Annotated in this window: 197 protein-coding genes, 1 pseudogene and 2 riboswitches (2 of these 200 running past the window's edge); of the genes and pseudogenes, 91 read left to right on the top strand and 107 right to left on the bottom strand. The window is 73.1% G+C overall.

Translation table 11 applies throughout. The features are described 5' to 3' along the window. From IE109_RS01560 to IE109_RS01545, 4 genes are all read right to left on the bottom strand, one after another. Positions 1–387, bottom strand: partial view of a DUF2567 domain-containing protein gene (locus IE109_RS01560; protein ID WP_189548567.1) — the 5' portion only. Its footprint begins 276 nt before the window's first position; 387 of the gene's 663 nt are visible here — the first part of the coding sequence; the start codon lies at positions 385–387; its stop codon lies off the left edge, out of view. Between the two features lie 96 nt (positions 388–483). Beyond that, positions 484–1,308 carry an ABC transporter permease gene (locus IE109_RS01555; protein ID WP_373297616.1) on the bottom strand — a complete coding sequence of 275 codons (825 nt, stop codon included), beginning with the start codon at positions 1,306–1,308 and terminating at the stop codon, positions 484–486. Positions 1,309–1,330: 22 nt separating this feature from the next. Beyond that, positions 1,331–2,302, bottom strand: coding sequence for an ABC transporter ATP-binding protein (locus tag IE109_RS01550; protein WP_189548830.1), 972 nt, complete (start codon positions 2,300–2,302; stop codon positions 1,331–1,333). A 38-nt stretch (positions 2,303–2,340) separates the two neighbouring features. Beyond that, the gene (locus IE109_RS01545) at positions 2,341–3,726 is read right to left on the bottom strand and encodes an NYN domain-containing protein (RefSeq protein WP_189548565.1); all 1,386 of its coding nucleotides are present in this window, start codon (positions 3,724–3,726) and stop codon (positions 2,341–2,343) included. 235 nt (positions 3,727–3,961) lie between these two features. Between IE109_RS01545 and IE109_RS01540 the strand changes: the two genes are divergently transcribed. After that, on the top strand, positions 3,962–4,132 hold the full coding sequence (locus IE109_RS01540) for a hypothetical protein (protein WP_189548564.1): 171 nt from the start codon (positions 3,962–3,964) through the stop codon (positions 4,130–4,132). Positions 4,133–4,242: 110 nt separating this feature from the next. On the opposite strand, the gene dnaE is transcribed toward IE109_RS01540, so the two are convergent. Then, complete coding sequence (gene dnaE, locus IE109_RS01535; RefSeq protein WP_189548563.1) at positions 4,243–7,782, bottom strand: DNA polymerase III subunit alpha; 3,540 nt, start codon at positions 7,780–7,782, stop codon at positions 4,243–4,245. Between the two features lie 181 nt (positions 7,783–7,963). On the opposite strand from dnaE, the gene IE109_RS01530 reads away from it, so the two are divergent. The 5 genes from IE109_RS01530 to IE109_RS01510 all read left to right on the top strand — a co-directional run bounded on the left by IE109_RS01530 (position 7,964) and on the right by IE109_RS01510 (position 13,965). After that, entirely contained in the window at positions 7,964–9,289 is a 1,326-nt protein-coding gene (locus IE109_RS01530; protein ID WP_229890433.1) for a DUF2252 domain-containing protein, read from the top strand. An 87-nt stretch (positions 9,290–9,376) separates the two neighbouring features. Next, positions 9,377–10,063 carry a hypothetical protein gene (locus IE109_RS01525; RefSeq protein WP_189548561.1) on the top strand — a complete coding sequence of 229 codons (687 nt, stop codon included), beginning with the start codon at positions 9,377–9,379 and terminating at the stop codon, positions 10,061–10,063. Positions 10,064–10,110: 47 nt separating this feature from the next. Continuing rightward, on the top strand, positions 10,111–10,923 hold the full coding sequence (locus tag IE109_RS01520) for a DsbA family protein (protein ID WP_189548560.1): 813 nt from the start codon (positions 10,111–10,113) through the stop codon (positions 10,921–10,923). Positions 10,924–11,019: 96 nt separating this feature from the next. After that, positions 11,020–12,675, top strand: coding sequence for an alkaline phosphatase D family protein (locus IE109_RS01515; protein ID WP_189548559.1), 1,656 nt, complete (start codon positions 11,020–11,022; stop codon positions 12,673–12,675). 354 nt (positions 12,676–13,029) lie between these two features. Beyond that, on the top strand, positions 13,030–13,965 hold the full coding sequence (locus tag IE109_RS01510) for a zinc metalloprotease (protein WP_189548558.1): 936 nt from the start codon (positions 13,030–13,032) through the stop codon (positions 13,963–13,965). Positions 13,966–14,146: 181 nt separating this feature from the next. On the opposite strand, the gene IE109_RS01505 is transcribed toward IE109_RS01510, so the two are convergent. After that, entirely contained in the window at positions 14,147–14,743 is a 597-nt protein-coding gene (locus IE109_RS01505) for a dienelactone hydrolase family protein (RefSeq protein WP_373297615.1), read from the bottom strand. 5 nt (positions 14,744–14,748) lie between these two features. Here IE109_RS01505 and IE109_RS01500 point away from each other — a divergent pair, with 5 nt between their 5' ends. Then, positions 14,749–15,927 (top strand): mechanosensitive ion channel family protein, encoded by a 1,179-nt coding sequence (locus tag IE109_RS01500; protein WP_189548556.1) that lies wholly within the window; start codon positions 14,749–14,751, stop codon positions 15,925–15,927. Between the two features lie 75 nt (positions 15,928–16,002). Here the strand turns inward: IE109_RS01500 and IE109_RS01495 are convergent, their stop codons facing one another. The 5 genes from IE109_RS01495 to IE109_RS01475 form a co-directional block, all read right to left on the bottom strand. After that, a complete protein-coding gene (locus IE109_RS01495) occupies positions 16,003–17,589 on the bottom strand; it encodes a Na+/H+ antiporter (RefSeq protein WP_189548555.1) in 1,587 nt (528 codons plus the stop codon). Positions 17,590–17,650: 61 nt separating this feature from the next. Beyond that, the gene (locus tag IE109_RS01490; protein WP_189548554.1) at positions 17,651–18,118 is read right to left on the bottom strand and encodes a GNAT family N-acetyltransferase; all 468 of its coding nucleotides are present in this window, start codon (positions 18,116–18,118) and stop codon (positions 17,651–17,653) included. Continuing rightward, positions 18,115–19,056, bottom strand: a complete 942-nt coding sequence (locus IE109_RS01485; RefSeq protein ID WP_189548553.1) for an RluA family pseudouridine synthase — start codon at positions 19,054–19,056, stop codon at positions 18,115–18,117. Before IE109_RS01485 ends, IE109_RS01490 begins: the two co-directional genes overlap by 4 nt. A 17-nt stretch (positions 19,057–19,073) precedes the next feature. Continuing rightward, on the bottom strand, positions 19,074–19,634 hold the full coding sequence (gene lspA / locus IE109_RS01480) for a signal peptidase II (protein ID WP_189548552.1): 561 nt from the start codon (positions 19,632–19,634) through the stop codon (positions 19,074–19,076). 58 nt (positions 19,635–19,692) lie between these two features. Further along, positions 19,693–20,874: a TraR/DksA family transcriptional regulator gene (locus IE109_RS01475; RefSeq protein WP_229890431.1), complete on the bottom strand. Its 1,182-nt coding sequence runs from the start codon at positions 20,872–20,874 to the stop codon at positions 19,693–19,695. Between IE109_RS01475 and IE109_RS32925 the strand changes: the two genes are divergently transcribed. Beyond that, complete coding sequence (locus tag IE109_RS32925; RefSeq protein WP_229890429.1) at positions 20,852–21,388, top strand: hypothetical protein; 537 nt, start codon at positions 20,852–20,854, stop codon at positions 21,386–21,388. The genes IE109_RS01475 and IE109_RS32925 overlap by 23 nt on opposite strands. 536 nt (positions 21,389–21,924) lie before the next feature. Next, positions 21,925–25,056, top strand: coding sequence for an isoleucine--tRNA ligase (ileS, locus tag IE109_RS01470; RefSeq protein WP_189548550.1), 3,132 nt, complete (start codon positions 21,925–21,927; stop codon positions 25,054–25,056). Positions 25,057–25,345: 289 nt separating this feature from the next. Here the strand turns inward: ileS and IE109_RS01465 are convergent, their stop codons facing one another. The 16 genes from IE109_RS01465 to rsmH all read right to left on the bottom strand — a co-directional run bounded on the left by IE109_RS01465 (position 25,346) and on the right by rsmH (position 43,069). Then, positions 25,346–26,434 carry a DivIVA domain-containing protein gene (locus IE109_RS01465; RefSeq protein ID WP_189548549.1) on the bottom strand — a complete coding sequence of 363 codons (1,089 nt, stop codon included), beginning with the start codon at positions 26,432–26,434 and terminating at the stop codon, positions 25,346–25,348. Between the two features lie 56 nt (positions 26,435–26,490). Continuing rightward, the gene (locus IE109_RS01460; RefSeq protein WP_064071639.1) at positions 26,491–26,787 is read right to left on the bottom strand and encodes a YggT family protein; all 297 of its coding nucleotides are present in this window, start codon (positions 26,785–26,787) and stop codon (positions 26,491–26,493) included. 69 nt (positions 26,788–26,856) lie between these two features. Further along, positions 26,857–27,483, bottom strand: a complete 627-nt coding sequence (locus IE109_RS01455; protein WP_189548548.1) for a cell division protein SepF — start codon at positions 27,481–27,483, stop codon at positions 26,857–26,859. Between the two features lie 142 nt (positions 27,484–27,625). Beyond that, positions 27,626–28,345, bottom strand: coding sequence for a YggS family pyridoxal phosphate-dependent enzyme (locus IE109_RS01450; protein WP_189548547.1), 720 nt, complete (start codon positions 28,343–28,345; stop codon positions 27,626–27,628). A gap of 4 nt (positions 28,346–28,349) precedes the next feature. Beyond that, positions 28,350–29,114 carry a peptidoglycan editing factor PgeF gene (gene pgeF, locus IE109_RS01445; protein ID WP_189548546.1) on the bottom strand — a complete coding sequence of 255 codons (765 nt, stop codon included), beginning with the start codon at positions 29,112–29,114 and terminating at the stop codon, positions 28,350–28,352. A 9-nt stretch (positions 29,115–29,123) separates the two neighbouring features. Then, positions 29,124–30,338: a cell division protein FtsZ gene (gene ftsZ / locus IE109_RS01440; RefSeq protein ID WP_189548545.1), complete on the bottom strand. Its 1,215-nt coding sequence runs from the start codon at positions 30,336–30,338 to the stop codon at positions 29,124–29,126. 278 nt (positions 30,339–30,616) lie between these two features. Beyond that, a complete protein-coding gene (locus tag IE109_RS01435; RefSeq protein WP_189548544.1) occupies positions 30,617–31,489 on the bottom strand; it encodes a cell division protein FtsQ/DivIB in 873 nt (290 codons plus the stop codon). 13 nt (positions 31,490–31,502) lie between these two features. Next, positions 31,503–32,597: an undecaprenyldiphospho-muramoylpentapeptide beta-N-acetylglucosaminyltransferase gene (murG, locus tag IE109_RS01430; RefSeq protein WP_189548543.1), complete on the bottom strand. Its 1,095-nt coding sequence runs from the start codon at positions 32,595–32,597 to the stop codon at positions 31,503–31,505. 6 nt (positions 32,598–32,603) lie between these two features. After that, positions 32,604–34,037 carry a putative lipid II flippase FtsW gene (gene ftsW, locus IE109_RS01425; protein WP_189548542.1) on the bottom strand — a complete coding sequence of 478 codons (1,434 nt, stop codon included), beginning with the start codon at positions 34,035–34,037 and terminating at the stop codon, positions 32,604–32,606. Positions 34,038–34,087: 50 nt separating this feature from the next. Further along, positions 34,088–35,518: a UDP-N-acetylmuramoyl-L-alanine--D-glutamate ligase gene (gene murD / locus IE109_RS01420; RefSeq protein ID WP_189548541.1), complete on the bottom strand. Its 1,431-nt coding sequence runs from the start codon at positions 35,516–35,518 to the stop codon at positions 34,088–34,090. Next, positions 35,500–36,570, bottom strand: a complete 1,071-nt coding sequence (gene mraY, locus IE109_RS01415; protein ID WP_189548540.1) for a phospho-N-acetylmuramoyl-pentapeptide-transferase — start codon at positions 36,568–36,570, stop codon at positions 35,500–35,502. The genes murD and mraY overlap by 19 nt, the downstream gene beginning before the upstream one ends. Beyond that, positions 36,567–37,997, bottom strand: a complete 1,431-nt coding sequence (locus IE109_RS01410; protein WP_189548539.1) for a UDP-N-acetylmuramoyl-tripeptide--D-alanyl-D-alanine ligase — start codon at positions 37,995–37,997, stop codon at positions 36,567–36,569. The genes mraY and IE109_RS01410 overlap by 4 nt, the downstream gene beginning before the upstream one ends. A gap of 4 nt (positions 37,998–38,001) precedes the next feature. After that, positions 38,002–39,669: a UDP-N-acetylmuramoyl-L-alanyl-D-glutamate--2,6-diaminopimelate ligase gene (locus IE109_RS01405; protein ID WP_189548538.1), complete on the bottom strand. Its 1,668-nt coding sequence runs from the start codon at positions 39,667–39,669 to the stop codon at positions 38,002–38,004. A 17-nt stretch (positions 39,670–39,686) separates the two neighbouring features. Next, positions 39,687–41,621 carry a peptidoglycan D,D-transpeptidase FtsI family protein gene (locus tag IE109_RS01400; RefSeq protein WP_189548537.1) on the bottom strand — a complete coding sequence of 645 codons (1,935 nt, stop codon included), beginning with the start codon at positions 41,619–41,621 and terminating at the stop codon, positions 39,687–39,689. 4 nt (positions 41,622–41,625) lie between these two features. Then, on the bottom strand, positions 41,626–42,033 hold the full coding sequence (ftsL, locus tag IE109_RS01395) for a cell division protein FtsL (RefSeq protein ID WP_189548536.1): 408 nt from the start codon (positions 42,031–42,033) through the stop codon (positions 41,626–41,628). A gap of 79 nt (positions 42,034–42,112) precedes the next feature. Next, positions 42,113–43,069 carry a 16S rRNA (cytosine(1402)-N(4))-methyltransferase RsmH gene (gene rsmH, locus IE109_RS01390; protein ID WP_189548535.1) on the bottom strand — a complete coding sequence of 319 codons (957 nt, stop codon included), beginning with the start codon at positions 43,067–43,069 and terminating at the stop codon, positions 42,113–42,115. 361 nt (positions 43,070–43,430) lie between these two features. Here rsmH and IE109_RS01385 point away from each other — a divergent pair, with 361 nt between their 5' ends. The 4 genes from IE109_RS01385 to IE109_RS01370 all read left to right on the top strand — a co-directional run bounded on the left by IE109_RS01385 (position 43,431) and on the right by IE109_RS01370 (position 49,142). After that, complete coding sequence (locus tag IE109_RS01385; protein WP_308431320.1) at positions 43,431–44,042, top strand: beta-class carbonic anhydrase; 612 nt, start codon at positions 43,431–43,433, stop codon at positions 44,040–44,042. A 209-nt stretch (positions 44,043–44,251) separates the two neighbouring features. Then, positions 44,252–45,355 carry an AAA family ATPase gene (locus tag IE109_RS01380; RefSeq protein ID WP_189548533.1) on the top strand — a complete coding sequence of 368 codons (1,104 nt, stop codon included), beginning with the start codon at positions 44,252–44,254 and terminating at the stop codon, positions 45,353–45,355. Continuing rightward, a complete protein-coding gene (locus IE109_RS01375) occupies positions 45,355–46,725 on the top strand; it encodes a DUF58 domain-containing protein (protein WP_189548532.1) in 1,371 nt (456 codons plus the stop codon). The genes IE109_RS01380 and IE109_RS01375 overlap by 1 nt, the downstream gene beginning before the upstream one ends. Continuing rightward, positions 46,722–49,142: a transglutaminase TgpA family protein gene (locus IE109_RS01370; RefSeq protein WP_189548531.1), complete on the top strand. Its 2,421-nt coding sequence runs from the start codon at positions 46,722–46,724 to the stop codon at positions 49,140–49,142. Before IE109_RS01375 ends, IE109_RS01370 begins: the two co-directional genes overlap by 4 nt. 550 nt (positions 49,143–49,692) lie before the next feature. Here IE109_RS01370 and IE109_RS01365 read toward each other — a convergent pair. From IE109_RS01365 to IE109_RS01355, 3 genes are all read right to left on the bottom strand, one after another. Continuing rightward, the gene (locus IE109_RS01365; protein WP_189548530.1) at positions 49,693–50,085 is read right to left on the bottom strand and encodes an SCO2097 family morphological protein; all 393 of its coding nucleotides are present in this window, start codon (positions 50,083–50,085) and stop codon (positions 49,693–49,695) included. A gap of 263 nt (positions 50,086–50,348) precedes the next feature. Further along, on the bottom strand, positions 50,349–51,107 hold the full coding sequence (locus IE109_RS01360; RefSeq protein ID WP_189548529.1) for a methyltransferase: 759 nt from the start codon (positions 51,105–51,107) through the stop codon (positions 50,349–50,351). Positions 51,108–51,173: 66 nt separating this feature from the next. Continuing rightward, on the bottom strand, positions 51,174–51,662 hold the full coding sequence (locus IE109_RS01355) for an SAV_6107 family HEPN domain-containing protein (protein WP_229890425.1): 489 nt from the start codon (positions 51,660–51,662) through the stop codon (positions 51,174–51,176). 405 nt (positions 51,663–52,067) lie between these two features. Between IE109_RS01355 and IE109_RS01350 the strand changes: the two genes are divergently transcribed. The 4 genes from IE109_RS01350 (at position 52,068) to IE109_RS01335 (ending at position 57,581) form a co-directional block, all read left to right on the top strand. After that, positions 52,068–52,931, top strand: coding sequence for an ATP-binding cassette domain-containing protein (locus IE109_RS01350; protein WP_189548829.1), 864 nt, complete (start codon positions 52,068–52,070; stop codon positions 52,929–52,931). Next, positions 52,903–54,996: a YhgE/Pip family protein gene (locus IE109_RS01345; protein ID WP_189548527.1), complete on the top strand. Its 2,094-nt coding sequence runs from the start codon at positions 52,903–52,905 to the stop codon at positions 54,994–54,996. Before IE109_RS01350 ends, IE109_RS01345 begins: the two co-directional genes overlap by 29 nt. Before the next feature lie 11 nt (positions 54,997–55,007). Next, positions 55,008–55,616, top strand: a complete 609-nt coding sequence (locus tag IE109_RS01340; protein ID WP_189548526.1) for a TetR/AcrR family transcriptional regulator — start codon at positions 55,008–55,010, stop codon at positions 55,614–55,616. Between the two features lie 450 nt (positions 55,617–56,066). Continuing rightward, positions 56,067–57,581, top strand: a complete 1,515-nt coding sequence (locus IE109_RS01335; RefSeq protein WP_189548525.1) for a phytoene desaturase family protein — start codon at positions 56,067–56,069, stop codon at positions 57,579–57,581. Here the strand turns inward: IE109_RS01335 and IE109_RS01330 are convergent. From IE109_RS01330 to IE109_RS01310, 5 genes are all read right to left on the bottom strand, one after another. Continuing rightward, the gene (locus IE109_RS01330) at positions 57,575–58,381 is read right to left on the bottom strand and encodes a hypothetical protein (RefSeq protein WP_189548524.1); all 807 of its coding nucleotides are present in this window, start codon (positions 58,379–58,381) and stop codon (positions 57,575–57,577) included. The two genes, IE109_RS01335 and IE109_RS01330, sit on opposite strands and share 7 nt — an antisense overlap. 51 nt (positions 58,382–58,432) lie before the next feature. After that, on the bottom strand, positions 58,433–59,350 hold the full coding sequence (gene metF, locus IE109_RS01325) for a methylenetetrahydrofolate reductase [NAD(P)H] (RefSeq protein WP_189548523.1): 918 nt from the start codon (positions 59,348–59,350) through the stop codon (positions 58,433–58,435). Positions 59,351–59,492: 142 nt separating this feature from the next. Beyond that, a complete protein-coding gene (thiE, locus tag IE109_RS01320; protein ID WP_189548522.1) occupies positions 59,493–60,143 on the bottom strand; it encodes a thiamine phosphate synthase in 651 nt (216 codons plus the stop codon). A 109-nt stretch (positions 60,144–60,252) separates the two neighbouring features. Then, entirely contained in the window at positions 60,253–60,618 is a 366-nt protein-coding gene (locus IE109_RS01315) for an Rv2175c family DNA-binding protein (RefSeq protein ID WP_189548521.1), read from the bottom strand. A gap of 62 nt (positions 60,619–60,680) precedes the next feature. Then, entirely contained in the window at positions 60,681–61,886 is a 1,206-nt protein-coding gene (locus IE109_RS01310) for an NAD(P)/FAD-dependent oxidoreductase (RefSeq protein WP_189548828.1), read from the bottom strand. 404 nt (positions 61,887–62,290) lie between these two features. Further along, a riboswitch (TPP riboswitch) is annotated at positions 62,291–62,404 on the top strand. Between IE109_RS01310 and thiO the strand changes: the two genes are divergently transcribed. From thiO to IE109_RS01285, 5 genes are all read left to right on the top strand, one after another. Next, positions 62,402–63,613, top strand: coding sequence for a glycine oxidase ThiO (gene thiO / locus IE109_RS01305; protein WP_189548520.1), 1,212 nt, complete (start codon positions 62,402–62,404; stop codon positions 63,611–63,613). It overlaps the preceding riboswitch by 3 nt. Further along, positions 63,610–63,810 carry a sulfur carrier protein ThiS gene (thiS, locus tag IE109_RS01300; RefSeq protein ID WP_189548519.1) on the top strand — a complete coding sequence of 67 codons (201 nt, stop codon included), beginning with the start codon at positions 63,610–63,612 and terminating at the stop codon, positions 63,808–63,810. The genes thiO and thiS overlap by 4 nt, the downstream gene beginning before the upstream one ends. A gap of 3 nt (positions 63,811–63,813) precedes the next feature. Continuing rightward, entirely contained in the window at positions 63,814–64,608 is a 795-nt protein-coding gene (locus IE109_RS01295; protein WP_189548518.1) for a thiazole synthase, read from the top strand. 126 nt (positions 64,609–64,734) lie between these two features. Then, complete coding sequence (locus tag IE109_RS01290) at positions 64,735–66,765, top strand: Stk1 family PASTA domain-containing Ser/Thr kinase (RefSeq protein WP_189548517.1); 2,031 nt, start codon at positions 64,735–64,737, stop codon at positions 66,763–66,765. Positions 66,766–66,772: 7 nt separating this feature from the next. After that, positions 66,773–67,627, top strand: coding sequence for a deoxyribonuclease IV (locus tag IE109_RS01285; RefSeq protein WP_189548516.1), 855 nt, complete (start codon positions 66,773–66,775; stop codon positions 67,625–67,627). A 107-nt stretch (positions 67,628–67,734) separates the two neighbouring features. On the opposite strand, the gene IE109_RS01280 is transcribed toward IE109_RS01285, so the two are convergent. Next, complete coding sequence (locus IE109_RS01280) at positions 67,735–68,367, bottom strand: sulfite oxidase-like oxidoreductase (protein WP_189548515.1); 633 nt, start codon at positions 68,365–68,367, stop codon at positions 67,735–67,737. A 156-nt stretch (positions 68,368–68,523) separates the two neighbouring features. Here IE109_RS01280 and bfr point away from each other — a divergent pair, with 156 nt between their 5' ends. Then, complete coding sequence (gene bfr, locus IE109_RS01275) at positions 68,524–69,003, top strand: bacterioferritin (RefSeq protein WP_189548514.1); 480 nt, start codon at positions 68,524–68,526, stop codon at positions 69,001–69,003. A gap of 76 nt (positions 69,004–69,079) precedes the next feature. On the opposite strand, the gene IE109_RS01270 is transcribed toward bfr, so the two are convergent. Both IE109_RS01270 and IE109_RS01265 read right to left on the bottom strand, forming a co-directional pair. Beyond that, positions 69,080–69,334, bottom strand: a complete 255-nt coding sequence (locus tag IE109_RS01270; protein WP_189548513.1) for a (2Fe-2S)-binding protein — start codon at positions 69,332–69,334, stop codon at positions 69,080–69,082. A 302-nt stretch (positions 69,335–69,636) separates the two neighbouring features. Continuing rightward, positions 69,637–71,016: a class II 3-deoxy-7-phosphoheptulonate synthase gene (locus IE109_RS01265; RefSeq protein ID WP_373297598.1), complete on the bottom strand. Its 1,380-nt coding sequence runs from the start codon at positions 71,014–71,016 to the stop codon at positions 69,637–69,639. 75 nt (positions 71,017–71,091) lie between these two features. Here IE109_RS01265 and IE109_RS33965 point away from each other — a divergent pair, with 75 nt between their 5' ends. Beyond that, entirely contained in the window at positions 71,092–71,148 is a 57-nt protein-coding gene (locus tag IE109_RS33965; RefSeq protein ID WP_071528813.1) for a trp operon leader peptide, read from the top strand. 118 nt (positions 71,149–71,266) lie between these two features. Then, positions 71,267–73,144 (top strand): anthranilate synthase family protein, encoded by a 1,878-nt coding sequence (locus IE109_RS01255; RefSeq protein WP_189548512.1) that lies wholly within the window; start codon positions 71,267–71,269, stop codon positions 73,142–73,144. 72 nt (positions 73,145–73,216) lie between these two features. Here the strand turns inward: IE109_RS01255 and IE109_RS01250 are convergent, their stop codons facing one another. The 4 genes from IE109_RS01250 to IE109_RS01235 all read right to left on the bottom strand — a co-directional run bounded on the left by IE109_RS01250 (position 73,217) and on the right by IE109_RS01235 (position 77,075). Then, positions 73,217–74,245 carry a 6-phosphofructokinase gene (locus tag IE109_RS01250; protein ID WP_189548511.1) on the bottom strand — a complete coding sequence of 343 codons (1,029 nt, stop codon included), beginning with the start codon at positions 74,243–74,245 and terminating at the stop codon, positions 73,217–73,219. A gap of 130 nt (positions 74,246–74,375) precedes the next feature. After that, the gene (locus IE109_RS01245; protein WP_189548510.1) at positions 74,376–75,047 is read right to left on the bottom strand and encodes a response regulator; all 672 of its coding nucleotides are present in this window, start codon (positions 75,045–75,047) and stop codon (positions 74,376–74,378) included. Further along, positions 75,044–76,252: a MacS family sensor histidine kinase gene (macS, locus tag IE109_RS01240; RefSeq protein ID WP_189548509.1), complete on the bottom strand. Its 1,209-nt coding sequence runs from the start codon at positions 76,250–76,252 to the stop codon at positions 75,044–75,046. The genes IE109_RS01245 and macS overlap by 4 nt, the downstream gene beginning before the upstream one ends. A 28-nt stretch (positions 76,253–76,280) precedes the next feature. Next, the gene (locus IE109_RS01235; RefSeq protein WP_189548826.1) at positions 76,281–77,075 is read right to left on the bottom strand and encodes a lysophospholipid acyltransferase family protein; all 795 of its coding nucleotides are present in this window, start codon (positions 77,073–77,075) and stop codon (positions 76,281–76,283) included. A gap of 231 nt (positions 77,076–77,306) precedes the next feature. Here IE109_RS01235 and IE109_RS01230 point away from each other — a divergent pair, with 231 nt between their 5' ends. Next, a complete protein-coding gene (locus tag IE109_RS01230) occupies positions 77,307–78,113 on the top strand; it encodes an alpha/beta hydrolase (RefSeq protein ID WP_189548508.1) in 807 nt (268 codons plus the stop codon). After that, complete coding sequence (locus tag IE109_RS01225) at positions 78,106–78,669, top strand: hypothetical protein (protein ID WP_189548507.1); 564 nt, start codon at positions 78,106–78,108, stop codon at positions 78,667–78,669. Before IE109_RS01230 ends, IE109_RS01225 begins: the two co-directional genes overlap by 8 nt. 52 nt (positions 78,670–78,721) lie before the next feature. Here the strand turns inward: IE109_RS01225 and IE109_RS01220 are convergent, their stop codons facing one another. The 6 genes from IE109_RS01220 to IE109_RS01195 form a co-directional block, all read right to left on the bottom strand. Continuing rightward, positions 78,722–79,492, bottom strand: a complete 771-nt coding sequence (locus IE109_RS01220; RefSeq protein ID WP_189548506.1) for an endonuclease/exonuclease/phosphatase family protein — start codon at positions 79,490–79,492, stop codon at positions 78,722–78,724. A gap of 73 nt (positions 79,493–79,565) precedes the next feature. Further along, the gene (locus IE109_RS01215; protein ID WP_189548505.1) at positions 79,566–80,507 is read right to left on the bottom strand and encodes an ROK family glucokinase; all 942 of its coding nucleotides are present in this window, start codon (positions 80,505–80,507) and stop codon (positions 79,566–79,568) included. A 50-nt stretch (positions 80,508–80,557) separates the two neighbouring features. Then, positions 80,558–80,995, bottom strand: coding sequence for a DUF5304 domain-containing protein (locus IE109_RS01210; protein WP_189548504.1), 438 nt, complete (start codon positions 80,993–80,995; stop codon positions 80,558–80,560). 38 nt (positions 80,996–81,033) lie between these two features. Then, complete coding sequence (locus IE109_RS01205) at positions 81,034–82,182, bottom strand: ArsA family ATPase (protein WP_189548503.1); 1,149 nt, start codon at positions 82,180–82,182, stop codon at positions 81,034–81,036. 29 nt (positions 82,183–82,211) lie between these two features. Then, positions 82,212–82,664: an SRPBCC family protein gene (locus IE109_RS01200; RefSeq protein WP_189548502.1), complete on the bottom strand. Its 453-nt coding sequence runs from the start codon at positions 82,662–82,664 to the stop codon at positions 82,212–82,214. Positions 82,665–82,728: 64 nt separating this feature from the next. Beyond that, positions 82,729–83,496: a metallophosphoesterase family protein gene (locus IE109_RS01195; protein ID WP_189548501.1), complete on the bottom strand. Its 768-nt coding sequence runs from the start codon at positions 83,494–83,496 to the stop codon at positions 82,729–82,731. Positions 83,497–83,762: 266 nt separating this feature from the next. Here IE109_RS01195 and IE109_RS01190 point away from each other — a divergent pair, with 266 nt between their 5' ends. Continuing rightward, positions 83,763–85,559 carry an AMP-dependent synthetase/ligase gene (locus IE109_RS01190; RefSeq protein ID WP_189548500.1) on the top strand — a complete coding sequence of 599 codons (1,797 nt, stop codon included), beginning with the start codon at positions 83,763–83,765 and terminating at the stop codon, positions 85,557–85,559. A gap of 421 nt (positions 85,560–85,980) precedes the next feature. Here IE109_RS01190 and IE109_RS01185 read toward each other — a convergent pair whose 3' ends face one another. Further along, positions 85,981–87,123, bottom strand: coding sequence for a glycosyltransferase family 4 protein (locus IE109_RS01185; protein ID WP_189548499.1), 1,143 nt, complete (start codon positions 87,121–87,123; stop codon positions 85,981–85,983). A gap of 99 nt (positions 87,124–87,222) precedes the next feature. On the opposite strand from IE109_RS01185, the gene IE109_RS01180 reads away from it, so the two are divergent. Then, the gene (locus IE109_RS01180; protein ID WP_189548498.1) at positions 87,223–88,518 is read left to right on the top strand and encodes a glycosyltransferase 87 family protein; all 1,296 of its coding nucleotides are present in this window, start codon (positions 87,223–87,225) and stop codon (positions 88,516–88,518) included. Here the strand turns inward: IE109_RS01180 and IE109_RS01175 are convergent. From IE109_RS01175 to IE109_RS01155, 5 genes are all read right to left on the bottom strand, one after another. Next, positions 88,475–89,596 carry a hypothetical protein gene (locus tag IE109_RS01175; protein ID WP_189548497.1) on the bottom strand — a complete coding sequence of 374 codons (1,122 nt, stop codon included), beginning with the start codon at positions 89,594–89,596 and terminating at the stop codon, positions 88,475–88,477. The genes IE109_RS01180 and IE109_RS01175 overlap by 44 nt on opposite strands. A gap of 28 nt (positions 89,597–89,624) precedes the next feature. Continuing rightward, positions 89,625–90,653: a C40 family peptidase gene (locus tag IE109_RS01170; RefSeq protein ID WP_229890423.1), complete on the bottom strand. Its 1,029-nt coding sequence runs from the start codon at positions 90,651–90,653 to the stop codon at positions 89,625–89,627. 247 nt (positions 90,654–90,900) lie between these two features. Beyond that, a complete protein-coding gene (locus IE109_RS01165) occupies positions 90,901–91,926 on the bottom strand; it encodes a C40 family peptidase (protein ID WP_189548496.1) in 1,026 nt (341 codons plus the stop codon). Positions 91,927–92,235: 309 nt separating this feature from the next. Beyond that, positions 92,236–93,600, bottom strand: a complete 1,365-nt coding sequence (locus tag IE109_RS01160; RefSeq protein ID WP_189548495.1) for an NYN domain-containing protein — start codon at positions 93,598–93,600, stop codon at positions 92,236–92,238. Between the two features lie 54 nt (positions 93,601–93,654). Beyond that, positions 93,655–93,897, bottom strand: coding sequence for a hypothetical protein (locus tag IE109_RS01155; RefSeq protein ID WP_189548494.1), 243 nt, complete (start codon positions 93,895–93,897; stop codon positions 93,655–93,657). Between the two features lie 152 nt (positions 93,898–94,049). Between IE109_RS01155 and IE109_RS01150 the strand changes: the two genes are divergently transcribed. The 7 genes from IE109_RS01150 to IE109_RS01120 all read left to right on the top strand — a co-directional run bounded on the left by IE109_RS01150 (position 94,050) and on the right by IE109_RS01120 (position 100,912). Further along, positions 94,050–94,748 carry a rhomboid family intramembrane serine protease gene (locus IE109_RS01150; RefSeq protein WP_189548493.1) on the top strand — a complete coding sequence of 233 codons (699 nt, stop codon included), beginning with the start codon at positions 94,050–94,052 and terminating at the stop codon, positions 94,746–94,748. Next, a complete protein-coding gene (locus IE109_RS01145; protein WP_064071695.1) occupies positions 94,745–95,026 on the top strand; it encodes an Lrp/AsnC family transcriptional regulator in 282 nt (93 codons plus the stop codon). The genes IE109_RS01150 and IE109_RS01145 overlap by 4 nt, the downstream gene beginning before the upstream one ends. Positions 95,027–95,476: 450 nt before the next feature. Continuing rightward, positions 95,477–95,992 carry a hypothetical protein gene (locus tag IE109_RS01140; RefSeq protein WP_189548492.1) on the top strand — a complete coding sequence of 172 codons (516 nt, stop codon included), beginning with the start codon at positions 95,477–95,479 and terminating at the stop codon, positions 95,990–95,992. Next, positions 95,955–97,469, top strand: a complete 1,515-nt coding sequence (locus tag IE109_RS01135; RefSeq protein WP_229890421.1) for a sensor histidine kinase — start codon at positions 95,955–95,957, stop codon at positions 97,467–97,469. The genes IE109_RS01140 and IE109_RS01135 overlap by 38 nt, the downstream gene beginning before the upstream one ends. Beyond that, positions 97,466–98,125 carry a response regulator transcription factor gene (locus IE109_RS01130; protein ID WP_189548491.1) on the top strand — a complete coding sequence of 220 codons (660 nt, stop codon included), beginning with the start codon at positions 97,466–97,468 and terminating at the stop codon, positions 98,123–98,125. The genes IE109_RS01135 and IE109_RS01130 overlap by 4 nt, the downstream gene beginning before the upstream one ends. Before the next feature lie 73 nt (positions 98,126–98,198). Continuing rightward, positions 98,199–99,629: an SLC13 family permease gene (locus IE109_RS01125; protein WP_373297597.1), complete on the top strand. Its 1,431-nt coding sequence runs from the start codon at positions 98,199–98,201 to the stop codon at positions 99,627–99,629. Further along, entirely contained in the window at positions 99,626–100,912 is a 1,287-nt protein-coding gene (locus IE109_RS01120) for a glycerate kinase family protein (RefSeq protein ID WP_189548490.1), read from the top strand. The genes IE109_RS01125 and IE109_RS01120 overlap by 4 nt, the downstream gene beginning before the upstream one ends. Before the next feature lie 39 nt (positions 100,913–100,951). On the opposite strand, the gene IE109_RS01115 is transcribed toward IE109_RS01120, so the two are convergent. The 6 genes from IE109_RS01115 to ctaE all read right to left on the bottom strand — a co-directional run bounded on the left by IE109_RS01115 (position 100,952) and on the right by ctaE (position 108,227). Continuing rightward, positions 100,952–102,337, bottom strand: coding sequence for an aminotransferase class V-fold PLP-dependent enzyme (locus tag IE109_RS01115; RefSeq protein WP_189548489.1), 1,386 nt, complete (start codon positions 102,335–102,337; stop codon positions 100,952–100,954). A gap of 164 nt (positions 102,338–102,501) precedes the next feature. Further along, positions 102,502–102,619, bottom strand: a riboswitch (SAM riboswitch). Between the two features lie 216 nt (positions 102,620–102,835). Next, positions 102,836–103,900 carry an anthranilate phosphoribosyltransferase gene (gene trpD / locus IE109_RS01110; protein ID WP_189548488.1) on the bottom strand — a complete coding sequence of 355 codons (1,065 nt, stop codon included), beginning with the start codon at positions 103,898–103,900 and terminating at the stop codon, positions 102,836–102,838. Positions 103,901–104,046: 146 nt separating this feature from the next. Next, positions 104,047–105,678, bottom strand: a complete 1,632-nt coding sequence (qcrB, locus tag IE109_RS01105; RefSeq protein WP_189548487.1) for a cytochrome bc1 complex cytochrome b subunit — start codon at positions 105,676–105,678, stop codon at positions 104,047–104,049. Continuing rightward, a complete protein-coding gene (gene qcrA / locus IE109_RS01100) occupies positions 105,675–106,724 on the bottom strand; it encodes a cytochrome bc1 complex Rieske iron-sulfur subunit (RefSeq protein ID WP_189548486.1) in 1,050 nt (349 codons plus the stop codon). The genes qcrB and qcrA overlap by 4 nt, the downstream gene beginning before the upstream one ends. Further along, positions 106,721–107,530: a cytochrome bc1 complex diheme cytochrome c subunit gene (gene qcrC / locus IE109_RS01095; protein WP_189548485.1), complete on the bottom strand. Its 810-nt coding sequence runs from the start codon at positions 107,528–107,530 to the stop codon at positions 106,721–106,723. Before qcrC ends, qcrA begins: the two co-directional genes overlap by 4 nt. A gap of 76 nt (positions 107,531–107,606) precedes the next feature. Further along, entirely contained in the window at positions 107,607–108,227 is a 621-nt protein-coding gene (gene ctaE / locus IE109_RS01090; protein WP_189548484.1) for an aa3-type cytochrome oxidase subunit III, read from the bottom strand. Positions 108,228–108,425: 198 nt separating this feature from the next. On the opposite strand from ctaE, the gene IE109_RS01085 reads away from it, so the two are divergent. Continuing rightward, positions 108,426–108,827, top strand: coding sequence for a DNA-binding transcriptional response regulator (locus IE109_RS01085; protein WP_189548483.1), 402 nt, complete (start codon positions 108,426–108,428; stop codon positions 108,825–108,827). Between the two features lie 19 nt (positions 108,828–108,846). Here IE109_RS01085 and IE109_RS01080 read toward each other — a convergent pair whose 3' ends face one another. The 4 genes from IE109_RS01080 to ctaC form a co-directional block, all read right to left on the bottom strand. Further along, positions 108,847–110,088, bottom strand: coding sequence for a L,D-transpeptidase (locus IE109_RS01080; protein ID WP_189548482.1), 1,242 nt, complete (start codon positions 110,086–110,088; stop codon positions 108,847–108,849). Positions 110,089–110,236: 148 nt separating this feature from the next. Further along, positions 110,237–110,635, bottom strand: a complete 399-nt coding sequence (locus IE109_RS01075; protein ID WP_189548481.1) for a cytochrome c oxidase subunit 4 — start codon at positions 110,633–110,635, stop codon at positions 110,237–110,239. After that, positions 110,632–112,380 (bottom strand): aa3-type cytochrome oxidase subunit I, encoded by a 1,749-nt coding sequence (ctaD, locus tag IE109_RS01070; RefSeq protein ID WP_189548480.1) that lies wholly within the window; start codon positions 112,378–112,380, stop codon positions 110,632–110,634. Before ctaD ends, IE109_RS01075 begins: the two co-directional genes overlap by 4 nt. Next, positions 112,377–113,348 carry an aa3-type cytochrome oxidase subunit II gene (gene ctaC / locus IE109_RS01065; protein ID WP_189548479.1) on the bottom strand — a complete coding sequence of 324 codons (972 nt, stop codon included), beginning with the start codon at positions 113,346–113,348 and terminating at the stop codon, positions 112,377–112,379. The genes ctaD and ctaC overlap by 4 nt, the downstream gene beginning before the upstream one ends. A 261-nt stretch (positions 113,349–113,609) precedes the next feature. On the opposite strand from ctaC, the gene IE109_RS01060 reads away from it, so the two are divergent. Next, positions 113,610–114,989 carry a cysteine desulfurase/sulfurtransferase TusA family protein gene (locus IE109_RS01060; protein WP_189548478.1) on the top strand — a complete coding sequence of 460 codons (1,380 nt, stop codon included), beginning with the start codon at positions 113,610–113,612 and terminating at the stop codon, positions 114,987–114,989. A gap of 79 nt (positions 114,990–115,068) precedes the next feature. On the opposite strand, the gene IE109_RS01055 is transcribed toward IE109_RS01060, so the two are convergent. Beyond that, positions 115,069–116,043: a carbohydrate kinase family protein gene (locus IE109_RS01055; RefSeq protein ID WP_189548477.1), complete on the bottom strand. Its 975-nt coding sequence runs from the start codon at positions 116,041–116,043 to the stop codon at positions 115,069–115,071. A gap of 128 nt (positions 116,044–116,171) precedes the next feature. Here IE109_RS01055 and IE109_RS01050 point away from each other — a divergent pair, with 128 nt between their 5' ends. Next, positions 116,172–116,378, top strand: coding sequence for a hypothetical protein (locus tag IE109_RS01050; RefSeq protein ID WP_189548476.1), 207 nt, complete (start codon positions 116,172–116,174; stop codon positions 116,376–116,378). A gap of 76 nt (positions 116,379–116,454) precedes the next feature. Further along, a complete protein-coding gene (locus IE109_RS01045; protein ID WP_189548475.1) occupies positions 116,455–117,966 on the top strand; it encodes a hypothetical protein in 1,512 nt (503 codons plus the stop codon). A 149-nt stretch (positions 117,967–118,115) separates the two neighbouring features. On the opposite strand, the gene erpA is transcribed toward IE109_RS01045, so the two are convergent. Then, positions 118,116–118,472 (bottom strand): iron-sulfur cluster insertion protein ErpA, encoded by a 357-nt coding sequence (gene erpA / locus IE109_RS01040; RefSeq protein WP_064071056.1) that lies wholly within the window; start codon positions 118,470–118,472, stop codon positions 118,116–118,118. A 244-nt stretch (positions 118,473–118,716) separates the two neighbouring features. Between erpA and nadA the strand changes: the two genes are divergently transcribed. Further along, positions 118,717–119,904: a quinolinate synthase NadA gene (gene nadA, locus IE109_RS01035; RefSeq protein WP_189548474.1), complete on the top strand. Its 1,188-nt coding sequence runs from the start codon at positions 118,717–118,719 to the stop codon at positions 119,902–119,904. 130 nt (positions 119,905–120,034) lie between these two features. On the opposite strand, the gene IE109_RS01030 is transcribed toward nadA, so the two are convergent. The 5 genes from IE109_RS01030 to IE109_RS01010 all read right to left on the bottom strand — a co-directional run bounded on the left by IE109_RS01030 (position 120,035) and on the right by IE109_RS01010 (position 126,485). Continuing rightward, positions 120,035–123,148 carry an efflux RND transporter permease subunit gene (locus tag IE109_RS01030; protein ID WP_189548473.1) on the bottom strand — a complete coding sequence of 1,038 codons (3,114 nt, stop codon included), beginning with the start codon at positions 123,146–123,148 and terminating at the stop codon, positions 120,035–120,037. Positions 123,149–123,276: 128 nt separating this feature from the next. Further along, a complete protein-coding gene (locus tag IE109_RS01025; protein WP_189548472.1) occupies positions 123,277–123,966 on the bottom strand; it encodes a response regulator in 690 nt (229 codons plus the stop codon). Beyond that, positions 123,963–125,189 (bottom strand): sensor histidine kinase, encoded by a 1,227-nt coding sequence (locus IE109_RS01020; RefSeq protein ID WP_229890418.1) that lies wholly within the window; start codon positions 125,187–125,189, stop codon positions 123,963–123,965. Before IE109_RS01020 ends, IE109_RS01025 begins: the two co-directional genes overlap by 4 nt. A 204-nt stretch (positions 125,190–125,393) precedes the next feature. Beyond that, positions 125,394–125,672: a PspA-associated protein PspAA gene (gene pspAA / locus IE109_RS01015; RefSeq protein ID WP_189548471.1), complete on the bottom strand. Its 279-nt coding sequence runs from the start codon at positions 125,670–125,672 to the stop codon at positions 125,394–125,396. 12 nt (positions 125,673–125,684) lie between these two features. Then, complete coding sequence (locus tag IE109_RS01010; protein WP_189548470.1) at positions 125,685–126,485, bottom strand: PspA/IM30 family protein; 801 nt, start codon at positions 126,483–126,485, stop codon at positions 125,685–125,687. Positions 126,486–126,738: 253 nt separating this feature from the next. On the opposite strand from IE109_RS01010, the gene IE109_RS01005 reads away from it, so the two are divergent. The 3 genes from IE109_RS01005 (at position 126,739) to IE109_RS00995 (ending at position 129,303) form a co-directional block, all read left to right on the top strand. After that, on the top strand, positions 126,739–127,335 hold the full coding sequence (locus IE109_RS01005) for a DUF3043 domain-containing protein (RefSeq protein WP_189548469.1): 597 nt from the start codon (positions 126,739–126,741) through the stop codon (positions 127,333–127,335). 59 nt (positions 127,336–127,394) lie between these two features. Beyond that, the gene (locus IE109_RS01000; protein WP_189548821.1) at positions 127,395–128,147 is read left to right on the top strand and encodes a class I SAM-dependent methyltransferase; all 753 of its coding nucleotides are present in this window, start codon (positions 127,395–127,397) and stop codon (positions 128,145–128,147) included. A 79-nt stretch (positions 128,148–128,226) separates the two neighbouring features. Then, positions 128,227–129,303, top strand: a complete 1,077-nt coding sequence (locus tag IE109_RS00995) for a S1C family serine protease (protein WP_189548468.1) — start codon at positions 128,227–128,229, stop codon at positions 129,301–129,303. A 113-nt stretch (positions 129,304–129,416) separates the two neighbouring features. Here the strand turns inward: IE109_RS00995 and IE109_RS00990 are convergent, their stop codons facing one another. Continuing rightward, the gene (locus IE109_RS00990) at positions 129,417–129,626 is read right to left on the bottom strand and encodes a hypothetical protein (RefSeq protein ID WP_189548467.1); all 210 of its coding nucleotides are present in this window, start codon (positions 129,624–129,626) and stop codon (positions 129,417–129,419) included. 80 nt (positions 129,627–129,706) lie between these two features. Here IE109_RS00990 and IE109_RS00985 point away from each other — a divergent pair, with 80 nt between their 5' ends. The 3 genes from IE109_RS00985 to IE109_RS00975 all read left to right on the top strand — a co-directional run bounded on the left by IE109_RS00985 (position 129,707) and on the right by IE109_RS00975 (position 133,200). Further along, entirely contained in the window at positions 129,707–130,906 is a 1,200-nt protein-coding gene (locus IE109_RS00985; RefSeq protein ID WP_189548466.1) for a bifunctional adenosylcobinamide kinase/adenosylcobinamide-phosphate guanylyltransferase, read from the top strand. Between the two features lie 17 nt (positions 130,907–130,923). Continuing rightward, positions 130,924–132,057: a nicotinate-nucleotide--dimethylbenzimidazole phosphoribosyltransferase gene (cobT, locus tag IE109_RS00980; protein WP_189548465.1), complete on the top strand. Its 1,134-nt coding sequence runs from the start codon at positions 130,924–130,926 to the stop codon at positions 132,055–132,057. Between the two features lie 435 nt (positions 132,058–132,492). Further along, entirely contained in the window at positions 132,493–133,200 is a 708-nt protein-coding gene (locus IE109_RS00975; RefSeq protein ID WP_189548464.1) for a hypothetical protein, read from the top strand. Here the strand turns inward: IE109_RS00975 and IE109_RS00970 are convergent. Next, on the bottom strand, positions 133,128–133,904 hold the full coding sequence (locus tag IE109_RS00970) for a hypothetical protein (protein ID WP_189548463.1): 777 nt from the start codon (positions 133,902–133,904) through the stop codon (positions 133,128–133,130). The two genes, IE109_RS00975 and IE109_RS00970, sit on opposite strands and share 73 nt — an antisense overlap. A gap of 38 nt (positions 133,905–133,942) precedes the next feature. Here IE109_RS00970 and IE109_RS00965 point away from each other — a divergent pair, with 38 nt between their 5' ends. Together IE109_RS00965 and IE109_RS00960 are read left to right on the top strand one after the other, a co-directional pair. Then, positions 133,943–134,773 carry an adenosylcobinamide-GDP ribazoletransferase gene (locus IE109_RS00965; protein WP_229890480.1) on the top strand — a complete coding sequence of 277 codons (831 nt, stop codon included), beginning with the start codon at positions 133,943–133,945 and terminating at the stop codon, positions 134,771–134,773. Between the two features lie 87 nt (positions 134,774–134,860). Further along, positions 134,861–135,064, top strand: a complete 204-nt coding sequence (locus IE109_RS00960; RefSeq protein ID WP_126882941.1) for a cold-shock protein — start codon at positions 134,861–134,863, stop codon at positions 135,062–135,064. A 34-nt stretch (positions 135,065–135,098) separates the two neighbouring features. Here the strand turns inward: IE109_RS00960 and IE109_RS00955 are convergent, their stop codons facing one another. From IE109_RS00955 to IE109_RS00935, 5 genes are read right to left on the bottom strand one after another with little or no spacing between them, the layout of a single operon-like run. After that, a complete protein-coding gene (locus IE109_RS00955) occupies positions 135,099–135,893 on the bottom strand; it encodes an endo alpha-1,4 polygalactosaminidase (protein ID WP_189548462.1) in 795 nt (264 codons plus the stop codon). After that, positions 135,890–136,498 (bottom strand): spherulation-specific family 4 protein, encoded by a 609-nt coding sequence (locus IE109_RS00950; protein ID WP_189548461.1) that lies wholly within the window; start codon positions 136,496–136,498, stop codon positions 135,890–135,892. The genes IE109_RS00955 and IE109_RS00950 overlap by 4 nt, the downstream gene beginning before the upstream one ends. A 19-nt stretch (positions 136,499–136,517) precedes the next feature. Next, positions 136,518–138,011 carry a hypothetical protein gene (locus IE109_RS00945; RefSeq protein WP_189548460.1) on the bottom strand — a complete coding sequence of 498 codons (1,494 nt, stop codon included), beginning with the start codon at positions 138,009–138,011 and terminating at the stop codon, positions 136,518–136,520. After that, complete coding sequence (gene pelF, locus IE109_RS00940; protein ID WP_189548459.1) at positions 138,011–139,546, bottom strand: GT4 family glycosyltransferase PelF; 1,536 nt, start codon at positions 139,544–139,546, stop codon at positions 138,011–138,013. The genes IE109_RS00945 and pelF overlap by 1 nt, the downstream gene beginning before the upstream one ends. Positions 139,547–139,581: 35 nt before the next feature. Beyond that, on the bottom strand, positions 139,582–141,642 hold the full coding sequence (locus IE109_RS00935; RefSeq protein ID WP_229890416.1) for a hypothetical protein: 2,061 nt from the start codon (positions 141,640–141,642) through the stop codon (positions 139,582–139,584). 305 nt (positions 141,643–141,947) lie between these two features. On the opposite strand from IE109_RS00935, the gene IE109_RS00930 reads away from it, so the two are divergent. From IE109_RS00930 to IE109_RS00905, 6 genes are all read left to right on the top strand, one after another. Beyond that, the gene (locus IE109_RS00930) at positions 141,948–143,468 is read left to right on the top strand and encodes a leucyl aminopeptidase (protein WP_189548458.1); all 1,521 of its coding nucleotides are present in this window, start codon (positions 141,948–141,950) and stop codon (positions 143,466–143,468) included. 402 nt (positions 143,469–143,870) lie between these two features. Then, the gene (gene lpdA / locus IE109_RS00925; RefSeq protein ID WP_189548457.1) at positions 143,871–145,259 is read left to right on the top strand and encodes a dihydrolipoyl dehydrogenase; all 1,389 of its coding nucleotides are present in this window, start codon (positions 143,871–143,873) and stop codon (positions 145,257–145,259) included. A 58-nt stretch (positions 145,260–145,317) separates the two neighbouring features. Next, positions 145,318–147,156, top strand: coding sequence for a 2-oxoglutarate dehydrogenase, E2 component, dihydrolipoamide succinyltransferase (gene sucB, locus IE109_RS00920; RefSeq protein ID WP_189548456.1), 1,839 nt, complete (start codon positions 145,318–145,320; stop codon positions 147,154–147,156). Positions 147,157–147,333: 177 nt separating this feature from the next. Then, the gene (locus IE109_RS00915; protein ID WP_189548455.1) at positions 147,334–147,957 is read left to right on the top strand and encodes a GntR family transcriptional regulator; all 624 of its coding nucleotides are present in this window, start codon (positions 147,334–147,336) and stop codon (positions 147,955–147,957) included. Positions 147,958–148,413: 456 nt separating this feature from the next. Continuing rightward, entirely contained in the window at positions 148,414–151,104 is a 2,691-nt protein-coding gene (gene aceE, locus IE109_RS00910; protein ID WP_189548454.1) for a pyruvate dehydrogenase (acetyl-transferring), homodimeric type, read from the top strand. Between the two features lie 65 nt (positions 151,105–151,169). Then, the gene (locus IE109_RS00905; RefSeq protein ID WP_189548453.1) at positions 151,170–152,135 is read left to right on the top strand and encodes a helix-turn-helix transcriptional regulator; all 966 of its coding nucleotides are present in this window, start codon (positions 151,170–151,172) and stop codon (positions 152,133–152,135) included. Positions 152,136–152,169: 34 nt separating this feature from the next. Here the strand turns inward: IE109_RS00905 and IE109_RS00900 are convergent, their stop codons facing one another. Next, positions 152,170–153,102, bottom strand: a complete 933-nt coding sequence (locus IE109_RS00900) for an SDR family oxidoreductase (protein WP_189548452.1) — start codon at positions 153,100–153,102, stop codon at positions 152,170–152,172. Positions 153,103–153,200: 98 nt separating this feature from the next. Between IE109_RS00900 and IE109_RS00895 the strand changes: the two genes are divergently transcribed. Then, a complete protein-coding gene (locus IE109_RS00895; protein WP_189548451.1) occupies positions 153,201–153,719 on the top strand; it encodes a DUF4240 domain-containing protein in 519 nt (172 codons plus the stop codon). On the opposite strand, the gene IE109_RS00890 is transcribed toward IE109_RS00895, so the two are convergent. Further along, a complete protein-coding gene (locus IE109_RS00890; protein ID WP_189548450.1) occupies positions 153,720–154,214 on the bottom strand; it encodes a GNAT family N-acetyltransferase in 495 nt (164 codons plus the stop codon). It abuts the gene before it with no gap. A 33-nt stretch (positions 154,215–154,247) separates the two neighbouring features. Between IE109_RS00890 and IE109_RS00885 the strand changes: the two genes are divergently transcribed. After that, positions 154,248–155,153, top strand: coding sequence for a TIGR01777 family oxidoreductase (locus IE109_RS00885; RefSeq protein ID WP_189548449.1), 906 nt, complete (start codon positions 154,248–154,250; stop codon positions 155,151–155,153). Positions 155,154–155,528: 375 nt separating this feature from the next. Continuing rightward, positions 155,529–156,800, top strand: a complete 1,272-nt coding sequence (locus IE109_RS00880) for an NAD(P)/FAD-dependent oxidoreductase (RefSeq protein WP_189548448.1) — start codon at positions 155,529–155,531, stop codon at positions 156,798–156,800. A gap of 6 nt (positions 156,801–156,806) precedes the next feature. On the opposite strand, the gene IE109_RS00875 is transcribed toward IE109_RS00880, so the two are convergent. Next, complete coding sequence (locus IE109_RS00875) at positions 156,807–158,285, bottom strand: NsdA family TPR-like regulatory protein (protein ID WP_189548447.1); 1,479 nt, start codon at positions 158,283–158,285, stop codon at positions 156,807–156,809. A gap of 259 nt (positions 158,286–158,544) precedes the next feature. Between IE109_RS00875 and lipB the strand changes: the two genes are divergently transcribed. The 4 genes from lipB to IE109_RS00855 all read left to right on the top strand — a co-directional run bounded on the left by lipB (position 158,545) and on the right by IE109_RS00855 (position 161,707). After that, the gene (gene lipB / locus IE109_RS00870) at positions 158,545–159,390 is read left to right on the top strand and encodes a lipoyl(octanoyl) transferase LipB (protein ID WP_189548446.1); all 846 of its coding nucleotides are present in this window, start codon (positions 158,545–158,547) and stop codon (positions 159,388–159,390) included. 133 nt (positions 159,391–159,523) lie between these two features. Further along, positions 159,524–160,477, top strand: coding sequence for a lipoyl synthase (gene lipA / locus IE109_RS00865; RefSeq protein WP_189548445.1), 954 nt, complete (start codon positions 159,524–159,526; stop codon positions 160,475–160,477). Positions 160,478–160,785: 308 nt separating this feature from the next. Continuing rightward, on the top strand, positions 160,786–160,989 hold the full coding sequence (locus IE109_RS00860) for an SCO2195 family GlnR-regulated protein (protein ID WP_189548818.1): 204 nt from the start codon (positions 160,786–160,788) through the stop codon (positions 160,987–160,989). A gap of 10 nt (positions 160,990–160,999) precedes the next feature. After that, positions 161,000–161,707 carry a DUF4191 domain-containing protein gene (locus IE109_RS00855; protein ID WP_189548444.1) on the top strand — a complete coding sequence of 236 codons (708 nt, stop codon included), beginning with the start codon at positions 161,000–161,002 and terminating at the stop codon, positions 161,705–161,707. A 136-nt stretch (positions 161,708–161,843) separates the two neighbouring features. On the opposite strand, the gene IE109_RS00850 is transcribed toward IE109_RS00855, so the two are convergent. Further along, a complete protein-coding gene (locus tag IE109_RS00850; RefSeq protein WP_189548443.1) occupies positions 161,844–162,311 on the bottom strand; it encodes an RDD family protein in 468 nt (155 codons plus the stop codon). Between the two features lie 209 nt (positions 162,312–162,520). Between IE109_RS00850 and glnA the strand changes: the two genes are divergently transcribed. Then, the gene (glnA, locus tag IE109_RS00845; RefSeq protein WP_189548442.1) at positions 162,521–163,930 is read left to right on the top strand and encodes a type I glutamate--ammonia ligase; all 1,410 of its coding nucleotides are present in this window, start codon (positions 162,521–162,523) and stop codon (positions 163,928–163,930) included. A 102-nt stretch (positions 163,931–164,032) separates the two neighbouring features. Here the strand turns inward: glnA and IE109_RS00840 are convergent, their stop codons facing one another. Then, positions 164,033–165,214 (bottom strand): winged helix DNA-binding domain-containing protein, encoded by a 1,182-nt coding sequence (locus tag IE109_RS00840; RefSeq protein ID WP_189548441.1) that lies wholly within the window; start codon positions 165,212–165,214, stop codon positions 164,033–164,035. A gap of 244 nt (positions 165,215–165,458) precedes the next feature. Continuing rightward, on the bottom strand, positions 165,459–165,734 hold the full coding sequence (locus tag IE109_RS00835) for a hypothetical protein (protein ID WP_189548440.1): 276 nt from the start codon (positions 165,732–165,734) through the stop codon (positions 165,459–165,461). Between the two features lie 134 nt (positions 165,735–165,868). On the opposite strand from IE109_RS00835, the gene IE109_RS00830 reads away from it, so the two are divergent. Both IE109_RS00830 and IE109_RS00825 read left to right on the top strand, forming a co-directional pair. Further along, on the top strand, positions 165,869–166,231 hold the full coding sequence (locus IE109_RS00830) for an arsenate reductase family protein (protein ID WP_189548439.1): 363 nt from the start codon (positions 165,869–165,871) through the stop codon (positions 166,229–166,231). Between the two features lie 115 nt (positions 166,232–166,346). Then, positions 166,347–167,009, top strand: coding sequence for an SCO2207 family protein (locus tag IE109_RS00825; protein WP_189548438.1), 663 nt, complete (start codon positions 166,347–166,349; stop codon positions 167,007–167,009). Between the two features lie 39 nt (positions 167,010–167,048). Here the strand turns inward: IE109_RS00825 and IE109_RS00820 are convergent, their stop codons facing one another. After that, positions 167,049–167,942: a Gfo/Idh/MocA family protein gene (locus tag IE109_RS00820; protein WP_189548437.1), complete on the bottom strand. Its 894-nt coding sequence runs from the start codon at positions 167,940–167,942 to the stop codon at positions 167,049–167,051. Positions 167,943–168,111: 169 nt separating this feature from the next. Here IE109_RS00820 and glnII point away from each other — a divergent pair, with 169 nt between their 5' ends. The 3 genes and pseudogenes from glnII to IE109_RS00810 all read left to right on the top strand — a co-directional run bounded on the left by glnII (position 168,112) and on the right by IE109_RS00810 (position 170,317). Then, a complete protein-coding gene (glnII, locus tag IE109_RS00815; protein WP_189548436.1) occupies positions 168,112–169,149 on the top strand; it encodes a glutamine synthetase in 1,038 nt (345 codons plus the stop codon). 78 nt (positions 169,150–169,227) lie between these two features. Further along, positions 169,228–169,467: pseudogene (locus IE109_RS32920) on the top strand (DUF6891 domain-containing protein); the annotation flags it as partial. Positions 169,468–169,750: 283 nt separating this feature from the next. Then, positions 169,751–170,317, top strand: a complete 567-nt coding sequence (locus IE109_RS00810; RefSeq protein WP_189548435.1) for a winged helix-turn-helix domain-containing protein — start codon at positions 169,751–169,753, stop codon at positions 170,315–170,317. A 4-nt stretch (positions 170,318–170,321) separates the two neighbouring features. Here the strand turns inward: IE109_RS00810 and IE109_RS00805 are convergent, their stop codons facing one another. Continuing rightward, positions 170,322–171,905 carry a PepSY-associated TM helix domain-containing protein gene (locus IE109_RS00805; protein WP_189548434.1) on the bottom strand — a complete coding sequence of 528 codons (1,584 nt, stop codon included), beginning with the start codon at positions 171,903–171,905 and terminating at the stop codon, positions 170,322–170,324. 55 nt (positions 171,906–171,960) lie between these two features. Then, the gene (locus tag IE109_RS00800) at positions 171,961–172,581 is read right to left on the bottom strand and encodes a hypothetical protein (RefSeq protein ID WP_189548433.1); all 621 of its coding nucleotides are present in this window, start codon (positions 172,579–172,581) and stop codon (positions 171,961–171,963) included. Between the two features lie 195 nt (positions 172,582–172,776). On the opposite strand from IE109_RS00800, the gene IE109_RS00795 reads away from it, so the two are divergent. Then, on the top strand, positions 172,777–173,763 hold the full coding sequence (locus IE109_RS00795; protein WP_189548432.1) for an NAD-dependent epimerase/dehydratase family protein: 987 nt from the start codon (positions 172,777–172,779) through the stop codon (positions 173,761–173,763). Positions 173,764–173,892: 129 nt separating this feature from the next. Beyond that, a complete protein-coding gene (locus IE109_RS00790) occupies positions 173,893–175,386 on the top strand; it encodes a DUF1996 domain-containing protein (protein WP_189548431.1) in 1,494 nt (497 codons plus the stop codon). 170 nt (positions 175,387–175,556) lie between these two features. Here IE109_RS00790 and IE109_RS00785 read toward each other — a convergent pair whose 3' ends face one another. Then, positions 175,557–176,048, bottom strand: a complete 492-nt coding sequence (locus IE109_RS00785) for a hypothetical protein (protein ID WP_189548430.1) — start codon at positions 176,046–176,048, stop codon at positions 175,557–175,559. Between the two features lie 102 nt (positions 176,049–176,150). On the opposite strand from IE109_RS00785, the gene IE109_RS00780 reads away from it, so the two are divergent. Both IE109_RS00780 and IE109_RS00775 read left to right on the top strand, forming a co-directional pair. Continuing rightward, positions 176,151–179,225: an alpha-N-acetylglucosaminidase gene (locus tag IE109_RS00780; protein WP_189548429.1), complete on the top strand. Its 3,075-nt coding sequence runs from the start codon at positions 176,151–176,153 to the stop codon at positions 179,223–179,225. 21 nt (positions 179,226–179,246) lie between these two features. Beyond that, on the top strand, positions 179,247–181,208 hold the full coding sequence (locus IE109_RS00775; RefSeq protein ID WP_189548817.1) for a hypothetical protein: 1,962 nt from the start codon (positions 179,247–179,249) through the stop codon (positions 181,206–181,208). 186 nt (positions 181,209–181,394) lie between these two features. On the opposite strand, the gene IE109_RS00770 is transcribed toward IE109_RS00775, so the two are convergent. Both IE109_RS00770 and IE109_RS00765 read right to left on the bottom strand, forming a co-directional pair. Continuing rightward, positions 181,395–181,874, bottom strand: coding sequence for a hypothetical protein (locus IE109_RS00770; protein WP_189548428.1), 480 nt, complete (start codon positions 181,872–181,874; stop codon positions 181,395–181,397). 71 nt (positions 181,875–181,945) lie between these two features. Continuing rightward, entirely contained in the window at positions 181,946–182,272 is a 327-nt protein-coding gene (locus IE109_RS00765; RefSeq protein WP_373297596.1) for a hypothetical protein, read from the bottom strand. A gap of 40 nt (positions 182,273–182,312) precedes the next feature. Between IE109_RS00765 and IE109_RS00760 the strand changes: the two genes are divergently transcribed. Then, positions 182,313–183,065, top strand: coding sequence for a TetR/AcrR family transcriptional regulator (locus IE109_RS00760; RefSeq protein WP_189548426.1), 753 nt, complete (start codon positions 182,313–182,315; stop codon positions 183,063–183,065). Here IE109_RS00760 and IE109_RS00755 read toward each other — a convergent pair. From IE109_RS00755 to IE109_RS00720, 8 genes are all read right to left on the bottom strand, one after another. Continuing rightward, a complete protein-coding gene (locus tag IE109_RS00755) occupies positions 183,057–183,407 on the bottom strand; it encodes a 5-carboxymethyl-2-hydroxymuconate Delta-isomerase (protein ID WP_189548425.1) in 351 nt (116 codons plus the stop codon). The genes IE109_RS00760 and IE109_RS00755 overlap by 9 nt on opposite strands. Positions 183,408–183,576: 169 nt before the next feature. Then, the gene (pulA, locus tag IE109_RS00750; RefSeq protein WP_373297614.1) at positions 183,577–188,952 is read right to left on the bottom strand and encodes a pullulanase-type alpha-1,6-glucosidase; all 5,376 of its coding nucleotides are present in this window, start codon (positions 188,950–188,952) and stop codon (positions 183,577–183,579) included. 307 nt (positions 188,953–189,259) lie between these two features. After that, entirely contained in the window at positions 189,260–190,963 is a 1,704-nt protein-coding gene (locus IE109_RS00745) for a carbohydrate-binding module family 20 domain-containing protein (protein ID WP_189548424.1), read from the bottom strand. A 480-nt stretch (positions 190,964–191,443) separates the two neighbouring features. Continuing rightward, positions 191,444–192,553, bottom strand: a complete 1,110-nt coding sequence (locus IE109_RS00740) for a LacI family DNA-binding transcriptional regulator (RefSeq protein WP_373297595.1) — start codon at positions 192,551–192,553, stop codon at positions 191,444–191,446. Then, positions 192,541–194,193, bottom strand: a complete 1,653-nt coding sequence (locus tag IE109_RS00735) for a glycoside hydrolase family 13 protein (protein ID WP_189548423.1) — start codon at positions 194,191–194,193, stop codon at positions 192,541–192,543. The genes IE109_RS00740 and IE109_RS00735 overlap by 13 nt, the downstream gene beginning before the upstream one ends. A 176-nt stretch (positions 194,194–194,369) precedes the next feature. Then, positions 194,370–195,239, bottom strand: coding sequence for a sugar ABC transporter permease (locus IE109_RS00730; protein ID WP_229890411.1), 870 nt, complete (start codon positions 195,237–195,239; stop codon positions 194,370–194,372). Then, positions 195,236–196,261, bottom strand: a complete 1,026-nt coding sequence (locus IE109_RS00725) for a carbohydrate ABC transporter permease (protein WP_189548422.1) — start codon at positions 196,259–196,261, stop codon at positions 195,236–195,238. The genes IE109_RS00730 and IE109_RS00725 overlap by 4 nt, the downstream gene beginning before the upstream one ends. Before the next feature lie 24 nt (positions 196,262–196,285). Continuing rightward, entirely contained in the window at positions 196,286–197,560 is a 1,275-nt protein-coding gene (locus tag IE109_RS00720; protein WP_189548421.1) for an extracellular solute-binding protein, read from the bottom strand. A 349-nt stretch (positions 197,561–197,909) separates the two neighbouring features. Here IE109_RS00720 and IE109_RS00715 point away from each other — a divergent pair, with 349 nt between their 5' ends. Genes IE109_RS00715 through IE109_RS00705 form a run of 3 tightly spaced genes read left to right on the top strand, consistent with a single transcriptional unit; the run spans position 197,910 to position 201,762 of the window. Next, on the top strand, positions 197,910–199,721 hold the full coding sequence (locus IE109_RS00715; RefSeq protein WP_229890409.1) for a glycoside hydrolase family 13 protein: 1,812 nt from the start codon (positions 197,910–197,912) through the stop codon (positions 199,719–199,721). 25 nt (positions 199,722–199,746) lie between these two features. Then, positions 199,747–200,817 carry a LacI family DNA-binding transcriptional regulator gene (locus IE109_RS00710; protein WP_189548419.1) on the top strand — a complete coding sequence of 357 codons (1,071 nt, stop codon included), beginning with the start codon at positions 199,747–199,749 and terminating at the stop codon, positions 200,815–200,817. A 36-nt stretch (positions 200,818–200,853) separates the two neighbouring features. Next, positions 200,854–201,762, top strand: coding sequence for a phosphatase PAP2 family protein (locus IE109_RS00705; protein WP_189548418.1), 909 nt, complete (start codon positions 200,854–200,856; stop codon positions 201,760–201,762). Positions 201,763–201,862: 100 nt separating this feature from the next. Here IE109_RS00705 and IE109_RS00700 read toward each other — a convergent pair whose 3' ends face one another. After that, the gene (locus IE109_RS00700) at positions 201,863–204,847 is read right to left on the bottom strand and encodes a bifunctional [glutamine synthetase] adenylyltransferase/[glutamine synthetase]-adenylyl-L-tyrosine phosphorylase (protein ID WP_189548417.1); all 2,985 of its coding nucleotides are present in this window, start codon (positions 204,845–204,847) and stop codon (positions 201,863–201,865) included. Between the two features lie 318 nt (positions 204,848–205,165). Between IE109_RS00700 and IE109_RS00695 the strand changes: the two genes are divergently transcribed. Next, positions 205,166–207,172, top strand: a complete 2,007-nt coding sequence (locus IE109_RS00695) for a PIG-L family deacetylase (RefSeq protein WP_189548416.1) — start codon at positions 205,166–205,168, stop codon at positions 207,170–207,172. Between the two features lie 68 nt (positions 207,173–207,240). Then, entirely contained in the window at positions 207,241–207,672 is a 432-nt protein-coding gene (locus tag IE109_RS00690; protein WP_189548415.1) for a VOC family protein, read from the top strand. 608 nt (positions 207,673–208,280) lie between these two features. On the opposite strand, the gene IE109_RS00685 is transcribed toward IE109_RS00690, so the two are convergent. Further along, complete coding sequence (locus tag IE109_RS00685; RefSeq protein WP_229890407.1) at positions 208,281–209,693, bottom strand: MFS transporter; 1,413 nt, start codon at positions 209,691–209,693, stop codon at positions 208,281–208,283. A gap of 99 nt (positions 209,694–209,792) precedes the next feature. Between IE109_RS00685 and IE109_RS00680 the strand changes: the two genes are divergently transcribed. Both IE109_RS00680 and IE109_RS00675 read left to right on the top strand, forming a co-directional pair. Further along, positions 209,793–210,377 carry a helix-turn-helix domain-containing protein gene (locus tag IE109_RS00680; protein WP_189548414.1) on the top strand — a complete coding sequence of 195 codons (585 nt, stop codon included), beginning with the start codon at positions 209,793–209,795 and terminating at the stop codon, positions 210,375–210,377. 365 nt (positions 210,378–210,742) lie between these two features. Continuing rightward, the gene (locus tag IE109_RS00675) at positions 210,743–211,528 is read left to right on the top strand and encodes an alpha/beta fold hydrolase (RefSeq protein WP_189548413.1); all 786 of its coding nucleotides are present in this window, start codon (positions 210,743–210,745) and stop codon (positions 211,526–211,528) included. A 74-nt stretch (positions 211,529–211,602) separates the two neighbouring features. Here IE109_RS00675 and glnA2 read toward each other — a convergent pair whose 3' ends face one another. After that, positions 211,603–212,964, bottom strand: coding sequence for a gamma-glutamylpolyamine synthetase GlnA2 (gene glnA2 / locus IE109_RS00670; protein ID WP_064070183.1), 1,362 nt, complete (start codon positions 212,962–212,964; stop codon positions 211,603–211,605). 119 nt (positions 212,965–213,083) lie between these two features. Here glnA2 and IE109_RS00665 point away from each other — a divergent pair, with 119 nt between their 5' ends. The 5 genes from IE109_RS00665 (at position 213,084) to IE109_RS00645 (ending at position 216,659) form a co-directional block, all read left to right on the top strand. After that, complete coding sequence (locus IE109_RS00665) at positions 213,084–214,163, top strand: PP2C family protein-serine/threonine phosphatase (RefSeq protein WP_189548412.1); 1,080 nt, start codon at positions 213,084–213,086, stop codon at positions 214,161–214,163. Positions 214,164–214,194: 31 nt separating this feature from the next. Next, on the top strand, positions 214,195–214,650 hold the full coding sequence (locus tag IE109_RS00660; RefSeq protein ID WP_189548411.1) for a hypothetical protein: 456 nt from the start codon (positions 214,195–214,197) through the stop codon (positions 214,648–214,650). Between the two features lie 64 nt (positions 214,651–214,714). Next, complete coding sequence (locus IE109_RS00655; RefSeq protein ID WP_189548410.1) at positions 214,715–215,365, top strand: thioredoxin-like domain-containing protein; 651 nt, start codon at positions 214,715–214,717, stop codon at positions 215,363–215,365. Next, a complete protein-coding gene (locus IE109_RS00650) occupies positions 215,362–215,994 on the top strand; it encodes a DUF305 domain-containing protein (protein WP_189548409.1) in 633 nt (210 codons plus the stop codon). The genes IE109_RS00655 and IE109_RS00650 overlap by 4 nt, the downstream gene beginning before the upstream one ends. A gap of 242 nt (positions 215,995–216,236) precedes the next feature. Then, on the top strand, positions 216,237–216,659 hold the full coding sequence (locus IE109_RS00645; RefSeq protein ID WP_189548408.1) for a CBS domain-containing protein: 423 nt from the start codon (positions 216,237–216,239) through the stop codon (positions 216,657–216,659). A 99-nt stretch (positions 216,660–216,758) separates the two neighbouring features. Here IE109_RS00645 and IE109_RS00640 read toward each other — a convergent pair whose 3' ends face one another. Next, on the bottom strand, positions 216,759–217,595 hold the full coding sequence (locus IE109_RS00640; RefSeq protein ID WP_189548407.1) for an alpha/beta fold hydrolase: 837 nt from the start codon (positions 217,593–217,595) through the stop codon (positions 216,759–216,761). A 105-nt stretch (positions 217,596–217,700) separates the two neighbouring features. Here IE109_RS00640 and IE109_RS00635 point away from each other — a divergent pair, with 105 nt between their 5' ends. Further along, positions 217,701–219,461 (top strand): NAD+ synthase, encoded by a 1,761-nt coding sequence (locus IE109_RS00635; RefSeq protein WP_189548406.1) that lies wholly within the window; start codon positions 217,701–217,703, stop codon positions 219,459–219,461. Here the strand turns inward: IE109_RS00635 and IE109_RS00630 are convergent. Next, positions 219,427–220,653, bottom strand: coding sequence for an MFS transporter (locus IE109_RS00630; protein ID WP_189548405.1), 1,227 nt, complete (start codon positions 220,651–220,653; stop codon positions 219,427–219,429). The two genes, IE109_RS00635 and IE109_RS00630, sit on opposite strands and share 35 nt — an antisense overlap. Before the next feature lie 194 nt (positions 220,654–220,847). After that, positions 220,848–221,873 (bottom strand): endonuclease/exonuclease/phosphatase family protein, encoded by a 1,026-nt coding sequence (locus IE109_RS00625; RefSeq protein WP_189548404.1) that lies wholly within the window; start codon positions 221,871–221,873, stop codon positions 220,848–220,850. A 336-nt stretch (positions 221,874–222,209) separates the two neighbouring features. Here IE109_RS00625 and panB point away from each other — a divergent pair, with 336 nt between their 5' ends. The 4 genes from panB to IE109_RS00605 all read left to right on the top strand — a co-directional run bounded on the left by panB (position 222,210) and on the right by IE109_RS00605 (position 225,473). After that, positions 222,210–223,073, top strand: coding sequence for a 3-methyl-2-oxobutanoate hydroxymethyltransferase (gene panB / locus IE109_RS00620; protein WP_189548403.1), 864 nt, complete (start codon positions 222,210–222,212; stop codon positions 223,071–223,073). A 134-nt stretch (positions 223,074–223,207) separates the two neighbouring features. Beyond that, entirely contained in the window at positions 223,208–223,585 is a 378-nt protein-coding gene (locus IE109_RS00615; RefSeq protein WP_189548402.1) for a cupin domain-containing protein, read from the top strand. Positions 223,586–223,668: 83 nt separating this feature from the next. After that, the gene (locus IE109_RS00610; RefSeq protein ID WP_189548401.1) at positions 223,669–224,667 is read left to right on the top strand and encodes an ATP-binding cassette domain-containing protein; all 999 of its coding nucleotides are present in this window, start codon (positions 223,669–223,671) and stop codon (positions 224,665–224,667) included. Further along, a complete protein-coding gene (locus IE109_RS00605) occupies positions 224,664–225,473 on the top strand; it encodes an ABC transporter permease (protein WP_189548400.1) in 810 nt (269 codons plus the stop codon). The genes IE109_RS00610 and IE109_RS00605 overlap by 4 nt, the downstream gene beginning before the upstream one ends. Positions 225,474–225,476: 3 nt before the next feature. On the opposite strand, the gene IE109_RS00600 is transcribed toward IE109_RS00605, so the two are convergent. Then, complete coding sequence (locus tag IE109_RS00600; RefSeq protein WP_229890405.1) at positions 225,477–228,926, bottom strand: AfsR/SARP family transcriptional regulator; 3,450 nt, start codon at positions 228,924–228,926, stop codon at positions 225,477–225,479. A 91-nt stretch (positions 228,927–229,017) separates the two neighbouring features. Between IE109_RS00600 and IE109_RS00595 the strand changes: the two genes are divergently transcribed. Then, positions 229,018–229,824 carry a site-2 protease family protein gene (locus IE109_RS00595; RefSeq protein WP_189548398.1) on the top strand — a complete coding sequence of 269 codons (807 nt, stop codon included), beginning with the start codon at positions 229,018–229,020 and terminating at the stop codon, positions 229,822–229,824. Here the strand turns inward: IE109_RS00595 and IE109_RS00590 are convergent. Continuing rightward, positions 229,814–230,035, bottom strand: a complete 222-nt coding sequence (locus tag IE109_RS00590) for a hypothetical protein (RefSeq protein ID WP_189548397.1) — start codon at positions 230,033–230,035, stop codon at positions 229,814–229,816. The two genes, IE109_RS00595 and IE109_RS00590, sit on opposite strands and share 11 nt — an antisense overlap. A gap of 12 nt (positions 230,036–230,047) precedes the next feature. Continuing rightward, positions 230,048–230,164, bottom strand: partial view of an NADPH-dependent F420 reductase gene (gene npdG / locus IE109_RS00585; RefSeq protein WP_189548396.1) — the 3' portion only. 558 nt of this gene lie beyond the right edge of the window; the window shows 117 of its 675 coding nt (coding positions 559–675); its start codon lies beyond the right edge, outside the window — the gene reads right to left on this strand; it ends in the stop codon at positions 230,048–230,050.

Here is a 230,164-nt window from a genome sequence, read left to right as displayed (position 1 = left end):
GAGGCCGACCACGATCGCGATGCCGCCGTGCCGGTGGAACCAGAAGACGACCGCGGCGCTGAGCACCCCGAGGCCGAGCGCCAGCAGGGTGAACGTTCCGTCGGCGCCGACCGCGTTCTCGCCTTCGGTGTCCTTGAGGAACACGGCCTTGCCGTCCGAGATCAGCGGGATGCGCGGCGCCAGCCACAGCCACAGCAGCCCGAGGGCGACCCCCGCCAGGGTCACCGCCAGCAGCACCACGATGCCCTGGCGCACCTCCGTGGCCACGTCCGGCGTGCCGTCCGTACCGTCCGCGCCGTCCGCGCCCTTCGGGACGGCGGAGTACGGCGGCGGCCATGCGGAGTCGTGCGGGGACGGCCGGTGCGGCGGAGTCAGCGGTGCGGTCACCCTGCCATCGTGCCAGGCGCGTCCCCGCGGTGCCTCACCGGATCACCACATCGCCGGACCACCGGACCGCCGCCCGAGCGGACCGCCACGGCCGGGTCAGCGGACCGCCGCCCGCCGGTACGCCCACGTCGCGACGGCCAGCGACACGACACCGACCGCCGCGCACACCGCGAGGTCCAGCGCCACCGCCGCCCAGTCCGGCCTGGCGTCGAAGGTGCGGGCGAGCGCTTCCACCCCGTACGTCGAGGGCAGCAGGTCCCGCGCCCACCCCACGGGCTCCGGCAGCCGGTCGGCGGGCAGCACGCCCAGCAGCAGGGCGGCCGACATACCGAGCTGGCCCAGCAGGGTGGCCAGCTCCTGGCGCGGGGCGAGCAGGCCGAGCGCCGCGCCGAGCCCGGCGAGGGCGGCGCCCGCCAGCGGGACGACCGCCGCCAGGATCCACAGGTGGGTCATCGGCAGCTGGAAGAGCACCGAGCCGGCCACGGCCGTCGCGACCGTACCCGGCACGGTGAAGGAGGCGTACGCCCCGGCCGCGCCGAGCACCACCGCGGCGGGCGGCACCGGCAGCGTGGCGTAGTGGTCCAGCCCGCCGCTCGCCCGCAGCTGCCCGAAGTACTGCGCGAGCAGGTTCAGCGCCACGAAGGCGACCACCAGCACCGAGGACCCGGCCACCACGGCCCGCGCCTCCGCGCCCCCGTCCACGACCCCGCGCATCAGGACCATGATCCCGACCGACTGGAAGGTCGCCACGAACAGCAGCGGGATGCGGGCCACCCGGGCGCGCGACAGCTGGGCCCGGTACACCGCGGCGAGCGCCGGCAGCAGCCGGGCGCGCGGTGCGAGCGGCGCGGCGTCGAGCGCGGCGGGGTCGTCGGCCTGCGCGGCCCGGACCGCGCCCGAGGCCACGGCCTGTGCGGGCATGATGCTCAACGGATGCTCCTGTTCATGCCTTGACCAGGCCCTTCGTCTCGCCGCCGAGGGCGAGGTACACGTCCTCCAGGCTCGGCGTCGCCAGCGTGAAGTCGTCGAGCGCGGCGAACGCGGCTCCGCCGGTCACCGCCGCGACCGCCGCCCGCGCCTCGTCCGGCGCCAGGCGCAGCACCCAGGTGCGCCCCGACTCCTGGGCCGACCCTCGCAGCGCCGCCACCTCGGGCACCTCCAGCGGAGCCCGCTCGCGCCACACCAGCTCCACCCGCACCTCCCCGGCCACCCGTTCCTTCAGTCCCGCCGGGGTGTCGCAGGCGATCACCCGCCCGCGCTCCAGCACGGCGACCCGGTCCAGCACGGTCTCGGCCTCGATGACGTTGTGGGTGACAAGCAGCACGGTCGTACCGTGCCGGGCCCGCCTGCGGTCGACGGCGGCCCACACGGAGCGCCGGGCGACGGGGTCCATGCCGGTGGTCGGCTCGTCGAGGATCAGCACGGGCCGCTCCCCGACCAGCGCGGTCGCGAAACAGGCGAGCCGCCGCTGGCCCCCGGACAGCTTCTTCAGGGGCCGCCCGGCGAGGCCGGTGAGCCCCAGCTCCTCCAGGACGGCGTCCCGCTCGGCCCGGGCGTCCCGGGTCGTGAGGCCGCGCAGCCGCCCGGTGGTCTCGGCGGCGAGCGCGACGGTCAGCTCGTCGAGGGCGGTGGACTCCTGCCCGAGGTAGCCGATCAGCCGCGCGGCGCGCTCGGGGTGGCGTACGAGGTCGTGGCCGAGCATCCGGACGGTGCCCGCGTCGGGGCGCATCAGGCCCGTCAGCTGCCGGACGAGGGTGGACTTGCCCGCGCCGTTGGGACCGAGCAGGCCGAAGATCTCCCCGCCGCGCACGTCCAGGGACACCCCGTCGGTGGCGCGCACCTCGGGTGTGGCGGGCCGCCCGCGCCCGCCGCGCGTGGCGGGGTACGTCTTGACCAGCTCCCGCACCACGCACACCGTACTCACGAGGGATGAGCCTAAAGGGTCGCCGTGCCCTATTCGCCCACGGGGGCGTGCTCGGCCGCCGCCCGTACGTCGATCTCGCGCCAGAACCCGGCCCGGATCGCGTACCGGTCGTGCTCGTCGATCTGGTCGTCCTTGTGGGCGAGCAGGCCGAACCGGGCCGCGTAACGCAGCAGTTCGCCGTCGATGCGGTGCGGGATGCGCGGGTACATGGTCGAGAGCTTCTGTACGTGGGCGGGGTCGGGCAGCCGCTCCATCCAGCGCCGCGCGAAGACCTGGCCCACCTCGAAGGGGTCGCCGCCGACCGTGGTGATGTCCTCCTCGCGGTCGGCCCAGCGCTGCTCGGCGCTGGTCAGCTGGGCGAGGGTGGGCAGCGACGCGGTCTCGGGCGGTTCGCCGACCGTGCCGCCGGGGCGGTCGACCCAGCCCCGGTCGGAGGACCAGCGCAGCGTGGCGTTCGCCGGCGGGGTGGCGCCCGCCGGGCCGGCGGCGGCCTGGTGGCCGGGGGCGTGCAGGGCGGCCAGGTCCTTGGGGGTGGGGACGCCGCCGCCCTTGGGGCCGCCCCCCGGGGACGGCGCGCCGGTCGCGTCGGCGCCGTCCGCGCCGCCCTCGCGGGGCGCGGCGTGGACGGTCCGGCCGTTGAGGGGCGTCCCGTTGACGGTCGGCGCCGTGCCGTTGACGGACGGCGCCGCACCGCCGACGGACGGCGCCGTGCCGTTGACCGCGGCGGAGGCGGCGGCCGCTGCCGCTTCGGCGGCGCGCTCGGCGGAGGCGGCCAGCGCCGACTCCGGCAGCGGGGCGGAGAGGATGGCGGCGATCTCGGGGCGCGGCGCCGGCGCCGGCGAGCAGGGGCCGCTGAGCTCCTTGGCGCGGACGGCCCGGGTGATCCACGTGCGGTCGAGCACCCGGCGCTCGTCGGCCTCGGCGACCAGGTCCTCGGACTGGTTGTAATCCCCGTCGGCGGCCTGGACGGCCCACAGGTGGACGGCGACCCCGTGTTCCTTGGCGGACATCAGCCCGGGCAGCAGGTCCCCGTCGCCGGTGACGAGCACGATGTCGGAGCAGGCCCGGTTGCGGGCCAGCTCGGTGAGCTCGGCGTGCATCGCCGCGTCGACGCCCTTCTGGGCCCAGCGCCCGTCGCTGCGCGTCAGGGCGCCCAGCCGGACGGTGACACGGGGCATGACGCGCAGCCTGCGGTGCTCCGGCTGGGGTACGCGGTCGGGGGCGCCGTCGAACCAGTAGATCCGCAGCAGGGGCTGCTGGGTGTCGGCCTCGGCGCGTTCGCGGAGGCCTTGGATGAGGGCGGAGTGGTCGACGGTGATCCGGGAGCGGGCCGGTTCTCCGGCGAGAAGGCTGGCGGCGGCTCCCAGCAGGTAGCCGGCGTCCACCAGAACGACGCAGCGGTCCACGTGTTCCACCCTCTTTCGGGAACCTCGGGATCGGAAGTTGCTTCGGATTTCCTTCGAGTCTGCCCGACTGCCGCGGGGTTAACGGCCGGAACTGGATCATCGGCGTGGCGGATCACGCCGAGCCCCCGTGATGGCGGCCGACATGGCGGCCGACTACCGTCCGCGATGATCCAAAATGCGCACAGTATGTGCGTATGTGAGTCTGGCAGCGGCCCTGGCCCCTACACCCCACGGAGGCAGCACCATGGCCAAGAACAAGAAGTCGGACCGCGGTCAGAAGCAGTCGCCCGCGGAGCGCGGAGCGCAGCAGGCGAAAAGCGCGTCGATGGAGGCGCAGGCCGAGCACCGCATCTCTCAGGTCACGCCCACGGACGTCGCCGTCAAGGGCCGGCAGAAGAGGTTCGGCCACAACTGAGGCCGCGCCGGACCCCGCGCGTGACGGAAGGGGCGCACCCGTGACGACGGGCGCGCCCCTTCCGCGTGGACGGGCGGTGGCGGGCGTGGACGGCCGGCGGCGGGCTGCGGTCAGCCGGCCAGGCAGGACGGGCCGAGCAGGACCTTGAGGTCGCCGAAGAGCGCGGGATCGGGCTGGACCCGGTGCCGGTCGAGCCGGAGCACGGTGGTGGAGCGCGGTCCCTGGAGCTTGATCCGCACCTCGGTGTTGCCCTTGTGGTGGGTGAGGATCTCGCCGAGGCGGCTGATCATGGGCGGGGTCACCTTCACCGTGGGGATGGTGAGCACCACCGGCGCGTTGGTGCCGGCCGACGACAGGTCGGGCACCATCAGCTCCATGGCGACCAGCCGGGGCACGTCCTCCCGCTTGTCGAGGCGGCCCTTGACGAAGACGACGGTGTCCTCGACGAGCTGGGTGGACACCAGCTGGTAGGTCGCCGGGAAGAACATGCACTCGATGGAGCCGGCCAGGTCCTCGACGGTGGCGATCGCCCAGGCGTTGCCCTGCTTGGTCATCTTCCGCTGGAGGCCCGAGATGATGCCGCCGATGGTGACGACCGCGCCGTCGGCGTGCTCCCCGCCCGTCAGCTGGGCGATCGCCGCGTCGGCCTTGTCCGTCAGGACGTGCTCGATGCCGAAGAGCGGGTGGTCGGAGACGTACAGGCCGAGCATCTCGCGCTCCTGCGCGAGGAGGTAGGACTTCTCCCACTCGACGTCGGAGAACTCGACGTCCAGTCCGAAGCCCGGCTCGTCGCTCGTCTCCTCCCCCATGCCGCCGAAGAGGTCGAACTGCCCCTCGGCCTCCTTGCGCTTGACCGCGACCACGTTGTCGATCATCGGTTCGTGGTGGGCGACCAGTCCCTTGCGGGTGTGGCCCATCTCGTCGAAGGCGCCGGCCTTGATGAGGGACTCGATGGTGCGCTTGTTGCAGACGACCGCCTCGACCTTGTCGAGGAAATCGGGGAAGGAGGTGTACTTCCCCTTCGCCTTGCGGCACCGGATGATCGACTCGACGACGTTGGTGCCGACGTTCCGCACGGCGGACAGGCCGAAGAGGATGACGTCGTCGCCCTGGGCGGCGAAGTTCGACTCGGACTCGTTGACGTTGGGCGGGAGCACCTTGATGCCCATGCGCCGGCACTCGTTCAGGTAGACGGCCGACTTGTCCTTGTCGTCCTTGACCGAGGTGAGCAGCGCCGCCATGTACTCGGCGGGGTGGTTCGCCTTGAGGTACGCCGTCCAGTAGGACACGAGGCCGTACGCGGCGGAGTGCGCCTTGTTGAAGGCGTAGCCGGCGAAGGGGACCAGCACGTCCCACAGCGCCTTGATCGCCTCGTCGCTGTAGCCGTTCTTCTTGGCGCCGGCCTGGAAGATGGTGAAGTTCTTCGCCAGTTCCTCGGGCTTCTTCTTGCCCATGACGCGGCGGAGGATGTCGGCCTCGCCCAGCGAGTACCCGGCGATGATCTGGGCGGCCTTCTGGACCTGCTCCTGGTAGACGATCAGGCCGTAGGTGACGCCCAGGACCTCCTTGAGCGGCTCCTCCAGCTCCGGGTGGATCGGGGTGATCTCCTGCTGGCCGTTCTTGCGCAGCGCGTAGTTCGTGTGCGAGTTCATGCCCATCGGACCCGGCCGGTACAGGGCCGAGACGGCGGAGATGTCCTCGAAGTTGTCGGGCTTCATCAGCCGCAGCAGGGACCGCATGGGGCCCCCGTCGAACTGGAAGACACCGAGAGTGTCGCCGCGCTGGAGCAGCTCGAAGGTCGTCGGGTCGTCGAGGGGCAGGCTCAGGAGATCGATGTCGATCCCCTTGTTGGCCTTCACCATCTTGACGGCGTCGTCCATGATCGTCAGGTTGCGCAGGCCCAGGAAGTCCATCTTCAGCAGGCCGAGCGACTCGCAGCTGGGGTAGTCCCACTGCGTGATGGTGACGCCGTCGGTGTGCCTCACCCAGACCGGGACGTGGTCGACGATCGGCTCACTGGACATGATCACGCCGGCGGCGTGCACGCCCATCTGCCGGACCAGCCCCTCCACGCCGCGCGCGGTGTCGATGACCTTCTTCACGTCCGGCTCGTTCTCGTACATCCCGCGGACCTCGCCCGCCTCGGAGTACCGGGGGTGGGACGGGTCGGTGATGCCGGAGAGCGGGATGCCCTTGCCGAGGACGTCGGCGGGCATGGCCTTGGTGATGCGGTCGCCCATCGCGTACGGGTAGCCCAGCACGCGCGCGGAGTCCTTGATCGCGTTCTTGGCCTTGATCGTGCCGTACGTGCCGATCATGGCGACCTTGTCCTCGCCGTACTTCTCGGTCACGTACCTGATCACCTCGACGCGCCTGCGCTCGTCGAAGTCGATGTCGACATCGGGCATGGAGACGCGCTCGGGGTTGAGGAAGCGCTCGAAGATCAGACCGTGCGGGATGGGGTCGAGGTCGGTGATGCCCAGCGCGTACGCCACGATCGAGCCGGCCGCCGAGCCACGGCCGGGGCCCACCGCGATGCCCTGGTTCTTGGCCCACATGATGAAGTCGGCGACGACGAGGAAGTACCCCGGGAACCCCATCTGGATGATGACGTCCATCTCGTACTCGACCTGCCGCTGGCGGTCGTCGGGGATGCCGTCGGGGAAGCGGCGGTGCATGCCGCGCCGGACTTCCTCCTTGAACCAGCTGACCTCGGTGTGACCCTCGGGGATGTCGAACTTCGGCATGAGGTCGCGCTTCTCGAACATGCCGGAGATATCGACCTGCTCGGCGACCAGGAGCGTGTTGGCGCAGCCCTCCTGCCAGGCGTCCGAGGAGTCGATGGCGTACATCTCGTCCGTGGACTTGAGGTAGTAGCCGGTGCCGTCGAACTTGAAGCGGTCGGGGTCGGAGAGGTTCTTGCCGGTCTGGATGCACAGCAGCGCGTCGTGGGCGGAGGCCTCGTGCGCGTACGTGTAGTGCGAGTCGTTGGTGACCAGGGGCGGGATGCCCAGCTTCTTGCCGATCTCCAGCAGCCCGTCGCGCACCCGGCGCTCGATCTCGATGCCGTGGTCCATCAGCTCCAGGAAGTAACGGTCCTTGCCGAAGATGTCCTGGTACTCGGAGGCCGACTTCAGGGCCTCGTCGAACTGGCCGAGGCGCAGCCGGGTCTGGAGCTCGCCCGAGGGGCAGCCGGTGGAGGCGATGAGCCCCTCCGACCACTGGGCGATGGTCTCCTTGTCCATGCGCGGCCACTTCTGCAGCCAGCCCTCCTTGTACGCGTCGGAGGAGAGCCGGAAGAGGTTGTGCAGACCGGTGGCGTTCGCCGCCCAGATCGTCTTGTGGGTGTAGCCACCCGAGCCGGAGACGTCGTCCCGCTTCTGGTGCGGCTGGCCCCACTGGATCTTGCGCTTGTTGCGCCGCGACTCGGGGGCGACGTACGCCTCGATCCCGATGATCGGGGTGACCCCGGCCTTCCTCGCCGTGTGGAAGAAGTCGTACGCCCCGTGGAGGTTGCCGTGGTCGGACATGGCGATGTGCGTCATGCCCATCTCGTTGCAGGCGTTGAACATGTCCTTGAGCCGCGCGGCACCGTCCAGCAGCGAGTACTGGGTGTGCACGTGAAGGTGCGTGAACGGCGGCTTCGACACGGTTGCTGCCTCCGGCGGTCGGGGGTGGGGGACAGCTCGGAAGTCTACGTGGCCCCACTGACAACGACCGGGCACTCGGGAGTACGGTCACGCGTTGGAGGGGGACGGAGGGCCTGTCCCTTTTGTCATGCGCGCACTCAGGCGCGCATCCCCGTACGCCAGCACCTGGAGGCACCCCGCGATGTCGGTCCCGCAGCTCACCGCCGAGGAACGCGGTGAGCAGATCCTCTCCGTCTTCGGCACCGCCTTCGGCGCGCTCCTGGCCGCCGACCCGGCCGCCTTCCGCGTCAAGTTCCGGAAGATGGCCGGCTCGGCCTTCGCCTTCTACCGGGGCGCGGCCTCCCTGTTCTACGCCGACCTCGACCAGGAGCAGCACGGCGGACCGTACCTGGACGAGCGGACCGCCCGGGTGTGGATCCACGGCGACCTGCACGCCGAGAACTTCGGCACGTACATGGACGCCAACGGACGGCTGGTCTTCAACGTCAACGACTTCGACGAGGCGTACGTCGGGCCCTTCACCTGGGACCTGAAGCGGCTGTCGGCGTCCCTGGCGCTGATCGGCTACGCCAAGGCGCTCAGCGACGGGCAGATCACCGAGCTGGTGCGGATCTGCGCCGCCGCCTACCGGGAGCGGATCCGCGCCCTGGCGACCGGCGCCAAGAACGACGAGGTCCCGCCGTTCACCCTGGACACGGCCGACGGCCCGCTGCTGGACGCCCTGCGCGTCGCCCGCTCGCTCACCCGGTTCGGGCTGCTGGAGTCGATGACGGAGATCCGGGACTTCGAGCGCCGGTTCACGGCCGGCGGCGGGGCGATCGAGCTCGACGCGGCGACCCGCTACAAGGTCCTGGCGGCCTTCGACGGGTACCTGGAGACGCTGCCCGAGTCGAGCCTGGCTCGGCCCGACTCGTACCGCGTCAAGGACGTCGTGGGGCGGCGCGGCATCGGCATCGGGTCGGCCGGGCTGCCCTCGTACAACATCCTCCTCGAGGGCACCAGCGACGCCCTGGAGAACGATGTGGTGATCTACATGAAGCAGGCGCAGACCCCGGCGGTGTCACGCCATGTGACCGACCGGGCGGTGCGGGAGTACTTCCAGCACGAGGGGCACCGCACGGTGATCTCGCAGCGGGCGCTCCAGGCGCACGCCGACCCGTGGCTGGGCTGGACGGAGCTCGACGGCGCGGGGCAGCTGGTGGCGGAGGTGTCGCCGTACGCGGTGGACCTCGACTGGGCGGACATCGACGACCCGGCGGAGATCGCCGCGACGGTCGCCGACCTCGGCCGGGCGGCGGCCACCATGCACGCGGCGGCCGACGACGAGAGCGGGCACTCCCTGGTGCCGTTCTCCACCGAGCGCGCCATCGACGCGGCGATCGCCGCCGACGAGGAGGGCTTCGGGGAACTGCTGGTGGACTTCGCGCACGGCTACGGCGCCCGGGCGCGCGCGGACCACCAGATCTTCGTCGACCTGTTCCGCAACGGCCGCATCCCCGGCCTGTAGGACGCCGCCGGGAACCGCCCCGGCAGGGGCCGCGAAGGCCGGATCCTTTAGGGACCGCTTATGGGCGGGCGTGGCACACTCTCGGCGATGGACGGCATATCCGGGACCCGGCTCAGGTGGCTGCGGGCAGCGTTCTTCACGGCACTGGTCGTGACGCTGTCGGTGGCCTCCCACGTGCTGCTGTCCGGGGTCCCGCTGCCGGTGGTGACCGTCGCTGGCGTCACGGCCGGTGTCTTCGGCGCCGCGTACGCGCTCGCGGGCGCCGAGCGCGGCTTCTGGGGCATCGCGGCGCTCCTCGTCCCGCTGGAGCTGGCCGCCGACACGGTGTTCACCACCGGCCAGCACGTCTGTTACGGACCGGCCGGCGGCCCCGTGGCGGGGTCCCTGCGGTCGGTGGGCGTCGATGTGCTGTGCGGCGGCGCCGTGGGCGCCCCGCTGCCCGGTGTCGTGGTCCCGGAGGGCGGCGCCGCCGCCCTGCTCCGCTCCCCCGACCCGGCGCTGCCCTGGCTGCTGCTCGCCGCGCACGTCACGGTCGGGCTGATCGCCTCGGCCTGGCTGCGGCGGGGCGAGAGCGCGCTGGCCGGGCTGGTGCGGTCGGTGGCCGCTTCCGCGTTCCGGCCCCTGCTGCTCGCCGTCGCGGCGGCCGGGGCGGTGGGCCCGGCGGTGCGCCGGGGCGTGCGGCTCGTGGGCCGGCCGCGTGTCTCCCGTACCCGCCTCCTCGTGCACTCCGTGGGGCGGCGCGGACCGCCGTGCCGGGCGGCCCTGGCCGCCTGACACCGGCAGTCCCCCCTTACGTACGGAATTCCACGGAGAACACCACCATGAGTGCACGCAACAGCCAGGCGAACAAGGCGGCGGCCCGCGAGCGGCTGCGCCAGGAGCGCGAGCGCCAGGCCAGGAAGGACAAGGTCCGCCGGCAGGTCACCGTCGGCGTCTCGGCGATCGTCGTCCTGGCGGTCGCCGGCGGCGTCGGCTACGCCGTGATGCAGGCGAACAAGCCCTCCCACTGGGAGGCGATGAAGGACCGCGAGAACGTCACCGCCCCCGAGAACACCTCGGGAGAGAACGGCACCACCCTCGTCATCGGCAAGCCGGCCGCCAAGAAGACGCTGGAGATCTACGAGGACTCCCGCTGCCCGATCTGCGCCACGTTCGAGCAGGGCGTGGGCGGGACGATCGAGAAGGACGTCGCCGCCGGCAAGTACAAGCTCCGGTACGTCGGCGCGACGTTCATCGACAACAGCGACCAGGGCGAGGGCTCCAAGAACGCGCTGTCGGCGCTGGGGGCCGCCCTGAACGTCGGCCCGGAGGCGTTCCTGGACTACAAGGCCGCGCTCTACTCGGCGAAGTACCACCCCGAGGAGAGCCAGGACAAGTTCGCCAAGGACTCCTACCTCCTGGAGATCGCCGACACCGTCCCGGCCCTGAAGAGCAACGCCGCGTTCAGGAAGGACGTCGAGGAAGGCACCTTCGACGCCTGGGCGCTCAAGATGTCGGCGGCCTTCGACGACAGCGGCGTGAAGGGCACCCCCACCCTGAAGATGGACGGCAAGCCCGTCACCGACGCCCGCGGCAACGCCCCCATGACGGTCCCCGACTTCACCGCGGCGATCGACAAGGCACTCAAGGGATAGCTCCGGCGAGCGGAGCACGGCTTTCGGCCAACGGGCGGGCGAACACTGGGGAGTTCGCCCGCCCGGACGCTCTACCGATCAGTAATCTGATCGGCCGTGACCAGTCGCCTCCTTCCTTCCCCCAGCCGCCGCACGGTCGTCAAGGCCGTTGCCGCCACCGCTGTCGCCGCTCCTGTCCTCGCCACCGCGACGTCCGCCTCGGCGGACGTGCAGGCGCCCGCCTTCCTCCACGGTGTCGCCTCGGGCGACCCGCTGCCCGACGGCGTCCTGCTGTGGACGCGGGTGACCCCGTCCCCCGACGCCCTGCCCGGATCGGGCAGAGGCGCCGACACGGAGGTGAGATGGGAGGTCGCCGAGGACCGGGCCTTCACCCGCGTCGTGGCACGGGGCGCCGTCACGGCGACGGCCGCCTCCGACCACACCGTGAAGGTGGACGTGAGGGGCCTGCGCCAGGAGACCGCCCATTACTTCCGCTTCTCGGCCGGTACGGACCCCTCGGCGGCCGTCTCCCCCGTCGGCCGGACCCGCACCACGCCGGCCGCCGACGCCGGCACGCCCGGCGTCCGCTTCGGCGTGGTCTCCTGCGCCAACTGGGAGGCCGGCCACTTCTCCGCGTACCGCCACCTCGCCGCTCGCTCCGACCTGGACGCGATACTCCACCTCGGCGACTACATATACGAGTACGGAACGGGCGCCTACCCCGGTCCGGACCGCGTCGTGCGGCGGCACGAGCCACAGCACGAGACGGTCGGCCTCGCCGACTACCGCCTGCGGCACGCCACCTACAAGACGGACCCCGACCTCCAGGCACTGCACGCCGCCCACCCCGTCATAGCCATCTGGGACGACCACGAGTTCGCCGACGACACCTGGTCCGGCGGCGCGGACAACCACACCCCGGGCACCGAGGGCGACTGGGCGGTCCGGGCGGCGGCCGCGAAGCGGGCGTACTTCGAGTGGATGCCGGTCCGCGCCTCCACCGAGGGCACGGTCTACCGCCGGCTGCGCTTCGGCAAGCTGGCCGACCTGCACCTGCTGGACCTCCGCTCGTTCCGCTCCCAGCAGGCGTCGACGGGCAGCGGCCGGGTCGACGACCCCGACCGCACGATCACCGGGCGCGCCCAGCTGGACTGGCTGAAGGCCGGGCTGGCCTCCTCCGACGCGGCCTGGAAGCTGGTGGGCACCTCGGTGATGATCTCGCCGGTCGCCTTCGGCTCGCTGCCGGCCCACCTGCTGGGGCCGGTCGCGGAGCTGCTGGGGCTGCCCAAGGGCGGCCTGGCGATCAACGTCGACCAGTGGGACGGCTACACGGACGACCGCAGGGAGCTGCTCGCCCACCTGACGGAGCGGTCCATCACCAACACGGTCTTCCTGACCGGTGACATCCATATGGCCTGGGCCAACGACGTGCCGGTGACGGCCGCCACCTACCCGGTGTCGCGGTCGGCGGCGACCGAGTTCGTGGTGACGTCGGTGACCTCCGACAACCTGGACGACATCCTGCGCGTCGCTCCCGGAACGGTCTCGCTGGTGGCGGCGGCGGCGCTCCGGGGCGCCAACCGGCACGTGAAGTGGGTCGACATGGACAACCACGGGTACGGCGTCCTCGACGTGACCGCCGAGCGCTCGCAGATGGACTACTACACGGTCTCCGACAAGACGAGGCCCGACGCGTCCTCGGCCTGGATCCGCTCGTACCGGACGCTCAGTGGAACGCAGAAGGTCGAGCGGGTGAACGCACCGGTCCGCTGACGAGCCATCAGCGATCGTTTTCAGCCAAATACAGTTCTGTTGACAACAGATCACCGACCCGTGGCGGGCGGCGTGTTCCGGAGATCGAAAGGGGACACACCGTCCGCCTTCGGCACCCGGCCCGTTACGGAGACGTCTCGAAGTCTGAAACAGGCCGGAGGATTTCCCCCGGATGTCTTCATCTACTCAACGATTGATTGGGCTTGTTCAATGCTCATCAAGATCTGACATGGCCACGTAATCTCCCCGCGGTGGCGAGGAAGGCCCTCTCCACAGCCCCCGCGAGGAGTCACCATGCGTGCTCTTGCCCGAATATCTCCGCGTATGCACCGTCGTGTTCTGAGCACGGCGGTCATGGCCGGATCCCTGGCCCTCTTCCCGCTCTCCGCGCCGACGGGCGTCGCCGCCGCCTCGTCGCCGGCCCCGGCGGTCACCGAGGAGTGCGCCGACGGTTCGGGCGCCGCCTCCGCTCGTGAGATCCACCCCGGGGGTGCCGGCGACGCGCACGAGCCCAACGAGGTGACCGACGCCAAGGCCAAGGCCATGGACGCGGACCTCAGGAAGAGACTGGAGGCGGCCCGGGCGAACGGCAGCCGCGCGGACGCCGCAGCCGCCACCTCCATCCCGGTCTACTTCCACGTCATCCACGACGGCGAGACCGGCAAGCTCAGCACGACGGACATCAACGCGCAGATGGCCGTCCTCAACTCCGCCTTCGGCGGCCAGGGCACCGGGAACGCCGACTCCGGCTTCCAGTTCTCACTGGCCGGCACCGACTGGACGAACAACGCCGCCTGGTACAACCTCAGCTCGGGATCCGCCGAGGAGAAGGCCATGAAGTCCGCCCTCCGCAAGGGCGGCGCCGGGGCGCTCAACTTCTACACGGCCAACCTCGGCGGCGGCCTCCTCGGCTGGGCGACCTTCCCGTCCTCGTACAAGTCCAACCCGACCATGGACGGGGTCGTCGTGCTCGACGCCTCCCTCCCGGGCGGCTCGGCCGCCAACTACGCCGAGGGCGACACCGGCACCCACGAGGTCGGCCACTGGATGGGGCTCTACCACACCTTCCAGGGCGGCTGCAGCGGCAACGGCGACTACGTGACCGACACGCCCGCCGAGAAGAGCCCGGCCTACGAGTGCCCGGCCGGACGCGACACCTGCGTCAACAAGACCGGCGCCGACCCGATCCACAACTTCATGGACTACACGTACGACGCCTGCATGTACCAGTTCACGGGCGGCCAGGTGCAGCGCATGAAGGACCACTGGACCGCGTACCGGGCCGTCTGACGCCCCCCGCGCCGGGACGCCCCCGGCGCCGGGTCACGGCCCCGGGCCGCCGTGACCCGAGCCCCCGCAGCCCCTGGTCACGGGCCCTCCGAACGGCCCACGGGGACGGTGTCGCGGTCACGCGACGCGACACCGTGCCCCGCGCCGGGACCGTCCCGCCCGGGACCGTCCCGGCGCGGACTCACAGGCTCTCCAGGAAGGCCGTCGCGATCGACCAGGCCCGCTCCGCGGCGTCCTCGTCGTAGTCCGGCAGGCCCGGGTCGGTGAAGATGTGCCCGGCACCGGGATAGCGGTACACCTCGGTGTCCGCGCCCGCCCGCCCCATCTGCAGGTACCAGGCGTTCAGCCAGTCGTGCGGCTCGAACGGGTCCGGGTCTGCGACGTGCAGCTGCACGGGCAGCCCGTCCACGGAGGCGTTCGGCGCGATGTCGGACGTGCCGTGCATCAGCAACAGCCCCCGCGCCCGCTCGTCACCGAGCGCCATGGTCTGCGCGACGGACGCGCCCAGGGAGAACCCGGCGTAGACGAGCCCTTGCCCGGAGTAGGGCGCCGCGGCCAGGACGGCCCTCTTGAGCAGCTCTTCCCTACCGATCTCCTCCTTGATCGCCATGCCCTCCTCGATCGTGTCGGCCGTTTGACCGCCGTAGAGGTCGGGCACGTGCACGTGGTGCCCGGCGGCGCGCAGCCGGTCGGCTGCGGCGTGCACGGCCGGGCGCGGACCGTAGGCCGAGTGGAAGAGCATGATGTTCATCCGGCCATCCTGCCAGCTGGGATCCAGGAGCCATGGAGAACGTACTGCGCCCGTTGACCGTCGTCGGTGGGTCGGTCGTGTTCACGCTGGTCGTCGGCTACCTCGCCGACGTCACGCTGCGCCGAGCCGACGCCCGGCACCACGAGACCCCCCTGTGGGGGCTGTTGCGCCGCTGTCGGCTGCCCTTGCAGGTGGTGTTGCTCACAGCGCTGCTGCGCGGCTCGTACCGGCAGACGCAGTGGTCGGTCATCGAGGACCGCGAGGCCGGGATCGGCCAGGTCCTGTCCCTGGTGCTGATCGGGGCGAGCGCGTGGCTGGTGGTCCGGATCGCCGCGGCCATAGTCGAGTCCAGTTACGCCCGGTACGCCTCGTCCAGCCGCGACACCGCGCGCGTGCGCCGGGTCCGCACCCAGGTGACGCTGATCATGCGGATCGTCACCGCCGTGGTCGGCGTGGTGGCGGTCGCCGCGATGCTGCTGACGTTCCCGGACTTCCGGACGATCGGTACGTCGATGCTGGCCTCCGCGGGGATCATCGGCATCGTCGCCGGTGTCGCCGCCCAGTCGACGCTCGGGAACCTCTTCGCCGGCTTCCAGATCGCCTTCGGCGACATGGTGCGCATAGGCGACACCGTGGTGGTGGACGGCGAGTGGGGCGTGGTGGAGGAGGTCACGCTGACGTTCCTGGCCGTACGGACGTGGGACGAGCGGCGGATCACCATGCCGGTGTCGTACTTCACCAGCAAGCCGTTCGAGAACTGGTCCCGGGGCGGCGCCCAGATGACCGGCACGGTCTTCTTCCACCTGGACCACTCGGCGCCGGTGGGCCTGATGCGCGAGAAGCTCAAGGACATCCTCGCGGACTGCCCCGCCTGGGACGGGCGCGACTGGTCGCTCGCCGTCACCGACACCACCCCGAGCACGATCCAGGTCCGGTCGGTCCTCACGGCGAAGGACGCGGACGACATCTGGACCGTGCGGTGCGTCGTCCGCGAGCAGATGATCACCTGGCTGTGCGAGGAGCACCCGTACGCGCTGCCCCGCGTCGCCACGTCCGCGGCGTCGCTGCCCCCGGACGGCCAGTGGCCGGCGCGCGGCAGGGCGATCCCGCGCCAGCCGCGCCCCGCGGAGGTCCACAGCAACAACGCGGACAACTACGTGCTGGACGGCGACGCCCCGGCCAAGGACGCGCCCCGCACGGGCCGCGGCTGACCCGCCCGGCCCCCCGCCCGCGTTCCCACCCCCGTCGCTCCCGGGGCCGCCCGGGCGCCCCTCCGGGCCGGGGCGTCACCGCAGGCTGCGCACGTCCAGGTGGCGCAGCACGCGGTCGACGACTTCCGGGTCGGCGCCGGGCTCGCTGCGGGCCGCCAGGACCTCGTGGCGGGCGGCCGACATCAGTTCCCGCTGGACGCGCTGCATCACCTTGAACCGCTCCGCCCGCTTGGCGGAGGCCGACCGCCGCTCCTCGTCGACCAGGTCGGGGCTGATCCGCACCCCCACGTCGAAGGCGACGCGGTGGAGCCGCTCCTGGAGCTCGTCCGGCAGGTCCTCCACCTCCTGGATCTCCTTCAACCGCCGTTTCGCGGCCCCGGCGGCCCGGAGGGCGAGCTTCCGTTCCAGGTCCCGCTCCGCGTCCGTGTCGGCGCGCACGCCGAGCCTCCTCACCAGCCACGGCAGGGTGAGCCCCTGGAGCACGAGGGTCGCCATGATGACGCAGAACGCGATGAACACGATCTCGTCCCGGCCCGGGAACGGCGACCCGTCCTCCGTGCGCAGCGGGATCGCGAGGGCCAGCGCGACCGACGCCACGCCCCGCATGCCCGCCCACCACATGACGACGGTCTCCCGCCAGCTCATGGGGATCTCCTCGTCGTAGTCCCGCCGCGTGTGGAGGCGCTTGGCGAGCCACGTGGCCGGCAGCAGCCACAGCAGTCGTACGCCGACCACGCACGCGACGATGGCGGCGCCCCAGCCCAGCATCCGCAGCTCCCGCCCGTCGGACGTGCCGAAGACGTTGTGCAGCTCCAGGCCGATGAGCCCGAAGGCGACGCCCGTGACGAGGGTGTCGACGATCTCCCAGAAGGTGCGCCCCGCGATCCGGCCCATGACGTCGTCGGCGTCCGTCGCGTGTTCGGCGAGGAACAGGGCGGTGACGAGGACGGCGAGGACCCCGGAGCCGTGCAGCTCCTCGGCGAGCACGTACGACACGAAGGGCACCAGGAGGGTGAGGCCGGTCTGGAGCGTGGCGTCGCCCAGCAGCTCCATCAGCCTGTTGGACAGCCATCCCAGCGCGAGCCCGACGACCACGGCGACGACGGCGGACAGCACCAGCTCGCCCGCCGCCCGCCCCCAGGAGAACGTTCCGCCGACGGCCGCGCCGATCGCCACGTGATAGAGCACGATCGCCGTGACGTCGTTGAACAGCCCCTCGCCCTCCAGGATCGACACGAGCCGGCGCGGCAGCCCCAGGGAGCCCGCGACGGCCGTCGCCGCGACCGGGTCGGGCGGTGCCACGAGGGCGCCGAGCGCGACGGCCGCGGCGATCGGCAGGCCCGGTACCACGGCGCTCGCCACGGCGGCGACGGCGGCCGTGGTGACGAAGACGAGCGCCACCGCCAGCAGGAAGATGGGGCGCTTGTTGGCCGTGAACTGCCGCCACGACGTCCGCTGCACCGTCGCGTAGAGCAGGGGCGGGAGCACCAGCGGGAGGATGAACTCCGGCGGGATCTCCACGTTCGGCACGAAGGGCAGCAGCGCGAGGACGATCCCCGCGAGCGTCATCAGGACCGGCGCGGGCAGGCTCAGCCGTTCCCCGAGGGGGACGGTCACCACCGCCCCCAGCAGCAGTACGAGCAGCAGAGCCAGCTGGTCCATGGCGCGCCCTCCGGCCGTTCACTCCACGACGATGATCAGGGGTTCAACCCTGCCACGGGAGTCACAGCCTGCGGCGCATCGCCAGGTGCGGTATGCCCGCGTCCTGGAACTCCTCGCCGTACGCCTCGTACCCGAGCCGCTCGTAGAAGCCGGTCGCCCGGGTCTGGGCGTGCAGGTCCACCGCCGTCAGGCCGCGCGCGCGTGCCGCGTCCTCGATGGCCCGCACCAGGGCGGCGCCCACCCCGAGGCCCCGCGCGGGTCCGGCCACCGCGAGCCGGCCCAGCGAGCCGACGCCCTCGGCGCCGCCGGTCTTCCCGGCCGCGTCGGCCCCGTACAGCAGCCGGCCGGTCCCCAGGGCGGCCCCGTCGGCGCGGCGTACGGCCAGCACATGGACGGCGGTGGCGTCGTACGCGTCGTACTCGAGGTCCTCCGGCACGCCCTGCTCGACGACGAAGACCTCACGGCGGACGGCGAAGCCCGCCTGCCGGTCGGCGTCGCTCAGGGACTCCCGTACGACGAATGCGCTCATGCGCTCTCCGCGGCGATCCTGTCCAGGGCGGACCGGAGGTCCGCCGGGTAGGTGCTCTCGAACTCGACCCACCGGCCGTCGGCCGGGTGCTCGAAGCCGAGGCGCACGGCGTGCAGCCACTGCCGGGTGAGGCCGAGCCGCTTCGCCATCGTCGGGTCGGCGCCGTAGGTGAGGTCGCCGACGCACGGGTGGCGGTGGGCCGACATGTGCACGCGGATCTGGTGGGTGCGGCCGGTCTCCAGCTTGATGTCGAGCAGGGAGGCCGCGCGGTACGCCTCGATCAGGTCGTAGTGGGTCACCGACGCCTTGCCGTCCGCCGTCACGGCCCACTTGTAGTCGTGGTTCGGGTGGCGGCCGATCGGCGCGTCGATCGTGCCGCTCAGCGGGTCCGGGTGCCCCTGCACGAGCGCGTGGTAGCGCTTGTCGACGGTACGGTCCCGGAACTGCGCCTTGAGCAGTGTGTACGCCCGCTCCGACTTGGCCACGACCATGAGCCCGGAGGTGCCGACGTCCAGGCGGTGGACGATGCCCTGGCGCTCGGCCGCGCCGGACGTGGAGATCCGGTACCCGGCCGCCGCGAGGCCGCCGATCACGGTGGTGCCGGTCCAGCCGGGGCTGGGGTGCGCGGCCACGCCGACCGGCTTCACGATCACGACGATGTCGTCGTCGTCGTGGACGATCTCCATGCCCTCGACGGGCTCGGCGACGATCTGCACGGGGGCCGGGGCGCCGGGCATCTCGACCTCGAGCCACGCGCCCCCGCTCACCCGCTCGGACTTGCCGACGGCGGCGCCGTCGACGAGCACCTTCCCGGCGGCGGCCAGCTCTGCCGCCTTGGTCCGGGAAAACCCGAACATACGGGCGATGGCGGCGTCGACACGCTCGCCTTCGAGGCCATCGGGAACGGGCAGCGTACGGATCTCGGGAATCGTGCTCACCCGTCGAGTATGCCTTGTCAGTCCTTGTGAACGGTCCCGTCCGGGTCCAGCCCCCGGAACGACAGGATCACAATGAGGAACCCGCCACACACGATCGCCGAGTCCGCCAGGTTGAACACCGCGAAGTGCGCGGGCGCGATGAAGTCGACGACCGCGCCCTCGAAGACGCCGGGCGAGCGGAAGATCCGGTCGGTGAGGTTGCCCAGCGCGCCACCGAGCAGCAGTCCGAGGGCGATCGCCCACGGCAGGCTGTACAGCTTGCGCGCCAGCCGGATGATCACCACGATGACCGCCGCCGCGATACAGGTGAAGATCACCGTGAAGGCCTCGCCCATCCCGAACGCCGCGCCCGGGTTGCGCACCGCCACGAACCGCAGCCAGTCGCCGATCACCTGGATCGGCTCGTGGTGCTCCAGCCTGGCCACCACGAGCATCTTGCTGCCGAGGTCGAGCAGGTAGGCCAGCATGGCCACGACGAAGAGCGCCATGACGCGGCGCCTGCCCCTGGGCGGCTCCGCGGGCGCCGCGGCCTCGTCGTCAAGATCCGGCGTACCGATGGTGCGCTCCACCTCTGCCACGTGAGTCCCTCAACCTAGGTGCCTACTGAGCACGAGGGTACGGCACACACGTGCGGGTTCAGCCTCGCCGTTCCTGCTTCTGCTTGTCCTCCACGCACAGGGTGGCGCGCGGGAAGGCCTGCATGCGCGCCTTGCCGATCGGCTTGCCGCACACCTCGCACAGCCCGTACGTCCCCGCGTCGAGCCGCTGCAGCGCGTGCTGGGTCTGTTCCAGCGTGGCGCGGGCGTTGGCGGCGAGCGCCATCTCGTGCTCACGGGTGATGTTCTTGGTGCCGGTGTCGGCCTCGTCGTGCCCCGCGCCGTCCCCGGAGTCCCGCATCAGCCCGGACAGGGCCTCCTCGGAGGCGGCGATCTCCGCCTGGAGGCGGGTCACCTCGCCCTCCAGCTCGGCACGCGCCTCCGCGACCTCCTCGGGGCTCCAGGGCTCCTCCCCGGGCCGTACGGCGAGTTCCTCCGGTGCCGTTCCGGCGACGCCCCGGGCGGGGGGTACGGCCGAGGCGGCCGGTGCCGTGGTCACGTCCGCGGTCTTCTTCGCTGCCACTGTCCTGGCTCCTGTCTGTTCCGCGGCCTCGGCCGCCCCCTCGGCCGCGGTCGCGGCCTTTCCCGCGGCCTTGGCGGCCGCGCGCTTGCTTCCCGTCCGGCTGCCGGCGGCGCCCTTCGCGTCGCCCGGCTCACCGGCCGCCCTCCTACGAGACGCCGCCCCGGCACCCTTCGCCACCCGGGACGGGTCCACCGCCGCGTCCTGTTCCCCGGCCGCCGCCGTGGCGCTCGCCTTCCGGCGGGACGCCGGCTTCCGGGACGCCGGGGCCTCCGCGTCGCTCCGCCCGGCGGCCGTCCTCCGCTCCGCCGGCCCGCTCCGGCCCGCTCCGGGCGCGCGCGCCTCTTCGCCGGCCGTGCTCCCCGTCACCGCCCCACCACCGCCGGCCTTCCCGGCGGACACCTTCCGGGCGGTCGTCTTCTTGGCGGTCGTCTTCTTGGCGGTCGCCTTACGAGCGGGCGCCTTCCCGGCAACCGTGGCGGCCTCGCCGGCGGACGCCTTGCCGGCGGGCGCCTTGTTGGCGGGCGCCTTACGAGCGGGCGCCTTCCCGGCAGCCGTACTCCCCGTCACCGCACCGCCCTCCCCCGCGACCGCCCCGCCACCACCCGCCTTCCCGGCGGACGCCTTCTCGCGGACCGCCTCGTCCGCGCGGGGCACCGCTTTACCGGCAGTCGCCTTCTTGCCCTTCTTTTCGGCGGCCACACCCGCGCCGGCCGTCTTCTTCGCGGGCGCCCTCCCGCTCGTCGCCTTTTTGACGGCCGCCTTTCCGCCGCCCGGGGCGGCAGGCGCCTCTTCGGCGGTCCTCCGGCCCCCCGCCGGAGCGGTCGTCCCCGCCGCCCGCCGTCCGCCCGGCTTCCCGGCCGCCGGGCCCGCCCGCTCGGCGGCCCCACGGCCGGAGGACGCGGCGGACCCCCGCGGCGCCGACGCGGCGGCCTCCGCCGTCTCCGCCCGCTTCGCGGACCGGTCGGCCTTCTTCGCGGCAGCGGCGGCGCCGCGCTCGGGGGCCGCCGCGCCCCCGGACCTCTCCGCGACCGTCTTGCGCGCGCGTGCCGCCGGCTTCGACGCCGTGCTCGCCGTGCTCTTCTTCCCCGTCGTGTCCTTGGCCGCCGCGCCCTTCGCGGTAGCGGTGGATCTGCCGGACGCCGCCTTCTTCGCGGCGGTCTTCTTCGCGGCGGTCTTCTTCGCCACCATCTCGCGGCCCCTTCACATATTGTGATCTTGCTCGCGAATCGTGCTGGGACGATAAATCGACTCAAGCCCCGCGGCAACGGGGCACGCCGCCGTCGCGGACGCCCCGTGCCCGCGGCGGGGGCGACCTGCATCCGTTGTGCCCAGCTCCCAGCGCCGCAAATCGCCCCCTGAGGCGTCCTGGGGCGGCCGGACCGGGTGTGGCCATTCGGGTCACGCGACCGCCGTGCGCAAAGCGGTCGGCCGTTGTCCGACCGGGCCCTTACACTGGGCTCAGCGAAAGGCTTGGATGGGGACGAGTAGCGTCGTACGCAGCCATGAGCGACCCGGGGACGGTGAGAGCCCGGGGGCGAGCCCGATGTGAAGCATCACCCCGGAGCCGCCGGAAGAAAGCCCGCGCGGGCGACCGCGGGGTGAGTAGAACCGGCATCGCGACCCCAATGAGGGGGCTCAGGGCGCCGCCGAGGCGTCCGGGGCCAAGGAGGGTGGTACCGCGGGAGCCGGCCGCAGCGCAGGCGCTCTCGTCCCTCCGACGGAACGAGGAACAGTCCGCCGGAGGATTCGATGTCGCAGTACCGCCAGGTACCCGCCCAGGTCGACCTGCCCGCCCTCGAGCACGCCGTGCTCGATTTCTGGCGCGAGGCCGAGGTCTTCCAGAAGTCCCTTGAGCAGTCCGAGGGCCGCCCCGAGTGGGTCTTCTACGAGGGCCCGCCCACCGCCAACGGCATGCCCGGCGCGCACCACATCGAGGCCCGCGTCTTCAAGGACGTCTTTCCCCGCTTCCGCACCATGCGCGGCTACCACGTCGCCCGCAAGGCCGGCTGGGACTGCCACGGCCTGCCGGTCGAGCTCGCCGTCGAGAAGGAGCTCGGCTTCTCCGGCAAGAAGGACATCGAGGCGTACGGCATCGCCGAGTTCAACGCCAAGTGCCGGGAGTCGGTGACCCGCCACACGGACGCGTTCGCCGAGCTGACGACCCGGATGGGCTACTGGGTCGACCTGGACGACGCGTACCGCACCATGGACCCGGAGTACGTGCAGTCGGTCTGGTGGTCCCTGAAGCAGATCTTCGACAAGGACCTGCTGGTCCAGGACCACCGCGTCGCCCCCTGGTGTCCCCGCTGCGGCACCGGCCTGTCCGACCACGAGTTGGCGCAGGGCTACGAGACGGTGGTCGACCCCTCCGTCTTCGTCCGCTTCCCGCTGACCTCCGGCCCCCTGGCGGGCGAGGCCGCGCTCCTGGTGTGGACGACGACCCCCTGGACCCTGGTGTCCAACACGGCCGTCGCCGCCCACCCCGAGGTGACCTACGTCGTCGCGACCGACGGCGAGGAGAAGCTGGTCGTCGCCGAGCCCCTGCTCGCCAAGGCCCTGGGCGAGGGCTGGGAGGCCACCGGCCGGTCCTTCACCGGCGCCGAGATGGAGCGCTGGACCTACGAGCGCCCCTTCGCCCTGATCGACTTCCCGGCCCCCGCCCACTACGTGGTCAACGCGGAGTACGTCACCACCGAGGACGGCACCGGTCTGGTCCACCAGTCCCCCGCGTTCGGTGAGGACGACCTCAAGGTCTGCCGCGCGTACGGCCTGCCCGTCGTGAACCCGGTCCGGCCCGACGGCACCTTCGAGGAGGACCTGCCGCTGGTCGGCGGCCAGTTCTTCAAGAAGGCCGACGAGGCCCTCACGGCCGACCTCCAGGCCCGGGGACGGCTCTTCAAGCACATCGCGTACGAGCACAGCTACCCGCACTGCTGGCGCTGCCACACGGCGCTGCTGTACTACGCCCAGCCGTCCTGGTACATCCGCACGACGGCCGTCAAGGACCGGCTCCTGGAGGAGAACGAGAACACCAACTGGTTCCCGGACTCCGTCAAGCACGGCCGCTTCGGCGACTGGCTGAACAACAACATCGACTGGGCCCTGTCCCGCAACCGCTACTGGGGCACCCCGCTGCCCATCTGGCGCTGCGAGGAGAACCACCTCACGTGCGTCGGCTCGCTCGCCGAGCTGTCCGAACTGACGGGCACCGACCAGTCGTCCCTCGACCCGCACCGGCCGTACATCGACGACGTGACCTTCCCCTGCCCCACCTGCCGGGAGACGGCCACCCGCGTCCCGGAGGTCATCGACGCCTGGTACGACTCGGGTTCGATGCCGTTCGCGCAGTACGGCTACCCGTACAAGAACAAGGACCTGTTCGAGAAGCGCTACCCGGCGCAGTTCATCTCGGAGGCCATCGACCAGACGCGCGGCTGGTTCTACACGCTCATGGCCGTCGGCACCCTCGTGTTCGACAAGTCGTCGTACGAGAACGTGGTCTGCCTCGGGCACATCCTGGCCGAGGACGGCCGGAAGATGTCCAAGCACCTGGGCAACATCCTCCAGCCCATCCCGCTGATGGACCAGCACGGCGCCGACGCCGTGCGCTGGTTCATGGCGGCCGGCGGCTCGCCCTGGGCGGCCCGGCGCGTGGGCCACGGCACCATCCAGGAGGTCGTCCGCAAGACGCTCCTCACGTACTGGAACACGGTCGCCTTCCAGGCGCTGTACGCCCGTACGTCGCAGTGGGCCCCCTCCGCCGCCGACCCGGCCCCGGCCGACCGCCCGGTCCTGGACCGCTGGCTGCTCTCCGAGCTGCACGCGCTGACCGACCAGGTCACCCAGGCGCTGGAGGCGTACGACACCCAGCGCGCCGGCAAGCTGCTCTCGGCGTTCGTCGACGACCTCTCCAACTGGTACGTACGCCGCTCCCGGCGCCGCTTCTGGCAGGGCGACAAGGCGGCCCTGCGGACGCTGCACGAGGTCGTCGAGACCGTCACCCGCCTGATGGCCCCGCTCACGCCGTTCATCACGGAGCGGGTCTGGCAGGACCTGGTCGTCCCCGTGACCCCCGACGCGCCCGAGTCCGTCCACCTCTCCACCTGGCCGGAGGCCGATCTCTCCGCCATCGATCCCGCGCTCTCGTCCCAGATGGCCCTGGTGCGCCGCCTGGTGGAGCTGGGCCGCGCCACGCGCGCGGAGTCGGGCGTGAAGACCCGCCAGCCGCTCTCCCGCGCCCTGGTGGCCGCCACCGGCTTCGAGGCCCTGTCCTCCGAGCTGCACGCGCAGATCACGGAGGAGCTGAACGTCACCTCCCTCGCGTCGCTCTCCGAGGTGGGCGGCTCGCTCGTCGACACGACCGCCAAGGCGAACTTCCGGGCCCTGGGCAAGCGCTTCGGCAAGGGCGTCCAGGACGTGGCCAAGGCGGTCGCGGCGGCGGACGCGGCGGCGCTCTCCCTCGCCCTCCGCGACGGCGAGGCGACCCTCGACGTCAACGGGGAGACGATCACTCTCACCCCGGACGAGGTGATCATCACGGAGACCCCGCGCGAGGGCTGGTCGGTCGCCTCGGACGCCGGCGCCACGGTCGCCCTGGACCTGGAGATCACCCCGGAGCTGCGCCGCGCGGGCCTGGCCCGTGACGCGATCCGGCTGATCCAGGAGGCCCGCAAGAACAGCGGCCTGGACGTCGCGGACCGTATCGCCCTGCGCTGGGAGTCCACCGACCCGGAGGTCGTCGCGGCGCTCGGGGACCACGCCGAGCTGATCGCGGACGAGGTGCTGGCCACGGACTTCGCGTCCACCGACGCGGACGCCTCGTACGGCGAGCCGTTCACCGACGAGGGCCTGTCCCTCACGTTCCGCCTCCGCAAGGCGTAGCGAACCACCGAAGGGCCCGGCCACCGACAGTGGCCGGGCCCTTCCTCGTCCGCACGCACCGGCCGCCCGGCACTTGGCGCCGCACGGCACCCACCACGCCCGGCAGCGGCCGACGGCGACCCCCGGCGGGCCACCCGTCACGGGGCCCCACGGCCGAGGGGGCCCGGCGCCGACCCGGCACCCCGCCCGGCACCACCGCGCAAAGGGCCGGGGCCCGGGACGATGTACGTCCCGGGCCCCGGCCCTTCTGCCTACCGACGGCTACGCGCGGATCGCGCGACCGCCCCCGTCAGTTGTCGTCCTCGTCGATGAGGAAGCCGCGCATCGGCGACGGAGCCTGCTGCATCGGCTGCGGCGCCTGGGGCCGCACCGGTGCCATCGGCTGCGTCATCGCGGGCGACATCTGCTGCTGGCCGCCGTAGGACGGGCCACCACCCATGGACGGACCGCCGCCCATGGTCTGGTTGCCGCCGTACGACGGGGCGCTCGCACCGGCCGACGCCATCGACGGGGACGGCGGCAGCGACGGCGCGGCGGACGGCGTCCGCGGCGGCGCCAGCGAGTCGTCGGCCTGGGTCTCCAGCTGGCGCAGCTGGCTCTCCAGGTAGGACTTCAAGCGCGTGCGGTACTCGCGCTCGAAGCCCCGCAGGTCCTCGACCTTGCGCTCCAGCGTGGCGCGGGCCGACTCCAGCGAGCCCATCGCGACGCGGTGCTTCTCCTGCGCGTCCCGCTCCAGGGCGTCCGCCTTGGCGCGGGCGTCGCGCTCCAGACCCTCGGCGCGCGAGCGTGCCTCGCCGACGATCTTGTTGGCCTCGGAACGGGCCTCCGCGATCGCCTGGTCGGCGGTCTGCTGCGCGAGGGAGAGGACACGGGCCGCGCTGTCGCCGCCGGGGCCCTGACCGGGCTGCGGCATCTGCGGGCCGTGACCGCCCATGGGGCCACCCATGGGACCGCCCATCGGGCCACCCATGGGGCCGCCCTGCATGGGGCCGGGGCCGTGCTGGCCCTGCGGGCCGCCGTGGCTGGGACCGGCCGGCAGCTGAGGAGCACCACCGGGCAGCTGGGGGGGACCCATCTGCGGGGGCTGCTGCTGGACCGGCGGACCCGATATCCCGGCGGGCACGGGGGCCCCGGGGCCGACGGGCCGTTGGTCCTGCTGCTCCGGAGGCTTGCGCATACCCTGCTGCTGCTGGTTCTGCGCGGCCGCGCGCGTGGCGGCGGCGAGCTTGGCGCGCAGGTCCTCGTTCTCACGGAGCAGACGCGTCAGTTCGGCTTCGACCTCGTCGAGGAAGGCATCGACCTCGTCCTCGTCATAGCCTTCTCGGAGGCGGACGGTCGTGAACTGCTTGTTCCGCACGTCCTCGGGGGTCAGCGGCATCTTTCCTTCACCTCTACGTAGTCGTCGGCAGTCGGCAGGACCGTATCGCTACACCCTCACACCCTCATCATGAAGCTGTTCACGATGGAGATCAGGATGTAGACGATGATCATCAGAACGAAGAAGGACAGGTCGAGTGCCACGCCCCCGAGACGCAGCGGCGGGATGAACCGCCGCAGAAGCTTCAGTGGTGGATCGGTGACAGTGTAGGTGGCCTCAAGAACGACCACCATCGCCTTCCCGGGTTCCCATGAACGGGCGAACTGGAAGACGTAGTCCATGACCAGCCGGAAGATCAGGACGACAAGGAAGCACATCAGAGCGATGTAGATCACTTGTAGTGCGACGCTCATCCCGCGCTTCCCTCTCCCCTGATCCCATGTTCACCGGCCCTCCGGCCGGCCGTTCCCGGTGTCGTGCTCTCAGCTCTGGTTGAAGAATCCGCCCTCTGCGATACGGGCCTTGTCCTCCGCCGTGACATCGACGTTAGCAGGAGAGAGCAGGAACACCTTCTGCGTCACTCGCTCAATGCTGCCATGCAGCCCGAAGACGAGACCGGCGGCAAAGTCGACAAGTCGCTTCGCGTCCGTGTCATCCATCTCGGTGAGGTTCATGATCACAGGCGTGCCCTCGCGGAAGTGTTCCCCGATGGTACGGGCCTCGTTGTAGGTCCGGGGGTGAAGTGTGGTGATGCGGTAGGGCTCCCGCTCGGACACGACCTTGGGCATGATCACCGGTGCGTTCTTCTCCAGGCTCGGTCGTTCAGGTGTGATGGATGCCACGGGGGCGATTCGTGCCGGACGTCCACTTTCAGCGGGAAGCGGAACGGGGTCGCGCTGCACGGGGGGCTGCTGGACGACCCGCACCGGCTCCTCGCGCTCCGCCTGGTGCGAAGGCTGGTGCGGGGGCTGGTGGCGCCGTCGGTCGCGCTCGGGCTCCGGCTCCAGCTCGGGTTCGAAGTCGTCATCGGGGTCGAAACCCCGGCCGTCGTACCCATCGTCCTCCACGAGGCCGAGGTAGACCGCCATCTTGCGCATCGCGCCGGCCATTCTCTGAGTCCTCCGCTCTGTGGTGGATCGCCCTCACCATTAGTGGGCACAGCGTCACCACGTGCCCGCGATCCACGAGGCCTGTCCGCTGTTCGGCGGAAATGACCATATTTTCTGCTGTGGTCCGACTTGCTTCGCGACGTTACCCGAGCCGGGGTCGGTCTCCGAGTACCGCCGTACCGATGCGCACATGTGTCGCCCCGGCCGCCACGGCGTCCTCGAGGTCCGCACTCATCCCTGCTGACACCATGTTCGCAGCCGGACGGGACGCGCGCAGGCCCGATGCCAATTCCATCAGCCGGTCGAACGCGGCCCGTTGGCGCCCCGCGTACGGGCCGGCCAGCGGCGCGACCGTCATCAGCCCGTCGAGCCGCAGCCCCGGCGCGGCGGTCACCGCGTCGGCCAACCGCTCGACGCCGTCCGGCGCGACACCACCGCGCTCGCCCCGCTCACCGGACTCCGCGTCCAGGGCGACCTGGATCAGGCACCCCAGCTCGCGCCCGGCGCGCGCCGCGGCGCTCGACAGTGCGGTGACGAGCTTCAACCGATCCACCGACTGGACCTCGTGGGCGTAACCCACCACGGAACGCACCTTGTTGGTCTGCAACTGACCGACGAAGTGCCAGGTCAGGTCGAGGTCCGCGCAGGCGGCGGCCTTCGGGGCCGCGTCCTGGTCCCGGTTCTCGGCGACATGGCGGACACCCAGCTCGTGCAGCAGCCGCACGTCGCTCGCGGGGTAGGTCTTGGTGACCACGATCAGGGTCACGTCCTCGCGCTCACGTCCGGCGGCGGCGCACGCGGCGGAGATGCGCTCCTCCACTCGCGCCAGGTTCTCGGCGAGTTGCGCCTTGCGGTCCGTCATCTGCTTACCCTCCCCCGGCCTTCGGCCGGGTGGTGCCCCCATCAAGCCAGACATATGCGGCGAGTCGCCCCGTGGTGCGGTCGCGGCGGTACGAGTAGTGGTCGCGCGACTCGCGCGTGCAGACCTCCGACGCGCGCCGGTCGTGCACCCCCAGCGCGTCGAGCTGGGCGAGCACACCGGCGGTCACGTCCACGGCCGGAGTGCCCCAACTCGTCTCGGCGTGCGCCTCCGGTACGACGGCGGCGACCTCGTCCCGCATGGCCGCGGGAACCTCGTAGCAGCGCCCGCACACGGCCGGACCGGTACGGGCGATGATCCGCGACGCCTCGGCGCCCAGCGCGATCATGGCCTCGACGGTGGCCGGCACGACACCCGCCACCATCCCGGGGCGGCCGGCGTGCGCCGCGCCCACCACACCCGCGACCGGGTCGGCCAGCAGGACGGGCGTGCAGTCGGCGGTCAGCACCGCCAGGGCGAGCCCGCGACGGGCGGTGACCGCCCCGTCCACCGCCGGGACCTCCCGGTCCGGCGCCCACGGGCCGTCCACCACGGCGACGTCCCGGCCGTGCACCTGGTTCATCCACACGACCCGCCGGGGGTCGAGCCCCAGCGCTCCGGCGGCGAGCCGGCGGTTGGCCGTGACGGAACCGGGGTCGTCGCCGACCGCTCCGCCGAGGTTGAGCTCTTCGTACGGAACGGCGCTCACCCCGCCCCACCGGTCGGTGAAGGCGAAGTGCGCGCCGCTCACTGAGTCGTGCTGCCCTATCACGTCACGCGGTCACTTCAGGAAGTCCGGGACGTCCAGCTCCTCGGCCGAGGTGTCCGGGTAGGGGCGGGCCGGCGGGACCGCCGGCGGGGTGACCGACAGGGAGCTGTCGCTCGCCGCCGGGGCGGGCTCGGGCGCCGGGGCCGGCGACTCCTCGCGCACCGGAACGGTGCCGAGGCCGCTCACCGGGCGGGGCGGCTCGGCCGCCCGCACCGGGGGCGCGGGCTCCTCGCGCTTGCTCGACCCGGCGCTCAGGATGTTGTCCCGCCGGGCCGGAGGCTGGCCGCCGTCGAAGCCGGCCGCGATGACGGTGACCCGCACCTCGTCGCCGAGGGCGTCGTCGATCACCGCGCCGAAGATGATGTTCGCCTCCGGGTGGGCCGCCTCGCTGACCAGCTGCGCGGCCTCGTTGATCTCGAACAGGCCGAGGTCCGAGCCACCGGAGATGGAGAGCAGCACCCCGCGGGCGCCGTCGATGGAGGCTTCCAGCAGCGGCGAGGAGATCGCCATTTCGGCGGCCGCCACCGCGCGGTCGTCGCCGCGGGCCGAGCCGATCCCCATGAGGGCCGAGCCCGCCTCGGACATGACCGACTTGACGTCGGCGAAGTCGAGGTTGATGAGACCCGGGGTGGTGATGAGGTCGGTGATGCCCTGGACGCCGGAGAGCAGCACCTGGTCGGCGGACTTGAACGCGTCCAGCACGCTGACCTGGCGGTCCGAGATGGACAGCAGCCGGTCGTTCGGGATGACGATGAGGGTGTCGACCTCTTCGCGGAGCTCGGCGATGCCGTCCTCCGCCTGGTTGGCGCGGCGCCGGCCCTCGAAAGTGAAGGGGCGGGTCACCACACCGATCGTCAGGGCGCCCAGCGATCGGGCGATGTTGGCGACGACGGGCGCGCCGCCGGTGCCGGTGCCGCCGCCTTCGCCTGCGGTGACGAAGACCATGTCGGCCCCCTTGAGGACCTCCTCGATCTCCTCACGGTGGTCCTCTGCCGCCTTGCGACCGACTGCCGGGTTCGCTCCGGCCCCGAGGCCGCGGGTGAGTTCACGGCCGACGTCGAGCTTGACGTCGGCGTCGCTCATCAACAGTGCTTGCGCGTCCGTGTTGATGGCGATGAACTCGACGCCCTTGAGACCGACCTCGATCATTCGGTTGATGGCATTGACACCACCGCCGCCGACACCGATGACCTTGATGACTGCGAGGTAGTTCTGCGGTGCTGCCACGTCGAAGGCCTCTCGCCTCGAGTTACGTGTCGCCACTACGCGGTGGTCTCGCGCCGCGACGACGGATGCCGATGGGACGGTCCGAAACGCCGACCCAAACCCTAACGTTGAAGTTTAGGGTTACCAGTGTCTCTGTTCGCTGGACTCTTCCGAACAGGACACTAAGTCGACAAGTGGCGCACGTTCAACGAACACGCCGAACCTCCCGTTTTTCTTTTCACCCTATGTGATCACCCATAGCGCTGACCAACCAGGGTGCTGGCCAGGGCGTATGTGCGTCAACTCCGCGACGCCGCAGGGGCGGTCGGCGCACTCACGTCGAAGTGCCCCGCTTTGGGCGCCGCCTTCATCAGTGCGCTGAGCGTACGCGCTTTCGCCTCGCCGTCCTCACCATTGCCCCACACCACGGTCCGTCCGCCGGTCATTTCCAGGCTGATGGAGTCGTACGAACGGACGCGCAGCACCTTGGCCTCGGCCGCCACCCGCGCCGGCAGGTCGCCCGCCACCCGGACCGCCTCCGCGGTCAGCCGGGCGGTGCCGAACCGGCGCAGGCTGGGCGACCGGTCCGCCGTCAGCTCCAGCAGGGGTACCCCCTTGGGGGCCCTGGACGCGTCGACCGTGGCGTAGCGCACACCCGTCGCGTCCACCTCGGTGAACTTCCCGCCCTTCTCCACGAGCAGGACCGGCGTGCGCTCGACCACGGTCAGCGAGATCCCGTGCGGCCAGGAGCGGACGACGTCCGCCGACCGCACGCGCGGCAGGGCACGCAGCAGCCGGCCCTCGATCTCGCCGGTGTCGACCGACGCCAGGGGCGCCCCGACCGGCACCGCCGCGGCCGCCTTGACCTGAGCGGACGTCAGGACACGCGTTCCCGAGGCGGTGACCTGTTCGACCCGCAGCCAGGCGGAGCCGTAGAACAGCCACACCCCGCCCGCGAGCAGGAACAGGGCGGTCACGATCAGGAGCACCGCGCGGGGCCCCGGCAGCGCCCGGCGGACGCCACCGGGCCCCGGACGCCACCGGAGCGACGGCCGGGCCGGGGACGGCCGTCCGGGCCTGCCGCCCTTGGGGCGGGCGCCCCTGGACTTCGCCCCCTTGGGCCGTCTCAGGCCCGGCGCGCCGCGCTCGGTGGTCGTCGTCGGCCCGGCCATGCTCCCTGCCTTCTCACGCCCTGTGGCGTGCCGCGATCGCCTCGTAGACCATGCCGACGAGCAGGTCGTCGGCGTCCCGGCGGCCGAACTCGGCGGCGGCGCGGGACATCTCGTACAGCCGGTGGGGGTCGGAGAGCACCGGGAGCACATTGCCCTGGACCCACTCGGGCGTCAGCTCGGCGTCGTCGACCAGCAGGCCGCCGCCCGCCTTGACCACCGGCTGGGCGTTGAGCCGCTGTTCGCCGTTGCCGATCGGCAGCGGTACGTACGCGGCCGGCAGCCCGACGGCGGAGAGTTCGGCGACGGTCATCGCGCCCGCGCGGCACAGCATCATGTCGGCCGCGGCGTACGCGAGGTCCATCCGGTCCACGTACGGTACCGGGATGTAGGGCGGCATACCCGGCATGTTGTCGACGTGCGGCAGTTCGTTCTTCGGGCCGACCGCGTGCAGGATCTGGATGCCGGAGCGCTGGAGGACCGGGGCGACCTGCTGGACCACCTCGTTCAGCCGCCGGGCGCCCTGCGAGCCGCCGGAGACCAGCAGCGTCGGCAGGTTGGGGTCCAGGCCGAACGCGGCGCGCGCCTCGGGGCGGACCCGCGCCCGGTCGAGGGTGGCGATGGTGTACCGCAGCGGGATGCCGATGTAGCGGGCGTTGCGGAGTTTGCTGTCGGGCGTGGCGACGGCGACCCCGGCCGCGTACCGCGAACCGATCTTGTTGGCCAGGCCGGGCCGGGCGTTGGCCTCGTGGACCACGATCGGTACGCCGAGCCGTTTGGCGGCCAGGTAGCCGGGGAGGGCCACGTAACCGCCGAAGCCGACGACGCAGTCGGCCTTCGTGCGCTCGAGGATCTGCTCCGCGGCCTTGATGGTGCCGCGCAGCCGCCCGGGGACGGTGATCAGCTCTGGTGTGGGCTTGCGCGGCAACGGGACGGCGGGGATGAGCGCCAGCTCGTAGCCCCGCTCCGGTACGAGACGGGTCTCCAGCCCCCGCTCCGTGCCGAGGGCCGTGATCCCCACGGTCGGGTCCTGCCTGCGCAGGGCGTCCGCGAGGGCGAGCGCGGGCTCGATGTGGCCGGCGGTCCCCCCACCGGCGAGTACGACATGCACCGAAATTCACCGCTCTCCGGACGGACGCTTCTTGACGCGCCGTCGCATCGACTTCCAACTCACCCCGGCCATTGCGCCGAGACCAGGCTGACGCATGGCCAGGGCCGCCTTCGCCGCGGGCTCCTCTCGCGCGAAGGCGATGAGCAGACCGACGGCGAACATGGTCGGCAGCAGGGCGGACCCTCCGTAGGAGAACAGCGGGAGCGGGACACCGGCGATCGGCAGCAGGCCGAGCACCGCACCGATGTTGACCACGGCCTGCGCCGTGATCCAGGTGGTCACACCTCCCGCGGCATACCTCACGAAGGGGTCCTCCGTGCGTCCGGCCACGCGGATACCCGCATAGCCTAGAGCCGCGAACAGGGCGAGCACCGACAGCGTCCCCGCCAGCCCCAGTTCCTCCCCGGTGATGGCGAAGATGAAGTCGGTGTGCGGTTCGGGGAGTTGGCCCCATTTTTCCACACTCGCCCCCAGCCCCGAACCGAACCAGCCGCCCGACGCCAGAGCATAGATCCCGTGCACGGCCTGCCAGCACGAGTCCCCCGGGCCCGGCTCGGTGGCACCGATGCAGGCGAGCCGGGCCATCCGGTTCTCGCTGGTCCTGATGAGGGTCACGCCGATCGCGGCGGCCACGGACAGCACCCCGACGAACATCCGGGTGGGCGCGCCGGCCAGCCAGAGCAGGCCGAAGAGGATCGCGGTGAGGATGATCGCCGTCCCCATGTCGCCGCCCAGCATGATCAGGCCGAGCAGCATGAACGCGACCGGGACGAGCGGCACCAGCAGGTGCTTCCACTGGGTCAGCAGCCGCTTGTCCTGCTTGCGGGCGAGCAGGTCGGCGCCCCACAGGATCAACGCGAGCTTGCCGAACTCGCTGGGCTGGAGCTGGAAGGGGCCGCCGAGGTAGATCCAGTTCTGGTTGCCGTTGACGGAGTGCCCTATCCCGGGGATCTGGACGAGCACCATCAGGAAGACGGTGCCCACGAGCAGCGGATAGGCGAGCGCCCGGTGCAGCTTGGCCGGCACCCGGGAGGCGAACAGCAGCAGCCCGGTGCCGATGGCGGCGGCCAGGAACTGCTTGCGGAAGAAGTACGTGTCGGACAGCGACAGCTCCAGCGCCTTGATCTGCGAGGCCGAGTAGACCATCACGAGGCCCAGGACGGTGATCAGCAGGCTGGCGCCGAGGATGACGTAGTACGCGGTCAGGGGGCGGTCCCAGGCCCGCCGCGCCCGCTCGTAGAGCCCGCGTGCCCCGCTCCCGCGCGGCGGGCGGGGGCCGGGGACCCCGCGGCCGCGCACGGGCGTCCTGCGGGCGGTGGGGGGCCGCCGCAGCCCGGCGGTCCGGCCGCGCAGGGCCAGACCCGCGAGGAGCCCCGCGGCGATGTCCGCCACGGGGCCCGCGCGGTGCGGTGTGTACGCGGCGGCGTGTTCGGCCGGCATGGTCGCGAGTCCCCTCCAGTCGTGCCCGGCGCGGCCGGACCTGGTGGCTGTCAGGCGCGCTCGGCGGCGAGTGCGCGGACCGCGTCCGCGAACGCCTCGCCCCGCTTGTTGTAGTTGACGAACATGTCCATCGAGGCGCAGGCCGGGGCGAGCAGGACCGTGTCCCCGGGCCGGGCGAGCGCCGCCGCTTCCCCGACCGCCGCCGACATCGCCCCAGTGTCGGTCCGGTCGAGGTCGACGACCGGTACCTCGGGGGCGTGTCGCGCGAGGGCTTCCCTGATCAGGGCGCGGTCGGCGCCCATGAGCACGACGCCGCGCAGCCGCTTGGCCGCCGTGGTGACCAGCTCGTCGAAGGTGGCGCCCTTGGCGAGCCCCCCGGCGATCCAGACGATCGGCTCGTACGCCGCGAGCGACGCCTCCGCGGCGTGCGTGTTGGTGGCCTTGGAGTCGTCGACGTAGCGGACGCCCGCGATCTCCTCGACGAACTCGATGCGGTGCGGGTCGGGCCGGAAGGCCCGAAGACCGTCGCGTACGGCGGTGGCCGGGACGCCGAAGGCGCGGGCCAGGGCCGCCGCGGCGAGCGCGTTGGCGATGTTGTGCGGGGCCGGCGGGTCGATGTCGGAGACCTGGGCGAGCTCCTGGGCCTGCTTCTGCCGGTTCTCGACGAAGGCGCGGTCCACCAGGAGGTCGTCCACGACGCCCACCTGGGAGGGGCCGGGCGTGCCGAGGGTGAAGCCGATGGCGCGGCAGCCCTCCTCCACGTCGGCCTCGCGCACCAGGTCCTCGGTGGCCTTGTCGGCGGCGTTGTAGACGCACGCCACCTGGTTGCCCTCGTAGATGCGGCCCTTGTCGGCGGCGTACGCCTGCATGGAGCCGTGCCAGTCGAGGTGGTCGGGGGCGAGGTTCAGCACGGCGGCGGAGTGGGCGCGCAGGGAGGGCGCCCAGTGCAGCTGGTAGCTGGACAGTTCGACGGCGAGGACGTCGTACTCCTCCTCGCCGAGGACGGCGTCCAGCAGGGAGACGCCGATGTTCCCGACGGCGGCGGTCCTCAGGCCCGCCGCCTCCAGGATGGCGGCCAGCATCCGCACGGTCGTGGTCTTGCCGTTGGTGCCGGTGACCGCGAGCCAGGGCGCCGCGTCCGGGCCGCGCAGGCGCCACGCCAGCTCCACGTCGCCCCAGACCTCGACGCCCGCCTCGGCGGCCGCGGCGAACAGCGGCTTGCCGGGCTGCCAGCCGGGCGTGGTGACGACCAGTTCGGTGCCCTCCGGCAGGGTGTCCCCGTCGCCGAGGCGGACGGTGATGCCCTCCGCCTCCAGCTGCGCGGCCTGCGTACGGGAGCGCTCGTCGTCGCCGTCGTTGACGACCGTGACGCGCGCGCCCAGGCCGGCGAGGACCCGGGCGGCGGGGATGCCGCTCACACCCAGACCGGCGACGGTGACGTTCTTGCCCTGCCAGGAGGTACTCACTTGTCGGCTGCCCATCCCGCGTAGAAGAGGCCGAGTCCCACGATGACGCACATGCCCTGGATGATCCAGAAACGGACCACCACCAGGACCTCGGACCAGCCCTTGAGTTCGAAGTGGTGCTGGAGCGGCGCCATCCGGAAGACCCGCTTGCCGGTCATCTTGAACGAGCCGACCTGGATGACCACGGACATGGTGATCAGGACGAACAGGCCGCCCAGCAGGGCGAGCAGCAGCTCGGTGCGGGAGCAGATGGCCAGGCCCGCGAGCGCGCCGCCGAGGGCGAGCGAGCCGGTGTCACCCATGAAGATCTTGGCGGGCGAGGTGTTCCACCACAGGAAGCCGAAGCAGGCGCCCATCAGCGCGGAGGCGACGACGGCCAGGTCGAGCGGATCCCGCACCTCGAAGCAGGCGTTGGGGTTCGTCAGCGTCTGGGCGTTGGCGCACGACTCCTGGAACTGCCACAGCCCGATGAAGGTGTACGCGCCGAAGACCATCACCGAGGCGCCGGTGGCGAGGCCGTCGAGGCCGTCCGTGAGGTTCACGCCGTTCGACATGGCGAGGATCATGAACAGCGCCCAGACCACGAACAGCACCGGGCCGATGGACCAGCCGAAGTCGGTGATGAAGGAGAGCCGGGTGGAGGCCGGGGTCTGGCCGCGGCTGTCGGCGAACTGCAGCGCCAGCACGGCGAAGGCGATGCCGACGATCAGCTGGCCGGCCATCTTCGCCTTGGCGCGCAGGCCGAGCGACCGCTGCTTGACGATCTTGATGTAGTCGTCGAGGAAGCCGACGAGACCCATGCCCGCCATCAGGAACAGCACCAGGACGCCCGAGTAGGTCGGGTCCTCCCCCGTGATGACCTTGGCGAGCGCGTACGCGATGAGCGTGGCCAGGATGAAGGAGATGCCGCCCATGGTGGGCGTGCCCTTCTTGCTGCCGTGCGTACGCGGGCCGTCGTCCCGGATGAACTGCCCGTATCCCTTGCGGGCCAGAAGCTTGATCAGCAGCGGCGTACCGATCAGGGTGAGGAAGAGCCCGATGGCTCCCGCGAAGAGGATCTGCCTCATCGGCCGGTGACCTCGCCCTCGGTGGTGTTCTCGAGCAGTGCCTGGGCGATCCGCTCGAGCCCGACCGACCTTGATGCCTTCACCAGCACGACGTCTCCCGGGCGCAGCTCACTGCGCAACAGGTCGATCGCCGCCCGCGCGTCGGACACGTGCACCGACTCCTCACCCCACGAACCCTCGTTATATGCGCCCAGTTGCAGCCAGGACGCTTCCCTGCCCCCGACTGCGACGAGCTTGCTGACGTTGAGCCGGACGGCGAGCCGTCCGACCGCGTCGTGCTCGGCGAGCGCCTCGTCCCCCAGCTCGGCCATCTGACCGAGCACCGCCCACGTACGGCCCCCCTTGGCCTGTGCTGCCTTGCCCATGGCCGCGAGCGCGCGCAGGGCGGCTCGCATGGACTCGGGGTTCGCGTTGTAGGCGTCGTTGACGATCGTCACACCGTCCGGACGCTCGGTGACCTCCATGCGCCAGCGGGAGAGGGTGCCCGCCTCGGAGAGCGCGGTGGCGATCTCGTCGACGGACATGCCCAGCTCATGGGCGACGGCGGCCGCGGCGAGCGCGTTCGACACGTGGTGCTCACCGTACAGGCGCAAGGTCACGTCACTGCACCCGGTGGGTGTGTGAAGCCTGAAAGAAGGCTGTCCGGTCCCTGTGAGCCGGACATTCTCGGCACGTACGGCGGCGTCCTCGGCCTCGCCGAAGAACGTCACGCGCGCGTGGGTGCGGGACTCCATGGCCCGTACGAGGGGGTCGTCCGCGTTCAGCACGGCGATCCCGCCCGCCTCGGCGGACGGCAGGGCCTCGACCAGCTCGCCCTTGGCCTGGGCGATCTGCTCCCGGCCGCCGAACTCGCCGATGTGGGCGCTGCCCACGTTCAGGACGAGGCCGATGGAGGGCGGGGTCAGTTCGGTGAGATAGCGGATGTGGCCGATTCCGCGCGCTCCCATCTCCAGGACGAGGTGCTCGGTGTCCTTCTCCGCGCGGAGCGCGGTGAGCGGCAGGCCGATCTCGTTGTTGAGGGAGCCGGGGGTCCACACGGTGGGGCCCTTGCGCTGGAGCACCTGGGCGATCAGGTCCTTGGTGCTGGTCTTGCCGGCCGAGCCGGTCAGCGCCACGACCTTGGTCCCCAGGCGCTCCACGACCACGCGGGCGAGCGCGCCGAGGGCGGTCCGGACGTCGTCCACGACGATGGCGGGCGCCCCGGTCGGGCGGGTGGCCAGCACGGCGACCGCGCCCGCGTCCATGGCGCGCTGCGCGTAGTCGTGGCCGTCGACGTTCTCGCCGGCGAACGCGGCGAAGAGGGAGCCGGGCTCGACCTGGCGGGAGTCGATGACGACGGGGCCGGTGACCCGGGTGGCCGGATCCGGTATGTCGTGCGACTGCCCGCCGACGATTTCGGCGATCTCGGCGAGGGAGAGGGCGATCACTACTTCATCCCTGACTGTTCTGGATTGCTTCGCGAAGGACCTGGCGGTCGTCGAAGGGGCGTACCACTCCCGCGATGTCCTGGCCCTGCTCGTGGCCCTTGCCGGCGACCAGCACGGTGTCACCGGGCCGGGCGCGCGCCACGGCGGCGGCGATGGCGGCGGCCCGGTCCTCGAAGACGGCGACCTCGCCGCGTTCGTGGGAGGGCACCCCGGCGGCGCCGGCGAGCATGGTGGCGAGGATCGCGAGGGGGTCCTCGGAGCGGGGGTTGTCGGAGGTCAGTACGGCGGTGTCGGCGAGGCGTGCTGCGGCGGCGCCCATGGGGCCGCGCTTGGTGACGTCCCGGTCGCCGCCGCAGCCGAGGACGACGTGCAGCCTGCCCTCGGTGACCTTGCGCAGGGCGCGCAGGACCGACTCGACGGCGTCCGTCTTGTGGGCGTAGTCGACGACCGCGAGGTAGGGCTGCCCGGCGTCGACGCGCTCCAGGCGGCCCGGTACGCCGGGGACGGCGGCGACGCCGTCGGCGGCGGTCTGCGGGTCGATCCCGGCGGCGGCCAGGGTGACGACGGCGGCGAGGGCGTTGGCGACGTTGAACGGGCCGGGCAGCGGGGCCTTGGCGCTGACGCGCTCGCCCCGGGGTCCCCGGATCGTGAACGTGCTGCCCAGGGCGCCGATTTCGACGTCCTCGGCGCGCCAGTCGGCGTCGGGGTCGCCCTCGGCGGAGAAGGTGACGACGGGGACGGTCGCCTCCTTGACCAGCCTCCTGCCGTACTCGTCGTCGTGGTTGACCACTCCGAGCCGGCTGCGGCGCGGGGTGAACAGCTGCGCCTTGGCCTGGAAGTAGTCCTCCATGCCGGAGTGGAACTCCATGTGCTCCGGGCTGAGGTTGTTGAAGACGGCGACGTCGAAGACGCAGCCGTCCACCCGGCCGAGCACGAGGGCGTGGCTGGACACCTCCATGGCGACCGCCTCGACGCCGCGTTCACGCATCACCGCGAACAGGGCCTGGAGGTCGGTGGCTTCCGGCGTGGTCCGCTCGGACTTGATGCGCTCGTCCCCGATGCGCATCTCGACGGTGCCGATGAGCCCGGTCGGGCGGCCGGCGGCCCGGAGGCCGCCTTCGACGAGGTAGGCGGTGGTCGTCTTGCCGGAGGTGCCGGTGATGCCGATCTGGAGCAGGTCGTCGCCCGGCCGGCCGTAGATGTCGGCGGCGAGTTCGCCCATCGCTCCGCGCGGGTCCTCGGTGACCAGGACCGGCAGGCCGGTCGCGGCGGCGCGGTCGGCGCCGGAGGGGTCGGTGAGGACCGCGACGGCCCCGAGGTCGGCGGCCTGGCCGGCGAAGTCCGCGCCGTGCAGGCGGGAGCCGGGGAGAGCCGCGTAGACATCACCGTGGCGCACGGCCCGGGAGTCGTGGGTGATTCCGGTCACCTCAGCGCCGGCCGGCTCGGGGGTGCCCAGCCGGGCCGCCAGCTCGCCCAGGGGTGTGGGGCGGACCTGGGCCGGCCGGGGCGCCCCGGGGCGCTTCGCGGGGGTGTCCGTCGGGGTGGTTCGGGACTGATCAGCGTGTGGCACGGCGGTGAGCGTACCGGGCGCACCCGTGATCGGGCTAAATGAGGGCGCCTGGGCAGCGTGGCCGCCGGATCGTTTCCCGGGGTCGGGCGTGGTGGTTGTCACTGGTTGCTCCCGCCGGCTCACTCGCCGGGTTTGAACGAGACCGGCATCCGGGGTGCTGGCTTGCCGGTGGGTGCGACTTGCAGGGTCTTGAGGGCGAACTCCATGACCTTCTTGTAGATGGGACCGCAGATCTGGCCGCCGAAGTAGCTGCCCCGGGTGGGGTTCTGGATGGCGCAGTAGACCGTGATCCGCGGGTCGTCGGCGGGGGCGAAGCCCGCGAACGAGGCGGTGTAGCCCTTGTAGCGGCCGAGTTGGGGGTCGACGCGGTTGGCGGTTCCGGTCTTACCGGCGACGCGGTAGCCGGGGATGGCGGCCTTGGTCCCGGTGCCCTCCTCGTCGTCGACGACCGATTCGAGCATGGCGGCGAGGGTCCTGGCCGTCTTCTCGCTGACGACCCTGGTCCGCTCGGGGGCGGGCGCCGGGGTGAAGCGGCCGTCGGGTCCCTTGGTGCCGCGCACGAGGGTGGGCTCGATGCGTACGCCGCCGTTGGCGATCGTCGAGTAGACGGACGCCGCCTGCATGGCGTTGAGGGACAGGCCCTGGCCGAAGGGGATCGTGTACTGCTGCGAGGTGGACCAGTTCTGCGGCTTGGCCAGGATGCCGGAGGTCTCGCCGGGGTAGCCGAGGCCGGAGGGGCTGCCGAGGCCGAACTTGCGCAGGTAGGAGTGCAGGACCCGGTTGGCCTGGGCCTGGGTGGGGCCGAGCTGGCCGGTGGCCAGGATGGTGCCGATGTTGCTGGACTTGGCCAGGACGCCGTTGAGCGTCAGGTACCAGGTGGGGTGGTCGATGTCGTCCTTGAAGAGCCGGTCGCCCCGGTGGAGCCGGTTGGGCACGACGACGTGGGTGGACGGCGTGGCGACGCCCTCCTCCAGGACGGCGGCCATGGAGATGACCTTGGCGGTGGAGCCGGGTTCGTAGGCGTCCTGGAGGGCGGCGTTGCCCATGGCCGCGGAGTTGGCCTGGGAGAGGTCGTTGGGGTCGAAGCCGGGCGCGTTGGCCATGGCCAGGACCTCTCCGGTCCGGGAGTTCTGCACTATGACGTAGCCGCGGTCCGCCCCGGACTCCTCCACCTGTTGGGTGATGGCCTGCTGGGCGGCCCACTGGATGTCGCGGTCGATGGTCAGCTCGATGTCGGAGCCGGGGACGGCGGGGGTCTCGCGGGCACCGGCGGTGGGCACCCGGCGGCCACCCGACTGGGCGTACTTGATCTTGCCGTCCTTGCCGGCCAGCTCCTTGTCGAGCATGGACTCCAGACCGCCTCCGCCACGGCCGTCGGCGTTGACGTAACCCAGTATCCCGGCGGCGAGGGTGCCGTTGGGGTACACGCGCTTGCTGCTGGGCTCGGTGAAGATGCCGGCCAGGACGCTGACGCCGGTGCCGCCGCGGGCCTTCTCGGCGCGCGCCTTCTCGGCGAAGACGTTCTTGAGGTCCTTGATCTGGTTCCACACCTGCGGGGTCTGCCGGCGGGCCAGCAGCGCGTAGCGGGACTTGGGCGCCTTCAGCTTGGCGACCAGTCCGGCCTGGTCCTTGCCGAGGATCGGCGCGAGGAGGGCGGCGGCCTGCTCCGGGGCGTCGGGGGCCTTGCTCTCGGCGGGCGTGAACATTTTCGGGTCGGCGGTGATGTCGTACGCGTCGACGCTGGTGGCCAGCGCGATGCCGGCGCGGTCGGTGATCTCCCCCCGCTCGGCGGACAGCGTGTACTCCTGGTACCGGTTCTTCTCGGCCTTGGCGGCGTACGCGTCCGCGTCGACCGCCTGGACCTGAAGGAGTCGCACGACGAAGGCCAGCATGACGAGCGTCAGGCCGAGGCTGACCAGCCGCAGCCGGGGCCTGGGGCTGCCCAGCCGGATGGTGCCCGCCCTGGCGGGCGGCCGGGGGGACTGGCGCGGGCGCCGGGGGGACGGGCGTGCGGGGGCCGGAACGCGGCGGCGTGGGGGCTGGGCGGGGGGCACTGCGTCACCTGCCGGGCGTCGTCGGGGCGGTGGGCGGGGCGGGTTCGGCCGTCGCCTTGCCCGGCACGCCCCGGACCGTGCCGTCGGGGCCCAGGAACGCGGGGCTGCCGCCGGGCACCATGCCGAGCTCGCGGGCCCGGCGCTCCAGCGCGTCGGGGGCGGAGCGGTCGTCCACGTCCCGCTGGAGCTCCTGCTCCTCGTCGGTCAGCTCGGTGGTCCGCTTCTTGAGCTCGCTGAGCCGGAAGGAGCCTTCGTTGAGGGAGGAGTTGAGCAGCAGAAGGGTGATCAGCCCGCCGCCCAGCAGCAGGACGACCAGCAGGACGAAGGGGGTGCGGGCCGCGGTGCTCGGCCCGGAGGGCATGAGCCGCGCGAGCCGCGCCGCCCGCCCCTTCAGCGGTCCCGCCTTCGTCACCTGTCCTCCCGGTTCGCCCCGCCGTCGTCCTCGTCGTCCGTGTCGCCGCCCTACCCGCGCGCGCTGTCGGGCCCGCGGCTCACAGGTCGTCCTCCCGGATCCGCTCGGCGCCCCGGAGCCTGGCGGGGGCGGCACGGCGGTTCTGGGCGACCTCCTCCTCCGTGGGAAGTTCGGCACCTCGGGTCAGGAGCTTGAGCTTCGGCTGGTAGCGCTCGGGCACCACGGGCAGTCCGGGCGGCGCCGTGCTGGTGGCGCCGGCCGCGAAGACCTGCTTGACCAGCCGGTCCTCCAGCGAGTGGTAGGACAGCACCGCGATCCGGCCGCCGACGGCGAGGGCCTCGACCGCCGCGGGGATCGCCCGCTCGAGGACGGTCAGCTCGCCGTTGACCTCGATGCGCAGGGCCTGGAAGGTCCGCTTGGCGGGGTTGCCGCCGGTCCGCTTCGCGGCCTGCGGGAGGGCGTCGCGGATCAGCTCCACCAGGCGCGCGCTGTTGGTGAACGGTTCCTTCTCCCGTTCCCGTACGACCGCCGCCACGATCCGCTTGGCCTGCTTCTCCTCGCCGTACTGGCGCAGGATGCGGACCAGCTCGCCGGGCGGGTAGGTGTTGAGGACCTCGGCCGCGCTGATGCCGGTGGTCTGGTCCATCCGCATGTCGAGCGGGGCGTCCTGGGCGTAGGCGAAGCCGCGGTCGGCCTCGTCGAGCTGCATGGAGGAGACCCCGAGGTCGAACAGGACCCCTTGGACGCGCCGGACGCCGAGCCGGTCCAGGACGCCGGGCAGCTCGTCGTACACGGCGTGGACGAGGGTCGCGCGGTCGCCGAACCCCGCGAGCCGTTCGCCGGAGAGCCTGAGCGCCTCCTTGTCCCGGTCGAGCGCGATCAGCCGGGCCTCGGGGAACCGGGTCAGCAGCGCCTCGCTGTGGCCGCCGAGGCCCAGGGTGCAGTCCACGACCACCGCACCCGGCCGCTCCAGCGCCGGTGCCAGCATGTCCAGGCACCGCTGGAGCATCACCGGGACATGTCGGGTCTCGCTCATGCGCGACCCTCGCTGCGCTCGCTCATGCGCCCTCTCAGATTCGGCGCGGCGTACGTACTGCCGGGTCCCCGCCCGCTCAGGAAGGGGAGGTCCGCCGGCGCCGGAGAGGCGTCGGCCGACCGGCGAGCGGGAGGAGGCCGAGCCGTACGTACCGCCGCACACGCGGGGGAGAAACTGCGGATTCGCTGGGATTCGCTCGATGTCTCCGTGAACTTCGCGTCACTTTAGTGCACTCCCCCGCCCGGTCAATCAACCGGGCAGCGCGTCGCGCGGGGCGGCCGCCGAAGGGGACGATCGGGGACGACTCACCTGATCCGCGCCAGGATGCTCACCCTTGTGGGTTAGCTCACACCATGGCACGTTGATGTTCTTTGTCCGCTCTCACAGCGCGCCGGGACGGTCCGTGACCATTAACGTCTTAGGCATGTCGACTTCCGCATCCGCGCACCCCTCGCCTGCTCCGACAGCCGACGGCGGCACGGTCACGGACCGTCTGGTCGAGTCCAACCGGAGTTACGCCGCCGACTTCGCGGACCCGGGAATGGACGCCCGCCCCGTGCTGCGGGTCGCCGTCGTCGCCTGTATGGACGCCCGGCTCGACCTGCACGCGGCGCTCGGCCTGCAGCTGGGTGACTGCCACACCATCCGCAACGCGGGCGGTGTCGTCACCGACGACGTGATCCGCTCGCTGACGATCAGCCAGCGCGCCCTCGGCACGCGCAGCGTGGTGCTCGTGCACCACACGGGCTGCGGTCTGGAGTCCCTCACCGAGGACTTCCGCCACGAGCTGGAGCAGGAGGTCGGACAGCGGCCCGCGTGGGCGGTGGAGTCCTTCCGCGATGTCGAGCAGGACGTCCGGCAGTCCATGCAGCGGGTGCGCACCTCACCGTTCCTGCCGCACACCGACGACGTCCGGGGCTTCGTGTTCGATGTGAAGACGGGCCTCCTGCGCGAGATCCACCCGGCTTCCTGAGGTTTCCCGGCGCCGGACACCCGCCCGGACCGTGCCATCCGCGACAAATCGCATGCGGTTATCCACAGCCGAGTGACACGTACGGGTAACGGCAACAAGAATGCGGGGGTGGCACCGCTCGTGAATGGTTCGGAGACGGTGTCCGTGTTTCAAGGGTGGACCGTGCCGGGAGTCGCGCACGGCCCATGGAACGGGCCGAGGAGGGCCGTGTGACGACCTATGACGATCGAGCGAGCCTCACAGATCTGACCACCACCGCGGAACGGGTCCGCAGGTCGGTGGAGGGTGTGATCGAGGGCAAGCCTGAGGTCGTACGGCTTTCGCTGACCGTGCTGCTCGCCGAGGGACACCTTCTGATCGAGGATGTTCCCGGCGTCGGCAAGACCATGCTGGCCAAGGCGCTGGCACGGTCGATCGACTGCTCCGTGCGGCGTATCCAGTTCACGCCCGACCTGCTGCCCTCGGACATCACCGGTGTCTCGATATACGACCAGCAGCGGCGCGAGTTCGAGTTCAAGCCCGGCGCGATCTTCGCGCAGATCGTGATCGGCGACGAGATCAACCGCGCCTCGCCCAAGACCCAGTCGGCTCTGCTGGAGTCGATGGAGGAGCGGCAGGTCACCATGGACGGGCAGACCTACGAACTGCCCAGCCCCTTCATGGTGGTGGCCACGCAGAACCCGGTCGAGATGGAGGGCACCTACCCGCTGCCCGAGGCCCAGCGCGACCGGTTCATGGCCCGGGTCTCGATCGGCTACCCGAGCGCCGAGGCCGAGCTGCGGATGCTCGACGTCCACGGCGGGGTGTCGCCGCTGGACGACCTCCAGCCGGTGGCGCACGCGCACGACATCGTGAAGCTGGTCGACGCCGTGCGCGCGGTCCACGTCTCCGAGGCGGTCCGGCGGTACGCCGTGGAGCTCGTCGCCGCCACCCGTACGCACCCTGACCTCAGGCTGGGCGCCTCACCGCGCGCCACCCTGCACCTGCTGCGCGCCGCGAAGGCGTCCGCCGCGCTGAGCGGCCGCGACTACGCGCTGCCCGACGACGTCCAGGCGCTGGCCGTCGCCGTTCTGGCCCACCGGCTGCTGCCGACGGCCCAGGCCCAGATGAACCGCCGCACCTCGGAGCAGGTCGTGCGGGACATCCTCCAGCGCACCCCGGTGCCGACGGCGGCGCCGCCCGCCGCGCCCGGGGGCCAGGTGCCCGGCTCGCCGCTCTCGGGCGGCCGGATGCCCGGCGGGCAGGTCCACGGCGGTCCGGGGTCCGGTGCCCCGCTGTACGGCCAGCAGCAGCCCGGCGTACGGCGGCTGTGATGACGGCCGGGGGGCCCGCCGCCCAGGACGGCGAGAACACGGGCGGGGTGCGGGCCGCCCTCGGTGGGCTGACCACGCGCGGCCGGTCCTTCCTGGCGGCCGGTGTCGCCGCGGCGGTCTGCGCGTACGTCCTGGGCCAGGGGGACCTGCTGCGCGTCGGGCTGCTGCTGGCCGTGCTGCCGCTGGTGTGCGTGCTCGTGCTGTACCGCACCCGCTACCAGGTGGCCGGCAGCCGGCGGCTGTCGCCGCGGCGGGTGCCGGCCGGTGCCGAGTCGCGGGTGCACCTGCGCATGGAGAACGTGTCGCGGCTGCCCACCGGGCTGCTGATGCTCCAGGACCACGTGCCGTACGTGCTGGGGCCGCGGCCCCGGTTCGTGCTGGACCGGGTCGAGGCCGGCGGGCGCCGTGAGGTGTCCTACCGGGTGCGGTCGGACCTGCGCGGGCGCTACCCGCTCGGTCCGCTCCAGCTGCGGCTGAGCGACCCGTTCGGGATGTGCGAGCTGACCCGTTCGTTCAGCGCGTACGACACGCTCACCGTCCTCCCGCGCACCGAGCCGCTGCCGCCCGGCCGGGTGCCGGGCGAGGCCTCGGGGTACGGCGAGGGCCGGCAGCGTTCGCTGGCCCTGGCCGGCGAGGACGACGTCATCCCCCGCGAGTACCGCTACGGCGACGACCTGCGCCGCGTGCACTGGCGGTCCACCGCGCGGTACGGCGAGCTGATGGTCCGCCGCGAGGAGCAGCCGCAGCGCGCCAAGTGCACGGTGCTGTTGGACACCCGGGAGGCGGGCTACCAGGGCTCGGGGCCGGACTCCGCCTTCGAGTGGGCGGTGTCCGGGGCGGCCTCGGTGGTGGTGCACATGCTCGAACAGGGCTTCACCGTGCGGCTGCTGACCGACGAGGGCAGCCCGCTGCCCGGGGACGGCCCCGACGGGATCACCGGCTCCGCGCAGGACTCCGCCGAGGCGGCCGGTCTGATGCTGGACGCGCTCGCGGTGGTCGACCACTCCGACGGGGCCGGCTTCTCGCGCGCGTACGACCTGCTGCGCGGCGGGAACGAGGGACTGCTGGTCGCCTTCATCGGCGACCTGGACGAGGAGCAGACGGCGATGGCCGCCCGGATGCGGCAGCGCAGCGGCGCCGCCGTCGCCTTCGTCCTCGACAGCGGCACCTGGCTGACCGGCGGTGCGGTGGCCGGAGCGGTGGAGGACCGGCTGCGGCGGTTGCGCGACGCGGGATGGACCGCGGTGGCCGTGCCACCCGGCGCGTCGCTCGCCGAGCTGTGGCGGCACGCGGACGGGACCCGCGTCGCGTCGGGTGCGACAGGTGACGGGACGAGCGGGATGACCGGGGTATCGGGGGGTTGGTCATGAGCGGTCGCGGGAGGCTGGCGCTGTGCGCCTTCGCCGCCACGCTGATGGCGGCGGGCGCGTTGCTGCCGCTGGTCGATCCGGCCACCTGGATCGTCCAGGCCGCGCTGCTGCTCGCGGTGCAGAGCGGGGCGGGCGCGCTGGTGCGGCGGTGGTCGTCGGCGCGGGCGCTGACGGTGTCCGTCCAGATCCTGGTGGCGCTGACGGCGCTGACGGTCGTCTTCGCGCGGGACCACGCGGTGGCGGGCTTCCTGCCCGGCCCGTCCGCCGTCCAGCGGTTCGGTCTGCTGCTGACCGCGGGCGCGGACGACGTGGGGCAGTACGCGATCCCGGCGCCCGCGACGGACGGCATCCGGCTGATGCTGGTCGGCGGTGTGCTGGTGATCGGGCTGCTGGTGGACGTCCTCGCGGTGACGTTCCGCAGCGCCGCTCCGGCGGGGCTTCCGCTGCTGGCGCTGTACTCGGTCGCCGCCGGGCTGTCGGGCGGCGGGGCGAGCTGGCTGTGGTTCCTGCTGGCCGCCTCCGGCTACCTGGTGCTCCTGCTCGCGGAGGGCCGCGACCGGCTGTCCCAGTGGGGGCGCGTCTTCGGCGGCGCGGCCCCGTCCCGGGCGAGCCGGGGCCCGGCACGTCCCGCGGCGGCCGGCGGGCCGCTGGCCCCGGTGCGGACCGGGCGGCGGATCGGTGTGGTGGCCCTGGGCATCGCGCTGGCGGTGCCGGCGGTGCTGCCGTCGCTCGGCGGCGGGCTGCTGAACGGCACCGGCCCTTCGGGCGGAGCGGGCGGCGGCATGATCAACGCGGTCAACCCGCTGGTGTCCCTCCAGGACAACCTGACCCAGCCCGAGGACCGCGAGGTGCTGCGCTACCGCACCAACGCGAAGGAGACGTCGGAGCTCTACCTGCGCCTGACGTCCCTCGACGACTTCGACGGCCAGTCCTGGAGGCTCACCGAGCGCCCGATCGGCGACGTGCCGGAACAGCTCCCGCAGCCCACCGGGCTGAGCGGGGACGTCAGCACCTCGGAGATCACCACCACCATCTCGGCGTCCGACGCCTACGAGCAGGTGTGGCTCCCGATGCCCTACCCGGCGACCTCCGTCGAGACCAAGGGACGCTGGCGCTACGAGTCGGTCGGGCGCACGCTCGTCGGCGACAAGGGCCAGACCACCAAGGGCGTCCAGTACAGCGTGAGCAGTCTCGTCGTGAACCCGACCCGGCAGCAGCTCGCCGACGCCCCGGACGCCCCGGACGCCTTGACCCGGGAGTACACCCGGCTGCCCGCCAACCTGCCGGCGGACGTGAGGTCGACCGCGGCGCGGGTCACCGAGGGCGCGGCCAATGACTACGAGCGGGCCGTCAGGCTCCAGGACTGGTTCGCGGTGGAGGGAGGCTTCCGCTACGACACCGAGGTGTCGTCGGGAACGGGCGCCGCGGCGATCTCGCAGTTCCTGAAGAACAAGGAAGGGTTCTGCGTCCACTTCTCCTTCTCCATGGCGGCGATGGCCCGCACGCTGGGCATTCCGGCGCGGGTCGCGGTCGGTTTCACCCCGGGCGCGCCGCAGTCGGGCGGCGACATGTCGGTCGGCATCCGCGACGCCCACGCCTGGCCCGAGCTGTACTTCGAGGGCGTGGGGTGGACGCGTTTCGAGCCCACCCCGACGCGCGGCTCGGTGCCCGAGTACACCCGGCCGGAGTCCCCGGCCGGCCGGCCCAGCACCGCGCCGCTGCCGGAGGAGAGCGCAGCCGTGGTGCCGTCCGCGCAGCCCTCCGCCCAGGACAGCTGCCCGCCGCAGGCGCGGCGGCTGGGCGAGTGCGGTGACACCGAGCAGCAGGGCGTCGCCGCGCCCACCGACTCGGGACCGCCGTTCGGCACGATCCTGCCGGCCGCGGCGGGGGTGTTGGCGGTGGTGCTGATACCGCTCCTGCCGCTGCTGTGGCGCCTGCGGGTACGGGCCCGGCGCCTCGGCGCGCCGGGGCGGACCCCTCAGGAGGTGACCGCCCGGACGCTGGCGGCCTGGGCGGAGGTCAACGACACCGCCTGGGACCACGGCATCGTGCCGGACGAGTCGCGGACGCCGCGCGGGACGGCCGAGCGGATCGTCCGGCTGGGCAAGCTGGACGGCGAACCGGCCGAGGCCGTGCACCGGGTGGCCGGTGCGGTGGAGCAGGTCCTCTACGCCGCGCGACCCGGCCCCGCGGCCGGACTGGCCGAGGACGCCGCCCGTATCCGCGCAGGTCTGGCCGCCCGTGCGGGCCGGGCGGGCCGGCTGCGGGCACTGCTGGCCCCGCGCTCGGCCGTCCGGGTGGTATGGGCGGTCTCGGACGCCCGGGCGGCGGTCACGACCCGCTGGGCGGACCGGCGCCGCCGTCTGGTGGCCCAGTGGTCCTCCGCCCTGCGCCGCCCCTCCCGCCAGCGCGGCTGAACACCCCAGTGCCCGCGGGCGCGCCTTCCGCGCAGGGCCCCGACCCGAGAGGTCGGGGCCCTGCGCGTTCGGGCCCGGCCGGACGCATCTGGCGGGCATCTCGTCCGGGCGGAGGCAGGGGTGTGTGGTCGGGCGAGTGGGTGGGCATCCAGGGCAGCCGGGGCAGCCACAGTGAGGAGCCGGACAAGACCGTCGGCAGAGGTGGGGGACGACGCCGCCCGGGCGGGGCGCCCCGGGCGCGGGCGGTCACGCGGGAGCGGGTCCGGCAGGCGTGGGCCGAGGGCGGGCGGCCGGCGCGGGAGCGGCGCGCCCGGGGACGGCGGGCCGGCCGGGGGCCGGAGCGCGGGCGGTCACGCGGGAGCGCCACGGCGGGCCCGGGCCGAGCGGCTGCTCGGAGATTCGTGGACAGCAGGCCCGCACCGGGCCCGGTGCCGAGCTGGTGGGCGGCGGCTCGCCCGGGGACGGGCGGGGACGCGGGTGAGGGGCGCCGCCCGAAGCGGTCGCCCCTCACCCGTGTCCGAAGCTGTGGCGCGGCCTCGCGGCCGTGCGTTCAGTGGCCCTGTTCGTCGCGGCGGCGCTGCCACCGCTGCTCGATCCGGTTCATCACGGAGCGGCGCTGACGGGGCTGCCGGCCAGGGGCCGTGCCTCCCTCGACCTGCTGCTCACCCGGTTTCGGCGCCTTGCGCCATCCGGTGACCGCGAGGACCGCACAGCCGAGCATGACGAGGAATCCCACCACGCTGATCCAGATCTGCTGGGCGACCATTCCGGCCATGAGGAGCGCGATACCCACCAGGAAGCCTGCGACGGCCTGGTAGACCCGTCGCCGGGTGTGTGTACGCAGCCCGCTTCCCTCGAGCGCTGTCGCGAACTTGGGATCTTCGGCGTACAGCGCTCGCTCCATCTGCTCGAGCATTCGCTGCTCGTGCTCCGAGAGCGGCACGGAGTCCTCCTCGTCGTCGGTCGCTGGGGGCGACCGGTATGCGGCCCTTTCAGGATAGGCAGGGATTCGCCCCCGTGAAACCCGCCCTGTGCCTTTCACCGATCGGACCGCCATGCCGGTTCGGGTGGTGAGGCGTTGATTCCCCGTCCTCCGATCCGTCATGCCGGATGGTGTCCCTCGATCATACGGGGATCCTGGCGCCAACGGGGGGCCTGTGGCGTACTCCATCTGCGGCTGCACCGCTGATCAGCCCGCTGGTCGGCTCAGCCCCGCTTTTCGCCCAGCACGTGCAGCTGGGTGGCGACCGACCGGAAGGCGGGCAGCTCGGCCGCCGCCGCCTCCAGCTGGAGGAGTGCCTCCAGGGCTCCGGGCTCGGTGTCGACCAGCACGCCGGGGACGAGGTCGGCGAAGACCCGCACGCCGTGCACGGCGCCGACCTCGACGCCCGCCGCCTCGACGACCTCGGTCAGCTGCTCGGCCGTGAAGCGCCGCGGGACGGGGTCGCCCTCTCCCCAGCGGCCCGCCGGGTCGGTCAGCGCGCGCCGGGCCTCGGAGAAGTGCCCGGCGAGGGCCCTCGCGAGCACGGCGCCGCCGAGACCGGCCGCGAGGAGGCTGAGCGCGCCGGAGGGCCGCAGCGCCTCCACGGCGTTGCGCACGCCCTCGGCGGGGTCCTCCACGTACTCCAGGACGCCGTGGCACAGCACCGCGTCGTACCCGCCGCGGTCGACGACGTCGAACAGGCCGAGGATGTCGCCCTGGACTCCTTGCACCCGCTCGGCGACGCCGGCCTCGGCGGCGCGGCGCTCCAGCGCGAACAGCGCGTTGGGGCTCGGGTCGACGACGGTGACCCGGTGACCGAGCCGGGCGACGGGCACGGCGAAGTTCCCGCTGCCGCCGCCGGTGTCGAGGACGTCCAGGCTGTCCTTGCCGGTCGCCTTGACCCGGCGGTCGAGGGCGTCCTCGAGAACGTCCCACACCACGGCGGTACGAAGGGAGGCGCGGGGGCGCTGCGGGTCCGACACGGCAGTTGACTCCTCGGTGACGGTTACGAACGCTTCCCACCCTATGGCCTCACGGGCGGTGTCCGTTCACCCCGTGGCGCCGTCCCGGTCCGCCTCCCTCGCCCGGGGCTGCGGCAGCACCGGACGGGGCACCAACAGCCGCTCCACCAGGCCGAGGAACATGGTCACGTCACGGATGAGGTCGTCGGCGTCGCGGCCGGTCGCCGCACCCGGTATGCCGGCTTCGGCACGCGCCCGGCGGGCGGCCCCGGAGGCGAACAGGGCGCTCCACTCGGTCAGCTCGGGGGCCGTCTCGGGGAGCACCTCCCAGGCGCTGCGGATCTGCTGCCGCTTGCGCGGGGTGGATTCGGGCCGGCCCCGGGCGGCGAGCACGGCTGCCGCGGTCCGGAGGGCGGCGAGGTGGGCGGTGGCGTACCGCTCGTTGGGGGTTTCGAGGGTGGCCGCCTCTTCCAGGCCCGCGCGCGCCTGGTCGAGCAGGTCGAGGGCGGCGGGTGGCGCCGAGGAGCGACGCCGCACGGGGTGGATGTCGCTCGCCGCCGCGTGGCTACCGGCCATGACGAACCTCCTGTCGTCGTGTAACGGCACTGGGCCGTCTGGGTCCATCGTGCGGGCCCCCACTGACAGTTACCCCTGACCTGGCCTTTTGCCCGTGTCCAAGAAAACGCGTAACTTTTGCACTGACCGGTCAGTGCAAAGAAATGGGGGCTCGTGGACAGCCAGGACGACGACCTGGGAATCCCGGACGAGCGGGAAGCGGGTGCCGGGCCGTCCGGCGGCCCGGTCGGCGCCACGCCGAAGAGCGGGACGGCCGACGCGGGCGGTGCGGGCGACGCGGCCGACGCGGACCCTAGGGGCGGTGCGGCCGACGCCGGCGACGCGGACCGTACGGGCGGTGCGGCCGACGCCGGCGACGCGGACCGTACGGGCGGTGCGGAGAAGCCGGCCGGCGCCGGCGAGGAGCTGAGCGCTCGGGAGGGCCGGCGCCCTCCCGGGGCGGCGGTGGTCGCGGAGAACTTCGGCCTGAAGGGCCCGCGCGGCTGGGCGTTCCGCGGCGTGGCGGTGAACGCCCCGCCCGGCTCCCTGGTGACGATCGAGGGGCCTTCCGGTTCCGGCCGCACCTGCCTGCTGCTCGCCCTGACGGGGCGGATGCGCGCCGGCGAGGGGCACGCGGAGGTCGGCGGGCTGGCCCTGCCGCGCAAGATGGCGGCCGTACGGCGGATCAGCGCGCTGGGCCCGGTGCCCGGGGTCAGCGACCTCGACCCCGCGCTGACCGTCGCCGAGCACCTGCGGGAGCGGGCCCTGCTGCAGCGCCGGTTCGACGGCTCGCCGCTGGCCTTCCTGCGCCCACGCGCCGAACGCGCCGCGGCCTCCCGCGCCCGCGTGCGGGCCGCCCTCGACACGGCCGGTCTGGACCTGGAGACCCTCCCCAAGGCGGGCCGCACCTCCGTACGCGACCTGGAGCGGCTGGAGGCCCTGCGCCTGTCGATCGCCCTGGCCCTGATCGGCGAGCCGCGCCTGCTGGCCGTCGACGACACGGACCTCAAGCTGTCCGGCACCGACCGCGCCGAGGCATGGGCCCTGCTCCGGTCGATCGCCGGCCGTGGCACGACCGTCCTGGCCGTGTGCAGTGAGAGCCCCGGGGACACCCTCACCATCCGCACCACCGGCACGGCCGACGGCCCCGCCGCGGCCACCGACGCCGCCGACGGCCCCGTTGACCCCCGAGGCGCCACCACCGACGCCACCGCCACCGCCACCGCCACGACGAAGACCGACACCGAGAAGGGGGCGGCCGATGCGCTCGCCGAAACTGGCCGCGCTTGAGCTGAGGCGTTTCGGCAGGGGCAAGCTGCCGCGCGCCGCGCTCGTGGCGATCCTGCTGCTGCCGCTGCTGTACGGCGCCCTGTACCTGTGGTCCTTCTGGGATCCGTACGGCAGGCTCGAGAAGCTCCCCGTCGCGCTCGTCAACGAGGACAAGGGCGCCACCGCGGACGGCAAGAGGCTGGCCGCGGGCGACGAGCTCACCAAGAACCTCCGCGAGAGCAAGGTCTTCGACTGGCACGAGGTGAGCGACGCCGAGGCCCGCGAGGGCGTCGAGAACGGCACGTACTACCTGTCCCTGACCATGCCCGGCGACTTCAGCGAGCGCATAGCGTCCAGTTCGGGCGACGCGCCCGAGACCGGCGCCCTCCAGGTGCGTACCAACGACGCCAACAACTACATCGTCGGCCAGATATCCCGGACCGTGTTCGCCGAGGTCCGCACGGCCGCCTCGACGAAGTCGTCCCGCTCCTTCCTCGACAAGATCTTCATCAAGTTCTCCGACCTCCACGACGCCACCGAGAAGGCGGCCAAGGGGGCCGACGAGCTCAAGAACGGGACGGCCAAGGCCAAGAAGGGGTCCAAGGACCTCTCCGACGGCCTCACCGACGCCAAGAAGGGCAGCGGCGAACTCGCGGGCGGGCTGAAGAAGCTCGACTCGGGCGCGGCCGACCTGGAGACGGGCGCCCGGCAGGTCGCGAGCGGTACCCAGGTGCTGGCCGACAAGGTCAACGGCGTGGCCGCCGACGTCCGTCCGTACCTCAAGGACAACGGCAAGAAGATCGGCGACTCCGCCCGGCTGGTCTCGGACTTCTCCCAGGGCATGCGCAACAGCCTGGACCTCGTCGTGAAGAGCGGGCCCACGCTGCGGTCGGGCGCGCATGTGGCCGCCGACGAGTTGGCCGCCGTCCACAAGGAGGAGTGCGAGGACAAGCCCCTGCCCGACACCAAGCTGTGCCCCAAGGTGGAGCGGGCGAAGGTCGCGTCCGCCGACGTGGCGAAGATCGCCGATGACCTCGCCGTCCTGGCCGAGGACGCCAACGGCGACCTGAAGGCGCTGGACGCGCAGCTGAAGGACCTGCAGACCAAGGCGGACGCCCTCGCCAAGCGGGCGCCGAACCTCGACTCGGATCTCGCCTACGCCGTCGGCAAGATCAACGAACTGAACGCCGGCGCCCACAAGGTCGCCACCGGCGCGGACACCCTGCACACCGGTCTGTCCACCGCCAAGTCCGGCTCCACGGAGCTCGACAGCGGGGTCGGGCGGCTGAAGAAGGGCGCGGGCGAGCTGGACAGCGGCCTGTACAAGCTGGCCGGCGGCTCCACCGAGCTGGCCACCGGACTGAACGACGGCGTCGACAAGATCCCCGACTACGACAAGGACGCCCGCGACCACCGCACCGAGGTGATGGCCGACCCGGTCAAGCTCGCGTCCCAGTCCCTCCACAAGGCGCCCAATTACGGCACCGGCTTCGCCCCCTACTTCATCCCGCTGTCCCTGTGGGTGGGCGCCATGGTGGCGTACATGCTGATCCAGCCGCTCAACCGCCGCGCGCTCGCCGCCGGTGCCTCCGCGTGGCGCATCGCGCTGGCCGGCTGGCTGCCGGTGGCGGCGATCGGCGTGCTCCAGGTGGCCGCCCTGATGTCCGTCCTGCACTGGGCGCCGGGGCTGGGCCTGGAGATGGCCCGGCCGGCCGGGACGGTGGCGTTCCTGCTGCTGGTCACCTGCTGCTTCGCGGCGATCATCCAGTGGCTCAACGCCCGCTTCGGCGCGGCCGGACGGATCCTCGTCCTGGCCCTGCTGATGCTCCAGCTGACGTCGGCCGGCGGCACCTACCCCGTGCAGACCAGCCCCGGCTTCTTCAACGCCATCCACCCCTTCCTGCCCATGACGTACGTCGTCGAGGCCCTGCGCCGGCTCATCACCGGCGGCGGCCTCGAACCGGTCTGGCACGGCTGCGCCGTCCTGGCCGCCTTCACCGCCGGGGCGCTCGCCCTGACGGCCGTCTCCGCGCGCCGCAAGCAGGTGTGGTCCCTGGATCGCCTGCACCCGGAGCTGAGCCTGTGAGAATCGACGTCATGGACACCCGCAGCAGCAGACGGCAGGCCACCCGCACCAAGCTCTACGAGGCCGCTGTGACCCTCATCGCCGAGCAGGGCTTCTCGGCGACGACAGTGGACGAGATCGCCGAGCGCGCCGGGGTGGCCAAGGGCACGGTCTACTACAACTTCAAGAGCAAGACCGAGCTGTTCGAGGAACTGCTGCGGCACGGGGTCCGGCTGCTCACCGAGTCCCTGCGGACCGCCGCAGAGGAGACCGCCGCGCGGGGCGGCACCAGGGTCGAGGCACTGGACGCGATGATCCGCGCGGGCCTGGTCTTCATCGACCGCTACCCCGCCTTCACCCAGCTGTACGTGGCGGAGCTGTGGCGGACCAACCGGGCCTGGCAGTCGACGCTGCTGGTGGTGCGTCAGGAGGCCGTGGCCGTCGTGGAGACGGTGCTGCGGGAGGGGGTCGCGGGCGGCGAGCTCAGCGACGAGATCGACATCCCGCTGACCGCCGCCGCGCTGGTCGGCATGGTGCTGGTGGCGGCGCTGGACTGGCAGGCGTTCCAGCGGGAGCGCTCCATCGATGACGTCCACTCCGCCCTCTCCCGGCTGCTGCACGGGCGGGTCGGCGGCTGCTAGGCCGCGTGGGCGGGCCGCCTTCCGGGCCCCGGAACCGCCGGCAGCGAATCGCCGGCTGCCGGCTGCCGGCTGCCGCAATGCCGAACGCCGGTCCGGTGAGGCTCGATCCCCCCGAGCCTCACCGGACCGGCGTCGTCCCCCGTTCCCCCGTGTCCCCCGTCCCCCCGCGGGAAGGGGCCGGCCCCCGTGTTCCCCCGTCGGTCCCCGGCCCTCCCACGCTCCCCGTTCCGGCAGGTGCGCGGTGCCGGTTCCGCCGCCCCGTGTCGGCGGTTCCGGCCCCGCGCCCCTTCCGTGGTCCCCACTCTCCCGTCCGGAGCGGCCCGTGCCCATCCGCGTACCTACTCATCCGGCCGGCTAGGTACGGGTACTCAGACGTGTGTGTCCGGGCCCACGCGTGCGTGCGCCGCCCGCCCGGCGGGTGTGCCGGTGGCGCCGGATAAGGTCCCTGACATGGCACGGATTGTGGTGATCGGCGCGGGGATGGGCGCCATGGCGGCGGCGGCCCGGCTCGCGGTGGCGGGGCACCGGGTGACGGTGTACGAGCGGACGCGGACGTACGGCGGCGCGGTCGGCCGGCTGGAGCGCGACGGCTTCGCCTTCGACACCGGACCGGGGCTGCTGCACCTGCCCGCCGTCTACCGGGACCTGTTCGTGAAGACCGGCAAGGAGCCGCTGGAGCGGTGCGTCGGGCTGACCCAGGTCGACCCGGCGAGCCGCCACGTCTTCGCCGACGGTACGGCGGTGTCGCTGCCCAACGCCTCCCGGGCCGGCATCGTCTCGGCGCTGGACACGGCGCTCGGCGGAGGCGCGGGCGAGCGGTGGGGCGCGTTCCTCAACCGCGCCCGGGACGCCTGGGACCGCTCGCGCAGGCCGCTGCTGGAGGAGCCGCTGCCGGCCGACGTGCGGCCCTTCGCCCGCGACCCCTACCCGGCGCTCAGAACCGGTCTGCTGCGACGCCCCGCGGTGACGCTCGCCGACGTGGGCCGGCGCGAGCTGCGCGACCCCCGGCTGGCGGCCCTCCTGGAGAGCCACGCCCTGGCGTACGGCTTCGACCCGGCGACGGCGCCCGCTGCCGCCGCCGTGCTGCCCTACATGGAGCAGACGTTCGGCAGCTGGTACGTGAGCGGCGGCATCCGGGCGCTGGCGGACGCCGTGTACGAGCGGTGCCGGGCCCGGAAGGTCGAGTTCGTCTTCGGTACGGCGGTGACCGGCGTCCTGGTCGAGGACGGGCGGGCCGTGGGCGTCGAGCTGGACGACCGGGAGACGGTGGAGGCGGACCACGTGGTCGCGGGCGCCCCGCTGCCGGCGCTGTACCGAGAGCAGGTCCTGGAGTGGGAGAGCACGGACGAATGGCCGCGGCACCAGCAGGCCGTGCGGACCGGCCGGGTCACCGTGTGCCTGGCGCTGCGGGGCGCGCGCGAGGCCGGCGCCGTGCACCGGACGGTGGTGCACTCCACCGACCGGGAGGACGAGCTGGACTCCCTCGCGCGGGGGCGGCTGTCCGAGCGGCCGACGGTCGTGGTGCTGCGTCCGGACGACGAGCGGCTGCGACCCGACGGGGACCACGAGTCGGTGACGGTCACCGCGACCGTGGCGGCCGGCGGGGCGTGGGCGTCGGGGAACCTGTGGGGTGCGGCCGGGGGGCCGGCGGTGGAGGCGTTCGCCGACCGGATGGTGGAGGCCGCGGCGGCGGCCGTGCCCGGCCTGCGGGAGCGGCTGCTGTGGCGGGTGGTGCGGACCCCGGCCGACACGTTCCGCGAGACGGGGGTGTTCCAGGTGCCCGGGCCGGCGCTGGCGGGCGCGGGCGGCTCGTTGCTCCCCGCCGCGAATCCGGCCCCGCCGGGCGGCCTGTACTTCGCCGGGGGCTGGTCGCACCCGGGCGGCGGGCTGGCGCACGCCGGGATGTCCGGGGCCCTGGTCGCGGGGCTGATCGTGGAGGGCGCGGGCTTCCGCGGCTCTCAGTAGCGGTACGGGTCGGCCTGGCCCTGCCCCTGGTCGTAGCCGTGAGGCGGCTGCTGCGGTGCCTGGTACTCGCCGTCGCGCTGCTGCGGGACCCAGACACCGCCGGGCGGGGTGTCCGTGCCGTACTGGGACGCGTAGGGGTCGGCGTACTGCTGCTGGCCGCCGTAGTCATGGCCGTGGGGGTAGGGGGCCGTGCCGATGTACGGGTCGGAGTACGCGGCGTAGCTCTGCTCGCCCGTGGCGCCGTAGTCGTACGTGGCGGTGGCGTAGGTGCCGTGCTGGTCGTACTCGGTGCCGGGGTAGGTGCCGAAGCCGCCGTCGTACGAGGGCGCCGGGGCGGCGTGGGCCGGGGCCGGCTCGTCGTAGACGCCGTACTGCCCGGTGTCGTCCGGCAGCGGCTCGGGGGCGTAGACCGCGGACGTCCCGGCGGACGCCGGCTCCTCGTGCGGCTGCTCCTGCCTCTGCTCCTCGTAGGCCAGGTGCGAGACCTCCAGGGTCGGCCCCGCGGCAGCGGCGCCTCCGGCCCTGCGGCGGCGGCTGGCCCCGGGCCTGCCGCCGATCGCCCAGCCCGTGGAGAAGCCGCGCCGGAAGGACAGCGTGACGTAGGTCTGGCCGATCGCGAACGCGATGGCGCCCGCCGCGATCACCGGGACGGACGGCAGCAGCACGCCGAGGACCACACCGAGGAACCCGGCGAAGGCGAGCAGCCTCCAGCGCAGCCGGGCCTTGTACTGCAGGAGCACCTCACCGAGCAACCACAACGCCACGACACCGAATGCGATGTAGAGGACCGTCCAGCCCATGCCCGCCCCTCTCGTACGGCCCCCGCCCCGGGACGTGGCGGGTACGGCCGGTCAGGACTGCTCGTGCAGTCCGAGATTCTCGTAGATCTCGAGCGTCGCGGTGGAGTTGTTCAGCGTGATGAAGTGCAGTCCGGGCACACCCTCGGACAGCAGCCGCGCGCAGAACTCCGTCGCGTACTCGATGCCAATGGAGCGTACAGCGGCCGGATCGTCCTTGACGGCGAGGATGCGCTCTTTCAGCTCGGGCGGGAAGTGGGCGTTGCTGAGCTGGGCGAACCGCTCGATCTGCCGGACGCTGGTGACCGGCATGATCTCCGGGATGATCGGCGTCTCGCAGCCACGGGCGGCGACCCGGTCGCGCAGCCGCAGATAGTCCTCCGGGAGGAAGAACATCTGGGTGATCGCGTAGTCCGCGCCCGCCCGGCACTTGTCCACGAAGTGCCGTATGTCGGTGTCCCAGTCGGCGGAGCGCGGGTGCATCTCGGGGAAGGCGGCGACGCCGACGCAGAAGTCGCCGGACTCCTTGATCAGCCGGACCAGGTCGGCGGCGTACCGCACGCCCTGGGGGTGCGGGACCCACTCGCCCATCGGGTCGCCGGGCGGGTCGCCCCGGACGGCGAGGATGTTGCGGATGTCGGCGTCGGCGTACTGGCCGATCATGTTGCGCAGTTCGGCGACGGTGTGGTCGACGGCCGTGAGGTGCGCGACGGGGGTGAGCGTGGTGTCGGCCGCGATCTCCTGGGTGGCCTTGACCGTCCCGGCCCTCGTGGACCCGCCCGCCCCGTAGGTCACGGAGACGAAGCTGGGGGCCACCGCCTCGACCCGGCGCAGCGCGTTCCAGAGGTTCCGTTCGCCCTTCTCGGTTTTGGGCGCCCAGAACTCGAAGGAGTACGTCGTCTTGCCGGTCGCGAGCAGATCGCGCACCGTTCGTGAGCGATCTGTCCTGGTGGAAGGTGTGCCAAGGGCCATACGGGCAGGTTAGCCACGGGCCGGTCGTCACCCAACCGGAGCGGGGTGATTTGTCGCTTTTGCCGGGTTGTTGTCCACTCCTTGGACAGTCGTGGACAGTGTGAGCGGTGTGGGAGCCCCGGGGCGGAGCACCGCCGGACGACTAGGCGGAACGCTCGCGGACCCGCTTGGCCAGCGTGGCCGCCGCCTCCGCCGGGTCGTCCGCCTCGGTGATCGCCCGGACGACGACGATCCGGCGGGCGCCGGCGTCCAGCACCTCGTCCAGGTTGCCCGCGTCGATGCCGCCGATCGCGAACCACGGCCGCCGCTGCTCCAGCGACGCCGCGTACCGCACGAGGCCGAGGCCGGGGGCGTACCGCCCCGGCTTGGTGGGTGTCGGCCAGCACGGGCCCGTGCAGAAGTAGTCCACGCCCGGCTCGGCGACCGCCGCGTCCACCTCCGCCTCCGCGTGCGTGGAGCGGCCGATCAGCACCTCGTCGCCCAGGAGGGCGCGGGCGGCCGGGACGGGCAGGTCGCCCTGGCCGAGGTGCAGCACGTCGGAACCGATGGCGTGCGCCACGTCGGCCCGGTCGTTCACGGCCAGCAGCGTGCCGTGCCGCCGGCAGGCGTCGGCGAACACCGCCAAATGCTCCAGCTCCTCGCCGGCCTCCATGCCCTTGTCCCGCAGCTGGACGACGTCGACGCCGGAGGCGAGCACCGCGTCGAGGAACTCCGGCAGGTCGCCCTGCCGCTTGCGGGCGTCCGTGCAGAGGTAGAGCCGGGCGTCGGCCAGCCGGCCGCGTGCGCTGGACATGAGGTGTTCCCCCCGTTGGTGCGGTGGTGTCCGGACCGGGCGGACCCCGGCCCGGACACCACCTGATGTCGGTGTTCCGCCCGGCGTGCCCGCCGGGCCCACCAGGACGTCAGACGGCGAGCGCCTGGGCGCGGCGCTTCACCTCCGTGCCGCGATTCTCGCTGAGCGCCTGCACGGGCGTGCCCGGCAGGGTCGGGTCGGGGGTGAAGAGCCACTCGAGCATCTCTTCGTCGGTGAAGCCGTCGTCCTTCAGGAGCGTCAGGGTCCCGGAGAGGCCCTTCACCACCTTGCCGTCCTTGATGAAGGCGGCCGGCACCTGGAGCGTCCTGTTCTCGCCGCGGCGCACGGCGATCAGCTGGCCCTCCTTGACCAGCTGCCGCACACGCGTCACCTCGACATCGAGCATTTCCGCGATGTCGGGCAGGTGAAGCCAGGCGGGGACGAGAGCATCGATCTTTGCGTCAATCTCGGTCACGGCACTAGCGTGCCATCCCGCACCGACAGTCGGTACCCGGGCTACGCCGGACCTGCCCGCCGCTACCCCCGGGCGGCCGACTTCAGCGGCACCGAGGCGTCCGCGACGCGTTCCGGGTCGAGGGGTGTGCCCGCCTCGATGAGCTTGCGCCCCTGCGCCAGGTCGCGCGGGCGGCCGACCGCCAGCAGTGCCACGAGGGCGCCCCCGCGCAGCCACACCACCGACCAGGCGGCACCGGCCGGGTCGCCCCGCCACACCATGGTGTCGGCGGCCGCGTGGTGGCCCGCGTACTGCACGAACCGCCCGAACTGCTCGGACCAGAAGTACGGCACCGGGTCGTACGGCCGCGGGACCTCGCCGACCACGGCGGCGGCCACCGCGCGGGGTCCCTGGAGGGCGTTGTCCCAGTGGTGCACCAGCAGCCGCTCGCCGTAGCGCGCCGACGGGAACGACGCGCAGTCGCCCACGGCGTACACGTCGGGCAGGGAGGTGCGCAGGTGCTCGTCGGCGACGATCGCGCCCTCCGGCCCGAGCGCGATGCCCGACCCGGCCAGCCAGCCGGTGGCCGGCCGGGCGCCGATGCCCACGACCACCGCCTCGGCGGGCAGCAGCCGCCCGTCCTCCAGGGCGACCTCGCCCGGTTCGAGGTGGCCCACGCGCGCGTGTGTGAGGAGCGTGGCGCCGCTCTCCTCGTACCACTCGGCCATCGGGGCGGCGACCTCGGCGGGCAGCGCGCCGGCGAGCGGCCGGCCGGCGGCCTCGACGACGGTGACCGCGCAGCCGGCCTCGCGGGCGGCCGTCGTGAACTCGGCGCCGATCCACCCGGCGCCGACGACCACCACGTCGTGCTTGTCCGCCAGGACGGGGCGCAGCCGCTCGGCGTCGTCGAGGGTGCGCAGCAGGTGGACGCCGGGCACGCCCTCGGAGCCGGGCAGCGGGACCGGGCGGGCTCCGGTGGCCACGACCAGGACGTCGTACGGGACCGGGCCGGCCTCGGTGTCCACCTCGTGCGCGTCGGGGCGCAGGGCGGTGACCTCGACGCCCAGGCGCAGCTCGATGCCGAGCGCCTCGAAGTCCACGTCGAAGGCCGATCCCTCGGCAGTGCCCAGGAGCACCGCCTTGGACAAGGGGGGCCGGTCGTAGGGCTGGTGGGGCTCGGCTCCGATCAGCCGCACGGGGCCGGTGAAGCCCTGTTCGCGCAGCGCCACGGCCGTCTGCACACCCGCCATCCCCGCACCGACGACGACGACGCGCCGCTCTGCTTCCATCCGCTCGCTCACCCGCCCACCTTACGCAGCTGACACGTTGTCAGGGAGGGTGCCCCCGCACCCCAGGGGTGGCGCCGCCCTCCCGGGACTCCCCTTCCCGGGTCTCCCGCGCGCAACGCGCCCGTGGCCGTTCCCGTGCCCCGGAGACGCGGGGCCCGGCGCGGGGGCGCGCGCCGGTCCCGGGCCCCGCGCGGTGCGGCCGTCCCGCCGCGCCCGACGTACCGAAAGTCGTACCGATCTTCCGCCCGCGTCCCGGCGGGCCGGCCGCGCGCCCACCGCGTCACGGCCGGCGCCGCCGGAGCGGGGGCGCGGTCCGCCACCGGCGGGAGGACGGTCCGCCGGCGGCCGCGCCACGGTGAAGCTCCCTTACCGCCGGTCGCCGGGTGGGGTTAGTCTGGCCACCGCAGAGCACTCGCGGGAGCCCGGACGCACCGGGCTGAGAGGGAGGCTGGGACGGCCTCCGACCGTACGAACCTGATCCGGGTCATGCCGGCGAAGGGAGGGGCTGGACGCCCATGCATCCACGTACGACAGGTGCGCACACGACCTCGGACGTCCTCGTCGTCGGGGGCGGGATCATCGGCCTGGTGACGGCCTGGCGGGCCTCGCGGCACGGTCTGCGGGTCGCCGTCGCCGACCCCGAGCCGGGCGGCGGGGCCGCGCGCGTGGCGGCGGGCATGCTCGCCGCGGTCACCGAACTGCACTACGGCGAGGAGACGCTCCTCGGACTGAACCTGGAGTCGGCGCGCCGTTACCCGGACTTCGTCGCCGAACTCCGGGAGGCGTCCGGCGGCATGGACGTCGGCTACCGCGCGTGCGGCACCCTCGCCGTCGCCCTGGACGCCGACGACCGCGCCCACCTGCGGGAGCTGCACGCGCTCCAGCAGCGCTCGGGCCTGCGGTCGGAGTGGCTGACCGGCCGCGAGTGCCGCCGGCTGGAGCCCATGCTGGCGCCCGGGGTGCGCGGCGGTCTCCGGGTGGACGGTGACCACCAGGTCGATCCGCGCCGGCTGGCGGCCGCCCTGGTGGCCGCGTGCGAGCGGGCCGGAGTGGTGTTCCACCGCGCCCGGGCGGAGCGGCTGGTCGTGGCCGGGGGGCGGGCCGCTGGGGCGGTGCTGGACGACGGCGCGGAACCGGCCGCCGGCCAGGTGGTGCTGGCCGCCGGCAGCCTGAGCGGCCGGCTGGGCGGTGTACCGCGGGAGGTGCTGCCGCCGGTACGGCCGGTCAAGGGGCAGGTGCTGCGGCTGTCGGTGCCCCGCGCGTACGCGCCCTTCCTCAGCCGTACGGTCCGGGCGGTCGTGCGCGGCAGCCAGGTGTACCTGGTGCCCCGCGAGAACGGCGAGCTGGTGGTCGGGGCGACGAGCGAGGAGCTCGGCTGGGACACCACGGTCACCGCCGGCGGGGTGTACGAGCTGCTGCGCGACGCGCACGAGCTGGTGCCCGGCATCACCGAGCTGCCGCTGACCGAGACCCGCGCGGGGCTGCGGCCGGGCTCCCCCGACAACGCTCCGCTGCTCGGCCCGACGGCGCTGCCCGGCCTGCACCTGGCGACGGGGCACTACCGCAACGGGGTGCTGCTGACCCCCGTCACCGGGGACGTGATGGCCACCGTGCTGACCACCGGGGAGCTCCCGGAGCAGGCGCGCGCCTTCGCCCCCGGCCGCTTCGCGCCGCCGGCCGCCTCCCCGCCCACCTCCCCGTCCCTCTCTCCGGCAGGAGTGTCATGAACGTCTCCGTCAACGGCGAGGCCCGACGGCTCGCCGGCCCGACCACCCTCGACGCCCTGGTCTCCACGCTCACGACGGCGCCCTCCGGGGTCGCCGCCGCCGTCAACGAGACCGTCGTCCCGCGCGGCCAGTGGCCGGCGACCGTCCTCGGCGAGGGCGACCGGGTCGAGGTCCTCACCGCGGTCCAGGGGGGCTGACCCATGGCGGACGACCGTCTCACCATCGCCGGGACCACGTTCGACTCCCGGCTGATCATGGGTACGGGCGGGGCGCCCAGCCTCGACGTGCTGGAGCGCTCCCTCGCCGCCAGCGGCACGGAGCTGACGACCGTGGCGATGCGCCGCCTCGACCCGACCGTGCAGGGCTCCGTCCTCTCCGTCCTGGACCGGCTCGGCATCCGGGTCCTGCCCAACACGGCCGGCTGCTTCACGGCGGGCGAGGCGGTGCTGACCGCCCGCCTCGCGCGCGAGGCACTCGGCACGGAGTGGATCAAGCTTGAGGTCGTGGCGGACGAGCGGACCCTGCTGCCCGACCCGATCGAGCTGCTGGACGCCGCCGAGACGCTGGTCGACGACGGCTTCACGGTGCTGCCGTACACGAACGACGACCCGGTGCTGGCGCGCAGGCTGGAGGACGTGGGCTGCGCGGCGATCATGCCGCTGGGGTCGCCGATCGGTTCCGGCCTCGGCATCCGCAACCCGCACAACTTCCAGCTGATCGTGGAGCACGCGCGTGTGCCGGTGATCCTGGACGCGGGCGCCGGGACGGCGTCCGACGCGGCGCTGGCGATGGAGCTGGGCTGCGCGGCCGTGATGCTGGCGTCGGCGGTCACGCGGGCGCAGGAGCCCGTGCTGATGGCCGAGGCGATGCGGCACGCGGTGGAGGCGGGCCGCCTGGCGTACCGGGCCGGACGCATCCCGCGCCGGCACTTCGCGGAGGCCTCCTCCCCCGTGGAGGGCCGGGCGGCGCTGGACCCGGAGCGGCCGGCGTTCTGACGCCGGCGCGGCGCCCGCGTACCGGGACCGGGCGCCGCCGCGCCGGTGTCACAGGTCCGTCGCAGTCCAGGCCGGGGCGGGGACGGGGCGGCGGGGGTGTCGGTGCGGGCTCGTAGACTCGGGCGGGTGGATACGACCCTGCACGACCCCCTCGTCGGCCAGCTGCTCGACGGCCGCTACCGGGTCGACACGCGCATCGCCGTCGGTGGCATGGCCACGGTCTACCGGGCCCTCGACACCCGGCTCGACCGGGAGCTCGCCCTGAAGGTGATGCACCCCGCCCTGGCCACCGACGCGACCTTCGTGGAGCGCTTCATCCGCGAGGCCAAGTCCGTGGCCCGGCTGTCGCACCCCAACGTGGTGGGCGTGTTCGACCAGGGCGCCGAGGGGGCGTACGTCTACCTGGCGATGGAGTACGTCGCCGGGTGCACCCTCCGCGACGTGCTGCGCGAGCGCGGCGCCCTCCGGCCCCGGGCGGCGCTCGACATCCTGGAGCCGGTGCTCGCCGCGCTGGGAGCCGCGCACCTGGCCGGGTTCGTCCACCGGGACATGAAGCCCGAGAACGTCCTGATAGGTGACGACGGCCGGGTGAAGGTCGCCGACTTCGGCCTCGTCCGGGCGGTCGGCGCGGCCACCAACACCACCGGGTCCGTCCTCGGCACCGTGTCCTACCTGGCTCCCGAGCAGATCGAGCACGGCACGGCCGACACCCGCGCGGACGTGTACGCGTGCGGCGTGGTCCTGTACGAGATGCTGACCGGCGCCAAGCCGCACGTGGGCGACACCCCCGCGCAGGTTCTCTACCAGCACCTGAACGCCGACGTCCCCGCTCCCTCCGCCCTCGCCCCCGGGTTGGCGGTCGAGCTGGACGAGCTGGTGGCGAGCGCCACCGCCCGCAATCCGGAGGTGCGCCCGCACGACGCGGTGGCGCTCCTCGCCCAGACGCGCGAGGCCCGCGCGGCGCTCGGCGACGAGCAGCTCGACCTGGTCCCGCCGCAGGTGCGGGCGGAGCCCGAGGGCGCGGGCGGCACTGGCCCGGAGAGCCCCACCAGGGTGATCGCGCGCCCGCTGCCCGGCGCGGGGGCCGGCGGCGACGCCCGGGGCGGCGATGCCCTCAGCGGCGATCTTCACGACGGCGACGGAGACATCCGCACGGGCCGCGACGGCGTCCAGCGCACCAGCCGTCTGACGATGCCCCCGCCGCCCGGCCCGGGACCGGCCCCGGTGGCCGCTCGTCCGGCCCGCCTCCCCCTCGGCAACCTCGGCAACGCCCGCCGCGGCACGGTCGCCGCCGTCGTCGCCGTCCTGCTGGTGCTGGGCGTCGGCGCGGGCGTCTGGTACATCAACTCGGGGCAGTTCACCCGCGTCCCCACCGTGCTCGGCCGGACCCAGGCGGAGGCGGAGAAGCGGCTCGCCGACGCCGGACTGGAGGTCGAGGGCGTCGAGCGGGACTACAGCACCGCCTTCAGGCGCGGCACCGTGATGGCCGCCGACCCCGCTCCCGGGGAGCGCATCCGCGGCAACGGCTCGGTGACGCTCACCATCTCCCGGGGCCCCGAGACCGTGAAGGTCCCGAACCTCAAGGGCCTGCCCCTCGACGAGGCCAGGGGCGAGCTCGACAAGGCCGGACTCGCCCCGGGCAAGGTCACCAAGGCGTTCAGCCAGGAGTTCGAGAAGGGCACGGTGATCAGCACCGATCCCAAGGCGGGCACCGGGCGCAAGCCGGACTCCGCGGTCGCCCTCGTCGTCAGCAAGGGCGCCCCCGTCGACGTGCCCGACGTCACCGGCGACACCGTCGGGGACGCGACCCGTACGCTGGAGGAGGCCGGGCTCACCGTGAAGGTCGCCGCCGAGCGGGTGCACTCCGCGCGGGAGGCGGGCAGCGTGGCGGCCCAGTCCCCGGCCGGGAGCGCCCGGGCCGCCGAGGGCGACACGGTCACCCTCACCGTCTCCAAGGGCCCCCGCCTGGTGGGCGTCCCCGACGCCACCGGCAAGAACGTCGACGACGCCACGAAGGAGCTGGAGGGCGCCGGGTTCGAGGTGAAGGTGGAGAAGAACTTCCCCTTCCTCGGCGACACCGTGGAGAGCCAGTCCGTCGGCGGCGGGGACCGGGCGCCGGAGGGCAGCACCATCACCATCAAGACCAAGGGACTCTGAGCAGCACATGAGCAACGCAGTCGGCGGCCATGTCCCCGTGGCCGGCGGCCTCGCCAAGACCGGCCTCACCTACGCCCGCGAGGTCGGCGCCGAAGCCGTCCAGGTCTTCGTCGCCAATCCGCGCGGCTGGGCCACGCCGGCCGGCAACCCGGCCCAGGACGAGCTGTTCCGCGAGGAGTGCGCCGTCGAGGGCATACCCGCGTACGTGCACGCCCCCTACCTGATCAACTTCGGCTCCCACACGGCGGCGACCGTCGAGTCCTCCGTGACGTCCCTGCGCCACTCGCTGCGCCGCGCCCGGGACATCGGCGCGCTGGGCGTGGTGGTGCACACCGGTTCGGCGACCGGCGGCCGACCCCGGCAGGAGGCCCTCGCCCAGGTGCGGGCGCACATGCTGCCGCTGCTGGACGAGCTCGACCACGACGACGACCCGTTCCTGCTGCTGGAGTCGACGGCCGGGCAGGGGTCCTCGCTCTGCTCCCGCACCTGGGACTTCGGGCCGTACTTCGAGGCCCTGGACGCCCACCCCAAGCTGGGCGTCTGCCTCGACACGTGCCACATCTTCGCGGCCGGGCACGATCTGACCGGCGAGCACGGTGTGCGGCAGACCCTGGACCTGCTCGTCGACACCGTCGGCGAGGGCAGGCTGAAGCTCATCCACGCCAACGACTCCCAGGACGTCGTGGGCGCCCACAAGGACCGGCACGCCAACATCGGCGCGGGCCACATCGGCGAGGACCCGTTCCGCGAGCTGATGCGCCACCCGGCGGCGGACGGCGTCCCCCTGGTGATCGAGACACCCGGCGGCAAGGAGGGGCACGCGGCCGACATCGAGCGGCTCAAGAAGCTCCGGGACGGCTGAGGCCCCCAGGGCCGGCACCCCGGGCCGCATGGCTTCGGTCGCGGCACCGGGAGGCGCGGCACCCCGGGGGCAGGGGGGCGCGGCGGCGCCCCGGCCCACCGGGGGCGTCAGAGCTCCGGGCCGTCCCCCGGCTCCTCCTGGTACGAGTACCGCTGCTCCGTCCACGGGTCGCCGATGTTGTGGTAGCCGCGCTCCTCCCAGAAGCCGCGGCGGTCGGCGGTCATGTACTCCACGCCGCGGACCCACTTGGGACCCTTCCAGGCGTACAGGTGCGGCACGATCAGCCGCAGCGGGAAGCCGTGCTCGGCGGTGAGCAGCTCACCGTCCTTGTGCGTGGCGAAAATCGTTCGGTCCGAGGCGAAGTCGGAGAGCCGCATGTTCGCGCTGAAGCCGTACTCGGCCCACACCATCACATGCGTGACGTTCGCGGCCGGGGGTGCGAGCTCCAGGACCGTACGGGCGGGCACGCCGCCCCATTCGGCCCCCAGCATGCTGTACTTCGTCACGCAGTGCAGATCGGCCACGACCGTCGAGAACGGCAGTGCCGAGAACTGCTCGTGGTTCCAGCAGCGCTTGTCGCCGTCCGCCGTGGCTCCGAAGACCCGGAACTCCCAGCGGTCCGGCTTGAACTTGGGGACCGGCCCGTAGTGGGTGACCGGCCAGCCGCGCTGGAGTCGCTGTCCCGGCGGAAGCTCGGACTCCCCTGCTGCCCGGTGTTCCCCGCTCCCTGGCTGACCCATGCCTCAATGGTGACAGACCGGGAGGGGTGGTCATGACCAGGGAAGAGTCCGATTGGGGCAACTCCTACTAAGCGTGCACTTACTGGACGCTCCTGGTCGGCGGTGCGAGACTTCGCGGCATCTGCCCCTTTCACCAGCGCGGAAGGAGCCTCTGCGATGCAGGGCGACCCCGAGGTCATCGAGTTCCTCAACGAGCAGCTCACCGCCGAGCTGACGGCGATCAACCAGTACTTCCTGCACGCCAAGATGCAGGAGAACTTCGGGTGGACGAAGCTCGCCAAGTACACCCGGGCGGAGTCGTTCGACGAGATGAAGCACGCCGAGGTGCTGACCGACCGGATCCTCTTCCTTGACGGCCTGCCGAACTACCAGCGGCTGTTCCACGTCCGCATCGGCCAGACGGTCACGGAGATGTTCCAGGCGGACCGGCAGGTCGAGGTCGAGGCGATCGACCGGCTCAGGCGCGGCATCGAGGTGATGCGCAACAAGGGCGACATCACGTCCGCGAACATCTTCGAGTCCATCCTGGCGGACGAGGAGCACCACATCGACTACCTCGACACACAGCTGGAGCTGGTCGAGAAGCTCGGCGAGGCGCTCTACATCGCCCAGCTGATCGAGCAGCCGGACAGCTGACCCGCCCGTCCGGGCCCCGCGGCACCGAGGACACCCCTCCGGACCCGCGCCCGGCCCACCACCCGGACCCGCGCGCTCACGCGGCTTCGGACAGCTCCGTCGCGTCCGCGTCCACGATTCCGGCGCCCGTGAGGGCCGGCACGCCCTGGTCCACCAGCTCGCGCCGGGGGCAGTTGCCCCGGCCGAGGATCGCCTGGATGCGGCGTACGCAGGACCCGCAGTCGGTGCCCGCCTTACAGGCCGACGCGATCTGGCGCGGCGTACAGGCACCGGCGTCCGCGTGTGCCTTGACCTGCTTCTCGGTGACACCGAAGCACGAGCAGACGTACACGCGGCCACCTCCCTGCGGGATCGACGGGGATTCGACGGAATCGTCGACGGACTGGGGACCCCGCCTGATCGGTGAGGCTAACCTAACCTTACCCGGCGCCCCCGGGGCGCGAAAGCCCGGCGAACGCCGATGGGGCGCGGATCACACGATCCGCGCCCCATCGATACGTCAAGGCGATATCCAGCCAGAACGATCACGGCCGACCAAGATCACCTGGGTCGCCCGCCACCGGTCACCCGCCACCGCCTGGTCATCCGCCGGCGGTCACCCGTCACCTGTGCCCGGTGTGATCCGTCACCGGCTCACTGGTCGCGGTACATCTCCGCCACCAGGAACGCCAGGTCCAGGGACTGGCTGCGGTTGAGCCGCGGGTCGCAGGCCGTCTCGTAGCGCTGGTGCAGGTCGTCGACGAAGATCTCGTGGCCGCCGCCGACGCACTCGGTGACGTCGTCACCGGTCAGCTCCACGTGGATGCCGCCCGGGTGCGTACCCAGCGCCTTGTGGACCTCGAAGAAGCCCTTGACCTCGTCGAGCACGTCGTCGAAACGGCGCGTCTTGTGGCCGGAGGCCGCCTCGAAGGTGTTGCCGTGCATCGGGTCGGTCACCCAGGCCACGGTGGCACCGGAGGCGGTCACCTTCTCGACCAGCTCGGGCAGCTTGTCCCGCACCTTGTCGGCACCCATGCGGACGATGAAGGTCAGCCGGCCCGGCTCCCGCTCGGGGTCGAGGCGGTCGACGTACGTCAGCGCGTCGTCGACCGTGGTCGTCGGGCCGAGCTTGATGCCGATCGGGTTGCGGATGCGCGACGCGAACTCGATGTGCGCCCCGTCCAGCTGGCGGGTGCGCTCACCGATCCAGACCATGTGGCCCGACGTGTCGTACAGCTGCCCGGTCCGGGAGTCCACGCGGGTCAGCGCCGACTCGTAGTCCAGCAGCAGCGCCTCGTGCGAGGCGAAGAACTCGACGGTCCGGAACTCGGCCGGGTCGGTGCCGCACGCCTTCATGAAGTTGAGCGCGTTGTCGATCTCCCGCGCCAGCTGCTCGTAGCGCTGGCCGGACGGCGACGACTTCACGAAGTCCTGGTTCCAGGCGTGCACCTGGCGCAGGTCGGCGTAGCCGCCGGTGGTGAAGGCGCGCACCAGGTTCAGCGTCGAGGCGGACGCCTGGTACATGCGCTTGAGCCGCTCCGGATCCGGGATCCGCGCCTCTTCGGTGAAGGCGAAGCCGTTGACCGAGTCACCGCGGTACGTGGGCAGCGTCACCCCGTCGCGGGTCTCGGTCGGCTTGGAGCGCGGCTTGGAGTACTGACCCGCGATCCGCCCCACCTTCACGACGGGGACGGACGCGGCGTACGTCAGCACCGCGCCCATCTGGAGCAGGGTCTTGAGCTTGTTGCGGATGTGGTCGGCCGACACGGCGTCGAATGCCTCGGCGCAGTCGCCGCCCTGGAGCAGGAACGCCTCGCCCCTGGCGACGGCTCCCATCCGGGCGCGCAGCTGGTCGCACTCGCCCGCGAAGACGAGCGGCGGATACGACTCGAGGTCCGCGATCACATCGCGCAGAGCCTCGGCATCGGGGTACTCGGGCTGCTGCGCCGCGGGAAGGTCTCGCCAGGTGTTGCCACCGGTCGTGGTGGGCTTAGCGTTCACGGTCACGTGCACAACCTTACGGCCTGTTCCCATTCGTCCATCTGGCCGCTCACCTGATGAGACACGAATCTTGAACTTCCGGGGTCCGGGTGCGGTAAGGTGCCGCGCATGTTCGCGCACTCGACCCAGAACTGGTGGTGGACCGCTCATCCGGCGGCCCACTGACTGCGCGCACCATCACACGCGAAGGCCGCCCGGGGGGCGGCCTTCTTCCGTTTCGGCGGGCCGTTCCTCTCCACCTGGATCTCCATCTCGGATCTCCACCCCGGAAGGAACGCTTCACATGGACTTCGACCTCAGCCGCCTGCTCGACGACTCCTGCCCGCCCTTCGCCCTGCTGCGCCGCCGCACCCCCGGCCGCGACCACGACACCGTCGAGGTGCTGGTCGGCTCCGTGCACGAGGCGGAGCGACTGGCCGACCTGCCCGTCGGGGACCGGCCGACCCTCGCCCTGGTGCCCTTCCGGCAGCTGCGGGAGCGGGGCTTCGACGTCCGCGACGACGGCACGCCGCTGTCGGTGCTGGTGGCCGACGAGGCGCACGAGTTGCCGCTCGCCGCGGCACTGGACCAGCTCCCGGCGCACGACGTGACGGTCGAGGGCGGCGCCTTCGACGTGTCCGACGAGGAGTACGCGGGGGCCGTCCGCCGCGTCATCGAGGACGAGATCGGGCGCGGCGAGGGGGCGAACTTCGTCATCCGCCGCACGTACACGGGCCGGATCCCCGGGTTCGGCCGGCGGGACGCGCTGGCGCTGTTCCGGCGGCTGCTGGCCGGGGAGCGGGGCGCGTACTGGACGTTCGTCGTGCACACCGGGGACCGCACCCTGGTGGGGGCGAGCCCCGAGGCGCACGTCCGGATGTCGGGCGGGACGGTCGTGATGAACCCGATCAGCGGCACCTACCGCTATCCCGTCGGCGGGCCGGCCCCGGAGGACCTGCTGCGCTTCCTCGCCGACCGCAAGGAGACCGACGAGCTCTCCATGGTGGTGGACGAGGAGCTGAAGATGATGTGCACGGTCGGCGACATGGGCGGCGTGGTGATCGGCCCGCGGCTCCGGGAGATGGCGCACCTCGCGCACACCGAGTACGAGCTGCGGGGCCGGACGTCGCTGGACGTACGGGAGGTGCTGCGCGAGACGATGTTCGCGGCGACGGTCACCGGCTCGCCGGTCCAGAACGCCTGCCGGGTCATCGAACGGCACGAGAGCGGCGGCCGGGGCTACTACGCGGGCGCCCTGGCGCTGCTGGGCACCGACGCGGGCGGGGCGCAGACCCTCGACTCGCCGATCCTCATCCGTACCGCCGACATCGCCGCGACCGGTGAGCTGCGCGTCCCGGTCGGCGCCACGCTGGTGCGGCACTCCGATCCGGCGGGCGAGGTCGCCGAGACGCACGCCAAGGCGGCCGGGGTCCTGGCGGCGCTGGGGGTGTGCCCCGAGCGACCGCGCGAGGAGGCCGTACGGCCCCGGCTGGCCGACGACCCGCGGGTGCGGGCGGCTCTGGACGGACGCCGCTCGGACCTGGCGCCGTTCTGGCTGAAGATGCAGGAGCCGGCGGCCGACGCGGCCGGTCACGCCCTGGTGATCGACGCCGAGGACACGTTCACCGCGATGCTGGCCCACCTGCTGCGCGCCGCCGGCCCGCGGGTCACGGTCCGCCGGTTCGACGAGCCGGGGCTGCGGGAGGCGGCGCTCGCGCACGTGGGTCCGGTGGTGCTGGGGCCCGGCCCCGGTGACCCCGGCGACGCGGCCGACCCGAGGATGCGCTCGCTGCGGGCGCTGACCGCCGAGCTGGTGCGCGGCCACCGCCACGGGTTGCTGGGCGTGTGCCTGGGCCATGAGCTGATCGCCGCAGAGCTGGGGCTGCCGATCGTGCGCAAGGCGGTGCCGTTCCAGGGCGCGCAGGTGCGGATCGACCTCTTCGGTTCGCAGGAGACGGTCGGCTTCTACAACAGCTTCACCGCCCGGTGCGACGACGAGTCGGCCGCCCGGCTGGCGGCGCGGGGCGTCGAGGTGAGCCGCGACGCGGCGACCGGCGAGGTGCACGCGCTGCGCGCGCCGGGGTTCGCCGGCGTGCAGTTCCACCCCGAGTCGGTGCTGACGCTGCGGGGCGCGTCGCTCGTGCGGGACATGGTCCGGGCCCTGGACACCACCAAGCGGTGACCGCCCGGGCGGGGGCGGGGCGGTAGGGGCCGGGGCGGTCACCGCCCTCCCCGGCCCCCGATCCGGCGGCCCTCAGCCGAAGAACACGCCGACCTCCGCGTACAGCGCCGGGTCCACCGTCTTCAGCCGCGCGGTCGCCTCGCTCATCGGCACACGGACGATGTCGGTGCCGCGCAGGGCGACCATCGCGCCGAAGTCGCCGTCCCGTACCGCGTCGATCGCGTGCAGTCCGAAGCGGGTGGCCAGCCAGCGGTCGAAGGCGCTCGGGGTGCCGCCGCGCTGGACGTGCCCGAGCACGGTGGTGCGGGCCTCCTTGCCGGTCCGCTTCTCGATCTCCGCGGCGAGCCACTCGCCGACCCCCGAGAGCCGGACGTGCCCGAAGGAGTCCAGCGTCCGGTCCTTGAGGACCATGTCGCCGTCCTTGGGCACCGCCCCCTCGGCGACGACCACGATCGGCGCGTACGACGCGCGGAAGCGGGAGGTCACCCAGGAGCAGACCTGGTCCACGTCGAAGCGCTGCTCCGGGATGAGGATGACGTTGGCACCCCCCGCGAGGCCGGAGTGCAGGGCTATCCAGCCGGCGTGGCGGCCCATCACCTCGACGACCAGCACCCTCATATGGGACTCGGCGGTGGTGTGGAGGCGGTCGATGGCCTCCGTCGCGATGCCGACCGCCGTGTCGAAGCCGAAGGTGTAGTCGGTGGCGGACAGGTCGTTGTCGATGGTCTTCGGTACGCCGACGCACGGGATGCCGTACTCGCCGCACAGCCGCGCGGCGGCACCCAGGGTGTCCTCGCCACCGATGGTGATCAGCGCGTCCACCCCGTGCCGGGCGAGGGTGTCCTCGACGCGGCGGACACCGTCCCGCGCCGTGAGGGGGTTGGTGCGCGAGGAGCCGAGGATGGTGCCGCCGCGCGGCAGGATGCCGCGTACGGCGGGGATGTCGAGGCGCACGGTGTCGTCCTCCAGGGGGCCGCGCCAGCCGTCCCGGAAGCCGGTGAAGGCGTAGCCGTACTCCTGGACGCCCTTGCGGACGATGGCGCGGATGACCGCGTTCAGCCCGGGGCAGTCGCCGCCCCCGGTCAGTACTCCGACCCGCATGGAATCTTCCCTTCGCCGTCACGGAGACGATGGAGACGATGCAGACGCACAGGGCCACGCTAATGGTGACGTGCGTCACTCCGGGACGGTACGAACAGTGAATTCCTGGCGGACGCGGGCGAGTTGCGCGTCAGGCGTCGTCGAGGCCGCGCTCTATCGCGTACCGCACCAGCTCGACCCGGTTGTGGAGCTGGAGCTTGCCGAGGGTGTTCTGGACGTGGTTCTGCACCGTGCGGTGCGAGATGACCAGGCGCTCGGCGATCTGCTTGTAGCTCAGACCCTTGGCGACCAGCCGCAGCACCTCGGTCTCCCGCTCCGTGAGCCGCGGGGCCTTCGGCTCGTCGGCGCCGGCGGCCGGCAGCGGCTCGGAGGCCAGGCGGCGGTACTCGCCGAGGACGAGTCCGGCCAGGCCGGGCGTGAACACCGGGTCGCCGGCCGCCGTGCGCCGCACGGCGTCGAGCAGCTCGCCGGTGCTCGCGGACTTCAGCAGGTACCCGGTCGCGCCGGACTTGACCGCCTCCAGTACGTCGGCGTGCTCACCGCTCGCGGACAGCACCAGCACCCGCAGGGCGGGGTCGGCGCCGACGAGCTCCTTGCAGACCTGGACGCCCGGCTTCGCGGGCAGGTTCAGGTCCAGGACCAGCACGTCCGGCCCGGTGGCCCGGGCACGGCGTACGGCCTGCTCGCCGTCCCCGGCCGTGGCGACCACGTCGAACCCGGCCTCCGCCAGGTCACGGGCGACCGCGTCCCGCCACATCGGGTGGTCGTCGACCACCATCACCCTGATCCGCTGCTCGCTCATTTCCCTGCCTTCCCCCGTGCGTCCCGTGGAACCTTCAGTTCGACTTCCGTGCCCTGCCCCGGCACCGATATCAGTTCGGCGCTGCCGCCCAGGTCGCGGAGCCGGCCCCGGATGGACTGCGCGACGCCGAGCCGCCCCTCGCCCTCCGCCTGCGCGAGCCGCCCTTCCGGGATGCCCGGTCCGTCGTCCCGCACCGTCACGATCACCTCGTCCGGCCAGTCCTCCAGCAGGATCCACGCCCGGGCCGCCTCACCCGCGTGCCTGCGGACATTGTCCAGGGCGGCACCGACAGCGGCCGCCAGCTCCCGCGCCGCGGCGGGCGCCAGCAGCACCGGGGTGCCCGGCTCCGAGAAGGTGACCCGGGCCCCCGCGTGCCGGGCGAGCAGGGCGCGCAGGTCGGCGGGGCCGTCGTCGTCGGGCTCCTCGACCTCGCGGACGACGGCGCCCAGCGACTCGTCCTCCGAGACGTGGGACGTACGGGTCAGACCGCCGGCGACCAGCGTGCGCAGCGCGACCTCCTGCTCCCCCGCCATCCGGCCGAGCTCGGCGGCCTCGCCGCCCAGGGCCGTGCCCCGGCGCTGGACCATGGCCAGCACCTGGAGGACCGAGTCGTGGATGTCGCGGGCCAGCCGCTCGCGCTCGCGGGTGGCCGCCTCGATCTCCAGCGCCCGCGCGAGGGTCCGTTCGGAGGCGCGGGCGACCTCGACGACGTAACCGATGGCTATGGACGCGACCCATACCAGCAGCACGTTGTGCAGGGTGTCCCGGCTGGGTTCGCCGCGCTCGACGATGTTGGCGACGGCCACCAGGGAGGACGCGAACGCGGCCCAGCGCCAGCCGCCCTTGATCGCGTACGCGAGGACGGAGCCGGCCGTCCAGATGCTCGGCAGCGTCGGACCGTCGAACGACTGGGCGTGGACGTCGGCGAGCGGGGTCAGCATGATGCCGGTGAGGGCGACGGTCAGGTCGGCGACCAGGAAGCGCGTGGTGCAGCCGGCGGCACCGGCCACCTTGGGCAGGGTCGCGAGCGTCCAGACGGACAGGGCCGCCAGGAACCCGACGGCCACCCAGGGGCGCTCGAACTGCTCCCGGGTGAAGACGAAGAGCAGCACCGCGTACCCCATGGTGAGAACGCGGTACGCGGTCAGCGCGCGCCACAGCGGCTGCTCGACGGACATGCGGACGACGCGCTCGCGCCTGGCCAACTCCCCCACCCCCGTACCCGCGGCGCGGTTAGGCGCCGGACTGCTCGCGCCCGGGCCCGGAGGACTCCGGGGCCGGCCGCGCCGACGGCTCCCTCGCCGCCTCCTTCGCGGCCACCTTGGCCGCTTCCTTGGCGGCTTCCTTGGCGGCCTTCTCCGCGTCGGCGATCTGCCGCTTGGCGGCCGTCGCGTAGATGTCGACGTACTCCTGGCCGGAGAGCTTCATGATCTCGTACATCACCTCGTCGGTGACCGAGCGCAGGATGAAGCGGTCCCCGTCCATGCCCTGGTAGCGGCTGAAGTCCAGGGGCTTGCCGATCCGGATCCCCGGGCGCATCAGCTTGGGGACGACCTTGCCGGGCGGCTGGATCTTCTCGGTGTCGATCATGGCGACCGGGATCACCGGCGCGCCGGTGGCCAGCGCCACGCGCGCGAGGCCGCCGGGCTTGCCCCGGTAGAGCCGGCCGTCGGGCGACCGCGTGCCCTCCGGGTAGATGCCGAACAGCTCACCGCGCTCGATGACCTCGATACCGCTCCTGATCGCGGCCTCACCGGCGCCGCGCGCGCCCGAACGGTCCACCGGCAGCTGTCCGACGCCCTTGAAGAACGCGGCGGTGAGCTTGCCCTTCAGGCCGGGCGAGGTGAAGTACTCGGCCTTCGCGATGAAGGTCACCTTGCGGTCCAGGACCGCCGGCAGGAAGAAGGAGTCCGAGAACGAGAGGTGGTTGCTCGCGAGGATCGCCGGCCCCTCGGCGGGAATGTTCTCGAGGCCCTCCACCCAGGGCCTGAAGGCCAGCTTCAGCGACCCTCCGATGGAGAACTTCATTGCGCCGTAGATCAACTCGAATGCCTCCTGTGTTCCGTCGATCAGACCTTAACCCGACCGGCGCCCCCGCTCCCGCCCACGGGCCGCGCGCGGGGGCCCGCGCGGAGCCCTCGGGCGGGGCTGTCGCGCGGGCGTGCGCGGGCGGCGACGGATCTGGTCGGTGTCAGCCCGGTCGCGTACGGTGAAGTACACCTTCCCGAGACCCATCGAACCCCCGAACAGGAGACCCCGGTGCCGGTCCTCCCTGGAGCCGAGCCGTACCGCCATGAAGGCGGAGAGGTCGGCGTGCTGCTCTGTCACGGCTTCACCGGTTCGCCGCAGTCGCTGCGGCCCTGGGCCGCGTACCTGGCCGAGCGCGGTCTGACCGTGTCCCTGCCGCTGCTCCCCGGCCACGGCACGCGCTGGCAGGACATGCAGGTGACCGGCTGGCAGGACTGGTACGCCGAGGTGGACCGCGAGCTGCGCGCCCTGCGGGAGCGGTGCGGCCAGGTCTTCGTCTTCGGCCTCTCCATGGGCGGGGCGCTGGCGCTGCGGCTCGCCGCCAAGCACGGGGACGGGGTGGCGGGCCTCGTCCTGGTGAACCCGGCCAACAAGGTGCACGGGGCCGCCGCCCACGCGCTGCCCGTCGTGCGCCACCTGGTGCCGTCGCGGCCCGGCATCGCGAGCGACATCGCCAAGGAGGGCGTGCGGGAGCTCGCCTACGACCGGGTGCCGCTGCACGCGGCCCACTCGATGCGCCGCTTCTTCCGTTTGGTGGACGCCGAGCTGCCGCAGGTGACCCAGCCCGTGCTGCTGCTGCACAGCCCGCGGGACCATGTCGTGCCGCCCGCCGACTCGGCGCGGATCCTCGGCCGGATCTCCTCCACGGACGTCAAGGAGATCCTGCTGGAACAGAGCTACCACGTGGCGACGTTGGACCACGACGCGGAGCGGATCTTCGAGGAGAGCCACGCGTTCGTCGGCCGTCTCGCTCCGAGTACCGGCACATCGGGGTTTCCCATGCCGGAGGCCCGGGGAGGGAGCACGACCGGTGGCTGAACAGCACGACTCGGACAAGCGGGACGAGCAGCCTTTCGACGAGGAGGCGGCCTGGGCGGCGATCGTCGCCGGGTACGGCGAGGAGCCGGCGGACCCGCCCGGCGCCAAGCCGTTCAAGTCGATCGAGGACCTGGCCCTGATGGAGGACGACGTCAACGACGTGCCCGGGACGGCGGCGCCGGAGCCGGGGACGCCGGACAGGCCGCTGGGCGGCTCCGTGGTGTTCGCCCCGGGTGTGGGTCCCGGGGGCCCGCGCGACTACCAGGTCTCCGACGCGAAGGACGACGACCTCGACGACACCGACGAGGGCCACTTCGTGCCGCCGGAGCCGCCGCCGCTGCCGGAGGCCGACGCGACGGCGAAGTTCGCCTGGCTCGGGGTCATCGGCGGCCCGGTGCTGATGCTGCTCGCCGTGATACTGCGGTGGGACATGACCTGGTGGCTCACCACGCTGTGCATCGGCGGCTTCCTGGGCGGCTTCGCCACCCTGGTGGCCCGGATGCGCAGCGGTGACGACGAGGACGGCGACGACCCCGGTCGCGGCGCGGTGGTCTGACCTCTCCGGCCCCGGACGGAAAGCCGGCTGCGGGGGCGCCGGCGCCTCGGGGTCACGCGTCCTGCGTCTCCGGGGGCACCCGCAGGGCCGCCAGGACCGGGAGGTGGTCCGTGGCGGCCCTCAGGTCGGCGTCGGTGATGCCCGGCAGGTCCCCCGGGCCCGGGACGCCGCAGCCCAGCACCTCGATCCCCTTGGTGGCGAAGACCGCGTCGATCCGCTTGTGCGGGTCGGCGGGGTTCCAGGTGTGCTCCCCGCCCCAGGGCCGGACCGACCAGCAGTCCTGGAGGCCGGCCGCCAGCCGCCGGAAGGCACGCCCGTCCGGCTCGTCGTTGATGTCGCCGGCCGCGATCGCGTGCGGGGTGTCGAGGGCGGCCAGCCGGTCGAGGAGCATCCCGGCCTGGTCGTACCGCTCGCGGGCCTGGAGGCTCAGGTGGCAGCCGAGCAAGCCCAGCCGGACACCCCCGACGCGGACGACCGCGGTCGCGAAGCCCCGCCGGTGCAGGCCGGGGGTGAGCGGCAGCAGGACGTCCTCCGTCCGCTCCACCGTCGCCCGCAGCGAGCAGAGCAGCAGCGGCCCGGCCGCGGTCGCGCCGCCGCCCAGCACCAGCAGACCGCTCTTCGAGGCGAGCCGGGCGGCGTGCTTGCGCCAGCGGAAGAAGCGGGGCGCCTCCTGGATGAACACGATGTCCGGCGCGCAGGCCCGGATCACCCGCGCGAGGGCGTCCTCGTCGTCCCGCATCGAGCGGACGTTGTAACTGAGCACCCGCACCACGGCGGAACCGTCCGGCTCGGTGCGCGAGTTGAGCAGCTCGGTGATCGGCATAGCAGCACGATATGACGGTGCCCGCCGCGTCCGGGCGAGGACGCGGCGGGCACCGTCGTACGAGCGGGGTGGCTCAGCCCTGGCGGGCCAGGTCGGCGGCGCCGACGAGACCGGCCTTGCCGCCCAGCTGGGCGGCGAGGACCTGGGCGTGCGGCCGCCACTGTCCGCCGATCAGCCAGCGCCGGAACGACTTGCGGATCGGGCCGAGGACCAGCTCGCCCTCGTCCGAGACGCCGCCGCCCACGATGAACGCCGACGGGTCGAACAGCGAGGCCAGGTCGGCCAGGCCCGCACCGGCCCAGCGGGCCAGCTCGCGGAACGAGTCGACGGCGACGGGGCAGCCCTGGCGGGCGGCCTCCGAGATGTGCTTGCCCTCGATGCCCGCGGGGGTGCCGTCGCCGAGCCCGAGCAGGATCGTGGCGTTCTCCGGGGTGGCGTTGGCGCGCTGCTTGGCGTACCGCACGAGGGCGCGCCCGGAGGCGTACTGCTCCCAGCAGCCCTGGCTGCCGCACCCGCAGAGCAGGCCGTCCGGGACGACCCGGATGTGGCCGAACTCGGCGGCCACGCCGAAGCGGCCGCGGCGCAGCTTGTTGCCGATGATGATGCCGCCGCCGAGGCCGGTGCCGAGCGTGATGCAGATGACGTCCTCGTGGCCCTTGCCGGCGCCGAACTTGTACTCGCCCCAGGCAGCCGCGTTGGCGTCGTTCTCCACGACCACGGGCAGCCCGACGCGCTGTTCGACCTTGTCCTTCAGCGGCTCGTGCCGCCACTGGATGTTGGGCGCGAAGAGGACCGTGGCGCGCTTGTCGTCGACGTACCCCGCGGCGCCGATGCCGACGGCCTCGATGTCATGACCCTTGCCGGCCTCGGAGACGGCCGCGCAGATCGCGTCGACGATGCCTTCGGCGGTCGGCGGGGTGGGCACCTTGTGGGTGTCGAGGATCGTGCCCTCCTCGTCGACCACTCCGGCCGCGATCTTCGTGCCGCCGATGTCGACGCCGATGGTGAGTCCCATGTGTCCCTCAGTTTTCGGTCGAGCCCCGCTACGGCCAACCGTACCCGGTGTCAGTCGAGGTCGATGTGCTCGGTCGTGTCCGGACCGTCGTCGTCCCGTCCGGCCCCGGTGGAGGGAGGGGTGTCCGGTCCGCGGGTCCAGCGGCGTTCCTGGCCCTCGACGGCGGAGCGGTAGGCGGCCAGCAGCTCGTTGCCGGCGGCGGCGAGGTGGTCGAAGACCTGGGGGTTCCGCTCGATGACCGGTTCGACGGCGGCCTTCGCCTGGCTGACGAACTGCTGCACGGCGCCCTGGGCGCCCATGCCGAGCAGCGGGGTGCGCAGGGAGGCGACCTTGTCGGCGACCGCGTCGACGAGCTTGCGCAGCTCCTCGGCGGCGCTGCCGGGCGGCGGGGCGTCGGTGCCGCGGCGGCGGGCCTTCTCCTCGGCCAGGTCCTCGGCGCATGCCCTCGCCCAGGCGTCGGCGTCGGGATGCTGGGTGGCATCGCTCATGGCGTACTCCTGCGGCAGCGTGGGTGGTACTCCCGACGTTACCGCGTGCGGGGCCACAAATCCGGGTCGGGGACGAAGCGGACGCTCAGCGCCCCGTCGTCGAGCGCGGCCCCGGAGACGGTGCAGCGGCGGAGGGCGGACGGCAGCGGCACGGCGCGGCGGAAGGGGCCGGTGGTGAGCACCAGTTCGTCGCCGCGGCGGACGAGGCCAAGGTCCGGTTTGTCCGCTCCGGGCAGGGCGACGCGCCACACCAGCACGCCGTCGGCCTCCCGGCGGTCCTCCACGGTCCAGGGCGGCACGGGAGCGGACGGGGCGGCGGGGGGCTCCAGCCGCGCCAGGTCCCCGGCGGTCCGCGGGGCGTGGCCGAGGTGCGGCAGCTCGCGCGGATCGCCCTCGCCGTCGCCCATGGCCTTCAGGTGCGCCTGCTGCTGTGCGGCGAGCCCGGCCAGCCAGGGGTCGGCGGACGTGGTGGGCAGCATCCGGTTGGCGACGACCGGCTCCGTGGCGAGGCGGTACAGGGCCAGCCCCGCGCGGGCGGCGCGCAGGGTGCGGGCGGCGGCCGGACCGGGTTCGGCGACCAGCCGGACGGTGGTGGACGGGGCCTCGATGAGGGCCTGGACGGCGGCGAGTTCGGTGTCGCGGCGGGCGGCGGCCTCGTACAGCCAGTCGGCGGGCATCGGTACGCCGGCGAGCTGGGCGAGCACGGGCCGCAGCGCGCGGGCCGCCTGCCGCTCGGACGGCAGGAGGCGGCGCAGGTAGCGGCGCAGCTGCTCGGGCAGGGCCAGGACGGCGACGGCGTCGAGGACGGGCGGCATGTCGACGACGAGCAGGTCCCAGTCCTCGGCGGCGGCCTGCCGCAGGGCGTCGAGCAGCGCGAACCGGTCGCTGCCGGGCAGCTCGGTGAGCTCCTCGCCGGCGAGCGGGGTGGCGCCGAGCAGCCCGAGCGCGGGGGCGGCGCGCTCCTGGAGGGCCAGCAGCTCGGCGCGGAAGTGGGCGCCGGAATCGACGTGGCGCACGACCGGCCGGTGGCCGCCGTCGGGGCCCTCGTCGAACCAGTCGCCGGGCACCGCCCGCTCGCCGGTCAGGAACAGGGTCCGCCGGCCCCGGCGGGCCCCGCCGAGGGCGGTCGCGGCGGCGACGGTCGTGCGCCCGGCGCCGCCGGGGCCGGTGACCAGGATGGTTCGCATGCGCCGAGACGCTACGGGGCGGGCCGGGGTCAGGAGGAGGCGGGGGCGGACTCGACGCGCTTCTTCAGGCCGGCCAGGGCGCGGTCGATGATGACCTTCTCGGCCTTGCGCTTGATCATGCCCAGCATCGGGATCTTGACGTCCACCGTCAGCTGGTACGTCACCTCGGTGCGTGCGCCGCCGTCCAGCGGCCTGAGGCGGTAGGAGCCGTCCAAGGCGCGGAGCATCTGGGACTTGACCAGCGTCCAGCCCACCTCGTGGTCGCCGGTCCAGGTGTACGCGAGGGTGTGGTCGTCCTTGATGGCGCCGGCGTCGAGCAGCAGGCGGACCTTCCCGGCGCGGCCGGCGGCGTCCCTCTCCAGGACCTCCGCCTCCTTGACCTCGCCCGTCCACTCCGGGTAGCGCGCGAAGTCGGCGATCACTCCCATGACGTCGGCCGGTGCCGCCTCGATCTCAATGGTCGAGCTGGTGTGTTCCGCCATCGCCGTGGCTCCTCCAGTGCGGTACCGATTCCCTGTGGGGTGAAGGCTATCGCGTGGGCGGGGTTCACCATTCCAGGGCCCATGGCCGCCCGGTCGACGCGAAATGCCCGACGTTCACGCACTCGGTCGCCCCGATCCGCATGCGCCGCGTCAGCGGCTGGTGGACGTGGCCGAAGAGCGCGTAGCGGGGGCGGGTGCGGCGGATGGCGTCGAGCAGGGCGCGGCTGCCGCGCTCGAAGCGGCGCGCGACCGTGTCGTACGTCAGGTCCGGCACCTCCGGCGGGATGTGCGAGCACAGCACGTCCACCTCGCCCAGGGCCTCGACCTTGGCCGCGTACTCCTCGTCGGAGATCTCGTACGGGGTGCGCATCGGCGTGCGCAGGCCGCCGCCGACGAAGCCGAAGACCCGGCCGCCGATCTCGACGCGCTGCCCGTCCAGGACGGTGGTGCCGGGGGCGGCGTACTCGTGCCAGAGGTTGGGGAGGTCGACGTTGCCGTACGTGGCGTAGGTCGGCGTGGGGAAGGCGGCGAACAGCGCGGCGTACTGCCGGCGCACGGCGGCCTCGATGGCCGTCTCCCGGTCCACGTCCAGCTCGGCCCACAGGCGGCGGCCCAGCTCCCGCGCCTCGTCGAAGCGGCGGGCGGTGCGCAGCTCCACCAGCCGGTCGGCGTTCTCGGTGCCGAAGAGGTCGGGGAAGATGCCGCGCGAGTGGTCGTGGTAGTCGAGGAAGAGCACCAGGTCACCCAGGCATATCAGGGCGTCGGCGCCGTCCCCCGCCGTCGCCAGGTCCTCGGCGTTCCCGTGCACGTCGCTGATCACGTTGACCCTCATGCCACCCATGGCACCCCACCATAGGGGGTCGGACCTGCGGTTACTTCCGGGTCGTGACAGGAGTGGACTACTGTGCGTCAAGTACAGCCATTCACGTGTGACGCAGCGAACATCTGACCGGCGCCCCTATCGGGAACCCTGTACTGGTGGGTAACGTCCGGGCAGTCCAGTCGTGCTCGCCCCCACCGAGCACCTGCCCGATCTTGGACCGCAACCGGTGCATCACACAGAGCCGTGGCGCCGGCGCCCGATGAGGAGCAGCAGTTTTGCGCGAGTTCAGCCTTCCGGCCCTGTACGAGGTCCCCACGGACGGCAACCTGACGGATCTCATCCGCCGCAATGCCGCTCAGCACCCAGATGTCGCCGTCATGGGCCGCAAGGTGGACGGCGTGTGGACGGACGTCACCGCCACCCGGTTCCTTGCCGAGGTCCGGGCCGCCGCCAAGGGCCTGATCGCCAAGGGCGTGCGCCCGGGTGACCGGGTCGCCCTGATCTCCCGCACCCGGTACGAGTGGGTCCAGATGGACTTCGCCATCTGGAGCGCCGGCGCGGTGACGGTGCCGGTCTACGAGACCAGCTCCGCCGAGCAGGTGCAGTGGATCCTGGGCGACTCCGGCGCGGTCGCGGCGATCGTGGAGACCGGGACGCACGCCGCCGCGGTGGAGTCCGTACGTGAGAACCTTCCGGAGCTGCGGCACGTCTGGCGCCTGGACCAGGGCGGCGTGGACGAACTGACCGCCGCCGGGGCCGAGGTGTCCGAGGAGGCCGTCGACGAGGCGACGTCGGCCGCCAAGGCCGACGACATCGCGACGATCGTCTACACCTCCGGCACCACGGGCCGCCCCAAGGGCTGCGTCCTGACGCACCGCAACTTCTTCGCCGAGTGCGGCAACGTCGTGGAGCGGCTCAAGCCGCTGTTCCGCACCGGCGAGTGCTCGGCGCTGCTGTTCCTCCCGGCCGCGCACGTCTTCGGGCGGCTCATCGAGGTCGGCTCCGTCCTGGCGCCGATCCGCCTCGGCTGCGTACCGGACATCAAGGAACTCACCGACGAGCTGGCCGCCTTCAAGCCGACGCTGATCCTGGGCGTCCCGCGCGTCTTCGAGAAGGTGTACAACTCGGCGCGCGCCAAGGCGCAGGCTGAGGGCAAGGGCAAGATCTTCGACAAGGCCGCGCAGGCGGCCATCGACTACAGCCGCGCCACCTCCACGCCCGAGGGCCCGTCGCTGGGCCTGAGGCTGAAGCACTTCGTCTTCGACAAGCTGGTCTACAGCAAGCTGCGCGCGGTCCTGGGCGGGCGCTGTCAGGCGGCCGTCTCGGGCGGGGCGCCGCTGGGCGAGCGGCTGGGTCACTTCTACCGCGGCATCGGCCTCACCGTCCTGGAGGGCTACGGCCTGACGGAGACGTGCGCGGCGACCGCGTTCAACCCGTACGACCGCCCCAAGATCGGCACCGTGGGCCAGCCGCTGCCCGGCTCGGTGGTGCGGATCGCGGACGACGGCGAGGTGCTCATCCACGGCGAGCACGTCTTCTCGGGCTACTGGAAGAACGAGTCCGCGACGGCCGAGGCGCTGGCCGACGGCTGGTTCCACACCGGGGACATCGGCACGCTGGACGAGGACGGCTATCTGGCCATCACGGGCCGCAAGAAGGAGATCCTGGTCACCGCCGGCGGCAAGAACGTCGCCCCCGCGGTGATCGAGGACCGCATCCGCGGTCACGCGCTGGTCGCCGAGTGCATGGTGGTCGGCGACGGCCGCCCGTTCGTGGGCGCGCTGGTCACCCTCGACGAGGAGTTCCTGGTCCGCTGGGCCGCCGAGCACGGCAAGCCGGCCGGCTCGACGGCGGCGTCGCTGCGCGAGGACCCGGACCTGCTGGCGGAGGTGCAGCGGGCCGTGGACGACGGCAACGCGGCGGTCTCCAAGGCGGAATCGGTGCGCAAGTTCCGCGTCCTCACCTCCCAGTTCACGGAGGAGGCCGGTCACATCACGCCGTCGCTGAAGCTGAAGCGCAACGTGGTGGCCAAGGACTTCGCCGACGAGATCGAGGCGATCTACCGGGGCTGACCGGCCGGCCGGTCAGCCGGCCACCGGACCGGCACCCCGCTCGGCCCGTGCGCCCGTGCGCCCGTGCGCCCGTGCGCCCGTCAGTTGCGTATCCCCGTCCCCGTCCCCCTCCCCGGAACGCACCCCCCGTCCCCCGGGGACGGCGGCGTGCGGGACGTCGCCCACGCCCGCGGCGCGGCCCCACGCCCACCGCGCAGCCTCGCCGCCACACCCCTCCCCGCGCGCGTGACGCACAGCGCCGCGTGCCTGTCACGCACAGCGCCGCGTGCCTGTCACGCACAGCGCCGCGTGCCCGTGACGCACAGCGCCGCGTGCCCACCGCGTCCCGGCGCCGCCGCCCGCGAAGCGCGCCCCGGCCACGCGACCCCCCGTCGTACGGCCCCGCGACTGCGTCCCGACGGGCGCCGTGCGGGGTGGCTCGTCACAGGAGCCGCCTCAGCTCCTCCGCCAGCAGGTCCCAGCGCCACTTCTCCTCGACCCACGCCCGGCCCCGCTCCCCCATCCGGCGCCGCAGCTCGGGGTCCTCGAGCAGGGTGACGATCCGGTCGGCGGACTCGGCCGGCGCATCGCCGCGCACCACCCAGCCCGTCTCGCCGTCCAGGACGGCGTCCGGCGCGCCGCCGGAGTCGCCCGCGACGACCGGGAGCCCGGTCGCGGACGCCTCCAGGTACACGATGCCGAGGCCCTCGACGTCCAGCCCGCCCCGCCGTGTGCGGCAGGGCATCGCGAAGACGTCACCGGCCCCGTAGTGCGCCGGGAGCTCTTCCCACGGCACCGCACCCGTGAACCGTACGGATCCCGCCACACCCGTCACGTCGGCGAGCCGGCGCAGGTCCTTCTCGTAGGGGCCGCCGCCGACGATCAGCAGCACCGCGTCCGGCACCCGCGCGAGGATCGCGGGCATGGCCCTGATCAGGGTGTCCTGCCCCTTGCGCGGGACCAGCCGCGAGACGCACACCACGACCGGCCGGCCGGCCAGGCCCAGGCGTTCCCGGACGGCGCCGCCGCCCGAGCCGGGGTGGAACGTCTTCTCGTCGACCCCCGGCGGCAGTTGCACCATCCGCCCGGCCGCCCCGGGCGTCAGCGCCGCCGCGATGCGGGAGCGCGTGTACTCGCCGAGGTAGGTGATCGTGTCCGTGCCCTCGCCGATCCGCCGCAGCAGCGCCCGGGAGCCCGGGAGCTGCGCCCACCCCGCCTCGTGGCCGTGTGTGGTGGCGACGATCCGCCGCGCGCCGGCCCGGCGCAGCGCCGGGGCCATGAGGCCCAGCGGGGCCGCCGCGCCGAACCAGACCGACTCGCAGCCGTGCTCGCGCAGCAGGCCGGCCGCCCGCTTGGTCACGCGCGGTGTGGGCAACAACATGGTCGTGGGGTCGCGGACAACCGTGAACGGCTGCTCGGCGTCGAACAAGGCGGTCGCCTCGGTCCCCTCCCGGCCGCGCTTCCACGTGGAGGCGTAGACCACGATCCGTTCGGGATCGAGTCTGAGCGCCATGTTGTGCAGAAACGCCTGAATCCCGCCGGGTCTGGGCGGAAAGTCGTTGGTTACGATCAAGGTCTTGTGCATCGCATGCCGACAGTACCGAACGGCGCCGCTCCACCGCTCCCGCACAGTCCCGCCCGGCACCACGACCCCAGACCACCCACCCACCCGGACGAGGTTTGCATGAAGGGCCCCAGCGGCACCCGGCTCCCGCTCCCTGTCGTCGGCATATGGCTCGTGACCAGAGCACTGCTGCTGCTCCTGGTCTTCAAGGTCCTCGTCCTGCCCGGACCGGACGTCACGAGCGACGTCTCGGTGATCTACCAGGGCTGGTACGACGTGCTGCGCACCGGCACGTACCCGCTGGACGACGTCACCTGGCAGTACCCGCCGGCCGCCGCGCTCGCCGTGCTGTCCCCCGGCCTGCTGCCGTTCCTGGACTACGCCTCCGCCTTCTTCGTCCTCGCGTTCGTCAGCGACGCGGTCGTCTTCGGCCTGCTGCTGTACGCGGGACGGCGTCCCGGAAAGTGCCTGTCGGGGGCGTGGGTCTGGGTCGCGGGCGTCCCGCTGCTCGGCCCGACGGCGTACGCGCGCTACGACCTGATGGTCACCGCCGTCGCGGTCGCCGCGCTGCTGGCCGGGGTCCGGCACCCGCGCCTGCTGGGCGCGCTGGCCGGGGCGGGCGCGCTGCTGAAGGTCTGGCCGGCGCTGCTGCTGGTGGGCACCCGGCGCGGCACCGTCACCCGGCGCTCCTGGACCGCCGCCGCGGTCACCGGGGCGCTGGTGCTGCTGGCCTGCATGGCGGCGATGCCGGGGGCGCTGGCGTTCCTGACCTTCCAGCGGGACCGGGGCACCGAGGTGGAGTCGCTGGGCTCCCTGGTCTTCCACGTGGCGCGGAACTTCGGCTGGGAGGGGCGGGTGCTGCTGAACTACGGGTCGGTGGAGTTCCTCGGCCCGTACGTGCCGGTGGTCTCCACCGCCGCGCTGGCGCTGACGGTGGCCGCGTTCGGCTGGCTGCTGGTGTGGCGGCTGCGGGCCCGCGAGTTCGGTACGACGACGGCGGCCGACGCCGCGTTCGCTGCCGTGCTGCTGTTCACCACCACCAGCCGGGTGATCAGCCCCCAGTACATGATCTGGCTGGTCGGGCTGGCGGCGGTGTGCCTGGTGTTCCGCTCCAGCCGGATGGCCCGCCCCGCCAAGATGGTCCTGGCGGCGACGGGCGTGACGCTGCTGGAGTTCCCGATCTGGTTCACCCACGTCGTGCACAGCGACCTGTGGGGCATCACGCTGCTCACCGTGCGCAACGGCCTCCTCGTCGCCGCCACGCTCACCGCGTGCCGTGAGCTGTGGCGCCGGACGGTCACCGAGCCGCGCCTGCGAGAGGGCGAGCGGGCCACCGTACCGGCGCAGACCGCCGGGCCGCGCCGGCCCGACGTCACCCCAGCCGCTCCCGCAGGTGATCCCGCCACTGTGCGGTGAAGGCCGCCGGGGTGGTCGACAGCACCTCGCCGAGGGCCCGCTCCACCCCGTGCGTCCCCGTCGCGCGGTACAGGTCCCGCAGCTTCGCCTCGCCCCAGCGCTCGGCGATCAGCTCGCAGGCCAGCCAGCCGCCCCCGTAGGCGCGGGCCAGCGCGCCGGGGTCGGAGGCGAAGGAGAAGTCGCCGTCCGTCGGCAGGGCGGCCGGGACGGCGCCCGCGCGGACGGCGTCGCGCAGCTCGGGCACGGCCTGGGCGGGCTGGCGGGACGTGCCGCGGTAGGCGACCCAGTCGGCGAAGCCCTCCGACAGCCACAGCGGCGTGGCCGCGGAGGTGTGCGTCCGGGTGGCGACGTGGGTCGTCTCGTGGGCGAGCACGAAGCGCTGCCCGAACCCGCCCAGTCGCGCGTACGCCTCCGGGTTGACGATCACCCGGTCCGCCGGGGCGCCCGGCCCGCCGCCCACCCGGCCCGTGGTGACCGCGGCGATCCCCCGGTACCCCGCCGCCGGTTCGCCCAGCAGCGCGCCCATCGCCGTGAGCGAGCCCGGCACCAGCACCACGACCCGCCGCGCCCAGCCCCCGGGCCAGGCGTCCGACACGGCGGGCACAGCGCGGTCGGCGGCCGCGGCGACGGAGCGCAGCCGCGCGGCGTCCTGCCCGACGCCCAGGACGAGGCTCCGCCTGCCCCGGACGACGTCGACGTCGCCCTGCTCCCACAGCTGCGGGGCCTCGCCCCGGGCGGGCCGGTCCGACGTCACGCGCCAGCGGCCGTCCCGCCGCGTCAGCACGAGCGCCCGCTCGCCGGTCACCGGTCCGCTGTCGTACCCGGCGACGCGGTAGCTCAGCTCGGCCCGCGCGGTCGCCCGGCCGTCGCCGTCCCGCCGCGCCTCGATCACCCGGTACGCCCAGGAGTCGAGCGGCACCCCGGCCAGGTCCCTCGCACGCACCTCGGCGGCGCGCCGGTCGGCCGCCGCCTGGAGCGGGGCCGGGTCCAGCGGGGGTCGCGGCGCCCCGCCCGTACAGCCGCCGACGAGCAGGAGCAGGCCGAGCACCGCCCCCGCCGTACGTCTGTGGACCCGCATCCTCCCGATCCTACGGCCGTGCTCGCGGTCAGACCCGGGTGACCGCGTTGACGGGCATCATCCCCACCGGGTCGTAGCGCACGGACGCGCCCGGGTAGGGGGCGTGCACCACTTGGCCGTCACCGACGTACATCCCGACGTGGCTGGCGTCGTCCCGGTAGGTCACCAGGTCGCCGGGGCGCGCCTCGGACAGCGGGACGTGCCGCCCGGCGTGGCGCTGGGCCTGCGAGGTGCGCGGAAGACCGACGCCCGCCTGTGCGTACGACCACTGCATCAGGCCCGAGCAGTCGAATCCGGAGGGGCCGTTGGCGCCCCACACGTACGGCTTGCCGAGGGCGGAGCGGGCGGCGGCCACCGCGGCGGCGGCGCGCCCCGACACGGCTTCGCCGCCGGGCAGGGGGTCGTCGCGGCCGGAGCGGGAGGCGCGGCCGAAGGCGTCGCGCTCCTCGGCGGGCAGGGAGTTGAGCAGGGCCCGCGCCGCGGCGAGCTTCCGCTCGACGGTGCGCTTGTGGAGCGCCACCGCGGCGCGGCTGCGCTCCAGTTCGGCGAGCAGCCGGCCGGCTTCGGCGCGCTGCTGGGCCAGGTCCCGCTGGGCGCGCCGGAGTTCGGTGAGGGCCGTGGCCTGCCGTTCGCTGATCCGGTCGAGGGCGGCGGCCTTGTCGAGGTAGGTGTCGGGGTCCTCGGAGAGCAGCAGCGCGAGCGCGGGGTCCATGCCGCCCGACCGGTACTGCGCTCCGGCGACGGCGCCGAGCGCGCCGCGCATCCGGTTGATCCGCTCCTGCCCGCGGGCGACGCCGTCCTGCACCTGGGAGACCTGCTCGCGGAGCACGCCGGCGCGCTCGTCCGCCTTGTTGAAGCCCTCGGTGGCCTGCTCCGCCTGCGCGTAGAGCCGGTCGACCTCGGCGCGGGCGGTCCGCCTCTCCGTGCCGGGGTCGGCGCTCGACGGGGTGGCGCCGAACGCGGCGGCGGTCACCGCCGCGGCGGAGAGGACGGTGGCCTTCGCGCTCCGGGAGAGCACCGATGACGAGGACGACGGGGACCGGCGATGGGACGCCACGAACCGCGCTCCCTTCCGCTGACGTGAGGCCGTGCGGCCGATGCCGTACCGGCCGTGCGGCTGTTGCGCGCCAGACAGTAGCCGGGCGATCACACCGCGGCCAGCGACCGTACGGGCGTCGAACAACGGCGCCCCGCCCGAGACCACAAGGTCACCGGCGGGGCGGAGCGTCAGCTTGGAGAGCGGCGAACCACCCGATCGGGCGCGGGGTTCGGGCGCGTCAAAGGTGTGCGGACGGGCACGGGGGTCAGATGCGCACGCCGAACTGGAAGTCGCCGAGGTACTCGATCGCCTCGTAGCGCACGACCGTTCCCGGGTAGGGGGCGTGCAGCACCTGGCCGTTGCCGGCGTAGAGGCCCACGTGCGAGAGGTTGCTGAAGAAGACGAGGTCGCCCGGCTTCAGCTGGCTGCGGCCGATCTTCACACCGTCGTTGTGCTGGGTGTAGGTGGTACGGGAGATGGCCACGCCGGCCTGGCGGTAGGCCCACTGGGTCAGGCCCGAGCAGTCGTACGAGTTGGGGCCCTCGGCGCCGGAGACGTACGGCTTGCCGACCTGGGTGTCGGCGGCGGCGAGCGCGGCGGCGCCGCGCTGGGAGGCGGGCACCTCGTTGCCGAGTTCGACGCGCTCGCTGGCGGCCCGGCTGGCGCGCTGCTCCTGCTCCTGCATCTTGGCCCGCTCTTCGGCGGTCAGGGTGTTGAGCAGCTGCTGCGCCTCGGCCAGCTTGGCCTGGTAGGCCTTCTTCTTCTCGGCGAGGTTCTTGCGCACGTCCTCGAGGCCGGCGAGCTTCGTGGTCGCCTCGGCGCGCTGCTGGGCCAGGGTGCGCTGCTTGGCCTGGATGGTCTCCAGGGCCTCGGCCTGCTTGGCGCTGATGGCGTCGACGGCGGACGCCTTGTCGAGGTAGCTGTCCGGGTCGGAGGAGAGCAGCAGCTGGAGCGAGGGGTCCATGCCGCCGGAGCGGTACTGGGCGGTGGCGACCGAACCGAGGCCGTTGCGCAGCTCGTTGAGCTCCTGCTGGCCGCGCGCGACCTGGTCCTGGAGGGCGTCGACCTCCTTCTGGAGCTTGCCGCGCTGCTCGTCGGCGAGGTTGTACTGCTCGGTGGCGACCTCGGCCTCGTGGTGGAGCTTGTCGACCTTCGCCTTGACCTCGGTCTTGCTCGGCTTGGGGTCTGCCTGAGCCGCCTGGGAGGACAGGGCGACGGCAGCGGCGGCGGTTGCGGTGAGCACGGTCACGCGGGCGCGGCTCGGCTGCTTGGGACGACGGTGGGACGCCACGGAGGCGAGCTCCTTCTTCCTTCTGCGCCGCCTGCCGGGCTGTGGGGTCGGGCCCCGGCTCCGTACCTGGCCCGGCTCCCCCGCGAAACAGGCCGGACCGCACGGAATTAGGCGGTTCCTCCGCTGTCACTCCCGATGAGTGATCAACTGCGCGGAGGTTCGTGGCCAGACCCTAGTGACCATCTTGTGATCAGTTCAAATCCTCATGCGAAAAATCTCGCTCAGGGGCCACATTCTTTACATACAGTCCACGGTGCGTCATGGGCACTTGACGGTACGTTTCCCCAAACCGGGCATTGCGCCCATGAGTTACGAGACGCGCGAAAGCCGCTTCAGCAACAAGGCGGACGCGACGGGGCGCGCACCGGACTTGGCGACGCCGTCGGCGACCTCGCGGTCGGTGGAGACCACCACCACCGGCCGCCCCGGCGGCTCGGCCCGCACCAGCTGGCGGATCAGCTCGTCGGCCGTGACACCCGGCTTGGAGAACAGCACCCGCACCCCGCGCGGCGGGGCGAGCAGCACCGGGGCCGCCAGTTCGGCGCCGTCGAAGACGCAGGTGACCTCCGCGCCCGTCCGGGCGGCCAGCGTCGACAGGCCGCCCAGCAGCCGCAGCCGCTGCTTCTCCAGCGGCATGGTCGGGTAGCCGGTCTTGGTGACGTTGTAGCCGTCCACCACCAGGTGCGCCTGCGGCAGCGCCAGCAACTGGTCCAGCAGCGCCGGGTCGGTCTCCGACAGGGCGCGGGCCGCGATGTCCTTGGGTGACATCCGGCCCGGTTCCACCGCGTCGACGGTGTCCGCGGGATGCACCGACACGGGCGGCAGGGCCAGCTCGCGGCGCAGCCCCTGGGCCGCCTCCAGGACGGTGTCCAGCAGCAGCCGCAGCCGCATGTCCTCCACCGAGCGCCCCTCGCGGGTGGCCCGGCGGCTGGCCTCCAGCGCGGCCTCCGCCTCGCCGAGGCGGGCCTTGAGGCGCCGCGTCTCGCTCTCCGCGGCGGACACCTGGGCCGCCGCCTCGGCGCGCACGCCGTCGGCGTCGGCCCGGCTGCGGCGCAGGGCCGCCTCGCCGCGCTTGACGTCGCTCTGGGCGCTGCGCAGCTTGCGCTGAAGCGATTCGGCTTCCTTGCGCGCCGCGTCCAGCTCGGCGCGCAGCCGCTCGGTCTCGGTCCTGGTGTGGGCGCGGGCCTCGGCCAGTTCGGCGCGCAGCCGCTCCAGCTCCCGCCGCCCGGCCTCGTCGGCGCGTTCGGCGTCCGCCCGCTGGGCCTCCTCACCGGCGGCGGCGACCAGCTTGACCCAGCCGGCGGGGCGCAGTACGTACGCCGTCGCGGCGACGTCCACCGGATCGGCGGCGGCCGGCGGCGCGCCGGACTCGACCGCGCGGGCCAGCTCGGGCTGCCCCTCCTTGAGGCGCTCGCCGATCCGCTGGCGGAAGACCGGGTCGCCCTCCAGGGCGGCCGCCATCGCGTTGCCCGCGAACCTGGCCCGCCGCGACGGGGTGAACCGGGCGTACTGGCGCAGCTGCGGGGGAAGCTCCGCGACCGTCAGGCCGCCGAAGGCGTCCGAGACCAGCGCGACGACCCGGCGCCGCACACCGTCGGGCAGCGGGCGGTCGAGCGCCTCGGCGGCGTCACCGGCCGCGCCGGCCGGCTCAGCGCCGCTGTCGGGCTGCTCCACGATTCGTCACCCCACTACCCGTCCGTCCTGACCCGCCGGGCCGCCTCAGGTCCCTCAGGAAGCGGCGTCCGGCCTGTCCACCAGCTCGATCCGGTCCACCGCGTTGCACCAACGGCAGCGGACCGACTCGATGGTCTCACTGACCACCTCGCGCTCCTCCACCGTGGGCTCGCCCGCGAGGTCCAGATGGACGTACTCCACGACCTTGGACGAGCGGGTGACGTCGAAGCGCGTCAGATTGCCGCAGAGCGTGCAGCGCCAGCGGGTCGTCGCGGTCGGCAGGGGAACCGTCGTCATCGTTCCGTCCTCTTCCATCGTGCCGGGTCCGGGATCCGCGGTGCGCCGTCGAACTGCGGGTGTGCGTGCCGTAACCCTACGGCCTCGCGGGTACCCCCGTGGCGCGGCGAGGCACCCTGTCCCGCTCCCTCCGTTTACGTCATGATCTGTCCATGATCGCTTGGCGCGGGCCCACCGTGACGTACGCCGTGATCGGCGCCTGTTTCCTGGTCTTCCTGATCAGTCCGGTGTCCGGGCTGAACCCGTCGTACGGCACGGGCGACACGCTCCTCGCCGCCCAGAGCTCGTACTTCCGCCGCTGGGGCATCGTCCCCGCCGAGCTGCTGAGCGGCTCCCCGGACGTCCTCCTGTCCCCGCTGACGGCCCTGTTCGTCAGCGGCAGTTGGCTGCACCTGCTGGGCAACATGCTGTTCCTGTACGTGTTCGGCGCGATGACCGAGGAACGGCTGGGCCACCTGGAGTTCGCCCTCTTCTACGCGGGCTCCGGCTGCCTCGCGCTGCTCGGGTACGCGGTGGCGCACGCCGACTCCGACCAGACCCTGGTGGGGGCGTCCGGGGCGATCTCGGGAGTGCTCGGCGCCTTCCTCCACCTCTTCCCCAGGGCACGGGTCACCAGCCTCTTCCCCTTCCTCTTCTTCCTGCCGCTGCGCTTCCCGGCCTGGATCGTGCTGATCTTCTGGTTCGTGTTGCAGTGGCTGGCCGCCCGGGGCGCCGACAGCGGCCCGGGGGTGGCCTACCTGGCCCATGTGGTGGGCTTCTGCCTGGGCTTCCTCTACGCGTGGGTGCGGTTCGGGCGGGGGGCTAGAGTGAAGGCCCACCCAGCGGCCACCGAGGGAGAAGGACAGCCGTGATCACCGCGATCGTGCTCATCAAGACCAGCGTGGACCGCATCCCCGAGATCGCCGAGTCGATCGCCTCGCTGGACAGCGTCAGCGAGGTCTTCTCCGTCACGGGTACGTACGACCTCATCGCCATGGTCCGTGTGGCACGGCACGACGACCTGGCGGACGTCATCCCGGGCCGGATCAGCAAGATCCCCGGCGTCGAGGCGACGGACACCCACGTGGCGTTCCGCACGTACTCCCAGCACGACCTGGAGGCCGCGTTCGCGATCGGCCTCGACGCGTAGCTCCTCCTGATCCGGCGCGTGACTCCTCGCGGACCCGGCGCGTGGCTCCTCCCCCGGTCCGGGGCGTAACTCCCCCGCACCCCGCGCGCGGCTCCACCCGGACCGGGCTCGCGGGCGCTTCCCCCCGGCGGGCGGGGACCTCACGGGAGGGGGCCACGCGTCCGTGGCGGCCCGGCCGGCTCGCGCATCACCCGGACGGGTGGCACCCCGGACGCCCCGGCGCGCGCCCGCGTGAGCGTCCGCGCGCGGGCCCGGTGCCCGCCGGTCCGGCCCGGGCGGGCGCGTCCCGGGCTCCTTCCCCGCAGGCTCGGGCGCTGCCGGCCCGCGGCGCGACCCTCCGCGCCTCCCTCCGCGAAGGCCCGGCGGGTGCGGGGAACCCGCACCGTTCATGAAGGAGCCTTCATCCGGCGCTCATCCGGGCGTGGCGGGCCCGCGCCCAGGATGTGCCCCATGGCCTTCTCCCATCGCATGGCGACGCTCGCCGCGGTCGTCGCCATCCCGCTCGGCATCGCCGCGACCAGCCACCTGCTGGCCGACACCCCCCAGGCACCGCGGGTGCCACCCGAAGTGGAACTGGGCGCCACGCCCCGGCCGTCCGGGAGCGCGGCGGGCGCGTCCACGAGCACCGGGCCGGGCACCCCGCCGCCGGCCCGCCGGCCGGGCGCGGAACAGGGCGGGGCGCCGGCCAGCGGCACGGGGACGCCCACCGCCGCGTCCGCGCCGGCCGGGGCGCCGGGCGGCGGCGCCGGGGGCACGCCCAGCGCCGTTCCCGCACCGGGCGGGGCGCCCGCGGGGACACCGGCGGGCACTTCGGCCCCGCCCGCCCGGCCGGCCGGTGGCGGCGGCGGTGGCGGCGCCGCGCCGGCCCGTACCACGCCCACCGACACCGTGGTGCCCGGGCCGCCGGCCACCGCGGGGGACGACGACGATGACGACCGCGGTGACGACTTCGGTGACGACACCTGACCGCCGCGTCTCCGCCCGGGTGCGGATCCTGCTCTGGCTGCTGCTGATGATGGCGGTGGCGCTGGCCGCCGTCGCCATGACGACCCGCTCCATCCTGCTGCGCGACGTCGACCACCGGATCAGCGGGCTGCTCACCCAGGAGACCCGCGAGTTCGCCAACTTCGTCGACCAGGGCGTGGACCCCGGCACCGGCGCCGGGTTCAGCGACCCGCGCCGCCTGCTGGAGGTGTTCCTCCAGCGCCAGTACTCCGACCCCGACGAGGAACTGCTCGGCCTCACCCGGGGGCCGGGCGGCGTCCCGTCCGTGCTGCGGCAGCCCCGCGACACCACCGGAGCCGCCCTCCACCGCGACCGGGAGGCCCTCGCCCGGATCCTCGCCTCCCCCGCCCGCTCGGGCACCCTCGACCGGCCGTGGGGCGAGGTGCGGTGGGCGAAGGTGCCCATCGACCCGGCGGGCCACGCCCCGCCCGGGGCGTTCGTCGTCGCCTTCCACGCCGCCGACGAACGGGCCATCGCCACCGAGGCGTTCCGTACCCAGCTCGCCATCTCGGGGGTGGCGCTGCTGATGACCACCGGCATCGGGTGGGCCGTCGCGGGCCGCATCCTCGCCCCGGTACGCCTGGTGAGCCGGGCCGCCGCCCAGCTCACCGAACAGGACCTGACCCGCCGCATCCCGGTGCGGGGCCGTGACGACATCGCGCTGCTCGCCGAGACGTTCAACGCGATGCTGGACCGGCTGGAGCGGGCGTTCGCGGCGCAGCGCCAGTTCGTCGACGACGCCGGCCACGAACTGCGCACGCCCATCACGATCGTGCGCGGCCACCTGGAGCTGATGGGCGACGACCCGGCCGAACAGGCGGAGACGATCCGGCTCGTCACCGACGAACTGGACCGGATGAGCCGGATCGTGGAGGACCTGCTGCTGCTGGCCAAGGCCGAGCGCCCCGACTTCGTCACGCCGGAGCCGGTACAGCTGGGCGAGCTGACCGCCGACGTGTTCGTGAAGGCCCGCGCCCTCGGTGAGCGCGAATGGGTCCTGGAAGGCGTCGCCGACCGGGAGGCCGAGCTGGACCCGCAGCGCATCACCCAGGCGATGGTCCAGCTGGCGCAGAACGCCGTCCAGCACACCGTCCCGGGCCAGCGCATCGGGATCGGCTCCCGCGAGACCGGCAACCGGATCGAGCTGTACGTCGCCGACACCGGCCCCGGCGTACGGGCCGAGGACGCAACCGTGATCTTCGAACGGTTCCGCCGGGGCACCGTCCGGCGGGGCACCCGCGCGGGCGGCGGCGCCGGGCTCGGGCTGTCCATCGTGAAGGCCATCGCGGAGGGGCACCGCGGCCGGGTGGAGCTGCGGCCGACCGAGGGCGGCTGGGGGTCCCCCCGGGCGGAGTCCGGGGGAGCCACCTTCGTACTCGTACTGGAGGACGCGCTGGTGCCGGATCGCGCGCGCCCGGCGGAGGAGGAGGACGAGTGAACCGGGTCCTGATCGCCGAGGACGAGGAGCGGATCGCCTCCTTCGTCGAGAAGGGCCTGCGGGCCCACGCCTTCACCACCACGGTGGCCGCCGACGGGGACACCGCCCTCGACTACGCGGTCACCGGCGGCTTCGACCTGATGGTGCTGGACATCGGGCTGCCCGGCCGGGACGGCTTCACCGTGCTGCGCGAGCTGCGCGAGGCGCGGGTGACGCTGCCGGTGATCGTGCTGACGGCACGCGACTCGGTACGGGACACCGTGGCGGGCCTGGAGGGCGGCGCCGACGACTGGATGACCAAGCCGTTCCGCTTCGAGGAGCTGCTGGCGCGGGTACGGCTCCGGCTGCGCACCGCGGCCCGCGCGCCCGAGGTGACGGTGCTGCGCAGCGGTGACCTCAGCCTCGACCTGCGCACCCGGCGCGCCGGGGCGGACGACCGGACCGTCGACCTGACGGCCCGTGAGTTCATGCTGCTGGAGCTGTTCCTGCGCCACCCGGGCCAGGTCCTGTCGCGGGAGCAGATCCTGTCCCACGTATGGGGGTACGACTTCGACCCCGGCTCGAACATCGTGGACGTGTACGTGCGGGCGCTGAGGAAGAAGCTGGGCGCGCGGCGGCTCGAAACGGTGCGCGGCATGGGCTACCGCATGCCATGAAGCGCCCCGTTCCATGAAATTCCCTTAACAAAGCGCTCATTGGGGACTCATCGCACGTACCGAGACTGATCACGTGACCCTCACCCCCGGCCGGGCGGCGTGGGCCGGCGGCGGGCTGGGGCTGTGCACGCTGCTGGCCATGCCGGCCCTGTTCCCCGGTCTCGGCGCCGACGCGCGCCTCACCCTCGCCGTCTTCGTGCTCGCCACCGTCGCCTGGATCGCGACCCCGGTCGACGACACCTATGTCGCGCTGGGCGCGGGACTCGCCCTGACCGCGACGGGCGTGATCAGCAGCGAGACCCTCTTCGCCACCCTCGGCGACGAGACCATCTGGCTGCTGATCTGCGCGTTCGTCCTGGCCGCCGCGGTCACCCGGACGGGCCTCGCGGGGCGGGCGGCGGCGTTCCTGGTCAGTGGTGCCCGGACGGTGCGCCAGCTGGTCCACCTGACCACGGCCGCCCTCGTCGTCACCTCGTTCGCCGTGCCGGCGACCTCGGGGCGGGCCGCGCTCGCGCTGCCGGTGTTCCTGGCCCTGGCCGCCGTGCTGGCGGACCGCCGGCGGCTGGTGGTGATGCTCGCGCTGCTGTTCCCGACGGTGGTGCTGCTGTCCGCCGTCGCCACGCTCATCGGCGCCGGGGCGCACCTGATCACCGTCAGCGTGCTGTGGGAGCACACCGGGCAGCGGCTGGGCTTCGTGACATGGCTGCTGCTCGGGCTGCCGCTCGCGGTGGTGTCGTCCCATCTGGCCGCCGAGGCGGTCCTGTTCACCACCACCACGCGCGACGACCGCCGTGCCCCGGTGCGCGTCACCCCGGCGGACGTCGAGGCGCACGCGCGCGCGCCGGTCACGGGGCCGCTGTCCACCGCCGAGTCGCGCTGCGCGCTGCTGCTGGCCACGGTGGTGGTGCTGTGGTGCAGCGAGCCGCTGCACCGGGTGTCCCCGGCGGTCGTGGCGCTGATCGGCGCGGTGGTGGCCGCGTCACCGGCGCTGGGGACGGTGCGGCTCAAGGACGGCCTGCGGACCGTGCCGTGGCCGCTGCTGCTGTTCATGGCGGCGACGACGGCGATGGGCGTGGCGCTCGCCGACTCGGGCGCCGCCGGGTGGCTGGTGGCGGGCCTGCCGGCGCACGCGCCGCCCTGGCTGTTCCTGACCGTCGTGGTGGTCGTCAGCACGGCGGCGCACCTGGTGCTCCAATCGCGCTCGGCCCGCTCGTCGGTGCTCGTCCCGCTGGTCGTGGTGGCGGCGTCCGCGGCGGGCGTCAACCCGGTCGCCGCCGCGCTCGCCTCGACGGCCGCGGCCGGGTTCTGCCACACGCTGCCCGCGTCGGCCAAGCCCGTCGCGCTCTTCCGCGACCTCCCCGCCGGGGTGCCCACCTACACCCCGCGCGACCTGCTGCGGCTGTCGGCGGTGCTCGCCCCGCTGACGGCCGGCCTGGTCCTGGTCTTCGCGCTGACCGTCTGGCCGCTGTTCGGCGTGCCCGTCCTCCTGGAGGTCCCCCGATGAGCTACCGCGTCGCCGTCGCCCCGAGCGGCTTCAAGGAGTCCCTGTCGGCGCGGGAGGCCGCCGAGGCCATCGCCGAGGGGGTGCTGCGGGTCCTGCCGGACGCCGAGCTGGACCTGATCCCCCTGGTCGACGGCGGTGAGGGCACGGCGGAGGCGCTGGCCGCCGCGACGGGCGGCCGGCTCGTCGACCGTGCCGTGACCGGCCCGCTGGGGGACCCGGTGGGCAGCCGCTTCGCGCTGCTCGGGGACGGCTCGGCGGTGGTGGAGATGGCCGCCGCCGCCGGGCTCGCCCTGGTGCCGCCGGGCCGCCGCGACCCGGGCGCCACGACCACGTACGGCGTCGGGGAGCTGATCCGGGCGGCCCTCGACGCGGGGGCCCGGCGCGTCCTGGTCGGGTGCGGCGACTCGGGCACCTCCGACGGCGGCGCGGGCGCACTCCGGGCGCTGGGCGTCCGGCTCCTCGACGCGTCCGGCGCCGAACTGCCGCACGGCGGCTCGTCGTTGACCCGGCTCGCGGTCCTCGACACCCGCGGGCTCGACCCGCGGCTGGCGGACACCGAGCTGCTGGTGGCGTGCAACCCGTACAACGTGCTGTGCGGCGAGCGGGGGGTCGCCCGGGTCTTCGGCCCGCAGAAGGGGGCGACCCCGGCGCAGTGCGAGGAGTTGTCGGCGGCCCTGGAGCACTGGGCGGCCGCGCTCACGGCGGCCTGCGCCCCGGGCGTCGACCTGCGGTGCGCCCCCGGTACCGGGGCGTCCGGCGGGCTGGGCGCGGGGCTCGCGGCGGTGGGTGGCCGGCTGGTCCCGCGCTTCGAGGTGCTCCTCGACGGGCTGGACCTGGGCGCCCGGCTGGGCCGCGCCGACCTGGTGGTGACCGGCGAGGGCACGCTGGACGTCCAGACGGCGCGGGGCAAGGTGCCGGGCGAGGTGGCGCGGCGCGCCCGGGCGGCGGGCGTACCGGTCCTGGCGCTGGCGGGCACGCTGGGCGAGGGCGCCGGGGAGGCGGGGCTGGACGCCTACGAGTCGATCGCGCCCGGCCCGCTGCCCCCGGCGCAGGCGCTGGACCGGGCCGCCGAACTGCTCGCGGACGCGGCCGAACGGGCGCTGCGCACGGTCCTGGTGGGCACCCGGCTCAGGGCCCCCCGTCACGGCCCGGCCGGGCCCGCGTGCCCCGGTGCGCGCTCCGCCGCCGAGGTCGTCCCGGGCGGTGTGTTCGCCGGTCGGCACCGCTTCGCCGCGGTTCCCCCCGCCGCCGCGCGGCCCCACGCTCCGGACCCCGCTCCCTGACCCGGCCGGCGCGGTCCGCCGCGCCCGTACCCCGGGCGGTTAGCCGCGGTCGGGCACGCAGCGCCCGTCCTCCGTACGGTAGTTCCAGCGCGCGCCGTCCCGGACGAGCTCCTTCACGGCCCGGACGAACCGGTCGACGTGCTCGTCCGGCGTCCCCGCCCCGAAGCTGACGCGGATGGCGTTCAGCGAGGTGGTCCCGCCGTCCGGGGCACCGCACTCGCCGGCCTCCTGCGGGTCGCCGCCCAGCAGGGTGCGCACCAGCGGGTGGGCGCAGAACAGCCCGTCCCGGACGCCGATGCCGTACTCGGCCGAGAGGGCCGCCGCGAAGTGCGAGCTGTTCCAGCCCCGTACGACGAAGGAGACGACCCCCACCCGGGTGGGCGCCGCCCCGGCGGGGCGAGGGGAGGCGTCGTCGCCGAACAGCGACAGCACCTTGACCTCCGGCACCTCGGCGAGCCCGTCGCACACCTTGCCGATCAGGTACTGCTCGCGGGCCACCAGGCCGTCGAACCCGGCCTCGGTGAGCGCCTTGCAGGCGGACGCGATGGCGTACACGCCGATGACGTTGGGCGAACCGGCCTCGTGGCGGGCCGCGGTGGTGTGCCACTCGACGTCCACCCCGCCGTCGGCGCGCCGCGCCACCTTGCGGGACGCGCCGCCGCCGGCCAGGTACGGCTCGGCCTCCCGCAGCCAGTCCGCCCGGCCCGCGAGGACGCCGGAGCCGAACGGGGCGTACAGCTTGTGTCCGCTGAACGCCACCCAGTCGACGTCCAGGTCCCGCACCGAGACCGGGTGGTGGGGCGCCAGCTGCGCGGCGTCCAGGACGATACGGGCGCCGTGGGCGTGGGCGGCGGCGGCCAGCTCCCGTACCGGCCACAGCTCACCGGTCACGTTCGACGCTCCGGTCACGCACACCAGTGCCGGGCCGTGGGGCTCCCGGTCCGCCAGCGCCCGCTCCAGGGTCCGGACGGCCTCCCCCCGCGTCCCGGGCGCGTCGAGGTAGGTGACCCGCGCGTCCTTCCACGGCAGCAGCGAGGCGTGGTGCTCGGTCTCGAAGACGAACACCTGGCAGCCGGCGGGCAGCGCGGCGGCCAGCAGGTTCAGCGAGTCGGTGGTCGACCGGGTGAAGACGACCTGGTCGTCGTCCCGGCAGCCGAGGAACTCCGCCACCGCGACGCGGCTGTTCTCGAACAGGTCGGTCGACAGCTGCGACAGGTACCCGGCGCCCCGGTGCACGCTGCCGTAGTACGGCGCGTACGCGGCCACGTCGTCCCACACCCGCTGGAGGGCCGGCGCGCTGGCGGCGTAGTCGAGCGCGGCGTAGGTGACCTCGCCGCCGGTCACGAGCGGCACGGTGACATCCCGCCCCAGAACGGGCAGCGGGGCACAAACGGACCGGTCGGCGGCAATGGTGGAGACAGACATGGCGAACTCCCGTAAGGGCAGGCGAATTCGTCGCGTCGGCGCACAGGGGTGCGGCGCGGCGAGAGGAGAAAAAGGGGGTGCCGAAGAAGGGGCGGAAACGCCCTATCGCATTCGCTTGCTCACGAGACTGCTCCCTTGAGGACCAGGACCCCAGGGTGTGCAGGGGTCCGCGCTTGCCACAGACTTCGCCGCCTGCGGCCTGGTCTTCACCCGGGGCACCCCGCCACGGACGGAGGGTTGCCGGACAGCGGGCCGGGGCCGTAGTCGCTGTCACTCATGACCTGCCGAGAAGTTAAACCACGTGATCGCCCGCACGCAACCCGTGTCCGGATCCCGGGACACCGCCCGGCGCCGGACGACGCGGACGCGGCCCCCGCGGGGTGACCCGAGGGGGGCCGGCGGCGCGGCGGGGCGACGGCCCCGCCCCCGCACCACCGGCCCCCCTCGGGACGGACCCGGAAGGGCACCCTCCCCGGGCGTCACGCGCCCGGCGAGGCGTCAGGCGTTGCTGGCGGCCACCCAGCGGTCCAGCGCCACCCGCGCCGCTCCCGAGTCGATCGCCTCGGCCGCACGGGTGATGCCCGCCCCGATCCGCTCGGCCAGCGGGGCGTCGGACGGCTCCAGCGCGACCAGCGCCGCCGCCGCGTTCAGCAGCACCGCGTCGCGCACGGGCCCGGTCTCCCCGGCCAGCAGCCGCCGGGCCACGTCGGCGTTGTACGAGGCGTCCGCGCCGCGCAGCGCCTCGACGGGGACGAGGCCGATGCCGACGTCGCGCGGGTCGAAGGTCTCCTCGCGCACCGTGCCGTCGCGGACGATCCACACCTTGGAGGTGGCCGTGGTGGTCAGCTCGTCCAGCCCGTCGTCACCGCGGAACACCAGCGCGGAGGAGCCGCGCTGGGCGAGCACCCCGGCCATGATGGGCGCCATCCGCGCGTCGGCGACCCCGGTCGCCTGGGCCTTGACCCGCGCCGGGTTGGTGAGCGGGCCCAGGAAGTTGAACGTCGTCCGGATGCCGAGCTCCTTGCGGGCCGCCGCCACGTGCCGCAGCGCGGGGTGGAACCTCACGGCGAAGCAGAACGTGATGCCCGCCTCCTCGGCGACCTCGGCCACCCGCCGGGGCGTCAGGTCCAGGTTGACGCCCAGCTTCTCCAGCACGTCGGAGGACCCGGAGGCGGAGGAGGCGGCGCGGTTGCCGTGCTTGACGACCTTGGCGCCGGTCCCGGCGACCACGATCGCGGACATGGTGGAGATGTTGACGGTCCGGGCGCCGTCGCCGCCGGTGCCGACGAGGTCCACGGACGGGCCGGGCACCTCGATCAGGTTGGCGTGCGCGTACATGGCGCGGACCAGGCCGGTGATCTCCTCGACGGTCTCGCCCTTGGCGCGCAGGGCGACCGCGAAGCCGGCGATCTGGGCGTCGGTGGCCTCGCCGCGCATGATGCGGTCCATCGCCCACGCGGTGTCGTCGGCGCTCCGGTCGCGCCCCTCCAGCAGGGCGTTCAGGACGTCGGGCCACGAGCGGCCCGCCGCGGTGTCGCCTCCAGCGGGGTGCACAGCGCTCATGGTCGCTCCTGGTGTCTGCGTACGGGCGGTACGGGGCGTACAGGGATGCCCACCACCCTATCCATCCCCGGGCACGGCAAAGAGCCCCGTCCAGCGAATGGACGGGGCTCGATGCCGTGGCGACCCGGGGGCCGGAGGTCAGGTGATCAGTGGTGGCCGTGGCCGCTGGTGATCTCCTTGTACTCCTCGACGGACGCCTTGGGGATCTGGTTCCCCTCGCCGTAGTAGCCCTTGCTGAGCTTCGCCCGGAGCTTCTCCGTACGGCTCGGCTTGCGCTCGACACCGTTCTCGTCGACCGACGGGCCGATCTCGGCCGGCGTGTACTGCTCGTGCGCGGTGAGCGCGTGCAGCTGAGCCTGGCTGAGCGGCTCGTGGATCTCCACGAACTCACCGTGCGGCAGGCGCTTGATGATGCCGGACTCGCGTCCGTGCAGCACCTTGTCCTTGTCGCGCCGCTGCAGGCCGAGGCAGATCCGCTTGGTGACGATGAACGCGATGACCGGGCCGAGGAAGAAGAAGATCCGCACGAACCAGGTGATCGAGTTGATCGACAGGTGGAAGTGGGTGGCGAAGATGTCGTTGCCACCACCGACCAGCATGATCATGTACGCGGTGACCCAGGCGACGCCCAGCGCGGTCCGGGTCGGCGCGTTGCGCGGCCGGTCCAGCAGGTGGTGCTCCCGCTTGTCGCCGGTGATCCACGACTCGATGAACGGGTACAGCGCGATCGCGGCCAGCATGACGCCGAAGACCACCAGCGGGATGAGCACGCCCAGGACGAGCGTGTGGCCCCAGAGGTTGATCTCCCAGCCCGGCATCACTCGGACGAGACCCTCGGCGAAGCCCATGTACCAGTCGGGCTGGGCGCCGGTGGACACCTGGTCCGGGCGGTACGGGCCCATGGTCCAGATCGGGTTGATCGTGAACAGGGCGGAGATGACCGCGATGACACCGAAGACCAGGAAGAAGAAGCCTCCGGCCTTGGCCATGTAGACCGGCAGCAGCGGCATGCCGACCACGTTCTTGTTCGTCCGGCCGGGGCCGGGGAACTGGGTGTGCTTGTGGTAGAAGACCAGGATCAGGTGCGCCACCACGAGGCCGAGCATGATGCCCGGCAGCAGCAGGATGTGGATCGAGTAGAACCGGGCGATGATGTCGTGGCCCGGGAACTCCCCGCCGAACAGGAACATCGAGATGTACGTGCCGACGATCGGCATGGACAGGATCGCGCCCTGCGTGAAGCGGACACCGGTGCCGGAGAGCAGGTCGTCCGGGAGCGAGTAACCGGTGAAGCCGGTGAACATGCCCAGGACGAACAGCAGGAAGCCGAACAGCCAGTTGATCTCACGCGGCTTGCGGAACGCGCCGGTGAAGAAGACGCGCATCATGTGCACGAACATGCCGGCGAGGAAGACCACGGCGGCCCAGTGGTGGATCTGCCGGATGAGCAGGCCACCGCGGACGTCGAAGCTGATGTCCAGGGTCGAGGCGTAGGCCTCGGTCATCCGGATGCCGTGCATCGGGACGTACGAGCCGTGGTACTCGATCTCGTTCATGCTCGGGTGGAAGAACAGCGTCAGATACACACCCGTGAGGATGATGATCAGGAAGCTGTAGAGGCAGATCTCACCGAGCATGAAGGACCAGTGGTCCGGGAAGATCTTCCGCATGTTGGCCTTGGCCAGGCTGTAGATGCCCAGCCGGCCGTCGGCCCAGTCGGCGACCCGCTCGCCGGCGGGCGCCTTGCGGTTGGCGTCGCTTGCGGTCGTGGTGCTCATCCGCGCTCCCAGAATGCAGGGCCGACGGGCTCGTCGAAGTCGCCGAGCGCCTCGAGGAAGCCCTTGTCGTTCACACCGATCCGCAGCTGCGGAAGGGGATGACCGGCGGGGCCGAAGATGACGCGGGCGCCGTCGGAGAGGTCGAAGGTGGACTGGTGGCACGGGCAGAGGACGTGGTGGGTCTGCTGCTCGTACAGGGAGATCGGGCAGCCCACGTGGGTGCAGATCTTGGAGAAGGCGACGATGCCCTCGTGCGACCACTCCAGCTCGCGCTTGTCCTTGATGTCCTCCGGCTGGATCCGGACGATCATCAGGGCATCCTTGGCGATCTTGTTGCTGAAGTCGTGGTCGTCCTCCTCCAGGCCCTGGGGCTTGGCGAAGGTCAGCGAACCCACCGCGACGTCCTCGGGACGCAGCGGCTCGTTGGTGTTCATGTTGATGAGCTGCTTGCCCTTGGCCCATCCGGTGTGGAAGAGCTTCTTCTCGGGCAGCGGGCCCAGCTCGCGCAGCAGGACCACGCCGGAGAGCGGCACCATGGCCAGCGCGCCGAACATGGTGTTGCGGATCAGCGGGCGGCGGCCGATGGCCGACTCGCGCGCGCCGTCCGCGAAGTCCGCCATGACCTTGGCCTTGACGTCGGGCGTCGCCTCGATGGCGTGCCGGTCGTCGGCGACCTCCTCGTCGGACATCAGCGTGCGGGCCCAGTGGACCGCGCCGGCGCCGATGCAGAAGAGGGCGAGGCCGAGCGTCAGACCGAGCGACAGGTTCGTCGCGCTGACGTGGCCCAGCGGCCAGACGTAGACGATCTTGTCGACCGGGAAGATCACGAACGACGCGATGAAGCCGATCGTGGCCAGCATCGACAGCGTGAACAGCAGGGCGACCGTGCGCTCGGACCGCTTGGCGGCCCGCTCGTCGATGTCCTGGATACGCGGCCGGTGGGGCGGCAGCCCCGGGTCGGCGAACGGGTTCTCGGCTACCGCCGTACCGTGCGCGGTGTCCTGCTCGCTCGGCAGGCTCTCCTTGGAAATCTCTTGGCTACTCATGACTTCTTGGCCTTAGCGGTGTGGGCCGCGACCCAGACGGCGACGGCGATCAGCGAACCCAGACCGAAGATCCACCCGAACAGACCCTCGCTGACGGGGCCGACGCCGCCCAGCGCGAAGCCGCCGGGGGTCGCGGTCCGGTCGTCGTTGACGGTCCGGATGTACGCGATGATGTCCTTCTTCTCCTGCTCCGGCATCGTCGTGTCGGGGAAGGAGGGCATGTTCTGCGGGCCGGTCTGCATGGCCTCGTAGATGTGCTTCGGGCTCACGTCGTTCAGCGGCGGGGCGTACTTGCCGTGCGTCAGGGCACCGCCCGCACCGGTGAAGTTGTGGCACTGGGCGCAGTTGGTGCGGAACAGGTCGCCACCACGGGCGATGTCCGCGCCGTCCGGGCTGTACTGCTTCTCGGTCGGCGTGATCGGACCGGCGCCCAGGGACGCGATGTACGCGGCCAGCTGGTCGATCTCGGCCTGCGAGTAGATGACCTTCTTCTCCGGCACCTGGGCGCCGGGCTGCTGCGCCGGCATGCGTCCGGTGCCGACCTGGAAGTCCACGGCGGCGGAGCCGACGCCGACCAGGCTCGGGCCGTCAGTGGTTCCCTGACCGCCGGTTCCGTGGCAGCTGGCGCAGCCGACGGTGTAGAGCTTCTTGCCCTCCTCGATGGCGAGGGACTGGGCGGTTTCGTCTGCCTGCGCCTTGCCCGCGGGCGCGAACGCGGCGTACAGCCCCCCAGTGGCCGCCAGCGCGAGGAGTAGGACGACGACCGCCGCCAGCGGATGGCGTCGTCGTGCGGAGAGCTTTTTCACGGATTACCCCGGTGTCAGGATCTTCTGCGTCGATGCTTGCTGGATGTGTCGGGTGTACCGGTGCGGTACGGCCCGACTACTTGATCATGTAGATCGTGGCGAAGAGGCCGATCCAGACGACATCGACGAAGTGCCAGTAGTAGGACACGACGATGGCGGCGGTTGCCTGCTCGTGAGTGAATCTCTTGGCCGCGTAGGTACGGCCGAGGACCAGCAGGAAGGCGATGAGTCCGCCCGTCACGTGCAGGCCGTGGAAGCCGGTCGTCAGGTAGAACACGGAGCCGTACGGATCCGACGAGAGCGACAGGCCCTCGTGCTTCACCAGCTCGGTGTACTCGAGGACCTGGCCTCCGATGAAGATCGCACCCATCACGAACGTGATCACGAACCACGTGCGGAGCTTCTTCACGTCACCCCGCTCGGCGGCGAAGACGCCGAGCTGGCAGGTGAGCGAGGAGAGCACCAGGATCGTGGTGTTGGTCGCCGAGAACGGGAAGTTCAGCGAGTCGGCTTTCTCTGCCCAGAACTCGGCACCCGTCACCGATCGCAGGGTGAAGTACATCGCGAAGAGGGCCGCGAAGAACATCAGCTCGGAACTCAGCCAGATGATGGTTCCGACGCTGGTGAGGTTCGGCCGATTGACCGACGGGTGCGCGTGCCCGGTTTCTACTGTCGTTGCTGTCGCCACGACCGACATTATGTCGGTCGCTTATCCCGCCCTCACTCCGGGGGGTGCCGTTCGGTGTGTTGATGCGCTCCGTCCAGCCCGAACGGCCCATCGGAAGGGGGATCGAAGGGGTGTCCGAAGCGCTGTGGAGGGGCGGTGGGGAGGAGTAGCATCCGGCGCATCGGTACCTGCCTTCCTGCCCATGCCGCCGACGTACTCGGAGGAACAATGCAGTCGAGCGCCACCGTCCTGGTCTACAGCGACGACGCCAACACCCGCGCGCAGGTGCGGCTGGCGGCCGGGCGCAGGCCCGCGGCCGACGTTCCGCCGGTCGAGTACATCGAGTGCGCGACGCTCCCGGCCGTACTGGAGCGGCTGGACGCGGGCGGCGTGGACGTCTGCGTCCTGGACGGCGAGGCGGTGCCGGCGGGCGGCATGGGGGTGTGCCGCCAGATCAAGGACGAGATCTTCCGCTGCCCGCCCGTGCTGCTGCTGATCGGCCGCCCCCAGGACGCCTGGCTGGCCACCTGGAGCCGTGCGGACGCCGCGGTGACCCTTCCGGTCGACCCGGTCGAGCTGGCGGACTCCCTGGCCGCCCTGCTGCGCAGCAGGCTGGCCGTGGAGGCGTGATGCCGGGGCCCGGCCCGCGTCAGAGACCGGGCCGGAGCCTCACCTGTTCGGTGCGGGGGGCGTCGGCCTTGGCGGCGCTTCCCGCCTGCCATTTGTCCCAGGGCAGGTTCCAGTCGCCGAACCCGTTGCCGAAGTGGTCCATCTCCTTGCCCTCGCTGTTGACGACGTGGACCAGGTCGCCGGGGCGGACGTTCTCGTAGAACCAGGCCGCGTTGCTGGTGGACATGCCGGTGCAGCCGTGGCTGACGTTGGCGTACCCCTGTGATCCGACGGACCAGGGGGCGGCGTGGACGTACTCGCCGCTCCAGGTCACCCGGGTGGCGTAGTACACCGGCAGGTCGTACGACTCGCTGCTGCCCGCCGCGATGCCGACGGTGGTGCTGCGCATCCGGACGAAGTACTCCTTGCCGAGCACCACTTTGATCCCGTTACGGGTGGAGAAGCCCGGCTTCCCGGTCGTCACCGGAATGGTGTTGATCACCTTTCCGTTGCGCTTGACGGTCATCTGGTGGCTGCCCGCGTCCGTGATGGCCTCGACCCGGTCGCCGATGCTCAGGTTCACGGACTTCGCCGAGCCGCCGTAGAGGTCGCCCGCGACCTTCACGCCCGTGAGGTTGCCCGTGACGGTGACGGACGCGCCGACGGGCCAGTACTCCTTCGGGCGATAGTGCAGCTTCTTGTCGTCGACCCAGTGCCAGGAGCCCGTGACCGCCGGCGTGGAGCGCACCCTGAGGGAGCGCTCGACGGCGGCGCGGCCCTCCTTGGTGGTGACCGGGGCGCTGAGTTCGGCGGTGATGGGCTGCCCGACGCCGTACTTGCCCGTCTCCGGGCCGAATGCCACGTTCAGGACCTTCTTGGCCGGTGCGGTCTCGAAGGTCAGCGTACGGGCGCCAGGGGCGCCTTTGCGGTCCTCCGTGGAGACCCGGACGGTGTAGCGGGTGCCGGCCACCAGCGGGGCCGTGGAGCGCCAGCGGCTGCCGTCGGCGGACAGTTCGCCCGCGAGGTAGTGGCCGGCCGTGTCGACGGCGGTGACGTCCGTGATGCGGCCGTCCTTGCCCCTGGCGGTGACCTCCAGCGGCTTGTCGAGGGCGGCCTTGGCGGTGCCGGACGGGGCGTTGAAGGCGACCTGGCGGGCCGCGTCGTACGGCTTGGTGGACAGGGGATGGCCGTCCGGACCACCGCACGCGGTCGCGCTCGCGCCGGTGACGGCGACCAGCAGGGTGCAGCTCGTGGCGATGCGCATGCGGGGCGTGTTGCTCATGACCACACCGTAGGAAGGTACGACCGGAGCGGCACGCCGGATGACTCCAAAAGAGGGACCCGGCGACCTCCACGGGGAGGTCGCCGGGCCCCTTCTCGAAGCGCGGCCCGCGGTGTGCGGACGGGTGGTGCGGCTACTGGTGCGAGGACTACTGGTTCTGGTTCTCGCCCCGGTAGTACTCGAAGACCCATCCCCAGATGCCGATCAGGACGAGCGGCAGGGAGAAGTACAGCAGCCACCAGCCGAGCGCGACGCTGAGGAAGGCGAACGCGCCACCGATCGCCAGGGAGAGCGGCTGCCAGCTGTGCGGCGAGAAGAAGCCGACCTCACCGGCCTCGTCCGCGACGTCGGCCTCCTTGTCGTCCTGTGCCATGGCGTCCACTCGCCGGGCCGTGAAGGCCAGGTAGTAGCCGATCATGATCGACAGGCCGAAGGCCAGGAAGAGCGCCGTCGTACCGGCCGGCTCCTTCGACCACAAGCCATAGAGGATCGCCATGGCGAGGATGAAGATGCTCAGCCAGATGAACATCTTGCCCTGGATCTTCACTTGCCGACCTCCTTGCCACCGAACAGCGCGGTGTCCTTCTGCCCGTGGTTCTCGAGCTGGCCGACGGCGGCGATCTCCGGGTGGTGCAGGTCGAAGGCCGGGGATTCCGAGCGGATGCGCGGCAGCGTGAGGAAGTTGTGCCGCGGCGGCGGGCAGGAGGTCGCCCACTCCAGCGAGCGGCCGTAGCCCCACGGGTCGTCGACCTCGATCTTCTTGCCGTACTTGGCGGTCTTCCACACGTTGTAGAAGAACGGCAGGATCGACAGGCCCAGCAGGAACGAGGCGATCGTGGAGATCGTGTTCAGCAGGGTGAAGCCGTCCGCGGCGAGGTAGTCCGCGTAACGACGCGGCATGCCCTCGGCACCCAGCCAGTGCTGCACCAGGAACGTGCCGTGGAAGCCGATGAACAGCGTCCAGAACGTCATCTTGCCGAGGCGCTCGTCCAGCATCTTGCCGGTGAACTTCGGCCACCAGAAGTGGAATCCGGCGAACATCGCGAAGACCACGGTGCCGAAGACGACGTAGTGGAAGTGCGCGACGACGAAGTACGAGTCGGAGACGTGGAAGTCCATCGGGGGCGAGGCCAGGATGACGCCGGTCAGACCACCGAAGGTGAAGGTGACCAGGAAGCCGATCGTCCAGAGCATCGGTGTCTCGAAGGACAGCGAGCCCTTCCACATGGTGCCGATCCAGTTGAAGAACTTCACACCGGTCGGTACCGCGATGAGGAAGGTCATGAAGGAGAAGAACGGCAGCAGCACACCGCCCGTGACGTACATGTGGTGCGCCCACACCGTCACCGACAGACCGGCGATCGCGATGGTCGCCGCCACCAGGCCGATGTAACCGAACATCGGCTTGCGGCTGAAGACCGGGATGATCTCCGAGACGATGCCGAAGAACGGCAGGGCGATGATGTACACCTCTGGGTGGCCGAAGAACCAGAAGAGGTGCTGCCACAGCAGCGCGCCGCCGTTGGCCGCGTCGAAGATGTGCGAGCCGAACTTCCGGTCGGCCTCCAGCGCGAAGAGCGCCGCCGCCAGGACCGGGAAGGCGAGCAGGACCAGCACACCGGTCAGCAGCACGTTCCAGGTGAAGATCGGCATGCGGAACATCGTCATGCCGGGTGCGCGCATGCAGATGATCGTGGTGATGAAGTTGACCGAGCCGAGGATCGTGCCGAAGCCGGAGAAGGCCAGACCCATGATCCACATGTCGGCGCCGACACCCGGCGTACGGACCGCGTCCGACAGCGGGGCGTAGGCGAACCAGCCGAAGTCGGCCGCGCCCTGCGGGGTGAGGAAGCCCGCCACCGCGATGAGCGAGCCGAAGAGGTACAGCCAGTACGCGAACATGTTCAGCCGCGGGAACGCCACGTCGGGCGCGCCGATCTGCAGCGGCATGATCCAGTTGGCGAATCCGGCGAACAGCGGCGTCGCGAACATCAGCAGCATGATCGTGCCGTGCATCGTGAACGCCTGGTTGAACTGCTCGTTCGACATGATCTGCGTACCCGGGCGGGCCAGCTCGGCGCGCATGAAGAGCGCCAGCAGGCCGCCGATGCAGAAGAAGGCGAACGACGTGACCAGGTAAAGCGTGCCGATGGTCTTGTGGTCGGTGGTGGTCAGCCACTTCACGACCACGCCGCCGGGGTGCCTGCGCCGGACGGGCAGCTCGTTCTCGTACGGCTCACGCGAGCCGTCGGCTGCCGTGGCGGCACCCTGAGGTTCGTTGAGGATGCTCACAGTTGGTTGCTCTCCGAGTTCCTGGCCGAGTCGGTGATTGCCATGCCCGCCGGGATGTAACCCGTCTGCCCCTTCTCGGCCAGCTCCTTCAGGTGCTGCTGGTAGCGCTCCGGGGAGACGACCTTCACGTTGAAGAGCATCCGGGAGTGGTCGACGCCGCAGAGCTCGGCGCACTTGCCCTTGAAGGTGCCTTCCTTCGTGGCGGTCACCTCGAAGACGTTCACGTTGTGACCGGGGAAGACGTCCTGCTTGAACAGGAAGGGGACGACCCAGAACGAGTGGATGACGTCACGCGAGGTCAGGATGAACCGGACCTTCTCGCCCTTCGGCAGCCACAGGGTCGGGCCCGGGTTGCCGTTCTGCGGGTTCCGCGTGCCCGGGATGCCGTAGTCGTAGACGCCCTCGGCCCCCTGGGGGAACTGCTTCTGGTACTTGTCGGGGATGACGGCCAGTTCCTTGGCGGGCGAGGTGCCCGTGTCGGCCTTGCCGTCGACGTTCTCGATGTAGTTGAAGCCCCAGCTCCACTGGTAGCCGACCACACCGATGGTGTGGGTCGGCTTGTCCGAGAGGGCCAGGAGCTTCGACTCATCGCGCGCGGTGAAGTAGAAGAGCACCGAGACGATGATGAGCGGGGTCACCGTGTACAGCGCCTCGATGGGCATGTTGTACCGGGTCTGCGGAGGAACCTCGACCTTGGTGCGGCTACGCCGGTGGAAGATGACGCTCCACAGGATCAGGCCCCAGACCAGCACGCCCGTGGCGAGCGCAGCCGCCCACGAGCCCTGCCAGAGGGAGAGGATCCGCGGGGCCTCCTCCGTCACCGGGGTGGGCATACCAAGGCGGGGGAAATCCTCCCAGTTGTACGAGCAACCGGTGGCGGTAGCCAGGATCAGGCCCGCAGTCAGCACCTGCGGCAGCTTCCGCCGCATCGGGCGCCGCGACGAGCGGTCGGAGCCGTTGGGACTCACGTAGCGCCTTCCCGAGAGTCTCGCCCGCGCGGTCGGCTGCGGCCGTCACGCTGGTCGGTCGCCGGCCCTGACGCGGGCAGGGGTTTGGATGTTTATGCGGACCAAACCCTACTGGACGCTATTTGGGGTCGCGCGGGGAGGGTGCCCAACGCGCCGCAGGGCACCCCTAAGGGGTGTTCCGGACCCGGTTCCGGCGGGTCGGCGGGGGTGCCGTGCCTTCCGGCACCCCGTGTCCGGGCCCCCCGGAGTTAGCGTGGCCGTGTGCCCTACTTCGATTCCGCTTCCGCCGCTCCCCTCCACCCGGTCGCCCGCCAGGCCCTGCAGGCCGCGCTGGACGAGGGGTGGGCCGATCCCGCCCGCCTGTACCGCGAGGGACGGCGCGCCCGGCTGCTGCTGGACGCGGCCCGGGAGGCCGCGGCGGAGGCGGTGGGCTGCCGCCCCGACGAGCTCGTGTTCACTCCTTCGGGGACGCGGGCGGTGCACTCCGGGGTTGCCGGGGCGCTCGCCGGGCGCCGGCGGGCCGGACGGCACCTCGTCGTGTCGGCGGTGGAGCACTCGTCGGTGCTCCATTCGGCCGCCGCGCACGAGGCGGCCGGCGGGACGGTGACCGAGGTCGCGGTGGACCGGGGCGGGCGGGTGGCGCCGGACGGGTACGCCGCCGCGCTGCGGGACGACACGGCGCTCGCCTGCCTCCAGTCGGCCAACCACGAGGTGGGCACCGAGCAGCCGGTGGCCGAGGTGGCGGAGGCGTGCCGGGAGGCGGGGGTGCCGCTGCTGGTGGACGCCGCGCAGTCGCTGGCGTGGGGCCCGGTGGAGGGCGCGTGGTCGCTGCTCGCGGCGAGTGCCCACAAATGGGGCGGCCCCCCGGGTGTCGGGCTGCTCGTGGTGCGCAAGGGCACGCGGTTCGCGCCGCAAGGTCCGGCGGACGAGCGGGAGTCGGGGCGCTCGGCCGGTTTCGAGAACGTCCCGGGCATCGTGGCGGCGGCGGCCTCGCTGCGGGCGGTGCGCGCGGAGGCGGCCGCGGAGGCCGCGCGGCTGCGGGGGCTGGTGGAGCGGATTCGCACGCGGGTGCCCGAGCTGGTGCCGGACGTGGAGGTGGCCGGCGACCCGGTGCGGCGCCTGCCCCACCTGGTGACCTTCTCGTGTCTCTATGTCGACGGGGAGGCGCTGCTGACCGAGCTTGACCGGGCCGGTTTCTCCGTGTCGTCCGGTTCGTCGTGCACGAGTTCCACGCTGACGCCCAGCCATGTGCTGCGCGCGATGGGCGTGCTGTCGGAGGGCAACGTGCGGGTCTCGCTGCCGTTCGGTGCGGCGGAGGCCGACGTGGAGCGGTTCCTGGAGGTGCTGCCGGGCACGGTGGCGGGCATCCGGGAGCGGTTCGGCGCGCCGGGGACCGGGCCGGTGACCGGGGATGCCGGGGCCCTGGTGGTGGACGCGCTCGGCAGGCGGTGCCCGATCCCGGTGATCGAGCTGGCCAAGGTGTTCGGGGACGTCCCGGTCGGCGGCACGGTGACGGTCCTCTCCGACGACGAGGCGGCCCGGCTGGACATCCCGGCGTGGTGCGGGATGCGGGGCCAGGAGTACGTGGGCGAGCGCCCGGCGGAGCGGGGTACCGCGTACACGGTCCGCCGGACGTCGTAGCCCGTGCCCGGGCGCCACGGCCCGGGGAGCGGACGCGCCCCGGGCCGGTCGGCGGACGCGCCCGGGGCGGACGGGGCGGTTACGGCAGGTGCTTCTGGACCTCGGCGGCGGCCTCGTGGCCGTACGCCTTGGTGAAGCGATCCATGAAGTGGACGCGGCGCAGGGTGTACTCCTGGGTGCCGAGCGTCTCGATGACCAGCGTGGCCAGCATGCAGCCGACCTGGGCGGCGCGCTCCAGGCCGACGCCCCAGGACAGGCCGGACAGGAAGCCGGCCCGGAACGCGTCGCCGACGCCGGTCGGGTCGACCTTGGCCTGCTCCTCCGGGCAGCCGACCTCGATGACCGGCTCGCCGGCCTTCTCGATCCGGACGCCCCGCGAGCCGAGGGTGGTCACGCGGTGGCCGACCCTGGCGAGGATCTCCTCGTCGGTCCAGCCGGTCTTGGACTCGATGAGCCCCTTCTCGTACTCGTTGGAGAACAGGTACGTCGCGCCGACGAGGAGCGTGCGGATCTCGTCGCCGTCCATGCGGGCGATCTGCTGCGAGAAGTCGGCGGCGAACGGGATGCCCCGGCTGCGGCACTCCTCCGTGTGGCGCAGCATCGCCTCGGGGTCGTCCGCGCCGATGGACACCAGGTCGAGGCCGCCGACCCGGTCGGCCACGGCCTTGAGCTCGATCAGGCGGGCCTCGCTCATCGCACCGGTGTAGAAGGAGCCGATCTGGTTGTGGTCGGCGTCCGTGGTGCAGACGAAGCGCGCGGTGTGCAGGACCTCGGAGATCCGCACGGAGCCGGTGTCGACGCCGTGCCGGTCGAGCCAGGCGCGGTACTCGTCGAAGTCCGAGCCCGCCGCCCCGACCAGGATGGGGTGCGTGCCGAGCTGCCCCATGCCGAAGCAGATGTTGGCCGCCACCCCTCCCCTGCGGACGTCGAGGTTGTCGACCAGGAAGGAGAGGGAGACCGTGTGCAGCTGATCGGCGACCAGCTGGTCGGCGAAACGGCCGGGGAAGGTCATGAGGTGGTCGGTGGCGATGGAGCCGGTGACTGCGATACGCACGGCTGGGTGCTCCTGCGGGAAGGTGGAGTTGACGGTTCACGCTACCGGGTCGGCGGAGCGTCCCCCGTGCGGAAACTACCCGATAGTAGGTCTTTTTCGGTCGGCACTCTCGTGCGTACGGTGCGTTTATGCCGAAGTTCAGCGTCACGCGTGAGCAGCACGAGTCCGAACCGAGCCTGGCCGAACTGCGCGGGGACAGCGCGCGCATGGTTCCGCACTGGGTGGTCCCGGCGGAGGGCGCGCCCGCGCCCGTGTCGCCGTCCCTGATCCACGGAGTGGTCGTCCCGCCCGCCTCCGCCCGGCTGATCGACGCCACGCCGGAGTACGGCCGCTGAGGGAACCGCCCGCTGCTCGGCTCCGTCCCACGGGTGTCTCCCGTAAAAGGGCCACGGCACACGAAGGAGCATCGCGGTGAGCAGTACGGAGCGGGACCCGGCCAGGGAGCCGGCACCGGAGAACCCTCGCCGGAAGCGTTCGCCACTGGCCGTCGCCTCGGTGGCGGCGGCGGTGCTGCTCGCCGGGGGCGGCGGCGCGTACTTCGCCACGGCCGCGTCGGACGGCGGCGGTGCCCACGACGGCGCCCCCGCCGCCGGCGGTACGCAGCCGCCGCCACTGGCGCTGGACGGCCACACCGAGGGCGGTTCGGCGCCGGGCGGCACGGGTACGGGCGGGCCGGGCATCGCGCCCGGTGAGCCGGACCCGGGCGGGGTGGTCTACCGGGCCGCCGGTCCGCTGCCGGAGGGCCCCGGCTCGGCGCACGTGTACCGGCCGGCGGGCACCGTCGGGGTCGACGAGGTGGCCCGGCTGGCCGGGGCCCTGGGGGTCAACGGCACGCCCAGGGCGGCCGGCTCGGCGTGGAAGGTGGGGCCGGACAAGGACGGCTCGGGTGCGACGTTGCAGGTGGAGCGGCAGGCGCCGGGCGTGTGGACGTTCGGCACGGCGCCGGCCGGGGACAACTGCCTGAAGGGCAAGGAGTGCCCCTCGACGGGTGCGGTCTCCCCGGACGGCCTGGGCGGGCGGCCGGTGGACGAGGCCGCCGCGAAGAAGGCGGCCGCCCCGGTCCTGAAGGCGCTGGGCCAGCAGGACGCGAAGCTGGACGCCACGCAGGTGATGGGCGCGGTACGGGTGGTGAACGCCGACCCGGTCGTGGGCGGACTGCCGACGTACGGCTGGTCGACCGGTGTCCAGGTGGGGTCCGACGGGTCGCTGACCGGCGGCAGCGGCCGGCTGAAGGCGCCCGTGGAGAGCCACGCGTACCCGGTGATCGGCGCGGCTGAGGCGCTGAAGCTGCTGAACGCCGGGTCGGGTGACGGCCGGGTCGGCACCGGCGGGAACATCGGCGGGTGCGCCACGCCCGCGCCGCTGGAGGGACCCGGGGCGAAGCCGGCCGCGCCGTGCGAGCCGGGCGGTCCGGGCGGGGGTCCGGCCACCGGTCCGGCCGCGAAGGAGACGGTGACCGTCTCCGGGGCGGTCTTCGGGCTGGCGGCGCACTACACGGCGGGGCGCCCCGCGCTCGTACCGTCGTGGCTGTTCGAGGTGGCGCCGAAGGGCGGTGCGCGGCCGTTCACGATCACCTACCCGGCCGTGGCGCCCGAGCACCTGGCGCCCGCTCCGCCGCCGGCGACGCCGGACGCCCCCACGACGCCGGGGACCGGGAAGGCTCCGCGACAGATCGACTCGTACAGCGTGGACGGCAAGATCCTGACGGCGCGGTTCTGGGGCGGGGTGTGCAGCAAGTACACCGTCGAGGCCGAGGAGACCGGTGCGCAGGTGAGGCTGAGGGTGGTCGAGACGCCGATCGAGCCGGGCCGGGTCTGCATCCTGATCGCCAAGGAGATCACCGCGACCGTGACGCTCGACCAGCCGCCGGGCGACCGGCGGATCGTGGACGCGGCCAGCGGCGAGCGGGTGCCGCGGAGGTAGCCGGGCGGCGCGATCGCCGCGGGCGCGGCGGGACCGCGGAACGGGGGAACGGCGGAACGGAAAAAGGGCGGCGGCCCCGGGGAAGGTCCGGGGCCGCCGCCCTTGTCCGTCGGCCGCGCGGGCCGGGGCCCGCCCGGCCGCCTCGCGCTCTAGCTGAAGGAGTCGCCGCAGGCGCAGGAGCCGGTGGCGTTGGGGTTGTCGATGGTGAAGCCCTGCTTCTCGATCGTGTCGACGAAGTCGATGGAGGCGCCGCCCAGGTACGGGGCGCTCATGCGGTCGGTGACGACCTTGACGCCGTTGAAGTCCTTGACGACGTCGCCGTCGAGCGAGCGCTCGTCGAAGAAGAGCTGGTAACGCAGGCCGGAGCAGCCACCGGGCTGAACGGCGACGCGCAGTGCCAGGTCGTCGCGGCCTTCCTGGTCGAGCAGGGCCTTGACCTTGGCCGCGGCGGCGTCCGACAGGAGGATGCCGTCGCTGACAGTGGTCTTCTCGTCCGATACGGACATCTGCTTCTCTCCCGGGTTGTACGGAGACTGCTTGCCGACCGGTAGCAACCGGCGGGGCCGCGGATTCATTCCGGGCACAGCGCTTGTCTTTCCCTTTCATGCTCGCACACCGCGATCCGGGCAAGCACCGGCCTGTGGAGAGGGGATGTGTCACATCGACACTATGGACATCGTCAAAGTGACGTGAAGCGGTTATGATAGATAGCGTCATTTAGACGAAAAGGCTCTCCGCAGAAAAGAAAGGGTGCGTGACGTGACCACCGCCCAGCCCCTGGACGTCCAGCCGTCGCCCCTCGCCCTGCTGCTGCTCGGCCGCGAGGCCGACCCCCGGAGCGAGCGGGGAGTCGAGTGTCCCGGTGACCTCCCGTCCCCCTCCGACCCCGGCCTGGTCGAGCGCGCCCGCGCGGCCAAGGAGAAGCTGGGGAGCAAGGTCTTCGTCCTGGGGCACCACTACCAGCGCGACGAGGTCATCCAGTTCGCGGACGTCACCGGCGACTCCTTCAAGCTCGCCCGTGACGCGGCGGCGCGGCCGGAGGCCGAGTACATCGTCTTCTGCGGCGTGCACTTCATGGCCGAGTCGGCCGACATCCTCACGACCGACGACCAGAAGGTCGTCCTGCCCGACCTGGCGGCCGGGTGCTCGATGGCCGACATGGCGACGGCCGAGCAGGTCGCGGAGTGCTGGGACGTGCTGACGGAGGCGGGCGTCGCGGACGCGACCGTCCCGGTCTCGTACATGAACTCCTCCGCCGACATCAAGGCCTTCACCGGGAAGCACGGGGGCACGATCTGCACCTCCTCCAACGCCCGGCGGGCGCTGGACTGGGCCTTCGAGCAGGGCGAGAAGGTGCTGTTCCTGCCGGACCAGCACCTGGGCCGCAACACCGCCGTCCGCGACATGGGCATGTCCCTGGACGACTGCGTCCTCTACAACCCGCACAAGCCGAACGGCGGGCTGACGGCGCAGGAACTGCGGGACGCGAAGATGATCCTGTGGCGCGGTCACTGCTCCGTGCACGGGCGCTTCTCGCTCGACTCGGTGAACGACGTGCGGGAGCGCATCCCGGGCGTGAACGTGCTGGTGCACCCCGAGTGCCGGCACGAGGTCGTGGCGGCGGCCGACTACGTCGGCTCGACCGAGTACATCATCAAGACCCTGGAGGCGGCCCCGGCCGGCTCGAAGTGGGCGATCGGCACGGAGCTGAACCTCGTCCGGCGGCTGGCGAACCGTTTCGCCGACGAGGGCAAGGAGATCGTCTTCCTCGACAAGACGGTCTGCTTCTGCTCCACCATGAACCGGATCGATCTGCCGCACCTGGTGTGGACGCTGGAGTCGCTGGCCGAGGGGAACCTGGTCAACCGGATCCAGGTCGACCGTGAGACCGAGAGCTTCGCCAAGCTGGCCCTGGAGCGGATGCTGGCGCTGCCGTAGCGGGAGCGGTCGCCGTGGCCGTCCGCCACGGTGACGTCCACCGACGCCGAGGGGCGCCCCGCTGGTCGCGGGGCGCCCCTTTTTGGTGCCGGTGGCCGGGTCCGGTGGGTCCGGGCGGCCCTGCCGGCTGCTAGGCGTTGGCCGGGGCCGGGGTCCGGTCCGCGGCCGGGGGCCGCTTGGCCGCCCGCCTGGCCTCGCGCTTGGCGCGGCGGCGCTCCTTGCGGAGCTCGACCATCGCGTACAGCGTCGGGACCAGCAGCAGGGTGAGCAGCGTGGAGGTCACCAGACCGCCGATCACCACGACCGCGAGCGGCTGTGCGATGAAGCCGCCCTCGCCGGTGACGCCCAGGGCCATGGGCAGCAGCGCGAAGATCGTCGCCAGGGCGGTCATGAGGATCGGACGGAGGCGGTGGCGACCGCCCTCGATGACCGACTCGACGACCCCGAGGCCCTGCGCCCGGTACTGGTTGATCAGGTCGATCAGCACGATCGCGTTGGTGACCACGATGCCGATCAGCATCAGCATGCCGATCATCGCCGGGACGCCCATCGCCGTGCCCGTGGCGACCAGCAGGCCGATGGCGCCGGTGGCCGCGAACGGGATGGAGACCAGCAGGATCAGCGGCTGCACCAGCGACTTGAAGGTCGCGACCAGCAGCATGAACACGATCGCGATGGCCGCCAGCATGGCCAGGCCCAGGTTGGCGAACGCCTCCTCCTGGTCCTCCGAGACACCGCCGATGGACGCGGTGGCGCCGTCGGGGAGGTCCAGCGCGTCGATCCTCGACTGGAGGTCGGCGCTGACCGCGCCGGTGTTGTCACCGGTCGGCTTCGCCGTGATGGTCGCGGCGCGCGAGCCGTCGATCCGGGTCATCGACACCGGGCCGGGCACCAGCTTCACCTCGGCGACGTCACCGAGCTTCACCGGGCCGAGCGGCAGCCGCTGGAGCTGGGCCAGCGTCTTCGCCGGGGTGGCGGAGGTGATGACGACGTCGCGCTCGGTGTCGTCCAGGATCGCCTTGCCGGCCGGGGTGCCGCGTACCGCCTGGGCGACGGCCATACCGAGCGAGGCGTCGGTGAACCCGGCCGCGGCCGCCTTGGCGTTGGCCTTGACCGAGACGCGCGGGACGGACTGCGACAGGTCGCTCTGGACGTCGGTGACGTCCTTCAGTCCGGCGACCTCGTCACGCACCTGCCCGGCGGCCTTCTTCAGCGTGGCGGCGTCCGCCGCCTTCACCACGACGCTCAGGTCCTGGTTGCCGAAGCCGTCGCCCGCGGCGATCGTGGTGTCGCCGATGCCGTCGAGCTTCGCCAGCCCGGCGTCGATGCGGTCGCGGGCCTTCTCGTACGCCGACGAGTCGGTGAGCGTCACCTGGTACGAGGCCTGGTTGGCGCCGGTGCCGCCGCCGAAGGCCGCCATGAAGCCGGACGAGCCGGCGGTGACCTGGTAGTCCTTGACCTCGTCGACCGAGCCGAGGACCTTCTCGACCTTCCTCGCCGCGGCGTCCGCCGCCTCCAGGCTGGTGCCGGCCGGCAGCTCCTGCTTGATGGACAGGACCTCCTGCTCGCCCTGGTCGAAGAAGTTGGTCTTCAGCAGCGGCGCCATGCCGAACGTGCCGATGAGGACGACGAACGCGATGACGACGCTGGTGACGCGGCGGCGCGTCGCGAAGCGCAGCACCGGGACGTAGATCCGCTGGAGGACGCTGCGGTTCTCCTTCTCCTCCGCCGCCCGGCGCGCCTCCTCCGGGTCGGTGGAGGTGCCCTTCGGGGCGCGCAGGAACCAGTACGACAGCACCGGCACGACGGTCAGCGACACCAGCAGCGAGGCCAGCAGGGCGGCGGTGACGGTGAGGGAGAACGAGCCGAACAGCTCGCCCACCATGCCGCCGACCAGCCCGATCGGGAGGAACACCGCGACCGTGGTGAGCGTGGAGGAGGTGACCGCGCCGGCCACCTCGCGGACCGCCGTGAGGATGGCGCTCCGGCGCTCCTCGCCATAGCCGAGGTGCCGCTTGATGTTCTCCAGGACCACGATCGAGTCGTCGACGACCCGGCCGATCGCGATGGTCAGCGCGCCCAGGGTGAGCATGTTGAGCGACAGGTCGCGCGTCCACAGGACGATCAGGGCGAGGACCACGGAGAGCGGGATGGAGACCGCGGTGACCAGGGTGGAGCGCAGGGAGGCCAGGAAGACCAGGATGACGAGGACGGCGAAGAGGAGGCCCAGCGCGCCCTCGGTGGTCAGCCCGGAGATCGACTTGGAGACCGCCGGGCCCTGGTCGGAGACGACCGTCAGCTCGGCGCCCGCCCCCAGGTCCTCGCGGAGCCCGGGCAGCTTGTCCCTGACGGCCTCGGAGATGGCGACGGCGCTGCCGTCGTTGTCCATGGTGGCCATGACGGCGAGGCTCGGCCTGCCGTTGGTACGGGTCAGGGAGACCCGCCGGGACTCCTCCTGCTTCACCGTGGCGATGTCGCCGAGGCGTACCGCGTCGCCCTTCGCGGGCTTGATCACCAGGTCCTGGATCTGCTTCAGCGAGGTGAAGCCGCCGCCGACCTGGACCGTGCGGCTCTTGCCCGCCTCCGAGAAGGAGCCGGCCGGGACGGTCGCGCCGCCCGCCTGGAGTGCCTCGGAGAGGGTCATGGCGTTCAGCCCCGCGGCGGCCAGCCGGCGCTCGTCGGGCGTGACCGAGACCTGGAGGTCCTGGACGCCGTCGATCGACACCTGGCCGACGCCGTCGATGTCCTCCAGCGCCGGGACGACGGTCCGCTCCAGCTGGTCGGCGAGCGCCTGCTGGTCCCTGGTGGAGGTGACCGCGAGGACGACGGTCGGGATGTCGTCGGTCGAACCGGCGACCACCTGCGGGTCCACCTCGTCCGGCAGCTGCGCGCGGGCGCGGTTGACGGCCTGCTGGACGTCGGCGACGAGCTGCTTGGTGCCCTCGTCGCCGTAGTCGAACGTGGCCATGATCAGGGCGTTGCCCTCGCTGGCGGTGGAGGTGACGCCCTTGATGCCGTCGACCGCCTTGATGCTGCTCTCGAGCGGTTCGACGACCTGCTTCTCGACCACGTCGGGGGACGCGCCCTGGTAGGGGGCCAGGACCGACACCATCGGGAGTTCGATGGAGGGCAGCAGTTGCTGCTTCAGCTGCGGAATGGCGATCGCCCCGAAGACGATCGCCACGATGGACATCAGCCCTATCAGGGCCCGTTGCGCGAGGCTGAATCTGGACAGCCAGGACATGGGGTCTCTCTTCTGTGGCGGATCGGCGGTATTCATACGATCAGCCATGGAGGAGGAGGTTCCGTCGCCCCCAGGTCCCGTTTGCTTATCCCCCGCATACACCGAACGGAGTACACGGGCGTACGCGCTCACTCCACCCTGGGACGGACCAACCCCGACTCGTACGCGGTGACGACCAGCTGGGCGCGGTCGCGGGCCCCGAGCTTCGCCATGGCCCGGTTGACGTGGGTCTTGATGGTGAGCGGGCTGACCTCCAGCCGCTCGGCGATCTCGTCGTTGGAGTGCCCGCCGGCGACCAGGACGAGGACCTCGCGTTCCCGTACGGTCAGTGCGGCGAGCAGCTCCGCGTACGGCCGGCCGTCGCCCGGGGCGGAGTCCCCGCGCCCGCCCTGGGCGAGGAACGTGGCGATCAGGCCCTTGGTGGCGGCGGGCGACAGGAGCGCCTCGCCGGCGGCGGCGATCCGGATGGCGCTGAGCAGTTCGTCCGGTTCCGCGCCCTTGCCGAGGAAGCCGGAGGCCCCGGCGCGCAGCGACTGCACCACGTACTCGTCCACCTCGAAGGTGGTCAGCATGACGACGCGTACGCCGGCGAGGTCCGGGTCCTCGCTGATCATCCGGGTGGCGGCGAGGCCGTCCGTACCGGGCATGCGGATGTCCATCAGCACGACGTCGGCCCGCCGCGAGCGGGCGAGTGCGACGGCCTCGGCGCCGTCGGCGGCCTCCCCCACGACCTCCATGTCGGGTTCGGAGTCGACGAGCACCCGGAACGCGCTGCGCAGCAGTGCCTGGTCGTCGGCGAGCAGCACCCTGATGGTCATGTGGTCTCCCCTGTCCGTGCCGTGACGGGCAGTATCGCCTGCACCCGGAAACCGCCCCCGTAACGGGGGCCCGCGCTGAGGGCGCCACCGAGGGCGCTGACGCGCTCGCGCATGCCGAGCAGGCCGTGGCCGCCCCCGTCGGCCGCCTGTCCGGTGGGCGCGCCGTCGTCGAGGACGGTCACCTCGACGGTCCGGCCCACCCGGACGACGCTCACCTCGGCCCTGGCGTCGGGACCGGCGTGCTTGCGCACGTTGGTGAGCGCCTCCTGGATGATCCGGTACGCGGCGAGGTCGACGGCCGCCGGGAGTTCGGTGCCCCGGTCGGTGCGGGCCAGTTCCACCGGGAGGCCGGCGTGCCGGAAGGTGTCCAGCAGCTCGTCGAGGACGGCAAGGCCGGGAGCCGGTTCGGTGGGCGCCTCGGGGTCGCCGGACTGGCGGAGCAGGCCGACGGTGGCGCGCAGTTCGTCGAGGGCGGAGCGGCTGGCCTCCCGGACGTGCGCCAGGGCCTCCTTGGCCTGGTCCGGGCGCTTGTCCATGACGTGGGCGGCCACTCCGGCCTGGACGTTGACCAGCGCGATGTGGTGGGCGACGACGTCGTGGAGGTCGCGGGCGATGCGGAGCCGCTCCTCGGCGACCCGGCGGCGGGCCTCCTCCTCGCGGGTCCGCTCGGCGCGTTCGGCGCGCTCCCGGATGGCGTCGACGAAGGCGCGGCGGCTGCGGACGGCGTCGCCGGCGGCCGCCGCCATGCCGGTCCACGCGAAGACGCCCAGGTTCTCCTGGCTGTACCAGGGCGCGGAGCCGCACAGCATCGCGGTGCCCGTCAGGAAGGTCATCGTCAGCAGGCCGACCCGCCAGGTGGTGGGGCGGTCGGTGCGCGACGCGACGGTGTACAGGGCGACCACGGCGCTCATCGCGACCGGGGCGGGCGGGTCCTGGGCGATGTGCTCGACGAGCGTGACCACGCCGGTGAACAGCAGGACGCCCAGCGGTCCGCGGCGCCGGGGCACGAGGGCGGCGGCCCCGATCAGCATGAGCAGCACGCTGCCGGCGCCGGGGGTGCGCCCGCCGAAGTCGGGCCCGCCGTGCGGCCCGCCGTGCCGGTCGACGAACGAACCGGCCACCATGCACACGAGGACGCCGAGGGCCAGGGCGGCGTCGAACGCGAGGGGATGCTCCCGCATCCAGCCCCGGCCGCGCGCGAACCGTTCTCCGAGGGTGGTCACGGGAGAAGACGGTACGGCCTCCCCCGGCGACGCGGCCCCGGTGCGGGCAGAGGCGGTCCAGGTGCCGGGGGCGGCGGCACCGGTGCGGGTGGAGGCGGCCTCGCCGTGCGGGTGAAGACGCCCGGGCCCCGCTTCCCGGGTGGTCCGGGGGGCGGGGCCCGGGGGTGTCGGAGTGGGTGGCCCGTCCGCGGGGGCGGGGGGCGGTCAGCCGGGGATCAGGCCGTCCTCGGAGAGCATCGCGCGGACCTCTTCGAGGGTCGCGTCAGGCGCCGGCAGGATCAGCTCGGAGGGTTCGAGCGCGTCGTCCGGCAGGGGCTCGCCCAGCTGGCGCACCGTGTCCAGCAGGGCGTGGAGCGTGCGGCGGAAGCCTTCGCCGTCGCCGCCCTCCATCTCGGCGAGCAGCTCGTCGTCCAGCTTGTTGAGCTCGGCGAAGTGGCTGTCCGCCAGCCTCACCTGGCCCTCCCCCATGATCCTGACGATCATGACGCGCCGTCCTTAGCTCTTGTCGAACCGGGTCTGGGGCCGCGCCTGCTGCTGGGCCTGGTCCTGCGGGGCGCCCGTGCCGCCTTCCAGCGCCTGCTGCGGAGTGGTCCCGCCGGCCAGCTCGGCCTTCATCCGCTGGAGCTCCAGCTCGACGTCCGTACCGCCCGACAGGCGGTCCAGCTCGGCCTGGATGTCGTCCTTCTGCAGGCCCGACTGGTCGTCCAGCGCCCCGGACGCCAGCAGCTCGTCGATCGCGCCCGCCCGCGCCTGGAGCTGCGCGGTCTTGTCCTCGGCGCGCTGGATGGCGACGCCGACGTCGCTCATCTCCTCCGAGATGCCCGAGAACGACTCGGCGATGCGGGTCTGCGCCTGCGCGGCGGTGTACGTGGCCTTGATGGTCTCCTTCTTCGTACGGAAGGCGTCGACCTTGGCCTGGAGGCGCTGCGCGGCGAGCGTCAGCTTCTCCTCCTCGCCCTGGAGGGTCTGGTGCTGCGTCTCCAGGTCCGAGACCTGCTGCTGCAGCGCGGCCCGCCGGGACAGCGCCTCGCGCGCCAGGTCCTCGCGGCCCAGCGCGAGCGCCTTGCGGCCCTGGTCCTCCAGCTTGGCGGACTGTCCCTGGAGCTGGTTGAGCTGGAGCTCCAGGCGCTTGCGCGAGGTCGCCACGTCGGCGACGCCGCGGCGCACCTTCTGCAGCAGCTCCAGCTGCTTCTGGTACGAGTAATCGAGGGTCTCGCGCGGATCCTCGGCCCGGTCAAGGGCCTTGTTTGCCTTCGCGCGGAAGATCATCCCCATACGCTTCATGACACCGCTCATGGGCTTCGCGCGCCCCCTTCTGACGGACTTCGGCTCCAGTACTCCAACAGAACCCACAGTACGGGCCCTACATCCATTACCGCACTGTTCGGGCGCGGATGCGCTCCTCCCCAAGGACGACTGCGAGCGGCCCGGATCCGGCGCGAGGAGTAGGGAACCCTCCGACGGTCCTCTGGGGGAGGACGCGGGCCGTTGCCGGATCGTTCCCCGCGGGGGTGGGGTCCATGCGGCGCACCCCGTACCCTTGGGCTTTGTGTTCCGTAGCCGTTCGAAGGATGAGAAGGCCCCCACCGACCAGGTGACGGCGGACCTCTCCAAGCAGCCCCGCGACCCGCAGGCCCCCAAGGGCCGCCCGACCCCGAAGCGGAGTGAGGCCCAGACCCAGCGTCGTCGTGCCCAGACCGTGCCGACCGACCGCAAGGAGGCCATGCGCCGCCAGCGCGAGGCCCGCCGCGCGGACCTGGCGAAGCAGCGCCAGGCGCTCGCCAGCGGCGACGAGCGTTACCTCCCGGCCCGTGACAAGGGACCGGTACGCCGTTTCGTCCGCGACTTCGTGGACTCGCGGTTCTGCGTCGCGGAGTTCTTCCTGCCGATGGCGGTCGTGATCCTGATCCTGTCCAGCCTGCCCAACACGCAGCTGAAGAACATCTCGCTGCTGCTGTGGCTCGCCGTGATCGCCCTGATCGTCGTGGACTCGGTCGGCATCTGGCTGCGGCTGAAGAAGCAGCTGAACACCCGCTTCCCGAACGAGCCCAAGCGCGGCGCCGTCGCGTACGGCCTGATGCGTACGCTCCAGCTGCGCCGACTGCGGCTGCCCAAGCCGCAGGTCAAGCGCGGAGAGCGGCCCTGAGCACCCTGGTCTCCGGATTCGGAGGCGCATCGGGTGACTGGCTGGACGGGCTCGGCGGACTGCGCGACGCGGTCCGCCAGGAACTCGTCGCACGCCAGCTGGACGAGCAGATAGCCGCCCGCTACCCGGTGGGGCAGCGGCTGCGGATACTCGACGTGGGCATGGGCCGGGGCGCACAGGCCCTGCGCCTGGCGCGCGCCGGGCACACCCTCACGGGTCTGGAGTCCGACCCGGAGATGCTCGGGGCCGCCCGCGAGGCGCTGGCGTCGGAGCCGGCCGGCATCCGGGAGCGGGTCCGGCTGATCGAGGGGGACGGCCGGGAGACCGGGGTGCACTTCCTGCCGGGCAGCTTCGACGTGGTGCTGTGCCACGGGGTGCTGATGTACGTGGAGGAGCCGGACGCCATGCTGGCGGGGCTCGCCCGGATGCTCGCGCCCGGCGGTCTGCTGTCGCTGCTGGTGCGGAACGCCGACGCGCTGGCCATGCGGCCGGGGCTGGCCGGGGACTGGTCGGGGGCGCTGGCGGCGTTCGCGTCCGACGCCTGCTCCCCCGAGGAGGGGACCCCGTCGCGGCCGGGGCCGCCGGTGCGGGCCGACCGGCTGGAGACGCTGACGGCGACGCTCGCCGGGATCGCGGCGCCGCTCCAGGCCTGGTACGGGGTGCGGGTCTTCACCGACAACGTGCCGATGGAGGAGGGGCTGCCCGCCGCGGAGGAGCTGGAGCGGCTGCTGGCGGCGGAGGACCGGGCGGGCCGCACCGAGCCGTACCGCAGGGTGGCCGCGCTGCTGCACCTGTGCGGGGTACGGGGCTGACACCCGCCCCGCCGGGGGTGACCCCTGATCGGGTGCGCAGGGAGCGCCGTACCGCGCGAGCAAAAGGGATACTCCGGACATGGATGCCCTTCGTGTGCTCGCGCCCCTGACCTCCGTGGTCTGCGTGGCCGCCCTGGTGGGCGGCTGCTCGGCGGGTCCGCCGACGACCGGTGCGGCGGTGGCGGAGCCCCGGGCGGCGACGGCCCGCGCCGCGGCCCCGGAGGCCGCCCGGGCGGCCGGGCTGGAGGACGACTACCGCAACGCCATCAGGGACGTCCTGCCGTCGGTGGTGCAGATCGACGCCCGGACGGGTCTCGGCTCCGGTGTGGTCTACGACGAGCAGGGGCACATCGTGACCAACGCCCACGTGGTGGGCCGGGAGAAGAACTTCAAGGTCACCGTGGCGACGGGCGAGGAGTCCCTGACCGCCAGGCTGGTGTCCAGCTACCCGGAGCAGGACCTCGCCGTCATCAAGCTCGACCGCCGCCCCGAGGGGCTGAAGCCGGCGACGTTCGGCGACTCGTCCAAGGTCGAGGTGGGGCAGATCGTCCTCGCCATGGGCTCACCGCTCGGCCTGTCCGGCAGCGTCACCCAGGGCATCGTCTCGGCGACCGGGAGGACCGTCAGCGAGAGCCGGTCGGGCGGCGGGACGGGCGCGACGATCGGCAACATGGTGCAGACGTCGGCGGCCATCAACCCGGGCAACAGCGGCGGCGCGCTGGTCAACCTGGACAGCGAGGTCATCGGCATCCCGACACTCGCGGCGGCCGACCCGCAGCTGGGCGGAAGCGCGGCGCCCGGCATCGGCTTCGCGATCCCCGCCTCGATGGTGCGGACGGTCGCCGACCAGATCGTCAGGACGGGCCGGGTGACCGACTCCGGCCGGGCGGCCCTGAACATCACCGGCCGTACCGTCCTGACCGACGACTACCGGCCGGGCGGCGTGGCCGTCGTCGAGGTGGCACCGGGTGGCGCGGCGGCGGACGCGGGGCTGCGGCCCGGGGACATCATCACCAGGCTGGACGACGAGGTGATCACGACGATGACCTCGCTGCTGGAGGCGCTGGCCTCGGCGAAGCCGGGCGACAAGGTGACGGTGACGTACACCCGCGGCGGCCGCTCGGCGAAGGCCCGGATCACACTGGGCGAGATCTGACGCGCCCCGGCGGGCCGCGGCCTGCGCCCCGGCCGGCTTCCGGGTCCCGGAGCCCGTCCGGCCGGGCGGTGCGGTGCGGCCGGCGGCCGGGAGGCCGCCGGCCCCGGGGTCGGTCAGACCTCTTCCGCGTGGAGGCTCATCGGACCGTAGATCTTCGTGTCGTCCTCGAACAGGACCACCTGGTCGGCACCGCCGTCCTTGAGGTCCTTCCAGTTCTCGCCGACCCACGACTCCGCGTCACCCTGGGTGGGGAACTCCTCCGGCTCGACCGCCGGCTGGACCTCCGTGCCGTCGGACCGCTCGAACCGCCACGTCCATGCCATGTGGACCTCCAGATGATCGGTTTCCTGCCCGCAGCGTAGCCGGGCGCGCACCCCGCGCGGGGACGCGGGAGGATCGTCCCGTGGAAGTGACTCTGCTCGGAACCGGCGCCCCCGAGGGCCTGCCCCGCCCGGACTGCCCCTGCGCCGCCTGCGCCGCCGCCCGCGGGGGCCGGGCGCGCGCCGCCACGGCGCTGCTCGTGGACGGGGCGCTGCTGCTCGACCTGACGCCCGGCGCCGCGCTGGCCGCCGCACGCGCGGGACACTCGCTGACCGGCGTACGGCAGGTGTTGCTCACCCATCCGCACGACGGGCCGGCGCTGGAGCTCCCGCCGGGGCTGCCCGCCGCGGGGCGCGTCCCGGACGGGCGGGAGCTCACGCTGATCAGCGGCCACCGCGTGCGGGCCGTGCCCATGGACTCCCCCGGCACCGGGTACGAGGTGACGTCGCCGGAGGGTCTGCGCCTGCTGTACCTGCCGCCGGGCGGCGCCCCCGCCGGGGTCACCGGGCCGGAACGGCCGTACGACCTGGTGGTCGCCGACGTGGTGGGCCGTCCCGACGGGCTGGCCCGGCTGCGGGCCGCCGGCGGGGTGGGGCCCGCGACGGACGTGGTCGCGGCGCACCTGGACCACGACGTGCCCTCGCCCCGTGAGGTGGACCGGCGCCTGGCCGCCGCCGGGGCGCGGGCCGTGCCGGACGGGACGACGCTGGTCGTGGGCGAGTACCACGCGGTGCCGGACGTGCCCCGGCGCACGCTGGTGACCGGCGGGGCGCGGTCGGGCAAGTCCCTGGAGGCCGAGCGGCGTCTGGAGGCGTTCCCCGAGGTGGTGTACGTCGCCACGGGCGGGACGCGCGAGGGCGACACCGAGTGGACGGCCCGGGTGACCGCCCACCGCGACCGGCGTCCCGGGTCGTGGCGCACCGAGGAGACGTGCGAGCTGGCTCCGCTGCTGCGGGCGGAGGGGCCGCCGCTGCTGATCGACTGCCTGTCGCTGTGGCTCACCGACGCGATGGACCGGGTGGGCGCCTGGGACGACGCGACGTGGGCCGCCACCGGTGAGCGGGAGCTGCGCGAGCGGGTGGCGGAGCTGGTCGCGGCGGTGCGCGGCACCGCCCGTACGGTCGTCGCGGTGACGAACGAGGTGGGGGCCGGGATCGTGCCCGGGGACGCCGGGAGCCGACGGTTCCGGGACGAGCTCGGGCGGCTGAACGCGGCGTTCGCGGACGAGTGCGAGCACGTCCTCCTGGTGGTCGCCGGGCAGGCCCTCGCGCTGCGGGGGTGACCGGTACTGTTCAGCGAATGAGCAGGCTGAATCTCGACGACTTCTCCGATCTGATCGAGCGCCCCGACAGCGGTACGCGGCGTGACGCCGAGGAACGCCGGCAGCGTCTCGCCGTGCCGCCCGGGGTGCTCGGGCGTCTCGACGAGCTGGGCGAGTGGCTGTCGGCCGCCCAGGGTGCCGTCCCGGTGCGGCCGGTCGAGCAGCCGCGGGTGGTGCTGTTCGCCGGCGACCACGGGGTGGCCGAGCTGGGGGTGTCCGGCCGCCCCGCCGGCGGTGCGCACGAGCTGGTGCGGGCCGTGCTGGACGGCGCGAGCCCGGTGGCCGCGCTGGCACGGCGGACGGGCGTCCCGGTGCGGGTCGTCGACGCCGGGCTGGACTGCGACCCGGAGCTGCTGCCCGCCGACGTGGTGCGCCACCGGGTGCGGCGCGGCAGCGGCCGTATCGACGTCGAGGACGCCCTGACGCCCGAGGAGGCCGAGCAGGCCGTACGCCTCGGCATGGCGATCGCCGACGAGGAGGCCGACTCGGGCACCGACCTGATCGTGCTCGGGGACCTCAGCGTGGGCGGCACGACCCCCGCGTCCACGCTGATCGCCGCCCTGTGCGGGACGGACGCCTCGGTGGTGACCGGCCGGGGCGGTGCCGGGATCGACGACCTGGCGTGGATGCGCAAGTGCGCGGCGATCCGCGACGCGCTGCGCCGTGCCCGGCCGGTGCTGGGCGACCAGCTGGAGCTGCTGGCGGCGGTGGGCGGGGCGGACCTGGCGGCCACGACCGGGTTCCTCCTGCAGAGCGCGGTGCGGCGGATGCCGGTGATCCTGGACGGCGTGGTGTCGGCGGCGTGCGCGCTGGTGGCGCAGCGGGCGGCGTTCCGGGCGCCGGACTGGTGGCTGGCCGGACACGCGAGCGGTGAGCCGGCGCAGGCGAAGGCGCTGGACCGGATGGCGCTCGACCCGCTGCTCGACCACGGCGTCACCGTCGGGGAGGGCACCGGGGCGCTGCTGGCCCTCCCGCTCGTCCGGGCCGCGGCGGCGTTCGCGGCCGACCTGCCGGAGACGCGGCTGCCGGAGGAGAACGCGCCCGAGGCGCGCGAGCCCGGGGAGAAGCTGCCGGAGGAGCACCTCCCGGAGCAGCGGCCGGCCGAGGACTGAGGGCGGCGCCCGCCGGGCCGTCGCCGTCCCTCGGTCCCCGTTCGTGCGCTGTGCCCGGGGCGCCGGGCACCGCCCGGAGTTCACGGCCGTCGAGCTCCTCCGGCGTGCCGGAGAGATCCGGATCACGCGGGTGGCACTCAACTCCGCGCCGCGCGGGCCGGTCTTCGAACGTGGCGCGAAGCCCGGGGCGGGCCCGTGCCGCGACTGTGGCGCTCCCCCGCCGGGCTTCCTCTCCCCTGGTGGCCGGCCCGCGGAGTCCCGAGTCGCCGTACCGCGCCGACGCCACGTACCGACCGACCCGGGAGCCGTGACCCATGCTCTGCGAGAAGCGTTCCGACCTGCCCCGCGGCGGCCCGGCCGCAGGCCGCGGGGAGGTCTGCCCCCGTCCCCCGGCCTGGCCGGGCGGGCCCGCCCGCACCTGGAAGGCCGGCGCCGTTGAGCCGGTTCGCGCGCCGCGAGTGGGGGCCGCTGTACGCGGCGGTGCGGACGGAGCTGGTCACGCGGAGGTGGCGGGCGGTCGCCATGACGCTCGGCGCGGTGTGCCTGACCTCCGTCTTCCAGGTGGTGCAGAACCGGCCCTGGGGGTACGGGCCGGTCCAGGCCATCGGCTCGGTGCGGGCCGAGGACCCGCTGTGGGAGGCGCTGCTGCGCACGCCGCTGTCGCTCTTCGTCCCCGCGCTCGACCTGCCGGTGTGGGGCGCGCTCGCGCAGATCCTGCTGGTGTTCGGCATCGCGGAGACGTGCCTGGGCCGGCCGCGCACGCTGCTGATCGCGTACACGGCGACGCTGGCCGGGACCCTGTACGCGCGCGTGGGCATCGCCCTCGGTCCCGGCGCGCCGCTGGGGCTGGGGCTTCCCGCGACCGACGCGCAGGTGGTGGACACCGGGCCGTCGGCGGCGGTCGTGGGGCTGGCGGTGTACGTGTGCTGGCACCACCGGGCGTGGGTCACCGGCGCGGCGGTGGTCCTGGCGATGGCGGTCGAGGTGCTGGTGAAGTGCAACCTGGCCGGCAAGGAACACCTGGCGGCGATCGCGGCGGTGCTGGTGGTGTGCGCGGTGCGGTCCTGGTGTCAGCGCGGGTCGTCGTCCGGCGGGCGGCGCGAGGGCAGGACGCGGTCGGGAGCTCCGGCGATCAGGTCCTGAAAGCGGCGCCTGGCCCCGTCCCAGCGCCGGTCGTGGTGGAAGGCCCGCAGCCGGGCCCGGGCGCGGGCCCTGGGCCGGTTGCGGTAGAAGCGGCGGGCCCACAGCGAGCCGGGGCGGGCCAGCCGCAGTGCCCCGAAGACCGCGACCGGCGACAGGAACAGGCCGAGGATCGCCATCCGGAACTTGCCCTTGAACAACGCGACGAGCACGAAGGCGAAGTTCAGCGCCAGGGTGAGGATGAAGCTCCTGCGGTCCTGGCGCTCCTGGGCGCTCAGCTCGTCGACGCCGAACGGCGAGAAACCGCCGAGGACCAGCAGGAGCAGCGCGGTGGTCAGCACCACCACCTCCACGCTCTGGCGGCCCTGCTCGGTCCAGTACACGTCGTCGAGGTGCAGGATCAGCGCGAACTCGTCGAGCACCAGCCCCGCGCCCGCGCCCAGGAGCACCGCGCAGACGATGGCCCCGGCCTCGTGCCGTCCCACCGCGACCCCGCCGAAACCACCGACCAGGGTGAGGATTACGCCCGGCACCACGTGGTGGATGTGCAGCCCGCCCGGCCGGACGTTGCGGAAGGGGCCTTTGCCCGCGCGGATGAGCCGGGTGACGGTGCGGGTGATCAGGAAGGTCAGCACGAAGGAGCCGAGGGCGACGAGCAGCGGGAGCTTCCCCGGTTCGACGATGTTGCGGTAGAACCAGTGCCCCATGCCACCCGCTCCAGATTTCCGGCGTCCTACCGACTACCCTGCGCGCGGTGACCTCTTCCCGCACCCGTGACCACGCCCGTACGAGCGTGGACGGCATACGTTTCGCCTTCGGCACCCTCACCGTGCTGCCCGTACGGGTGACCCGGTGGGACCGCGACGCGGCCCGCGCCGGCATGCTGTGGGCGCCGCTCGCCGGTCTGGTGGTGGGCCTCGCCTCGGCGGCGGCCGGCGGGGGGCTCGTGCTGCTGGGCGCGGGGCCGCTGCTGGCCGCGGTCGCGTCGGCCGCCGTGCCCGCCGTGCTGACCCGGGGCCTGCACCTGGACGGGCTGGCGGACACCGCGGACGGGCTGGGCAGCGGCAAGCCCGCCGAGGACGCGCTGCGGATCATGAAGCAGTCCGACATCGGGCCGTTCGGCGTGATCACGCTGTTGTTCGCGCTGCTCGCCCAGGTCGCCGCCCTGTACGAGCTGTACGCCGGGCAGGGCTGGGCCCACGGGATGGCGGGCGCCGCCGTCACCGGCACGGTCGCCCGCCTGGCGCTGACCCTCGCCTCGCGCACCGCCGTCCCGGCGGCCCGGCCCGAGGGGCTGGGCGCGGTGGTGGCCGGCACCGTCCCGGCGCGCGCGGCGGCGGCGGTGACCCTGCTGGTCCTGGTGGCCGCGGCCGGGCCGGGCGGCGCGCTGGGCGGCCCGGACGGCGCGCTGCGGTACGGCGGGGCGGCGGTGCTGGCGCTGGTGGCGGCGCAGGGGCTGCTGGGGCACTGTGTGCGCCGGTTCGGCGGGGTGACCGGCGACGTGTTCGGCGCGGTGGAGGAGACGGCGGCCACGGCGGCGCTCGTCGTGCTGACCTTCGGCGGCTCGTGGTCCTGATCTTCCACCCGTTTCGCCGAACCGGGGTTTGACGGGCGCCGAACCCTGGTAGTCGGGCGGAAGCAGGAAAGAAGGAGATAGATCAGCATGGCTACTGGCACCGTGAAGTGGTTCAACCCGGAAAAGGGTTTCGGTTTCATCGAGCAGGACGGCGGCGGACCGGACGTGTTCGTCCACTACTCCGCCATCAACGCCTCCGGGTACCGCGAGCTCCAGGAAGGGCAGAAGGTCCAGTTCGACGTGACGCAGGGCCCCAAGGGCCCGCAGGCCGAGAACGTGTCGCCCGCCTGAGCGGCGCCCGCCGCCCGGAGACCCCCGGACGCCGTCAGCAGGGCTTGCGCCAGGCGTCCAGCGCGTAGCGCTTGAGCATCGAGCTCAACCGCAGCCGTTTCGCCAGCGGGCAGAACTCCCGCGTGCCGAGTTCGTACTCCACGTGGAAGACCGCCTTGCCCGCCTCGACGAACGGACTGAGGGAGGGGCACTCGTCGTACTCCGCGCACTGCTCGTTGACCGCGAAGTCGAAGTCGCCGAGCAGCTGCGGGATCTGGTCCAGGTCGTTCTTGAGACCCACGGCGAGGCCCCTCTCGTGCGCCAGGCGGGCGATGAGGCGGTTGTAGCGGAGCTGGTCGGCCGCGGTGAGGGGGAACCCGGTGCGGTTGGCGTAACCGTCCATGTTGTCGGGTTCCACCGCGTCGAAGCCCTTGTCCCGGCACATGTCGATGCGGTCGGCCATCAGCGGTTCGAGGACGTCGGTGCGGCGGATGTCGAGCCACCGCTCGCCGTCCCAGCCGTTTCCCTGCCCGAGCACCGCGGCGGGGAACTTCCCGGCGTCGGGCCGCCAGTCCTCCCAGGCGCCGGTGGACAGGTAGCAGATCACCTTCCGGCCGCGCCGGTGCAGGTCGTCGACGGTCGTCGCCGGGTGGTCGAAGCCGTCGATGTCGTACACCGGCACGTCCACGGAGGTGTCCAGCCGACCGCTGAGCTGCCACTGCCACTGCTGGCCCGGTTCCGGCTGCCAGCGGCCGGCGCGAGGCGGGCCCGGTTCGTCGTCGGAGGTGCTGGTGCAGCCGCCCAGCAGGAGCGCCAGGGCGGCGAGGAGGAGCGGTACGCGGCGGTTCACGGGCACTCCAGGGGATACGGAAGGGTTCCCCAGGGATGTGCCCCGGTGCCGGGGACCGCGCACTTCACGCGGGTGGATAGGCGTGCACTCGCCGGGGCCCCGTAGACCAGGTGGCAGTAGTGGTCGGCGACCGGCAGGTCCAGGTCGCGATAGGTGTCCCAGGGGCCCTCGAACGTCACCAGCAGGTCGGCCAGTCCGGCGTACGCGGGGTCGGGGTGGGCCCCGTGGTTGAGGACCACGGTGGCCGCGCCGGCCGCACGGGCGGCCACCCCGAGGCGCCGGTAGTGCTCGACCGCCCCGGGCTCGGTGGGCACCTGGTCGAGGAACGCGCCGTCCGCGCCGTACCAGTCGCGGTGGCGGACCAGGTCGGTGAGGACGTCGGCGTGCGGGCGGCGGCCGTAGTCGGTGTCCGTGTAGCCGAGGACGCACACCCCCGCCGCGCGCAGCCGGTCCGCGACGGTCACGAACGCGGGATCGGGTGCCCGGCCCGCGCCGCTCGCCGGGTTGAGCACCACCCCGTACAGCAGGGGCGCGGCGGCGACGAGCGCGTCCCATTCGGCGGGGCGGGCGGCGGGGTGCTCGTAGTAGGGCACCAACAGGTCCACGTGCGGTTCCTCCGTGTGTCTACGTACGGTGGGCGGTCGCCCGCCCGAGCAGGACGGCGCCCAGCACGGCCAGCACCGCGGCGGCCGCCCCGGCCACCCCCGCGCCCACCAGCCTCGGGTCGCCCGTCCCGGTGGCCAGCGCCGCCGTCTGCGCCCCGGCCGCCACCCCGCACACCACCGCCGCGCTGAGCACCGCCCCGAACGACTGGAGCAGCAGCGCCGCCCAGAGCACCGTCCCGATCAGGAGCAGCGACACGAGCCGCACCCCGCCGATGTCGGGGGCACCCGGCCACAGCAGGGTGCCGGTCACCGCGAGGGCCAGCAGCACAGCCAGGTACACGGTCAGGCACAGCGCCAGCGTGGCGGCCGTGGCGCGGCGGAAGGCGCGGGAGCTGGTGGAGGCCCGCAGCCCGGCGAGGCTCTCGCTGCGGAACCGGTGCAACAGCCACTCGGCGGGCCCCATGGACAGGGTGAGCGCGACCGCGGTCGGCCCGGCCACCGAGGCACCGGCGCCCTCGGCCACCACGTCGCCGATCGCGGCGTACAGGACGAGCCCGCCCGTGCCGAGCCCGAACAGCCCGTAGGGCACGGACGCGGCGAGCCGGGGCGCGCCGGTCCCCTCCCGGCTCCGCCCGCTCGTCCCGGCCCGTCCCGGCGCGCCCGCCGGTGCCGCCGGGCCGGTCAGCAGCTCACGCCCCGCGAGGCCGACCGCCAGGGCCAGGGAGGTGCCGAGCAGGGCCGCCCGCGCGGGGTCGGGCAGCCCGAGCCAGAAGGCCGCGGGGGTGCCGGCGACCAGCGGCGCCAGCGCGCCCAGCAGCGCCTTCTCCCGGTCGAGGACCAGCAGCACGGTCGCCGCGCCCAGGTACACCGCCTGGCCCGCCGCGAACGCGGCGCCGCCCCACTCCCCGGGGCCGGCCGCCGCGGCGAAGGCCACCAGGGCGCCGATGAGGGCACCGGCCGGGGCGCCGCGGAGCAGGGTGCGCGCGGCGGCCCGGCGGTCACCGAGACCGAGCCAGGAGTAGGCGCGGTGGGACAGGGCCTGGTTCCACACCCAGCCGGTGACGGCTCCGGCGAGCAGCGGGACGGTGCCGGCCGGGAGCCCGGGCGCGCCGGGGGTTCCGGTCAGCAGGGGGGCGCCGAGCACGTAGGCGAGGCCGGGCAGCGCGAAGACCAGGCCGCGCAGGAGGCAGCCGCCGAGGCCGGTGTGCCAGGGGTCGACGGGCGGGCCGTCGGGTTCGGGGTAGCGGCGCTCCACGCGCGCGTAGAGGTCCTCGGCGAGGGCGAAGGAGTTCTCCCGCCCGTAGGTGAGCCTTATGTGGTCGTCCGTCATGCCGTCGGACTCGAGGATGGCGGCTATCTCGTCGGGGTGGACGGCGGCCGCCACCACCTCCTCCAGGCGGGTGGCCAGCTCGTCCACGGGGTCGGCGGCGGCCCAGCTGGGCCGGGGGCGCGGTATCGCGGGCAGGGTGTCGAGCCCCGCCGACTCCGCCTTCAGCCACAGGGAGCCGCTCATCAGGCCGCCTCCTCGGTGACCAGGTCGTCGGTGGCGGGTTCGCGCCAGGGGTCGGCGATGCGCAGCTGGAGTGTCCAGTCGCGGGTGTCCTCGACGGCCGGCTCCGGTACGGGGTGTCCGGCCAGCTCCAGGTAGATGCGGCGGAAGCCGTCGACGGAGCGGCGCAGGGTGAACTGGTCGACGACGCGCTGCCGGGCCCGCCGCCCCAGCAGGGCGCGCCGCTCGTCGTCGCGCAGCAGGGTCAGCACGGCCTCGGCCATCACGGCGGGTTCGCGGGGCGGTACCACGAGGCCGGTGTCCCCGACGGCCTCCCGTACGCCGCCGACGTCGGTGGAGACGGTGGCCCGGCCGCACGACATGGCCTCGATGAGGGAGAAGGGGAACCCCTCGCTGATGGAGGAGAGCATCACCAGGCTGCCCGCGGCGTAGGCGCTCGCCACGTCGGAGACCCGGCCCTCGTAGGCGATGCCGTCGGTGACGCCGAGGTCGGCGGCGAGCTTCTCCAGCTTCGTCCGGTAGTCCTCGTTGCCGGCCGGGACGGGGCCGAACAACCGCAGGCGCAGGGCGGGGACCTCCGCGCGCGCGATGGCGTACGCCCTGACCAGGGTCTCCAGGTCCTTGATGGGGTCGACGCGGCCGCACCAGCTGAGGGTGGGCACGGCGGGCTCGGGTCCGGCGAGGGGGAAGGCGTGCGGGTCGACGCCGTTGTAGACGGTGCGGATGCGGTCGGAGGGGGCGCCGCCGCGCTCCTCCCAGCGCCGGTTGTACTGGTTGCACGGGGTGATGAGGTCGGCCTTGCGGTAGCCGAGGCCGTTGAGTTCCCGGTAGAAGCCGAGCATCAGGGCTTTGACGGGCCAGCGCTGGGCGGCGCTGCGGTAGCCGAGGTAGCGCTCGCGCAGGTAGATGCCGTGTTCGGTGAGGAGGAACGGCACGCCGTCGAAGTGCTGGGCGGCGAGGGCGGGGAGGGTGGCCAGGCCGCTGGAGACGGCGTGGGCGACGCTGTCGCCGGGGACGCGGGCGGCGAGCGGGCGCAGGGCGTGTTCGAGGAGGTCGGTGGCGGTCAGCGCGTCGTGGACGGTGGGGCGGGCGGCTGCCGTCTCCAGGTGCGGCATGGTCCATATCCACATCAGGGACCGCAGGACGGACTCGGAGCGCAGGGCCGCCGAGAGCCGGCCGCGCCGGGCGAGCCCGGCGAGGGCGTACAGGCTCTCGCCGAAGTCGCAGCCGGCCGACGGGTCGAGTATCGACAGCAGGAAGCGTTCGTAGGTGTCGGTGAAGGCGCGCCGCTCCCGCCCGATGAGGGGCCGGCCGCGCCCTCGGGCCGGGCCCCACAGCGGGAAGGAGGTGTGCCGGTAGAGGTTGGGCGGCAGCTCCCAGGTGACGGGCTCACGGCCGCTGCCGGTCAGTGCCAGGACGTGGAAGTCGACCTCGGGCATGCCGCGGACGAGTTGGTCGCACCAGGTGCTGACGCCGCCGTGGACATGCGGGTAGGTGCCTTCGGTGAGCATGGTGACATGACGGCCGCTGCTCGGCATCGGTGTGTCCCCCCGGATGTGGATGTGGTCGGGCGTCAGGTGGTCGGCAGCGTGAGGGTGACCGCGGACTGGAGCGCCTCGGGCGCGGTCCACGCCGAGCGGGCACCGGCGTATCCGGTGCCGAACGCCGCCGTCCCGAGCAGCAGGTTCTTCCGGGTGCCCTCGGGCGCGGTGACGGGGGCGGTCACTCCGGCGGGCGCCTTGACGGTGACGGTGCCGCCGATGCGGTACGCGGTGACCCTGCCGTCCGCGAGGGCCTTGTCCCAGGCGGCGCGGCGGGCCAGTTCCGTACCGGCGTCGCGGTGACGGGGGTTGACGAGCGGGGTGTTGTCGGCGAACAGGCCGCGGTAGTCGGCCAGGATCCGGTCCAGCACCGGGTAGAGGAGGCGGTCCTCGGCCATGTTGGACTGGTGGACGTAGTGCGGGCGGGGGTCGTTGCCCAGGACGTGGCCGAGGGCGATCCGGGCCTCCTGCGGGACGATGTACGAGGCGTAGCCGGTGGTGACGTCGAGCGGCTCGTCCAGGCAGGTGGAGGCGGGGTTGGTCTCGCAGACGCCGCTTCCGCCGTCCTCCTTCGACGTGTAGATCCAGTTGTACTCGTCGGCCATCTCGGCGGCGGTGCCGACGTTGTAGTACACGTTCATCGGGTGGCGCGGGACGGTCTTGGCGGTGCCGACGGGCCGCTGCTGGGGGTCGCGGGAGTTGTCGCTCGCGATCCACCTGACGCCGGTGTCGGCCAGCGCGCCGGCGAGGTTCGGGTTGTCGGCGGGCTGCTGCGGGAGGGTCCTGAGGCCGGAGTGCTCGCCGGTGACCAGTTCGGCGCGGTCGACGGCGATGCCCCGGTTCACGGCCCAGGTGTGGTTGTCGCGGATCTGGGCGGTGATCTCGGCGCGGCTCATGTAACGGGTGTTGCCGTACGCGTCCTTGGCACAGCTCCACGGGACGGTGGAGGTGTCCTGGACGCAGCCGAGGAAGGGGTGCGTGTAGGTGTGGTTGATCCAGCGGTACTGGGCGCGGTCGGCCACCAGCTGGGCGGTGAGCGGGTCGCTGCCGCCGTGCTCGGTCCTCCACTCCTCGCCCGAGCCCGCGTTGTACACCATGTCCAGGGTGAAGCCCGCGGAACGCTGCCACTGGGCGGCGTACTGGGCGTCGGCCCGGGTCATCCGGATCGGCGGGGTGGACGCGCCGCCGTCGCCGCCGCCGACGCAGTCGATGTCGCCGGGCGTGCAGTTGCGTTCGGTGTCCCAGCGGGCGTCGGGGGCGAACACGTCGTCGACGTGGACGGAGAGGTAGTTGCGGTTCTGCCCGAGGTGGACGCCGTCCGTCAGCCATTCCACGATGCCGCGGGCCAGGGCGCGGAACTGCCGCTGGTGCTGGTTGTACGCGAAGGTGACGACCAGTTCGCGCCGGCCGTCGTGGGCGTACTGCCCGACGAGGCTGGCGCGCCCGCCGCCGGCGACGGGCATGTCGAGGTAGCTGGTGTAGCCCTCGCGGGGCCGGCCCGCGTAGCCGTAACTCTCGGCGACGTCCGGGTCGTTGTCCTCGAAGGTGAGGGGCCCGTCGAGGTACCGGAAGGGGCCCGTCCGCCCAGCGGCGGTGACGTCGGTGCGGACGCCGTCGAGGACGCCGGAACTCCCGCCCTCGCTGGTGTGGTCCAGGCCGACGCCCGGGTGGGCCCAGGTGTAGGCGTCGACCTGCGGGACGGCGTACTTCTGCTCGTACGCGGTCAAAGCGGCCCGTTCGGCCGGCGCCAGACCCTGCGGCGCCTCGTCGGGCAGGACGACGCCCTGGTACTTGGCGCGGGGCCGCCCGTCGACCGTGTCGGCGAGGAACGCGGCGTCGATGACCGGGCGCGCCGGGTCGGTGAGGCGGACGGTGCGGTAAGGGGTGCCGGACCCCTTGAGTTCGGAGGCGATCGCCCCGACCGCGCCGCCGCCGTCGTCCACGACGAGTACCGTCAGGTCGACGCGCGGCGCGAGTTCGGCCGCCGACGCCGGGGCGGCCGGGACGACCGTCGCCAGCAGGGCCGTGGCCAGTGCGGTCGCGGCCGGCAGGGTGCCCGCCGCTCTCCTGCGCCGGAATCCGGACGTGTGCATATGACTTCCCCCCTCGTGGGTCCCCCGTGGGCGCGCGGCCGCCGGGAGGATCTGTGGTGATGATGCAAAGCGGTACGTTGCTCCCTTGCACGAATGCAGGGAGTGTGACGCAGCTCTCAGCAGTTGACGCAGCAAACGTTGAGGAGACGCCACGGATGAGTGAATTGCCGCCGCCGTGAGCGAAACGGGACAGCACGCGTAGGCTCGTTCACGGCGCGCACCGGGCTCCACTTACGATGCGGCAGGACTCGGTCGTCCCACCCCTCGACCGCCTCAGAACTCAATGGAAGCGAGAATTCACCACCGTGACTGCTCTCACTCTCAGCACCGCCGGCGCGGCGACACTGCGCGCCGACGCTCTCGTCGTCGGCGTCGCCAAGAGCCGGAAGGGCGGCAAGGGGCTCGTCGTGGCACCGGGCGCCGAGGCCGTGGACAAGGCGTTCGACGGAAGGCTCGCCGGCGTCCTGGAGACCCTCGGCGCCTCGGGCTCCGAGGGTGAGGTGACCAAGGTGCCCGCGCCGTCCGGCCTGAAGGCCCCGCTCGTCCTCGCGGTGGGACTCGGCACGGCGCCCGAGAAGGACGAGGCGTACGACGCCGAGGCCCTGCGCCGCGCCGCCGGTGCGGCCGCCCGCGCGCTGGCCGGTGTCAAGAAGGCCGGGTTCGCCCTGCCGGTCGAGGCGGTCGAGGACGCCGAGGCCGTCGCGGAGGGCGCGCTGCTCGGCGCGTACGCCTTCACCGCCTACCGGGAGCAGGGCAAGGACGCCAAGGGCCCGCTGGGCGAGGTGGCGCTGCTGGGCACCAAGCCGCGCGACAAGGCGTACAAGGCGGGGGCCGAGCGCGCCGCCGCGCTGGCCGAGGAGATCAACCGCGCCCGCGACCTGGTCAACACCCCGCCGAACGACCTCTACCCCGAGTCCTTCGCCGCCATCGCCACCGCGGCGGCCAAGGAGCACGGCATCAAGGTGCAGGTCCTCGACGAGAAGGCCCTCGTGAAGGGCGGGTACGGCGGCCTCCTGGGCGTCGGCCAGGGCTCGGAGCACACGCCGCGCCTGGTGAGGCTCGCGTACACGCACCCCAAGGCGGAGAAGACCCTCGCCCTCGTCGGCAAGGGCATCACCTACGACTCGGGCGGCATCTCCCTGAAGCCGGCCGGCCACAACGAGACGATGAAGTGCGACATGAGCGGCGCCGCCGCCGTGTTCGCCGCCGTCGTCGCGGCCGCCCGCCTGGGCCTCGCGGTGAACGTCACCGGCTGGCTGGCGCTCGCCGAGAACATGCCCTCCGGCTCGGCCGTCCGTCCCGGCGACGTGCTGCGCATGTACAGCGGCAAGACCGTCGAGGTCCTGAACACCGACGCCGAGGGCCGCCTGGTCCTGGCCGACGCCCTGACCCGCGCGTCGGAGGAGAACCCGGACGCGATCGTCGACGTGGCGACGCTCACCGGCGCGATGGTGCTGGCGCTGGGCAACCGCACGTTCGGCATCATGGCGAACGACGACGCGTTCCGTACCTCCATCCACGAGATCGCGGAGGAGGTCGGCGAGGCGTCCTGGCCGATGCCGCTCCCGGCCGACCTGCGCAAGGGCATGGACTCGCCGACCGCCGACATCGCGAACATGGGCGAGCGGATGGGCGGCGGCCTGGTCGCCGGCCTGTTCCTCAAGGAGTTCGTGGGCGAGGGCATCACCTGGGCCCACCTGGACATCGCGGGCCCGGCCTTCAACGAGGGCGGGCCGTTCGGCTACACCCCCAAGGGCGGCACCGGCTCGGCCGTCCGCACCCTGGTGAGGCTGGCGGAGCGCACGGCCGCGGGCGACCTCGGCTGACACCCGCGGTGACCGCACGGTCACTCCGGCGGCCCCGGGGGGACACCCCCCGGGGCCGCCGTGTGCGCGGGATCACCCCGTCCGCCGGCCGGTGCCTCCCACCCGCGCGGCCCGGTGAGTGGGACGAAGGGGCGCGGCGGTGCCGGGAGGGAGAACGCGCGCGGGTCCCGAGGAACGAGGGACCGGGCACGATCGGCCGTCGACACCGTCCTGAGCGCCCCGGAGCCGAACCGAGCCCCGGATAAGAACAGCCCCGCGTCCCGTGTCCCGGCAACAAGTGCGAAGATGGGTTCTCGGCAGGACAGGGCCCCCACCACAGGGCCGAAGAATCAGCGGCCGGACACCAGCCGCCGCCCGGTCGTGGACGACCGGCGACCGGCGCACATGCATGGAGGACGTGACGTGGCGAACGACGCCAGCACCGTTTTCGACCTAGTGATCCTCGGCGGTGGCAGTGGCGGGTACGCCGCGGCCCTGCGGGGTGCGCAGCTGGGCCTGGACGTCGCACTGATCGAGAAGAACAAGCTCGGCGGCACCTGCCTGCACAACGGCTGCATTCCCACCAAGGCGCTGCTCCACGCCGGTGAGATCGCGGACCAGGCCCGTGAGGCCGACCAGTTCGGTGTGCTGACCTCCTTCGAGGGCATCGACATCAAGGCCGTCCACAAGTACAAGGACGACGTGATCTCCGGCCTGTACAAGGGCCTGCAGGGTCTCGTCGCCTCCCGCAAGGTGACCTACATCGAGGGCGAGGGCCGGCTGTCCTCCCCCACCTCGGTCGACGTGAACGGCCAGCGGGTCGAGGGCCGCCACGTCCTCCTCGCCACCGGCTCCGTACCGAAGTCGCTCCCGGGCCTGGAGATCGACGGCAATCGCATCATCTCCTCCGACCACGCGCTGACGCTGGACCGGGTTCCGGAGTCCGCGATCATCCTGGGCGGCGGCGTCATCGGCGTCGAGTTCGCCTCCGCCTGGAAGTCCTTCGGCACCGACGTCACGATCATCGAGGGCCTGAAGCACCTCGTCCCGGTCGAGGACGAGAACAGCTCGAAGCTCCTGGAGCGCGCGTTCCGCAAGCGCGGCATCAAGTTCAACCTCGGCACGTTCTTCCAGAGCGCCGAGTACACCGACAACGGGGTCAAGGTCACCCTGGCGGACGGCAAGACCTTCGAGGCCGAGGTGCTGCTCGTCGCCATCGGCCGCGGCCCGGTCTCGGCCGGCCTCGGGTACGAGGAGCAGGGCGTCGCGATGGACCGCGGCTACGTCCTCGTCGACGAGTACATGCGCACCAACGTCCCGACCGTCTCGGCCGTGGGCGACCTCGTCCCGACCCTCCAGCTCGCGCACGTCGGCTTCGCCGAGGGCATCCTGGTGGCGGAGCGTCTGGCCGGTCTGAAGACCGTTCCGATCGACTACGACGGCGTGCCCCGGGTGACGTACTGCCACCCCGAGGTCGCCTCCGTCGGCATCACCGAGGCCAAGGCCAAGGAGATCTACGGCGCGGACAAGGTCGTCGCCCTGAAGTACAACCTCGCGGGCAACGGCAAGAGCAAGATCCTCAAGACCGCGGGTGAGATCAAGCTCGTCCAGGTCAAGGACGGTGCCGTGGTCGGCGTCCACATGGTCGGTGACCGCATGGGCGAGCAGGTCGGCGAAGCACAGCTGATCTACAACTGGGAGGCGCTGCCGGCCGAGGTCGCGCAGCTGATCCACGCCCACCCGACGCAGAACGAGGCGCTCGGCGAGGCCCACCTGGCCCTGGCCGGCAAGCCCCTCCACTCCCACGACTGACGCCTTCAGTCCGGGCGCGACGACCACTTTCCGCAATTCGTTAGGAGCAACCGAAACCATGTCGGTTTCCGTAACCCTGCCGGCGCTCGGCGAGAGCGTCACCGAGGGCACTGTCACCCGCTGGCTGAAGGCCGAGGGCGAGCGCGTCGAGGCCGACGAGCCGCTGCTGGAGGTGTCGACGGACAAGGTCGACACCGAGATCCCCGCCCCGGCCTCCGGTGTCCTGGCCTCCATCAAGGTCGCCGAGGACGAGACGGTGGAGGTCGGCGCCGAGCTGGCCGTCATCGACGACGGCTCGGGCGCCCCGGCCGCCGAGGCCGCCCCCGCCGCCGAGGCCGCTCCGGCCGCCGAGGCCGCTCCGGCTCCGGCGCAGGAGGCCCCCGCGCAGGAGGCCCCCGCGCAGGAGGCCCCGCAGGCCGCCCCGTCCACCGAGGCCGAGGCCCCGGCCCCCGCCCCGACCGCCGAGGCCGCCGCCGGTGGCGGTTCCGCCGAGGGCACCGACGTCGTCCTGCCCGCGCTGGGCGAGTCGGTCACCGAGGGCACCGTCACCCGCTGGCTGAAGGAGGTCGGCGAGGAGGTCACGGAGGACGAGCCGCTGCTCGAGGTCTCCACGGACAAGGTCGACACCGAGATCCCGGCGCCGGCGTCCGGCGTCCTGCTGGAGATCGTGGTCGGCGAGGACGAGACCGCCGAGGTCGGTGCCAAGCTGGCCGTCATCGGCGCCCCGGGTGCGGCTCCGGCCGCCGCCCAGGCCCCGGCCGCCCCGGCCGCCGCCGAGGCCCCCGCCGCCGAGGCTCCGGCGCAGCCCGCGCCCGCCGCCGAGGCTCCGGCCGCTCCGGCTCCGGCGCAGCCCGCCGCTCCGGCGCAGCCCGCGCCCGCCGCCCAGGCCCCGGCGCCCGCCCAGCCCCAGGCTCCGGCCGCCGCTCCGGCCACTCCCGCCCCCGCCGCCGCACAGCCGGCGGAGGACGGCGCGTACGTGACGCCGCTGGTCCGCAAGCTCGCCGCCGAGAACGGCGTCGACCTGGCGTCGGTCAAGGGCACCGGCGTCGGTGGCCGCATCCGCAAGCAGGACGTCGTCGCCGCCGCCGAGGCCGCGAAGGCCGCCGCCGCTGCCCCGGCTCCCGCCGCGGCCGCTCCGGCCGCCGCCAAGGCCCCGGCCCTGGAGGCGTCCCCGCTGCGCGGCCAGACGGTCAAGATGACCCGCATGCGCAAGGTCATCGGCGACAACATGATGAAGGCGCTGCACTCGCAGGCCCAGCTGACCTCGGTCGTCGAGGTCGACATCACCAAGCTGATGAAGCTGCGCAACCGCGCGAAGGACGCGTTCGCCGCCCGCGAGGGCGTCAAGCTCTCCCCGATGCCGTTCTTCGTGAAGGCGGCGGCCCAGGCGCTGAAGGCCCACCCGGTCATCAACGCCCGGATCAACGAGGACGAGGGCACGATCACGTACTTCGACTCGGAGAACATCGGCATCGCCGTGGACGCCGAGAAGGGCCTGATGACCCCGGTCATCAAGGGCGCGGGCGACCTGAACATCGCAGGCATCGCCAAGAAGACGGCGGAGCTGGCCGGCAAGGCCCGTGGCGGCGGCCTCACCCCGGACGACATGTCCGGCGCCACCTTCACGATCAGCAACACCGGCTCGCGCGGCGCGCTGTTCGACACGGTCATCGTGCCGCCGAACCAGGTCGCCATCCTGGGCATCGGTGCCACCGTCAAGCGCCCGGTGGTCATCAACCACCCGGACCTGGGCGAGACCATCGCGGTCCGCGACATGACGTACCTGTCGCTCTCCTACGACCACCGCCTGGTGGACGGCGCCGACGCGGCCCGCTACCTGACGGCCGTCAAGGCGATCCTGGAGGCGGGCGAGTTCGAGGTCGACCTCGGCCTGTAACCGCCGGCAGCAAGGCGTACGACAGCGGCGCCCCCGGTCCGGAGCTCTCCGGACCGGGGGCGCCGCTGTCGTGTCCACGGCATCGCGGCGTGACCGGTGTCTCCCGTTCGGGGCAGCCGTACGGGGTTACCGGGCGGAATAATGGCGAACGACCGCCGCAGCAGCGAAGGAGCCCCCATGACCCCGCCCGTCGTCCACTCGCTGCGCGAGCAGATCCGCGAGCACATCGTGGAGGGCATCGTCAGCGGCCGCTGGAAGCCGGGCGAGCGGATCGTCGAGCGGCGCATCGCCACCGAGCTGGCGGTCAGCCAGACGCCGGTGCGCGAGGCCCTGCGGGAGCTGGAGAGCCTCCGCCTCATCGAGTCGGCCCCCAACAAGGGCGTCCGGGTGCGCAACCTCACCGCGGCGGACCTGGAGGAGAGCTACCCCGTGCGGGCCGGCCTGGAGCAGATCGCCGCCGAGCTGGCGGCCGACCGGCTGGGCGAGGACTGCTCGGCCCTGGAGCCCCATGTGGCGGCCCTCTACGAGGCGGACGCGCGGGCCGACGGGACGGCGCAGGTGCGGCACACGGTGGGCTTCCACCGGGAGCTGGTGCGGGCCGCCCGCAACGGCGTGCTGCTGCACACCTGGGAGGGGCTGGGCATCGAGGTCTTCACGGCACTGTCGATCCGCTGGCTCGGCACCGTGCAGAAGTCGTACGCGGAGGAGCACGAGGAACTCGTCCAGGCGTTCCGCCGCCGCGACCCAAGGATCGGGGTCCTGGTGAAGGAGCACGTCCTGGGCTGCGCCCCGCGCGCCTAGGCCGCCCGAGGCACCCTCCCCGCGCGCCTAGGCCGCCCGAGGCACCCTCCCCGCGCGCCTGGGCCGCCCGAGGCACCCTCCCCGCCCCACGCACGCCCCCTCCCGCGTGCGCGGCCCGTCCTGTGGCCCCGCCCGCGCACAGGGTGGGTCGCCCCCTCGCGCACCCCCTGCTGGTCGGACCTCCGCGCCACTTCGAGCGCCGGGCGCGCGCCGGCGCTCATCGGTCGTCGCGCACGCTCATTCGCTGCTCCCACCTGCGAAAACCAGGCACCGGGTGCCCGCATTCGTGGCACCGAATGCCGACTTTGGCCTCCGGGGACAGATTTTTCGCCCAACGCTTTGATCGATCATCGATCACGGTCGTACAGTCGTCCGCGGACTTCAACAGAGGTCCCCTCGCCCTGTCCTGCCAAGACCAAGGGCTCCACACCCCTTCGACTCCGGAAGGCGGCGACTATGACCGACCCCACCCGCATCCAGCCGAGCGAGCTCGACCAGCTGCCGGACCGCGACCCCGAGGAGACCGCCGAGTGGCAGGCGTCCCTCGACGCCGTCGCCGAGGCGGCCGGGCCGCACCGCGCCGCGTACCTGATGCGGCGCACCCTGGAGCGCGCCGAGGGCGCCGGTCTCGCGCTGCCCAAGCTGCTCGAAACCGACTACGTCAACACCATCCCCACCGCCGCCGAGGCCGCTTCCGGCTTCGACGGCGACGAGGAGATGGAGGCGCGGATCACCGCCTGGAACCGCTGGAACGCGGCCGCCATGGTTTCCCGCGGCTCCAAGCACGGCGTCGGCGGCCACATCGCCACCTTCGCCTCCGCCGCCTGGCTCTACGAGACGGGCTTCAACCACTTCTTCCGGGGCAAGGAGCAGGACGGCTCCGGCGACCAGCTCTACATCCAGGGCCACGCCTCCCCCGGCATATACGCCCGCGCGTTCCTCGACGGCCGGCTGACCGAGCGGCACCTGGACAACTTCCGCCAGGAGTCCGCCGGCAACGGCCTGCCGTCCTACCCGCACCCCCGCCGCCTGCCCTGGCTGTGGGAGTTCCCGACGGTGTCGATGGGCCTCGGCCCCCTGTCGGCGATCTACCAGGCGCGGTTCAACCGCTACCTGACCAACCGGTCCATCAAGGACGTCTCGAACTCCCACGTGTGGGCGTTCCTCGGCGACGGCGAGATGGACGAGCCCGAGTCGACGGCGGCCCTCGCGCTCGCCGCCCGCGAGGAGCTCGACAACCTCACCTTCGTCGTCAACTGCAACCTCCAGCGCCTCGACGGCCCGGTCCGCGCCAACTTCAAGATCGTGCAGGAGCTGGAGGCCCAGTTCCGCGGCGCCGGCTGGAACGTCGTGAAGTCGCTGTGGGGCAACGCCTGGGACGAGCTGTTCCGGCTCGACACCACGGGCGCGCTGGTGCGCCGGCTGCGCGAGGTGCCGGACGCGCAGATCCAGACGTACCAGACCCGCGACGCGGCCTACATCCGCGAGGACTTCTTCGGTAAGGACCCCGCGCTGGTCGAGATGGCGAAACTGCTGTCCGACGACAAGATCATCGAGTGTTTCCAGTACTCCCGCGGCGGCCACGAGCCGCGCAAGGTGTACGCGGCGTACAAGGCGGCCCTGGAGCACAAGGGCGCGCCGACGGTGATCCTTGCCCAGACGGTCAAGGGCTTCACCCTCGGCAAGGGCTTCGAGTCCAAGAACGCCAACCACCAGATGAAGAAGCTCTCGGTGGACGAGTTCAAGGACATGCGGGACCTGCTCGGCCTGCCGATCCCGGACTCCGCGTTCGCCGACGGCCAGGTGCCCTACGGCCACCCCGGCGCCGGCTCCCCCGAGGTGCGCTACCTCCAGGAGCGCCGCGCGGCCCTCGGCGGCCCCGCCCCGGCGCGCCGCACGCACGCTCTCGACCCGCTGCCCGCCCCGGCCGACAAGACCTTCACCGCCTTCGACAAGGGCTCCGGCCAGCAGTCGGTCGCGACGACCATGGCGTTCGTCCGCCTGATGAAGGACCTGATCCGCGACAAGCGGACCGGCAAGCGGTGGGTGCCGATCGTCCCCGACGAGGCCCGCACCTTCGGCATGGAGTCGCTGTTCCCGTCGCTCGGCATCTACTCGCCGAAGGGCCAGACGTACGAGCCGGTCGACCGCGACCAGCTGATGTACTACCGCGAGGCCAAGGACGGCCAGATCCTCAACGAGGGCATCACCGAGGCCGGCTCCATGGCCGACTTCATCGCCGCGTCGACCGCGTACTCCACGCACGGCGAGCCGATGATCCCGTTCTACATCTTCTACTCGATGTTCGGCTGGCAGCGGACGGCCGACCAGATGTGGCAGCTCGGCGACCAGCTCGGCCGGGGCTTCCTCGTCGGCGCCACGGCCGGCCGCACCACGCTGACCGGTGAGGGGCTCCAGCACGCCGACGGCCACTCCCCCGTCATCGCGGCGACCAACCCGGCGGCGCTGACGTACGACCCGGCGTTCGCGTACGAGGTCGCGGTGATCGTCAAGGACGGCCTGCGCCGGATGTACGGCGAGGCGGCCCCCGGCGAGGACCCGAACGTCTTCTACTACCTGACCGTGTACAACGAGCCGATGCCGCAGCCGGCCAAGCCCGAGGGCGTGGACGCGGGCATCATCAAGGGCCTGTACCGCTTCAAGGAGGGCACGCCCGTCACGGCGGACGCCCCGCGCCTCCAGCTGCTGTCCTCCGGCACGGCGATCCACTGGGCGCTGAAGGCCCAGGAGATGCTGGCCGCCGAGTGGGGCGTGACCGCCGACGTGTGGTCGGCCACCTCGTGGACCGAGCTGCGGCGCGACGCGCTGGAGGCCGACGCGGCCGCCCTGCGCGGCGAGGAGCGGGTGCCGTACGTGCGCCAGGCGCTGGCCGACGCGCAGGGCCCGGTGCTGGCGGTCAGCGACTACATGCGCCAGGTCCCGGACCAGATCGCCCAGTGGGTCGAGCAGGACTACAGCTCGCTGGGCGCGGACGGCTTCGGCCTGTCGGACACCCGCGAGGCGGCCCGCCGCCACTTCGGCGTGGACGCCGAGTCGATCGTGGTCGCCGCGCTGGCGCAGCTCGCCAAGCGCGGTGAGGTCCCGGCCTCGCAGGTGAAGGACGCCCGCGAGCGCTACGGCCTGTAGGGCTGTCGCCCGGCGGTCCCCCCGTACCCGCCAGGGTGCGGGGGGACTGCTGCATCATGGCGTCCATGCGTGCTGCCAGGCTGATCAAAATGGTGCTCCTGCTCCAGTCCCGCCCCTCGATGACGGCCGCCGAACTGGCCCGTGAGCTGGAGGTCTCCGAGCGCACCGTCACCCGCGACGCGCTGGCGCTCTCGGAGGCCGGGGTGCCCGTGTACGCGGACCGGGGCCGGGCGGGCGGCTACCGGCTGATCGGCGGCTACCGGACGCGGCTGACGGGCCTCGCGCGCAGTGAGGCGGAGGCGCTGTTCCTGTCCGGCGTGCCGGGCGCGCTGCGCGAGATGGGCCTGGAGGACGCCGCGTCGGCCGCCCGCCTGAAGGTGTCGGCCGCGCTGCTGCCGTCGCTGCGGGACGCGCCCTCCTCGGCGGCGCAGCGGTTCCACCTGGACGCCCCGGGCTGGTACCAGGAGCCCGAGACGCCCGCGCTGCTGCCGGCGGTCGCCGAGGCGGTCTGGGACGACCGGCCGGTGACGGCCCGCTACCGGCGCCGGGACGCCGAGGTGGAGCGCGAGCTGGAGCCGTACGGGCTCGTGCTGAAGGCGGGTGTCTGGTACCTGTGCGCCCGCGCGGCCGGTTCGTTCCGGGTGTACCGGGTGGACCGGTTCACCGCCGTCACGCTCGCCGAGGGCCGTTTCGTCCGGGACGAGGACTTCGACCTGCCGGCGTTCTGGGAGGAGCGGGCGGCCGAGTTCGCCCGCTCGATCCTGCGCACGGAGGTGGTCGTGCGGCTCACCGCGGCCGGGGCGCGTGACCTGCCGTACGTCACCGACCGGGCCGCCGCCCGCGAGGCGCTGGAGGCGGCCGGCCCGCCGGACGCGGAGGGCCGGGTGACGGTGACCCTGCCGGTGGAGTCGCAGGAGGTCGCGTACGGCCAGCTCCTGCGCCTGGGACCGGAGGCGGAGGTGCTGGGGCCGGGGGCGCTGCGGACGCTGTTCGCCGAGGCGGCGAACCGGATGGCGCGGCTGTACCGGTGACCCCGTCGCCATGGACGGGGTCACCGGGGTGCCCTCACCGGTAGTCGTCGGCCGTCGCGTCCTTCCCCCCGTGCACCACGTCGATGAAGTACGCCCAGCCGTCCGGCCGCGACCCGTCGGTGTCGGTGAAGCCGTACACCTTGGCGAGCTGCCCGCTGGACAGCGACCGGCCGTTCCACCGGTGCCGGTCGGGGTCGGCGGCGAGCGCGGCGACGGCCCGGCCGACGTACGCGGGCGACTCGGCGATCGCGAAGTGCGGCTCCCTCGCGACGGCGTCGCGCCAGTTCTCCTCCGTCACGCCGTAGATGTCGAGCATCATCTCGGAGCGGAGGTAGCCGGGGCTGAGGGCGACCGCCGTGCCGCCCACCTCCTTGAGGTCCTCGCCGAGGCTGAAGGCCATGCGCAGCGGGGCGTTCTTGGCGAGGTCGAAGTAGAAGTTCTCCCGGAACCGCGTGTTGTACTCGGCCGTCCCGTCCGTCATCTCGACGACCAGGCCACCGGGGTTGCGGATGAGCAGCGGAAGCGCGCAGCTGCTGGTGATGACGTGGCTGCGCACCCCGAGTTCCAGTATCCGCATGCCCTGGTCGAGGTCCGTCTCCCACATCTTCTTGCCCCACGGGATGAGGTGGTCACCGCCCCACAGGCTGTTGACCAGCACGTCGAGCCGCCCCCGCTCCTCGTCGATCCGGGCGACCAGCGCGCGGACCTGTTCCGGTACGAGGTGGTCGACCGGTACGGCGATGCCCTCGCCGCCCGCGGCGGTGACCAGCTCGGCGGTCTCCTCGATGGTCTCGGTCGGCCGGCCCACCTCGCTGGCGGCGGTCCGGGTGGTGCGGCCGGTGACGTACACGGTGGCGCCGGCGGCGCCGAGCTGTACGGCGATGGCCCGGCCGGCCCCGCGGGTGGCTCCCGCGACGAGGGCGATCGTGCCGGCGAGGGGCGTGCTGTGCGTCGAGTCGTTCGTCATACGACCACAGTGCCCGGGAAAGACGACATCCTCTGTCCGGTTTCATTTCGGCCGCTCCGCGTGCACGGACACCCGCGACCCAGGATGCTTGTCCCGTGATGGACGAGACGGAGTTCTGGGCGATCATCGACACGACCCGCGAGGCCGCCGAGGGCGACCCCGAGGACCACGCCGAGCTGCTGGTGGAACGGTTGCTGCAGCTCGACCCGGACTCCGTGCTGGACTTCGCCCGGCACTTCGAGGCCCGCTACAACCGCGCGTACACCTGGGATCTGTGGGGCGCGGCCGCCGTCCTGCTGGGCGGCGCGAGCGACGACGCGTTCGACTACTTCCGGTGCTGGCTGATCGGCCAGGGCCGGGAGGTGTTCGAGGGAGCGGTGCACGACCCGGACTCGCTGGCGGAGCTGCTGGACGACTTCGACGAGGAGATCGACGGGGACGGCGAGGAGCTGGGGTACGCGGCGGACGAGGCGTACGAGCAGCTCACGGGTGCCGTCGCACCCGACCTGGGCATCCCGCCGCAGGCCCCGGAGCCGGAGGGCACGCCGTTCGACTTCGACGACGACGCGGCGCTGGAGGAGCGTTTCCCCCGGCTCTGGGACCGTTTCGGGGTGTGATCAGGTGAGGCGGCGGCCCATCAGGACGTCGTCGACGTACCGCCCGTCGAGGAAGAACTCCCCCGGCAGGACGCCCTCGACGACGAAGCCCTCCGACGCGTAGAGCGTCCGCGCGGGCTCGTTGTGGCCGAGCACGCGCAGGGTGATGCGGGTGGCGCCCTGGCGGGTGGCCTCGTCGAACGCCGCGTGCAGCAGGGCCCGTGCCACGCCGCGCCCGCGGGCGAAGTCGGCGACGGCGAGGCCCTGGATCTGGCGTACGTGCCGGTTGCAGGCGAGACGCGTGGGCGGGACGAGGCGGACGTACCCGGCGAGGCGGCCGTCCTCGCCCTCGGCCACCAGGAAGTCCTCCGGGCGGTGCGAGGAGTCGAAGAACGGGTCGTAGGGCGGTTGCGGCCTCGGCTGCACGGCGTGCAGCGGTGACCAGGTGTCGCGGTCGAGCCGGCCGAGCGCTGCGTCGTCCCCGGGGCGCGCCGGGCGTATGTGCGGGGTGGTCATGCCCGTCACTGTGCCACGGTGCAGGATGGGGCCATGACACGTTCTGGTATCGCTCGTATCGCGGTCACCGGCTCCACCGGCCTCATCGGTTCCGCCCTGGTCCGCTCGCTGCGGGCCGACGGCCACGAGGTGGTCCGGCTGGTGCGGCGGCCCGCGCGCGGGGGCGACGAGGTCGAGTGGGACCCCAAGCGCCAGTACGTGGACGCGGCCGGGCTCGCCGGCTGTGACGCGGTGGTCCACCTCGCGGGCGCGGGCGTCGGCGAGCGGCGCTGGAACGAGGCGTACAAGCGGGAGATCCGGGACAGCCGGGTGCTCGGCACGGCGGCGATCGCGGCGGCCGTCGCCTCCCTGGACACGCCGCCGAAGGTGCTGCTGTGCGGGACGGCGCTCGGCTACTACGGCGACACCGGGACGCGGGCGGTCGACGAGACGGCGCCCGCCGGGGACGGCTTCCTGCCGTCCGTGTGCGTCGAGTGGGAGAGCGCCGCGGCGGCCGCCCAGGAGGCGGGCATCCGGGTCGCGTACGCCCGTACGGGGCTGGTCGTGGCCCGCGAGGGTGGTGCGTGGGGGCGGCTGTTCCCGCTGTTCCGCGCGGGGCTCGGCGGCCGGCTCGGCAATGGCGGGCAGTACTGGAGCTTCATCTCCCTGCACGACGAGGTGGCCGCGCTGCGGCACATCCTCGACACCGAGTCCCTGGCCGGCCCGGTGAACCTCACCGCCCCGGACCCGGTCACCAACCGGGAGGTCACCGCCGCGATGAGCCGCGTCCTGCGCCGTCCCGCGTTCCTGCACGTGCCCGCCCCGGCGCTGCGGATCGTGCTGGGCGACTTCGCGGCCGACGTCCTCGGCAGCCAGCGGGTGCTGCCCTCCCGCCTCCTGGACAGCGGCTTCCGCTTCGCCTTCCCCACCATCGACACGGCGATCGCCTCCGCGGCCTGAACCCCTCGCCTGGATCGCGGGTGGCCCGGCAAGCCGGGTCGCCGTCGCGGTCCGCTCCGTGGGCGGTGTGCCCCTTTCGGGGCAGGGCGGGGGTGGCGGGCCCCCCGCCGCAGGCATCGGCACCCGCCCCGCACCACCGGCATCACCGCCGGAATCCCGGGCACCCGCCCCGCACCACCGGCGGCGGGGCCCGGCCGCGTGCGACCGGCGGGGCCCGGCCGCGTGCGACCCCCGTTGCTTCGGTGACCCCCCGCGCGCGCGTGTGACCGGGCCCACTCCTCGCTCATACGCTCGGTGCCCGAACGCGGGTATTCCTCCGCCCTGTTAAGGGCATGAGCCCCCCACGCACCGAACCGCCACCCCGGGGAGGGACACGTGCTCAAGCACGCACGCCACGCGGACGTCGTCATCGTAGGAGCCGGAATCGCGGGACTCTCCGCGGCTCATCGGCTGACCAGCGCGGGAGTGACCGTAAGCGTTCTGGAGGCCGCGTCCTCCGTCGGTGGCCGCATGGCCACCGACCGGATCGACGGGTTCCGGCTGGACCGGACCGGCCAGTTGCTCAGCACCTCGTACCCCGGCCTCGACGGCACCGACCTGCGGCTCTTCCAGCCGGGCGTCCTGGTGCACGGCGACGGCCGGCTGCACCGCACCGGCGAGGTGGGCAGGAGCGCGGCCCGCTGGGCCAGGGCGCGCGCCCTGGCGAGCACGCCCCGCCCGCTCGACCAGGCGCGGCTGAGTGCCGTGCTGGGGCGGCTCGCCGCGACCGGCGACGCCCGGCTGCTGGCCCGCCCCGAGCGCCCGGCGCTGGAGGCGCTGGCGGGGCGCGGACTGCCGGCGCGCACCGTCAGCGGGTTCGTCCGCCCGCTGCTGGCGGCGCTGCTGTCCGACCCGGACCTGACGACGTCCAGCCACTGCGCCGACCTGGCGTTGCGGGACTTCGCCCGGGGCCGGCTGTGCGTCCCGGCGGGCGGTGCCTCAGCGCTCCCGGAGCGGCTCGCGGCGACGCTGCCGGCCGGCACCGTGAAGACCGGGGTCCACGTCAAGGACGCGTCGATCAACAAGGTCGTCACCGCCGAGCACGGTGAGCTGAGCTGCCGGTCGCTGATCGTGGCGACCGGGGCACGGGCGGCCGCCGAGCTGCTGCCGGGGCTGCGCGTGCCGGGCTTCCACCCGGTGACGGTCCTGCACCACACCGCGCCCGTCACCCCGCTGCCGGACGCGGCGCTGGTCCTGGACGGCGACCGGACGGGCCCGGTGTCGCACTCGGCCGTGATGAGCGAGGTCGACCCGTCGCGGGCGCCGCGGGGCCGCGTACTGATCAGCTCGACGGTCCTGGGCGCTCCGCCGGACCGGCTGGACCAGCGGGTGCGGACGCAGCTGGCGACCCTGTACGGCACGGGCACCGGCGACTGGGAGCTGCTGTCCGTCCACCACGACCCGGAGGCCGTACCGGCGATGCCGCCGCCGCACGACCCGCTGCGGCCGGTACGGCTGCTCGGCGGGCTGTACGTGTGCGGCGACCACCGCGACACCAGCACCGTGCGGGGCGCGTACCGGTCGGGCCGCCGCGCGGCGGACGCGGTCCTGCGCGACCTCGGTGTCCCGTCCGCGTACACGGCGCCCCCTCTGCGGGCGGCCGCCTGACCCCGGTCAGCCGATGACCCCCACCCGGTCCCGATAGTTCCGGACCGCGGTCGCGTCCCGGTAGGGCTCCAGTCGACGCTCGAAGTCGCGCACGTACTCCACCGCGCGCGCCGAGCGCATCTCGGTGGCCTGCTGGGCGGCCTCCGCGCCGAGCGCGCACGCCTGGTCCAGCTCGCCCAGGCCCAGGCGGGCGGTGGCGAGGACGATCCGGCAGAAGAGCCTGCTGCGCGCGAAGGCGGGCGCGCGCAGCTGGAGGGACCGCTCCGCGTGCTGCGCGGCGGCCCGGTACTGCTGGAGGTCGCGGTGGCAGTGGCCGAAGTCGTCGGCGAGCTGCGCCTCGTCGAAGAACCGCGCCCAGTGCGGCACGTCGTCGCCGGGACGGGCGGCGTCCAGCGCCCGTTCGGCCCGGATGAGGGAGGAGGTGCACGCCCGTACCTCGCCGAGGACGGCGTGGCCGCGCGCCTCGACTGAGTGCAGCATCGCCTGGACGACGGGCGGCGCCGAGGAGCCGACGCCCTGCTGGGCGACGCGCGCGAGCTGCACGGCCTCGCGGCCGTGGCCGAGGTAGACGGCCTGGCGGCTCATGGTGATCAGTACGTACGAGCCGTAGGCCCGGTCGCCGGCGACCTGCGAGAGCCGCAGGGCCTGGACGAAGTACCGCTGGGCGAGGCCGTGCGCGGCGATGTCGTACGAGGTCCAGCCGGCCAGCCGGGTCAGGTCGGCGGCCGCGCCGAAGAGCCGGCGCCCGACCGTCTCGCCGTACACGCCGCGCAGCATCGGCTCGGCCTCGTGCTCCAGGTACCGGACGAGGGCCTGGCGGGCGTGCCCGCCGCCGTAGGCGTGGTCGAGGGTGCGGAACAGCTCGCCGACCGACCGGAGGGCGGCGACGTCCCCGCCGGTGACGCGCTGCCCGGGCCCGCGGTCGGTGGAGCGCTGGCGCGGTACGGAGACGTGGGCGCGGCCGGCGGGGGACACGGCCGGGGCGCGGCCCTGGGCGGGGACGCGGGGCTCGGGCGGGTGCGGGGCGTCACCGCGTCCCACACGTTCGTCGGCGCGGCCGATCAGCCAGTCGCGGCTGGGGACGACGAGTCCGGCCGGGGTGAAGGCGATCTTGCGGAGTTCGGCATGGCTGCCTGAGTCCTTGCGCCACAGGCCGCTGACGATGTCGACGGCCTCTTCGGGTGTAGCCGCGAACTCGAGCCCGGCGTAGACCGGTGCGCAGGCGTCCAGGCCGAGGTCCTGGGCGGACAGCCGTCTGCCGAGGCGGCGGGTGAAGACCTCGGCGATCAGCGCCGGGGTGGTGCCGCGCGGTTGCTGGCCGCGCAGCCAGCGGGTCACGGACGTCTTGTCGTACCGCAGGTCCAGCCCGTGTTCGAGGCCCAGCTGGTCCACGCGTCTGGCCAGGCCCGCGTTTGAGAACCCGGCTTCGGCGATGAGGGCGGCTAGCTGGCGGTTGGGGGTGCGCTGCGGGGGGCGATCCGTCATCGGCTGTGCGGTCTCCTGCCTTGCCTTATGGGCCGGGGTGCAGACCCCCTTGGAACGGCGCGAATTTAACTGCCTTCGACGTCCGTACCGCCACCTTCGCCCCAAATTCATCCGATCGTGTGAGGATCGGGGGCGCTGCTGACGGGGCGGCCCCGGTGCCGTGCGAGGGCGCACCTGCCGGTCCGCGGCGGCCGGTGCCGCCGTACAGTGGCATGGGGCGCGATGAATGCACTCTGCAAGGTTCTAGGGAGGCGTTGCCGTGAGTGAGCTGCGATTCGTCCGTGCGGGCTTCGGCGCGGAGGCGGTCGAGTACCAGCGGGCGTGGGACATGCAGCGCGAGGTCCACGCCGCCCGGTTCGCGGACGAGGTCCCCGACACCTGCCTGCTGCTGGAGCACCCGCCGGTGTACACCGCCGGGCGGCGCACGGAGGACAGCGAGCGCCCGCTGGACGGCACGCCGGTCATCGACGTCGACCGCGGCGGAAAGATCACGTGGCACGGCCCCGGCCAGCTCGTCGGTTACCCGATCATGAAGCTGCCGCGTCCGGTGGACGTGGTGGCGCACGTGCGGCGCCTCGAGGAGGCACTGATCCGCACGGCGGCGGACTTCGGCCTGGAGACCTCGCGCGTCGAGGGCCGCAGCGGTGTGTGGGTGCTGGGCGACCCGGTGGAGCAGCGCCCGTCCCTGGGCGGCCTCTCGCTGGACTTCGACCCGCGGCTGCACGACGACGAGTTCGACCCGCGGCTCAACGGCCCCGAGTACGCCCCGTCCAACGCCGGCCAGCGCCGGGAGGACCGGAAGCTGGCGGCCATCGGGATCCGGGTGGCCAAGGGCGTGACGATGCACGGTTTCGCGCTGAACGTGAACCCGGACAACACCTGGTTCGACCGGATCGTCCCGTGCGGCATCCGGGACGCGGGCGTGGCCTCGCTCTCGGAGGAGCTGGGCCGCGAGGTGACGATCGCCGAGGTGCTGCCGGTGGTGGAGCGGCACCTGCGCGACGTACTGGAGAACGCGGAGCTCCGGCCCCGTGGGACCGGCCGCGACGCGGAGTCCGTGGCCGGTGGGACCGGCCGGGTGACCCAGACCGTGGCGACCGCCTAGGGCCGTCCGCGCGCCGGGAATGCACCCCCTGGGCCAGAGGCTGGCCAGGCGTAACGAAGGCCGCCGAGAAGGCCGCACTTTTATCGGGCGTACCCTGGTGTTCGCCGAGGAATCGAAGCCGTAGGAGCCAGCCGTGTCCGCAGTCGCACCCGACGGACGCAAGATGCTGCGCCTGGAGGTCCGGAACAGCCAGACCCCCATCGAGCGCAAGCCCGAGTGGATCAAGACCCGGGCGAAGATGGGCCCCGAGTACAACCAGCTCCAGAAGCTCGTGAAGAGCGAGGGACTGCACACGGTCTGCCAGGAGGCGGGCTGTCCCAACATCTTCGAGTGCTGGGAGGACCGCGAGGCGACCTTCCTCATCGGCGGTGACCAGTGCACCCGCCGCTGCGACTTCTGCCAGATCGACACCGGCAAGCCGCAGGCGCTGGACCGGGACGAGCCGCGCCGCGTGGGCGAGTCGGTCGTCGCGATGGATCTGAACTACGCCACGATCACCGGCGTCGCGCGCGACGACCTGGAGGACGGCGGTGCCTGGCTGTACGCGGAGACCGTGCGGCAGATCCACGCCATGACGGCGGGCCGCGAGGGCGGCCACACCAAGGTCGAGCTCCTGATCCCCGACTTCAACGCCGTGCCGGAGCAGCTCGCCGAGGTCTTCTCCTCGCGCCCCGAGGTGCTGGCCCACAACGTCGAGACGGTGCCCCGGATCTTCAAGCGGATCCGCCCCGGCTTCCGCTACGAGCGTTCGCTGGAGGTCATCACCAAGGCCCGCGAGGCCGGACTGGTGACCAAGTCCAACCTGATCCTCGGCATGGGTGAGACCCGCGAGGAGGTCAGCGAGGCGCTCCAGCACCTGTACGACGCGGGCTGCGAGCTCATCACCATCACCCAGTACCTGCGTCCCTCGGTGCGCCACCACCCGGTGGAGCGGTGGGTCAAGCCGCAGGAGTTCGTGGAGCTGAAGGAGGAGGCCGACGAGATCGGCTTCTCCGGTGTGATGTCGGGTCCGCTGGTCCGCTCCTCCTACCGGGCCGGCCGTCTCTTCCAGCAGGCGATGGAGCGACGGAGCCAGGCCACCGTGTGAAACGGCGCACAAGCCGCACGGGAATGCTTCCGCGGCCCGCGCACGCTCCCCAGGTGAGGGGCGTGCGCGGGCCGCGCCGGTGTCCGGGGGCCGTCCGCGTGGCTTCACCGGCGTTTGACCGGTCGGTCACGCCCTGGTAACACCGTTCTGTGACGATGCTTGTACGCGCCGCGCACACGCCGCCGCGCGCGGAGCACCGCGCACGACCCCCACTCCCGCAGAACCCGCTCCCAGGGAGGACCCCCGACATGCAGGCCGCGACCCAGCAGGTACGCACGGCACCCACGACGGCCCAGGCACCCGACCACCTGCGTGAGGTCCGGGCGAACGCCTTCCCGGGCGTCACCGACGCGCTGCGCGCCGTGGAGTCGCTGCTCCTCGGCGGCGGTCAGCGGACCGCCCGCCGCAACGCCTGGACCTCCGTCCTGGAGGACCGGCGCCGGGCCAAGGACCGGGTGGAGGCCCAGCACGTACTGGAGGCGGTGGCCGGTCGCGCTTCCCGGGCCACGTAAACTTCACAGCATGGCGAGGAAGGCAAAATCAGACAGCGGTGACGCCGCTGCGAACCCCGGGCGACTGAAGCAGATCGCCTTGACGTACAAGATGACCCGAAAGGCCGATCCGAAGGTCGGTCTTGTCGTCGCGGGCGTGGGAATCGTCGTCTTCGGCGTCCTCCTCGCGATCGGCTTCCTGATCGGGCATCCCGTTTACCTGGGCATCCTGGGCTTCCTGCTGGCCTTCCTCGCGATGGCGATCGTCTTCGGGCGCCGCGCGGAGACGGCGGCCTTCGGGCAGATGGAGGGCCAGCCGGGCGCGGCGGCCGCCGTCCTGCAGAACGTGGGGCGCGGCTGGACGACCACTCCGGCGGTGGCGATGAACCGCAACCAGGACGTGGTGCACCGCGCGGTCGGCAAGGCCGGCATCGTGCTGGTCGCCGAGGGCAACCCGAACCGGCTCAAGGCGCTGCTGGCGGCCGAGAAGCGGAAGATGGCCCGCATCGTCGTGGACGTCCCGGTGCACGACATCATCGTCGGCAACGGCGAGGGCCAGGTGCCGCTGAAGAAGGTCCGCACGACCATGCTGAAGCTGCCGCGGGTGCTCTCGGGCGCGCAGGTGACCGCCGCCAACGACCGGCTGCGCGCGATGGGCGACCTGATGAGCAACATGCCGCTGCCGAAGGGTCCGATGCCCAAGGGCATGCGGATGCCGCGCGGCGGCAAGATGCGCTAGCCGTACGCGGCGCGCGCCGCGCGCGTACGGAGAAGGGGCGCCCCACCGTGTCGGTGGGGCGCCCCTTCCGCGCCGTCGCGTCGGCCGTGCCGTCGCGTCGTCCGTGTCGCCTCCGTGCGCGTGCGCGGGTCCCGGATCAGATCCGCACCTGCACGGCGCGGGAGAGCCGGTCGTGCAGCCCGCGGCCGTCGCGGTCCCAGATGAGCGCCGGGACGGCCAGGCACAGCAGCGCGCTGCGGACGGCCACCCATCCGAAGCCCAGCCGCTCCCCGTCGACCGAGATGACGCGCAGCCCGAGCAGCCGCTTACCGGGCGTGCTGCCCACCGTGCCGACCGTGAGCACGTTGAGTACGAACAGCACGGCCACGGCCCAGTTGCCCGCCGCCGCCTGGTCACCCGGCGCGATCAGGCCGTATGCGATCACCATGCACAAGGTCCAGTCCAGGAACAGGGCGCCGAAGCGGCGTCCCAGCGGGGCCATGGAACCGGGCCCCTCCTGCGGCAGGCCGAGCCGTTCGCCCCGGAAGCCGAAGTCGGCACCCATGTCCTCGGCGGCCGCGCGCGGCCCGGAGAGCCACGATCCGATTGCTTGCCTGTTGTCCACCCGACCACGGTACTGTGCCCGCTTTCGATCACTTCGACCCGGGTCCGGTCGGGCACAGAGGCACCCGCACCGGTTAACTTGGTCGAAACAAATGGGTCACGCTTGAGAAATCCCCCGTCCCTAGGGTCTGAACCAGCGTGTGCCACCGCACTGGCCGCACGACCGAGCTACAACCCCGCCCTCCCCCGGGTGGGAGTAGGAGGAGTTGGATGTTCCAGAACGCCGACGACGTCAAGAAGTACATCGCGGACAACGACGTCAAGATGATCGACGTCCGGTTCTGCGACCTTCCCGGCGTGATGCAGCACTTCACGATTCCGGCCACGGCGTTCGACCCGACCGAGGAGCTGGCGTTCGACGGTTCGTCGATCCGCGGCTTCCAGGCGATCCACGAGTCGGACATGGCGCTGCGCGCGGACCTGTCGACGGCGCGCCTGGACCCGTTCCGCCGTGACAAGACGCTGAACATCAACTTCTTCATCCACGACCCGATCACGGGCGAGCAGTACAGCCGCGACCCGCGCAACATCGCCAAGAAGGCCGAGGCCTACCTCGCCTCCACCGGCATCGCGGACACCGCGTACTTCGGCCCCGAGGCGGAGTTCTACGTCTTCGACTCGGTCCGCTTCAACACCTCGGCCAACGAGGGCTTCTACCACATCGACTCCGAGGCCGGCGCCTGGAACACCGGTGCGGTCGAGGACAACCGCGGCTACAAGGTCCGCTACAAGGGCGGCTACTTCCCGGCCCCGCCGGTCGACCACTTCGCCGACCTGCGCGCCGAGATCTCCCTGGAGCTGGAGAACGTCGGCCTCCAGGTCGAGCGCCAGCACCACGAGGTCGGCACCGCCGGCCAGGCCGAGATCAACTACAAGTTCAACACGCTGCTGGCCGCGGCCGACGACCTGATGCTCTTCAAGTACATCGTGAAGAACGTCGCCTGGCGCAACGGCAAGACCGCGACCTTCATGCCCAAGCCGATCTTCGGTGACAACGGCTCCGGCATGCACGTCCACCAGTCGCTGTGGCAGGGCGGCTCCCCGCTCTTCTACGACGAGCAGGGCTACGCGGGCCTCTCGGACACCGCCCGCTACTACATCGGTGGCATCCTCAAGCACGCCCCGTCGCTGCTGGCCTTCACCAACCCGACGGTGAACTCCTACCACCGCCTGGTCCCCGGCTTCGAGGCCCCGGTCAACCTGGTCTACTCGCAGCGCAACCGCTCCGCCGCGATGCGCATCCCGATCACGGGCTCGAACCCGAAGGCCAAGCGCGTCGAGTTCCGCGCCCCGGACCCGTCCTCGAACCCGTACCTCGCCTTCTCGGCGCTGCTCCTCGCGGGCCTCGACGGCGTCAAGAACAAGATCGAGCCGGCCGAGCCGATCGACAAGGACCTCTACGAGCTCGCCCCCGAGGAGCACGCGGGCGTCCCGCAGGTCCCGACCTCCCTCCCGGCCGTCCTGGACGCGCTGGAGGAGGACAACGAGTACCTGCAGGCCGGTGGCGTCTTCACGTCCGACCTGATCGAGACGTGGATCGACTACAAGCGCACCAACGAGATCGCGCCGATCCAGCTGCGTCCGCACCCGCACGAGTTCGAGCTGTACTTCGACCTCTAGCATCACCGCGGGCCGGAGCGGGTGTCCGCTCCCCCGCGCCGTGCGTGGCCGCCGGCCGTGTTCCTCCCTCACCGGAGGACACGGCCGGCGGCCGTTCTCGTGTCAGGCGGACAGCTCGCGCTCCAGGGGCGTGCGGAAACGGGGGGTGACCCGGGTGGGGGCCAGCCAGGCGTGGAGACGGGCCGCTTCGGCCTCGATCGCGGCCCGGGCCTCACGGCCGGGGTCGGGGTCCAGCAGGCGCCAGACCGGGTCGCCGCCGGGGCGCACGGCCCAGCCGCCGACGACGCGTCCGTTCCACCAGACCGTGGGGCCGATGTTGCCGCTGCGGTCGAAGAGGGCGGTGCGGTGGGCGGTCGGGAGGAACCAGTCGCGGGCCTGCCAGCCCATCGGCGTGGGGTCGAGGGCGGGCAGGAGGGCCGCCCAGGGGGCCGGGGGTTCGGTCGGTCCGGTGTCGCCGGGCAGGACGTGGCCGGTGGTGCCGTCGTCGAGGTCCACGGCGACGGCCCCGACGGCGGCGAGCGCCTTGCGTACGTCGGTGACCTTCCAGCCCGTCCACCACTTCAGGTCCGCCTCGGTCGCCGGGCCGTGGGAGGCGAGGTAGGCGCGGGTGAGCGTCGCCTGCGCCTCGGCGGGCGGCAGGTCGGGAAGCGCGGGGGCCGGCGCCCAGCGGAACTGACCGGACGTCCAGGAGCCGAGCGGGCGGCCCCGGACGACGCGCGCTTCGGTGCCCAGCAGGCGCAGCAGCCGGGTGGTGACGGTCTGACGCTGCTCGTACTTCGTCCCGGGGGCGTACACGAACTGCTCGCGCAGCCGCGGCTCGTCCTCGGCCAGTTCGGCGGCCGTGGCCTCGCCCCGCCGGGCCAGGGCGCCGAGGACCGACCGCTCGACGTCCGCGAGCCACTCCGCGTCGAGGGTGCTGCCCGCCGCCAGGTGCTTGAGCAGCGTGGCGCGTTCCCGGGCGGCGACGGCGTCCGTGGTGGACGCCTGGACGACGGGTGCGAGGGCGGCGGGGACGACGAAGACCGTGTGGCGCATGCCGTGCATGCGGACCAGGGCTCGGTCCTCGTACAGGGCCCGTTCCATGGCGGCGACCGGGCCAGCCGGGTCGGCCAGCCGGGCGCCCGCGGCGAGGTGGACCGTGGCGGGGTCGGTGCCGTGCAGGGCGGCGAGGGACAGCGCCACCTGCTCGACCGTGGCCGCGCGGGCTTCGGGGGCGAGGTGGTGGCGGACGGCGATGCGGCTGCGGCGCTCTTCGCCGGTCATACGGGGGCGGTGGCTCGGCATGGTCCAGAACGTATCCGTGGACGCGGTGGAGCGGGATGAGGTTCGCCGAGCCCGCCTGGCGCACGATGGCGTACCGGCCGCGCGTCCGGCGGCGTACGCGGACGCGTGGCGGGAGCGGACCGGCGGCTGGGCCCGTGGGTGGGCCGGCCTGTGGCATGGCCCGTGAGAGCGGGTGGGCATGGCCCGTGGGAGCGGGTGGGCCGTGCCCGCCGTCCGGGTGAGGGGCGGCGGGCACGGGTGGTGCTCAGCGGCTGCTGTGGATCAGCGCCCGGACCATCCGGCAGGTGACGTCGGACGGCGGGTGGATGCCGATGCGCTCCGCCGTGCTGCGTATCGTCTCGTTGTCGGCCTTGGACGGGTGGTAGACCCCCGAGTCGAGCAGGGCGATCGCCAGCCGCATGGCCTTCAGGCGGCGGTTGTGGGACACGTACCACTCGCGGGGCCGGCCCGCCGGGAGCGGCTTCTTCCTCAGGGGCTTGAAGGGTTCGAGGGGCAGTGTCGTGAGTGCGGCTACGGCCATCGGCGACCTCCTGGTACGCGGTGTGTGGACCCTCCCCCGGGCCCTCACGAACTCCTTCGATTTTACTGCCGGCCACTGACAATCGGCCCTGGCCAGCACGGCTTTGAGCCGTCCTGAGCGGTACGGTGACGGGCATGGAGATCTGGATCAATCCCGCGTGTTCCAAGTGCCGTGGCGCCCTGCACCTGCTGGACGAGGAAGGCGCCGACTACACCGTCCGCCGCTACCTGGAGGACGTCCCGTCCTCCGACGAGATCCGGGACGTGCTCGCCCGCCTCGGGCTGGAGCCGTGGGACATCACCCGCACGCAGGAGGCCGACGCCAAGGAGCTGGGGCTGAAGGACTGGCCGCGCGATGCCGGTTCGCGCGAGCGCTGGATCACGGCGCTGACGGAGCACCCGAAGCTGATCCAGCGCCCGATCATCACGGCGGACGACGGCACGGCGGTCGTGGCCCGGACGGACGAGGCGGTGCGGGACGCGCTGGGCCGGTCGTAAGTCCGGCCGTGCGAGGGGGAGTTGAGCAGAACCGGCCCGCCGCTCGTACGTAGGGGCACACACGGAACCGATCCGGCCGTCGCTCCCCCGTACGGCCGGGGACAGGAGCCCCCACGTGTCACGCAAGAGGACGCTCAGCGGGAAGAAGAAGCTCGCCCTGCTCGTCGGCGCGGCCGCGATGGCCGGCGGCACCGCGATCGTGATGACCGGGACCAGCCAGGCGTCGGTGGCCTGTGACGGTCTGGCCACCGCGCTGGGCAACAACGAGAGGTTCATCGCCGGCCAGCGCGCCGCCCCGGACGCCCGGTCGGAGGCCCGGATCGCCAACCGCCAGGCGGTCATCGAGCAGATCAGGCGTCAGCAGGAGGCCGCCGGATGCGAGGCGGGCCGGGGCGGCGCGGGCGACGGCGCCCAGGCGGGCGGTCAGGCCCCGGGCGCTGGCGCCGGGCAGGACGACGGCCAGGGCGCCGGGCAGGACAAGGGCCGGGGCGACGGACAGCGCCAGGGGCCGCAGGGGGGCGGTGAGGTCGGCGAGGTGGTCTGCGCCGGGTCGACCGTGACCCTCTCCGGTGAGGGCGGGGCCCCCGCCGCCTCCAGCGACCGGTTCCCCCTCGGTACGAAGCTGAAGGTGACCAACCTCGACAACGACAAGTCCACCACCGTCGAGGTCACCTCGGCCTCCGGAAGCTGCGCCCTGCTCAACAACGCGGCGTTCGAGCAGGTCCGCGAACCCGGCAAGTTCCTGATCCGCAAGGCGCGTGTCGAGCGCGTCGCCTGACGGGGCACCGCCCCGTACCTCCGGGACGGGAGGCGCGGTTCAGTCGGCGAGCCGCGCCTCCGCCTCAGCCAGGATCTCCGTCAGGCGCAGCCCGAACCGTACGTCGCAGGGGTGCGCCTCCCCGCTCCGCACCGCCTCCAGCAGCGCGTCCACCGCCGCCCCGAACGACCCGACCGCGTCCGCCCACGGCGGCAGCACCGCCCGCCCGTGGTCGCCGAAGAGCGTGATGCCCGCGTCCGAGGCCCCCACCGGGGCGCTCAGGCTCAGGGTCGCCGTGCTGTCCGCGCCCGACGCGTGCCGCAGCACCAGGTGCCGGGCGTCTCCCGGGCCCGCGACGGCCGCCGTGATCCCCACCACGTCCCCGAGCACCGGCAGCAGCACCGACAGCACGTGCGGTCCCACGTCCCACAGCCCGCCCTTCTCCTTGCGCCAGGGCGACGCGGCGTACGCGCTGGTCGACCCGGGTGAGAACAGGGCGCCCAGCCAGTGGGCCTGTGCCAGGTACCAGCCGCCGAGAGCCGCCTGCTCCTCGACCCAGGGGGCGGTTTCCGGGGCGAACCGGAGCGTGCAGAAGACGACGGACGCGACCCCGGCCGCGCCGGCCGCCTCCGCCACCTCGCGCGCGCCGGCCACGCTGGTGGCGACCGGCTTGTCGAGCAGCAGGTGGCACCCGGCCGCCGCGGCCCGTGCGGCGAGCGGGGCCTGAACGTCCGGCGGCAGGGCGAACGCGACGGCGTCGCTGGCCGCCAGCAGCGCGTCCACGTCGTCGTATGCCGTCGTCCCGTGGGCTGCGGCCAGGGCGGCGGCCGCCTCCGGGCGCCTCCCCCACACCCCGCTGAAGGTGATCCCCGGATGCGCGGCGAGCGCCGGGGCGTGGGTGCGGCCCGCCCAGGGGCCGGTGCCGAGGAGTCCGATACGCGGCTTGCTGTCCATGTCCGCCAGTGTGCCCGCTGTACGACCATCACACCGGGCGGGCGCACAGTGACCGCGTGAAACAGAGGAAACCTGAGTAACACGGGGTTCACAAACGGGCAACGGTCGGGAAATCCCGTATTGCGAAGCTGCGCGGCATACCGCTGCACCCGCAAAGGATGAGGCCCCCGTGACCACCATCAAGGCTGAGTACATCTGGATCGACGGCACCGAGCCGACCGCCAAACTGCGCTCGAAGACGAAGATACTGGTCGGCTCCGCCCCCGCGGGCGTCGCCGACCTGCCGATCTGGGGCTTCGACGGGTCCAGCACCAACCAGGCCGAGGGCCACGCCTCCGACCGCGTGCTGAAGCCGGTCTTCTCCTGCCCCGACCCGATCCGCGGCGGTGACGACATCCTCGTCCTGTGCGAGGTCCTCAACACGGACATGACGCCGCACGCGTCGAACACGCGTGCCGCGCTGGCCGAGGTGGCGGAACGGTTCGCCGGGCAGGAGCCGATCTTCGGCATCGAGCAGGAGTACACCTTCTTCAAGGGCTCCCGCCCGCTCGGCTTCCCCGAGGGCGGCTTCCCGGCCGCGCAGGGCGGCTACTACTGCGGCGTCGGCTCCGACGAGATCTTCGGCCGTGACGTCGTCGAGGCGCACCTGGAGAACTGCCTGAAGGCGGGCCTGGGCATCTCCGGCATCAACGCCGAGGTCATGCCCGGCCAGTGGGAGTTCCAGGTCGGCCCGCTGGCGCCGCTGGAGGTCTCGGACCAGCTGTGGGTGGCCCGCTGGCTGCTCTACCGCACCGCCGAGGACTACGACGTCTCCGCCACCCTCGACCCCAAGCCGGTCAAGGGCGACTGGAACGGCGCGGGCGCGCACACCAACTTCTCCACCAAGGCGATGCGCGAGGGCTACGACGCGATCATCACCGCGTGCGAGGCGCTGGGCGAGGGCTCCAAGCCGATGGACCACGTCAAGAACTACGGCGCCGGCATCGACGACCGGCTGACCGGTCTGCACGAGACCGCCCCGTGGAACGAGTACAGCTACGGCGTCTCGGACCGCGGTGCCTCGGTCCGCATCCCGTGGCAGGTCGAGAAGGACGGCAAGGGCTACATCGAGGACCGCCGTCCCAACGCGAACGTCGACCCGTACACGGTGACCCGCCTGCTGGTGGACACCTGCTGCTCCGCGCTGGAGAAGGCCGGCCAGGTCTGATCCGCCGCCTCACCGCCACCGCCAAAGGGCGCTCACCGTTCGCGGTGGGCGCCCTCCGGCCGTCTCGTCCGTCGCCGTGGGGACGGCAGCGCGCGCGGCTTCGTCTGCTTCCACACGCACTGCACCGAGGGCGCGGCGGCCGGGCGCGGACCGCCCCTGCGGTACGGAGGGTTCGACGGCCGCGCGGAGACCACGGCCGCGGTCGGCCGGGAGGTCGTGGCAGCGCTGGGCGAGCGGGGGTTGGCGGTGGACCGGGACGGGTCGCCGGGGCGGGCGATCACGGTGACCGGTTCGGACTGGCGCAAGCGGCTGCCATGAGTCCCGGCCGTTCCGGTTGCTGAGAAGGGCGGGTGCCCCGCGCCGGCATCTGATTGAATAAGGGCATGGCCAGCCTTCAGAACACCGCGACGGGTCGCAGCGACCTCCAGCCGTTCTGGCCGACCCGTCAGCACCACGACTTCGACCGGGTGTGTTGCCGCGCGACGAACGCGTCGGCCCTCTAACGCCTTTCGGCATCCTGCCCCGACAGCCGGAACAGGCCTTCGGCCGGCGCGCATGTGACGTTCTTTCTCCGTCCCTTCGCGCGAAAGCTGACCTCATCATGGCGAACACCCGTACCCTCTCCGCCGTTGCCGCCGTCCCCACCGCGCCCGCTCCGGCGGTGCCGCCGGCCGGCCGCCACCGGCTCCGTGCCGTCGACGAGAGCGACGCGCCCCTCCGCCTGCCCGGCGGGGTCGACGTCGCCGACTTCCTTCCGCCGGGCGCCACCTGGGTGCCCGCGCCGCCGCAGAGCGTGCCGTCGCTGCCGGGGCAGCCGCCCATGGTCGGCTACCTGGTGCTGGTCCCCGCCGAGCAGCACGCGGCCGGGGCGGGCGCCGCCGCGGGCGAGGGTCCCGTGACGATCGACGGCGCCCGGCGCACCGCCCAGGTGGACGGGCAGCCGCTGGACCTGACGTACCTGGAGTTCGAGCTGCTGGCGCACCTGGTGGCGAACCCCCACCGGGTGCACACCCGGGACCAGTTGGTGACGACCGTGTGGGGGTACGGCCACGTCGGCGACGGGCGGACCGTCGATGTCCACGTCGCCCGGCTGCGGCGCAAGCTGGGCGCCGAGCACCGCCACACGATCCAGACCGTGCGGCGGGTCGGCTACAAGTACGCGCCCTGAGCCGCTAGGCGGACGGGCTGGTCCGGGTCCGCGCCCGGGCCACCCGGCCCATGAGCAGGTCCACCGCGAGGAACACCAGCAGGCTGATGCCGAGCAGCGGCACGAACCAGCCCACCAGCGCCGTCGCGGCGGTCAGGGGCAGCAGCAGCGTGACGGGCACCTTGCGCCAGGCGCCGCGCGGCGCGGGCCGGCCCGCGCTCAGCCTGCGCTCCTTCGTCGGCCGGCGCAGCCACCACATCCGGTAGCCCCAGAGGACGAGGAGGAGGAGCGCGACCATGAGGGCCGCCAGGACGAGCTGGTTGGCGAGCCCGAAGAGGACACCCATGTGGGCGTCGATGCCGAAGCGGGTCAGCTTGGCGAGCACCGGGTGGTCGGCGAAGCGCAGTTCGTCTACCACCGTGCCGTCGGCCGGGTCGAGTGCCACCGCGTCCAGGTGCACCGGGTACTGGGTGTCGGTCTCCTTGACCACGTACCCCTGGCCCTCGGCCGGCAGGGTCACGGCGATCCGGCCGGCCACCCCCGCGTCGCGGGCGGCCTCGACCGCCCGGTCGATGCCGATGTCCGGGCCCTGGGAAGCGGGAGCGGTGTGGTGGCCGGCGCCGTGGCCCTCGTGTCCGGCGTCCGGTCCGGCGGTGGCGGGGTCGAGGGCGGCGGACACGGTGGGGGTGGCGCCGCCCAGCCGGGTCTGGATCGCGTCGATGTTCTCGCCCGCGTAACGGGACCAGGTCAGCCCGGTGGCGGAAAGGACGACGAGACCGGTCACCGCCCACAGACCGACCGACCCGTGCCAGGACAGGGTGCGACGGCGGGACGTGAGGCCGCGCCGTCCGGGGAGGAACAGGGCGCGCCCGGCGGTGCGCCTGCGACCCACCCACAGGGCCAGACCGCCGAGGGCGACGACCCACATCCAGCTCGCGGCCGTCTCGCTGTAGAGGCGGCCGGGCTCGCCGAGCCGGAGGTTCGCGTGGAACTCGGAGAGCCAGGTGCGCAGCGGGAGGGCGCCGGAGCTGCCGTAGCTGGGCAGGGCGCCGCGTACGTCGGCGGTGTAGGGGTCGACGAAGACGGCGAGGGACCTGCCCTCCTCCACCGCCGGGCCCGTCATCAGGACGCGGGTGGTGGCGCCGTCCTCCGCGGAGGGCCAGACGGCGGTCACGGTGGCGTCCGGGTGGGCGGCACGGGCGGCGGCGACCTGGGCGGAGAGCGGGAGGACCCGGTCGCCGACCGGGACCTGGAGTTCATGGCGGTAGACGATCTTCTCCGCCTGGAAGGACAGGGCGTAGAGCAGGCCGCTGGTGGCGGCGACCAGCAGCAGCGGGGCTATCAGGAGGCCCGCGTAGAAGTGGAGGCGGAGGAGCAGGGGGCGCAGGGCGCTCCAGGTGGATCCGGTTCCCGCGCGCGCGCCGGCGGTGTCGGCGAAGGCGCTTCCGGTGTCGGTGCTGGTGGTGTCGGTGGTGCTGGTGATGGTGTCGGTGGTGGTGCTGGTGCTGGTGGTTCTGGTGCCGGTCGTGTCGGCGTCGGTGGTTCCGGCGAGGGCGGTTCCGGCGGCGCTGTCCGCCGGTACGGCCGTCGTGCGGTCGTCAAGGGGCATGACTGTCCTAGGAGTCGGCATGGGTGCGGTCTGCACGGGGAAGCGGCCCCCGGGGTCAGACGTGCGTCACTCCGAGGACCGTGGTGCGGGGTACCGGGAAGCCGGGCGGGCCGCGCCGCGACAGGCTGTGCGCGAGGACGACACCGTGGAGGCGCCGGAGGTCATGGGCCCGGGGGCGCGGCGGACGCGGCGCGTCGGGCAGCCGTACGGCGGCGGACAGCAGCCGCAGCGGAGTGAAGGCGAGCGTGCCGATGGCGCGGGCCAGGCGGAAGAAGGCCGCCTCGCCGCGGGCGAGCCACAGCGCGCACACGGCGGCGGCCAGCAGGTGGACGGCGACCATGCCGGGGGTGAGGCCGTCGGCGAGGCCCGCGAACAGGTCGGCCCGGCCGCCGGGATTCGCCGGCGTCCCCGGTCCCCCGGCGGTGCCCGGTCCATCCGGCACGGCGGTGCCGTGCGCCATGCCGGGCATCGCGTGCGGCGTGGCCCCCGGCGGCGGCGCGTGGCCGTGGTGCCCCCCGCCGCCCATGAACGTCAGGTGCAGCACGCCCTGCGCGGTGAGCAGCGCCGTACCGATGAAGACCGTCCCCCGGCGGCGGCCCGCCGCGAGCCAGGCCGGGGCAGCCGTGCCCGCGAGGGCGAGGAGCAGCGAGCCCGGCGGGACGCCATGCGCAGACATGGACGAATGCCCCACCGCCGCCAAAGTCACGCATACGGCCGCGAAAAGTGCGGCACGCAGGGCGCGAAGGGGCGACAGGGTGTTCGTCATCGTCGGCCCATGCTGCCACCCCGGTGGCGGCGGCGGGAGGCGGGCTCTTCTCCTGGCAGCAGAACCGCTGTCCGGAGCCGTGGCGGGCGCGGCACAGTGGGGCCCATGAGGCTACTGATGCTGGGTGGTACGGAGTTCGCCGGACGCGCCGTCGTGGAGGCCGCGCTCGGCCGCGGCTGGGAGGTGACGGTCTTCCATCGCGGCCGCCACGAGCCGCCCGCCGGCGCCGTGTCGCTGCTGGGCGACCGCACCGCGCCGGACGGGCTCGCGGCGCTCGCGCGGGGCGAGTGGGACCTGGTGGTCGACACCTGGTCGGCGGACCCGGCCGTGGTGCGGGACTCCGCGCGGCTGCTCGCCGACCGGGTGGGGCGCTGTGCGTACGTCTCCAGCCGCAGCGTCTACGCCTGGCCGCCCTCGGTGGACCTGGCCGAGGACGGCCCGGTGGTCGACTCCTCCCCTGACGCCACCGGGGTGCCCTACGCGGAGGCCAAGCGGGGCGGTGAGCTGGCGGCGATCGCCGCGTTCGGCGAGGAGCGGGTGCTGTCCGGCCGCGCGGGCCTGATCATCGGCCCGTGGGAGAACGTCGGCCGCCTGCCCTGGTGGTTGAACCGGATCGCCCGGGGCGGCCCCGTGCTCGCTCCCGGGCCGCGCGACCTGGCCCTGCAGTACATCGACGTCCGCGACATGGCGCGGTGGCTGCTGGACGCCTCGGAGGCGGGGCTGTCCGGCCCGTACGACCTGGTGAGCGAGCCGGGCCACACGACCATGGGGGAGCTGCTCGACGCCTGTGTGCGGGCCACCGGTTCGGATGCCGAACTGCTGTGGCGGGACCCGGAGGCGGTGCTCGGCGCGGGCATCGAGCCCTGGTCGGGGCTGCCGGTGTGGATCCCGCCGGGTGAGCCGTACGAGGCGATGCACGGTGCCGACGTGAGCAAGGCGCTGGCGGCGGGCCTGAGGTGCCGCCCGGTCGGCGAGACGGTCGCGGACACCTGGGCCTGGCTGCGCGGGCTCGGCGGGGTGGCGCCCCTGCGGACGGACCGGCCCGCCGTGGGGATCACCCCGGAGCAGGAGGCGAAGGCCCTCGGCCTGTGAGGGCCTCGGCGTAACGGTTCGCCCCCTTTGGGAATGTGGGTTTCTACGAATTGACGAAGGGGGCTGAACGAGCCCCGGAAGACGCCCGTATGGAACGGAGCGGTTCACCCCGCCCAGGATTGGAGTTCCATGCGACGCACACGAAAACGCTCGACACTGGCCAACCGGGCGATCGCCGCCTCGGCTGCCCTGATACTGGGCGGCGGCGGGTTGATCGCGGCCAACGTCTACGCTTCCGCCGGCGAGGGCTGGTCCGACTGGTCCGGCCCACAGCAGCAGAGGCCGCTGAACGCCGCCGGACAGCGGATGTCCACCATCGACTGCCCCGAAGTCGCCAACGGACTTCCGGCGGTGCCCGACCGGGCACGCGCCGAAGTGGACCGGGAACTGGCGAACATGGACACCCAGATCACCGAGGCGTACCAGCGGTTCGCCGACCAGCGGCAACGGATCCAGCAGGATCCCGCCTTCGCGCAGAACGCGATCCTGAATCCCTTGAAGGACAAGCGGGTGGCCGCGATCGAGCGCATCGTGATCGCCATCGACCGCGTCGCGCAACGCCCCGAGGGCTTGCAGGGTCTCGCCCCGTGCACCCTGCGTGCGGACGACACCGACCAGGTGAAGGACCAGAACGGCGGCGACCAGCAGCAGGGCGGTCAGGGCCAAGGACAGGACCAGGGCCAAGGACAGGGACAAGGCCAAGGACAGGGACAAGGCCAGGGGCAGGGCCAGGCGGGCAACGGTCCCGTGGCGGGCGACTTCACCGACATCCGGAACGTCCAGCCCAACGTCCGCAGCCCGCGCAAGTCGCGGGGTGCCTCGCGGGGAACCTTCACCACCAGTTGCGGAACGAACCAGAACGGCAAGTTCAACCCGGACAACGTGATCGTGGCGCCCGGCGTGAGCAACGGCGCCCACCATATGCACGACTACGTGGGCAACCAGGCCAACGACGCCTTCGCCAGCGACGACGACCTCGCCAACGGGCAGACCACCTGCCGCAACCAGGGCGACAAGTCCTCCTACTTCTGGCCGGTGCTGCGCCTGCAGAACGGCCAGAACGAGAACGACGCCAACGCGGACGGCGGCGGCAAGGACCAGAACGTCGGCGAGATCCTCACTCCGAGCCAGGTGACGATGAACTTCGTCGGCAGCCCGGCCGGCAAGGTCACGGCCATGCCGAAGTTCCTGCGCATCATCACCGGCGACGCCAAGGCGTTCACCAACGGTGTCGCGAACGCCAACGCCTCCTGGAGCTGCACCGGCTTCGAGGACCGGCAGCTGAAGGACAAGTACCCGATCTGCCCCCAGGGCAGCCAGGTCGTCCGCTCCTTCAAGTTCCAGAGCTGCTGGGACGGCCGGAACACCGACAGCGCCAACCACCGCACGCACGTCGCCTTCGCCGACGGCAACGGCCGCTGCCCCAACGGGTTCCGCGCCATCCCCCAGCTCGTCCAGCGGATCGTCTACGACGTCCCGCAGGGGTCCGTGTTCGCGGTGGACTCGTTCCCCGAGCAGCTCCACAAGCCGGTCACCGACCACGGGGACTTCATCAACGTCTTCAGCAAACGGCTGATGCAGCAGATGGTGAGCTGCATCAACGGCGGGCGCCGGTGCGCCTGACCGGAGCCGGGCGCGCCCGGCCGGGGCGCGCCCGGCACCCCGGCGGATCCTGAACGAGGTCGTCCGGCCGCGCCGGACCGACCGGCCGGACGACCGGTACCACCGTTCCGTGCGAGCGGACGAGGGGCCGGACCACCAGGTGGTGGTCCGGCCCCTCGTCCGCTCGCGGATCAGCTCCCGTGCCGCCCCGAGTGGCCGTCGTGGCCGCCCTTCCCGTCGCGCTCCCCCTCGTGCTCCCCGGCACCACCGCCGCTCCCCGAGTGGTGCGCGGAGCCGGCCTCCACCTCCCCGCCGAGCCGGTCGCGCAGTGCCGTGACCACCTTCTCCTCGCCGACCGCCACCCACTTGCGGCCGACCAGGTACGCGCCGCCGTAGTCGTTCGCCTCGTTGATCCACTCGCGCTGGCCGCGGTCGGTGGCGAAGGTGGCCAGCACATAGGCGCCTTCCTTCGTCCTGCAGTTGGCCTGGCGGATCTCCTCCGCGTCCGTCTGTATGTTCGGGTCGCACGCGACCTTCGCCGCCAGCTCCTCCAGGGTGCCCGTCGCCGTCTCCGGCGCGGCGTCGGGGTCCTCTCCGCCCGTGCCGCACGCCGCCGCGGCGGGCAGGGCCAGGGCCACCAGGACGGCCGTCAGCAACGCCAAACGAGTTCGCTCCGTACGCATCCGGCCATCGTGCCGGTTCGCACCCCGGCTCAGGGGGCGAACGCCGAGTAACGTGCGACACGTCCGCACCTGATGTTCCGTCACATCGTGGAGGAGCGCGCCGTGACCGACCTGTCGAGACGAACGCTGCTGGGGGCCGCCGGCGCGATCGGCGTGGGCACCCCCCTCACCGGGGCCGCGCCACCGTCCGCCCTCCCGGAGGAGAACCGCATGGGCCCGGCCCGCGCCGCCCTCGAACGGCTGCTGCCGGGGCACGCGGACCAGATCCGGCTCACCCCGCTCCACGGCGGCCCGGACCGCTTCCGGGTCACGGGGGCCACCGGGCGCGTCGAGGTCGCCGCCACCGGCCCCGGCACGGCCCTCACCGGCGTCCACTGGTACCTGAAGTACCGGTGCCGGGCGCACATCTCCTGGGCCGGTACGCAGGTGGACCTGCCGGCCCGCCTGCCCGCGCCCCGCGAGCCGCTCGCCCGGGAGGCCACCGTCCCGCACCGGTTCGCGTTCAACGACACGCACGACGGGTACACCGCGCCGTACGCCGACTGGGCGCGCTGGGAGCGGCTCATCGACGTCCTCGCCCTGCACGGCTGCAACGAGGTCCTCGTCACCACCGGGCAGGAGGCCGTCTACCACCGCCTCCTGCGGGACTTCGGGTACACGGACGCCGAGGCCCGCGCCTGGCTGCCCGCCCCCTCCCACCAGCCCTGGTGGCTGCTGCAGAACATGAGCGGGTACGGCGGCCCCCTCCGCCCCGAGCTGATCGCCCGCCGGGCGGCGCTGGGCCGCCGCATCGCGGACCGGATGCGCGAGCTCGGCATGCGCCCCGTCCTGCCCGGCTACTTCGGCACCGTCCCGGGCGGCTTCGCGGACCGCAACCCGGGCGCCCGGACGATCCCGCAGGGCATGTGGGCGGGCCTGGAGCGCCCCGACTGGCTCGACCCGCGCACAGAGGTCTTCGCACGCGTGGCGGAGGCCTTCTACCGCCACCAGGCGGACCTCTTCGGCGAGGTGCGGCACTTCAAGATGGACCTGCTCCACGAGGGCGGTTCGGCCGGTGACGTACCCGTCCCCGAGGCCGCGCGCGCGGTGCAGGCCGCCCTGCGCGCCGCCCGCCCCGGCGCCATCTGGGTGATCCTCGGCTGGCAGGGCAACCCGCGCCGCGACCTGCTCGACGCGCTCGACCCGCGCGGGCTCCTCGTCGTCGACGGGCTGTCCGACCTGGAGACCGTCACCGACCGCGAGAAGGACTGGGGCGGCGTCCCGTACGCCTTCGGCACCATCCCCAACTTCGGCGGCAGGACGACCATCGGCGCCAAGACCCACCTGTGGACCGAGCGCTTCACCGCCTGGCGCGACAAGCCCGGCTCCGCCCTCGCCGGAACGGCCTACATGCCGGAGGCCGCCGAGCGGGACCCGGCCGCCTTCGAGCTGTTCTCCGAGCTGGCCTGGCGGCGTGAACCGGTGGACCGCACCCGCTGGTTCGAGCGGTACGCCGACCTGCGCTACGGCGGCCGGGACGCACGCGCGCGCGAGGCCTTCGCCGTCCTGCGGGACACCGCGTACCGGATCACCAGCCGCGACGGCCGCCCCCACGACTCGGTCTTCGCCGCGCGCCCCGGCCTCACCGCCCGCTCCGGCGCCCACTACGCCACGCACACCCCGGCGTTCGACCCGGCCCGCTTCGACGGGGCGTTCGCCGCGCTGCTCGGCGTACGGGAGCCGCTGCGCCGTTCCGACGCGTACCGCCACGACCTCACCGACCTGGGGCGCCAGGTGCTGGCCAACCGCTCCTGGCAGCTGATCGGACAGCTCGGGACGGCGTACGCGCGCGAGGACCTGGACACCTTCCGCGCGCTGTCCCGGCTGTGGTTGCGGCTGATGCGGCTGAGCGACGACATGACCGGCTCGCACCACGCGTTCCTCCTCGGCCCCTGGCTGGCCGACGCGCGCCGGGAGGGCCTGGAGCGCACCGCCCGCGTGCTCGTCACCACCTGGGGCGACCGCCCCACCGCCGACGGGGGACGCCTCGCCAACTACGCCAACCGCGACTGGTCCGGGCTGATCGCCGACTTCCACCTGCCCCACTGGCGGGCCTACCTCGACGAACTGGAGGACGCCCTCGCGCAGGGCCGCGCGCCCAGGGCCTTCGACTGGTACGCGATCGAGGAGCCCTGGACGCGCGGGACGCGGCCCTATCCCCTCCGGCCCCCGCACGACCCGTACCGCACGGCCCGGCGCGTGCACGAGACCCTCGCCCGCGCCCCCTTCCAGGGCGCCGTCACGGTCAGCAGCACCCCGGCGGCCCTCCCCCCGGGCGCCGCCGCGCGGGTCACCGCCACCTTCCGGAACGTCAACGGCCTGCGCGCCACCGGCCCCGTGAGCCTGGTCCTCACCGGCTTCGGGGACCAGCCGCCGCTGCGGCTCCCGTCCGTCCCGCCGGCCGGCACGGGGACCGTCTCGTGGGGCGTCGCCGCCCCGGCCGGCCCCCTCGCCGCCCCGGTGGAACCACTGCCCTGCGAGGTGCTCGCCACCTACGGCCCCGAGGGCGAGGCGCCGGTCACCACCGCGCACCGGGGGGATCTGTACCTGGCGGGGCCCCTGGACCGGCGGTGGCGCACGTACACCAGCAACGGGGCCGTCTTCGGGCAGGCGGGGGGCCGGTACGCGGTCAACGGTGGCGGCCGGGACCTGTGGAAGGGCACCGAGGAGTTCGGCGCCCTCTACGAGGAGGGGGTCTTCCGCGACGGCGCGGTGCTGACCGTCCGGGTGGACGCGCAGGACGCCACCGGCCCCTGGGCCCGTGCCGGGATCGTCGTACGGAACCTGCTGGGGACCCCCGGGGCGCCGGGCTTCCTCAACCTGGCGGTGACCCCGCGCAACGGCGTGGTGCTGTCCTGGGACGCGGACGGGGACGGCACGCTCGACACCTACCGGAGGGTCACCGGCGCCGGGGCGCCGGTGCTGCTGCGCCTGTCCCGCGCGGCGGACGGCGTCACCGGATCCTGCTCGGCGGACGGCGGCGCCACCTGGCGTACGGTCGCCACCGTCCGGGTGCCGGGCGCGGCGGCCACGCAGGACGCGGGCCTGTTCATGACCGCCATGGACGGTGGTGGCGGGACGCGCGGGACGGCCGTGTTCAGCGCGGTGGGCGGCTGGGGGGACGCGCCCGGCAGGTGACCATCGCCGGATTCGCTCGTTCTGCTGAACGTGAGCACCCAGGAACTCGCCGCCCCCGCCCCCGCACCCGTCGACGTCGACCAGGCCGAGGCGGCCCTCGTCGAGCACTACCCCAGGCTGGTGCGGATCGCCTATCTGGTGCTGCCGTCCGACCTCGGCCGCAACCGCCGCGTGCTGACCGCGCACTCCGTGGCGCAGCGCTCGCTGCCGCGCCGCCGCGCCTCGGGCGGGGAGGGCGGGATGCCGGGGCAGCGGCGGCCCGAGGACGCGGTGGACCCCGGGTACGCGTACGTGCGCGCCCGGGTGCTGCGCCAGGCCCTGGACGCCGGGTTGCCGCTGCGGCGCAGGGCCTGGCCCAGGCGGGCGCAGCTGCCGCCGCTGCTGCCCCAGGTGTGGGGGCTGCGGCTGTTCCCGCGTGCCGGGGGCGCCGACGAACTGGCGCTGGACCAGCGGCTGGCGTCCCTGTCGGGGCCCGGCCGCGCGGCGTACGTGCTGCGCGGGCTGGAGCGGCAGGGGGACGCCGAGGTGCGGCGGGTGCTGGCGGCCGCCGGGGTCGCGGACCCGGAGGCGGCGCTGGCCGAGGCGGACGCGGTGGAGGCGCCGGGCGGGACCGGCGCCGCCGGGCTGCTGGAGTCGCCCGAGTTCGACCCCTGCTCGTTGCAGGCCCGGCCCACGGACCTGATGCGGCGGCGCCAGCACGGCAAGGCGGCGCTGGCGGCGCTCGCGGCCGCCGTGGTGTGCGGGGCGCTGCTGGGGCTGCCGGGCGACGGGTGGGGTCCGGACGGGGCGGCGGCGCCGTCGTACGCGCGCAATCCGGTGTCGGAGGCGGCGCTCGACCCGGTCAATCTGCGGCGGGTCGCCCCGGCCGCCTGGCAGCGCTCGGAGCGTACGGACTTCTCGGTGTGGCCGGCGCGCGGCGCGCTGGTCGGCGACCGGGCGCTGCTGCGGCGTGCGCTGGCGGTGTGGGCGCGTCCGGGGGCCACCGTGCAGGTGTCGGCCACGCCCGGCACCCCGCCGGGGCCGCCGATGGGGCCGCCGCAGTTGCTGTTCGCCGGTGAGGTCGACCAGGCGCGGGTGGTGCTGTTCCACGACGGTCTGCGGGCGGTGCGGTACGCGGAGCCGAAGGACGGTACGGAGGGCGCCGCGCTGGACTTCGCCCGGACGGACGGCGCGGACACGGCCGCGTCCGCCGCCCTGGTGGTGGGGCGCACCCACGCCAACGTGCGGTATCTGACGGCACCGTGGGTACGCGAGGTGTCGGCGCGCGACCTGCTGGCCCCGTCGGCCGGGGCGCGCCCGCTGGAGCGGGACGCGCACGGGGTGACGGACGCGCTGCTCAGCCCGGTGGCGCCGAGCGAGTGCCGGGCGTGGGACGTGCTGGAGGTGCGGGACGGCTCGGCGACCCGGACCCTCACCGACCTCGGGGAGCTGGCCCCGGTCCGGCTGACGTCGGGCCCGCCGTCCGCGCCGGCCGACCTGGCGGACGCGGGCGCCGGGGCGCGCGCGGAGTGGGCGCGCACGGCGTGTCTGCTGCCGGCGGTGCGCGCCAAGGGCGTCCGGGCGGTGAACTCCTGGCGGTTCGCCGAGCAGGAGCTGCCGGGTGCGGCCGGTACGGCGGGCACCGCCGCCTGGGTGTGCACGCGGATGGAGACCTGGCGCGGTACGGGAGGTTCGGTGCTGGCGCAATTCCAGGCGCCGTCCGCGAAGGCGGGTGCGGTCGTGGCGAAGGCGGAGGACTCCCCGGCGTGCGGGACGCGGGAGCCGCGCGTCCTGGCGGGCGCGCTGTGGCGGTCCGGGGACGGGCGGTGGTGGATGCTGGCGGCCGGCAGTCCGCAGGTGGCGTCGGTCACCGTGGCGGGCGGGGCGACGGGCGGCGTGGACGACGCCCGGTTGCTCGCCGTGGAGGTGCCGGGCAAGCCGGGCGAGCAGGTCGAGCTGACGGGGCGGCTGGAGGACGGCACGAAGATCACGTCCCTTCGCTGAGCCCCGGCGGGGTGCTGGAGCCGCGCGTGGTGAAGGGCGGGGCGGACCCGCCGCGGCGAGCCGCTGAGGGACGCGGAGCGGCACGACGCGATGCTGCTCCGCATCTCGCGCTGTCGCGGCGGGCGGCCGGCGCCGGATCTGTGAGGCGGTGGGGCACCGGCGGCCGGTGCCCCACCGCCTGTCCCGTCAGAACGGTGGCTCGCCCCAGTTGAGGCACACCGCCGCCGACTTCACCCGGTGCGGGACACCGTTGACGGTGAGCGTGACGTAACCGCCGTACGGCCCGCCCTGGCTGGCGTGCCACTCCCAGCAGTCCTCGACGACATCGGTCGGACCGTAACAGGCGTGGTTCGTCCCGGTGGGCAGCGTCTTCTCGTTGCACCCGGCGTCACCGAAGGAACTGGTGATGCCGCCGCTCATCGTGACGGGCTTGCCGGAGAAGTTGTTGGCCACGAGGACGACCTGGGCCTTGCCCAGGTCGCTGACGACGAGGCAGCCCTGGAATCTGACCCCCGGTGCGGCCGGGTGCTCGACGGCCTTCTCGCAGTCGTAGAACGGCCCGACGACCGGCTGCCAGTTGGGAGCCGCCACCGCGGTGCCCGCCCCCAGGACGGTGGCCCCCATCAGCGCCGCCCCGGCGACGACCCCCTTGAACGTCTTGAGCACGAACACCCCTCCCCTGGATCACATGTTCGATACTCGAAGCGTAGATCATTCCCGGCGAGATCTCCGGTCATTTACGGCAGCAGGAGCCAGTCGGCGGCGAGGGCGGCGAGCAGGCCGGTGGCGAGCAGCCAGGTGCCGAGACGGGTGCGGCCGTTGCGGCTGAGTTCGATGACCACACCGCACAGGATCATGGCCAGTCCGTAGACGCCGACCACGAGGACGGAGGTCCGGCTGGCCAGCCGGAGCACCAGGACGACCGCCAGCGCGACCAGCAGGACGGACGCCGCGGCGATGCGCAGGCGCCGGGCCTGGCGCGGGGTGAAGCCGGTGCGCGGGGCCGGGGATTCGGGGTCGGATGTGGTCATGCCCGGCAGCGTAGCGAACTGTGTAGGGGCCACTGTTCGAAGGGCTGTCGGGCGCGGCGGTTAGGCTGTTCGCATGACGACCGGGACGCGCCGCAGGATGGGCGTCGAGGAGCGCAGACAGCAGCTGATCGGCGTCGCGCTGGAGCTGTTCGGCCGCCGCTCCCCCGAGGAGGTGTCGATCGACGAGATCGCCGCCGCCGCGGGCATCTCCCGGCCGCTGGTGTACCACTACTTCCCCGGCAAGCAGAGCCTGTACGAGGCGGCGCTGCGGCGTGCGGCGGACGAGTTGGCCGACCGGTTCGTCGAGCCGCCCGAGGGTCCGCTGGGGGCCCGGCTGCTGCGGGTGATGGAGCGGTTCTTCGACTTCGTGGAGGAGCACGGGCCGGGGTTCTCGGCGTTGATGCGGGGCGGGCCGGCGGCCGGCTCCAGTACGGCGAACGCCATGATCGACGAGGTGCGCCGGGCGGCGTACGAGCAGATCCTGGCCCACCTCGGTGTCACGGACCCGTCCGCCCGTCTGGAGCTGGTCGTGCGGTCGTGGGTGTCGCTCACCGAGTCGACGGCGTTGCTGTGGCTGGACGGGCGGCGGATACCGCGCGGTGAGCTTCAGCTGCAACTGGTGCACGACTTCGCGGCGCTGGCGGCGGTGAGCGCGGCGTACGACGGGGAGATGGCCTCGCTGCTGCTGCACGTGCTGGCCGACGAGCCGGTCGACGGCCCGTTCGGCGAGCTGGTCGACCGGCTGGCGACGCTGCTGCCGAAAGTCCCCGCCGCGACGGCGCGGAGCGCCGGCCCGGGCTTCCGCGCCGGCGGTACGTCAGCGTGAGCGGTAGGAGGGGTCGAGGTCGTGGACCTCGGCGGAGACGTGCAGCGCGCGGCCCTCGGCCGGCTTGACGAACTCCGGTACGAGCGCGAGGACGGCCTCCGTCAGCCGCGCCTTGGCCTCGTCGCTGCGGCCGGCGAGCAGGTCGATGCCCACGTGCACCAGGGCGTCGTCGGCCGCGCCGTCCCCGACCACGGTGTCCTCGGTCCGGCGCGTGCGCGTCTTGCAGGCGGCGAGCCGGGCCCCCACCGTCTCGACGACCAGGGGGTGGAGGGCCAGCGCGAAGCCCCGGCGGTCGAAGTCCTCGTCGAGGGAGGCGGAGTAGTCGACGGTGATCTGCGGCATGGCTGCGGCTCCTGGTCGTGGTGGGCGTCCGGGCCACGATAGAGCGGGGCGCCACGGTCCGGAACAGCTGTCCGAACCGTGGCGCCCCGGGGGCCCAGGTCCTGTCCTTCGGATCAGGCCGGATCGGAAAGCGGGGTCTGGTGGCCCCGCCCGATCCGGAAGGCGGCCCTTAGCGCCGGGTGAACACCGCCACCGTGCGGGCGGGGACCGTGAAGGTGCCGGTGGCCGCCTCGTACGAGGACCTCTTCACCGTGGCGTCGGAGCCGTTCGCCTGGACCGGGTGGAGGGCGTGGCCCTTGCCGGACAGGGCGGGAACGGGCTGGGCCTGCTCCTTCGGTGTGGCGTTGAAGACCACGACCAGGTGCCCGAGGCGCATGGTGATCACGCCGGGGGTCTCGTCCGTCCCGGAGAGCGGGAAGGACAGGGCGTCCTGCACCTCGCCGACCGTCGCCAGGCTGAAGACCTTCTCCGTCGTACGGATCTTCAGCAGGTCCTGGTAGGCGGCGGAGGCGCCGGTGATCTGCGGGCAGCCGACGGTGAGGGACGGGGAGGCCAGCAGCGGCTTGCCGAAGGACCACTTGTCCTTGTTGTCGGCGGCCGGCGGCAGGCCGCGTCCGAAGCCGTTGCCGGCCCGGCAGTCCCAGTTGAGGACGTTGAACCAGTCGCCGCTGTCGTAGGAGTTGCGGTCCAGCGACTTGGAGCGGAGCAGGTCGCTGCCCGCCTGGGAGAGCGCCGGGCCCTGGGACAGCGCGGCGGTCGCCATGGCGAGCACCTGCATCCTGGCCCGCTCGTCGGGGGACGTGGCCGCCGGGAGCTTGAAGGCGAGCGCGTCGTACAGGGTCTCGTTGTCGTGGGCGTCCGCGTAGGCGAGGGCGTCGCCGGGGGCGGCGGCGTAGCCGGCGGGGGCGCCGTTGTAGTCGACCTCGGAGCCCTTGGCCTTCCGGCCCGAGGTGTCGGTGAAGGTGTAGGAGGCGAGGTTGCCGGAGAGGCCGACCTTGATCAGGTCCTGGTAGTGCAGGAGGCGGGCCTTCTGCTCGGCCGGGGTGCCGTTGGCGGTGGACGTGTTGGGGTCGGTGAACAGGCCGGAGGCGAAGCCCTGGACGCCGGGGTCGGCGTCGAAGGGGCCGCCGCCGCGTACGGCGTCGCGGGCCCGGTCGGAGAAGGTCGCGATGCCGGTGCCGGCCATGTTCTTCTGGGTGGCCTGGACGAAGCGGGCGTCGTCGGCGATCTCGCCGAAGTTCCAGCCCTCCCCGTACAGGATGATCTTCTTGCCGTCGACGCCGTCCTTCGCGACGGTGAGCCCGTCGAGGGCCTTGCGGACGGCGAGGATGTTGGCCTTGGGGTGGTGGCCCATCAGGTCGAAGCGGAAGCCGTCGACCTTGTACTCCTTGGCCCAGGTGACCACCGAGTCGACGACGAGCTTGCCCATCATCGTGTTCTCGGGCGCGGTGTTGGCGCAGCAGGTGGAGGTGGCGACGGTGCCGTCGGCGAGCAGCCGCTGGTAGTAGCCGGGGACGATCCGGTCGAGGACCGACCGGTCCGACTGGCCGCTCGCCACGGTGTGGTTGTAGACCACGTCCATGACGGTGCGCAGCCCGGCCTTGTTCAGGCCCTGCACCATCTGCCGGAACTCGACGGTGCGGCGGGTGCCGTCCGGGTCGGAGGCGTAGGAGCCCTCGGGGACGGTGTAGTGCAGCGGGTCGTAGCCCCAGTTGAAGGCGTCCTTGGCGGCGGCCTTCGACACGCAGCTCTGCTGCTCGTCGGAGTCGGGCGCGTACGCCTTCAGGTCGCAGTCCGGGGTGGCCTGGTCCGGCTTCCTCTCGGGGATGGTGCCGATGTCGAAGACGGGCAGCAGGTGGACGTGGGAGGTGCCGCTGCCGGCCAGCTTCCTCAGGTGCTTCATGCCGTCGGAGGCGCTGTCGGTGAAGGCCAGGTAGCCGCCGGGGTGCTTGGCGGTGCGGTCGGCGATCGAGAAGTCGCGGACGTGCAGCTCCTGGATGCGCGCGTCCCGCAGCGGGGTGGCGGCGGGCTTCCTCAGGGTCGTCCAGCCGGCCGGGGCGAGCTTCGGGTCGGCGAGGTCGGTGACCAGGCTGCGGGCGGAGTCGGCGGTGAGGGCGGTGGAGTAGGGGTCGGTGACCTTGTTGGTGACGACCTTGCCGGCGGCGGGCGCCCAGACCTTAACCTCGTACCGGTAGGGCTTGTCCTTCCAGCTCTTGCCGCCGGTGACGGACCAGACGCCGGTGGTCGCGTCGCGCTTCATGGGCACGCGCCGGCCGTCGAGTTCGAGGGCGACGTGCTGGGCGGTCGGCGCCCAGACGGAGAGGGTGGGCACGCCGTCGCGGAACACGGGGCCGAGGGCCTTGTGCCGCGCCCGCGCGCCGTACAGGTCGTCCAGGACGCCCGGGATCTGGACGCCGGTGGCGGCGAGCAGGGCTCCGTTGGCGGCGCGCCGGGTGGCGACGACCTGGCCGCGCAGGGCGTCGCGCACCCGGTCGCGGTCGCGCGGGTCGAGGGTGAAGGCCGGGTACTCCGCGAGATGCGGGAACATCGCCTTCTGGGCGTCGGTGAGCGTGCCGGGGTTCAGCCGCAGCCAGCGGCCCTCGTCGGAGAGGGCGCCACCGGTCGCGGTGAGGGAGCCGACCCGGTCGTACACGAGCTGGGTGCTGGTGCCGGGGGTGGCCTTCACCTTCCAGACGACGGTGTTCGCGTCGATCCACTGGGCCTCGGCCTTGGTGAGGTCGAGGGCGGGTGCGGCGCCGGTGGTGGGCAGCAGGTAGCCACTGTCACCGGTGAGGAGCCAGACCTCCTTGCCGTACGTGCCGAAGTCCAGGGACCGGTCGGCGGGGACGTCCTTCTCGTCGCCCTTGTGGACGATGTAGGAGAGGGACGTGGCCCCCGGGGCGAGCGGCACCTCGAAGGTGAGGCCGAAGGCGTCCTTCCGCACGGGCTGGAGCGGCTTGGACCAGTCGGTGGGGGTGGCGGCGCCGGTCCAGGTGTGCAGGCCCCAGCCGTCGTAGTTCCCGTCGGGGCGGTGGTAGTGGATGACGGCCTTGCCCTGGTCCTGCGGCGGGTAGGCGCCGCCGGGGGCCTTGTCCTGCTGGCCGTCCGCGCCCTGCTTGATCCAGACCTCGCCGGTGGCGGCCAGGTCGAGGGTGCGCCGCGGGCCGTCGGTGGTGCCGTTCTTCTCGACGGTGTACGGGACGGACGCGGTGCCGTCCTCGACCTTGACCCAGGCGAAGGCGCCGTACGCGTCGCGGCCGGTGAAGGCGGCGGCGGTGGCCCCCGCCGCGCCCGTCCTCAGCCGCCAGCCCTCGTAGTCGCCGTCGGGCCGCTGGTAGTGGACGACGGCGTAGTCGCGGTCCACGGCGCTGGGCCTGCCGGGCTTCGGTGCCTGTCCGGCGGTGGTCGCGGCGAGGGCGCCGGCGGTGCGGCCGGTGCTGTCGACGACGACGGCCTTGTAGCGCAGGGGCGTGCCGGCCCGCACCGAGGCGGGGACGTGGTGGGTGACCTTGTAGGGGGCGTGGTCGGCGGAGCCGAGGCTCTGCCACTTCCCGTCGCCGGTCTGGGCGGCGAAGACGACCCGGTTCAGGCCGCCGCCGTCGACGTCCGCGGTGATCTCGACGGTGCCGGTGGCGCCGGCGGCCGGGGCCTTGAGGGCGATGGTGGGCGCGGTGGCAGGGGCGGGTACGGGCTTGCCGGCCCTGAGGACGACGGAGGACAGGGCGGGGACGGTCACCTTCAGCCGGTGGCCGCCGCCGGTGACGGCGCCCTTGCCGCCGTACAGGTACCGGAAGGCGGTGTCCGGGGAGTCGGTGGCGAGCTCCACGGTCCTCGGGGCGGTGGCGTTGTTGACGGCGACGACGTACTCGGTGCGCGTCCTGGTGTCGGTACGGGAGAAGGCGTACACGCCCCGGCCGTCGTCGGCGTGCCGCTCGGTCTGGACGCCGTCGCGGAGCGCCGGGTGGGCCTTGGTGAGCCGGGACAGGGCGGCGATGGACCGGTAGAGGGGGTGGCCGGTGTCGTACGCGTCGGTGGCGTGCGTCCGGTCGGTGCCGAGCTGGTCGTCGTCGAGGTAGTCGGCGGTCTTCGACGCGAAGAGCGTCTGGCGGGCGTCCTTGTCGCCGCCCGCGCCGGTGAAGCCCTGCTCGTCGCCGTAGTAGACGACCGGGTTGCCGCGGCTGAGGAACATCAGCTCGTTGGCGAGCCGGTAGCGGTTGACCAGCTCCGCGTCGCCGGCCTCGGCGTTGTCCTGCTTCAGGAAGGTGCCGAAGCGGCCCATGTCGTGGTTGCCGAGGAAGGACACCGACTCGTAGGCGTTGGCCTTGTCGGTCGTGTAGCGGTAGTCCTGCGCGAACAGCTCGGAGAGCTTGCCGGCGGGGCCGCCCTGGGAGGCGTAACGGCGGGCGGCGTCCTGGAAGGGGAAGTCGAGGGTGGCGTCGAGACGGCCCCGGGTGACGTAGGGGGCGGTGACGGCGGGGTCGGCGGAGTACACCTCGCCGAACATGAAGAAGTCGTCACGGCCGCGCTTGGCGGCGTACGCGTCGAGGGCGGTGGCCCACTGCGTCCAGAACTCGGAGTTGACGTGCTTGACGGTGTCGACGCGGAAACCGTCGATGTCGAAGTCGCGCACCCACCGCTGGTAGATCCTCTCCATGCCCTCGACGACCTCGGGGCGCTCGGTCCACAGGTCGTCCAGGCCGGCGAAGTCGCCCTGGGTGGAGGACTCGCCGGCGAAGGTCGAGTCACCCCGGTTGTGGTACATCGTGGGGTCGTTGAGCCAGGAGGGGACCTTGAGGTTCTTCTTGGCGTCGGGGACGACCGGGGTGCGGGGGAAGGAGTCGCGGTCGGTCTTCGGGAACGGCTCGGTGCCGTCGGCGTAGTCGGCGTCGTCGAAGGGGACGCCGTCCTTCGTGAGGTACGGGAAGGCGCCCTTGGACAGGTAGTCGTAGGACTTCTCCTTGTAGTCGACGACATCGGCGGTGTGGTTGGTGATGACGTCGAAGAAGACCTTCATGCCCTTGGCATGGGCCTTGTCGATGAGCTTCTCCAGGTCCGCGTTGGTGCCGAAGTGCGGGTCGACCTGGGTGAAGTCGGTGATCCAGTAGCCGTGGTAGCCGGCCGAGGCGTCCTTGCCCTCGCCCTGGACGGGCTGGTTCTTGAAGATGGGCGCCATCCAGATGGCGGTGGTGCCCAGGCCCTTGATGTAGTCGAGCCTCTCGGTGAGGCCCTTGAGGTCGCCGCCCTGGTAGAAGCCCTTGTCGGCGGGGTCGTGGCCGGTGGTGAGCCGGGACCCGGTCAGTCCGCCGCGGTCGTTGCCCGGGTCGCCGTTGGCGAACCGGTCGGGCAGGACGAAGTAGAACTGCTCGCGGGTCAGGTCGTGCCGGGCGGGCTCGCCCGCGAGCGCCCTGTCCGACGGCGGGGCGGGGGGCGCGGGCGCGGCGGTCGCCGGCAGGGCCGGGACGAGTGCCGCGACCGTCGCCGCCGCGAGGGCGGCCGCGGTTCTGCGCGGGAGGCGCGGGGCGCGCGGCAGGGATCGGGGGCGTATCAAGGCGGGATCTCCTCGATGAGGGTTGCGGGGACGGGGGTGGCGTGCCGCCCCGGGCCCGGGTGGGGCGCGGGGCGGCCGGTGGGTCGGACGGGATCGGGTCGGGTCGGGGCCGGGGGCGTCGTGCCGGGACGGCCCGTGCCGGGGCCGGAGGGCCGGGCCGGGGGCCGGGGCGGGGCCCGGCACGGGGCTCGGGCCGGGTGAGCGGCCCCGGGCCGGGCGCCGGGGCTCGCGGCTCCGGGGCCCGGCTCCCCCGGTGCGGTTCCCGCGGCTCGGGGTTCCGGGCCGCGGGAGGGCGCGTCCGGCGTCAGGAGCGGAACGTGTCGTTCAGGGTGACCGTCCCGGAGGCGGGGACGGTGGCGGTGCGGTTCGCGCCGGACTCCCAGGTCACGTTCCCGGCAGCGTCCTTGCGGACGTACTTGTACGCGAAGGACGTCCCGGCGGGGAGCGTCACGGCGAGCTTCCAGACCGGGTAGGCCGCCGGGTCCAGCTTCGGCGCGGCGGCGGTGTTCCAGTTGCCGAGGGCGGCCTGGTCCCCGACGACGTGGATGTTCTCGCCGGGGACGGTGGTGGCGTTGACCGCGAAGGACGCCCCGGTGGCGGCGGGCGGCGGCGTCGTGGACCCCGCGCCGCAGGTGCGGGCCCCGGCGTGCAGCGCCACGGCCGTACCGGCACCGAGCGTCGCCGTGAACCGGCCGGAGCCGTCGACCGTGACGGGCCGGTTGTTCTGTACGTCGCAGTAGTCACCGGCGGGCAGCGACGTCTGGAACGTCCGGGTGAGCGCGGACGTCTCGTGGTTGAGGGCCACGTACGCCTTGGTGCCGCGCCCGAAGGCGATCTGGTCGCCGCCGTTGTCCCACCAGTTCGTGACACCCTGACCGCGGGCCACGTTCCGGAAAGCGACCATGGAGGCGATCTCGCGCCAGGCGTGCTGGCACTTCCAGCCGTCGCTGTAGCAGGCGCTCACGTTCCCGCCGCTGGGCGGCCCGGCGTCCTTGTCGGTCCACTCGTAGCCGGAGTGGACGTCCGGGGAACCGTACGGCCAGGCCAGCATGAAGACGTTGGCCAGCGTGTAGGCGGAGCCGTTCTTGTAGTTCAGGGTGTCGCCGCCGCGCTCGGTGTCGTGGTTGTCGACGAAGACGCCGGACCTGCCGGACTCCATGTGGCCCCACGCCTCGCCGAAGTTCTTGAGGTGGGCGAGGTTCTCACCGAGGAAGACGCGCTTGAGGTCGCGGGCGTACCGGAACTCCTGGACGTCGCCGTTGCCGAGGTACTCGGCGGGCGAGACGGCCTCACCGGCTCCGTGTATCGCCTCCTGCTTCCAGTACACGCCGGGATGGGTGAGCTTGGCCTTGATGGCTGCCAGGTCGTTCGCCGGCATGTGCTTGGCGGCGTCGATGCGGAAGCCGTCGACGCCCAGCGCCAGCAGGTCGTTCATATAACCGGCGATCTTGGTGCGGACGTACTCCTCGCCGGTGTCCAGGTCGGCGAGACCGACGAGCTCGCAGTTCTGGACGTTGGCGCGGTCCTGGTAGTTGGTGATCTGCGCCGTGCAGTCGTTCATGTCGGGCGCGGAGTACAGGCCCGGGTAGCCGTACTTGGTGTACGCCGAGCCTCCGGTGCCGGTGCCGTTGCCCGCCGCCATGTGGTTGATGACGGTGTCGGCGACGACCTTGACGCCCGCGCCGTGGCAGGTGTTCACCATGGACTGGAAGGCGGCCCGGTCTCCGAGGCGGCTGGCGATCCGGTAGCTGACGGGCTGGTACGAGGTCCACCACTGGGCGCCCTGGATGTGCTCCTGCGGCGGGGAGACCTGGACGTACCCGTAGCCGGCCGGGCCGAGGGTGTCGGTGCACGCCTTGGCCACCGAGGCGAAGGTCCACTCGAACATCACGGCGGTGACGTCCTTGTCGCCCGGCGCGGCCGCGCGGGCGGGCGTGGGGGGCGCCGTGACGGCCACAGCGGCTCCCGCCGCGATGGCGAGTGCGGCGGCCACGATCTTTCTGGCCATGTTTCCTCCTGGGGAATGGGAGGTGCGGTTGCGACGGTGCAGCCTCGTGCGGCAACGCGCCGTGCCCGCAAGGCCCTGTTGAAGCTTCTTGCTGCAAGAAAGCATCAATGGTTTTCGGTCGTGACCGTACGAGCCCCCCGCGACGCGGTCAACCCCTTGGACACACGCGGTTCACATGTGAGAAATCCGCCGGATCCAAACTTGCAAGACCTTTCGCAAGCACTTGCAGTGGTGTTACGTTCAACCAGGACTCCGGTCCGGTCGGCCGGGGGTTCCCGTACCCCGGGGCCCCACGCGCCCGGCCGGCCGGGCCGGGCACGCCGTACCGGTTCCCGACCGGGGACCGGACGGCGTCGCAAGCCGGAGGCCCGGGGCCGATGAACACCCCGCCGCGCCCGATCACGGGCAGGCCCCGGGCCCCCTCACCCCCGCGATCCCGCGACCCCGGGCGTTCACCCGCGCCCGTTCACCCGGGCCGATTCACCTGCGCTGTGCGGTGGAACCGCGTACCACCAACTCCGGCTGGAAGACGAACTCCGTGCTCCCCCAGCTACCGCTGGGAGGTGCCCCCAGCACCGGGTTGCCGTCGATCTCCTCCAGCAACGCGTCCACCGCCGCCGTGGCCATCGCCTGCACCGGCTGGCGCACCGTCGTCAGCGGCGGGTCCGTGAACGCGATCAGCGGCGAGTCGTCGAAGCCGACCACCGACACGTCACGCGGTACGTCGAGACCCCGCCCGCGCACCGCCCGTACGGCGCCCAGCGCCATCAGGTCGCTGGCGCACACGATTCCCGTGCAGCCCTGGTCCAGCAGCGTCTCGGCCGCCGCGTGGCCGCCCTCGACACCGAACAGGGTCTGCCGCACGCGCAGTTCGGCCTCCTCCGGGCCGACCCCGAGCAGATCGCGCAGCGCGGCCGTGAACCCCTCGGCCTTGCGCCGGGAGGGCACGTACCGGGTCGGTCCGATGGCCAGCCCGATCCGCTCGTGCCCCAGCTCGACGAGGTGCCGCACCGCCATGCGGGCGGCCGACCGGTCGTCGGGCGAGACGAAGTGGGCGTCGATGTGCTCGTTGAAGCCGTTGATCAGTACGAACGGCACGCCCCGGCCCGCCAGCCGCACGTACCGGGACGGGTCGGCGCTGGTGTCCGCGTGCAGCCCGGAGAGGAACACGATGCCGGTGACGCCGCGCTCCTCCAACTGCTCCACCAGCTCGTCCTCGGTGGCGCCGCCCGGCATCTGGGTGCACAGCACGGGCGTGTAGCCGTGCCCGGCCAGCACCTGCTCGATGACCTGGGCGAACGCCGGGAAGATGGGGTTGGTCAGCTCCGGGATGACCAACCCCACCAGGCCGGCGCTGCGCCGCTTGAGCCGCACCGGCCGCTCGTAACCGAGCACGTCGAGCGCTGCCAGCACCCGGGTCCTGGTCGGCCCGGCGACACCCGCCTTGCCGTTCAGGACCCGGCTGACCGTGGCCTCGCTGACGCGGGCCTGCGCGGCGATGTCGGCGAGCCGCGGGGCGCCCCCTCCTCCGTCGCCCCGCGGCTCGGTCCGTGCGTCGCCACGGGGCGACAGGATCGTCACACCGCCCACCAGACGGTGCTGTCGGCGGGCAGCTCCGCGGTGCCGTCCACGCTGGTGCGCACCTGCGCGCTGGCCAGCAGCATCCGGCCGGGCACCGCTATGCGCACGGCGCCGCCCGTGGTGTTGGCGTGGCACACGAAGGAGCCGCGCCGGAAGGCGAGCACGCCCTCGGGGGCGTCCAGCCACTCCACGCCGTCCCCGGCGCCGAGCCCGGGCTGTTCGCGGCGCACCGCCAGCGCGGTGCGGTACAGCTCCAGCGTGGAGCCCGGGTCGCCGGCCTGGGCCTCGACGCTCAAGGGCCCCCAGGCGGCCGGCTGGGGCAGCCAGCTGCCGCCGCTGCCGAAGCCGTACGAGGAGCCCTCCACCGTCCAGGGGATCGGCACCCGGCAGCCGTCGCGGAAGCCGTCCTGGCCGGTCGCCCGGAAGAACGACGGGTCCTGGCGCACCTCGTCGGGCAGGTCGGTGACGTCCGGCAGGCCGAGCTCCTCGCCCTGGTAGACGTACGCGGAGCCGGGCAGCGCCAGCATCAGCAGCGTGGCCGCCCGCGCGCGGCGCAGCCCGAGCTCGCGGTCGCCGGCGGTGCGCAGCTGGGTGCCGAGGCCGGGCGGGTTGGCGAACCGGGTGGCGTGCCGGGTCACGTCGTGGTTGGACAGCACCCAGGTGGTGGGGGCGCCGACGGGGCGCATCGCGGCGAGCGAGGCGTCGATGACCCGGCGCAGTTCGGCGGCGTCCCAGTAGGTGCCGAGGTACTGGAAGTTGAACGCCTGGTGCATCTCGTCGGGGCGTACGTACTTGGCGGTGCGCTCGACGGTGGGGGTCCACGCCTCGGCGACCAGGACGCGCTCCCCGTCGTACTCCTCCAGTACCTGGCGCCAGCTGCGGTAGATCTCGTGGACGCCGTCCTGGTCGAAGAACGGCATGACATCGTTCCCGAGCAGCTTGAGCTGGTCGTGGGCGCCGATGTCGGGCAGTCCGGCCGCCTTGACCAGGCCGTGGGCGACGTCCACGCGGAAGCCGTCGACGCCCATGTCGAGCCAGAAGCGGAGGATGGAGCGGAACTCGTCGCGGACGGCCGGGTGCTCCCAGTTGAAGTCGGGCTGCTCGGGCGCGAACAGGTGCAGGTACCACTCGCCGTCCTCGACCCGGGTCCACGCCGGGCCGCCGAAGATGGACTCCCAGTCGTTCGGGGGCTCGGAGCCGTCGGCGCCGCGGCCGGGGCGGAAGTGGTAGCGCTCGCGCAGCGGCGACCCGGGGCCCTCGCGCAGCGCGCGCTGGAACCACTCGTGCTGGTCGGACGAGTGGTTGGGCACCAGGTCGACGATGATGCGCAGGCCCAGCTCGTGGGCCTCGCGGATCAGCGCGTCGGCGTCGAGGAGGTTGCCGAACATGGGGTCGATGGCGCGGTAGTCGGCGACGTCGTACCCGGCGTCGGCCTGCGGGGAGGCGTAGAAGGGGCTGAGCCAGACGGCGTCGACGCCGAGGTCCTTCAGGTACGGCAGCCGGCTGCGGATGCCTTCCAGGTCGCCCATGCCGTCGCCGTTGCCGTCGGCGAAGCTGCGCGGATAGACCTGGTAGATCACCGCGTCTCTCCACCAGCCCGTGTGCGTGCCGGTGACGGGGGCGGCGGGGGCAGCGAGGTGCTGGGTCATGTCTTCCCTGGAGTGGAGGAGTGGAGCGGCCGCCTGTCCCCCGACGGGAGCGTCGGGCCGGACCGGCGCCGCGGACCGGGATGCGTGAGGGGCGTCGGGACGGCGTGCGGCCCGCCCCCGCGCGGGACGTGTCCGGGGCGCGGGGTGGGCGTGACACGCGTCGTCCGCCGTCGTCCCTACGACTTGGTGGCACCGGCCGTCAGGCCGGAGACCAGGTGGCGCTGGACGAGGCCGAAGACGACCGCGGCGGGCGCGGCGATCAGTACGGCCGCGGCGGTCAGCGAACCCCAGTCGGCCGTGTACTGGTTGACGAAGGTCTGCAGACCCCCGGCGAGGGTGAGGTTCTCCTCGCCCGTCATGAACGCGGACGCGTAGGCGACCTCGCCCCAGCCGGTGATGAACGTGTAGAAGGCGGTGACGGCCAGTCCGGGCTTGGCCAGCGGCATGATCAGCCGCCAGAACGTGCCGAACGGGGTGAGGCCGTCGACCCGGCCCGCCTCGTCGATCTCGGCGGGGATGCCGTCGAAGTACCCCTTCATCATCCAGGCGCAGAACGGCACGGCGACGGTGAGGTACGTGATGACCAGGCCGACCGGCTGGTTCAGCATGCCCAGCGAGGCGAGGAGGTTGTACAGCGGCACGATCAGGACCGCGACCGGGAACATCTGGGTGATCAGCAGCAGCCACATCAGGGGCCGCAGGCCCGGGAAGCGGAAGCGGCTGACGGCGTAGCCGGTGGTGGCGGAGATGAAGACGCCGACGACGGTGGTGATGCCCACCACGACCAGAGAGTTGCCGAGCCAGGCGAGGAACTGGGTGTCGGAGACGACGTGGCTGTAGTTGCCGAGGGTGAAGTTCTTGATCACCGAGGTGTCGAAGGCGTCGGTCTTGGGCTTGAACGACGTGACGACCAGCCACAGCGGCGGGAAGACCGCGACGAGGGTGGCGACGAGCAGCGTCAGGTGCAGCCCCGCGGAGGCGAGCGGCGAACGCTCGCCCCGGGCCCGTACCTTGCGCGTCGGCGCGGTCTGCGTGTTGGTGCTCACCACATGTCTCCCTGCTTGCGGAGCGCGCGGCGGTAGGCCACCGCGAAGAGCGACAGGAGCGCCAGGATCAGCACGCCCCAGGCCGCCGATCCCGCGAAGTCGCGGGGGCTGACGACGAACGAGAGCTTGTAGGCGTACGTCACCAGGATCTCGGTGGCGTCGCCCGGTCCGCCCCGGGTGAGCAGGAAGATCACCGGGAACATGTTGAAGGTCCAGATGGAGCTGAGCAGGATCACCGTGCCGGACACCGGGCGCAGCCCGGGCAGCGTGATGTGGCGGAACCGCTGCCAGGCGGTCGCGCCGTCCATCTCGGCGGCCTCGTACAGCTCGCCGGGGATGGACTGGAGGCCGCCCAGCATGGCGACGAGCATGAAGGGCACGCCGAGCCAGACGTTGACGGCGATGACGGAGACCTTGGCCCAGGTGGGGTCGTTCAGCCAGGAGATCGCGTCGATGCCGCCGCCGGCGAGGAGCTTGTTGAACAGGCCGCTGCGCTCGTTGAACAGCAGCCGCCAGGTGAAGACGGAGACGAAGGCCGGGACGGCCCACGGCAGGATCAGGGCCATGCGGTAGAAGGTGCGGCCCTTGATCTTGCGGTTGAGCATGGTGGCCAGCACCAGGCCGAGGGTGAAGGACAGGGCGACACAGCTGACGGTCCAGACCACGGTCCAGCCGAGTCGGTCCCAGAAGACGTTGTCGGTGAGGACGGCCTTGTAGTTCTCGAGGCCGACGAACTCGTACGTCGCCGGGATGTGGTTGATGCCGATGGTGCGCTCGACGTTGGCCTCGTTGGCGTCCGTCAGCGACAGGTAGACGCCGCGCACCAACGGGTAGCCGATGATCACGCCGATCACGGCCACCACCGGGGCGACCATGCTCCAGGCGTACCAGTGGGTGCTCAGCGCTCTGCGCAGGCGGCCCGGCCCCGGGGACCCGGGGGTGTTGTCAGTGCGGTGGCCGCGGCCGCGGGCGCTCCTGGCGCCCGCGGCCTTCGCCACCGACTGGCTGGTCTCGACAGCCATTGGTCGGTCAGCCCTTCCCACTGCTTACTTGTAGTCCTTGAGCATCTTGCGGTAGGCGTCGCCCGTCTCCTGGGCGGCCTTCTCCGGAGTGGTCTTGCCGCCCAGGACGTTGGCCATCTGGAGGCGGATCGGCTCGAAGAGGGCGTTGCCCTGCGGGATCCACGGACGCTCGACGGCCTTGTCGACGGCCGGCTTGAAGAACTGGACCATCTCGTTGCCCGACACGCTCGGCTTGGTGTAGACCGACAGGCGGGTGGGCAGCAGGCTCAGCTTCTCGGTGGTCGTCTGCTGGACCTTGGCGGAGCTCATGTACTTCGCGAACTCGTAGGACGCGTCGAGGTTTTTGGAACCGGCGTAGACGGAGAGGTTCCAGCCGCCCTGCGGGGAGCCCTGTCCGGCGCTGCCGGCCGGGACGGGCGCGATGCCCAGGTTCTTCGGGTCCTTGAACTCGGCACCGGAGCGCGAGTCGGCGATGGCCCACGGGCCGTTGAGCATCATGGCGACCTTGCCGGACTTGAACGCGTTCTGCATGTTGTTCCAGCCGTCGGAGGCGTCGGTGATCGCCGCCTTCGAGTCGACCAGGTCCTTGATGGTCTTGTACGCCCTGACGCCCGACGGGTCGTCGATGGTGATCTTCTTGCCCTTGGCGTCGACCATGTCGCCGCCCTCGCCGTACAGGAAGGAGAGGAACCAGTACGGGTCGTCGCCGCGCAGGTAGAGGCCGCTCTTGCCGGGCCACTTCTTGCTGACCTTGGCCGACGCGTCCTTCAGGGCCTCCAGGGTCGTGGGGACCTCGGCACCCGCGTCCTTGAGCATCTTCTTGTTGTAGAAGAGGGCCATGGTGTCGATGACCTGCGGGACCGCGTAGGTCTTGTCGTCGAACTTGGTGCTCGCGGCGGCCTGCGGCAGCCAGTCGCCCTGGTTCTCGATGGCACGGGTGCCGTCGAGCGGGGCGAGGTATCCGAGGCTGGCGAAGTCGGCGACCCAGGCGACCTCGGTGCGCATCACGTCGGGGGCGCCCGAGTTGCCGCCGGCCGCGTTCTTGAACTTGGCGTTGGCCTCGCCGAAGGGCACGTTGACGTACTTGACCTTGACCTTGGGGTGCAGCTTGGTGAAGCCCTCGGCCAGGGACTGGTACGTCGCCTTCTCGGCCTCGTTCGAGGTGTCCCAGAAGGTGACGGTGCCGGACAGCTCGCCAGAGCTGTCGGTCCCGCCCTGGTTGTCGCCGCCGCCTCCGCACGCCGCCGTCGTCAGACCGAGGGCCGCGACCAGCGCGGTGGCCGCTATGCCACGCCGCATGTGAACTCCTTCAACTGATCCCGGGAAGACGAAGGCGGATCACAAGTCTGGATCGCGTGCCTCCTGCAAACCGCTCCCTCGCGGCGCGCCGGGTTGCCAGGAACGTAACAGGGATGAAAACGCGCCGAAAGACCTTGCGGCAAATTTCTGCAAGGCGGGCTGATCGTTACATCCATGTGTCCCTACAGTTGCCGACGGATCGCTTGACAGGCGGGGTGGGGCGGGCTTGCGCGGCCCCGGTGACCTCTGCAAGCCTTTTCGTAATCCCTTGCAGGAGCGTTTCATTGCCGCTGCCACCTCGTTAGATGTACGTAGCCCCCATCCCGGCCCACCGAGAGGGACACCGCACATGGCCCACGAGCTGACCTCGCCCGTCCAGGCGCCGGAGGATCTGCGCCGTGCAAGCTCTTCCAGCGACCGTCCGGGGTGGTGGCGCGACGCCGTCATCTACCAGGTGTACGTCCGGTCCTTCGCCGACAGCGACGGCGACGGCGTCGGCGACCTGCGGGGGGCCCGCGAGCGGCTTCCCCACCTGGCCCGGCTGGGCGCCGACGCGGTGTGGCTCACCCCCTTCTACGCCTCGCCCCAGGCCGACGGCGGCTACGACGTGGCCGACTACCGCGCCGTCGACCCGCTCTTCGGCACCCTCGCGGACGCGGACGACCTGGTGCGCACCGCCCACGAGCTGGGGCTGCGGGTGATCGTCGACATCGTGCCGAACCACACGTCCGACCAGCACCCCTGGTTCCGCGAGGCGCTCACCGGCACGGGGCGCGAGCGCTACCACTTCCGCCCCGGGAAGGGCCCGGACGGGACGCTGCCGCCCAACGACTGGGAGTCCGTCTTCGGCGGCCCCGCCTGGACCCGCACGCGGGACGGCGACTGGTACCTGCACCTGTTCGCCCCCGAGCAGCCGGACCTGAACTGGGACAACGAGGAGGTAAGGGCCGAGTTCGAGTCGGTGCTCCGGTTCTGGCTGGACCTCGGGGTCGACGGGTTCCGCGTCGACGTCGCGCACGGCATGGTCAAGGCGCCCGGGATGCCCGACATCGGGCACGGGGAGCAGGCGCGGCTGGTCGGCACCCAGCAGCTGCCCTTCTTCGACCAGGACGGCGTCCACGAGATCCACCGCGCCTGGCGGCGGCTCCTGGACACCTATGCGGGCGAGCGCATCGCCGTCGCCGAGGCGTGGGCGCCGTCGGCGGAGCGGCTGGCGCTGTACGTCCGCCCCGACGAGCTGCACCAGGCGTTCAACTTCCAGTTCCTGAACTGCCCCTGGGACGCGGCGTCGCTGCGGCGGGTCATCGACGACTCGCTGCGGGCCACCGCGTCGGTGGGCGCGCCGACCACCTGGGTGCTGTCCAACCACGACGTGGTCCGCCACACCACCCGGTACGGCGAGGGCGACACCGGGCTGCGCCGGGCCCGGGCGGCGGCGCTGCTGATGCTTGCGCTGCCCGGCTCGGCGTACGTCTACCAGGGCGAGGAGCTGGGGCTGCCCGAGGTCACGGAGCTGCCCGACGAGGTGCGCCAGGACCCGGCCTTCCTGCGGGGCGACGGCCAGGACGGGCTGCGCGACGGGTGCCGGGTGCCGATCCCGTGGACGGCGGAGGGCCCCTCGTACGGCTTCGGCCCCGGAGGCAGCTGGCTCCCGCAGCCCCCGGAGTGGGGCGGGCTGTCGGTGGAGGCGCAGACCGGCGACCCGGACTCGACGCTGGAGCTGTACCGGAGCGCGCTGGCGATGCGCCGTGAGCACCCGGCGCTCGGCGCGGGCGACGCGGTGGAGTGGCTGCCCGCGCCGGACGGGGTGCTCGCCTTCCGCCGGCGCGCGAGCGGCGCGGGCACCGGCCCGTGGCAGGGCGACCTGGTGTGCACGGTCAACCTCACCGACCGGCCGGTGGCCCTGCGCGCCCCGGGCGGCCGGGTGCTCCTGGCGAGCGCGCCGGCCCCGACGGCGCCCGCCGGCGGGGTGGTGACCGTCCCGCCGCCCGCCGGCCCCGACGCCGGTACCGGCGAGGGCGCCGACGGGGCCGGCGGGGGCGCCCTCGCGGGGGTCAAAGTGCCGCCGCCCGCACGGGAGTCGGCGCTCGGGGCGGACCCCGGCGACGGCACGCCGACCGTCCTGCTCGCCCCCGAGTCCTGCGTCTGGTGGGCAAGCTGACGTGGGGCCGGTACAGTCGCATCCCATGACCGCGCGGCTAGCCGACATCGCAGCCCAGGCGGGGGTCAGCGAAGCCACAGTCAGCCGCGTGCTCAACGGCAAACCGGGTGTGGCGGCGGCCACCCGCCAGTCCGTGCTGGCCGCCCTCGACGTCCTGGGCTACGAACGCCCCGTCCGCCTGCGCCAGCGCAGCGCCGGACTGGTCGGGCTCATAACCCCCGAGCTGGACAACCCCATCTTCCCGGCGCTCGCCCAGGTCATCGGCCAGGCGCTGACCCGCCAGGGCTACACCCCCGTCCTCGCCACCCAGACCCCCGGCGGCTCCACCGAGGACGAGCTGACCGAGATGCTCGTCGAGCGCGGCGTCTCCGGCATCATCTTCGTGTCCGGACTGCACGCCGACACCACCGCCGACATGACGCGCTACGACCAGCTGCGCGGCCAGGGCGTCCCGTACGTCCTGATCAACGGGTTCTCCCCCAAGGTGCAGGCGCCGTTCGTGTCCCCCGACGACCGGGCCGCGATGCAGCTCGCCGTGACCCACCTCGCCGCCCTCGGGCACACCCGGATCGGCCTCGCGGTCGGCCCCAAGCGGTTCGTGCCCGTCCTGCGCAAGATCGAGGGCTTCCGGCTCGGCATGCAGGCCCGGCTGGGCCTGGACCCCGAGCAGTGCGAGGAACTCGTCCAGCACTCGCTGTACACCCTGGAGGGCGGTCAGGCCGCCGCGACGGCGCTGATCGAGCGGGGCTGCACCGCCGTCGTCTGCGCCAGCGACATGATGGCCCTGGGCGCCATCCGGGCCGCCCGCCAGAAGGGCCTGCACGTCCCGCGCGACGTCTCCGTCGTCGGTTTCGACGACTCCCCCCTCATAGCCTTCACCGACCCGCCGCTGACCACCATCCGCCAGCCCGTCCAGGCCATGGGGCAGGCTGCGGTGCGGGCCCTGCTCGAAGAGGTGGGCGGCACCCCCGCCCCGCACAGCGAGTTCGTCTTCATGCCCGAGCTGGTCGTCCGGGGCTCCACCGCCTCGGGCCCTCAGGGTCAGCGGTCCTCCGAAAGGCGTAGCGATGGCGATGAGGACCAGACTGACGGATGATCGACCGAGAAGACCTATCTGGCAGACTCTTGGCCCATGGGTGACACGACTGTGAGGACACTGGAAGGCCGCGAGGCCCCGGCACCACCGGTGGAATCACCCATCGAACAGGGTCCGGCCCGCGTGGCGGAAAGCCGGACCGTGTGGCAGCGGGTGCGCGCTCCGCGCCGCCCCCGCATCTGGTTCGAGATCCTGCTCATCGCGGTGAGCTACTGGACGTACTCGCTGATCCGCAACGCCGTGCCGGAACAGAAGGCCGAGGCGCTGCGCAACGCCGACTGGATCTGGCGGGCCGAGCAGACCCTCGGCATCGCGGTCGAGAAGACCGTCAACCACGCCGTCGACTCGGTGACGTGGCTGGTCGTGGGCATGAACTACTACTACGCCACGCTGCACTTCATCGTCACCATCGGTGTCCTGGTGTGGCTGTACCGGTGGCATCCGGGGCGGTACGCCGCCACGCGCACGGTGCTGTTCTCCACCACCGGCGTCGCCCTGCTCGGCTACTACCTGTACCCGCTGGCACCGCCGCGCCTGATGACCTCCGAGAAGTTCATCGACACCGTGCTGGTGCACCACACGTGGGGTTCCATGGCGTCCGGCGACCTGAAGCACATGTCCAACCAGTACGCCGCGATGCCGTCCATGCACATCGGGTGGTCGCTGTGGTGCGGCCTGACCATCTTCGCCCTGGCCAAGGCGCCCTGGGCGAGGATCCTCGGGCTGCTGTACCCGACCGCCACCCTCGTGGTCATCGTCGCCACCGCCAACCACTTCTGGCTGGACGCGGTGGGCGGCATGATCTGCCTGGCCTTCGGCTACACCGTGGCGTACGCCTGGTACGGCAGCCTGCCGCACCGGCTGACCCGCCATGTGACACCGCGGGCCGACCCGCCGCTCGTCGTGGAGGCCGGCCCCGCTCCGGCGGCGGCCACCCGCCGCTGACGGCCGCCGGGCTGCGGGGCCCCGCCCCGCCCTCCGCGTCCGCCCGCCCGCCCGCCGGGCAGGGACTGCCGGGTGCCCGCCCGCCGGGTGCGCCGCCGCCTCAGCCGCCGTAGAACAGCTCCTCCACCACCGCGCGCGCCCGCCGGGTCGTGCGCCGGTAGTCCTCGACCATCTCACCGACGTGACCGGGGCCGTAACCCAGGTACCGTCCGACCGCCGCCAGCTCGCGGGTGTCGGACGGGAAGGTGTCCCCGGCCCGGCCGCGCACCAGCATGACGCCGTTGCGGACCCGGGTCGCCAGCACCCAAGCCTCGTCGAGCGTCCGGGCGTCCTGCTCGGCGATCAGGCCCGCGTCGCGAGCGGCGGTCAGTGCCTGGCGGGTGCGGGTGGTGCGCAGGCCCGGCACCTCGTGGCCGTGGCGCATCTGGAGGAGCTGGACGGTCCACTCGACGTCCGACAGGCCGCCGCGCCCCAGCTTGGTGTGCAGGGCGGGGTCGGCGCCGCGCGGGAGGCGTTCGGTTTCCATCCGGGCCTTCAGGCGCCGGATCTCGCGCACGGCGGCCTCGTCGAGGCCCTGCTCGGGGTAGCGCAGCGGGTCGGCCAGTTCGATGAACCGGCGGCCGAGGTCCGGGTCGCCGGCCATCGGCTCGGCGCGCAGCAGCGCCTGGCTCTCCCAGCCGAGCGACCAGCGGCGGTAGTAGGCCGCGTACGACTTGAGGGTGCGCACCAGCGGCCCGCTCTTGCCCTCGGGGCGCAGGTCCGCGTCGATGAGCAGCGGCGGGTCGGCGGTGGGCAGCTGGAGCAGCCTGCGCATCTCGGCGACCACCGCGTTGGCGGCCCGCGTGGCCTCCTGCTCGTCGACGCCCTCGCGCGGCTCGTGCACGAACAGCACGTCGGCGTCGGAGCCGTACCCCAGCTCGTGGCCGCCGAAGCGGCCCATGCCGATCACGGCGAACCGGGTGGGCAGGGTGTCGCCCCACCGCTCGCGCACGGCGGCCCGCAGGGCGCCCGCGATGGTCGCCGCGTTCAGGTCGGTGACCGCCTGGCCGACCCGGTCCACCAGGGCGCCGGGGTCGGCCTCGGCGGGGCTGTCCTCGGTGCCGTACGAGCCGATGATGTCGGCGGCCGCGGTGCGGAACAGCTCCCGGCGCCGTACGCCACGGGCGACGGCGACCGCCAGTTCGGCGTCGTCCGCGCGGCCGACCGCCGCGAGGATCTCCGGCTCCAGGTGGTCGCGCCCGCGCGGTCGCAGTCCCTCCGGGGCACCGAGGATGGCGACCGCCTCCGGGGCGCGCAGCAGCAGGTCCGGGGCGAGACGCCCGGCGGACAGCACCCTGGCGAGGTTCTCCGCCGCCGCGCCCTCGTCCCGCAGCAGCCGCAGGTACCAGGGCGTCTTCCCCAGCGCGTCCGACACCTTGCGGAAGCCCAGCAGGCCCGCGTCCGGGTCCGCCGAGTCGGCGAACCAGCCGAGCAGCACCGGCAGCAGCGTCCGCTGGATCGCCGCCTTCCGGGTGACGCCCGACGACAGGGCCTCCAGGTGCCGCAGCGCGGCGGCCGGGTCGGCGTAGCCGAGCGCCTCCAGCCGCTGCCCGGCGGCCTTGGCGCTCAGCCGGGTCTCCCCCGGCGTGAGCTGCGCCACGGCGTCCAGCAGCGGCCGGTAGAACAGCTTCTCGTGCAGCCGCCGCACCACCGCGGCGTGCCGCCGCCACTCCCGGTTCAGCCCGGCGACCGGGTCGGTGCGCAGCCCCATGGACCGGCCCAGCCGGCGCAGGTCCTCCTCGGCCTCCGGGACCAGATGCGTGCGCCGCAGCCGGAACAGCTGGATGCGGTGCTCCATGGCCCGCAGGAAGCGGTACGCCTCGTCGAGCTGCGCGGCGTCGGCCCGCCCCACGTAGCCGCCCGCCGCCAGCGCCTTGAGCGCGTCGAGGGTGGTGCCGCTGTGCAGGGTCGCGTCGCTGCGCCCGTGCACCAGCTGGAGCAGCTGCACGGCGAACTCGACGTCCCTGAGCCCGCCGGGGCCGAGCTTCAGCTCACGGTCGACGTGTGCGACGGGGATGTTGTCCACCACGCGGCGGCGCATCTTCTGTACGTCGGCGACGAAGTTCTCCCGCTCCGCGGCCTGCCACACCAGCGGCGAGACGGCCTCGACGTAGGCGGCGCCCAGCCGCTCGTCCCCGGCGACGGGACGGGCCTTGAGGAGGGCCTGGAACTCCCATGTCTTGGCCCAGCGCTGGTAGTAGGCGAGGTGACTCGACAGGGTGCGCACGAGGGGGCCGTTCCTGCCCTCGGGCCGCAGGTTGGCGTCGACCGGCCAGATCGTGCCCTCCACCGTCGGCTCGGAGCAGATGCGCATCAGGTGCGAGGCCAGCCGGGTCGCGGCCTGGAGCGCCTTGCCCTCGTCGGCGCCGTCGGCGGGCTCGCCGACGAAGATGACGTCCACGTCCGACACGTAGTTCAGTTCGTTGCCGCCGCACTTGCCCATCGCGATCACCGCGAGGCGGCACAGCGCCGCGTCCTCCGGGGCGTCCGCGCTCGCCAGGGCGAGGGCCCTGCGGAGGGTGGCGGTGGCGAGGTCGGCCAGCTCGGCGGCGGTCTCGGCGACATCGGTGGTGGCACACACGTCCCGCGCCGCTATGGCCAGCAGGCACCGGCGGTAGGCGACCCGCAGGGACACCGGATCGGTCGCCCCGGCCAGGCCCCGCTCGAAGTCCGCGACGCCCGGGTGCAGGTCGGCCGACTCGTACGTGACGAGCGCCTCCCAGTCGCGCGGGTGCCGGGCCAGGTGGTCGCCCAGCGCCTCGGAGGCGCCGAGCACGCCGAGGAGCCGGTCGCGCAGCGGCTTGGCGCTCAGGACGGTGCCGAGCAGCTGCCGGCCGTCGTCGTCCTGCGCCTCGGCCAGCCGGACGAGGCCGCGCAGGGCGGTGTCGGGGTCGGCGGTGGCGCCGAGCGCGTCCAGGAGGACCGGGTCGCCGCGCACGGCGGACAGCACGGGCAGGTCGAGGAGCCGTTCGGCGGCCGACGGATCGGTGAAGCCGTGCCGCAGCAGCCGGGTGAAGGTACTGCTCCTGCGCCCCGGCACCGACATCCGCCGCTCCCTCCACGTGGTCGACCCCCGTCCCCCGAGCCTATCGGCCCGCACCCCTGCCGCACGGTGGGCCCCCGGCGGCACCGCCCGCCGCGCGGAACGTGCGCCCCGGGGCCGGTCCACCGCGGTGGCGGCGCTCGCCGCCGGGCGGGGGCTGGAGGCGGATGCGGAACGCTCGCCGGGGGCGAGCCGGGCGGGGCCGCGGAGGGCGGCGGCGGGCGTGAGGCAGCGCACACCGCGGGCCGTGAACCGGAGGGCGGCGACGTCCCTCTTCCTTGCCGGTTCGCCCCCTTGCCCGCGTGACGAAAGCCGCCGCCCATGCCCCGCTCCGCCCTGTCCCCCTTCCGCCGTGGCCTGCTCCTGGCCGCGCCGATCGCCGTGCTGGTCGGCATCACGGGCGGGACGCTGGCGGTCACCACCGGGTCGTCGGACGCCTCCGACGTACCGAGCCGGGGCATACCCGAGGCGCACGCGGTCAAGCCGGTCCGCACGGACGGGGAGGCGGTCGTGCAGGTCATGGCCCACCCGGACGACGACCTGTTCTTCATGAACCCGGACACCGCCCAGTCCATCGCCTCGGGCCACAGCCTCACCTCCGTCTACCTCACCGCCGGCGAGTCCGACGGCCGCAACGCCCGCCGCCAGGACCCCGAGCCGCGCGCCGACAAGGCGGCGTACGCGGAGGCCCGGCAGAACGGCATCCGCGCGGCATACGCGGAGATGGCCACCGGCAACCGCACCAGCCCCTGGGACCGCACCTCGATCGCCACGGCCGGCGGCGGCCGGGCCGAGCTGGACACACTGCGGGCCCACCCCAGGATCAGCCTGGTCTGGCTCCAGCTGCGCGAGGCGGGCAGCATCACCGGGGACCGGCCGCACAGCCTGCACGGCCTGTGGGACGGCCGGGTGGAGCGCCTGGAGTCGCAGCTCGCCGCGGGCTCCCCGGTCCGCGACGGCTTCGCGTACACCAAAGACGAGACCGTGAAGACGCTCACCGGTGTCCTGGAGCGCTTCACGCCGACCTTCGTGCGGATGATGGACCCGACGCCGGGCCTGAACGACAGGACGGGCAAGCTCTCCGACCACCAGGACCACATGTACGGGGCCCGGTTCGCGCAGGCGGCGCTCGCCCGGTACGCGCAGAGGCCCGGGCGCCCGGCGTTCGCCGTGCAGAACTACCTCGGCTATTCCACCGGCGGCCTGCCGCACGTGCTGGACCCGCGCGCCACCGAGGCGAAGCTCAGGACGCTGAAGACGTACGCGTGGTGGGACCACACCGACTACTGCGGGGACCCGGCCGGCTGCGGCGACCGCAAGGTGGCCGCCCGCCCCGCCGGGCACGGCTGGGCGCAGTCGGTGCGCTACGCCCGGGGCGGTTCGGCCTCCTGGGTGCAGCGGGGTGCTGGGAAGGGCGAGCTGTACGCGTTCTCCGTGCTGGACGGCCGGCTGGCCGTGTGGCACAAGGACGGCGCCGCCGCGTGGACGGGGCCCGTGCTGCGGCCGGGTGCCGGTCTGGACCCGGGGGTGACCTCGGTGCGGCTGCCGGACGGCCGGGTGGCGGTGTTCGGCACGCGCACGGACCTGGACGGCGAGTACCGCCGCGAGGTGGTCACGTCGGTGCAGTCGGCGCCGGGCGGGCAGTTCGGCGCGTGGCGTTCGCTGGGGACGCCGGAGCGGGACGACGAGGACGCGACGTCCGACATCGGGCTGCCGGCGGTGCTGGTGGACCGGATGGGCCTGATGACGGTGTACGTGCGCGACGGCGGCCACACCATGAGCGTGAGCGCCCAGCGGGCGGACGGCGGCTGGGGGCCGTGGCGGCCGGCCGGCGGGCGGGACCTGCGGGGCGACCCGGTGGCGGTGACGGACGCGGCGGGCCGCGGGTACGTGTTCGCGGGCACGCCGAGGACGGTGCTGGCCTGGACGCGGCCCGCCGCGGGCGGGCCGGTGACCGGTCCGGTGCCGACCGGGCTGCCGGCGACCACGGTGGCGCTGAGCGCCGCGCCGGACGGTGCCGGCGGCGTCCGGCTGTGGTTCCGCAAGCCGGCCTCGGGCGACGTCCGCTCGGCCCGCTTCGCCGGGACCGGCCGCGCCTCGGCGGTGACGGACGCCGCGCCGGGCGGCGTGGCGGGCCACGGCGCGGTGGCCGCGTCGGGCGGCCGGCTGGCCGCGCGCGCGGGTTCCGGCGCGGTGGCCGCGTCTTCGGCCGGGGGGCCGTGGGTGACCGGGCGGGGGCTGTTCGCCGGGGCCCCGGCGGCCGTTCCGGCGGGCTTCGCGACGCTGGGCCTGGACGGCCGGCTGAACTGGTCGCCGTGGGAGCGATGAGCCCCCGTCGCGCCGGAAGGGCGGGTTTGATGGTCGTACCCACCGATGGACACGATGGAGGAGAACCCATGAACTGGACGCTCGAAGTCGTCCTCGTCCCGGTCACCGACCTGGACCGGGCGAAGGACTTCTACGCCGGCAAGTGCGGCTTCACGGTCGACCTGGACACCGAGGTCGCCCCCGGGATCCGCATCGTCCAGCTGACCCCGCCGGGCTCCCGCTGTTCGATCGCCCTGCAGAGCGGTATGCCCCCGGCCCCGGGCGAGCGGGTGATGACGCCGGGCTCGCTGCACGGCCTCCAGCTGTGCGTGACCGACATCGAGGCGGCCCGCGAGCGGCTGGTGTCCGAGGGCGTGGAGGTGAGTCCGGTGCAGCACGTGGGCCCGGCCGGCTGGACGGAGGGCAAGGGCGAGACCTGGAACTCGTTCCTGTTCTTCAAGGACCCGGACGGCAACGGCTGGACGGTCCAGGAGGCGCCCTCCGAGCTGTCGGAGCGCTAGGGCTTGTTTTTTGGATCAGGCCGGATCAGGGAGCGGGGTCCGGTGCGTGCGGATGCGAGGCGGCGGAGGGAAGCCACCGCGGAGCATCGGCGGCCGACGACAACGCCGCGGACGCGCGTGCCGGGGCACGCGAGCCCGGCGAGATCCGAAAGACACGCCCTGGTCCCGGCGAGAGCGCCGGCGCTCTCGCCGGGCGCCGCCGGCTGATGGGAGCGCCGGGCCGCCGGGCACTCCCGGTCGCGGTAGGCCCCTGGCCCGCCGGGCACTCCCGTCGCGGTAAGCCCCCCGGGGCGCCGGGTGCTGCCCGGGGGCCCGCCGCGCCCGGGGCCGGCCCGCTCAGCGCTTCCGCCCGTCGAGCGGCACCCGCGTCGCGTCCAGGTGCCGGTGTGCGCGTCGCCCCGACCGGGTGGATCAGCGTTCACCGCGGGCTCGCCCGCGTCGGGCGACCGCGCCAGGACGGCCCGGTGCGCGTCCTCCGCGGTCAGCCCCTCGCACTTCCGGCGGACGATCGAGCGCTGGAGGTCGAACCACCCGGCGAGCTGGGTGCGCTCGTCGGCCCCGGAGGGGGGCCTGTCACGGGGAGCGGTCATGCGCGCGGAGGTCGGCGCTTACGGCAACCGCGGCCGCACCCGCTTTTCGCGGCGCGAGGCGTGGGCCACCACCAGCAGGACCAGTCCGCAGCCGGCGACCAGGAACCAGCCGGGCCGGGACGCCCGGGCCAGCCCCTCCGGGCCGGCGCCCGCGACCAGCCCGCCCGCGATCGCGATGCCGAGCGCGGCGCCGAACTGGCGCGCGGTGGAGGTGATCGCCCCGGCCACACCGGCGCGGGCGGGGGGCAGCCCGCTCACCGCGGTGTTGGTGATCGGGGCGTTGGCGAAGCCGAACCCGGTGCCGATCAGCGCGTAGGCGAGCAGGAGGAGGGGAACGCCGGTGTCCTGGTCGAGCCCCACGAGGCAGAGCCCGCCGGCCGTGAGGAAGCCGCCGGCCAGGACGAGGGGCAGCCACGGCCCGCCACGGCCGACCAGCCGGCCGGACAGCGGCGCGCACACGGTCGCCCCGAGGGCCATGGGCAGGGTGGCCAGTCCGGCCGCCGGCGGCGTCCACCCCCGGGCGTGCTGGAGGTAGAAGGTGGTGAGCAGCAGCGTCACGTTGAGCGCGACGAAGACCGCCACCGCGCCCAGGACGGCACCGGTGAAGGCGGCACTGCGGTAGAGCCCGGGGTCCATCAGCGGCTCCGGGCGGCGGGACTCGACCCGTACGAAGGCGACCGCCGCCGCGACGGTGACCGCGTAGGCACCCAGCGCCGGCGCGGAGGTCCAGCCGATGCGGGGGCCCTCGATGAGGACGCCGACCGACACCCCGATGACCACGGTGAGCAGGGCCTGCCCCGGCAGGTCGAGGCGCTGGGCCCGCGGGGCGCGGGACTCCGGTACGAACAGGGCGGTGAGCAGCAGGGCGGCGAGGACGACCGGCACGTTGACCCAGAACAGCGACCGCCAGCCGAGGGCGGCGACGAGGGCGCCGCCCGTGACCGGTCCGACGGCCATGCTGAGGCCGAAGACCGACGCCCAGATGCCGATGGCCCTGGCCCGCTCCCGGGGGTCGGGCATCGCGTTCACCACGATGGCGAGCGCCACCGGGCTGAGCATCGAGGCGCCGACGCCCTGGGCCGCGCGGGCCGCGACGAGCACGCCCGCCGACGGGGCGAGGGCGCAGACCAGCGACGCCGCGCCGAAGACGACCAGCCCGGTGCGGAACACCCGCCGGCGGCCGAACCTGTCAGCCAGCGCGCCCGAGGTGATCAGCAGCCCGGCCAGGACCAGGGTGTACGCGTCCACGGTCCAGGCGAGCCCGAGAGTCCCGATGCCCAGGCCCCGCCCGATCTCCGGCAGGCCCACATTGACGATGGTGGTGTCCAGGCCCACCAGGAACATGCTCAGGCAGCAGACGGCGAGCACCGTCCAGCGCCTCCGCGCGCTCAGCACGGCCTGGAGCTGCGGGGTCGGGGTCGTCGCCGTCACGGTATGCCTCTCGGGTCCACAATGCGTCCGGTCCGGCCATGCTCCGGCCGGAGAGGGGCCGGCACGCAGGAGTTTTGCGACAACTGCAAAACTGGGGCCATGGACGCGGAACTGCGACGGACGCTCGACGCCATCGGCCCCCGGCTGCGGACCCTGCGCCGGGACCGGGGTCTCACCCTGGAGGCCGTCGCGGCGGAGACCGGTATCTCGGTGAGCACCCTGTCCCGCCTGGAGTCCGGCAAGCGGCGCCCCACCCTGGAACTGCTGATCCCGCTCGCCCGTGCGCACCGCGTCGCCCTCGACCAGCTGGTGGCCGCGCCGGCCACCGGCGATCCCCGGGTGCACCTGAAGCCGCTGAGCAAGGGCCACGGCAACGTACTGGTTCCCCTGACGCAGTACCCGGGCCGGGTGCAGGTCTTCAAGCAGGTGCTCTCCCCGCGCGAGCCGAAGCTGGTGAGACACGAGGGGTACGAGTGGCTCTACGTCCTCGCCGGCGAGCTGCGGCTCATCCTCGGCGCCACGGAGTGCACCCTGCGCCCCGGCGAGGCCGCCGAGTTCGACACGAGGGAGCCCCACTGGTTCGGCCCGGCGAACGGCACCGCCGTGGAGATCCTGCACCTGTTCGGCCCCCGCGGCGACCAGGCCGTCGTCCGCGCGAAACCGTCCGCCCGGGACCACGCCTGACGCGGGTTCGGGACCCCGCCCGACGCGAGCCCGGGACCCCGCCCGACGCGCGGGCCCGGCACTCGCCCGACGCGAGCCCGGCACCTCGCCCGACGCGCGGGCCCGGCACTCGCCCGACGCGAGCCCGGGACCCCGCCCGACGCGAGCCCGGGACCCCGCCCGACGCGAGCCCGGGACCCCGCCCGACGCGCGGGCCCGGGACGTCATCCGACGCGGGCAGGCGCACCGCGTCGGGCCCCCCGGGGGCGGGCACGCGGAGGGCGCCCACGCCCCGCCGGGCCACCCGCCCTCCGCTGCCGACGGGCGGCGGCGCCCCATGGTCAAGTCGGTCGCCCCGGCCGGGCAGCCCTGCCATCATCTGTCGGATGCCTCTTCTCGCCGACGACCTCGGCCACCTCTCGTACACCGTCACCGGCGACGGACCGCCCCTCGTCCTGGTGCACGCCGGCGTCGCCGACCACCGGATGTGGGACGCGGTCGTGCCCGCGCTCGCCGAACGGCACACGGTCGTCCGGTACGACCTGCGCGGCTTCGGCGAGTCCGCCCCGCCGACCGGCCCGTTCCGCGAGACGGACGACCTGCGCCGCCTGCTGGACCACCTCGGCCACGAGCGCGTCCGGCTCGTCGGCGCCTCCTGGGGCGGCCGGGTGGCCGTGGACTTCACGCTCACCCACCCGGAGCGGGTCCACTCCCTGGTGGTGCTGTCCCCACCGTGGCCGAGGTACCCCTGGTCCGCCGACATGATCGCGTACGACGAGGCCGAGACGGCGGCACTGGCCGCGGGCGACCTCGACGAGGCCGTGCGCGTGAACCTGGACATGTGGCTGCGCGGTCCGGCGCGCGGTTGGAAGGACGTCGATCCGTCCCTGGCCGAGGAGTTGCGCGGTCCGCTGCGGACGTCGCTGGAGAACCAGGAGGCCGTGGGCGAGCACTCCCAGGGCCCCGCGACCGGCGACCTCGCCTCGATCACCGCGCCCGTACTGGTGGGGGTCGGCCGGCTCGACACGGCCGACTTCCAGGACATCGCCCGCCGGTACGCCGCCGAGATCCCCGGTGCCGCCCTGGTCGAGTTCCCCGCGTCGGCCCACCTCGTCGCCCTGGACGCGCCCGCCGAACTCCTGTCGGCCCTGGGCCCGTTCCTCGCCCGCTGACACGGCTCCGGGCCGGCGGTCGGTGACCGTCGGCCCGGAGTGGCGTGCGACCGCGAAGCGGGACTGACCTGGGGTTACAGCACCGGCAGGTTCTTCCGCAGCTCGAACGCCGTGACCTCGCTGCGGTACTCCTCCCACTCCTGCTTCTTGTTGCGCAGGAAGAAGTCGAAGACGTGCTCGCCGAGGGTCTCGGCGACCAGCTCGCTGCGCTCCATCAGGGAGATCGCCTCGCCCAGGTTCTGCGGGAGCGGCTCGATGCCCATGGCGCGGCGTTCCGCGTCGGAGAGGGCCCACACGTCGTCGTCCGCGCCGGCGGGGAGTTCGTAGCCCTCCTCGATGCCCTTGAGACCGGCCGCCAGCAGGACCGCGTACGTCAGGTACGGGTTGGCGCCGGAGTCGATGGAGCGGACCTCCACACGGGCCGAGCCCGTCTTGCCCGGCTTGTACATGGGGACGCGGATCAGGGCGGAGCGGTTGTTGTGGCCCCAGCAGATGTACGAGGGGGCCTCGCCGCCCGAGCCGGCGGTGCGGGTGGAGCCGCCCCAGATGCGCTTGTAGGAGTTGACCCACTGGTTGGTGACGGCCGAGATCTCCGCCGCGTGGCGCAGCAGGCCGGCGATGAAGGAGCGCCCCACCTTCGACAGCTGGTACTCGGCGCCCGACTCGTAGAAGGCGTTGCGGTCGCCCTCGAAGAGCGACAGGTGGGTGTGCATGCCGGAGCCGGGGTACTCCGAGAAGGGCTTCGGCATGAAGGTGGCCTGCACGCCCTGCTCCAGCGCGACCTGCTTCATCACCAGGCGGAACGTCATGATGTTGTCGGCGGTCGACAGGGCGTCGGCGTAGCGGAGGTCGATCTCCTGCTGGCCGGGGGCGCCCTCGTGGTGGCTGAACTCGACCGAGATGCCCATCGATTCGAGCATGGTGATCGCCTGGCGGCGGAAGTCCATGCCGACGTTCTGGGGGGTGTGGTCGAAGTACCCGGAGTTGTCCGCCGGGGTGGGGCGCGAGCCGTCCAGCGGCTTGTCCTTCAGCAGGAAGAACTCGATCTCGGGGTGGGTGTAGAAGGTGAACCCGAGGTCGGAGGTCTTGGCGAGGATCCGCTTGAGGACGTAACGGGGGTCCGCGAAGGACGGCGAGCCGTCCGGCATGAGGATGTCGCAGAACATCCGGGCCGTCCCCGGCGCCTCCGCCCGCCACGGGAGGATCTGGAAGGTCCCCGGGTCGGGCTTGGCGATCATGTCCGACTCGTACACCCGGGCGAAGCCCTCGATCGCCGAGCCGTCGAAGCCGATGCCCTCGTCGAAGGCCTGCTCCAGCTCGGCGGGGGCCACGGCGACGGACTTCAGGAAGCCGAGCACGTCCGTGAACCACAGGCGCACGAACCGGATGTCGCGCTCCTCGAGCGTACGGAGTACGAATTCCTGCTGCTTGTCCATTTCCACACCCATCCTCGCTGATCAGGCCAGCATGCCACCACACGGTTTCGTGCACGTTGCGAACCCATAGTGCATGGAGCTCTGTGGCGCAGGTAACGGCGGCCTCGCAGACTGGTCCCATGGACCGTGGCGCACAGCAGCTGCCCGGCGCCGGCAGACCTCCGGTCTGGCTGCGCCTGCTGCCGTGGCTGACGATGGCGCTGCTGGTCGTCGTCCAGCTGACCACGCCCCGCAGCGTGCAGCTCGGCTTCGCGTTCGCCGTGGTCCCGCCCCTGACGACGCTCCTGTACGGGATGTTCGGCACCGCCATGGTGGCGGGCGCCATGTTCGTGCTGCTGCTGATGCCCTCGATCCGCGCCGACGACGTCAGCTACGGCGATCTGCTGGCGTTCGGGCTGATCGGCGCGGTGAGCGTGGTGCTGTCCGGGGTACGGGTGCGGCGGGACGCGCAGCTGGTGTCGGTGCGGACGGTCGCGGAGGCGGCCCAGCTGGCCGTGCTGCCGCCGATGCCGGAGCGAGTGGGTCCGGTGCGGTGCGGCGCCCTCTACCGGGCGGCGGAGCGGGGCACGCTGGTGGGCGGCGATCTGTACGACGTGCAGGACGGGCCGTTCGGGGTGCGGGCGATCGTCGCCGATGTCAAGGGCCACGGGCTGGCCGCGGTCGGAACGGTGTCGGCGCTGCTCGGGACGTTCCGGGAGGCGGTGCTCGACGAGGCGGAGCTGGCGGGGGTGGCGGCGCGGCTGGACCGGCGGCTGGTGGTGGACTCGTCGGGGCGGGGGGAGGCGGAGGTGTTCGCCACGGCGGTGCTGGTCGAGTTCCCGCCGGACGGCACGGCCGTGCGGGTGCTCAGCTGCGGCCACCCGGCGCCGCTGGTGGTCGACGGCGACGGCACGCGGGAGGTGCGGCTCGCGCCGGGTGCTCCGCTGGGGCTGGGGCTGGCGGAGTTCCGGGCGCCGGAGGCGGTGCCGGTGCCGTTGCGGCCGGGTGACGTGCTGCTGGCGCACACCGACGGGGTGACCGAGGCCCGGGACGCCACGGGCGCCTTCTATCCGCTGGCGGACCGGTTGCGGGCCGGCGGGTGGCCCGTCTCCCCGGTGGAGCTGGTGCGCAGGGTGTGGCGGGATCTGTCGTCGTACGCGGGCGAGGTGGCCGACGACGTGGCGCTGCTGGCGCTCAGTACGTCCGAGGACCGTGGCTGACCGGGCGGTCCGCGCATTACCATCAGCGCCCATGGGGGGCCACGGGCTCATACGCATCACGCGTCCCATGGCGCCGGCCGGCGCCGTGGCGGCGCTGCTCGCCGTGCTCTTCGTCTGCCTCGCCCCGCACGGCGCCCCGCACGGCACCGCGGACGCCCGGAGCGGCGGCCACCCGCGGGCGGTGGCGGCCGGGCACACGTCCGGCGGCCACACGGCGGTCCGGCACACGGCGGTCCGGCACACGGCTGACGGGCCTATGGGCGCCGGGCACACGGTCGTCAGGTACGCGTGTCCGTACGACCGCGGCGACTGCGGGCTCTTCCCGTACCTGACCCCCGCCGTCCTCACCGCCCCGCCCCTCGACCCGCCGCCCCAGGCGGGCGACACCGCGCGGGTGGGGCCGGACCGCCGGGCCGGCCCGCCCACCGCCGCCGGGGCGCGACCGCGCGCGCCGGACCTCCACGTCCTCCAGGTGCTGCGGACCTAGGCGGCCCGCCGCAGTTCCGAGAAGCGACCACACCACCGCCACTCCCCCACGAAGGAAGACCACCATGGCTGCCAACCGATCGTCCACCGCCGACCGCCGCGCCCGAATAGAGCAGATGCGGCGCGCGGAGCAGGCCCGCGAGCGCCGCAACCGCGTCATCACCATCTCCGTCAGCGCCCTCGTCGTCGCCGGCCTGGTCGGCTTCGGCGGGTACGTGCTGAACAAGGAGAACGAGGAGCAGGAGCAGCGGCAGGCGGCGGCCAAGGCGCCCATCACGGACGAGAAGTCCTGGGACGCCAAGAAGCTGGGCCGCAACCACGTCACCAAGCCCGTGACGTACCCGATGAAGCCCCCGGTCGGCGGCGACCACGACCAGGTGTGGCTGAACTGCGACCGGGACGTCTACAAGAAGCCCGTTCCCGAGCGGAACGCCGTGCACTCGCTGGAGCACGGCGCGGTGTGGGTGACGTACAACGACAAGGCGCCCGCCGGTGACGTGAAGAAGCTGGAGGAGAAGGTAGGCAAGACCTCGTACTCCTTCATGAGCCCGGTCAAGGAGCAGGCGGGCGCGATCATGCTGAGCGCGTGGGGCAAGCAGGTCACCGTCGACGGGGCCGACGACCCGCGGGTGGACGCCTTCTTCAGCAAGTACGTGCAGGGCCCGCAGACGCCCGAGCCGGGGGCGGCGTGCACCAACGGGCTGGACCCGCAGTGACGCGTACGCAGTGGGCGGCGGTCACCGCGGTGGTGCTCGCGCTGCTCTTCGCCGGTGCGGCGACGGTCGCGTCGGCGGGGCCCGGGAAGGCGGCCGGTGACACCACCGCCGCGCCGGCGGCGGACTCGGCGGACGCCGGGTTCGCGCGGGACATGTCGGTGCACCACCAGCAGGCGGTGGAGATGTCGTTCATCGTGCGGGACCGCACGAAGGACGAGGAGGTGCGCCGGCTGGCGTACGACATCGCCAACACCCAGGCGAACCAGCGCGGCATGATGCTGGGCTGGCTCGACATGTGGGGGCTGCCGAAGGTGGCGCCGGGCGTCGAGCCGATGGCCTGGATGGGCATGCCGTCCCACGGCTCGGGTCACTCCGGGGCTCTGATGCCGGGCATGGCCACGGCGGCCGAGCTGGACCGGCTGCGGGCGGCGACCGGCAGGCAGGCGGAGATCCTGTACCTGCGGCTGATGACCGAGCACCACAAGGGCGGGGTGCACATGGCGCGTGGCTGCGTCGACGCGTGCCGGCCCGGCGTGGAGCGGGACCTGGCGCAGGGGATGGTCGACGCCCAGGAGTCGGAGATCCTGCTGATGGCCGACCTGCTGAAGGCGCGCGGCGCCACGCCGTAGGGGCCGCCGCCCGTGCCGTACGGCCGCCCCGGGACGCCCGGGGCGGCCGTACGTCGTCCCGGGCGGGCGGCCCGCGGCGCCGGGCGGCCCGTCCGGGACGGCGCGCCGGGGCGGCCCGTCCGGCGGCGCCGGGGCCGGACGGCGGCCCAGCGGTCGCGGGGTGGCGGGGGCGCGATGAGAATGGAGGCGCTCGGGGACCGACGTACGGCGCTCTATGGCGTTTTCCGGAGGCAACGAACCCCATGACCACCGCCAAGGACATCATGCACCCCGGAGCCGAGTGGCTCCCCGCACACGAGACCCTCGACCGGGCCGCGCAGATGATGCGCGACCTCGATGTGGGCGCGCTGCCCATCGCGGACGAGAACGAGCGGCTCTGCGGCATCCTCACCGACCGCGACATCGTCGTCGGCTGTGTGGCCCAGGGCCACGACCCCTCGCGGGTCACGGCGGGTGACATGGCGAAGGGCACGCCGCGCTGGATCGAGGCGAACGCGGACGTGGAGGACGTGCTGCGCGAGATGAAGAACCACCGGATCCGCCGGATCCCGGTCATCGAGAACAAGCGGCTGGTGGGCATGATCAGCGAGGCCGACCTGGCCCGCCACCTGTCGGACGCGCAGGTCGCCGGCTGGGCGGAGAAGGTCTACGAGCACCGGCGCTGACCCGGGTTCCCTCCCGGTGTGCCAGGGGCGTGACGCGTTTCTGCGCGTCGCGCCCCTCCCACGTCCCGTGCGCCGGGTCCCGCGCGCCCGCGGGCGGGGCTACTGGGCGAGGATCTCGGCGGCGAGGACCTCCGGGGCGTCCAGCATCATCAGGTGGCCCGTGCCGGGGACGGAGCGGAACCGGCCGCCGAGCAGGCCGGCGAGGGCCCGCTGGCGGGCCGTCCACCGCGGCGACGCGGGCGCGGCGAGCACGGTGACCGGGGCGCCCGGCGGGAGGGGCCGGACCGCGCGCAGGGCGAGGAGCCCGGCGGCGACGGCCCGGTAGTGGGCGTTCTCCAGCAGGGCGCCCCGCAGCACCCGGGAGGTCGCGTAGCAGCGGCGCACCAGCGCGGCGGGGGCGGGGTCCGGGGCGCGGCCCGGGCGCAGGAGGCGGACGGCGGCGCGCCGGGTGGGCGGACCGAGCGCGGCGGGCGCCCCGGTGGCCGAGAGCGCGGTGGCGGCGGCGTGCGCGAGGGCGGTGCGGACGGCGGGGGCGGCGGGCACCCGGGCGCGCTCCTCGACGGATGCGTCGACCAGGACGACACCGGCGGTGCGCCCGGGGTGGAGCCGGGCGAACGCCTCGGCGTGGAACGCGGCGATGGAGTGGCCGACGACGGTCGCGGGCCCCGGGAGCCCGAGCGCGTCGAGGAGGCCGGCGATCCGGTGCGCCTCGCCGGCCGCGGTCGGCGCCGCGGCGGCGGGACCGCTCAGGCCGTGGCCTGGCCGGTCGAAGCGGACGACCGTGCGGTGGGGGGCCAGCAGGGGGACGACGGGGTTCCAGTCGAACCAGCTCATGGCGAGCCCGGCGCTGAGCACGCAGACCGGGCCGGCGCCCTCGACGACCACATGGTGGGGCACGGCCCCGACGCGTACGAACTCCGGCCGCGCGCAGCCCATCGGTGTCCCCCTCGCCGGTCCGGTGCTCCGGGCGCCAGCCTGTCACGCCGGGTGTGCGGCACACCCTCAGGGGCATCGCGTCGCTCTGACGATTACACTGGCCGGGTGCCTCAACTACGTCTCGCCCTGAATCAGATCGACTCGACCGTCGGCGATCTCGCCGCGAACGCCGAGGCGGTCGTCCACTGGACCCGGCACTCCGCCGAGCAGGGAGCGCACCTGGTCGCGTTCCCCGAGATGGTGCTGACCGGCTACCCCGTCGAGGACCTGGCCCTGCGGTCGTCCTTCGTCGAGGCGTCCCGCGCCGCGCTGCGGGCGCTGGCCGCGCGGCTCGCCGAGGAGGGCTTCGGGGAGCTCCCGGTGATCGTCGGCTACCTGGACCGCTCGGAGAAGGCCCAGCCCCGGTACGGCCAGCCCGCCGGCGCGCCGCGGAACGCCGCCGCGGTGCTGTACGGCGGTGAGGTGGTGCTGACGTTCGCCAAGCACCACCTGCCGAACTACGGGGTCTTCGACGAGTTCCGGTACTTCGTGCCCGGTGACACGCTGCCGGTCGTCCGGGTCCGCGGGGTCGACGTCGCGCTCGCCATCTGCGAGGACCTGTGGCAGGAGGGCGGTCGCGTCCCGGCCGCCCGCAGCGCGCACGCCGGTCTGCTGGTGTCGATCAACGCCTCGCCGTACGAGCGGAACAAGGACGACGTCCGCCTGGAGCTGGTGCGCAAGCGCGCCCAGGAGGCCGGGTGCACCCTCGCGTACCTGGCGATGATCGGCGGTCAGGACGAGCTGGTCTTCGACGGCGACTCGATCGTGGTGGACAAGGACGGCGAGGTCGTCGCGCGGGCGCCGCAGTTCGCCGAGGGCAGCGTGGTGCTGGACCTCGACCTGCCGGCCGCCTCCGCCGACGCGCCGACCGGCGTGGTGGACGACGGGCTGACCATCCAGCGGGTGGTCCTGTCCGAGGAGCCGCTGCCGGCGTACGAGCCGGAGCTGACCGGGGGGTACGCGGAGCGGCTGGACGACGACGAGGAGGTCTACACCGCGCTGGTGGTGGGCCTTCGCGCGTACGCCGCGAAGAACGGTTTCCGCTCGGTGCTGATCGGTCTGTCCGGCGGCATCGACTCGGCGCTGGTCGCGGCGATCGCCTGCGACGCGCTGGGCGCGCAGAACGTGTACGGCGTGTCGATGCCCTCGAAGTACAGCTCCGACCACTCCAAGGGCGACGCGGCGGAGCTGGCCCGCCGCACGGGCCTGAACTTCCGCACCGTGCCGATCGAGCCGATGTTCGACGCGTACATGGGCTCGCTCGGTCTGACGGGGCTCGCGGAGGAGAACCTCCAGTCGCGGCTGCGCGGCACGATGCTGATGGCGATCTCCAACCAGGAGGGCCACATCGTGCTGGCGCCGGGCAACAAGTCCGAGCTGGCGGTGGGCTACTCGACGCTGTACGGCGACTCGGTCGGCGCGTACGGGCCGATCAAGGACGTGTACAAGACGACGGTCTTCCGCCTCGCGCGCTGGCGCAACCGGGCGGCCGGGGAGCGGGGCCAGACCCCGCCGATCCCGGAGAGCTCCATCTCCAAGCCGCCGAGCGCCGAGCTGCGCCCCGGCCAGGTCGACACCGACTCGCTGCCGGACTACGACGTCCTGGACCGGATCCTGGAGCTGTACGTCGACCGCGACCAGGGCAAGGACGCGATCGTCGCCGCCGGCTTCGACGACGAGCTGGTGACGCGGACGCTGCGGCTGGTGGACACGGCGGAGTACAAGCGGCGCCAGTACCCGCCGGGCACCAAGATCTCGGCCAAGGGCTTCGGCAAGGACCGGCGCCTGCCGATCACGAACCGCTGGCGCGAGACGACGGCGAACTGACGCTCCGCCCGGTGAGGGGGCTTCCCGCGACGACCCGGGAGGCCCCCTTCGGCGTACGGTCCAGGAGCCCGGCCGTGACGGCGACCGCCAGGCCCACCACCGCCAGGGCCGCGCCGACCAGCGTCGGCGAGGTCCAGCCTTGGCCGGCGGCGATGGCCGCGCCGCCGAGCCAGGCGCCGCCCGCGTTGGCGAGGTTGAACGCCGAGTGGTTGGAGGCGGAGGCCAGGGTGGGGGCGTGCCGGGCCTTCTCCATGACCAGCATCTGGAGCGGGGTGGTGGTCATGAAGCCGACCGCGCCGAGCAGGACCACCAGGACCAGGGCGGCCCACTGCACGTGCATGGTGAGGCGGAACGCGACCAGGACGAGCGCGAGCGCGGCGAGCGACCCGTACAGCGTGGGCCGCAGCGCCCGGTCCGTGAGCGGGCCCGCGACCAGGGCGCCGAGGGTCATCCCGATACCGAAGAGGGCGAGGACCAGAGTGACGGCCGACTCGCCGAAGCCCATCACCTCGGTGGTCATCGAGGCGAGGTACGCGTAGACGGCGAAGACGCCGGCGAAGCCGAAGACGGCCGTCAGCAGTCCGAGCAGCACCTGCCGGTCGCCCAGCGCCCGCAGCTCGCGGCCGAGGCTTTGGCGCCCGTCGAGGGGCACGTACGGGACGAGCCGGGCGAGCGCGGCCATGGCGGCCAGGCCGATCGCCGTGACCACCAGGAAGGTGGCGCGCCAGCCGAGGTGCTGGCCGAGCAGGGTCGCGGCGGGGACGCCCACGATGTTGGCGACGGTCAGGCCGAGGAACATCGTGGCGACCGCGCGCGCCTGCCTGCCCTCGCGCACCAGGCGGGCGGCGACGACCGCGCCGACGCCGAAGAACGCGCCGTGCGGCAGTCCGGCCAGGACGCGCGCGGCGACGAGGGTGCCGAAGCCGGGCGCGAGGGCGGAGGCGAGGTTGCCGACGGTGAAGAGCGCCATCAGCAGCAGGAGCATCCGCTTCCGCGGGACGCGGGAGCCGAGGGCGGTGAGCAGCGGGGCGCCGACGACGACGCCGATCGCGTACGCCGAGACCAGGTACCCGGCGGTGGGGACGGAGGTGTGCAGGTCGTCCGCGACGTTGGGCAGCAGGCCCATCATCACGAACTCGGTGGTGCCGATGCCGAAGGCGGCTATGGCCAGGGCGAGCAACGCCAGGGGCATGGGGCAGTGCCTTTCACGAACGCGAGGTTAAGTTCCCTATCGGAACAAAGGGTCTCACGTCGCTTGTTCCCCGGAGTGAACGGAGAATTGCCGCCCCGTGTCGGAACCGGGGGCCGGAGCGTGACGCGCGCCGGTCCGGGCCGGAGCGTGACGCGCGCCGGTCCGGGGTCGGAGCGCGACGCGCGCCGGTCCGGTCAGAGCGTGACGCGCGCCGCGATCGGCAGGTGGTCGCTGTCCGTCGCCGGAAGCGTCCACGACGCCACCGGCTCGACGCCCTTCACCATGATCTGGTCGATCCGCGCCAGCGGGAAGGCGGCCGGCCAGCTGAAGCCCATGCCGTCCCCGGCCGCCCCCTGCGTGGAGCGCATCTGGGAGGTGACGGCGTTCAGCGACCGGTCGTTCATCGTGCCGTTGAGGTCCCCGAGCAGGATCACCTTGTCCAGGTCCTCGCGGACGATCGCCTCGCCCAGCGCGTCGGCGCTGTCGTCACGCTGGTTGGCGGTGAACCCGGCGTTCAGCTTGACCCGCACCGACGGCAGGTGGGCGACGTAGACGGCGACCTCGCCCTGCGGCGCGGTGACGGTGGCCCGCATCGCCCGCGTCCAGCCCAGCCGGATGTCCACGGGCCGGCTGTCGCCCATCGGGTGCTTGCTCCACAGGCCCACCGTGCCCTGCACCGAGTGGTACGGGTAGGTGTCCGCGAGCGCCCGCTCGTACACCGGGACCATGCCGGGCTTGAGCTCCTCCAGGGCCACCACGTCCGCCCCCGACCCGGCGATCCGGCGGGCCGTCCCCTCGGGGTCCGGGTTGTCAGCGTTGACGTTGTGCGAGACGACCATGAGGTCGCCGCCGGCGCCCGACTTGTCGGTGACCAGCCCGCCGAAGAAGTTGAGCCAGAGCACCCCCGGCAACAGGGCGGCGACCAGCGCGGTGGCCGAACGCCGCACCACCGCGGCCACGACGATCACCGGGACGAAGACCCCGAGCCACGGCAGGAACGTCTCCGTCAGGCTGCCCAGATTGCCGATCTTGTTCGGGATCTGCGCGTGGAAGACCATCAGCAGCGCGAGGAGCACGGCGCACACCGCGAGGAGCGTGCCCCGGCGCCAGACACCGGGATCGTCGCGCCAGCGGTCGAGCACCGACCGGACCCGGGATCCGGTGCGCCGCTGCTCCCGCGCGCCGCCGTTCCCCGTCTCCGTCACGTCCACCCGCGCCATGCCGCCGTCCTCACTGCCTTGCTCGTCGTGCTCCGTCGTACGTCCCGCCCCGTCCGACCCTAGGGGATCACGGGACGGCCGTACTGCCACGAGGACGAAGAGGCGCCGCGGCGGGTTCCTGGGGTCACGGCCCCGGGGCGGGCTGTGACAGAACGCGCACAAACGGGCCCGGTGGCCGTCCACCCGCCGCTCGCCCGCCGTACACCGGCCGCCCACCCGGCACGCCGTCGCGGATGGCCGTGCACCCACTTCCCCCCACCCGGCACGAAGTGCCACCATGGATGCGGTCCGGGGACGCCGTGAGGGCGCCTCGAGATGACGAAGGAGCCGTTTCACATGACGCTTCAGGCTGCCCCGAAGCAGCCCGCCGACAGCGCCAAGGCGCTGTACGGCGGCAAGGGAACCCGCCGCATCACCGTGCTCGACCTCGCCGGCGCCAAGGAGCGCGGCGAGAAGTGGCCGATGCTCACCGCCTACGACGCGATGACCGCCTCCGTCTTCGACGAGGCCGGCATCCCGGTGATCCTGGTCGGCGACTCGATGGGCAACTGCCACCTCGGCTACGACACCACCGTGCCCGTCACGATGGACGAGATGGCCCTGCTGTCCGCCGCCGTCGTACGGGGCACCCGGCGTGCCCTGGTCGTCGGCGACCTGCCGTTCGGCTCGTACCAGGAGGGCCCCGTGCAGGCCCTGCGCTCGGCGACCCGCCTGGTCAAGGAGGCGGGCGTCGGCGCGGTCAAGCTGGAGGGCGGCGAGCGCTCGCTGCCGCAGACCGAGATGCTGGTCCAGGCCGGCATCCCGGTGATGTCGCACCTGGGCCTGACCCCGCAGTCCGTCAACACCATGGGCTACCGCGTGCAGGGCCGCGGCGACGAGGCCGCGCACCGGCTGCTGCGCGACGCCAAGGCCGCGCAGGACGCGGGCGCCTTCGCGGTGGTGCTGGAGCTCGTCCCGGCCGAACTGGCCGCCGAGGTCACGCGGTCCCTGCACATCCCGACCATCGGCATCGGCGCGGGCCCCGACACCGACGCGCAGGTCCTGGTGTGGACCGACATGGCCGGCCTGACCGGCGGCAAGGTGCCGCGGTTCACCAAGCAGTACGCGGACCTCCGGCAGACGCTCGGTGACGCGGCGCGCGCGTTCGCCGGCGAGGTGGTCGGCGGAACGTTCCCGCAGGAGGAGCACACCTTCCACTAGCCACTCCCGGTACGGACGACGGCCCGCCGACTTCCCCCATCGGCGGGCCGTCGGCGTGTGGGAAGGTGCGGGCCCGCGGCGTAGCCTGGAAGTGGACTCGGGGGTCTCCCACACCCGCCCGGGAGGCGGTAGACATGCCCGGAATCGTGCGCAAGAACTTCGACTCCGCGGACGAGACCCGGCCGTTCGAGGACGGCAAGGGCAGACTCGACCTGGTGAACACGGACAAGGGCCCGGTGGGCCGGGCCGTTTTCGAGCCGGGATGGCAGTGGAGCAAGCACATCAAGCCCATCGCCGGCACCGACAGTTGTGAGGCATCGCACGCCGCTTACGTCATCAGCGGCCGTATGAAGGTCGTCATGAACGACGGCAGCGAGGGCGATGTGGGTCCCGGTGACTACTTCTCCGTCGAGCCCGGCCACGACGCCTGGGTCGTCGGGGACGAGCCGTGCGTGGTGGTCGACTGGGCCGGCTTCGCCAACTACGCCGCTCCGGCCGGGTCCGCTTCCTGACCCGTAGGCGATCTGTCGGTGGTCCGTCGGCGCTCCCTCCCCGCTGTCGGTGAGATGTCGGTGGCGGCTGGTGTCATGAGGGCATGACACGATCCGACACCAACGCCGTCGAGGTACGAGGCCTCGTCAAGCACTACGGCGCGACCAAGGCACTGGACGGGGTGGACCTCGACGTGCGCGAGGGCACCGTCCTCGGCGTGCTGGGCCCCAACGGCGCCGGCAAGACCACCCTGGTGCGCTGCCTGTCCACCCTCATCGTCCCGGACGCCGGGACGGCCAGGGTGGCCGGCTACGACGTCGTGCGCCAGCCCCGCCAGCTGCGCCGCACCATAGGACTGACCGGACAGTACGCCTCCGTCGACGAGAAGCTGTCCGGCTGGGAGAACCTGTACATGATCGGGCGGCTGCTCGACCTGTCCCGCAAGGACGCCCGGCGCCGGGCCGACGAGATGCTGGAGCGGTTCTCCCTGACGGAGGCCGCCAAGCGCCCCGTCATGACGTACTCCGGCGGAATGCGCCGCCGTCTCGACCTGGCCGCCTCCATGATCGGCCGCCCCGCCGTCCTCTACCTGGACGAGCCGACCACCGGTCTCGACCCCCGGACCCGCAACGAGGTCTGGGACGAGGTCCAGCGGATGGTCGCCGAGGGCGTGACCGTCCTGCTCACCACCCAGTACATGGAGGAGGCCGAACGGCTCGCGCACGAACTCACCGTGATCGACCGGGGGCGGGTCATCGCCGGCGGCGGCGTCGACGAGCTGAAGGCGAAGGTCGGCGGCCGCACCCTCAGGATCCGGCCGGTCGACCCCGGCCATCTGCCCGCGATGGCACGGGCGTTGGACGACAGCGGGCTGACCGGCGTCGCCGGGGTGACCGTCGTCCCGGACGAGGGCCTGCTGAACGTACCGATCCTCAGCGACGAGCAACTCACCGCGGTCATCGGGGTACTGGCGGCGCGGGGCTTCGGCATCGCGCACATCGACACCCACCTGCCCAGCCTGGACGAGGTGTTCCTGGCCATCACCGGCGAGAAGACGTCCTCCGCCGAGTCCGACACGATCCCCGAGGAGGTCGCCGCATGAGCGCGGTGACGACGACGGCGCCCTCCGAGGGGCGCATCGGCCTGCGGGCCAACGCCCGCCACATCGGTGCCCTGGTGCGCCGCAACGCCCTGCAGATCAAGCAGGACCCGGAGTCGATGTTCGACGCGGTCCTGATGCCGGTCATCTTCATCCTGCTGTTCGTGTACGTCTTCGGCGGCGCCATCGCCGGCAAGGGCAACCAGGAGGACTACGTCAACTACGTGACCCCCGGCCTGATGGCGATGATGGGCATCAACATCGCCATGGCCGTCGGGACCGGCGTCAACGACGACTTCAAGAAGGGCGTGATGGACCGGTTCCGGACGATGCCGATCGCCCGGTCGTCCGTCCTCCTCGCGAAGATCGTCGTCGAGGTCGGCCGGATGCTCATCGCCACCACGATCCTGCTCGGCATGGGCTTCCTCCTCGGCATGGAGATCAAGACCTCGCTGCTGGACCTGCTGGCGGCGGTCGGCCTGTCGGTGGTCTTCGGCGCCTCCCTGATGTGGATCTTCATCCTGCTGGGGCTCACGATGAAGACCGCGCAGGCGGTCCAGGGGGTGGCCATGCTCGTGCTGATGCCGCTGCAGTTCGGCTCCTCGATCTTCGCCCCGCCGACGTCGATGCCCGGCTGGCTGGAGACGTTCACCGACTACAACCCGCTGTCGAACCTGGCCGACGCCGCCCGCAACCTGATCAACGGCGGGCCGGTCGCCCACTCGGTGTGGATGACGCTGGCCTGGGCGGCGGGCATCACGCTCGTCACCGCGCCGCTCGCGGTGGCCAGGTTCCGCAAGAAGACCTGAGCCTCACGGGCCGTCCAGCAGGGCGGCGGCCTCCTCGACGGTGAGGGCGCCGCCCTCGGCGTACCCGGCGTCGAAGGCGGTGTCCCCCAGGACCGCGCGGACGGCCCCCTCCGCGTCCTCCAGGTTCTCCCGCTCCATCGGGGTCCGTACGTACCCGGCCGGCAGCGCGGCGGCGTGCGCACCCAGCAGCAGCGCCGCCGTGCGCGCCCCCTCCGGGAAACCGAGGCCGGCCAGCGCGCGGGCGGCGGTGACCAGGTGGACGGCGGCCATGTGCGGGGCGATCATCAGCGACAGCGGCTCCCGGGAGTGCGCCAGGGCCCGTGTCACCCGGTCGAGGGCCGAGCCGTAGCGGCCGTCCAGGGTGTCCAGCCAGGCGTGGACGCCGTGCGTGAAGCCCTGGAAGAGGGACAGGGCGCCGGGGCGGAACTCCCCCGACAGCTCGTCGAGCTGCTCGCGGGCCTCGTCGGTGCGGCCGCTGCGGCCCAGGCGGAGGGCCAGGAACAACCGGGCGGCGGGCACCGCCTCGTGGCCGGCGGCGCGGCCCCGGGCGAGCACCTCCCGGAGGATCCGCTCCCCCTCGACGCCCCGCCCCGTCCCGTTCAGGGCCTCGGCGTACCGGACGCGCAGCAGCGAGATCTGGGCCTGCGCCCCGAGGCGCCCGGCATGGTCGATGGCCGCCGCGTAGTCCTCGGCGGCGCCCGTGCAGTCCCCCCGGCGCTCGCGGGCCTCGCCCCGCGCGGACAGCGCCTCGGCCGTGCCCCAGGTGTCGCCGAGCCGGCCGAAGACCTCCAGGCTCTCGTCGGCGTCGCGGTACGCGTCACCCGCCCACTCGCTCCGGTTGGCCAGCACATTGGCCCTCATCTGGAGGACGTTGGCCAGTTCCCACTCGTAGCCGTACGCGCGGCACGCCTCGACGGTGTCGTCCAGCAGGCCGCGCAGTTCACCGGCGTCGCCGGTGAGCAGCACGGCGTACCACCACAGGGTGCCGGGCATGCGGCAGGTCTGCGGCAGACCGGGGCGGTAGGCGCTCCTGATCCGGCGCGCCAGCTCCAGGCCCTCCGGGGACGTCCAGACGGTCGTCCGGTGGTCCATGCTGGCCAGCTGCACCAGGCGCACCCCGCGGCGGGCCTCCATGAGCTGCTCGGCCTCCATCGGCGGCGGGGCGTCGGTGCAGCGCTCGGTCAGTGGAGGGGCGGGGACGACGGGCGGGTCGAACGGGTCGGGGCCGAGCGCGGCGGCGGCGTCGGCCCAGTGGAGGGCGTCGGTGCGCAGGTCGCGCATGCTCCAGTACCAGACCAGCGACAGCACCAGGCACAGCGCCTCCTGCTCGTCGCGGGCGGCGACGGCGCGGCGCAGCGCGGTGCGGAGGTTCTCGTACTCCAGCTGGAAGCGGGCCAGCGCGGCGCGCTGGCCGGGGCCGCGCAGCTCGGGGTCGCCGGTGCGGGCCAGCTCCCGGTAGTGGACGAGGTGGCGCAGCTCGGCGTCCGCGCGGTCACCGGCCTCGTCGAGGCGCTCGGCGGCGTACTCGCCGACCGTCTCCAGCAGCCGGTAGCGCATGTCGCCGTCGGGGGTGGGGGCGGCGACGACGAGCGACTTGTCGACCAGGGAGGCGAGGGCGTCGAGGACGTCGGGCGTCTCCGGTCCGCCGCAGACGGCCTCGGCGGCGTCCAGGTCGCAGCCGCCGGAGAACACCGACAGCCGCCGCAGCACCGCCCGCTCGGGCTTGTCGAGCAGGTCCCACGACCAGTCGACGACCGCCCGCAGCGTCTGCTGGCGCGGCAGCAGGGTGCGGCTGCCGCTGGTGAGGAGCCGGAACCGGTCGTCGAGCCGGTCGGCGATCTGCCGGGGGGTGAGGGTACGCAGGCGGGCGGCGGCCAGTTCGATGGCCAGCGGCAGGCCGTCCAGGCGGCGGCAGATCTCGGCGCACGCGCCGGGGTCGGCGGCCACGTCGAAGTCCGGCCGGGCCGCCGCGCCGCGCTCGGCGAGCAGCCGCAGCGCCATCGGGTCGGGCAGCGGGTCGACGGGGCGCACCGTCTCGCCGGGGACGCCGAGGGGTTCACGGCTGGTGGCCAGGACGGTGAGCCCGGGGCACTCCCCCAGGAGCCGCTCGGTGAGCGCGGCGGCGGCGGCCACGACGTGCTCGCAGTTGTCGAGCAGGAGCAGCATCCGCCGCCCGGAGCAGTGCTCGGCGAGCCGTACGAGGGCGTCGCCGGCCTCCCCGTGCCGCTCGGCGGCCCGCAGTTCCTCGGCTCCGGCGCCGCGCAGCACGGTCTGGCGCGCCCCGAGGGCGGTGAGCACGGCGTCCGGTACGGCGTCGGGGTCGTCGACCGGCGCGAGTTCGGCCAGCCAGACGCCGTCGGGCCACACCGCGCAGCCGCGTTCGGCGGCCTCCTGCGACAGCCGGGTCTTCCCGGCGCCCCCGGGTCCGAGCAGCGTCACGAGCCGGGCCCGCCCGAGGTCGTCGAGAACGGTCCCGATGTCCTCCTCGCGCCCCACGAAACTGGTCAGCCGCGCCCGCAGGTTGCCGGGCGCGGGGGCGGCCACGGGGGCGGACGCGGTCCGGGTAGCGGACGCGGTCGCGGAGCCGCCGGGCGCGAGGCCGGGTGCGGGGCCGCCGGGTGTTCCGGCCCCGGTCACGGGGTCGGGGCCGGGGCCGGGATCGATTGCCGCGCCGGCCCCCGGGCGGGCGGTCGCGGGCGCCGGGCGCGGGGTGGGCGAGGGTGCGGGGAGGGGCGTTCCGGCGAGGAGTTCCGCGTGCAGGGCGCGCAGCTCGGGTCCCGGGTCGGTGCCCAGCCGGGTGGCGAGGTCCTGGCGTACCGCCTCGTACGCCGCGAGGGCCTCGGCCGCGCGGCCGGCCGCGCGCAGGGCGCGCACGCGCAGCGCCTGGAGCGGCTCGTCCAGCGGCGACCCGCCGCACAGGGCCGCCAGCTCCGGCAGCGCCTCCTGTGGGCGCCCCAGGTCCAGCAGGGCGGTGAGCCGGTCGCGGCGGGCCTCCAGGCGGCGGGCCTCCCAGCGGGCCGCCTCGGCCGCCCGGTCGGGCAGGTCCGCGAGCGGCGCGCCCCGCCACAGCGCCAGGGCGCCGTCCAGAGCGGTCAACGCCGCGGCCGGGTCGCCCGCCTCACGGGCCCGCGCCCCCTCGGTGGCGAGCCGTACGAAGCGATGCAGGTCCACGTCGTCGGCGCCGGCGCCGAGCCGGTAGCCGCCGGGCGCCGAGACCACCGCGTCCGGCCCGAGCGCCCTCCGCAGCCGGCCCACCAGCGCCTGCAGGGCGGCCCGCGCGTCGGCGGGCGGGCCGCTCCGCCACACCTCCTCGATCAGGAGCCCGGTCGGCACGGTCCGCCCGGCGCGCAGCGCCAGCACCGTGAGCAGCGCGCGCAGCCGCGCCCCGCCCACCGGTACGGCGGAGCCGTCCGCGCGGTGGACCTGCGTGGGACCCAGTACGGAGATGCGCACCGCCCCATTCTCCTTCCCTCCGCCGCTCGCACGGCGTCCGGTACGGTCGACCGGTCCGCACACGCCCGCCCCACCCCCAGGAGCGCCGCCCATGGCCACCGCCACCTCCCGCACCGGCGACCGGAGGATCAGCCCCGTCTTCCTCGGGATCGCCGCCGTCATGGCGGTCACCGGATGGGCGGTGTGGACGGGGTTCTCGGCCAACCCGGGCCTCGCCGTCTTCCTCTTCGTGACGTCCGGGTGGATCGTCTCGCTCTGCCTCCACGAGTACGCGCACGCCCGCACCGCCCTGCACGGCGGCGACATCTCCATCGGCGCGAAGGGCTATCTGACCCTCAACCCGCTGAAGTACACGCACGCGCTGCTGAGCATCGTGCTGCCGGTGCTGTTCGTGATCATGGGCGGCATCGGCCTGCCCGGCGGCGCCGTGTTCATCGAGCGCGACCGCATCCGGGGCCGGTGGAAGCACAGCCTGGTCTCGGCGGCCGGACCGCTGACGAACGTCCTGTTCGCCCTGGTGTGCACCGCCCCGTTCTGGCTGGGCTCGCTGGACGGCGTGCCGTTCGGTTTCCGCTTCGCGCTGGCGTTCCTGGCGCTGCTCCAGGTGACGGCCGCGATCCTGAACTTCCTGCCGGTGCCGGGCCTGGACGGCTACGGGGTGATCGAGCCGTGGCTGTCGTACAAGGTGCGCCGCCAGGTCGAGCCGTTCGCCCCGTTCGGGCTGCTCGCGGTGTTCGCGCTGCTGTTCGTGCCGGAGATCAACCACGCCTTCTTCGGGCTGGTCGACACGGTGCTGCACGCGCTGGGCGTGCAGGATGCCGAGACCTACTGCGGGCAGCAGCTGTACCGCTTCTGGCAGGGGGAGAACGTCTTCTGCGGGGACATCGTCAACCGGTGACCTTGGCGCGGCGGTGGTAGTACCACGCCATGTTCGACGAGACGCCGGCCAGCAGCACCCAGACGATGCCCAGCCAGGTGCCCTGGACGAAGGAGACCACCGCGGCGGCGACGGCGAGGACGCAGACGGCGAGGGCGTACAGCGCGAGGCGGGGCATGGGGGACGGCTCCTGTCCGGGTGGCGTGCGACGTGCCCGTCCAGTGTCCCCCATGCGCCTCGGCCGTCAGACGTCGGTCACGCGCAGACCGGCGTGGACCTTGTAGCGGCGGTTGACCGAGATCAGGTTGGCCACCAGCGACTCCACCTGGTGGGCGTTGCGCAGCCGGCCCGCGAAGACGCC

The sequence above is a fragment of the Streptomyces lavendofoliae genome, assembly GCF_014649735.1.
Taxonomy (GTDB): domain Bacteria; phylum Actinomycetota; class Actinomycetes; order Streptomycetales; family Streptomycetaceae; genus Streptomyces; species Streptomyces lavendofoliae.
Note: the sequence above shows the minus strand (reverse complement) of the source record. Positions and strands in the feature narration are given on the sequence as shown.

Coding starts and splice junctions, on each gene's coding strand:
- metF (WP_189548523.1), bottom strand. CDS start 59,350: ATGGCCCTTGGCACACCTTCCACCAGGACAGATCGCTCACGAACGGTG.
- IE109_RS01150 (WP_189548493.1), top strand. CDS start 94,050: ATGATCGCTTGGCGCGGGCCCACCGTGACGTACGCCGTGATCGGCGCC.
- IE109_RS00615 (WP_189548402.1), top strand. CDS start 223,208: ATGCCCGGAATCGTGCGCAAGAACTTCGACTCCGCGGACGAGACCCGG.
- IE109_RS01370 (WP_189548531.1), top strand. CDS start 46,722: ATGAGCGGTCGCGGGAGGCTGGCGCTGTGCGCCTTCGCCGCCACGCTG.
- aceE (WP_189548454.1), top strand. CDS start 148,414: ATGACCGACCCCACCCGCATCCAGCCGAGCGAGCTCGACCAGCTGCCG.
- pelF (WP_189548459.1), bottom strand. CDS start 139,546: ATGCCGAGCAGCGGCCGTCATGTCACCATGCTCACCGAAGGCACCTAC.
- IE109_RS01520 (WP_189548560.1), top strand. CDS start 10,111: ATGAGTGCACGCAACAGCCAGGCGAACAAGGCGGCGGCCCGCGAGCGG.
- murD (WP_189548541.1), bottom strand. CDS start 35,518: ATGGGCAGCCGACAAGTGAGTACCTCCTGGCAGGGCAAGAACGTCACC.
- IE109_RS00760 (WP_189548426.1), top strand. CDS start 182,313: ATGACGACCGGGACGCGCCGCAGGATGGGCGTCGAGGAGCGCAGACAG.
- IE109_RS01310 (WP_189548828.1), bottom strand. CDS start 61,886: ATGGAAGCAGAGCGGCGCGTCGTCGTCGTCGGTGCGGGGATGGCGGGT.
- IE109_RS00590 (WP_189548397.1), bottom strand. CDS start 230,035: ATGGGGGACACTGGACGGGCACGTCGCACGCCACCCGGACAGGAGCCG.
- IE109_RS01455 (WP_189548548.1), bottom strand. CDS start 27,483: ATGGCCGGCGCGATGCGCAAGATGGCGGTCTACCTCGGCCTCGTGGAG.
- IE109_RS01115 (WP_189548489.1), bottom strand. CDS start 102,337: ATGTCTGTCTCCACCATTGCCGCCGACCGGTCCGTTTGTGCCCCGCTG.
- IE109_RS01495 (WP_189548555.1), bottom strand. CDS start 17,589: ATGGACCAGCTGGCTCTGCTGCTCGTACTGCTGCTGGGGGCGGTGGTG.
- IE109_RS01200 (WP_189548502.1), bottom strand. CDS start 82,664: ATGGCGGAACACACCAGCTCGACCATTGAGATCGAGGCGGCACCGGCC.
- IE109_RS00705 (WP_189548418.1), top strand. CDS start 200,854: ATGGGTGACACGACTGTGAGGACACTGGAAGGCCGCGAGGCCCCGGCA.
- IE109_RS00795 (WP_189548432.1), top strand. CDS start 172,777: ATGAGGCTACTGATGCTGGGTGGTACGGAGTTCGCCGGACGCGCCGTC.
- IE109_RS01210 (WP_189548504.1), bottom strand. CDS start 80,995: ATGAGCGATGCCACCCAGCATCCCGACGCCGACGCCTGGGCGAGGGCA.
- IE109_RS00885 (WP_189548449.1), top strand. CDS start 154,248: ATGACACGTTCTGGTATCGCTCGTATCGCGGTCACCGGCTCCACCGGC.
- IE109_RS00625 (WP_189548404.1), bottom strand. CDS start 221,873: ATGGCGCGGGTGGACGTGACGGAGACGGGGAACGGCGGCGCGCGGGAG.
- IE109_RS01185 (WP_189548499.1), bottom strand. CDS start 87,123: ATGCACAAGACCTTGATCGTAACCAACGACTTTCCGCCCAGACCCGGC.
- IE109_RS00595 (WP_189548398.1), top strand. CDS start 229,018: ATGGCCACCGCCACCTCCCGCACCGGCGACCGGAGGATCAGCCCCGTC.
- IE109_RS00710 (WP_189548419.1), top strand. CDS start 199,747: ATGACCGCGCGGCTAGCCGACATCGCAGCCCAGGCGGGGGTCAGCGAA.
- IE109_RS00905 (WP_189548453.1), top strand. CDS start 151,170: ATGCGTGCTGCCAGGCTGATCAAAATGGTGCTCCTGCTCCAGTCCCGC.
- IE109_RS00805 (WP_189548434.1), bottom strand. CDS start 171,905: ATGCCCCTTGACGACCGCACGACGGCCGTACCGGCGGACAGCGCCGCC.
- IE109_RS00995 (WP_189548468.1), top strand. CDS start 128,227: ATGGATGCCCTTCGTGTGCTCGCGCCCCTGACCTCCGTGGTCTGCGTG.
- bfr (WP_189548514.1), top strand. CDS start 68,524: ATGCAGGGCGACCCCGAGGTCATCGAGTTCCTCAACGAGCAGCTCACC.
- IE109_RS00690 (WP_189548415.1), top strand. CDS start 207,241: ATGAACTGGACGCTCGAAGTCGTCCTCGTCCCGGTCACCGACCTGGAC.
- IE109_RS00820 (WP_189548437.1), bottom strand. CDS start 167,942: ATGGACAGCAAGCCGCGTATCGGACTCCTCGGCACCGGCCCCTGGGCG.
- IE109_RS00800 (WP_189548433.1), bottom strand. CDS start 172,581: ATGTCTGCGCATGGCGTCCCGCCGGGCTCGCTGCTCCTCGCCCTCGCG.
- mraY (WP_189548540.1), bottom strand. CDS start 36,570: ATGAGGCAGATCCTCTTCGCGGGAGCCATCGGGCTCTTCCTCACCCTG.
- IE109_RS00630 (WP_189548405.1), bottom strand. CDS start 220,653: ATGCCCCTGGCGTTGCTCGCCCTGGCCATAGCCGCCTTCGGCATCGGC.
- IE109_RS00875 (WP_189548447.1), bottom strand. CDS start 158,285: ATGACGGATCGCCCCCCGCAGCGCACCCCCAACCGCCAGCTAGCCGCC.
- IE109_RS00895 (WP_189548451.1), top strand. CDS start 153,201: ATGGACGAGACGGAGTTCTGGGCGATCATCGACACGACCCGCGAGGCC.
- IE109_RS01155 (WP_189548494.1), bottom strand. CDS start 93,897: ATGACGACGGTTCCCCTGCCGACCGCGACGACCCGCTGGCGCTGCACG.
- IE109_RS01030 (WP_189548473.1), bottom strand. CDS start 123,148: ATGTCCTGGCTGTCCAGATTCAGCCTCGCGCAACGGGCCCTGATAGGG.
- IE109_RS01460 (WP_064071639.1), bottom strand. CDS start 26,787: ATGAGCGTCGCACTACAAGTGATCTACATCGCTCTGATGTGCTTCCTT.
- thiS (WP_189548519.1), top strand. CDS start 63,610: ATGAACGTCTCCGTCAACGGCGAGGCCCGACGGCTCGCCGGCCCGACC.
- IE109_RS01195 (WP_189548501.1), bottom strand. CDS start 83,496: ATGAGGGTCAACGTGATCAGCGACGTGCACGGGAACGCCGAGGACCTG.
- IE109_RS00790 (WP_189548431.1), top strand. CDS start 173,893: ATGCGACGCACACGAAAACGCTCGACACTGGCCAACCGGGCGATCGCC.
- glnA (WP_189548442.1), top strand. CDS start 162,521: ATGTTCCAGAACGCCGACGACGTCAAGAAGTACATCGCGGACAACGAC.
- IE109_RS00675 (WP_189548413.1), top strand. CDS start 210,743: ATGCCTCTTCTCGCCGACGACCTCGGCCACCTCTCGTACACCGTCACC.
- IE109_RS01080 (WP_189548482.1), bottom strand. CDS start 110,088: ATGAGCAACACGCCCCGCATGCGCATCGCCACGAGCTGCACCCTGCTG.
- IE109_RS01235 (WP_189548826.1), bottom strand. CDS start 77,075: ATGAAGTTCTCCATCGGAGGGTCGCTGAAGCTGGCCTTCAGGCCCTGG.
- IE109_RS01555 (WP_373297616.1), bottom strand. CDS start 1,308: ATGCCCGCACAGGCCGTGGCCTCGGGCGCGGTCCGGGCCGCGCAGGCC.
- IE109_RS01285 (WP_189548516.1), top strand. CDS start 66,773: ATGAGCAACGCAGTCGGCGGCCATGTCCCCGTGGCCGGCGGCCTCGCC.
- IE109_RS00935 (WP_229890416.1), bottom strand. CDS start 141,642: ATGCACACGTCCGGATTCCGGCGCAGGAGAGCGGCGGGCACCCTGCCG.
- qcrB (WP_189548487.1), bottom strand. CDS start 105,678: ATGAGCACCACGACCGCAAGCGACGCCAACCGCAAGGCGCCCGCCGGC.
- IE109_RS01295 (WP_189548518.1), top strand. CDS start 63,814: ATGGCGGACGACCGTCTCACCATCGCCGGGACCACGTTCGACTCCCGG.
- IE109_RS01375 (WP_189548532.1), top strand. CDS start 45,355: ATGACGGCCGGGGGGCCCGCCGCCCAGGACGGCGAGAACACGGGCGGG.
- ctaE (WP_189548484.1), bottom strand. CDS start 108,227: ATGTCGGTCGTGGCGACAGCAACGACAGTAGAAACCGGGCACGCGCAC.
- thiO (WP_189548520.1), top strand. CDS start 62,402: ATGCATCCACGTACGACAGGTGCGCACACGACCTCGGACGTCCTCGTC.
- IE109_RS01180 (WP_189548498.1), top strand. CDS start 87,223: ATGAAGGGCCCCAGCGGCACCCGGCTCCCGCTCCCTGTCGTCGGCATA.
- ileS (WP_189548550.1), top strand. CDS start 21,925: ATGTCGCAGTACCGCCAGGTACCCGCCCAGGTCGACCTGCCCGCCCTC.
- IE109_RS00610 (WP_189548401.1), top strand. CDS start 223,669: ATGACACGATCCGACACCAACGCCGTCGAGGTACGAGGCCTCGTCAAG.
- IE109_RS00835 (WP_189548440.1), bottom strand. CDS start 165,734: ATGGCCGTAGCCGCACTCACGACACTGCCCCTCGAACCCTTCAAGCCC.
- sucB (WP_189548456.1), top strand. CDS start 145,318: ATGTCGGTTTCCGTAACCCTGCCGGCGCTCGGCGAGAGCGTCACCGAG.
- IE109_RS00840 (WP_189548441.1), bottom strand. CDS start 165,214: ATGCCGAGCCACCGCCCCCGTATGACCGGCGAAGAGCGCCGCAGCCGC.
- IE109_RS01280 (WP_189548515.1), bottom strand. CDS start 68,367: ATGGGTCAGCCAGGGAGCGGGGAACACCGGGCAGCAGGGGAGTCCGAG.
- IE109_RS01050 (WP_189548476.1), top strand. CDS start 116,172: ATGCCGAAGTTCAGCGTCACGCGTGAGCAGCACGAGTCCGAACCGAGC.
- IE109_RS00900 (WP_189548452.1), bottom strand. CDS start 153,102: ATGACGAACGACTCGACGCACAGCACGCCCCTCGCCGGCACGATCGCC.
- IE109_RS00745 (WP_189548424.1), bottom strand. CDS start 190,963: ATGGCCAGAAAGATCGTGGCCGCCGCACTCGCCATCGCGGCGGGAGCC.
- IE109_RS00755 (WP_189548425.1), bottom strand. CDS start 183,407: ATGCCGCAGATCACCGTCGACTACTCCGCCTCCCTCGACGAGGACTTC.
- IE109_RS01025 (WP_189548472.1), bottom strand. CDS start 123,966: ATGACCATCAGGGTGCTGCTCGCCGACGACCAGGCACTGCTGCGCAGC.
- IE109_RS01510 (WP_189548558.1), top strand. CDS start 13,030: ATGGCCGGATCCCTGGCCCTCTTCCCGCTCTCCGCGCCGACGGGCGTC.
- IE109_RS00945 (WP_189548460.1), bottom strand. CDS start 138,011: ATGAGCGGCTCCCTGTGGCTGAAGGCGGAGTCGGCGGGGCTCGACACC.
- IE109_RS01010 (WP_189548470.1), bottom strand. CDS start 126,485: ATGAGCGGTGTCATGAAGCGTATGGGGATGATCTTCCGCGCGAAGGCA.
- IE109_RS00735 (WP_189548423.1), bottom strand. CDS start 194,193: ATGACCCAGCACCTCGCTGCCCCCGCCGCCCCCGTCACCGGCACGCAC.
- IE109_RS00720 (WP_189548421.1), bottom strand. CDS start 197,560: ATGCGGCGTGGCATAGCGGCCACCGCGCTGGTCGCGGCCCTCGGTCTG.
- IE109_RS01140 (WP_189548492.1), top strand. CDS start 95,477: ATGGCCTTCTCCCATCGCATGGCGACGCTCGCCGCGGTCGTCGCCATC.
- IE109_RS01255 (WP_189548512.1), top strand. CDS start 71,267: ATGGACTTCGACCTCAGCCGCCTGCTCGACGACTCCTGCCCGCCCTTC.
- IE109_RS00715 (WP_229890409.1), top strand. CDS start 197,910: ATGGCCCACGAGCTGACCTCGCCCGTCCAGGCGCCGGAGGATCTGCGC.
- IE109_RS00960 (WP_126882941.1), top strand. CDS start 134,861: ATGGCTACTGGCACCGTGAAGTGGTTCAACCCGGAAAAGGGTTTCGGT.
- IE109_RS01175 (WP_189548497.1), bottom strand. CDS start 89,596: ATGCGGGTCCACAGACGTACGGCGGGGGCGGTGCTCGGCCTGCTCCTG.
- IE109_RS00680 (WP_189548414.1), top strand. CDS start 209,793: ATGGACGCGGAACTGCGACGGACGCTCGACGCCATCGGCCCCCGGCTG.
- IE109_RS00655 (WP_189548410.1), top strand. CDS start 214,715: ATGGCTGCCAACCGATCGTCCACCGCCGACCGCCGCGCCCGAATAGAG.
- IE109_RS01335 (WP_189548525.1), top strand. CDS start 56,067: ATGGCACGGATTGTGGTGATCGGCGCGGGGATGGGCGCCATGGCGGCG.
- panB (WP_189548403.1), top strand. CDS start 222,210: ATGACGCTTCAGGCTGCCCCGAAGCAGCCCGCCGACAGCGCCAAGGCG.
- IE109_RS01220 (WP_189548506.1), bottom strand. CDS start 79,492: ATGCCGATCACCGAGCTGCTCAACTCGCGCACCGAGCCGGACGGTTCC.
- IE109_RS01135 (WP_229890421.1), top strand. CDS start 95,955: ATGACGACCGCGGTGACGACTTCGGTGACGACACCTGACCGCCGCGTC.
- IE109_RS00640 (WP_189548407.1), bottom strand. CDS start 217,595: ATGGGCTGCGCGCGGCCGGAGTTCGTACGCGTCGGGGCCGTGCCCCAC.
- IE109_RS00990 (WP_189548467.1), bottom strand. CDS start 129,626: ATGGCATGGACGTGGCGGTTCGAGCGGTCCGACGGCACGGAGGTCCAG.
- IE109_RS01490 (WP_189548554.1), bottom strand. CDS start 18,118: ATGAGCGCATTCGTCGTACGGGAGTCCCTGAGCGACGCCGACCGGCAG.
- IE109_RS01500 (WP_189548556.1), top strand. CDS start 14,749: ATGGAGAACGTACTGCGCCCGTTGACCGTCGTCGGTGGGTCGGTCGTG.
- IE109_RS01205 (WP_189548503.1), bottom strand. CDS start 82,182: ATGCGAACCATCCTGGTCACCGGCCCCGGCGGCGCCGGGCGCACGACC.
- IE109_RS00645 (WP_189548408.1), top strand. CDS start 216,237: ATGACCACCGCCAAGGACATCATGCACCCCGGAGCCGAGTGGCTCCCC.
- cobT (WP_189548465.1), top strand. CDS start 130,924: ATGAGCAGGCTGAATCTCGACGACTTCTCCGATCTGATCGAGCGCCCC.
- IE109_RS01265 (WP_373297598.1), bottom strand. CDS start 71,016: ATGGGAACAGGCCGTAAGGTTGTGCACGTGACCGTGAACGCTAAGCCC.
- IE109_RS01355 (WP_229890425.1), bottom strand. CDS start 51,662: ATGGCCGGTAGCCACGCGGCGGCGAGCGACATCCACCCCGTGCGGCGT.
- IE109_RS01345 (WP_189548527.1), top strand. CDS start 52,903: ATGCGCTCGCCGAAACTGGCCGCGCTTGAGCTGAGGCGTTTCGGCAGG.
- IE109_RS00605 (WP_189548400.1), top strand. CDS start 224,664: ATGAGCGCGGTGACGACGACGGCGCCCTCCGAGGGGCGCATCGGCCTG.
- IE109_RS01530 (WP_229890433.1), top strand. CDS start 7,964: ATGTCGGTCCCGCAGCTCACCGCCGAGGAACGCGGTGAGCAGATCCTC.
- IE109_RS01540 (WP_189548564.1), top strand. CDS start 3,962: ATGGCCAAGAACAAGAAGTCGGACCGCGGTCAGAAGCAGTCGCCCGCG.
- IE109_RS00810 (WP_189548435.1), top strand. CDS start 169,751: ATGGCGAACACCCGTACCCTCTCCGCCGTTGCCGCCGTCCCCACCGCG.
- IE109_RS00915 (WP_189548455.1), top strand. CDS start 147,334: ATGACCCCGCCCGTCGTCCACTCGCTGCGCGAGCAGATCCGCGAGCAC.
- IE109_RS01340 (WP_189548526.1), top strand. CDS start 55,008: ATGGACACCCGCAGCAGCAGACGGCAGGCCACCCGCACCAAGCTCTAC.
- IE109_RS00855 (WP_189548444.1), top strand. CDS start 161,000: ATGGCGAGGAAGGCAAAATCAGACAGCGGTGACGCCGCTGCGAACCCC.
- IE109_RS01465 (WP_189548549.1), bottom strand. CDS start 26,434: ATGCCGCTGACCCCCGAGGACGTGCGGAACAAGCAGTTCACGACCGTC.
- IE109_RS01525 (WP_189548561.1), top strand. CDS start 9,377: ATGGACGGCATATCCGGGACCCGGCTCAGGTGGCTGCGGGCAGCGTTC.
- erpA (WP_064071056.1), bottom strand. CDS start 118,472: ATGTCCGTATCGGACGAGAAGACCACTGTCAGCGACGGCATCCTCCTG.
- IE109_RS00970 (WP_189548463.1), bottom strand. CDS start 133,904: ATGGGGCACTGGTTCTACCGCAACATCGTCGAACCGGGGAAGCTCCCG.
- IE109_RS01085 (WP_189548483.1), top strand. CDS start 108,426: ATGCAGTCGAGCGCCACCGTCCTGGTCTACAGCGACGACGCCAACACC.
- rsmH (WP_189548535.1), bottom strand. CDS start 43,069: ATGAGCGAGACCCGACATGTCCCGGTGATGCTCCAGCGGTGCCTGGAC.
- IE109_RS00725 (WP_189548422.1), bottom strand. CDS start 196,261: ATGGCTGTCGAGACCAGCCAGTCGGTGGCGAAGGCCGCGGGCGCCAGG.
- ftsW (WP_189548542.1), bottom strand. CDS start 34,037: ATGCCGGCCGAACACGCCGCCGCGTACACACCGCACCGCGCGGGCCCC.
- IE109_RS01450 (WP_189548547.1), bottom strand. CDS start 28,345: ATGACGGACCGCAAGGCGCAACTCGCCGAGAACCTGGCGCGAGTGGAG.
- pspAA (WP_189548471.1), bottom strand. CDS start 125,672: ATGATCGTCAGGATCATGGGGGAGGGCCAGGTGAGGCTGGCGGACAGC.
- IE109_RS01330 (WP_189548524.1), bottom strand. CDS start 58,381: ATGGGCTGGACGGTCCTCTACATCGCATTCGGTGTCGTGGCGTTGTGG.
- IE109_RS01120 (WP_189548490.1), top strand. CDS start 99,626: ATGAGCTACCGCGTCGCCGTCGCCCCGAGCGGCTTCAAGGAGTCCCTG.
- qcrA (WP_189548486.1), bottom strand. CDS start 106,724: ATGAGTAGCCAAGAGATTTCCAAGGAGAGCCTGCCGAGCGAGCAGGAC.
- glnA2 (WP_064070183.1), bottom strand. CDS start 212,964: ATGGACAAGCAGCAGGAATTCGTACTCCGTACGCTCGAGGAGCGCGAC.
- trpD (WP_189548488.1), bottom strand. CDS start 103,900: ATGAGCGCTGTGCACCCCGCTGGAGGCGACACCGCGGCGGGCCGCTCG.
- IE109_RS01435 (WP_189548544.1), bottom strand. CDS start 31,489: ATGGCCGGGCCGACGACGACCACCGAGCGCGGCGCGCCGGGCCTGAGA.
- IE109_RS00830 (WP_189548439.1), top strand. CDS start 165,869: ATGGAGATCTGGATCAATCCCGCGTGTTCCAAGTGCCGTGGCGCCCTG.
- IE109_RS00665 (WP_189548412.1), top strand. CDS start 213,084: ATGGACCGTGGCGCACAGCAGCTGCCCGGCGCCGGCAGACCTCCGGTC.
- IE109_RS01245 (WP_189548510.1), bottom strand. CDS start 75,047: ATGAGCGAGCAGCGGATCAGGGTGATGGTGGTCGACGACCACCCGATG.
- IE109_RS00785 (WP_189548430.1), bottom strand. CDS start 176,048: ATGCGTACGGAGCGAACTCGTTTGGCGTTGCTGACGGCCGTCCTGGTG.
- IE109_RS00700 (WP_189548417.1), bottom strand. CDS start 204,847: ATGTCGGTGCCGGGGCGCAGGAGCAGTACCTTCACCCGGCTGCTGCGG.
- IE109_RS00660 (WP_189548411.1), top strand. CDS start 214,195: ATGGGGGGCCACGGGCTCATACGCATCACGCGTCCCATGGCGCCGGCC.
- IE109_RS01250 (WP_189548511.1), bottom strand. CDS start 74,245: ATGCGGGTCGGAGTACTGACCGGGGGCGGCGACTGCCCCGGGCTGAAC.
- IE109_RS00695 (WP_189548416.1), top strand. CDS start 205,166: ATGCCCCGCTCCGCCCTGTCCCCCTTCCGCCGTGGCCTGCTCCTGGCC.
- IE109_RS00890 (WP_189548450.1), bottom strand. CDS start 154,214: ATGACCACCCCGCACATACGCCCGGCGCGCCCCGGGGACGACGCAGCG.
- IE109_RS01215 (WP_189548505.1), bottom strand. CDS start 80,507: ATGGGACTCACCATCGGCGTCGACATCGGCGGCACGAAGATCGCGGCC.
- thiE (WP_189548522.1), bottom strand. CDS start 60,143: ATGTCCAGCGCACGCGGCCGGCTGGCCGACGCCCGGCTCTACCTCTGC.